We start from the raw sequence: 226,903 nt of genomic DNA, 5'->3' as shown, positions 1-226,903 counted from the left end.
TACTTCGATATAGGAGTGCATCGTTTGAAGACTATCGATCATGCGCAACAAGCATTCTTCAAAACAAGAGCTTCGCTTTTCCGGATTTGATTTCGCTTGTGCATGCAACTCTTGTACAAGCAAAATCATGGCTGAAAAAGGCTCTTCTTGCTGCCACTTTCCTCCTTGCTTAATTCGAAAAACATCCCCAAACGTGTGGCGGCCGACAAGGGACCTGTAAGGCACATCGATCCATAACGTTGTTTTCTGTATTGGCAAATGCAGTTCCATGATGAAAGGGCCGTGCATCTTTTGTTGTAATTCGACTTCATCGACAGTTGTTAATGCCTTTATGCACCCTGCCCCCGTCTCACGAATAAAGCCGTTTACAAATGCTTGAAATGACGCACTTTCGGCAATATGTTTCGTTGATGGAGCCATGTTTTCATCCCTTCTGGAAATCCAATGAGATTTATTCTCAATTATGTTTTAAAAAAACGGGTTGCCCCGTTATACTTGTACAACACCGGTTCATCGCCTTTCTTTTTAACGTTCCAATAGTCCATTAGCTTTCGTGTTTAACAGGTTTGCGAAACGATTTGCCAGCTAAGTGGTTGTATACTTTTTGGTTGGAATCAATGATAAATGAAGGTTTAGGCTTGCCACGATTGGCACGATGGCCAGCCAGATGGGCATCACTTTTTTCCCAAGCCTTCCACGACTCTTCTGAATCCCAGCGAATCAGCACTAAAATCTCTTCTTGGCCTTTTCGTGGTTTTTGTTTCATTACTTGTAAATCAATAAACCCTGGCTGCTCTTCAATGATTCCGTCAGCAGCGAATTTTTCGACCATCTTGTCTCCATGTCCTTCTTCGACAATGAGCGTTTTCGTTTGCAAAAAAAACATTCAATCCCTCCTCGTCTTCTCTATTCTCATTATATTGATAACGATTCTCATTTTCAACTGCTTTTTTGAAATTGCTTCCATTTGCTCATAGAAGAGCGACTCCGATGACGAACACTAGCCTTTTGTTTTCCACGATTAACCTGAAAAACATACATTGTCGTTTTATCCTCTCATTTTTGCTTCCTCAAAACGTGACAAACGTCCTAGTTACATAAAAAAACACGCGCGTATCGCACGTGTTTAAAACACTGTAAGCCCTATTTCCAAATCTTCGGCCAGATCCTCAAAGTCTTCTAAACCAACAGACAAACGAACGAGTGTATTTGTAATGCCAAGGGCACTGCGCCTGTCTTCTGGGATCGAGGCATGAGTCATTTTAGCTGGCAATGAAATCAGGCTTTCAACTGCTCCGAGACTCTCTGCTAAAGTAAAATAGGTCGTTTTGTTTAACACATTGTCAGCAATTTCTTCACTCGCAGCCTCAAAAGAAATAATGCCGCCAAACCCTCTCGCTTGCAAAGCATGCGTTGCATGGCCAGGATGTTCAACTAAACCTGGATAGTAAATCCGGCTGACATTTGGATGGCCAAGCAAAAATTTCACGAGCATACGCGCATTCGTTTCAATTTCTTCCATTCTTACACCGAGCGTTTTGATGCCCCGCATCAATAGCCAACTGTCAGTTGGGCCAAGAACAGCGCCTGTCGCATTTTGAATAAAAGCGAGCGTTTCAGCTAGTTTTTCGTCTTTAACGACTACCGCGCCAGCAACAACGTCACTATGGCCGCCTAAATATTTTGTAGCGCTATGGACGACGATATCCGCTCCTAATACAAGAGGGTTTTGCCAATAAGGGGTGGCAAACGTATTATCAACAATAAGAAGCAATTCTTCCGCTTGCGCATAGCTGGCCAGTTTCCGTATATCCGTTACTTTCAGCAATGGATTTGTTGGCGTTTCAATAAAAATCGCTTTCGTTTTGCTTGTTCTTGCCCTTGCGACAGCCGCTTGATCCTCCGTATCGACAAAAGTAGCTGCAATCCCTTCCCTTTGCAAAATCTTTGTAAATAGCCGGTATGTCCCGCCATACACATCGTCGGTTACAATGATATGATCACCAGATGAAAAAAGCTTCATCACTGCGGTGATCGCAGCCAATCCTGAGGCAAAGGCAAACCCATGGGCCCCGCTTTCTATATCAGCAAGCAAAGACTCAAGCGCATGGCGCGTCGGGTTGCCCGTTCGCCCATACTCATATTGAAAGTTGCCAATTCCTTTTTGTTTAAATGTGCTGGCTGGATGGATCGGTGGCGTGACTGCGCCTGTTTCAGCATCCATTCCAATGCCACCATGGATAAGCTGTGTCTTTTTCCTCACAAAGGTTCCTCCTCATAAATGCCTTTGCTCAAATACCGTTCCGCCCCGTCAGGAAAGACAGTGACGATATGGGCACCTTCGTCGGCCATTTCAGCCTCTCGCAAGGCAGCTTCAAGAGCAGCACCTGAAGAACTGCCGACAAGCACACCTTGATGTTCAGCGAGTTCGCGTGTCCGCTTAAACGCTTGGTTGTCTGAAATCGTATAAATGGCTTCAAATAAAGACCTGTTTACAAAGTCTGGGATGAATTCCATCCCAATTCCCTCAGTCCGGTGCGGTCCTGGCTCCCCACCATTTAAAATCGAACCCTCTGGTTCCACCACAACAGTGCGAATGCCAGGGATCACTTCTTTTAAATAAGCGGCTGTTCCTGAAAATGTCCCTCCTGTTCCAGCGCCTGCAACAAAAACATCAACTTTGCCATCAAGCTCGTGAACGATTTCTGGGCCAAGCGTCTCATAATAAGCGAGTGGATTCGCTTTATTGCTGAACTGCTGCGGGCAATAAGCATCATCAAGCTCTTGTTCTAACGCTTTTGCTTTTGCAATTGCTCCCTTCATCCCATGTTCACTCGGTGTATGGACAATGACAGCTCCAAGGGCGCGCATCAGCTGCTGCTTTTCGATGCTAAATGCCTTTGGCACGACACAAATGACCTTTACATCCGTGCCAATCGCTGCGAGCGCAAGAGCAATCCCTGTATTTCCAGCCGTTGGCTCAATCAATGTGCCCTTCGGTGTGATTTTACCGGTGGCAATTGCTTCCTTGAGGAGTTTGATGCCTAAACGGTCTTTAATGCTTCCTCCAGGATTGGTATACTCCAACTTTGCAAATAAACGCACACGGCGCGGGAGCGGAAAGGCCGTCAGTTCAAGCATGGGGGTTGAACCTATGAGTTCATGGATATGGCGGTACACTTCCATCTAACCACCTCATTTGCAATGCCGTTTATTTCAACGTATGTCGCGAATTTGGATTGGTGCCTACTTTTGAAGAAGAGAAAAAGCGCCGCCAGGACACATGGGCAGCGCTTATAGGGGACCTATAAGGAAACAAGTTGTGGGTAAATTTCAGCCAATAGCCGGTATGAATGAAGGCGATCGCTAAGCTCAGGCGCATGCGTCAACACCATCAACTCATCGACATGAAGCGAATTAGCAATGGCATCCATGCGTTCTTTCACATGCTGTTTGTCGCCCACAATGGCGGTTGATGGCACATTCATTACAGCAGCACGGTCTTCTTCGTTCAATTGGGTGAGAAAATAAGCCGTTTCCGCTTCAGTCGGGATCGCGGCCATCATCCTCCCTTGTTGATTGGCTGTTTGCCACAGCCGCACAGAGCGGTAAAGCTGCCTCGCTTTTTCGTTCGATTCGGCGCATAAAACAAACACACAAACAATTGGCTTCGTAGCCTGATTCGCACGCTTTCGATAGTGGGCAATGACATCTTGGCCGTTTTGATCATCCATAAAATGGCCATAAACATACTGGAGGTTATGTTTAGCCGCTAAGGCAGCGCTCTTCTTAGACGTTCCAAGCATATACACCGCCGGCTGTTCATAAGGAAGAGGCACAGCTTGTAAGGAAGCGTATTTATGCCCTTCTGGAAAGTCACGTTTCAGAAAGTGCATTAGCTCCGTCATACGCTCGTCCATCGTATGAATGCGTTCGATAAAGTTGCCAGAAAGGGCTTCCGCAGCCTCTGCCGAACCCCCTGGCGAACGGCCCAAGCCAAGGTCGATCCGCCCTGGAAAAAGGTTGGCAAGCATGTGAAAAGACTCTGCCACTTTAAAAGGGGCATAATGAGGAAGCAAGATTGCTCCAGCTCCTAAGCGGATTGAGTTGGTTTTAGCACCGATGTAGGCTAGTAAAATTTCTGGGCTTGGCGAAAGCAAGCCATGCAAATCGTGGTGTTCGGCCACCCAGTAACGGAAATAGCCCATGCTTTCAGCTGCTTGAGCCAAGTCGGCTGTTTCCTTTAAGGCAATTTCATTTGTTGTCTCACTGGAGCGAGGAACTTGGTCTAGGACACTAAGTTTTATCACAAGAATCCTTCTTTCATTTAGTCTTCCTTTACCGTATCGAATTTTATAGGGATTGGCAACTTAAACACAAAAAAGCAGAATGGATGATCCCATTCTGCCTAGCGCGCTTTCCGTTTTTTGTCCGATTTCCATTTCTTAAATAGCTGAATCGCTTCTTTGTTCTTTTTTTGCAAATCAGCCGTGTACGGAGAGGTAGCAAATCCAGGAAGCACGCTGTTAGTTGATTTCTTTGTCGTCTTCTTCATCAACCCTTCACCCACTCAACTCATTATAAGATAGACTATTCCTGCATGCTTTCATCGGTGAGAATGGCTATGCCTATTTTTCATTCTTCATACTGCTCTTCATCCCCGCCTTGAGACAGAAGATCATAAATGGCCACAAGTGAGGCAAACAAGAGTGCATCGAATTCGGTAAGCCGCTCTTCAGAAGACAGTTTAATGACATGGCTCTCCCCTTGTAAAATCACAGGAATGAAAACAAGTTTATCTTTTTCTCCGTAGTAAACATCCTGTCTTTCCAATGTCGCTCTTACCGTCGTGCGGTCTTTGAAATGCACAAGCAAATGGTCTTTATCGCCTTGTGTCATGAAAGGAAAGACACTTGCTTGGATTTCCGTCTTGTCGGCCAACCTTGCTAGAATTTCTCTCACACCGGTAATATATGCACGCTGCCCTCCGTAATAGACGTTAATCGAGTCACTTTTTAGTAAACGAAAAAAAGCTTTTAGCCTGTCTTGCTGCGCTTTGAGCACTTGGTCGTTTGCTTCAATCAGTTGGCCGGTATCGATTGTAAACACATTGGAACCAATTCGTTGCACGTACGCGCTCAAAAACACAAAGGCATCGACAACAACGAAAAGCAAAGCAACAATCAGATAGTGATTCCATTCAGTAAAAATACTTTCCGGGTAAAACGTCCATGTAAATGCTGCTCCAGTGACAAACCATGCATACCATAATCTTCGTATGATCGGGAGCCGTTTTTTCGTCTCCTCTTCCCACCGCCAAGACGCAAATACATATAGCCCCAGCCCTAATACGGTCAACCACACAAGCAATTGGTACAGCAGAAGCATGTGCTCACCCCCTATTTTTGCATGCTGTTATAAAGTCTATGACAGCAACTGGACAAATAGAAATATTTCCCAACATGGATTTGCATACAAAAAAAGCTTGACCATTTTGATCAAGCTTTTTCAATAACACTATTAGGAAAGGAGCCCAAATTGCTCAGCAAGGAGACGAAACGATTCATATTGTTTCTGCTCATCGTAAATAGTGCTATGCAACATGAACTCGTTTGTTTCTGTTTTTTCGGCAAATCGCAGCAACCGGTCGTGGACATCAGCAGCTGTGCCAATAAAAGAGCCACCTAATTGTTCCATCACCATTTGTTTTTCGTAAGGTGTCCATATGTCATCGATATTTTCTACAGCAGGTTTCAGCTTGCCTGGCCGGTTGCGGATCATCGCCAAAAACTGCTGGTACAGACTCGAAGCAAGCACTTCTGCCTCTTTGGCTGTTTCCGCAACAATCGCGTTAACCGCCACCATGCTGTATGGTTCAGCCAATACAGCAGAAGGTTTAAAGGATTCTTTATAAACCATTAATGCTGGCATCATATGTTGAGGTGCGAAGTGGCCAGCAAAAGCAAACGGCAACCCCATTTCACCTGCAAGCCTAGCACTAAACCCACTGGAACCAAGCAACCAAATGGGAATATTTTCTCCTTCTCCTGGATAAGCGCGGACGCGTTTTGTCGTGCTTTCTGGTTGGAAATACGCTTGCAGCTCTTCTACAAGCTCAGGAAAGTCATTTGCATCTTGGCCGTGGCGTCTAAGCGCATGGGCCGTTAGCTGGTCGGTCCCTGGCGCACGTCCAAGGCCTAAGTCAATGCGCCCTGGGTAAAGGGCGTTTAACGTTCCAAATTGTTCTGCAATCGTGAGTGGGGCATGGTTCGGAAGCATGATCCCGCCAGAACCGACACGAATCGCTTTCGTGGCTCCTGCAATTTGCCCAATAAGTACAGCCGTAGCAGAGCTTGCAATCCCTGGCATATTATGGTGCTCTGCCACCCAAAACCGGTGGTAGCCGAATTCTTCTATTTTCTGGGCTAATTTGATTGATTGCCTTAGCGCGTCGCTCACGCCCAATCCTTCGCGGACAGGAGCCAAGTTTAAAACCGATAATGTCACACTTGTTTTCATTATAAGCCCTCTTTTCTATATGTGCGCTTCGTCTTTATTGTAGCGAAGGTAACGAGACGTTTCAATGTAGACGAATTGACTTTGCCGCTTCAGTTGCGATAAAATGACTGATAATCAGTCAGAGGAGTTGGCTATGGATAAAAAACAAAAAATCATTGCTGCCGCACTCGAAGAGTTCCAAACGAATGGCGTCGAAAAAACGAAAGTATCCGATATTGTGAAACGGGCGGGCGTTGCCCAAGGAACGTTTTACCTATACTTTCCGTCCAAACTTGCACTTATGCCAGAACTTGCCCGAATAATGGTTGGCAAGACATTGGAACGGATTGAACAAGATGTCACCAAGAAAGAGGATTTTCATAGCAAGCTGCATCAGTTAATTGAAAGCACATTTTCGTTGACAAAGGAATACCGGGGGATTTTCGCGATCATTTACACAGGCCTAGCAGCAAGCGATTATTTGCAGCAATGGGAGCTGATTTATGAACCTTATTACGAATGGATGACCGCTTTTCTTGAGCAAGCCGACAAACAAGCGACAATCCGCCTTCCCCTTCCTGCCACCCGTTTTGCCAAATTAGCTATTGGCTTAATTGAATCAGCCGCAGAACAAACGTATTTGTATGATAGCGGGAGTGAACAAGAAGCATGCAAAACAATTGCAGACACGTATGTTTTCTTAACGCGCACACTCTGCGCTGATAAACCAGCATCTTTTTAGAAAAATTACATGTAGAAAAGGATTTGACAATCATGGCTAGTAATCGCAGAGATTTACTGGAAATCCGCCCTGTTAGGAGTGCGGACATGCAGCAATCTATTGATCTGTTGAACTATGTCTTCCAAGTGACCAACCAAGATGTTTCCGAAATAGGCCAACAACAAATGCAAGCATGGAAAAAGCCAATTATTGAACACTGTGATGTGATAGGCTGGTTCTCAGGCGATCAACTCGTTTCGCAAATGGTCGTCTACCCATTTTCGGTTAACATCCATGGCCAACCTTTTCAAATGGGTGGCGTTACAGGAGTGGGCACTTATCCTGAATATGCAGGCCTTGGCTTAATGAATGACTTAATGAAGAAAAGCTTAACAAACATGAAAAACCGCGGCCAAACGATTTCTTACCTTTTCCCTTACTCGATTCCCTATTACCGCAAAAAAGGCTGGGAGATCATTTCTGATGTCATTACTTACACGGTAAGAGACACGCAAATCCCTAAACCTTATGATGTTCCAGGCCGAATTGAACGGGTCGAATTTGCAGACAAAGACATCCGCACGGTGTATGCCCAATTCTCGCATAAAGCAAACGGCGCGATGATTCGCAATCGCCTTGCTTGGGAGGAGCATTTTAAATGGGAACGCGACGAACTGACAGGTTGTGTTTACTATGATGAACACGACAACCCGACAGGCTATATGTATTACAAAGTTGAAAACGAAACGTTTTATGTCAAAGAAATGATTTATAACAACGAAGAAGCCCGTCGCGGAATTTGGAATTTCATTGGTGCCCATTTTTCCATGGTTTATTACGTAAAAGGAAAGATCTTTACAAACGAGCCGTTATCCTTCTTTTTGGAAGACAGTGAAATTGAAGAGAAAATCTCTCCTTATTACATGGCGCGCATAGTCGAAGTAGATCGTTTCCTTGCCTCATTTCCATTTACCTCGCACGCGAGCGGCAAACTTGCTTTTGCCATTTCTGATCCGCTGCTAGAGTGGAACAACGGAACGTTCGTCCTATCATTTGCCGACCAAAAGAGAGTAACCATCGAAAACGGTGTAAAGGCAGACGTTAAAACCGACATCCAAACACTCGTTACGCTTTTGTTAAACTATAAAAGAGCATCCACTTTAAAAGAAATAGGCCGTCTCGAAGCGAACGAAGAAACGATCGCCTATTTAGAAGCGATCATTCCGGATAACAAACCTTGGTTTTCAGATTACTTTTGAAAGGGCAGCGTTTTATTACACGTTGCCTCTTTTGTACGGCCAACATGTTAAAAAAGTAGATTTTAAAAAACAGCAAGCGATATAGCAATCTCTCTCCTTATCCCCCGCCAAATATAGAGCATTTCTACCATATTAAAACAAGAATTTCCCTACTAATATGATATTTTTCCAGAAAATCCGTGTCTATTCATGCTGGAATATTACGAGAATTGTAGGTAAAGAAAACCATTTGTAACCGTATTGTAATTTTATTTAAAAGAAACTGTGATGTTCATACGTTAAATTAGGACTTGGGAAAAAGATTATATGAAATCAAATCAAGTTTATTAATTTACTTATGGGGGAATAATAATATGTTTAAGGCAAATATGAAACAATTAATCGTACGTACTTCTGTTGTAGTTGGACTAGCTGGCGCAGCTTCTGTTGCCACAAGCCAATCTGCAGACGCTAGCGTTGACATGAACAAAGTAAACGCAGCAGAAAAGAACCAAAACCAAGCACAATCAGAAACAACGTCTGAATCAAATACAGCTTCTCAAGAACAATCAACTTCTACGACTGTCCGTTTCGGCGACCGCAACGAAACTGTTCGTGAAGTCCAAGCAAAATTAGGCATCCCTGCTGACGGGATTTTCGGACCGCAAACAGAAAAAGAAGTTCGCGAATTCCAAGCAAATAACGGCCTTGCAGCTGACGGCATTGTAGGTCCAGCTACTAAGAAAGCTCTTGATAACGGTGGACAAGTTGCCTCTGCTTCTGAAGAAAGCACTACTTCAAATGAAACAGCTTCAAGCGAGTCAACTGCTTCTGTTTCAACTGCTTCAACATCTGAATCTGACTCTTCTTCTAATGAAGTAAATGAAGAAGTAAGCACTTCCGTTGCTGGTACATCTGTTACAAGTGCTCCTAGCAACAGTGGCGGTTTAGTAGGAGTTGCGCAAAGCCAAATTGGTGCTCCTTACGTATGGGGCGGAACGACTCCAAGTGGATTTGATTGCAGTGGCTTCATCAACTATGTCTATAATTCTCAAGGAATTTCTATTCCAAGAACAGCACAAGCCATCTACGATGCATCTGCTAAAACGTCTGACCCTAGCCCTGGAGATGTTGTCTTCTTCACAGGCACATACAATTCTGGTTCGTACATAACGCACGCTGGCATTTATGTAGGAAACGGTCAATTTGTTCACGCTGGTTCTAGCGGTGTGCAAACTGCAAGCTTGAGCAGCTCTTACTGGAGCAGCCACTACGTTGGCGCTGGAAGCCTCCGTTAAAAACAAGCCCTCATATTGAGGGCTTGTTTTCTCTTTGATGGCGCCTCAAAAAAAGAGGAGCATCCGCCCCTCTCTTTCATCCATTCTCTGTCCATTTTGATACATGCTTGTGACGATACCCTTTTAACCGTTCCAATAACGCTTGCGGTTCTTTCTCGACGATAAACAAATCTCGATACGCTTCAGCCATAAACCCTTGTTCAATCGTATGATCAAGCATGGCCAAAAGCGGATTAAAGAAATCGGCTACGTTTAACAAACTGCATGGCTTTTGATGGTAATCTAGCTGGATCCAAGTAAACACTTCAAACCATTCTTCAAGCGTTCCCGCTCCTCCTGGCAAGGCAACAAAGGCATCTGCATGCTCAGCCATAAGCGCTTTCCGCTCGTGCATCGTATCGACAACATATAGCTCAGACAATTTGTCATGTGCAATCTCTACATTTTGTAGTTTTTTGGGAATTACACCTATGACACGTCCCCCTGCTTGCAAGCAAGCATTGGCAACGGCCCCCATACAACCTACTTGGGCTCCCCCATAAACAAGGGTTATTTCATTTTCGGCGAGGAGTTTGCCAAAGGCTGTCGCCTGTTCGATATAAACTGGATCTTTGCCAGCACTAGACCCACAAAACACCGCTAACGATTGTATTTCCAATTCTCCCATTCCTTTCTCTGTCCTCACATTCGATCAAGGCCGATAAGCCGATACAGCACGACTGTTCCCATCAATAAACCGCCATGGGTGGTGGCTGCATGGACCAGCGCCTTTAATGCCGATACGTTTTGTCGCCACAATGGATGCGTTTGTGTGGTCCCCTTTCGCAAAATAAAGCGGAGGTTCGGTTAAAAGCCGGCCATAGTCTGCCATTGTAATCCCCATTGCTTTTGTTAATTTACCTGGTCCATTTGCAAATTCACGGCTTGTATGTGGTTTGCCTCGTAGCCGCTCCATTTCTTTAACGCCGCTAATAGGTTCAATGGCACGAATGAGCACAGCCTCAGGTTGTCCTTTTTGTTCACATACAACGTTTAACAAACAATGGGTATGCATCGTATATGTGTAACATCTTCCAGCCTCTTCATACAAAATAGCTGTCCGTTTTGTCCGACGCCTGCCATAGCTGTGGCACGCTCGGTCAAGCACTCCTAGATATGCCTCGGTTTCTGTTATTCGGCCAATCAACGTTACGCCGTCTAACTCATGTACCAAATGCATGCCAATGAGCCCTTTTGCCACTTCGATTGTTGATTGCTCAAAAAAAGACAGATCGAGCGCTTTTTGTTGTTCCATTGTGACAGTCCTTTCTCCAGTCATCCTCCTTTATTTAAGCACAGATTGGCCGTTATTCATAGTGACGTACATCTCCTACAGGCAAAAACCATTCTAGCCCACCAAGCAAGGCACTTGCGCTTACGAACGCAAGGCATGTAGTAAGGAAAAGGACATCCCATTTTGAGTAGCCGATTTTATAAAAATACGTTCGTTTCGCTGCCGCGTTAAACTGTTTAGCCTCCATAGCAATCGCGATCCGTTGCGCACGCCGTATGGCCTGCGCCAATAATGGAACACTAAAAAAACGCATTTTCTTTAAAAAGCCTGTTGCGCCTTTTCCAAGATCAAGGCCTCTTATGCGGTACGCATAGTGAAGCGTTTGAAACTCGCTTACCATAATAGGCAGCATTCGAATCGAAGCCATAAACGAATAGGCTATGTTTGCCGGAAGTTTTAGTTGCTGCATGAGCGAATAAAACAGCAGCACAGGTTTTGTTGTTAAAGCAAACAATAGACCAAGCACGGCGAATGTAGACGCACGTAAACCTAAATGGATGCCCCGGTAAAAGCTTTCCTCCGTTATATGGATCAGCCCATAATGAAACCACGTCGTCTCCCCTTTTCCGAATAAAACCATCGCGCTGGAAGAGGAAATGAACAACAACAAAAATGGCAGACAGTATAACAACACAAACTTGCGAGGATGGCCAGAAAAGCAGAAAAGCAAAAATAGCGATGCCAGAAACAAGACAAGCAATGCGTTAGGATTATGCACGAAAATAATCGCAATAAAACCAATAATTGTTGTCACTAATTTTAAACTCGGATTCACACGGCTAAGCCATGTCTCTTTCCATTTGTATTCCACCTACGTCACCCCCTGTTCCATTTCGCGTGCGCGCCATTATTGTATCAAGGGTTCCGTTTTTAATCGTCCATTCATGCGTGGCAAAATGGTCAACAATCATTTCATCATGTGTCACCATTAAGATCGCAGTCCCTTGCCTGCGGCGCTCTTCTAGCGCTTCAAGCAACAAGAATGTATTTTTTGCATCTTGGCCAAATGTCGGTTCATCGAACAGCAAAAGCGGCCGCGGCTCCATAAAGGCTGTTGCGACACTAAGGCGGCGCTTTTGGCCAATGGAAAGCATATAGGGATGGTTGTCTTGTTTGCCTTCTAATTGGAACATCTCAAGCAACGATTGTGCTTGGGCATTGGCTGATTCCCTACTACAGCCCGCCAATAACTCTTGCCAAACAGAATCAGCGACAAACTGAAATTCTGGGTTTTGAAAAACAAAACCAATTTGCTCAGACAGGGACTGCTTTGGTTTGACAGCTTCCCCATTTAGCTGATAGGTGCCTTTCCATTTGAGCAAATTCATCAAAGCATACAGAAAGGTCGATTTCCCAGCGCCGTTTTTGCCCGTAATGCAAACCCAGTCGCCAGCATGGACAACCGCTTCATCCACTTTTCCTACTCGTTGTTTGCCACGATAAGCAGCCCAATGGTTAAGCAACAGAAGCGGCGTGTGCCTCTTCTGCTTTATTTTGCCTGGAGCGTATTGGGACAAATAGTTTTTCCATGAATATGGATGCCAGATTCCATATTCATCAAGTTGGCGGCGATAGCGCTGAAACAATTCCTGTGGAGCGCCGTCGTCAAGCAATTGGCCCTCTTCATTAAACAACACAATCCGATCCACAAAATCAATGATTTCAGAAATTTTATGTTCAATAATAATAATTGTTTTGCCGCTGCACGCTTGACGGACAGTCTGCCATATTTGCGTGGTCCCCTCCGGATCAAGCAACGCTGTCGGTTCGTCAAGAAAAAGAACATCGCTTTCAGCCGCTAGTGCGCAAGCAATAGCAAGGCGTTGTTTCATCCCTTGTGACATTGCAGCAATCGGCCAATGGCGCTCAGGTAAATCAAGGCCTACTTGTGCTAAAAGGCGCTCGATCGCCACATCCATTTGGTCACGGGGCATGCGGCGGTTTTCTAAGACGAACGCAATTTCTTCATCGACATAAGGCATGCAAAATTGCGTATCTGGATCTTGGAATACAATCGCAGGCTGCTTGGCGGGAACAAGCACTTCAGCATGATAAGGGAGCTCAATCGCACTGGGGATGAGGCCCGCCATCATATGCGCTAACGTCGATTTTCCTGAGCCACTTGGACCAAGCAGAAGCACTTTCTCCCCTGAGTAAATATCAATGGACAAGTCTTCAAATAATAACGTGCCGCTATTCGGATAAGACAGCGACAGCTGCTTGATGGACACAGCCTGTTCTCTACTCATCCTTTTTACTCCTTTTCGAAGCAAACAAGTCGTAATCGGCTTGGGAAACGGGGCGCAAAAGCGTACTGACGCCTGTCTTTTCCAGTGCCCGTACAAGCGCAGAGGCTAAAAAGCCAGCAATGATAATGGAGCCAAGCGTGCGAAAAACAACGCGCAATGTGATATTCCAAGTCGTTAAATCACTCAAATAGGCATTAAAATAATCGAGCCCAAGGGAGGCAAACGAAGCGAAAACAGCACCAAGGCTAGCTGTCCATACTGTATATACGCGGTATTTGAATAGGGCAAAAGCCAACTCAATTCCAAGCCCTTGCAAAGCGCCGTACAACAGCAACAACGGTCCGTATGGGGACCCAGCAAAAAATTCCCCTGAAGCGGCCGCGGTTTCGGCAAGCAACGCAACCCCTGGCTTTTTAATCAGCAATGCTGCAATTGTTCCGGCAATAAACCACATGCCATACAGCAGCTGGTCTGCTTGCAACCCTGGGAGGCTGACTAAGTCCGTGACCGGCGTCCATAGGCGGTATACGACCGCAAACACAACCGAAATCAAAATCGTCACAATCATGTCTGTCAAACGTAAGCGATTCTTGTTCATTTTCTGTCTCCTTTTTCCACTGGAAAGGGCACAAAAAAACGCTCCCCCGAAACGGATGGAGCGACGCACACGACCCTGCCATGGGCAAACCAAAGCAGCGCCTATTGTACACCGCACTTCCCTTCGCTAGCATTACCTAGATCAGGTAAAGGGTTAAGGCTAAACGCCTTTCTCAGCATAAACGCACCCCTAGTGGTTGTAATTTATCATGTTATTTAAAGTTAACCATATGTTTTTACAAGCTGCAATCTTTTTTTTCGGCAATTACATTTTTAATTTCGGTTAAACGACGAATTTCATAGGTTGGACGAATGTCGGTTGTGTTTTCAATTCCATCACGATTTAGCCAAATCGTTTCGATTCCAGCTTGGTTTCCGCCAAGAATATCTGTATGCAAATTATCGCCAACCATGAGCACTTCCTCTTTCGCTGTCCCTGACAATTCCAACGCATGCTTAAACATTGCTACATCCGGTTTGCCTTTCCCGTAAGCGCCAGAAATCAAAATATGGTCAAAATAAGGGACAAGTTGAGGAGTGATCTCCAATTTCGTATTTTGCAGATCAGGAGAGCCATTTGTTAAAAGCAAAAGCCTGTAAGAATGTTGCAGCTCATCAAGGACTGCAAACGTATCTTCAAACACATACGGGTTTTTTCGCCGTTCTGATGGAAAATGGCTCGCCAATTGGTTCGCTAATTCCCCATCTTCTATGCCTATTTCTGCTAGCCCTTTTTCCCAAGCAGCTTGTTGGTACACAGGGGCAATTTCCCGTAGACGGTTAAAGTCTTCCGTGTCATCACGGAAAGCTCCCCACAAGCCTTCAAATGGATTTATGCCAATCAGTTTTGTAAACTCGTACGTTTCATAGGATTGATATAGCTCCGTGGCATGAGTACGCACCGCTTCCTCTAGCGCGTCTGGGTCAATATCTGTATGGACCGTTGCCGCCAAAGCACATGTCTGCCTAAACGCTTCCTTTATGCTTTTTTTATCCCATAATAACGTATCATCTAAATCAAAGAAAATAGCTCGTATCATACTTGCCTCCGGGTTTGGTTATTCCTCGTCTTCCAAACGGACAGTCCAGCCAAACGGGTCTTTTTGTTCTCCAGTTTGAATGCCTGTCAATTCCGTGTACAAACGTTTGGACAACGCTCCTGTTTCATTGTTGTTGACAACGATTTTGTGGTCTTTCCACAAAAGTTCTCCGACTGGAGAGATGACCGCTGCTGTACCAGTTCCGAAGACTTCTTCAAGCGTACCGCTTTTGCTTGCGCTCACAATTTCTTCAATTGAAATCCGCCGTTCGAACACTGGGATATCCCAACTTTTCAGCAACTCGATCACGCTTTTGCGTGTAATGCCCTCTAAAATGCTGCCTGATAATCCAGGTGTATGCACTTCTCCGTTCAATTTAAAAAACACATTCATGCTGCCTACTTCTTCGACGTATTTCTTTTCCATCCCGTCCAACCATAGAACTTGTGCTTGTTTGTTCGCTGTAGCCCGCTCTTGTGCTTTGTAAGCAGCACAGTAGTTGCCAGCCGTTTTCGCGGTCCCAGTCCCCCCTGGTGCGGCACGTGTATATTGGTCTTCTACAAAAATGCCAATTGGGTTGATTCCTTCTTTATAGTAAGCTCCGACTGGTGACAAGATAATCATAAATTTATAATTACGTGAAGGCGCTACGCCTAATGTAGGTTCTGTCGCAATAACAAATGGGCGAATATAAAGGGAAGTTCCTGGCATCGTTGGAATCCAGTCTTTATCGATACGGATCAATTCCTTTAAATAAGCGAGCATTTGTGCTTCATCAATCGGCGGGATGCTCAAACGGTCGCTTGATTGATTCAAACGCTTAAAGTTTTCTTCTGGGCGGAATAAGCGGACGCTCCCATCTTCAGAACGGTACGCTTTTAAGCCTTCAAAAACCGTTTGCCCATAATGGAATACCATTGCGGCAGGATCAAGGGTCAATGGTTGATAAGGAATAATACGGGGACTGTACCAGCCTTTCTCTTCTGAATAATCCATGATAAACATATGGTCTGTAAAATACTTGCCAAACTCTAAAGCAGAAGACTCGGGTTTTTGTTTTTTGTGCGTACATTTCATAATTTCGAGTTTTTGTGTTGTCATGAACGAGCGCTCCTTCATTTTTTCTCTAGTAACATCGATGATATGGTTTAGGAACAAGACGACAAACAAAAAAATGCTTACCCTTTATGAAATTGATCGAATCGTCTATTCTCCCCAATAAAAACTGCTTAATTGTCTATACTAGGCAATAAAACAAGTTATTATTATCCCTTTACTATATCATAATATCACATATTCAAACAGCTTTTTGCTATCACCTGTAATTCTTCATCTATGATTTCGTTTTTTTGCTGGGCGAAATGTTGGTTTCGGGAAACATTGTTCCATATAAGCCATAGTGCTGCGAGCAGCGAAACATGTTGCTGTAGACCCACTCGCTGCCTGTTTGATAGGATAAAGAAACGCAAAGAAACACCATATTTTTTGGAGAAAGGGTTAGCCTTGATGAAACGATATGAAGAACTAAAAAAAGGGGAATCCGGCGCATGGCTTAGTATAGGCGCTTATATCTTTTTGGCAGCGGTAAAGCTGACAATCGGCTACTTGTTTTTTTCGCAAGCGCTCGTCGCTGATGGATACAACAATGCTTCTGATATTATTATTTCAATTGCTGTTTTAATTGGCTTGCGCATTTCCCAAAAGCCGCCTGACAAAGACCATCCGTATGGCCATTTCCGTGCAGAACATATTTCCGCCTTGTTGGCCGCGTTCCTGATGGTAATAATTGGCATTCAAGTGTTGATTGAGGCAGGGACGACCCTTCTTAGCGCAAATGAAACAGAAGCGCCAAGCATGGTCGCTGCATGGACAGCGGCAGGAGGCACGGTCATCATGTTTTTTGTCTATCGCTACAATAAACAGCTCGCTGAGAAAATCAATAGCCAAGCTCTCGCTGCCGCCGCGCAAGACAATAAAAACGATGCACTAGTCAGTTTGGGGGCGCTCATCGGCATTATCGCTTCCCATTTCCATTTAGGTTGGCTTGATTCATTGACTGCGTTGCTGATTGGCCTCATTATTTGCTATACAGCTTGGACCATTTTTAGAGATGCCACCCATTCATTAACCGATGGCTTTGATGAAAAGATGCTTGAAGTGTACAGAGATACCATTGAGGAAAATGAGCAAGTCCATCTATTAAAAATGGTAAAAGCACGCCAAGTTGGCAGCTCCGTTTACGCCGATGTAACGATTGAGGTAAAACCTACTTTAACGGTCAAAGATAGCCACGACATTGCGGACCAAATCGAACGGGATTTGCGCACAAAGCATAATATCCTGCATACGACCGTGCACATCGAACCGAAAAAAGAGGATAAATAGAAAAAGGAAGCGCACTGCGCTTCCTTTAAGACTATAGACAAACACTCAAGTCTGTCGCAAGTTGCCTCAAATTATTGATCCTTTTCTATGCCTGCACTCCTCGTCTAACAACGGTTTTCTATTAGACGACATGATGGTAGCCAACGCAGAGCCTGTTATTCAAGCAAAGTGACAGTCACTTGTTGCCTGCCGAATGCATAAGCATCCGCTTCTGATTGCATATAAAGGTCGATCTTTTGTCCTTTAATGGCCCCACCTGTATCTCCAGCAATCGCTTCTCCATACCCTTCTACATGCACACGGCTGCCAAGAGGGATGACTGCTGGATCAACGGCTACTACTTTTTGATTTGGATTGGCACGCAAATCGATGCCTGTCGCTGTTGTACCCGAACAACCATGGCAATACGCTGTATAAGCGGTTGCTTCCATCTGGAAAGTCTTTTTGCCTTCGCTTTTGTGTGTAGAAGAAGCCGTGTTGGCTGGCTCTTCCTCTTTTTTCTCTGTTGGCTGCTCTACGTCACCATTTGTACTTTCGTTTAGTTCGTTTTCTTCTTCCCCATTTTCACTTTTGTTTGATTCGTTTTTCTCTACTCCATTATTGTTTTCATTGGCTTTCTCACTTTTCTTTTCTCGCTGTTCAGCAGGTTCTGCCTCACTGTAATACAATGCTTTAAAGGTTAGCGGGCCAGCGATACCATCTACTGCTAAGCCGTTCTGTTTTTGAAAAGCGGTCACCGCAGCTTTTGTCAATACACCGTAGTACCCATCAATGTCTGCTTGGTAGTATTGCAACTGCGCTAATTTTTTTTGGAGCATGTTAACAAGAAGCCCGTCGCTTCCTTCTTGTAAAACAGCCATTGAACCAAGGGTTTGCACCCCAGCAATGCCGTCTACTAATAAGTTATTGTCTTGTTGGAATTGCTTAACTGCTGCTACTACCTTACTGTCATATGTATGGGACCGATCTTGATCCTCTAAGTAGCCGCTCTCTACAAGATAGTCTTGTAGTTTCTCAACGCGTTCGCTTTTTTCACCTTCGTGTATTGGACTGAATGTGTCAGCGTCTGCCTGTTCAGGTACACTAATTAAACTAAACAAGAGTACGCTCATAAAGAAGAAACAAAGTTTTATAGGCATGGTAACTCTCCCCTTAATTTTAGCGCTTTTTTCAACAGGTTCTCCTAAGTGGCGGCGGCGTCTTTCCTCGTAAGCAATATTCATCTTGTTCGCCTCGCTTTCTCGTAATCTGCTACCATACCTACTCACTCGTGTCCCTCTTTAACCCACGTTACAAGCTTTTTAATCTGAATGTAACTTAGCTGTAACATAAAAAACGATGCGCCCATAGGGCGCATCGTTCGCATTCTCTTACTAGTCTAAAACAGTCACTTTGACAGTTTTACGGCCAAAATTAATGGCGTCGCTTTGAGATGGGACAAAGACATCAATTTTATTGCCGCTTATCGCACCGCCAGTGTCTCCAGCAATGGCTTCACCATAACCTTCCACGTACACACGGCTGCCAAGAGGGATGACACTTGGGTCTACCGCGATCACTTTTTGATTTGGATTCGCTTTTAGATCAATCCCTGTTGCTGTTACACCTGAGCAGCCATTGCAATCGGCTGAATAAGCGGTAGCTTCCATTTGATACGTAGCTGTACCTTCTGTAGTCTTAGAGTCTTCTTCCGTTTTAGGAGCTTCTTCAGCTGGTTGTTCGCTTTTAGCAGAAGCCGATTCTTCTGCTGGCTCTTCTTTCTTACTTTCTTGCTGTGTTTCTGGTTCTGCTTTTGCTTGTGGTTCAGCTTGTGGTTCCTCTACCGGTTCTTCCTCTACTGTTTCAAGCGGTTCTTGATTTTGCTTTGCTTTCGGTTCTTCGCTTGTTTCTTCTGACTGTTGTTTTGGTTCAGCTTGCTTTTCTTCTACTTTAATTGGCTCGGCTGAAGCTGCCTTTTGATTGTAATAGAGCTTGCTGTATGTAGCCGGGCCAGCAATACCGTCTACTGCAATCCCGTTGTCAGACTGAAAGTTTTCCACTGCCCGTTCCGTTAAGGAACCGAAAAGTCCATCCACTTCGCCTTTATAATAGTTTAAGTTTAGTAATTGTTTTTGCAGTTCTTCAACTAATTTGCCTTCATCGCCATGCTCAAGGGCATGCAAGGCACCTAGTGTTTGCAATCCAGCGATGCCATCCACAAGCAAATCCTCAGATGCTTGGAATTCCTTAATCGCTGATGCCGTGGAGTTTCCAAATGTTCCGTTTATATCTTCTTTATCAAAAACCCCGTTGTCTGTCAAAAGTAGTTGCAATTGTTCCACTTGCTCGCCACTGTCGCCTTGCGAAAGGGTGCGGTCTGACATGGCGTTAGCCATTGTTGGTGCACTGAAGAAAATAACTCCTGCAGTCACAACTGGCAGCCCGATGCTGCGAAAGACTTTGAATGGAATTTGTTTTTTCAAAGTAGTGCCTCCTTCAATTACTTGCTGATATGGATAGTAACAGTCTTCAGGCTAGGAGACAATCGTCTTGCGCTCTTCTTAAACAACACGAAATCAAACTGTAATAAAAGTTAATTCAGGGACATATAACTGGCACTTTCTTCCCTAACCCTTCCGCCTTATTACATAATTACTCACAATTAGCCGCTTTTGTACATTTTTGTATCGTTCTTGTCATGAAAAGACGCTATAGCCAAGAACACAGATACAAATTCCGCTTATATTTTGCTTAAATCTGCTTATTTCGCTTGTTTTTGCGATTACAATTGAAACATAGCTGTCATATAAGCACACTAAGCGAGCGGCTGCATAATCTGCAATAAACGCCTAATGGCCCATTCTAATAAAGTCCCCTTTAGGTCATGTAACTAAAGAGGACGGAAAGAGGGATTATGGATTATACAGATATGTTAGCTGCATTTGGCATTGGCAGTGCCCACCCGGGAGGGTTTGCGGAGTCTAAAAAAATGATCGTCAATATGGATATTGATGATCATACCGTCATCCTTGATTGTGGCTGCGGTACCGGGCAAACTGCTGCTTATTTAAAACAAATTTATGACTGCCACGTTTGGGCGATTGAGCGACACCCTGTCATGCTGCAAAAAGCGAGACAGCGCTTTTCTGAACAAAATGTGGCTGTATCTTTACATGAAGGATCAATTGAAGCGATGGATTTCCCTAGTAATAGCGTCGATATTGTCTTATCGGAATCGGTGCTAGCTTTCCTTGATTTAGAGAAAGCATTAAAAGAAATAAAGCGAGTCTTAGCCTTTGATGGAAAAATGTATGCAAATGAGCTTATATGCACACAATCTCTAACGTCAGAGGAAATCGCCGAATTGAAAGAAGGTTATGGCTTTCGGTCACTCTTCACCGCACAAGATTGGATAGCAGCTTTGACAGAGAATGGATTTAGCCATGTAAAAGTTGTAAAAGAAGCAGTAGCAGAAGCGGTCCAACAAGATGAAAGCGATAAAGGCAATGACCTTATGCCGTCACCGCTTCTTTCCCCTGATTGTTTTGCGCAAATGCAACAGCACCAAATGAGGATGGAAAAGTTCAGGACAAAACTTGGCCATGCTTGGATCATCGCAAGTCGGTCAACTTAAGGTTTCTTAAGTTGACCAGCTTGCTGAAAAACGCTTACATATGGTATGTTCATATCGATTTATATGAAAGCAAGTTTGGAAAGGAAGAAGAATATGGCAAAGCAGAATATTGGCGTCGTCGGCGTCGGTGTCATGGGACGCAGCCTAGCTTTGAACTTGGAAAGCAAAGGGTTTTCTGTCTCTCTTTATGACGTCTCAGAAGAACGGATCAACGAAATTCTTGACCACAACAAAGGCAAGCGTTTAGTCGGTACTTTTTCATTAGAAGAGTTTGTTCATTCTTTGGAAAAGCCGCGCAAAATTATGCTTATGGTTCAAGCTGGCCAAGTCACAGATCAAGTAATTGATTCCGTGATCCCGCTATTAGATAAAAAAGACATTCTCATTGATGGCGGCAATACTTATTATACCGATACAATACGCCGCTCCCAAACAGCAGCTGAGCATGGGATTCACTTTATCGGCACAGGCGTTTCCGGAGGTGAAGAAGGAGCCCTAAAAGGCCCGTCCATTATGCCAGGTGGGCAGAAAGAAGCCTATGAACTCGTCAAGCCAATGTTTGAAAAAATTGCGGCGCAAGTAAATGGCGAACCTTGCACGACTTACATCGGCCCCGATGGTGCTGGCCATTACGTAAAAATGGTCCATAATGGCATTGAATACGGGGACATGCAATTGATTTGTGAAGCCTATTCGCTATTAGTAAACGTGCTTGGCCTTAATGCTGAAGACTTGCACAGTGTATTTAAGGAATGGAATGAAGGAGAACTTGATAGTTATTTAATAGAGATTACCGCCGACATTTTCACAAAAGTCGATGAAGAAACAGGAAAACCGATGGTTGATGTGATTTTGGATACAGCCGGTCAAAAAGGAACTGGAAAATGGACAAGCAAAAGCTCACTTGATCTAGGCGTACCTCTTCCAGTTATTACTGAATCGGTCTTTGCCCGCTTCCTTTCCGCTATGAAAGAAGAACGCGTTAAAGCGAGCCAAATATTGTCAGGCCCAGAGAAAAAACAATTCACAGGCGATAAGCAGGAATTAATTGAACGAATTCGCCAAGCACTGTATTTCAGCAAAGTGCTTTCCTACGCCCAAGGATTTTCGCAGTTGAAATCGATGTCCTTAGAAATGAATTGGAACCTTCAATATGGAGAGATCGCGAAAATTTTCCGCGGCGGCTGTATTATCCGCGCTGCCTTTTTACAAAACATTACGGATGCCTTTGAGCGAGATGCCAACTTAGACAACTTGCTGCTTGATCCGTACTTTGAAAACATTTCCAGAAAGTATCAACAAGCACTGCGTGAAGTGGTAGCTCTAGCAGTTGAATATGGCATCCCCGTTCCTGGATTTTCGAGTGCCATTTCTTACTATGACAGTTACCGGAGTGAGCGCCTGCCAGCTAACTTGCTCCAAGCACAGCGTGATTACTTTGGCGCCCATACGTATCAACGCATTGACAAAGAAGGCGTTTTCCATACAAATTGGCTTGACTAAGGCGGCTAGTAACAACAAAAAAGCTTGGTCTAACTATTATCAAGACCTAAACTGAAAAAGTTAGATAATTAAAGGACATAACATATTGTATATGACGAATATGTTATGTCCTCTCTCACTCAGCGAACACGCCGATGTTTAATTAATTTATTTCACAAACTCTTGCTTTTCTCCTTCTTTTATGGAGCTGGCAATAACTTCACATTTTTTAATAGCCCAATTGTAATGATTAAAAGTGTTGGCTGCAAAATAGCTATATAAGTTACTTGTTTTAGTCCATTTATAATATTTCTTTGTCATGATTTCTTCATTTGTATGTAATCGAATTAGCTCCATTACTCTTTCATGACTTAACTTCAACTTTTTTATAGCCTGATTTAATGTTACATCTTGATAATTTTCCCAAATTTGCATATTAAGTAACTTGATTGTTCTCCATTTATAACCTGGTGCAGGCATAAAAGGAACATCTCCATCCATACCCTCTCTATACCATCTTTCAAGCATTGTGTGCCATTCATACAGGTGCATAATTATATCACGGAAATTCTTGTCTCTTTCTTGAGTTTCAATAGAAATAGTTCGTTTTCTGCTAGGCACTGATTCAATTATTTCAAGCAGCGCTTTAAAACTTTTGTCGCTATCCAATAATAGATTTTCTTTTTTACTTTTCATTCCCCTTAAAATCTCCCTTTTTACTATATATTATCATAATATGTACAACCTAATCTAACTAACAAAAAAAGAGGATATATGCTCATATAAAGAACATAATATCCGCTTATTCGTTTAGTCTATTCAATTTTTCAGCCAAGCTTTTTTATTTACATTTCTTCAACAGGCCACCATGAAAAGCCGTCTGCTTCAAGAAGCTCATCCGCTTCTTTCGGCCCCATCGACCCAGCTCGATAGGTTGGCAGTTTTTCTCCGCTTTCTGACCACGCTTTGGAGATCGCATCAACAAGCGACCATGACAAACTAACTTCATCCCAATGGGCAAAGTTTGTGGCATCGCCCATCATGCAATCAAAGAGGAGCCGCTCATATGCCTCAGGCGTGTTAAACCGGTCTTCGCTATCATGCCTGTATTGCAAATGGACAGGCGTTGTATCTGCGGAGCCAATCTTTTTGCCGTTCAAAACAATCGTCATGCCTTCATCAGGCTGGATATGGATGATCAACAAATTCGGCCCAGTCTGTTTGTTTTCCTTGCTATACAGATTTAAAGGTAATTCCTTAAATTCAACAACGATTTTCGTTGACTTCACCGCCATCCGCTTTCCAGTGCGGATATAAAAAGGGACGCCTGCCCAAACATGATTGTCAATCATTAACTTTGCCGCAACGTAAGTCTCTGTTTTTGACGAATCACTCACATTTTCTTCTTCTAAATAGCCAATCACTTCTTGCCCATTGATTTCCCCTCGGCCATATTGCCCGCGTACCACATTTTCCTTGATGCTCTCGCCGACAATCGGGCGCAATGCGCGTAGCACTTTAATTTTTTCGCTACGTATATCATCGGTGGACAAACGAAGAGGTACATCCATTGCCAAGAGAGACACCATTTGCAGCATATGGTTTTGTACCATATCACGAAGGGCTCCTGATTTTTCATAATAGCCGCCCCGTCCTTCGACACCGAGCTGCTCACTGGAAGTCACTTGGATATTAGCGATATGCCGGTTGTTCCACAATGAACCAAATATGGCATTGGCAAAACGGATCACTTGAATGTTTTGCACCATTTCTTTGCCTAAATAGTGGTCGATCCGATAAATTTCATCTTCTGAAAATGCCTGGCGTATTTCGTCATTTAAACGGATAGCCGATTGCAAGTCTGTGCCAAACGGTTTCTCAATCACAAGACGCGTCCATCCTTGCGTGTCCTTTAGCCCTTCGTTATGTATTGACTGTGCAATTTGCCCAAAAAATTCAGGTGCCATTGCCATATAAAAAATACGGTTCCCAGGAATTTGGAATGTCTCATCCAAAATATGCAACTTGTCATTGAGCTCGCTATAGGAATCTTTGTTGGTGACATCAAATGATAGATAGGAAAAATGCTTTAAAAATGATTCAGTCACTTCAGGACGTTGCTCGCCAAGTTCTTCTTGGATCGATTCCATCACGACTGTTCTTAGTTTTTCATCATCCCATTCACGGCGCCCTAAACCTACTACAGCAAAATGTTCGTTCAAATTGCCTTTTCTGTATAAATTGTATATAGAAGGAAACAATTTTCGTTTTGCTAAATCACCTGTAGAGCCAAAAATAACAAAAACCGCTTCCGCTTGTTCGATCTGGTTCATCTTTTTACCTCTTTTCTTGACTGTCTTTTTCTTCTCTTGATAAGCAATTGGCAATAGGTGTTTGTTGCCCTTCCCCATTATACCGAAAATGGTGCTCAGACAGCTAAAATTTGCTTAGCAACCATCTAACTTTCTTCCTTTAATGCTTTGCTGTACTTATCTAAAAAGATTTTTTCTATTATACACTTGATTAACGGCAATTGCACTCCTTGTTTTTTTGTGTTTGGATTGATTTAACAGCCTCATTCCGCTATACAATAGGCGTAAGCTGTGTTATAGTAGAAAGTGCCTTAATAATTTCCCCGACATTCTGCCTTTTCCCAGCAGAATGTTTTTTTATGTTCAGCGTCTTCCTCTCATAGTTTTTTCCCATTTTCCAATACATACTCCTTTTCCTCAAAAAGCTTTCCTTTGCTTGTTTTTTGTTGTAGCTTATTGTTTCGTTTTTAAATACGGTATGTGAAATTTTTTGGTTTGGAGAAGCTGTAGTTGGGCTATTTAATACAGTACGTGAAATTAAAAACAAATGGCTTTGCTTTTTTGATTCTTCGCGCATATTTTCTCTTTACAGTGAATACGTTCTTTAAAAGGAGCTGATTGGCATGTACGGAAATGGCGAATGGGTTATTTACAAAGCAGGCCGCGCACGCATTCTTGGTTGGATTAGCGAAGCAAAAGTGGTGGCGTCCAATTCAGCGAACACCCCCATCAAAACAATTTACCAATTCCATACCAAGCAGCGTGTCTTAAATGGTAAGCAGCCGCTTTTGGCAAATGAAGATGACTTGCAAACATGTTCCCCCAAACTGAAAGCCGATGATATTCGCGCACTTCAAGAGATTGCCCTTTTGACTAAGGACAAGCAATGGTTTCTCGAATTAAGCAACGCTCACCATTCTCATGCTTAAACAGTGAGGTAGCCGACTTAGTCGACAAAATCATTCAGACTGATAGAAAACGTTTGTCAGACGAGGAGTGCAGCCGAGGGAAGATGTGAATAGAACGGGGGTTCATGAGCATATGACCGAGGCAACGACGAAGTATGCGAGCGTTTGTCTACAGTCTGAAAGGACGGCATAAAGCCGCCCTTTTTATTTTCTTGCTTTCAAGATGAATCGATGCTGTGTCGTTTCAAAATACCCGTTCTTTTTTATTTCCTGGCTGATATGATCCAACTGGGGCAGATGGCGTTCCACAGAAAAGCCTGGTGCTTGCCAGGGAATCGCCCGCAAGTAATAAATAAGCGCACCAATATCAAAAAAACGCTGCTTTGGAAAAGCCTTCCTCTTAGCTTCAACGCTGAAGCCGTGTGCAACTAAGCGGTCAACGGCCACTTCCAGCTTCCATTCGGCAAATTCAGTATTTAAAGGAAGTGAAAGCGCCTCGTTGATTTCTTTGCAATCATCACCGCCAGCCTGTTGGGTAATAAACGTTCCACCTGGTTTTAATATACGGGCTAATTCTTGCTCGCTGTATGATTCATGACGGTTGATAATGCTGTCAAAAGCCTCATCAGAAAAGGGCAGATTGTCATCATCTTCTATATAACGTACACTGACGCCAAACGGAGCTAATGCTTTTTGCGCCATTTCTACATTGGGCTCATACCCCTCTGTCGCATAGACCTTTCCTCGAAATGGAGCACACGAAGACAAAAATTCGCCGCCGCCTGTGCCCATATCCAGCACTGTCCGTTGCTTAAGTGACTCCTTGACCCATTCCCGATAAGACCAGTCGAGCTCATCCTCTTTCACTCGCCCTCTTAACTGCTCAAAATTCCAACCGCTAAATGACTGCTTCATTGCTGTTTCTACTTGTTCTAAAAAGGTCTTGCTATATGCCATCTTTTTGACTCCTCCCCATAAATAAACAGATATATGCCGATTTGTCCCGATTTATGTGGAGGTCCTCTGCACCGTTGTTACGTAAACCCTAGTTTGAGCAGCAACTATGTCACTCCTTTTTCAGCTTCCTTTGTTTTTTCCTATTGTAACATAGCTCCATTTATTCGACTTAAACCATTTACAGAACATACGTTTTCAAGGTAAAATAATGATAATGAAAAATCATGTTACAAAAAAGGGGAATGACCTTTGGAAATAAAAATCGCCACGACACTTGCAGAGTTAGAACAAGCCTTTCATATTAGGGAAAGGGTGTTTGTCCAGGAGCAACATTGCCCACTTGAAGACGAGTTTGACCGATATGACCATCTTGATGCTGCTTGTACACATGTCATTGCTTATGACGGGCATAAAGCAGTCGGGACAGGCCGTATCCGTTTAGTCGAAAACGCCGGGAAACTCGAACGGATTTGCATTTTAAAAGACTGGCGCCAAAAAGGCGTCGGCAGAGAAATCATAAAAGCATTGGAAGCCATTGCTTTGCAAAAAGGCGCTGTCTCGTTGTTGCTCCATGGCCAACAACATGCAGAAGAGTTTTATCATCGTCTTGGATACGAAACGGCTTCTGACGTCTTTATGGAAGACGGTATTCCCCATTTGTTAATGAAAAAAGAAGTTTAGCATCTATGAAAGCCAGCCTGTTTTCATTCTTTTGCTGGCTTTTTTAATTTAGCCGTCTGATCTGAATGTTTGCTAAGCGCACTTCTATTCGTTGACTAGGTGTCCCACGAATGTAATCCAAGTCGTAAATCATTTCAGCAATTGCCCCTTGAAAAGACAGATCTTTGCTGATTCGTAAATGGACTTTATTAATGGTCCCCGCATAATCTAAAAATTGTTTTGCTTCCTCGCCTTTAATTTGATGAAGAAGATCGTGATTATCCATATCAACAAATTCAACGATCATCGTGCTTCCCCCTATATTCCAATTTATCTATTTTATGTTCTTTTGTTTAACGGCATGCCGTTTATTGAAGGAAGCCGAAAAAGCACAACAAGAAACACGGTTTTCATTGGGGAATCTACTATTAGGAAAGCAACAGCGTACCAAATTCCTTATGGCCAGCGATGCCCATCGACAACGTTTCAGTTTCCATAAACAGCAGGAGAATAATTAAGCGTTTTTCTCATCTCGCCTAGGTAATGCTTTTATTGCACAGCTGTAACACCCTTAATCTTTGTATGGATCAAATTCATTTTCGCCAGCCATACAAACACCAACAGGCTTTAAGCGGTGTTTTATTTTAATCGTATTTTTATGAGCAGAGAGGACCGTATCTAATTTTTTATATACGAACGGGCTTTCATCTGTGCCTCCGCCGCGCAATTCCACTCCAAACGCAGCAAGCGCAGCTGCCATTTGCTCAGAGCTAATTGCTCCGCCGCTACGGCGTCTGTTCTTGCCTTTCCCTGTAAAACGGCCCGCCGCCTGTGTACGGCTCATTAATCTGCCAGCGCCATGGACGGTGCTGTAAAAAGCGTCCTTGTTTTCCTTGCTATCAATGCCCTCAACAATGACTGAATAATCACCCATACTGCCACCGATAAATCCAAGCTGTCCTGGAGCAGAAGGCGTTGCTCCTTTGCGGACAACATAAACGTCTTTGCCATTGTGCGTTTCCTTCCAAGCAAAGTTATGATGGTTATGAACAGAGAACGTTTCTTTTGCTTGCAAAATGGCGAGCACTTTAGCAATACAATGGTCTCTGCCGGCATATGCGTATTTTCCGGCTAAGTTCATTGCTCGGATGTACATGTCACCTAACTCGGAGGCAACATCAAACAAAGTCGGTACATCCTCCATGCTCTCCCCGCTAACTTTGCTGGCAAACGGCTTGTTTTTCGCCAAGTTCAAAAAACCGCTAGCTGTTTTATGGCCTAACCCCCTACTGCCAAAATGGTTCGCGACCCATAAAATGCCTGTTTCTTCTTCCACAAACAAATCAACGAAATGGTTGCCGCTCCCAATCGTTCCGAGTTGGTTACGCGCCAATGTTTGTAATGTGTCTGTAAGCCCCGGTTCAATTTCCGAAAACACATGCCAGTCAGGATCAGAAAACAGTTCATGGTCAACTGGCTGCTTGTTTTTTTGGCCAATGCCGAACGAGAGCGTTTCGTAAATTTCGTCGAGAAGCTGAGGCAGCGCCAAGCGAATCTCCTCGAAAGTAACATTTGTGCGCACTGCTTTGTTGCCACAGGCAATATCATAACCGACTCCAGAAGGGGATACTTGGCCGTCATAGACGACAACGCCTCCTACCGGTTGGCTGTAGCCTTTATGGTGGTCAGCCATTAATAACGTTTGGACAACATCGCCATGCTGGCTGCAGCGAACGGCCTGTTCAACAGCGTTTTCAAGTGGATCTCCCCACACGCGGACACCATCGATCGTTTTATACATATGTGTTTCCCTCTCCATCCCGTTTGAATACCATTTTTACTGTATGAAAGACATGGCCAAATAGCCGCTCTTTAAATTCGTTTTTGTAAGCAAAACCACATTTTGTGTAAAAGCGTTCAGCACGAAAATTGCCTTTTTCAAGGTACACAACAAGTGGTTCGCCTTGTTTTAGTTCGCGTACGACTGTTTCAAAAAGCAATGTCCCTGCTCCAAAACCAAGCATCTTAGGATCGACATAAAGGGCAGCCAAATCGGTTTCGTTTTCACTTCTAGTCAGCTGGGCAAAGCCAATGACTTTACCAGCCTCTTCCGCCACAAAAAAAGCAGCAGAAGAGTTGATCTTAACCGACAAGCTTTGACGCGAATAAGCTTGCTCGATGTAAACTTGGCGGATATCAGCGGGAATCAAGTCTTTATACGTGTCTTCCCATGAACGCTTGGCAATCTCTTGGATAAGGACAATGTCTTGTTTTTCTGCTTTCCTTGTTTTCATTTGCTCCCTCCAACATTAAAAGAAGGCGTTCAGCCTTCTTTTAACGGGTTTGCTTTTTCTTGTTCATGGATAATATCACGGAAAGCAAAATCGCCTCTTTCAAGCCCTTTGATTAAAATTTCAGCGGTCCCCATATTTGTTGCCAGCGGTACACTTTGCACATCACATAAACGAATTAAAGCAGTGACATCCGGCTCATGGGGTTGCGCCGTCAACGGGTCGCGCATAAACAAAATCAAATCGAATTGATTCTCAGCAACGAGCGCCCCGATTTGCTGATCGCCCCCTAATGGGCCAGACTTAAAACGGGTCACAACCAACTCAGTCGCCTCCATGATCCGAGTGCCCGTTGTACCAGTCGCGTACAGCTCATGCTCTTTTAAAATGGGCTCATAAGCAACACAAAAATCAACCAATTCTTGTTTTTTCTTGTCGTGGGCAATTAAAGCGATTTTCATGTCGTTCTCCCCTTAATCGATTAAATTTTCAAGACCATATACTAGCGTCGAGAGCTTGACCACTTGTTCAACGGCAAGCTTTACGCCAGGCATAAAACTTTCACGGTTTAGCGAATCGTGGCGTATCGATAACGTTTGCCCCACTCCGCCAAACAGCACTTCTTGATGGGCCACTCGCCCAGGTAAACGGACAGAGTGGATTTTCATGCCATCGAAGTCAGCTCCTCTTGCGCCTGCCATCTCTTCTCTTTCCTGCTCATGCCCTTGCTTTTTCGGAGCCCGCACCTCTGCAATGAGCTGTGCCGTTTTTACCGCTGTACCCGATGGCGCATCAAGCTTGCGGTCATGGTGCTGTTCAATAATTTCAACGTCATTCATGTACCGTGCTGCCGTTTGCGCGAATTTCATCATTAAAATCGCGCCGATAGCAAAGTTAGGAGCGATGATGGCGCCCAGCTCTTTTGCTTCAGCCAGTTTCGTTAAATCGCGAATATCTTCATCACTAAACCCTGTCGTTCCCACAACCGGACGAACGCCATGCTCAAACGCCACTTCCATATGTTTTCTACCAAAGGCAGGTGCCGTCAAATCAATTAATACATCTGGTTCATGCTCCGCAAAACAGCGTGCCATATCGGTATATACTGGCACATCGCCTTGTTGGAATTCTTGCAAACCTTTTAATTGCTTGCCGTCATTTTTTGAATCAACTACAGCAACCAGTTCAAATGATTCTTCTCGCAGACAAAGTTTGACTGCTTCTTGGCCCATGTTGCCACGTGGCCCTGCAATTACAATACGTGTCATTGATTCTGTTCTCCTTTTTCTTTTTTCGTCCAGCGGTCTTTGTCTCTTGTTTGGAATTTATGCATGACAAGATCATGCGCTTCGCTTAAATCGATTTGAAGTGAGTTCGCCAAACAAATGAGGACAAACAGCATATCACCGATCTCTTGTTCCATCGTTTTGTCTTCTTCTGATGCTTTTTTGGGCTTCTCGCCATAGTAATGGTTCACTTCCCTTGCTAGCTCGCCTAATTCTTCCGTCAAGCGGGCCAACATTGCCAGTGGACTAAAATATCCTTCTTTAAACTGCCCTATGTACGAGTCGACTTCTTTTTGCATTTCTGCGATTGTTTTTCCTTCAGGCATCATTGGCACTTCCTTTCCCCTTCTATCCTAGCGAAAAGCACGCGCCTGCGCAATTTAAAAATAATGACGTGATATTTCTTTTTTCCGTGAAGTTGAGTAAACTAAGGATGGACGCGAAAAGGAGGCGATTGCTTGGCAGTCAACCGGCACGTTAAAAACATTTTTTTCATTTTGCTCGGCACAGCGCTTATGTCGTTTGGCCTCGTTTACTTTAATATGGAACACCAATTGGCAGACGGCGGCGTTACAGGCATTACATTGCTTTTTTTCTTTTTATTTACGATCAACCCGGCAATCACCAACATCGTAATTAACATTCCGTTGTTTTTTATAGGCTGGCGGATGTTAGGCCGGATTCCTTTTTACTATACACTCGTAGGCACATTCAGTTTATCGCTATTCCTTGATTTGTTCCAGCGTATCAACTTACATATTTTCCTTGGCAATGACTTAATGCTGGCCGCATTGTTCGCCGGGGCCATCGTCGGTACAGGGCTTGGGCTTGTCTTCCGTTTTGGTGGCACAACCGGCGGCGCAGACATCATTGCGAAACTATGCTTGCGCTATTTTGGCTGGAGCATCGGGCGGACCTTTTTTGTATTTGATTCGTGTGTCATTGCTATCTCTCTCGTCTATCTTGATTTGCGTGAAGCGATGTACACGATAGTCTATGTGTTTATTGCCGCCAAAGTCATTGACTTTATCCAACAAGGATCCTACAATGCGAAAGCTGCCTTTGTCATCTCCGAGTCGATTACGGAGATCTCAGAAGCGATTTTACGTGAAATGGGCCGAGGCGCAACGACGCTACAAGGAAAAGGCACATTTACTGGCGACGAAAAAGAAATTTTATATTGCGTCGTCGCCCGCAATGAAACGGTGAGGTTGCGCAATATTGTGCATCGCATTGACCCCCATGCGTTCATGACCATCCACGATGTTTCCGAAGCGGCCGGTGAAGGGTTTACACTCGATGACAACAAGCAACCGATTCGAATTGGCTAAGCAGTAAAAAAGCAACAGAGCCTGTCGCTTCTCTGTTGCTTTTCTTTCTTTTCCAGGGCCATTCCCCTTCTTCATTTAGCGCTATTTTGCTTTGGACCGTTACCGTTTTTCGACTTGGCTAGGACTGCTCTCTTTTTTCGTCAAACCAAGGCATGTACTAAGGGCCAACACGCTTGTGGCAAACATAATCGCTGCCATCGGCACTGCTGTTGATTCATCGATGCCGACAAGCGGTGCAACCATCGCTCCAAGGAATAAGGGCAACATGCCGAGCATCGCGCTAGCACTGCCGGCACGATGGCTTTGTTTGGCAATTCCTAACGTAAAGGAAGAGGTTGTGATCATTCCCATTGACGTCATGTAAATAAAAATGGAAACGACAATTGTCCATAATGGCCCTTGAATGGCCGCCATGCAGACAAGAATAGCTGTAGCTGAGCTCGCAACCATCACCCCTGTTTTCAACAACGTTCGTTCATGAACTATGCCGGCTAAACGGCCAACCACGAATGTACCGGTGATGATCGCTAGACCATTGATGCCAAATAACACACTATAAACTTGTTCGTTTACACCGTAAATGCCTTGATAAACAAACGGAGTGCCCGCCACATAGGCAAAACTGCCGCCATGAGCGAGCCCGAGTGTAAGTGCATAGCCGATAAAAGAACGGTCTTTAAGCAAATCTTTGAATGTCCATAGGATATGCGACAAAGAGCTTGGCACTCGCTTGCTTGGTGGAAGCGATTCTTCTAGCTTTATTCCTGCAACGAGAACGATTAAGACCCCGAGCAAAGACAAAAACAAGAAAATCCACCCCCAGCGCGCCCCTGGCAACAGCAAAATCGCCCCGCCCGCCATTGGTGCTAACATCGGCGCCACGGCATTGATCACCATAAGCAACGCAAAGAATTTTGTTAATGCTTGGCCTGTAAAAACATCACGGACAACCGCACGAGACACGACAATCCCAGCTGCTGCCGTAAATCCTTGTAAAAAGCGGCCAGCAATCAAAACGCCAATATTTGGAGCAAACGCACATAAAAGCGAAGCAGCGGCAAATAACGTAATTGAAATGAGCAATGGCCGTTTCCTTCCCTTTGCGTCGCTGATCGGGCCGACGACAAGTTGCCCGATCGCTAAACCGATTAAGCACGTTGTTAAACTTAGTTGTACAAGCGAAGCGGGCGCATGCAGATCTTCGCTAATTTGCAAAAAGCTCGGCAAATACATATCAATATTGAGCGGCCCAAGGACAGCTAGCATTCCAAGCAAAAACGCAAGCGCCAACCTCTCCATTCCTGTTGGATTCTGTTTCATTCTGTCTCCCCATTTCTGATAAACAAACTCAGTCTACTTTAGGGAAACCATGTTTGTAAAGGGCTTTGCCCCAAAAAACGAGCATGGTCTGTTGACATTTGTGCATTAGCTCACTGTTAAAGCGCTTTTTCGGGGCATGCCTGCTCCCAAATTAAGTTAACACGAAAAAACCAGCCCAAGTGAATGAGCTGGTTTCAGACTAAGCCGATTTGTTCCGACCATTAGTCGCGTTGTGCCAAGTAAATCATAATGAATCGTGCTAGTTCGAGCAAAGCGACAAGCGCTGCTGCCACGTAAGTTAAAGCAGCGGCATCAAGGACTTTCTTTGTTTCCCGCTCTTCGTTGTTTACAATAATCCCACTTGCCACCATTTGCTCCATTGCTCTGTTGGAAGCGTTAAACTCAACTGGCAACGTAACCACTTGAAATAACACAGCGGTGGCAAAAAAGATAATACCCATTAGCAAAACAGGGTTTCCGCCGACTTGAGCACCGACGCCGAAGAGCAAACCGGCCAAAATCAGCCATTGGCCTAAATTGCTGCCGATGGAAGCAACCGGTGCCAAAGCGCTGCGAAATTTCAAGAATGAGTAGTTTTCTGCATCTTGGATCGCGTGTCCTACTTCATGAGCAGCAATGGCCGCCCCGGCAACTGAAGCGTTGCGGTAATTGTCTGTTGACAACCGTACAACTTTGGCACGTGGATCGTAGTGGTCAGATAACTCCCCTTTTACCTCTTCGACTTCAACATCATAAATGCCGTTGTCATGAAGAATTTTCCGGGCTACTTCTGCACCTGTCATTCCTGCGCTGTTACGGATGCGCGAATATTTTTTATACGCCCGTTTTACTTTTCCTTGAGCCAGAAGCGGGATTAGAATGAGAAACGCTAAATAAAACAAATAAACACCGAGACTCATTGAAATCACCTCACTTTATCTTAATACTATTATCGTAATCAAAACGTCAAAGAAAGTCAAACTTCCCGCTATGGTTGCAAGCTCTTTTTTGAACGACCGTCACAGTTTTGACACATTTTATTCTTTTGCTTTTACTCGCCGTTTCTCAGCCCGGTATTTCCGATAACCAACATAAGATAAGGACGCAACAAGCGGTCCACCGATAGACAGAATCGCCCATAAAAGCGATGGGTCTATCCCATCCTCGCCACTACCATCATAAAGTTCTTTAAAAGCGCCACGCATCGTTTCAATATGATCTTCCAGTTGCTCAGGGGATACGGATTGGTTTTCTAATAAAGCAAAATACGAGTCAAAACGTACGACGGTTTGTTCAGTTGTGCTTATGTGGATAGACGGACGAATCATGCCGTATAGGGAATGAAATGCATTTATTTGGCGTTTCAGAGCTTGGGCATCTTTTGACACAGCCGCTTCCTCTAGATCGTCTAGTGACGCCATCACTTGCGCTTCCGTGCTTTTCCAAAGGGGTTCGCTGTTTTTGGCAAACGCGTCAATCGCAAGGCGAAACGCTGTGACGAGGCGAATACGTTCATCATCAGGCATATTTGTAGCCGTTAATGCATCTTCAGCATTTTCAAACGTTGTCGTTAGTGTGCGTAACGAAGACATTGTCCATTCCTGGTCTTCAAAATCATAAGAAAGGAAAAAATCAGCAAACACACTCATTAGCCGTTTTCCATCTTCATAACGCTGTTCTTTCGTTAGCTTCAGCACTTGATTGGCCGTATGATTCAATTCTTTCCACGCTTGGGCATCATTAGCAGAGCCAGGCATAGGCAGCATCACTACGATACAAACAAGCAAAACGAGCATCATCCAATGACGCATTTCTTGTCCCTCCTCTGTTCTAAACATCCTATGAACAAAAGGACAAGAGTAGACCTTAGCGTGGCAAATTAATACGAAGCGCGCGCTGGCGCACATTTAGGAAGTAGACGGTCGCTACACAGACAAGTCCCAACAAGAATGTAAACCAACCAATGCCGTCAATATAAGGCATAATTCGAGCACTTAGCCACGGGTGCATATGAAAATGGTAATCGATAAAGTCGTTGAAGACGGTCCATAATAACGCTGCAGCCAAATGTCCTTTTTTGATGCGGAAGTATGGCATGAATAAAAGTGCCTGTAAAGCCATGCCTGCATGGGAGACATTCAGCATAATAATTTGCCAATGAAGCGGGGCGCCTTCCATCACTTGAAACGTATTCATGACAACTGCCCACACGCCGTATTTAAGTAACGTTACGGCAGCAAGCGCTTCGATTAAGCCAGATTGCTTACGGCTCAAAAAGCCAATCAACACAAACACAAAAAACAAACTTGCCGTCGGACTGTCAGGCACAAACCAGATAAAATGCAGCGGAGTGGCCGCAAGCTGGTCGCCATACCAGTAAAACCCATAGATCGTGCCTAACACATTAATGATTAGCAGCAACCATAAGCTGATGCGTTTCGTTAAAAGCCCATACAAATAAGCTAGCATGCCAGCCCTTCCTTTCATGAAAAAAGCCGCCCATTTGGGCAGCTCTTAGTATAACACAATCATTCAGGATCTTGACCATGGTTTGCGATGAACTCTGCCAAAATTTGCAGTTCTTCTTCAGAACCCGTGAACTGGTCGGCAGGCATCGCTCCTTGCCCATTTTGAATGATTTCAATGACTTCTTCAGGTGTTTTTTCTGTTTCAAGCAAGTTCGGCGCTCCCGCACCGCCTGTCATTTGGTCGCCATGACATTGGATGCACGAATCTTGGCTTGAATAAATTTCAAACCCTTCTGCTTCCTCATCAATTTCGGCTCCTTCTACTAGCTTCCCTTGCTGGGCAGCAGCTTCCCAGTCATGCTGGTCCACTGACTCCCATGTCAAGTAAACAACGGATGCAACACCAAGAAGCATAATAGAGGTAGCAATCGGGCGACGGTGTGGCCGACGTTCTTTTGATGTATCCAACCACGGAGCAAGCAGCAAAGCGCCGAATGCAACGCCTGGAATAACCACCGTACCTAGTACATTAAAGTCGCCAGAAGCAAACTCATATTTAAGCAATTGATATAAAAACAGGAAATACCAGTCTGGAAGCGGAATGTAGGCTTCCAATGGATCAGCAATTGCTTCAAGCGGCGCAGGATGGGCCACAGTTAAACATAAAAAGCCCATTAAAAAGACTGCCCCTACCATCCATTCCCGCAATAGGAAGTTTGGCCAAAAAGCTTCCGTTTTTCCAGGGTATTCCGAGTAGTCTTTTGGAATGTTTGGTTTTCGGCCATCCGCTTTAACACGGGAATCGCCGACAAACTTCATTCCTTTTCCTCGATGCATGGGTTTCCCCCCTTAGTATAATCACATATTAGCTAACAATTATAGCGGGCCAGAAATGCCTTGACGGCGAATCATGATAAAATGCGCCCCAAGCAAACCAAGCAATGCTGCTGGCAAGAAGAAGACATGGATAGCAAAAAAGCGCGTCAACGTCGCAGCACCGACAATTTCGCCTCCGGCAAGCAACGCTTTTGTAAAGTCGCCGATGATCGGTACGCTTTCAGCAATTTGAAGTGTGACGACAGTTGCAAAGTATGCTTTCATATCCCAAGGCAACAAATAGCCTGTTAAGCCAAGGCCAAGCATCACAAAGAAAATCAATACTCCTACAACCCAGTTTAATTCACGTGGCTTTTTGTACGAGCCGGTAAAGAACACGCGCAACGTATGTAAAAACATCATGACAATAACAAGGCTGGCGCCCCAATGGTGCATGCCGCGGACTATGACACCCATTGCTACATCGTTTTGCAAAAAGTAAACAGATGCATGGGCATTCACAATGTCCGGTACGTAGTACATGGTAAGGAACATTCCCGACAAAATTTGAATAACGGTTACAAAAAACGTCAAACCGCCAAAACAATAAATAAACGCCGAAAAGTGATGAGCTGGGTTGACGTGCTCTGGCACTTCATGGTCAGCGATATCCCGCCACATTGGCGTTATGTCGAGACGCTCGTCCACATAATCATAAATTTTTTGAAGCATTTCTCGCGCCCCTCCTAAGTTCTTTGACTCACCTGTCCAAGATAAACTTGATTGCCTTCCACCACGACTTCAAAAACATCAAGTGGTCGCGTTGGTGGCGTTCCGGCGATATTCGTACCGTCTTCTTCAAAACGCCCCCCATGGCATGGGCATTGGAACTCGCTCGCATCCTCATTGTACGCAACTGTGCAACCAAGATGCGTGCATACTGAAGATAGAGCGACAACTTTATCGCCGTCCAAATAGATGTAAGCTTCGTGCTCTACTTGTGACTCGTACCATGAGTCAACTTGCGTGAAGCTCCACGTAAACCGCTGCGGCACATCTGTCAAATCATCCAGTTCACAAACGAGCTGCATATCCGACTCCGCACCTGCTTTTAAGGCAGGATCAAGGGCAAAGCGAATCATCGGCATTAACATGCCAGCAGCCATGAAACCGCCGACGCCAGTGAGCGTGTACGATAAAAATTGCCGTCTTGATACTTTGTGGTCTCTCTCGCTCACTATTTTCCCTCCTAACAACGTTCATAATTGTGCTCCTTTTATTCTGAGCATTCTTAACAAGACTAATACTAGGACGATACCATCATACTATAAACCGCCTACATTGCGCAATATAAGTTAGAAGAGCGCTTTCAGACTTTTTGTTGCCAAAGCTGCGATAAAAAGGGGATCAGCTGTTTTAACTGCCCGTCCATCACTTCTTTACGGTGCTTCGCTTCAACAAATTCGAGGGGAAGCGCTGGCACAAAAAACAGTGCCATTTCGTCAAGCTCGTTTTCAGCCGTTTTCCATTCCCCGTCAGCTGTCAGCAAACAAATGTGAGAAAATGAGGCTGCTTTTAAATCGGCTGCCCATCCTAACAGCCTGTCAATGCGGCTTGACAACGGTTCTGATTGGGCATAAGTGAAAGCAGGAAATTGCATGATCCGCCCGTGAAATTGCCGTTCCATTTCATCTGCTAGCTGCGCAGTAAACTCAACCGCTTGCGTCACTGTTTTCACCTCAGTATCCCACGTTGTTTTCATTAGCGGAATAAGAGCTGTGTCTACATAGTCAGCCGCTTTTAAATATGTATCAATGTCTGCTGCACGAAACCGCATATCATCCTCTCCTTTTGTCCTTCTATAGTATAGCAAAAAAACAGAGCCAGTTGGCCCTGTTTTCAAGATTTTCTTAAGCGATTTAACTGTTCGCTCAATTCCATGAACGTCTCCTTATCGCCATTGTCAAGCGCCTCGTCAATCGCTTCAGACAGCTTTTTGAGTTGGAACAAGCGAACCGACTCCTGTAAAAGCGCTTCTGCTTTTCGCTCAAATGCCTGAGCCCTTTCTTGCGTTTCTGGCAAGTACGGATTGTCTTCGAGCACCGCTAAGTATTGCGGGCACGTTAAGCGCTCTTGGAAGTGGAGCTCAATATATATGTCTTCTGTTTGGTTTAAGCGAATGTCGTGGAACGCTTTTTCGCAATCCGTTGTAACATGATGCTTTTTGCGGAAAGAAAATGGGATTTGTTCAATTCCTTGAGCAGAAATAACCAAAGCTTTTGGCGTGCCTTCAGAATGGTTTAAAAAGTGAACTCGTTCCATTAGCGTATCATCATTCATCAAGTAGTTCAAAAGCCAAGCACATTCTCGCCTTTTCAGTTGATGGCGTTTGAGAAAGCTGCGCAAAAATGCTTTTTTGTCCATGACTGGAACCATATTGCTCATTGCTCACTCCCCCTTTCTGAATTCGTTGGAAACTTTCCTAGCTCCTGCATACCTGTAAATTCGCCTTGCCATTGCCTGAATCCTTTTTCTAGCCACAATTCGTTTTCTACAAATCACGCTGTAACATGCTACTCTGCTTGCAATTCATCGAGGAGTTCTGACAAATCACTCCGCTCAGGGCTTTGTTGCAGCGCTTTTTGAAAAAGTTCTACTGCCTTGTTTCGCTCTCCCTCTTCCAAGAGAAAGTGACCATACTCGCTTAGAAAATCTGCATCTTCATGAAAAGCAATATAGGCCTCTTTGTATTTTTCCCGTGCCGTTTCATAATACTCCAGCTCTTTATGAGCGAGTGCTTCGTACCAAACGAGCAGCGCATCTGTTTCCCCGTAGGACTTCGCATGTTCGACAAGCTCCAGCAGCTCGTCAAATCGTTCTTGTTCCCGCAAAAACGCTGCTAATGTTTGCAACGCCTCTGTATTTGTTGGATTTAAAGCAATTGCCTGGCGCAAGTATTGTTCAGCACCGACAAAATCCTGTTGTTTATACAGCAGTTTCCCGGCAAGCAATGGCAGCGCATCATTAAATTCATCCATACGCATGCCCGCGGCCAATGTTTCAAATGCTTCCTCATAACGCTTTTCCGCTTCATAAGCGCGTGCAAGCGGCACATAGACACTTGTGAAATCAGGATCGAGTGTTTTTACAGCCTCAAGCTGTTCAATCGCCACCGTGTAATCACCTTGCTGAAAAGCGGTGAAACCAAAATTAAACAATGCATTCGGCGGCAGTTCATTCTGTTTTTGCTGGTGGTATAGCAAGAGCGCGTCTTCAAACTGGCCATTAGCCCCATAAGCTTCGGCAAGCGCCAAACCGACATTTATGTCACCGAGTTCCTCTTTTGCATGCAATGCCTGTTTTAAATACGGGATAGCTTTATTATATGAACCTTGTTCAAGATAAAATTCACCGAGTGCATACGTAATGATGACCTCATTAGGCGCTTTTTTATGGGCCGCGAGCAGTCTTTGCTCGGCTGCTTCATCAAGAGACTGCAACTGGTATAAATCAGCAAGCAGCAATTGTGCTTGTAAAAAACTTGGATCGTTTTCGCCGATCTCTAATAAATACTCAATCGCTTCGTCTTCTTGGTCGGCGTCAATCATCATTTCTGCTGCCAAAACGTACAACTCCCCTTCATCAGGGTATAATTCGAGCAATTGTTCAATGAGCGGCCGTGCTTTATCGACATGCCCTAGCTCATAATAAAGCTCTGCTGCTTGGTAGAGCTGGTCATGGTTCGTTGTATCCGCAAACGCATTTAGCAAACGGAGTGCTTCTTCTACATTCCCAGATTCAATTGACGCATAAATTTTCTTTTTTATGTCCACAAAAACATCATGCTCCTTTTGCATGCTTCTTGCCTTTATTTTATAGTAAGCAATTGCGCCCTTTCAACCATTCTGTTTGCCCATCGTTTTTAAAAAAATCTTTTATGGCAAAACCTGTTGACAATGGAAGCGTTTTCGTTTATTCTCTAATTAGCGTATGGTTTCTCTCCACTCCTATCCATACATTCTTAGCTATTATGGCTAAATCCATTTGTAAACGCTTTCGTTTGCAGATGGATTCTTTTTTTGGGCAAAAAAGCAAGCACATGGCTTGCTTTCAAAGGTGGACACTGCCCGTTGATTTGATTTACAACTGTTCACGCAGACGGAACCATTTGCTCCTGTCCTCGTTCTCCATGCCTACACGCCTCTGCTACAATCGATTTCGATTCGCTTGGACGCTCTTCTACTGTAGCGACTGTAAATGCTCAAAAAACTGAGGATACGATACAGAAATGGCACCTATGTTTGCTAATTCTACCGGCCCATTTGCGCATAAAGAGGCAATGACAAGCGCCATGCCAATACGGTGGTCGCCATGGGAATCCACTTTTCCGCCTGTAAGCGGCTTGCCGCCACGGATAATCATGCCGTCATCGGTCGCTTCAATGTCAGCCCCAAGCTTAGCCAATTCGCCTACAACCGTATCAATGCGGTTCGTTTCTTTCACTTTTAGCTCTTCAGCATCACGGATAATAGTGGTGCCTGAAATTTGCGTAGCAAGCACTGCTAACACCGGTATTTCATCAATTAGCGTAGGCACTTCCTCTCCTTCAATGACAAACGGTGAGAGCTCGCTTGTTGATATCGTCATATCTCCCCGTGGTTCACCACCTGTCGTCACTTGCTCGTCAATCGACAGCTTTGCTCCACTCCGCTTTAAGACTTCAAGAATGCCGGCACGCGTTGGATTTAAGCCTACATTCTTTAAGTGGACGCGACTCCCTGGAACGATACAGCCTGCGACAAGAAAAAACGCCGCCGATGAAATATCCCCTGGAACAACGACGTCAGCTGCTTGAAGGGACTGGCCGCCTTGAATGGAAATGGTCTTGCCCGCTGTCGTCACTTTCACGCCAAAAGCATGGAGCATTCGCTCTGTATGGTCTCTTGTTGTTTGCGGCTCTGTAACAGATGTTTCCCCTTCTGCTTGCAATCCCGCTAACAGAAGCGCTGATTTGACTTGTGCGCTTGCTACAGGCATCGTATACTCGATTGCTTTCGTTTGCCCACCACGGATCGATAACGGTGTTTTATTTCCCGTTTCCCGTCCGTCGATTTGCGCGCCCATTTGCCGAAGTGGCGCCGTCACCCGTGCCATCGGGCGTTTGCCAATCGAATCGTCACCGACAACGACCGAATGAAAAGGCCGACCAGAGAGGACGCCCAATAGCAAACGGATTGTTGTACCGGAATTGCCGACATCTAGCACACCATTTGGCTCCTTCAGCCCATCTAACCCTTTGCCTTCAACCGTGACTTTGTCGCCTTCTTGTTCAATCGCTACACCCATTTGCCGGAAACAGGCAATCGTGCTTAAACAATCATCGCCAGGAAGAAATCCGCTGACGTTTGTAGTACCATTCGCCATAGCGCCAAACATGACAGCGCGGTGTGAAATCGATTTATCGCCAGGTACGACAATTGTCCCTGACAAACCCGATTCTGCTTTGTTTAGCAGCTTTATCGTCTCGTCCATACTTCTTCTCCTTATATCGTGTAAGTTTCATACATATGCCGTTTCAGTTCTTCCTGGGCATATACTCGATCGTCTTCTGAACGGAAACTAAGGCGCAAAACGCCCATAATGTCTTCCCGCGTCTCTAATATTCGAATATTGGTAATGCTAATTTCTTTATTAGCAAGTATCCTTGTCACATCGGAGATAACGCCTGGATGGTCAGGAACATCGACGAACAAATCATAAAAAGCCGGTATCGCTCCTTTTTCGCGCTGTGGCAACTCTTCACGGAATGCTTTTGCTTCTTGGAAGTAAGCATGAATGGCTTTGCCGTCGCAGCGTTCAACCATTTCTTTTACGGAATCCATCTCGATTTGCCATTCGGCAAATAGGCGCAGCATTTCTTCTTTATTATGCAAAAGCACATCACGCCACATGACCGGGCTCGCCGAGGCAATCCGCGTAATATCCCTGAAACCGCCTGCCGCTAATTGGGCTACCTCTGGATCGGTTTTTTCAAGCTTTTTGAGCTGATGGACTAGGCTAGCTGCAATAATATGGGGGAAATGGCTCACTGTGCCTGCCAGTTTGTCATGCTGTTGTGGTTCCATTTGCAAAAAACGCGCTTTCGTGCCTTTCAATAAATTTTGCAAGGCGATAATATGGCGTGGCTCACTATTCTTGCCAGGTGCTAGCAAGTAAAACGCATTTTCAAACAAATGGGCTTTTGCTGCCTCGACGCCCGATTTATGTGACCCTGCCATCGGATGGCCGCCAATAAAGCAGACGTTGTCACCGAAATGGTTATCAGCAGCCGCGGCAATATCTTGCTTTGTTGAACCGACATCCGTAACGATGACACCTTGTTTCAACGGGATCGTGCTAAGCTGCTCAATCAATTCAATCGTTTTGCTTACTGGCACTGCTAAAATGATAAAATCAGCTGCTTGTGCCCCTTCTTCTAGGCTTGAGGCAGCCTCATCAATTACGCCAAGTGCTTTAGCCATATGGAGCTGTTCGGCTGAAATATCGTAGCCAACCAAATGGATGTCTTGGTCGCGCTTAATTGCAAGCGAGATGGAGCCGCCAATCAACCCCATCCCGACAACAAATGCTGTACGCTTCATGTCAATACTATTCTCCTACTCTTTTTATGCGCCTAAGCTTGCACGGAGCTGGTCCAAAATCTCAGGAGCTTTTTCTATAAAGGCATCATTTTCGGCCTCATTGCCTATGGAAATTCGGATTGCCGTCGGGTAACCGAGCGCTTCACCTGAACGGAGAATAAAGCCATTTTCAAGAAAAGCTTGAAAGACAACATCTCCCGGAATCCCTGTTTCCACAAGCAAGAAGTTTGTTTCCGACGGAAACACAAACATCCCTCTGGCCTCAAAGAAAGCGCGCAATTTTGCCTTCTCGACACTGTTTTTTTGCTTGCACGCCGCAATAAACGCTTCGTCTTCCAGCGCTGCGAGTGCGGCTGTGTGAGCAAGGATGTTGTTGTTAAAGGGCAATCGCACAGGTTCAATTTGACGAGCGATTTCACGCTGACTAATGCCGTAGCCGACGCGGAGGCCTGCAAGTCCATATGCTTTTGAGAACGTCCGCAACACAACTAGTTGCGGATATGCATTTAACAGCGCGACGCTGTTTGGGAAGTCATCTAATTCTACATATTCATAGTAAGCTTCATCGACAACGACCAAACATGTAGTTGGCACGGCGTCTAAAAACGTTTTCAACTCGGCTTCACCGAGTGCGACCCCATTTGGATTGTTCGGATTGCAGACCCATACAATTCGCGTTTGGTCGTCAATCGCTGCAAGCATCGCATCTAAATCGTGAGAGCCGTCTTCTTTAACGGTTATTTCTTTTATCGTTGCCCCTTCAATCGTTGCATTTAACTTGTACTGAGAAAAAGAGGGCGTCGCCATAACCGTGTTGGTCTCAGGCGTTAAAAAACTTCTGCATAATAGTTGAATAACTTCATCAGTGCCATTTCCTAATATAAGCTGTCCTTCATCTACTTTATGTTTGGCAGCAAGTGCTTTGCGCAAGGCTGTGCCATAGCCATCCGGATACAAAAACGTTTTTGATGCTCCATCGGCAATCGCCTTTGCGACAGCAGGAGACGCCCCATACGGATTTTCATTCGATGCCATTTTTATGACGGTCTCTAAACCGTATTCCCTTTTTACATCTTCAATCGGCTTGCCTGGGGCGTAAGGCGGCAACCCTTGTATTTGTTTTTTTGCTAACATCGTGTCTGCACCTGCTTTCCCTAGTCTTACTAGCTATCCTACGCAAAATTAAGCGTACTAGCAACTGTTTAATAGGTCGGAGCGGGATGAAGAAGAGAATTGACATATTGCTCAATTTCTTTGACTGCTTCATCTCGTGATTCCGCCTGTTTTAACGCCTCGCATCTGAGGCCAATTTGCTCAACAATCGCACTCCCGATCACAACACCGTCAGCATGGCGCCCCATTTCCTCAACTTGTTCGTAGCTGGAAATGCCAAATCCAACTACAAACGGGACAGGCGATGCTTCTTTTACCAGCTTTAAAAAAGCTTCTACTTGTGGATGAAGTGTTTTTCTCGCGCCAGTTACGCCTAGCGAGGACACACAGTATAGGAACCCTTGGGCGCGGCTGGCAATCGCTTTGATCCGTTGCTGAGATGTTGGCGCCACAAGTGATATAAGGGCAAGCCCTTGTTTTTCACACTCATTAGCCAATGTTTCGCTCTCTTCAAACGGCAAATCGGGAACGAGGAGGCCGTCAATTCCGTAGTCGCATGCGGTCTCACAAAAACGTTCAAACCCAAATTGTAGCAAAGGGTTGGCGTAAGTAAAGACAATAACAGGAATTGTAAGCCCCTCTTTTCTCATTTCCGGGACGAGCGCCATCGCCTTAGCCAGTGTCATTCCTCCTGCTAGTGCACGTTTGGAGGCGTTTTGTATGACCGGTCCATCTGCCAACGGGTCAGAATAAGGAATGCCAAGCTCCAGCACATCCGCCCCACTTCTCTGTAATGAGAGTGCGAGGGCGATGGTTGCTTCTCGCACCGGGTCTCCGGCGGTAATGAACGGAATAAACAAGTTGCCCTTTTTTACAGCATCACGAAGCCGCTTATTCATCGTACCCCTCCTTATAAACCCGTTGCAATGTGTGCATATCCTTATCGCCTCTGCCTGATAAACATACGAGTACAGATTGGTTTGGCGTCATCGTTTTCGCCATTTGAAAAGCTTTAGCCAACGCATGAGCCGATTCAATTGCGGGAATGATTCCTTCCTCTTTGGCTAGAAGCGCAAGTGCATCGAGCGCCTCCTTATCGGTTACAGCTTCATAACGAACTCGCTTTTGGGCGGCCAAGTAGGCATGCTCAGGGCCAACGCCAGGGTAATCCAGTCCGGCGGAAATCGAATAAGGCTCCTTAATTTGCCCAGATTCATCTTGAAGCAAGTACGTAAGCGAGCCGTGGATAATTCCTTTCGAACCTTTGCTGATCGTGGCAGCATGTTCGGCTGTATCAAGCCCCCGTCCTGCCGCTTCGACGCCGACAAGCTCCACTTCATCGTCGAGAAACGGGTAAAACATACCGATTGCGTTGCTGCCACCGCCAACACAAGCAACAATTGTATCAGGCAGTCGCCCTGTCTTTTCTGCCATCTGCTGTTTGGCTTCATCGCCGATCACGCGCTGGAAATTGCGGACCATTTTCGGATAAGGATGCGGGCCGACTACGGAGCCGATTAGATAAAACGTATCATCTGCGTGGGAGACCCAATAGCGAATCGCTTCATTGGTAGCGTCTTTTAGCGTTCGGCTCCCCGTCTCCGCCGGCACAACCTCGGCGCCAAGTAATTCCATGCGAAATACATTTAACTCTTGCCGCTTCATGTCTTCCACGCCCATAAACACTTTGCATTCCATGCCAAGGCGGCTAGCAACCGTTGCCGTGGCGACGCCGTGCTGGCCTGCCCCTGTTTCGGCGACAAGCTTGTTTTTGCCCATTCGTTTTGCAAGGAGCCCTTGGCCAATTGCATTATTCAATTTATGGGCCCCCGTATGAACCAAATCTTCCCGCTTTAAATAGATATTGGCTCCGCCTAATTTTGCGCTAATGTTTTTCGCAAACGTCAGCGGTGTTTCCCTGCCTGCATATTCAGCCAAGTCGGCTTTTAGCTCTCCTATAAAAGCGGGATCAACCATCGCTTTTGCCAGCCCAGCTTCCAACTCTTCAATTGCCGACATTAATGTTTCGGGAACATATTTGCCGCCAAACTCGCCAAAACGGCCGCGGCTATCTGGTATTGTTTCTTGCATAATGGACCCCCGCTTCTTGTTCAAGGCGCGCTATTTTTGCGACGCTTTTTTTTCCGTTCTCTTCAATTCCGCTCGATACATCCAGTCCGTCTACTTGGTAGCGGGCAAGCTCGACGACGTTTTCAGGCGTAATTCCGCCTGCAATAAGCACTTGCGTACCTTGCCGAACTCCTTCTTCCTTATAAGAAGGTATCTGTTTCCAGTCGAATGATTCGCCTGTTCCGCCCCAGCCTTTGGCACTTTTACAATCAATTACATAGCCATCGGCAATGCCTGCAAAAGCCTGCATGATGCCGAGCGCGCTGCTTGAATGATGGATCGCTTTCCATACCTGCTTTTGTGTGCGGTCCTTGACGGCCTGCAAAAAAGCAGGCGTTTCGGTGCCATGTAACTGGATCACATCAAATAGGTCGCTGCTGGCAACTTGTGCGATTGTGTCAAGTGATTCATTCACAAAAAGTGCTACCGTTTGCTTCGTGCTCATGTCAGTTGTAGCCAACCATTGCGCCACGTCCGGAAGGGCAACTTTGCGCTTGCTGTTTGCCAATACGAAGCCCATGTAATCACAATGAGAAGCTGCTGCCACTTCGACATCCTCTTGCTGATGCAGTCCACAATATTTTAGTTTCATTGGTTTATCGCACTTTCAGAAAACAAGTCGATGATCGCTTGCCTTTTATCGTCTTTACGCATCAACTGTTCGCCAATCAACACAGCGTTCGCTCCAGCTTTCTTCACACGCGCAATGTCATCAGGTGTATGGATGCCACTCTCGGACACAAGCAACGCTTCTTTCGGCACCATTTTTGCAATCTGCTCGGTTTGGGAAACCGACGTTTGGAACGTTTTTAAATTGCGATTATTGATGCCTATCACTTCTGGGGTAAAAACAGCAAGAAGCGACTCTAGCTCTTCTTCGCTATGGACTTCAACTAAACACTCCAACCCTTTGCTATACGCTAATTCATATAGTTCGTGGAGCTGCTTCGCTTCCATTGCACCGGCTATTAACAACATGGCGTCTGCGCCAATGCACGCTGTTTCCTCTACTTGAAGGGGCGACAGAATAAAATCCTTCCGCAATACCGGCAAAGACACGGTCTTTTTCACTTCAGCCACATAAGCAGTGTCCCCTTGAAAATACGTACGGTCTGTCAAAACGCTAATTGCGCTTGCTCCGCCTTCTTCATAAACCCGTGCAATCGCTGTTGGTGAAATCGTCTCACATAAAACCCCTTTTGACGGGGAGGCCTGTTTAATTTCTGCAATTAGCCCTAGTGGCAAAGATGTTTTTTGTAAGGACGCTTTCAGGCTTTTTTTTGGAAAATACTGCTTTTCAGGCAACTGGAGTTGGCTGATTTCCTCTCGTTTTGTCGCCAAAATTTTCTCAAGCATGCTTGATTCCCCTTCCCTGTTGTTGCAATGATTGCAAATAGCGAAACACTCGTTTGCTCTCTATCGCTTTGCTGGCATAGTGAACGCCTTCAGCAATGTGACTGGCATTTCCACAGGCGTACAACGCTGCTCCAGCATTTAAAGCAACAATGTTTTTCGCTGCCTGTGGCCCGTCGCCTGAAAAAATCGCGCGGATTAACGCAGCACTTTCAGCGGGCGTATCTACTTGGATATCAGCAAGATTTCCAAGCGGCAAGCCTACGTCGTCAGGTGAGAACCGATACGTTTCGCACCTACCATCTTTCACTTCTACTACGTGTGTGTCGCCATGAATGGCACATTCATCAAGGCCATCAGCGCCTGTAACTAAAAGGCTGTGCTCGCTACCAAGCTGGCGCAATGCTTCTCCCATTTTCAAAGCGGCCGCTTCATCGTAAACGCCGAGAAGCTGGTAACGGGCACCGGCTGGGTTCGTAAGCGGGCCTAGCAAATTAAAAATGGTACGGAAGCCAATTTCTTTCCGTGGGCCAGCGACGTGGCGCATTGACTGGTGGTACAGCGGCGCAAATAAAAAGCACAAGTTTGTTGTTTCAAGCATTTGGCAAGCTTCTTCAACGGAAGCTTGAATGTTGATGCCGAGCTCTTCCAACACATCAGCACTGCCGCTTTTGGAAGAGACAGAGCGATTGCCGTGTTTGGCGACAGGGACACCGAGCGACGCCAAAACGAGCGCTGACGCAGTCGAGATGTTAAACGTTCCAAGTCCATCTCCTCCTGTGCCGCACGTATCAATCGTCCCCTCAATGACAGCAGGGAATTTGCGCGCATAAGCGCGCATCCCTTTGGCAAAGCCGAGAATTTCCTCCGCAGTCTCGCCGCGAACGCGCATCATCGTAATGAGGCTCGCCACTTGGCTGGCGGTTGCGCGCCCTGACATGATTTGTTCCATCACTTGCTCTGCTTCTTGTACAGACAAGGATTCGCCCATTAAACATTTGTTCAGCACGTGCTTCATCATGACAAACGCACCGCCTTTGCAAACAATGCTTCTGTCTGTTCAATCGCATGAATAAGTGCCTTTGCTTTGTTTAATGTTTCTTCGTATTCTTTTTCCGGGTCTGAATCTGCGACAATGCCTGCTCCTGCTTGGATGGTGGCGCAATTGCCTTCCAGAACAATCGTACGAATCGCAATGCAAGAATCGATATTGCCGTTGAAATCCATATAGCAAATGGCGCCTCCGTAGATGCCCCGTCTAGTCGGTTCTAGCTCATTTAAAATTTGCATGGCGCGAATTTTCGGTGCACCAGAAAGAGTCCCAGCAGGAAATGCCGCTTTTAACGCGTCATAAGGCGTTGCTTCAGGCTTCAATTTGCCTGTTACTTTGGAGACGAGATGCATCACATGGGAAAATTTCCCGATTTCCAACAAGGATGGAACTTCTACGCTTCCATAAACTGAAACCTTGCCAACATCATTGCGCGCCAAGTCAACAAGCATATGGTGCTCCGCCCGTTCTTTGTCGTCGGCTAGCAACTCGCGGGCTAATGCTTCGTCTTCGGCCGCCGTTTGCCCACGCTTGCGCGTGCCTGCAATTGGATGTATTTCGACATGGTCACCGCGTACTTGGACAAGCTTTTCTGGCGAACTTCCAATGATTTCTTTTTTTCCAATTTTAATATAGTACAAATACGGCGAAGGGTTAACATAGCGCAACACACGGTACAAATCGAGCCCGCCAACAGAAACGGTCATTTCTAGACGTTGTGACAAAACAGCTTGGAAAATGTCCCCTGCCTGAATATAAGCTTTAATCCGGTTTACATCGTTTATAAAGCCTTGTTTCGAATAGTTGGAGCGAACCTCGATCGGCAGCTGCTTTTTCGTGACCATATGTGGCAAAACAGGCGCTTTCGCACTTTCCAATTTACCGATTAGTGTACGAATTTTCGCTTGCGCTTCAGCAAAAGCTTGTTCTGCTGGCTGCAAGCCACTTTTGACTAATTGAATCAGCGTCAATTGCTTTGTTTGCTCATGAAAGCTTAACAACTGTTCACAAAAAATGAAATGATAATACGGGCAGCTGCGTTGATCGCTCCGCTTGATGACAGGCTCTATTTCTTCGACCGCGTCATAGCTGACGTAGCCAACGGCGCCTCCTTGGAAAGGAATCTCCATTTCGCTCGGTTGCGGGTCGATATGTGAAACGGTTTTCTGATAACACGCTTCGAAATTTACCGCACTGGCAACTACGTTACCAGTCTGCAAGTGAATGGTTTTATATGAACCGTTCTCTTCTACACACTCATAAATTGGGCTCAACCCAATAAAGGAGTAATTGGACCATTCCGACTGCACGTCATTGCTCTCGAGCAAATAGGTCGCTTCTTCTTGCAATGCTTGAAACATTTGAATAGGGGTCAAGCCATCGGCAAATACCGTTTCGCTATAAAAGCATGTACCGTAACGGTTGTAGGCTTGCTGAAAAGATGCAAAAGGGGTTTTCTTCATCTCACTCACTCCTTGTGATGTGAAAATGAAGAGCGGGGGTGGCGAAAAAAGGGGATTCGCCTCTGGTGAAGGTATGGAAAAAAACATATAAAAGCATGTTTATGCAACCATGCTTGCCATTCTTGACTCTTCTCTACTCTTCTCCGCTCCGCTCAACTCATTCTCAACTAGTCTCTTATTATACTCAAACTCAACTATCTTGCTATTTCCTCTTGCCCAGTAGTGTAACGCAAATCCCCGTTTCCCGTCAACGCCCTAAGCGCCTATTTTTTTAATAAATCAGGGCGCAACACAATTGCCCCTTCTAAAAAAACATGCTTGATCTCCTCTTGCTTTAAAGATGTATTCACTGTCATCATTACACGGATACAAAGGGGCAAGCTTCCTTTTACCGGAATTTCTTGAGCGCACATTACAGGAACGTATTGCCATCCTTGTAAATGCCGGACCGCCTTCGCCGGAAATGTAGCATCAATATCGTTTGTAGCCGTCACAATCACTTGGGCGATTTGCTCGGGCTGCAACGCATTTTGACTGACCATTTCCCGCACGAGTGTTTCTGTAGCCTGTTCAATTTCTTGCGCCTCATTTTTTGTTACGGTTGTTGCACCTCGGACGCCACGAATCATGATCTTCCTCCCAGTTCTTCTTCTAACAACTCTAAAAGCAAATGTTCATCGACTGTTTTTGTATAGGCGGCTCCAAGCTGAGCGAGCAACACCATGACAATCTTTCCTGCATTCGTTTTTTTGTCGCTTTTCATACGGGCAAGCAACCGTTGTGCTGAAAGCCCTGCTGGCAAACGAAGGTCATAACCGAGGGCAGAAAACCACTCTTCATAATCGGCAAGCCGCAAATCCTCTTTTGTAAAACGGAGGCTAAGACGAAAAGCAAAACGCATGCCGATTGCCACCGCTTCGCCATGGGTTATCTTTCCATACCCTAGTTCTGCTTCAATCGCATGAGCGAGTGTATGACCAAAGTTCAAATGGGCGCGGATGCCATGCTCTTTTTCATCTTTGCCAACAATGTCGGCTTTGATGGCAATCGCCTTGGCCACCATTTTTTGCAAATTATCTGCTTTTATACTTGTTAGTGCAGGCACTGTTTCACGCAGCCAAGCTAAAAAAGAAGCGTCGGCTATAAAACCAAGTTTAACGATTTCTGCAAAACCAGAACGCCATTCGTGTTCCGGCAAAGTTGCCAACAATTCTGTGTCGAACAAGACAGCTTCAGGCTGATGAAAAACGCCAATCATATTTTTAGCGGCAGGCAAATTGACTGCTACTTTTCCGCCAACGCTTGAATCATGGGCAAGCAAAGTAGTTGGAACTTGAATAAAGCGAACGCCACGCATATAGGTCCCCGCTACAAACCCGGCCAAATCGCCAACAACGCCGCCTCCAAAAGCGATGATAACCGACTGGCGGTCAAGCTGTTTTTCCAAACAAAAAGCGGCAAGCTGCTCATACACATGAAAAGACTTTGATTGTTCCCCCGCTTTCACGACAAACGTATGAGGCTCCTTTGAAAAAGAAGAAACCAACACATCAAGATAACGGTTTGCGACATTTTCATCTGAAACGATCAAATAGGAAGAAGCCGGGGCAAGCGCTTCAATCGTTTTGCCTGCCTCCCGCAAAATTCCTGACCCCACTTCAGCCTTGTATTGTTTTGAAGAGGTGTGAATGTCTACAAACATCGTTTAAAACTCCTTTGAAGCGGCATGGTGACGTTCGACAGCTGCCTGGATCAGAGGAAGCTGGTCAGAACCAAATGTATCAAGCAAGGCATTGGCAACTTCCCACGCTACCACATTTTCGCAGACAACCGATGCAGCGGGAACGGCACAGCTATCGGAACGTTCAACACCTGCGGCAAATGGTTCTTTCGAATCAATATCTACGCTTTGCAGCGGCTTATACAACGTTGGGATTGGCTTCATCACACCTTTTACGACAATCGGCATACCGTTGGTCATCCCGCCTTCAAAACCGCCAAGGCGATTCGTCTTCCGCTTATAGCCTTCCTCTTCGCTCCAAGTAATCTCATCATGAACTTGGCTGCCTGGAAGCCGCGCTGCCTCAAAGCCAATGCCAATCTCTACACCTTTAAACGCGTTGATGCTCATGACTGCGCCAGCGATTTTGCCATCCAATTTGCGGTCATAATGGACATGGCTGCCGAGGCCAATAGGCACGCCAGCAACAACGACTTCAACTATGCCGCCAATCGAATCACCATCTTGTTTTGCCTTGTCAATGGCTGCCATCATCTTTTTGCTTGCATCCTCGTCTAAACAGCGTACAGGTGACTCTTCTGAGCGCTTTTGCAATTCTTGGATCGTGGCATAGTTTGTTTCCTCAGCCCGAATGCCGCCAATTTCGCGGACATGTCCGGCAACTTCAATGCCACAAGCTTTAAGGATGACCTTTGCCAATGCTCCACAGGCAACACGGACAGTCGTTTCCCGCGCTGATGAACGCTCTAAAACATTGCGCATATCGCGGTGCCCGTACTTGATTGCACCATTTAAATCAGCATGACCTGGACGGGGACGTGTTAACTTCCGTCTCATTTTTTCCGCTTCTTCCTCACTTATCGGTTCAGCGCCCATTATTTTTGTCCAATTTTTCCAGTCTTTATTTTCGACAACAAATGTGATAGGGGCACCAGTCGTCATGCCATGGCGTACGCCGCTTACTATTTGAACGCGGTCTTTTTCAATTTGCATACGGCGACCACGGCCGTAACCGCCTTGGCGCCTAGCCAATTCACGGTCAATATCTTCTGCCAAAAGCGGCAATTGCGCTGGCACGCCTTCAATAATCGCAGTCAGTTGTGGTCCATGTGACTCTCCTGCTGTTAAAAATCTCAATGTTAACACCCTTTCCTATCTTGCCGGCAATACTTTATCGCTTTTATGCGTTAAATTATAGCATGTATTGGAGCAATTGTCTGTACATTCATGTTACTTTTTCATAAAAAAACGGCTTTATTGCTTGTAGACCATATTGTTGGGGATCAAAAATTTGTTCCGTACTGCCGACAAACAGAACTCCGCCACGAACCAAAGACTCACTAAATTTTTTGAAAATCGTTTGCTTTGCCTCCTCTGTAAAGTAAATAAGCACATTGCGGCAAATAATCAAATCGCAGCGTGTCGGGTACTCGTCAGCAAGTAAGTTAAGGCGCTTAAAATTCACAAGCTTTTTCACATCTTCTATGATGGCAAAATCGTCCCCTTGCTTACGAAAATAAGCATGTTGGAACTGGCTATTCATTTCTTTAAATGCATCCTGGCGGAAACGGCCTAAGCGTGCCTTTTCTAGTATGGCCGAGTCGATATCGGTCGCAAGAATCGTTTTATTTTGTAAAGGAATATTTGCTTCTTTGATGAGCATCGCCAATGAATATGGTTCTTCTCCAGTCGAACAGGCGCTGCTCCAGATGTTCAATCCACTTTTTTTCGTCGCTAGTCGTGGCAAAATCTCTGTACGTAATGTCTCCCAACGAGTACGATTGCGGAAAAACGAAGACACATTGATTGTGACACGATCTACGCATTCTGTAAGCAGCAAAGGATCATTGGCCATCGCGTCCGCATAGCTTGAAAAGCTTGAAAAATGCCGTTTATCGCGAAGTGCAGTGAGCCTCCGTTTCATCTGCGTCTCTTTATATGCTTGCAAATGAATGCCACTCAGTTTGAAAAAAACAGAAACGAATTGTTCATAATCTTCATCTATTCTCATCATGTTGCCGTTTTTCTGGCAGATACGTCTGCCAAATAACGTTCTTCCTTTCCATGTTAATGCTTTACTCTTAAAATGAGTGTACCATGTTTAACGGTAGCTCGACACAGTCAAGCAGACTTCTTTTTAAAACGCGTTCGTTTTACATAAAAAAGCCAGTTGAGCAGAACCCAACTGGCTTTGTTTTAAACCCATTTATTGCTGTCTTTTTGATAATCGTTTAGCTCTTCTTCTTTAAAGAAAATAGCGATTTCACGCTCAGCTGATTCTGGGGAATCAGATCCGTGTACGACATTCATGCCAACGTTGACTGCTAAGTCGCCGCGTATCGTCCCTGGAGCAGCCTCGCTAGGATTGGTGGCGCCAATGAGTTGTCTAGCTGCTTTAATAACTCCTTCTCCTTCCCAAACCATCGCAAACACAGGTCCGGAAGTAATAAAGCTAACAAGCTCGCCAAAAAACGGGCGTTCCCGATGTTCGCTATAATGCGTTTCCGCCGTTTCTTTGCTTAAAGTGACCAGCTTAGCTGCAGCAAGCGTGTACCCTTTTTGTTCAAACCGCGATACAATGTTTCCAATCAAATTACGTTGTACGCCATCAGGCTTAACCATTACGTATGTACGTTCCATTGTCTAACCTCGCTTTATGAATGTTTACACCGAACGTTTCAAGTATAGCAAATTAGGAAAACGCTAACAATAAGATTTCTTAGAATAGAGGGGCTTTTTTACAAACAAAAAAGCCAGCTTGCCGCTGGCTTAGTATTTTCTCCGTCCTATGTAACTGGCCACTTCAATTAAATGCCTTTTGGCATCAATGTCGGGAAATCCCATTAAAAGCGTGTTTGCCTTGTGCAAATAGCGATCACTCATTGCCTGTGCATATTCAATCCCGCCTGATGTGCGGACTTCATTTAATAGCGGCTCCATGTCCATTTCTAAAGAAGACTCTTTCGTTAATGACTTCTCTAGCCGTTGTTTAAATCCAGGCGTGTGCTCAATCGCATACAGCGCAGGCAACGTGACATTGCCTTGGCGTAAATCGCCCCCGGCTGGCTTGCCTAGCTGTTCATTGGTGCCTACAAAATCGAGTATGTCGTCCATAATTTGATAAGACATCCCAAGAAAATAAGCAAAGTAATAAAGGTTTTTTTGGAGTTCATCTGTCGCGCCTGAAACGATGGCACCCAGCTGGCAGCTAACGGCAATCAACAATGCCGTTTTACGTTTAATCCTCCTCAAGTAAATGCGTAAACCTTGATCCCAATTGTACTGGTCTCGGATTTGTTCAATTTCGCCTCGGCATATTTGGTTCATGACGTCGGAAATAATCGTATGGACTCGTTTATCGCTGAAGGCTTTTGTCGTTTCAATCGCGTGCCCGAAAATGTAGTCGCCAGTATACATCGCTACACGGTTATCCCAACGAGACATCACTGTTTCCCGCCCACGCCTTAGCGGCGCATTATCAATGACATCATCATGGACAAGGGAACCCATATGAATGAGTTCAAGCGTAACGGCAATGTGCTTTAATCTGTCTAATTGATAATCGCCAAACTTCCCGGCCAAAAGCACGAGCACAGGACGGATTCGTTTCCCACCGGCTTTTAACAACCCCGTTGATGCTTCTTTTAAAACAGGGTGTTTAGCCGAAAGGGTTCGTTCCAATTCCGCTTCAATAAATTCTATATCTCCTTGAAATGCTTTATAAATATCTGCTAACTTCATCAACGCCACCCTCGTGCAGAAACTGTTACTGCTTATATTTTATAACAGACGTGGTCGGCCTCCACTTACTCAATGTAGGCACTTCCCGTTCAAGAAAGCCTTCTTCATAACAAAGCTGAAAATAATACAGCAAACCTTGCTCCGTTTTGCTTGTTGGCTGATGAAGCAGTGCCTCAAAGTACATGTCCCAGAAAGAAAGGCTTGCCATTCCTTTACGCTCTAAATAACGGCTTATCTGCCTATACCCATCCGCTGCTGTTCGCAAATAACTTTTTCTTAAGGATTGGTGTAGCATGTTAATTTCTTCCACTTTGCTTTCGAGCGCATCTTTCCTAACTGCAAATAACGCGTACGTCATCGGTAAGCCTGTCCATTCATACCACAGCTGGCCAAGGTCATACACATAAGGGGCATCAGCGTGGCGCTCTCGAATGGCGTCATCGCCTATTAAAAGGGCTGCTGTATGGGATGTAAGCATGTTTGCCAAATCAGGCTTTTCTTGTTTATAGCAAGGTGTTACCTGATAAAAACGCTTTAATACGATTTTCAGCAAATGAACCGTTGTCTCTGAGCTTGTTGTCAAAGCCACCGACTCGCCCTCAAGCTTATTAATCGGCACTTTTGAAAACAAGAGCAGAGAGTGAACCATGCCAGCCGAAGCAACACAAAGATCCGGTAACACCACATAGTCTTTTTCATTTTTGCCGTAGGAAAAAGACGATATGGCGGCAGCTTGAAGTTCGCCAGAGGCTAGCATATGGTTGATATTCGCTGGTACATTTTGCGTTATGCATATGCCGTGTTGCTCTAATGAGCTACGGTCCAGCTCGAAGAAAAACGGCAATGTGTTGGTATATGCAATTTCTCCAACATGTAAGCTCATAGGAACCTCCTTTAATAAAACCGGATGACAAGCATATCGGCAAAAGCAAATAAAAACATGACGACACTAAGCGTCCCATTCATCGGAAAAAACGCCAATTGCACTTTCGATAAATCTTTCTCAGAAACAATTAAATGCTGGTAAACCATAATCATTCCTGAAAGGGCGACGCCCACCAAGTAAATCCATGTCAAAGGCGTTAAAAAGTAGAGACCAACAAAAAACGCAAAACTGACGACATGAAAACAACGGGCGATCCATAACGCTTTTTTGATGCCAAAACGGCTTGGAATCGAATGGAGCCCGTGTGTTTGATCGTATTCAGCATCCTGTGTTGCATACACGGTGTCAAAACCAGCAAGCCAAAACATGACAGCCAAAAACAAACAAAAGCTAGCCAATGGCAACTGGCCAGTTACAGCAACCCATCCGCCTAAAGGCGCAATCCCGATCGTTATCCCTAAAATTAAGTGGCATGCCCACGTAAAACGTTTGGTATAGGAATAAAACACAAGAAAGAATACAGCAATTGGCAACAAATAGACGGAAAGAATATTCAACTGCGAAGCAGCCAAAAACAATAGTGCAAAAGAAGCGACAATAAAAATCCAGACATCCGCCTTCGATAACAGCCCTGCTGGTATCTCCCTGTTAGCCGTTCTAGGGTTTTCACGGTCAAACTTAGCGTCTATGACGCGGTTAAGCGACATCGCGGCACTCCTTGCTCCGACCATCGCCAATGTCACCCAAAGCCACTGAAGCAACGAAGGAAACTGGCCGTAGGCAATTAAACTGCCAAGCAACATTGCTAGGAATGCAAACGGCAATGCAAAAATTGTATGTTCAAATTTAATCATTCGCAAAAAGATTTTCGTTTTATTTAAAGATGCAGTAGCCATTACTGCCTTACTCCTCTCCAATATCACACATTTCTATATCGGTTTTATCCCCATATGCATAGCGCAAACACCGCCTGTGTAGCTCTTTACTGTAACATCCTTCATTCCAGCTTCAACGAACATGTCCCGAAGTTTGTCTTTTCCTGGAAACGCTAATGTTGATTCTTGGAGCCACGAATATTCTTCGTATTTTTTTGCAAACACTTTTCCTGCAAGGGGCATAATCCGCTTAAAATAAAAAAAGTATAGTTGTTTAAAGACTGGTATGGTTGGCTGCGACGTTTCGAGACAAACAATTTTGCCTCCAGGCTTCGCTACTCGGCACATCTCCTGTAACACTTGCATGTAATCAGGAACATTCCGCAACCCAAAACCGATCGTCACATAATCAAACGTGTTGTCATCATACGGAAGCGCCATTGCGTTTCCGTGGACGAGTGAGATATTAGTGCGCTTAGCAGCTGCAACTTTTTCACGTCCGACCGCGAGCATATTTTCGCTAAAATCAAGGCCAATCACGGACCCCTGCTCGCCAACGGCTTCCGACAGCGCCAACGTCCAATCGCCTGTGCCACAACATACATCGAGAGCACTCGTTCCTGCTTGGACATCCATTTGCTTCATTGTATCTTTACGCCAGCTTTTATGTTGCTGTAAACTGATAACAGAATTCATCACATCGTATTTTTTATAAATCGATTGAAATACGTCATGAACGCGTTGTTCTTTCGATTGGGCCACTCCCGCTACCTCCTTGCTTTTTCAAGGAATGTTTTTATAAACGCACTTGCTTTATTATTCTGCTTGTCCACTGCTTCTTGTAGCTGTTCTAATTGCCTCTGCTGTTCAACTTTAAAAAGAGAACCTTGTTTATTCTCAGCCATCCAAGCTTCAATGAGCGGCGATAAGCAACCCGCCTCAGCATTTTCTTTTTCTTTTTCTAAGCGTTTATACAGAAAAAACGGCCTAAGCAACGGCTCGTATCCTTCCTGACCAATTTCGTTGGCTATCGCCACTGCTAGTAGTGCTTCAATCTCTTCCGTTTGAGCGAGACGCGTTTCAAACGAGTTGTCTTTGTCTAGGTGGCTTGCAATTTTCTTTTCATATACTTCTTGAAGGGTGCTGCCAAACAGTTCAATCATATCAACCGCATGGACTCGAGCCAAAGCTTGGTAGTAGAGGGCGCTATAAAAATCGCCAGCCAACACATTTAGTTGGCGCTTCTTTTTGGCAAACTCTTCATTTGTGTTATGTAAGGACACAAGATCGTGGATCAATAGTCCGGCATGGGCAAAGCCCCATGCAAGCGTGATCGCCCCGGCACGATCTGGCGGTTCCGATTCAGTCAAAATCGTATAAACCAGCCAAAGTTCATCGGCGTCGGGGCGGGTGTTGTCAATGTATCCTTGCAAATAATCGTATTGCAATATCCGTTCAAAGCGCTGTTTTATTTCAAGCGCCGATCGCATCTCCGGCAACGTTGTATTGCTCATTGTTCATGTCCCCTCTATCGCGTGCAACCCGCTAATGTTCTTTATATAGTATAGCATACGCCCTTATCCAATGAACACAAAGAAAAAAGCGCTCGCATTTAAGCGCCTGATTCCTCCGTATCCAATGTACCATGGCTTGTTTGGATAATCGCTTTGCCGCGGACTTTGACAGCTGACGTATGTTCTGTAAATTGGCCAATCATGACTTCGCCTTTGTCGAGTTTTTCCGAATGGTGGAAGCGGGTATCCGAACCGCGGGTAAGGCCAATAACCTGAACACCATTTTCTTTTGCTTTTATAACAAAAAAATCATTCTCATGCCCCATCGTTATACCTCCTTCGTTTGGATTAGTTGCAATACTTCCGCACGCGCTTCCCCGTCATTGGCGAATGAGCCGCGCACCGCTGTTGTCACCGTTTTCGAACCTGGCTTTTTAATGCCTCTCATTGCCATGCACATATGTTCTGCTGACAAAACGACCATTGCCCCTTTTGCATCTAAAGTAGACATGAGCACATCTGCTAATGTTTTTGTCATTCTTTCTTGTACTTGCGGCCTTCTTGCTATGCCATCGACAGTGCGCGCCAGCTTCGACAACCCTGTCACGATGCCATTTTTGGGAATGTAAGCAATATGAGCTTTCCCAAAAAACGGTACAAGGTGATGCTCGCACATCGAAAAGAACGGGATGTCTTTAACAAGGACAAGTTCTTCATGCTCTTCGCCAAACACCGTTTTTAAATGCTCGCTAGGATCTTCGTGGAGACCGCTGAACATTTCTTCATACATTTGCGCTACCCTTCTAGGGGTATCAGCAAGCCCCTCCCGTTCAGGGTCTTCGCCAATTGCTTCTAATATCATACGCACTGCTTGCTGCAATTTATCGTGGTCAACCATTCTTGTCCCTCCACCAAAACTCTTTATAAAGGATAAATCTCTTCTAAAGAGTAGCAAAAGAACAGTGGAAAAGCAAAAAGAACTCATCGCATTTGGCAATGAGTTAGTCGAAAGCACTCTCCGTTTAACAGTCAAACATAGCAGATGCTAAAACAGCAAATACCTAAAGGGCCGCCTATGCCCGGTTACAAAATAATGGCAATCAATCCGCCAGAGCCTTCGTTAATAATACGTTCTAATGTTTCTTGCAATTTGTAGCGGGCATTCTCAGGCATCAACGACAATTTAGCGGAAATCCCTTCACGGACGATCGAATTTAGGGACCGGCCGAAAATATCGGAGTTCCAAATCGAAAGCGGGTTTTCTTCAAAATCTTGCATTAAATAGCGAACGAGTTCTTCGCTTTGTTTTTCGGTGCCAATGATTGGCGCAAATTCCGATTCGACATCGACTTTAATCATATGGATGGATGGCGCTACTGCTTTTAAACGGACACCAAATCTTGAGCCATGGCGAATAATTTCTGGTTCATCCAAACTCATGTCATTCAAAGACGGCGCGGCAATGCCATACCCTGTTTGTTTCACCATGCGAAGAGCGTCTGCAACTTGGTCATACTCGGACTTGGCATGGGCAAAGTCTTGCATCAACGATAGCAAATGGTCCTTTCCTCGTATCTCAACCCCAACTACTTCTTTCAACACTTGATCGTACAAGGCATCAGGAGCATATAAATCAATTTCGGCAATTCCTTGGCCCATTTCAATTCCGGCCAATTTCGCTTTTTCAATAAACTCTAATTCCGTAAATTGGCTGACAACCCGATCAACGTCACGAAGACGTTTAATATCTTTGACAGTTTCTCGTACAGATTCTTCATAGCTTTGCCGCAGCCAATGCTCATTATTTAGAACCATGACCCAGCTTGGCAAATTGACATTGACTTCGTGAACGGGAAATTCAAACAGAACTTCACGAAGCACACTATTTATATCATGGTCGGTCATGCTTTCAATGCTCATCGCCAGCACTGGAATATCGTATTCTTCTGCAAGTGATGTACGCAGCTCTTCCGTCTCTGGATGGCTTGGGCGTACACTGTTCACAATCATGATAAATGGCTTCCCGACTTCCTTAAGTTCCTCAACAACTCGCCCTTCTGATTCGAGATAGTCTTGTCGTGGAATATCGCCTATCGTTCCATCGGTTGTGATCACAACACCCAAAGTCGAATGCTCTTGAATGACTTTGCGCGTCCCTATTTCGGCCGCTTCTTGAAACGGAATCGGCTCTTCATACCATGGGGTGTGGATCATCCGTGGTCCATTTTCATCTTCGTAGCCTTTTGCGCCTGGAACAGCATAACCGACGCAATCAACGAGGCGAATATTGACGTCGAGCCCTTCATCCACATGAATCGAAACAGCTTGATTCGGAACAAATTTCGGCTCTGTTGTCATGATTGTTTTTCCTGCTGCCGATTGCGGAAGCTCATCTTGGGCACGCGCTTTGTCAGCCTCATTTTCAATATTCGGCAGCACGACTAGCTCCATGAATTTCTTAATAAATGTCGATTTTCCAGTGCGAACCGCCCCTACAACACCGAGATAAATGTCGCCTCCGGTCCGCTCTGCGATATCTTTAAAGATATCTACTTTTTCCAACAAAAGAATCCCCTCCCGGTCAAGTAAAGTTTGATGCAGCCGAGTCTTTCATATCTAACCACTATCATTTCTATGACATTGTCCACTTATTATGACTGACTAGGAAAAATTAAATTGTGCCTGCATCCAATGCTTGAGAAGGGGAGCCTCCCGCAACATGCCCCTTCCAATGTAACTATATGGATGGAAGGGGCAGATTAGACCTGTTTTATCAATTCGAATGGGAAGGACTTTGCAATCGGGGAGTTAATCGTAGAAACGTGTGTCGTATTGAATGTTGCCTTCCTCATCAAGGGAGTACGGCACTGAATACAATGGCAAAAAAGGAGAGTCTTCATATAAATAGCGGCGGAGGTCGACACCTTCCTCAAAATCCTTTTCCTGCTCTGCCATCTTTAAATCGAGTAAATAATCGATTACCACTTCGCCCTCGTTTGTAAATAACAACGGCAGCGATGTTTGGTTATAAGGACTTGCTACATACGGCTCTTCTGAATAACCGAGTGCTTTATAGTCGAGCGTAAACAAATTGTAGTCTAGCGCCTCTCCAATTGGCGCATATGTATGTTCTCGCATATAATCGTAAATCCGTTGCTGAAGGTCACGAACGACATTCATCGCCGTAACATCCAAGACTTTTACTTCTGGGTCCTCTTCTACATTTATGAGTGTATATTGGTGTGTACCGCCATTTTCAAAGGCTGTTCCCGGAGGCTGTTGCATATACCGGGGAACCAACTGCCTAAAATCAACCGTATAGCGCTGGTACTCGTGTGTATTCTCATCAAAATTAGTAATTGGGAGGACTCCGGTATCCTCACGAAATTGGTCAACCGCTGTTTGCACAGCCGCTAGTTGGTCTGGGTAAGCAATTTGATTTTCTGCTCTCTGTTCCTGTGGCAAAAAACAAGCACTAAGGAAAAGAACGGCACAAATTGCGATACAGGAAGCAAGAAGCTGCTTCATTGATTCATTCCTCCTTGCAAAATGGCTACCTGCCCGTTGATGTCGGACCGCCAAGAACGATATAGGCGACAATGATCCCTGAAACGAGCAGACAACAAAAAGAAAACGTTAACACAACTTTTGAAAAGAAGCCGCTTAGTTTTGTTCGCGCTAAAAGCGCGGTACCTGCAGAAATGAACATGAGCAGCAGACCGCCAAAAGATATGTACATATTTAACATCGCTTGCGACAATGCGAGACACCCCTCTTTTCAATTTGGTACATAGGCAAGTATACCATAAGGGAAGACAAGCAGATAGATATAAAAAAAGCTAGACAGGAGTGGGGCTCTCCTCTCTAGCTTGACTAAATCCTAATTCTTAGCCCTCTCTTTTAATAGTAGGTGTTCTATTAAAGTATATGCAGGCTCCAGGTTTTGGTCTAGATGTTTGACTAATTTGTCTTATTTTTTGTTGTTAAACATTTTAGCCAATGAAGCCATATCAGTTGGCATATTGTTGTTTAAAATCGCTTCAACGATTTGATCCTCTTGTTGTTTAGAGACTGGCCTGTTTGCAAGGGCAGCCACTTTTCCAATCAATTGGCGCACCGTTGCCTCATCTTTCAAATTGGCTTGACTAACAGAGTTTGCCAGCTTTAATAGCTCATCAGGGCGCACTTTTGTAGTTTTATGCACTTGATCAAAAAATGAGTCATTTTTCTTAAACACCTAAATCCCTCCTCATGCTTACGGTTCTCCTTATCGTATGCATGAGAAAAAAAGAGTGTGCGCAATTTAGACGCAATCAAAACGAACTAACCACCACGTTTACGAACGGTAAAGCGACTCCACTTCATGTCGTTTTACACGTCCCATTAATTCTTCAGCCGCTTGGTAAGGGTCGATTCCGTTAAACAAGACACTATAGAGCGCTTTGGTCACTGGCATATCAATCTCCAGCTTTTCGGATAGTTCATAGGCTGCCTGGGTTGTTCGAATTCCTTCGACTACCATTCCCATTTTTTCAAGCACTTCATCCATGGACAAACCTTCGCCAATCATTCGTCCAGCACGCCAGTTACGTGAATGCACACTTGTGCAAGTAACGATTAAATCGCCGAGCCCTGACAAACCGGAAAACGTTAATGGTTTGGCGCCCATTGTCGTGCCTAAGCGAGAGATTTCCGCTAATCCTCTCGTCATGATCGCTGCTTTTGTATTGTCCCCGTAACCAAGGCCATTTGTCACACCACAGGCTAGTGCAATAATGTTTTTTAGTGCCCCTCCGATTTCAACGCCGATCAAGTCAGGGTTGGTATAGACACGAAACTGTTGGTTCATAAACAAATTTTGCGTATACTTGGCTGCCTCATCATCCGCTGAAGCAACTGTAACGGTTGTCGGTTGGCGCAATGCGACTTCTTCGGCATGACTGGGACCAGATAAAACGGTGATAGAAGAAATGCGATTTGTGCTTGCATCTTCTTCAGCGATCATTTCAGATATCCGCTTATGAGTCGCAGGTTCAATCCCTTTGCTTGCGTGAATAACCGGTACCGCCTTTTGCAAATAGGGCACGATTTTACGGACAGTTTCACGCATCGCTTTAGTCGGAACGACTAGTACGATAGCTTCAACTCCACCAAGCGCTTCCTCCATCCCTGTATAACCGCGAATCGTTGTTGGCAATTCGATGTTCGGCAAATATGATTCATTTGTATGACGTTCGTTCAATTCGTCCATTTGTTCTTGTCGGCGCCCGACGAGGCGAACATCATGGCCATTATCCGCGAGAACCATCGCTAAAGCGCTTCCCCAGCTTCCCGCTCCAATCACCGCAATTTTTTGCATTATGAACTCCTCCTATGCATGTTTTTTCCCTAATTTGTTTTCCGTGCCTGCAATAAGCCGCCCCATGTTCGTGCGGTGCCGCCATAAAGATAAGATGGCCAATAATACAGCTAAATAAATATACTCTAGTGGGTAATGAAAAAACGGCAGCATGATGAGCGCCGCAATTGGCGTTAACACTGCAAATAAAAGCGAACCAAGGGATACATATTTTGTGAAAACAATGCTTAAAATCGCTACAATTCCGGCACAAAGGGCAGGAAGAAATAAAAGCGTGGCCACAACGCCAATCGAAGTAGCAACTCCTTTTCCGCCGCGAAAGCCAAAATAAATAGGCCAATTATGTCCGAGAATCGCCGCTAAGCCAGCCAAAGCCGGCACAAGAGGGTAGTCCCCATTCGTGAGGGCAATAGCAAGAAGCGCAGGGGCCACCCCTTTCGCGACATCAAGTAAAAGGACACAAATGGCAGGTCCGATTCCAAGCACACGCAATGTATTTGTCGCTCCAGCATTGCCGCTTCCTTCACTGCGTATATCGATTTTCTTGATTTTCTTCGCAATGATATAGCTAAAGCTGACAGACCCAAGCAAATAACCGAACAACACCGTCGCAATTAATGAAACGATCATTCAGTTTCCCCCTTGCCAATTATTAATCATTCTTTTTCCGTGCAATGATGTGAATAGGCGTTCCTTCAAACTCAAAAGTAGCACGCAATCGGTTTTCTAAAAAGCGCCTATAAGAGAAATGCATCAGTTCAGGTTCGTTTACAAAGAACACGAATGTCGGCGGCTGTACGGCCACTTGCGTCACATAATTGATTTTCAGGCGCTTGCCTTTATCCGTTGGGGTTGGATTCATGGCTACCGCATCCATAATCATATCATTGAGGACATGAGTCGGCACACGAAGATGATGGCTTTCTGACACTTTCCTCACTTCAGGCAGCAACAAATGAAGGCGCTGCTTCGTCTTGGCGGACAAAAAACAAATCGGCGCATACGAAAGAAACTGAAACTCGGAACGGATGTCTTCGACAAATGTCTGCATCGTTTTGTCATCTTTTTTTACGGCGTCCCATTTGTTGACGACGATGACGATTGCCCTTCCCGCTTCATGGGCATAACCGGCTATTTTTTTATCTTGTTCAATAATCCCCTCTTCACCATCTAAGACGACAAGAACGACATCAGACCGCTCAATCGCCTTGAGTGAACGGAGCACACTATATTTTTCAGTGGCTTCATAAACTTTGCCACGCTTCCGCATACCGGCAGTATCAATTACAACATAATGTTGGCCATCTCGCGTAAAGGATGTATCAATCGCATCACGGGTCGTCCCTGGAATTTGGCTGACGATCACTCGCTCTTCACCAAGAAGCGCATTAACAAGCGAAGACTTGCCGACGTTCGGACGGCCGATCAATGCCATTTTTATCGTATCATCTGCATAATCATCGTCGTTTTCTTCAGGAAAATGGCGAACCACTTCATCAAGCAAGTCGCCAATCCCTAATCCGTGGGAGCCTGAAATGCCGTAAGGCTCACCCGCCCCTAATGAATAGAACTCGTAAAGCAATTCCCTCATATCTGGGTTGTCAACTTTATTAACAGCAAGCACAACCGGCTTTTTCGACCGGAAAAGCATGTTTGCCACTTCTTGGTCTGCGGCAGTAATTCCTTCTCGTCCATTGACCATAAAAATAATCACATTCGCTTCGTCAATAGCAATTTCCGCCTGTTGGCGCATTTGCACGAGCAACGGTTCATCGCCGAGCTCAATTCCGCCTGTGTCGATTACATAAAATTCGTGGTTAAGCCATTCGCCTTTGCTATATAAACGGTCACGTGTTACCCCCGGTAAGTCTTCAACAATGGCGACACGCTCGCCGACAATCCGGTTAAATATAGTTGACTTCCCTACATTCGGCCGGCCAACGATTGCAACAACTGGTTTAGTCACAATCACACACCCTTTCTCCTTCAAACTACTTAAAAAACAGCGTTCGTTTTCTTCTCCAGCTTAACCATTTTACTATCTTCATGCATGCTTGTCTATCCTTGTTGGCACTGGCTTCGGCTGTCTATTATTCGCAAGCACATGTTGGCGCCATTTCTCCATGGCAACCGAAAAGACCAAAGCGGCTGTACTCATGGAGACGCTAATGGCAAAAACGTCAAAAAACGCAAGCGAGCCAAGCTCCATTCCTCCGTTAAGTCCGTGGCGATACACGTTCAAAAACAAGTCGCCGTAAAGGAGGCCAGTTGCTAATACAGCAGTACGGTTTGCTCTCCTTTTTATAATAAAAATGGTTAAAAGCACAGCACCTGCAGACAGAAAACGACCGTCAATGAGTAAAATAACCGGATCGAGACGAATCAATTCTTGTATGCCTATGTAGGTGGCCGCCACGAATATACAGCAAACAGCTGGATACATGATGCCAATGAATTTAAGCTTTCCTAGCTGTAAATAACAGATCAATAGACTAAAAACATAGCCGATGCTAATTTGATTGCCTGAAATGATCACGTTCAAAGGAATGAAGCATAATAGCGCTAAAATGCTTGCACACATCACTTGCCGCAGTTCATTTTTCGGCAACAAAAACGTTCCGGCAATCCAAGCGAGCCAACCAAACCAGTAAACAAATACACCGTCCATTTCTCATCACCTCATTGGACAGTATCGGCGCTTTCACCAACATTTAGACATAAAAAAAACCGGCGCAGCTCAGCTTGCGCCGGATCATGTGTTATTGGTCACGGTATTTTTTTAACTGATCGCCGATCATATCTCCAAGCGAGAAGCCTGATGGCTCGTCGTTGGCTGGCTTTTCATAAGCACGTGTTTCTTTTCGTTCTTGCTCTTCAGACGCTTCGCGAATGCTAAGAGATACGCGTCTGTCTGCTTCGCTAACCTCGAGCACTTTTGCTTGCACTTGTTGCCCTTCTTCCAACACTTCTTGCGGAGTGCCGATATGGCGTTTGGAAATTTGCGAGATATGGACGAGCCCTTCTACCCCTGGGGCAATTTCCACAAAAGCACCGAACGATACGAGGCGCTTCACTGTACCAGTAACGATATCACCAGCTGAAAATTTGCTTTCGATGTTTTCCCATGGGCCAGCTAGCATCTCTTTGATGGAGAGGGAAACGCGTTCGCTATCAGGATCAACGGAAAGCACTTTAACCCTCACTTCTTGCCCTTCTGACAGCACATCCGACGGATGCTCAACACGCTCATGGGCAATTTGTGAAATATGAACGAGCCCATCCACACCACCGACATCGACGAAAGCGCCAAAGCTGGTCAAGCGTTGAACTTTTCCTTCAACGACATCGCCAGTTGAAAGGGAGTGCAACACTTGCTTTTTCTTTTCTTCAATTTCGGCATCGAGAACAGCCCGTTGTGATAGAATCAACTTATTGTTGTCTTTGTCAATTTCTGTTACTTTCAAACGCAATGGCTTGCCTTTGTAATCAGAAAAATCTTCAACATAATGGCGCTCTACCAATGAAGCAGGAATAAACCCTCTTACGCCAACATCGACGACAAGGCCACCTTTCACAACTTCGGCTACTTCTGCTTCAATAACCTCGCCTTTTTCATACGCTTCCTCAAGCTGTTCCCACGCCTTTTCGGCTTGAACCGCTTTTTTCGACAAAATCAATTCATCATCTTCGACTTTTGTGACTTTCAGTTCTAATTCATCGTCAACAGAGAGGACATCGCTTGCCTTTTCTACATGCAGGCTCGACAATTCACTTATGGGCACGATGCCGTCTACTTTAAAGCCGACATCCACAAATGCCTGCTTGTCTTCAACTTTTGTTACTTTCCCTGTAACAATATCCCCTACAGAAAAAGATTTGATTTCATCCATGCCGTCATTCATTTCTTCGACCATTGACTTTTGCCTCCTTCAATCCGGCAACGCCGGGCATCTTGCGTTTTTTTATAAACAGCCTCCAATGTTTCTGAGAACGAATGAAGGACGTTTTATGATAGATCTTGATAGTGATCCTTCAGCTTTTGAATTTCATCCATGATGATTTCAGTGACTTCCTTTGCTGAAGTGCGGTTCGCCCGGTGCTCTTCCATCGAGATTGGCTTTCCATAAACGAGGGTAACACGGCCCCTCATTTTGTAAGGGCCAATAATGGCACACGGGACAACGTGGGCGGTGCTTTTTAAAGCAAAAAAACCAGCGCCCGTCAGCCCCTTCCCGATCTCACCAGTTTTAGAGCGCGTTCCTTCTGGAAAGATGCCTACCATGTCCCCAGATTTTAAAATATCTAAAGAAGTGCGGAGCGATTGTTTATCGCCACCGGCGCGATTGACTGGAAAAGCGCCTAGCTTTCTCAGCAGCGTTTTCAAAACAGGTACTTTAAACAGCTCTTTTTTAGCCATGTAACGTACTGGCCGTTTGATATAGGCACCTAGCAAAGGCGGATCATTGTTGCTTATATGGTTTGCACAAAGCAACACCGCACCTTCGTCTGGGATGTTTTCTTTCCCGTAAATACGAACTTTGAACAGCGCATTTAAGTAAAGGCGGCAAACGGCTTGTCCAAATTGGTAAAGTGTCATTGGCGCGAATGCTCCTTTACTAAATCAAGAATCGTCTCAACGACTTCATCAATTCCCATGCTGGTCGTATCGACGACTTGTGCGTCGGCTGCCTGCTTAAGGGGAGCGATCGCTCGTGTTGAATCAAGTTCATCACGCTTAGCAATATCTTTTTTTAGTTGTTCGAAGTCCGACGGGAGCCCTTTTTCCAATTGCTCAAGATGGCGGCGTCGAGCCCGTTCTTCGACTGAAGCAGTCAAAAACACTTTTACATTGGCATCTGGAAGCACGTGAGTTCCAATATCGCGCCCGTCTAGTACGGCGTTTTTCGATTTGGCAAGCTCCTGCTGCATCGCCGTCATACCTTCCCGTACTTCCCGGTGGCTCGCTACGAGCGACACATTGCTGTTCACTTCGTTTGTACGAATCGCTGCGGTAATGTCAGCGCCGTTCCAAAAAACAGCTGTCCCTTCATTGGATGATTCCAAACGCAGCTCGCTTTTTTCTAGAAGTTTGCCGAGCGCTTTCCCGTCGTGCAAATCAATGCCCTCAGCTAACGCCGCGAATGTGATCGCCCGATACATGGCCCCAGTATCAATATATAGAAAACCTAATTTTTCAGCTGTTTTTTTGGCCACTGTGCTTTTTCCGGCGCCAGCAGGTCCATCAATTGCCACATTAAATCCTTTTGCCATAAGTTCACAACACTTTCCTGCATTCTCTTTCTTACGATACGACAAAGCAGCAGACTTTTCAATCCTAACGTTCACTTCCCGTATCTTTCTTTTTATTATCTCATAATTTGCATAAATGGCAAGCACGAGACGAAAAAAAGACTCTCTTTCCAGAGAGCCTTCTGAATCAATATTCTGGTTCTGAATCCTTCATTCGTTCGACTTTTTCTTCTTCGCCTGTCAACGCATTAATGAAAATTCGGTATGTGTCGTTATCCCTTGTTCCGTAAAATTCATAAACAAATACTTCTTCATTAATGTCATTTTCAATGACGGCAAGGTGGTCTTCTTGGATTTCGACATGTTTATTGACTTTGGCTTGCGCCTCTTCTTTTGTCAATTTTGGTTCTGGGATTTGCCTGTCTTCTTGATGGTGGATCAGATGGCCACGGCCGACATAAGATATAACGTCCCCGTCATCTAAAGCTACTTCAATCATGACGTTATCCGGGTATATGCGGACTCCGTCTTGGACATAGGCAAATTCGAGAACGCCGACGTTGTCGTATTGCGTGCTTTCAACAAGTTGCATGCCTTCTTTGCCACCACGCTCAAGAAAGTTTTGCGCTTTATTGACCGCTTCATTCAAACTGATTTTCGCTTTATCAATTTGCCGGTCTTGCAAAAACCAAATCGGTTCGCCGCCTTCAACGCTCATATCCATATCATAGTTGGCTTGGTTATCAGGGTCATCAATCGAAAGAGAATAAGCTGGATATTCTAGCGCCTTTGGCGAATCGTTGATTTGTACGCTCGTGCCTTCGCCTAATTTTAAATAATCAAGCGCTCGTTGCTTTGCTTCCTCTTTTGAAATCTTTTCTTTTCCTGCCAACGCCTCTTTTAGCTCACCATTTAAGTTGCGAATCGCTGAATCAGTAGCGCCCCATTCTACTTCACTAAACCCTTGCACCGATTTATTTAGTCTTTCAAAATGGCCAGCAACCGATGATGATTGGGTTGGCTCGTCTTCTCGCTGTTCATCATTTTGAGCGAGCCATTGCATACCTCCTTGCATAACAGTTGCCTGTGTTTTTCTCATTGATTCCCTAATGGAACTTGCTTGCTCATACAATTGGGTCAATGTCTCATATTCTTTGTCCGTCAACGGCTCCTTGTTTAAGTCACGGACAGACGTACGGTAGGTAAAATCGCCGATTTTAAACAAATATTTTTCCGTGTCGTCCATGTTTAACTCTTGAACAGGCAGTTCAGCCAAACTCTTCTCGGCAAGGCTCGTCACTCGCCAAACATCAGCCAGTGAAGGCGTCAATTGCCTTTGTGTGTTCATCGCAAGTGTCTTGCCAAGCTCGTCTTCAATTTGGTCAATATGGTAAGTCAAATCATGAAATGCTCGCTGGTACGTATTGTTCGCTGTAATTTGCAGCTGGTTTTTTTCTTGCTTTTGCTGGTAGCCCCAAACGCCTGTGCCAACTACTGCAACGGCTAAAGCAGCGATTAAAAGATTGCGAAACATGCAAATAGCACCTCCGTTTTAATAGCAGAATATATGTTTGCCAATCCGTTTAATTTGTGGCCGCGACCAAATCCAATCTGATGTCGCTGTATCTGGATTGAAATAATAAAGCGCATTGTTGGTCGGGTCTTGCCCATTTAACGCATCAAGCACAGCTTGCCTTGACGTTTCATCTGCGCCTAAGTTGATTTGCCCATCAGCTACCGCCGTAAAAGCGCGGTCTTCATATATGACGCCAGCGACTGTATCTGGGAAAGTTGCTGAATTTAAACGGTTGACAATCACTGCTGCCACCGCGACTTGTCCTTCATAAGGCTCACCACGGGCCTCGCCATACACTGCCTGAGCCATCAGTTGAATATCATTCGATGAATAACCTGAAGGCACATTGTTTGCTTTTTCAATAATCGGTTCTTGTTCATTTCCAGTTTCAGGCTGATTCGGAGCTGGCTGCTGTGCCTCGCCACCTTTTGCTGCTTCCTTTTTTTGTTTTTGCTTATCTGCAGAACCTTTTGGCCCTTTCTGGATGTCTTTTGGTGTACCGCCATAGTGAGAAAACTTTCTGCCCTCGTTCAGTGCTTTTGTCACAAAGGCTTTATCGTAGTCGGTTGTGCTTGCCAGCTTTGCTTTCATGTCGTCTCCGACCAATCCATCAATTTCAAGCCCATATTCGTACTGATAATGCCGCACAGCCCAGTACGTCCCCCAACCGAAAACACCATCAATTTTGCCATTATAATACCCTACATACTGCAAACGAGATTGCAATTCGACGACATCGTCGCCTGTTGCCCCTTTTTGAATGACTTGGTCACTAAAGGCATCAACCATTTCGTTGTTAAAAAAAAGAACCGCAAACGCTAAAGTTGCACCGAGAAGGCACCGAGCGATTCGCTTTGTTCGAAACATATTTTCGTTCCTCCTTATGCCCACTTTTTTGTGGGGAAATTGGTCGTTACTGCTAGTCTTTGTTTTGCTGGGGTGTTTTTATGCAAAAAAAACAGACGCAAATCCGCTTTCGCTCATTTGCGTCTGTTTTCTTATAAGCTTCCTACATTAAAATAACGGGCTTCAGGATGAGAAAATACAAGCGCTGTGACAGATGCTTCTGGTTCCATCATGTACCCATCGGTCAATTCGATACCAATTTTTTCTGGACGAAGCAATTGAAACAACTTGGCTTGGTCCTCTAAATTTGGACAGGCAGGATAGCCAAACGATACGCGGATGCCTTGGTACTTCGCTGCAAAACGTTCGTTCATTGTAAAATCAGCGCCATCTGGAAACCCCCACCGATCACGCATTTGCTCGTGGACACGTTCCGCCAAACCCTCAGCTGTTTCTAATGCAGCCGCTTGAATTAAATGGCTATACAAATAATCGCCTTTTGCTTTTGCCGCTTCTGCTGCCTCACGCACACCAGCTCCAGCAGTAACCGCTAAAAACCCAACATAATCAACCCCTTCGCCAACAGGGCGGACATAATCTGCCAAGCATAAGAACGGAGCTTGCGTTTGCCGTGGAAACGCAAAGCGTTCAAGTTCACGGCCAACATCATAAGGATCAAAAATCACGAGCTCATCGCCATCGGCATTAGCAGGATAGAAACGGTATATCGCATTTGCCTGTAACGTTTTCTTCGTTTTCGCCTCTTGGAAGAACGCATCAACTTGGGCTTTTAGACTCGTGGTGCGTTGGTCTTTCTCAGCAAGCAGGCGGCTCACTTTCCCTTGGATACCAAGATGACGGCCAAGAAGCATTTGCATATTCACATATGGGTAAATATGGTCGATTTTATAATCACGGATTATATGCTCATCAAGATCGGTTGGTTTAAAGACAGCATGATGATGGGCGATATCCGACTTTTCCCTCTTAGCAAGCGTCGGCGCTTTCGTTTTTCGCTGATCATTAAACTCCGCTTTTTGTTGCCTTGCCGTAGCTAGTTCAAGGGCAAGTTCATTTCGCCCTTCTGGAGTAGTAAGGCGATTGGCAAGCTCTAAACCGTTCATTGCATCTTTTGCATAAACGACTAATCCTTCGTATTCAGGAGCAATCCGTGTATCCGTAAATTTTTTCGTTAAAGCAGCGCCACCAACGAGAATCGGGATGTCCACATGTTGTTGCCGTAAGTCTTGCGCTGTTAACACCATTTGCTGGGCGGATTTAACAAGCAGCCCTGACAACCCAATGGCTGTTGGCTGTTCTTTTTTAATCGCATCTAACAATTCATTCGAGGTAACTTTAATACCAAGATTGACGATAGAAAAACCGTTATTGCTCAAAATAATGTCGACAAGGTTTTTGCCGATGTCATGAACATCTCCCTTAACCGTAGCGAGCAAGATCTTGCCTTTTCCTTGTTCTTGTTCGCTTTTTTCCATATGTGGTTCAAGATAAGCAACGGCCGCTTTCATGACTTCTGCACTTTGCAACACTTCTGCAACGATTAATTCATTGGCGTTAAACAGCCGGCCAACTTCATCCATGCCCGCCATCAGCGGTCCATTTATAATGGCAAGTGGCGTGTCATACAGGCGCAAAGCTTCAGCTAAGTCTGTCTCAAGTCGTTCTTTTGTCCCTTCGACAATATAGGCAGAGAGTCTCTCTTCTAAGGACATGTTTGCATACTCGACTTTTTTCTCAGTTTTCTTCCCACGATAAAAATCAGTAAACGCCGCCAAATGGGCATCATTCGTTTGAAACAACAGCCGATCGGCTAGCTGTTTCTCCTCATCAGGAATGCTCGCATAACGTTCCAGCTTTTCGGTATTGACAATCGCATAATCAAGCCCTGCTTGTGTACAGTGATACAAAAAGACTGCGTTTAAAACTTCACGGCCAACTGGCGGAAGGCCAAAAGAGACATTCGAGACTCCTAAAATCGTTAGGCATTGGGGCAGCTCTTTTTTTATAAGGGCAATCCCTTCAACGGTTGCTGCTGCCGAGCCGATGTATTGTTCGTCTCCTGTTCCTACAGGAAACACAAGCGGGTCAAAAATGATGTCATGAGGCGGAATGTTGTACTTTTCGGTTAATAGCTTATACGATCGCTTCGCCACGGCCAATTTTCTTTCCGCTGTGACAGCCATCCCTGTTTCATCAATAGTTCCTACTACAATGGCGGCGCCATACTTTTTCACAAGTGGCAGCACTGCGGCAAATCGCTCTTCGCCATCTTCTAAGTTAATGGAGTTAATAATCGCCTTCCCTTGGGAATAGGTAAGCGCTCGTTCGATGACAGCTTCATCAGTAGAATCAATCATTAGCGGCACTTTGACTTTGTTGACGACATAGTTCAGAAAAGCAGCCATGTCCTCTTGCTCGTTTCGATCTGGATCTGCTAAGCAAATGTCTATGACGTGTGCCCCACGCTTCACTTGAGCTCTTGCGATTTCCGATGCTTGTTCATATTCCCCTTCTTCAATCAGCCGTTTAAATTTCCGTGAGCCAATCACATTTGTACGTTCTCCAACGAAAAGCGGGCGCATCGAGTCGTCATACAACAACGGCTCAATCCCTGATACAGCATGGGTTTGACGTGTTTTTGCCTTGCGGGGCGGGTACTTCTTGATCACTTCAACCATTTTTTTAATGTGGGCAGGCGTCGTCCCGCAGCAGCCGCCAACTACATTTAGCCAACCTTTGGCAGCAAATCCTTCAAGTTTTTTCACAAGCGAATCTGGTGTCTCGTGGTAAACACCATCTTCGTCGGGCAACCCAGCATTTGGGTAACAGCTCACATTCGTTTCAGCAAGTTCTGCGAGGGAGCGAATGTGGTCGCGCATGAACTCCGGCCCAGTTGCGCAATTTAAGCCAACGACGGCTGGCTTCATATGTTCAAGCGACAAATAGAAGGCCTCCACTGTCTGTCCCGCCAACGTCGTACCCATCGGTTCAATCGTTCCCGATACCATGAGTGGCAACGTTCGCCCGGTACGTCTGAATGCCTCGCTTATCCCAAGATACGCGGCTTTAACATTGCGCATATCTTGGCTCGTTTCCAGCAACAAAACGTCACAGCCTCCATCAATTAAAGCACGGGCTTGTTCTTCGTACGCTTCAATTAGTTCTTGGAATGTCGTCCCCCCAGTTACAGACAATGACTTTGTCGTCGGGCCCATCGCTCCAGCAACGAAACGGGGTTTTTCTGGTTTTGATGCGCGATCTGCCTCGATCCGGGCTAGTCGAGCGGCTTCCTTGCTAAGGTCATAGGCTAAATGGGCAAGGTCGTAATCCGCAAGAACGATGCTCGTAGAACCGAACGTATTGGTGGAAATAATGTCTGCCCCTGCCTCTAAATATTTTTTATAAATGTCAGATACAATATGAGGCGCAGTTTGATTTAAATACTCATTGCAGCCTTCATATGCTTCTCCACCAAAATCGGCTGCGGTCAAGTTTGCTTCTTGCAACATCGTCCCCATTGCTCCATCTAGCACAAGGATCGATTGCTTTAGCTGCTTTTCAAATAGAGATTCTGTCATATTCGTTCGCCTTCCATCGTGTGGTTTATCGGGTTCGCTATCGCTCGGCAATGGGTGGCAAGTGCTGCAGTTAATTCATAACGTAAAAACGGTGTGACTAAATACAAGCCGTTAAAATAGGCACTAGCTGCGTCTGCTAGCTCCATCGCAATTTGCAAACCTTCTTGCTCGGCTTTTTCTTTGTCGTTTCCACATGCCGCCATCCGTGCTCTTGTCTCGTCGCTCAATGTCATTCCTGGCACTTCATTATGAAGAAACTCCGCATTGCGGCTGCTTGTTAGCGGCATAATGCCAACAAAAATCGGCACAGGCAAATGCTTCGTTGCGTCATACAATTGTTCAAATTGTTGTTCATCGAAAATGGGCTGTGTCAGAAAATAATCAGCGCCAGCTTCGATTTTCTTTTCTAAACGTCGCACCGCTTTATCAAGATGCTTAACATGGGGATTAAACGCTGCCGCTGTCGAAAAAGTTGCTTTACTGCCAAGGGAGTTTCCAGAGAATGAAATCCCTTCATTCATTTGCTTAATTAAAGGCAACAATTTTAACGAAGATACATCATATACAGATGTTGCTCCGGGAAAATCACCGATCTTGCTTGGATCGCCAGTGATAACAAGTAAATCATGAAGCTCCGCTAGATGGAGCCCCATTAAGTGTGATTGCATGCCAATCAAATTGCGGTCACGGCATGTTAAGTGGACAAGGCTACGCAACCCTAACTGTTCCCTTACTAACATCGCCAACGTTTGGTTGTCAACACGAGGGTTAGCAAGAGAATTGTCGGCAAGCGTTAACGCATCTACCCCTGCCTCTTTTAACGCTTTGGCTCCTTCCATAAATTTCGCAATCATTAATTTTTTCGGCGGATCAAGTTCAACAATAATCGTTTGTTTGCGCCTTGCCAATTGGTCCAACGGCTCATTGAGCCGCTCTCCTCTTCCTGGTCCTTCCTCCTGAAGTTGGCTTGGTCGTCTGACTATGAGCGAGCGTGTTTTCGGCGTGTTCGTTTCGACTGCTTTGGCGATCGCGGCAATATGTGCAGGCGTTGTGCCACAGCAGCCGCCAATCAAATGGACGCCTTGTTCAATAAACGCCCCTGTCATTTCATAAAAGTAATCGGTATTGGAAGCATAAACAAAGCGCCCGTCCCGGTAACCTGGCAAACTGGCATTTGGATAGCAAGCAAGTGGAAAAGCTGACGATAATTCAAGCTGTTCCAAAGAGCGGAGCATATGATAAGGGCCCATACGGCAATTGATTCCTAAAACGTCCGCTCCTAATTCATGCAGTTGCTCGAGCGCTTCACCTAGGGGAATGCCGCCATTTAAGACGCCGATATCGCCCATCGACACGTTCATAATAATCGCCTTGTCTGTAAGACGCCTTGCCAGGGCTACTGCTTCTTTTGCCTCTTCAAAATCATAAAACGTTTCAAACAATAACCCGTCAACGCCTGCTTCCAAGAGGGCCGTTATTTGTTCAAGTAAAGCAGCTGTAATCACCTTGTTTTCCGTATCTTCATGGAGGAACCCGCGAATCCCGCCGATTGTGCCAACTAACGCAAGCTGTTCGTTGTTGCCAATCGCTTTTTTCGCAATGCCGACGGCGGCGCTATTGATGTCTGCCACACTTTCGTTTAATCCATATTTTTTAAGTTTGACGGCATTTGCTGCATACGTATTGGTTTGTAGCAGTTTCGCACCTGCCTCAATATACGATCGATGCACATGGTAAACAGCGTCTGGCTGGGAAAGGTTTAATTCTTCGTAACATAAATCAAAACCTTGCTCGTATAAAAGCGTGCCCATAGCCCCATCTCCAACGATTAAGCTCGTTTTTAACTTATCGCGAAGTTCCATCGTATTCCCTCCTAGGATTTTTTAGCGGCCGCAATTGCTTGCAGCAAATCAGCTACAATATCTTCTCCGTTTTCAATGCCGACTGAGAAACGGAGCAATCCATTATCCACTCCATTTGCAAGTCTGATCTCTTCGGGAATATCAGCGTGCGTTTGTGTTGCTGGATATGTCATTAAACTTTCGACACCACCGAGGCTTTCCGCGAACGAAATTAATTGCAAATGTTTTAGCAACGGATTGACCCAAGCTTCGTTTTGAACACGAAACGACAGCATTCCTCCTCTCCCAGGATAAAGCACGTCTACAATGCCGTCTGTTTGCTCCAATGCATGCACCACTTTTTTAGCGTTTTCCTCATGCTTGGCCATCCGCAATGCCAATGTCTTCATTCCTCGAATAAGCAGCCAAGAATCAAATGCACTTAAAATACCACCAGCACCATTATGATAATAAGCGAGCCGTTCACAAAGATCGGCTCCTTTCGCAACGATAAGCCCAGCAACGACATCGTTATGGCCTCCTAAGTACTTTGTCGCCGAATGGATCACGATGTCTGCTCCTTCCGTTAGTGGCTTCTGCAAAAGCGGCGTATAAAATGTGTTATCGACAATGAGCAGCAAATCGTGTTTTTTGGCGAGAGCAGCAAGCGCTGGAATCGAGGCTTCCTGCATAAGTGGGTTAGTCGGCGTCTCGATAAAAATGGCTTTCACGTTAGAATGAATGGCTTGTTCGACTTCTTGCAAATTCCGTGGATCCACATATGTAAAGGACACGCCCCACCTTGTCCAGCCTCCTTCAAACAGACGGTACGTACCGCCATATAAATCTTTCGAACAGATGATCCCATCGCCTTGCTCAAACAACGAAAGCACAATTTGAACAGCAGCCATGCCAGAGCTAGTCGCAAATCCGCGCTCACCTTCTTCTAATTCCGCAATCGCTTTTTCGAGCACGTCCCTTGTCGGATTGCCTGTACGGGCATAATCATACCCAGTCGATTCGCCAATACCTGGATGGCGATATGCTGTTGAAAAATAAACAGGCGTGTTTACTGCGCCAGTATGTTCATCGCGGCGATTGCCAATTTGCGCTAAGATGGTTTCAGCTCGTTTTTCCATTCTAGTTCCCCCCAATGTGTTCTATTGCCAAACAAAAAACCCTTCTCCAAGATTAGAAGAAGGGGTTGCTTACGTGCATGCTTCTCTTATCTTGCAGATAAACTGCTGGATTTAGCACCTGACCATGGTTGGCTGGTTGCTGAAGCTTCATTGGGCCATTCCCTCCACTTCTCTTGATAAGAACCTATTCAATTGTTGAACACCATTTATAAGTTTCTTCCACTTTACCGCAACTTTCACGCAAGTGCAACCATTATTTCAGTGCCACTCTCTCCATCGTTTATAACGCGAAAAAAATCGCCACTAATGATGGCGATTATTCCGGGTTTGCTTCAACAATCAATTGATCTTCATTTCCGCAGACGCACTGTTTAAACCCGGTCTCGTATTCACCTTGCTCATTGCGCTTGCCGCGCAAAATGTATTTCTCCCCACATACAGGGCAGCGAATGACGATGCGATAGCGGTTGGCTGTAGACATGATTGAATCCCCCTTCGTGTTAAATGTTCGCTTACACAGTGAAACGGCTTTTAGGCTGTAGACAAACGCTCGCATACAAGATCGTTTGACAAGCGTATCGGTCTAGTGATTTTAAACAGTAAAACGGCTTGCTTTTTTCAGCTTCCATATCGCGAGAAGCCAAAGAATGACCATAAATGGAATCATCGCATAAAGGACGTAATGGCCAAAGCTTGATAAAATAAAATCATATCCGCCATGCAATAGGATTGGCAGAATCGCCCCAAGGAGTAAAAACATTTTTTTATGGTCTTCTTTGTACTTCGCTTGTCCAATGTAATAGCCCATCACAATCCCGTAAACAGCATGTGCCGTTGTTGGCAAAACAGTTCGTGGGATGGCTGCCTCTAACCCATAAGCGATCATGTATAAGCCATTTTCAACTGTAGCAAAGCCAAGGGAGACGGAAACACCGAACAAAATGCCGTCCCCTGGGCGCTGAAGCTGTCCATGTTGGTAGGCAAATACAAACAACATGAGCCATTTTAACCCTTCTTCCAGAAACCCGTAAAGCAAAAACGCTTTAGCCGCTGGATGGGGAAAGACATTTTCTTCAGTAAAGGCAAACTGGATCACCAAAATCGGCACGACTAGCAGTGCGCCGATAATGAAAATCCGGAGAACGAGAAACATTTTTGCTTTGCTGTATACATCGCGCAAATAGACATATGAAAACAATGCCATGGCCGGAGCCAGTGCAGCTAGAACAAGGGATACCATGGCTGACCGCCTACTCTCTTTGGTTCGCTAATAGAACATTCCTTTTTTCTAGTATAAAACCGGCTTGTTCCGATCAGCAAGCGCCATCACGTAAACCCAGCTGCTAGTTCCTTGTTCGCTGCCAGCATGACCATTGCTTTAATCCGTGCTTTCTTGCTGTCATAATCGGAGCCGAGAATAACGCCCATTTGTTCGAGTTGGTGGGCACTTCCTTTGTAGTCATACGTTGGGTATACTTTCCCTTCTTCTGAGGCGGTCGTCACAATGATTGGCTTCTTGTTGGCAACCGCTCGTTCCAACGTAGCTACTAGGTTTGGAGGAACTTGGCCGCGGCCAACGCCTTCAACCACCATCCCGTCGCATACAGCAATCATCCCTTCCAGCATGTCTGCGCTCATGCCTAAATAAACTTTAGCAATGCCAATTTGTTTAAGAGGCGTATTGCCAATTTCATAAAACTCCCGGCGAACAGGCTTTTGATACGTAAAAATCACATCGTTGTCTATAATCCCTAAATAGCCGAAACCAAAGGCATTGAACCCTTGCAAATTGGAGGCATGCTCTTTTTTGACATAACGGGCTGCAAAAATCCGCTCGTTAAACACGACGACACAGCCAGTGTGCTTTAAATCAGGTTCACAAGCAGCATAAATGGCATGACGCAAATTCATAAACGCATCACTGCCTGTTTGCTCTGGTCCCCGTTGAGAACCTGTGACGATTATGGGACGCTCGTCTTTGTTCGTTAAGTCTAAAAAATAAGCTGTTTCTTCAAGCGTATCTGTGCCGTGTGTGACGACAATCCCGTTAATCGTCTCGTCTGCAAAAGCACGCTCTACTTCATGCTTTAACAACAGCCAATCGGCGAGTGTCATATGAACGCTTGGCTTTTGCAATACAGAGCGCACGCTTACATGGATGTCTTCCGGCAAACCACATAGCTTTGCCAACTCTTCTCCAGAAAGTTCACCAGCAACCAATTTGCCGCTTTCGCTTGTAGTGCTTGCAATCGTGCCTCCAGTTGTCAGCAACATCACATGGCGCATATTCATCACTCCATTTCGATCCTGCGCGCAATTGCTTGTGCAATCAAAGGGCCGTGGAGACGACCATTTTCAATAAAAATTTCATTAGCATTGTTTCCAGCAGCAATGACGCCGGCGATAAAAATGCCTTCCACATTTGTTTCCATCGTTTGCTCGTCATATACAGGCCGTCCTGTTGCTTCATCGACATGTACACCAAGACTGCGAATAAAGGAGTGATCAGGGTGATAGCCCGTCATCGCAAACACAAACTGCGCTTTAGCTTTGTGCTCTTGTTTCCCTATCCGGTAGTGTACGTGGCTGTCCGTAATCTCATGCACATCGGCATGAAAGGCCAATTTGATCTTTTCATTGCGCACAAGGGACACAAGCTCTGGCAAAATCCACGGCTTTACGCTTGCCGAATAATCGCTGCCCCGATAAAGCATAGTGACGCGGGCACCCGCTTTTTCTAACTCAAGCGCCGCATCAACAGCCGAATTTTTGCCGCCTATCACAACCACATCATGGTCAAAATAAGGATGGGCTTCTTTAAAATAGTGCATCACATGGCTTTTATCTTCACCTGGTATTCCCATCATATTGGGAGAATCATAATAGCCTGTGGCCACAATCACATGCTTCGCATCAAGTGTTCCTTTTGTCGTCGTCACTTCAAATGAACGATCAGCCCGTTTTACTACACGGAGCACTTTTTCAAATGCACGAATGTGGAGCCTTTTTAATTTTGCTACATTCCGATAATAGACAAGCGCCTGGTTCCTCCGGGGTTTGCGGTCCTCCACAATGAAAGGGACGCCGCCTATTTCTAAGCGTTCGCTTGTACTGAAAAAGGTTTGGTGCGTTGGATAGCGGTAAATTGAGTGGACAATGTTCTCTTTTTCCACAACAACAGCAGACAACCCCTTTTCTTGACATGCAATTGCCGCAGCAAGGCCACACGGGCCGCCGCCAATAATGACTGCATCTACCACATTCCTCACCTCATCAAAACATTCAAAACCCTTGTCCTCAAAGGCAACTTTGGACAAGGGCACTTATTTTCTCATCATAGTATAGCAGATCAAACCCATCCACGGAACCGAGAAGCTTCGGCCATGCGTCTCACACCGACCATATAGGCAGCGAGACGCATGTCGACTTTACGACGTAAAGCAAGGTTGTATATGTTGTTAAACGCTTCCGTCAGCACTGTCCGCAACCGTCCTTCGACTTCTTCATCCGTCCAGTAGTAGCCCTGGTTGTTTTGCACCCATTCAAAGTAAGAGACCGTTACGCCCCCAGCACTTGCCAAGACATCAGGCACAAGCAAAATGCCCCGTTCTGCAAGGATTTGCGTGGCCTCAAGCGTAGTCGGGCCATTAGCTGCTTCGACGACAATCGCTGCTTTTAACTTGCCTGCATTGTGTGAGGTGATTTGGTTTTCAATTGCTGCCGGAACCAAAATATCACAATCTTTTTCTAATAGCTCCTCATTTGTAATCGTATCTTTAAATAAATTTGTTACTGTCCCGAAACTATCGCGGCGATCAAGCAAATAGTCAATATCTAAACCTTCTTCTGCATAAAGAGCGCCATATGCATCGGCAATTCCCACTACTAATGCCCCTGCGTCGGCCATAAACTTCGCCAAAAAGCTCCCTGCATTGCCAAACCCTTGAATGATGACGCGCGCCCCTTCAAGGTCAATTCCTTTCTTTTTTGCCGCTTCCATGATGCAAATCGTCACACCTTTTGCAGTCGCTGCCTCTCGGCCATGTGACCCCCCGAGCACAAGCGGCTTTCCCGTAATAAAATTGGGTGAGTCAAATTCGCGAATTCGGCTATATTCATCAAGCATCCACGCCATGATTTGCGAATTGGTAAAAACATCTGGCGCAGGAATGTCTTTTGTCGGGCCAACAATTTGGCTAATCGCGCGGACATAGCCACGACTTAGACGTTCCACTTCTCTAAACGACATCTGCCTTGGGTCGCAAACAATGCCTCCTTTTCCTCCACCGTATGGCAAGTTGACAATGCCTGCTTTTAAACTCATCCAAATCGACAGCGCCTTGACTTCTTTTTCACTAACATCTGGATGAAACCGTACGCCTCCTTTTGTGGGACCAACAGCGTCATTATGTTGGGCACGGTAGCCTGTAAAAATTTTCGTTGATCCATCATCCATTCTTACAGGAATACGGACGGTCAACATCCGTACAGGCTCTTTAAGTAGTTCATACATTTCATCTGGATAGCCTAGTTTTTTTAGCGCCTTATGTATAATGGACTGAGTCGCTGCAAGAACATCTAATTTATCCTCTTGGTTTTCGTCCATCTTTTCCACCTCTTTGGAAGTCAGCTGCTCACATCTTTATCTTAATGAAATGCTCACATAATTGCCATCCTTTTTTCTAAAAACCAATTAGTCTTCTGAAACAAGTTCCATGCCTTCAATCAGTTCGACTGCCTGTTGTTGCGACCAATCCCTCATCGTGAACAGTTCATAGAGAAGCCCGTCTTCCGTCCAATTTGCATAATGACTTGACGGTTCCCAATTAAAATGGACCTCAATGCCACGAACGGGCTCCGTCTCACTTTCGCCAATCCATTCCAAACCGTGGCTTTTTGAGACGGTCAGTCCAATTTCTTTGCCTTCGCTATCGACATACGACGCAACCACAGAAGCATCCTCACTGCCGCCGTCATACAGCTCAATGTTTTCCAGCTTCAAGCCGTTTACCTCGTTTGGCAAGCGTAGCGATTTGTCAAAGGCGTCAGCTAATTCGTTTTTCTCTATTTGGACAGGTTCCTCTTCACTTACTAAAACAAATCCATCTTCCTCCACATCAAACCAACCCTCAGGAAAGTCAGGCTTAAAACGAACCTCGACGGCTTCCCCTGCCACGACTTGATCAGAGTATGTATACACCGTCTTTAGTTGGAGGTACGTTTTCTTGTCGACCCATAACTCCGCTTCCAAGACGTGGTCAGTCTCAGAATAAAAATGGAGTTTAAACACATCCCGTTTTAAAAAGCGTTCGCCTTCAACAACTTCGATCTCATGGTTTTTCAACAAATAATTCACTTCATCAAGCAATGCTTCTTTTGGAGTAAGCGGGTTCATCGCTTCTTCTGCGTTTGCTTCGTAAATTAATTTTGATTCATAGTCTTTTTCATAAATATGGCCATCAACATATAAAGAAGTGGACAACAGTTGGCCGTCTTGGGCAAAGTCGACCCGTTGCGTTTGCTCGTCTTTTGCATAGACCGACTCGCTGTAGCCATCATCAAATTCTTTAATGAGCGTATAAGGAACAAACTTTTCTTCTCTTGCAAGGGCTTGTTCTAGCACCTCTTCAGCATTGATGCTCATAAAGCTGCACCCGCCTGTAAACAACAACCCTGTTATAGCCGCTAAAAAAAGCGGTTGCCGTTTCATTCATTTCCCCCCTCAGTTTTTATGCACGGAATGGAAAAGAAAAACGTACTTCCATGTGGTGGCGACGAATAGACATCAATTGTGCCTCCATGTTGATGAATCAGCTCCCGGCAAATAGACAGTCCTAAGCCTACCCCCTTGTCGTTTGTTTGGCTTCTCGCCTGTTCTACTTGAAAAAACGGGTCAAAGAGCTGGCGTTGTACGCCACTTGGGATGCCTTGTCCTTCATCTTTAACAAAAATATAGAGTCGCTGTTCATTTGTCCGTTCCACGAATGGTGGCAAACAAGACTGCTTGTTTGTTGCATACAAGGAAATCGCTCCTCCTTCAGGCGAATAGCAAATGGCATTGGTAACCAAATTGTCCATGACTTGAACAAGGCGGCCTGCATCTGCATCGACTTCAGCCGGCTCTATCTCCATGCTCGTACTTAACCTTAGCTGCTCTTTTTCAAGGTCGTAGCCATCAAACAACAATTCGACAAGCTCTTCTGCATCGACTTTTTTTAACGACAAACTAAAGCTCGTTGAATGAACTTGGGAGAAAATCAGCAAATCTTCAATCAATCGTTGCATATACTCAGTCTTTGCTAAAATAACCTTGCTGTACTCTTCCCTTTTGTCAGGGTGGGCGTTCATCCCTTCCGCATACGCACGTATCGATGTTAAAGGCGTCCGTAAATCATGTGAAATCGCCGCAATCAGCTTTTTGCGATCTTCGTCATCACTTTGTTTTTGGGCATCAATTGCACGCAAATGCGCTGCCATGTTCGCAAAATTGTCCATCAGTTGGCCAACTTCTGTGCGGCCACGCTTCACTGGAGTCGTACGATTTTGTTTCCCATAAGCCACTTCGTCCATTTCCGCTTTCATCCAAGCAAAAGGAACGAGCATATTCCGTTTAAACCAGTGCTGGACAATGAAAAGCGTGATACCTACCGTTATAAGGAAAAACAGGATCGTCAGCATGTAGACTTCCTTCGTTTCCTTGCGTATGCCGCTTTTGTCAAAGTGAAGCTCAAAGTAGCCTGCAATTTGGTCTTGCAAAAAAATCGGCTCCTTGTAAATGTAGGCCGAATCACTTGATTGCCAACTATACAAATTGCTGAACATGGCCTCTGGCGTAAGGTGGGTGGCAAATCCCCCTTCCTCAGAGGAGCTTTGGAATTGCAAAGCCCGATCCTTTGAATAAAGACCTAACTGGACGTTTTCATGTTGTTTGAGCGCCAAGCGGCCAAGCTCCTTTGCCGAGCCATCAAACATTTGTGCATTCTGATTTAGCGTTCGGCTTATGCTTTTAGCGACAATCATCGATTCTAAATGGTTACTTGACTCTTCTTTCGCCACACGGTTTAGTTGGTATGAAAATAAGCTTGTCGCGATAAACGGGACAAGCGCGGTTGCGAGCAAGAGCAAGTTTAACTGCCCCCTAAGCTTCATCGGTTCCCAAGTCCTATAAATTTATAACCAACGCCCCATACCGTTTCTATGTATTTCGGATGCTTCGTCCCGTCTTTTAATTTGTGTCTGACATTTTTCACATGGACTGTAACCGTCCTGCTGTCAAAGCCATCGCCATTCCATACTGCTGCGTACAGCTCTTCTTTTGTAAAAACGCGCCCTGGGTGGTTGGCTAAAAACAGCAGCAGTTCAAATTCTTTTGCTGTAAGAGAAATCTGCTCGCCACGGGCGAAAACACGCCTGCCTTTTATGTCGATTTCTACATCTATAAATTGAAGCCTGTCTTCTTGCTGTGGGTACGACCGTTCATAACGGCGAATTTGCGCTTTCACCCTTGCCGTTAGTTCAAGGGGGCTAAATGGCTTTGTCACATAGTCGTCTGCGCCTAACCCGAAACTTTGGACTTTGTCGAAATCAGTTTGCTTTGCACTAACAACAATAATGGGCACTTCTGAACTGGCACGAATTTTCTCACACAAAGCAAACCCATCCATTTTCGGAAGCATCAAATCGATTAATACAAGCTGGTACGCACCTTCACAAAAGGCATGGTAGCCGCTTTCCCCATCAGCTTGCCATACGACTTTAAAGGATTCCCTCTCTAAATACTCTTTCACAATCGTTGCAATTGATCGATCATCTTCGATTAACAATATTGCCATAAACCGTTCTCACACTCCTAAAATGCTACCCCTTATCAAACCAAGGTTTCATTTCGTTTGATGCTTTTCGCTCAAGTACTTGTTATTTTTGTTTACGAAAAAAGCAGCGAAAGGTTTCATGCCTTTCGCTACACCTAGCTACGTTTTCAGATAAAAAATCCGATAAAGCTGTTCAATCGCTTGTGCCGGCATTAACGCTTTTCCATATTCGCAAATACGATGGAAAGAGGTCGTTGCCGGGCTGCCAAATTCTGATAAAATCGCTATAAGGGCTGCTTCATTCACTTCTTCAAGCTCTGCTTCGTTAAACTTTAAGTAGAAGCGCGTTTGATAGGAATGCAATTCGCCGCCTAGCATGTCAATGGCATGTAGACGAGATGCGAGACCAATGACATCTTCAAACGAAGAAAATTCATAAAAAACTTCGTCGGTCTCGTCTAAAGTCAATTGCATTTCAATGAATCCTTCTTCATAGTCTTCGGCATCATACTCGTCAGCAGGGTCGCCTTTCGTAATAATAAAGACCATGCCCTGCGCTGGCATCGCAAACACTTCAACCGCAATCGGCCCATCGATTTTAAAACCTAGCTCGTCATCTGCTTCCAGCATCATATCCCGGAATAAGTCATGGACTTTCGGAACATCTTGCCACAAGTCTTCTTTTGTAATCCCTCTTTCGTCCATATCATCATAGGTTAAAAAAACCTTAAATTTATCGATTGCTAAACGCTCTAAGCGCATACCAGCCCCTCCTTTATGCCCGTATGGTTCTCTCGCGCGTATCTATACGATACGGTATGTGGATACGCAAAAGATGGTTCTCAAAATCATTATTTTTCCTAAATCCAATTTTTAAGGTTGCAGCATTCGTTCAACCCAAATTTCCCAGTCTGCTCTTGACTTGCCGATGAACATCGTCTCACAGTTTGCTTTCTTGTTGTCAGGGAGCTCGGGAAACCCTTTTCCAAGCAACCCTATTTTCGTGTTAGGCTGTTTTTTTATCACTTGTTTCAACCAGTCCTCAGCAGCCTGCATATTCTGTTCGTCTCTGCAAGAAACTGCAACAAGAATAGGCGCGCATTGCTGCACAACCAATTCTGCATCTTCAACAGAAATTCCTGTCCCAAAACAGATTGTGCTAAAGCCTTTCCGTTTCAAATAAAAGGCAAAGATCCTTAACGGCAAAGCCGATTGTTCATGAGGGCCGCAAAACAACAAAATTTTTTGCTTTGACTTGTCAGCAGGTAGCACCATTGCCAAATTTGTGATTTTCGCCTCCATGGCTCGTACAGCATATTGTTGATGAGCAAGTGTAATCGTTCCTTGCCTTCTTTCCTGTTCAAGCATGTCGTAGGCGATGCTGAACAGTTCAATCGCCACACGTTCCATCGAATACATACTAAAAGCGCGGTTCAGCCATTCTTGGGCTTGTTCTTCGTCAAAGGCGAGCAAAGCTTTTAGAAAATCCGTGGCAAGGTGGCTTATATAGCTCGAATTATCCGTTGCTGTACTCCATTCCCCGCTCGCTTTGTCAGCCTCTTTTAGTTCAACGGCTTGTTTAATGGAAAATCCTTCATTGACTTTTTCAATTAGCCAGCGGAGCACGGCAATGTGTTCGTCTGTATACAAACGATGGCCGCTTTCGTTCCGGTCCGGGTTAATCGCCTGGTATCGCCTTTCCCACGCCCTTAACGTTCCCGGGTGAATCCCTAATTTCTTGGAAACGGCCTTTATGTTATACTTCCCATCTTTAGAGGTCATCATCCTGCCTTTGCCCCCTATTCCTCCACCTTTGCTGTGCTTGGTTTGATCGTAATCGCATGAACTTCAGGCGCCGCGCCCAAACGAAGGGGCACAGATGTCGTTCCATACCCATTGCTCACGAGTTTCAAAAATCCGCCTTCCTGTACAAGTCCGCCTTTTTTCTCTAAGCCGAAACCAAAGACACGGATTTGCCCGCCATGCGTATGTCCACAAAGCATCACGTCCACATCCCTCCCATGTAGGGAATGGCTTACATTTGGGTAATGGCAAAGGACAATTGTATAAGTGTCCTGTTTGTCGGCAAAAAGCTTGTCCAGTTCTTCCTCGCTATAGTCTCTGTCGCTAAGTCCAATGATTGTGACAGGAGTTTCCTTTATCGTTATCGTTGTTCGTTTATTGTCTAAATAGCTTACGCCATATTTATGAAGGCTTGCAGCAAGCCATTGTTGATCGACTTCATCGTCATTGTTGCCTCGCACAAAATAAACAGGCGCCAATTCAACTAATTTTTGTAAGTTCTCTTCAGTCCGTGCTTTTGGAGCAGCTCTCTCTGTTAGATCTCCACCGATCAATACCGCATCGCAACGCTCTCTCGCCATATCCAATATTTCATCGGCAATTCGCCGCCGGTGGATATCCGAAATAAACAAAAGCTCGATTGGATCTGCTTTTGTTGGGATTTTCGCGCTTGAGAAAGTGTGGAAGCGGACATTGTTTTCTTGGGCTTGTCTCACCATATGCATCGCCAAGGCGCCCCCAGCAAAAGCAACAGCGGTTTTTATCCAGAATTTCCACATTTCCATTAAGCTCCTTGTCATTCGAAAAGTATAGTTGTATCATACCACATTCCTGCCATAATTGCCTTATTTGGCAACTTTTCTCGGCCAATTGTTCGCTTGAACAAAACGAACAAAAAAACGGAGGCTTATGATTCGCCTCCGTGTTACTTTTTATCTCCAGTGCCTAAGAAGGATAAAGCAGCTGCGCCTAGGTGTTTGGCGGCCACAAGCATAGCCCGCTCGTCAATATCAAACTTAGGGTGGTGGTGAGGATAAACGATCCCCTTCTCCTCATTTCCAGCACCAGTGAAAAAGAACGCGCCTGGAACACGTTGTAAATAATAAGAAAAGTCTTCTCCACCCATAACAGGCTCGATTTCATGCAACTTTTCTGCTGGGTGAAACGATGCCGCTGTTTCCATTAAAAGTTCCGTCATTTTACTGTTATTCACAACAGCTGGATACCCTTTTGCGTAAGTAAACGAATAAGTCGCTCCGCTCGCCTCGCATACCCCTTTGATCGTTTCTTCCATACGGGCAATTAATTGGTCTTGTACGCTTTCACTAAACGTCCTTACCGTCCCTTCTAATTTCGCCGTATCGCTAATGACGTTGAAAGCACCTCCGGCGTGGAAAGAAGCGATTGTGACAACTGCCGGTTCTAAAGGGTTGACATTGCGGCTCACTAGCTGTTGGAGCATCAGCGCTATAGACGAGCCGACCATGACAGCATCGACTGTTTCATGGGGAAGAGCTCCGTGCCCGCCTTTTCCTTGTATATTTACTTCAAAGCGGTCTGAAGCAGCCATCAAACGGTCATATGAATAGCCAACTTCCCCATAAGGAAGAGGGCTCCACAAATGGGTGCCAAAAATGGCGTCCACCCCATCTAAACAACCATCTTCAATCATTGCAATCGCACCGCCTGGGGCAAATTCTTCTGCAAATTGATGGATGAGAACAACCGTCCCTTCTAACTCATCACGCATCGCCACAAGCGCTTTTGCCAATACGAGCAATGTAGCGGTATGGCCATCATGGCCACAAGCATGCATTTTCCCAGGAATTTTCGAAGCAAACGGCAGCCCTGTTTCTTCTTGAATTGGCAACGCATCAAAATCAGCCCGCAATGCTACTGTTTTGCCTGGTTTTTTGCCTTTGATCGTCCCGACGACACCACGTCCCCCTACTTGTGTGCGCACGTCAATACCAAGATTTTGCAAATAGGAAGCAATTTTTCTTGGTGTTACTTCTTCTTCAAAGGCCAGTTCAGGCTCAGCATGAAAATCCCGGCGCAATTCCACCATTTCTGGGTAAAGTGATTCAAGTTTTTTAAACAACGACTCTTGCACCGACACCCCTCCTCATTTATGTACAAAAAAGGTACCCTAAAAGGATACCATCAAATAAAACATACTGCCTTAATCAGAGTTCTGGGACATTTTCAAAAGCATAAACGCCATCGAAACCGCCACAGCAATGGCAGTTAGACCGATGCCGAGAATTGAAATTAATTGAGACCCGCTCATTCTTGTCCACTCCTTGCTTTATCTGCCTTAAAGAAAACGAATACATCTCCAGTATAGCATAACGGAAGGCGATTTTGAAAGGCTATCCAACAAGCGCTTATCATTTTCCTGTTACGACCTCTGCCGCCTCCTTATTGATACCCCTTCCACAGCCTTCTCCTTAACTCGCCTAATTTTTTTGCGGCTCTCCCCTAATATGAGCACAAAGCCAACTAAGATTGAGCTGTATGACGTAAGGATCCGCCAAAATACGAGTGCAATTAACAATGTTGCTGGCGATACAAAAGACTGGAACAGCCCGCTAAACGTCATCTCAGCCGCACCACTGCCGCCAGGGGTCGGCACAACTGTTGCAAACATGACCACAAACGCATGGAACACTGTGCCAATTAAAAGGGTGATATTCGGCGCACCAAGTGCCTGAAAAATAAAATAAGGCACGCTGAAAAACAGCAATAGTTGTGCAGTAGTTAACAAAGATGTAACCAAGAGAGCACGCTTGCTCCGCACAAGTTGCCTGCTTTTTTCATGAAAATCGACTAACGCCCCGCCTAATTTGATTTTCCATTCAACTGCCTTACGCTTGCTAAAAAAGCGAACAGGGTAGAGAATCCCGTAGGCAAGTTTTTCCGCCAGCTTCCGGTAAAACACGACGAGCAACATCGCCACAATCACAACAACATGGACTCCATAACCAATCAGCATGAGCAGTTTCAACTGTGGCATTGCTTGCGCCAACGCTCCATAGCCTACGATTAAAATTCCGGAAAAGCTTAACACAAGCACGACTTGGAAGACGAGAAATTTCATCAACAAAATCGACGTGGCACTTCCACCAGGCACACCTTTTTTCACTAATACGTAAAGCTGTGCAGGTTGCCCCCCTGCTGCCATTGGTGTAATTTGATTAAACATTTGGCCTATCATTGTGGAATAAAAGCTGTCGAATAACCCCAGCTTTGCTCTTTTTCCGACCATCACTTTTAGAACGGCTGCTTCCAAGAGCCACGACAACAACAGAATAACCGCGGCAAGAGCAAGCCAAGTTAAGTGGGCTTGGCGAATGCCTTCAATAGCTGCCTCCAAGCTAACATTCCGTGCCAGGAAAAACACGCACAGGGCGCCGAGCAAAATGACTAGCGCTAGTTGTAAAAATATTTGTTTCTTATTCATGCACTGGCTCCCTTATTTTGAGGAGGCTTGAATAAAAGGCGTCCCACTCGTTAAGCAATCGTTCTTCTGAGTAGAAGCTTGCCCCTTTTTTAGCTCGTTCGACCGTCTGCTCATAAAAACTGCGGTCGGCCTCCAAACGTGCTATCGTCGCCGCAAACGCTTCGTTCGTTCCAGCCCGCTCATAAAAATCAAATAATATGTTTTCATATAAAGGCAAATCTCTAAGTAGCAACGGCTTATTACAGCTCATTGCCTCTAAAATTGTCATCGGGAACAACTCATGATAAGACGGCGAAAAAAGCAAATCCGCTGCATTGTAGCAATGCTTCATCTCATGGCGTTCAAGGATTCCTGTAAAATGGACATTTTCCGGCGGGTTTTCCACTAGTTTTTTCAATTCGGCATATCCAGCAGTTAACTGCCCAAACGAAAAACCGCCTGCCCAAACGAAATGAATATGTTTGAGGCGTTTGGCGACATCCAGAAAATCCAATACGCCTTTTCGGTGTTGGATTTGCCCTGCACCTAACACGACAAACGCCTGCTCCGGAATATTGAACCGCTGTCTAAACGCGATTCTCTCTTCCTCCGTCCCTTCAGAAAACCCTTCTTTAGACACAAAGTTTGGAATGTAGGATACCCGGTCACGCTCGATTCCATACTGAGCCAACTTGTCGATAAAGGAAGGGTTTACGACAACAAGTCGGTCCATCCGCTTATAAAAGGCGAGAATGTATTTGTAAAACACACGTCGAAAGAAGCGTGGCAACTGCAAGCTATCGTCAACCGTTTCAGGTAAAAAATGAACGTAGCCTACGTTTATGCCTCTTTTCCGCGAGAATGACGCAAGGTAAAACTTTAAGTCAATAGTGTGGTAATGAGTAATATCCGCAGCTTGAAATGTATTCAATTGAAGATCGTATTTATGTTGTGCTTTTCGCTCCAGAACGTTGACTAGTTCCCGATAGGCAGAGGCGACCCCCTGCCCTTTTACTTTTTCTGCAGACGATAACATTTCGAGTTTAATCATAATGACTGCTCTTTTCGATAAAGGATTGCTTGCCTAAGTTTAGGCGAACTGTTTTCGATTTTTTTGTTTTTGGCGAGCTCAAAATAAGTTTGTTCTACTTTGGCGCCAAACGCTTCTGCGGTTAATGGCTGAATTTGTTTCTTGGCAGCTTTGCGCACTTTCGATAAATGGGATGAGTGCAGCAAACGGCGCAAAAGTGGTCCAAGATCCTCATCTTCTTTAAATACAAAACCAGTTGTGCCGTCTAAGACAATCCGTTTAATACTTGGATCAGACTTGGCCACTACAATGCAGCCTGAAGCCATTGCTTCAATATAGGTAAGGCCTTGCGCTTCAGTCGTCGAGGCACTTACGAACAAATCACCTAAATGGTAGTAATGGTGGATCTGGTTCCACTCAACAGCACCAGTAAAGCGGACATGCTCGCTAATTCCAAGGGATACAGCCAGCGCTTCAAGAGACTTTCGGACAGGCCCGTCTCCAACCATCACCGTTTTCACATGGTCCAATTCGCTCTCCAATGATTTGATTGCGTACAAGAGCGCCTCCATGTTTTTTTCTTCTGCCATCCGGCCAATGCTAATAATGACTTTGTCACTTTCATTGATCGCAAGCTTTTTCCTTAACGCCAACACATCCACCAAGCTTGCTTCAGAACGTTTAAACTGCTTCACTGAGACGCCTGTAGGGATGACATAAATTGGTTCGCTCACTTTATAACGGCGCAAATAGGTCTTCACTTTTTCCGTAGGTGCAATGACAGCATCAGCACCGCGGCAAAACCATTTTGTTAAACGGCCAACCATTTTCGGAGACAACAGCTTTCCTCGTGCAATGTAATGAACATAGTCTTCATACATCGTGTGGTATGTATGAATGTGAGGAAGCTTACATTTATGTGCAAGATGCTTTCCTAAGCATCCCATTGTAAATTCTGTGTGGGTATGGACGATTTCGATGTTTAGTTCCTTCATCAGTTTTGTCGCTCTGCGTATCCCAGCGTAAGCTAAGCGTCGTTCGGGCACAAATCCAACAGCAAGGCTTGAAAACCGAAAAACCTTCCCCTCCTCCTGTTCTGGATCTGCCGCTTTATCCGTTGAGGTAAAAATGTAAACGCGATGACCCCGGGCGCTCAATTCTTTTTCAAGTGTTGCAATAGACGAAGCCACCCCGCTAATTTGCGGAAAATAGGTGTCGGTAAAGATCCCAATATTCATGTTATTCCTCTTTCCTTTTCTGAAATGGAGCTTACTTTCTCAATAGAACACTAGTAAAGTATAAAGCTTCTTGCCAATAAAAGAAGAAAGATCCCATTTCTTTTTATAAAAATTTTAGAATTAAGCCCATTTCCTTTTCAATCAAAGGCGAATCAATCTTGTTCTAGTGTTCTATTCAAATAGTACACTAATACTATGATATCTGCAAATACATTGTGTCGTTTGCCAGTTTTTTCGCTCTTTAAGTCTGTCTTAAAAGGCTATACCGGCATAAGTGGGCCGAAGTTTCTTTTTGACATCATACACCATGTCATCCATTCGCTCTGCTATAACAATTGGTTCAATAGACGCCATCGACGGCCTCTCCTCCTTTTGCCCCGTGTTGCCAGCTTGCCAGTAGCCGTTTATCCCTTCGCTGACTTATTGACTATTGATAACCGATTAAATGCCTTTTTATTTTATCTGTCTCCTTTCACCTCACATACAAACTTTTGTGCTAATAAACGGTCACCTTTACAAACCCGGAAAACCAACATTATGTTCGATAGAATCGAATGATCGACTTGCATTTGGACGTTTAGGAACTCATCACCATCTTAATTCCTTTTGAAAATCATTGCCACCTACGCATTTATTTTAACAATCCGTCCCAAAAAGCGCGATACCCTTTAGAATGGTCTTGCACTCAGTCTCTAGCCTGATATTACTGTTGTCTTCATTGGCTAAAAAATGGTCTTGTTCCTGCTTACTATGTTTATTTTCTTTGCAATTGATTGTTTTCGATTGAATAAAAAAACGCCAAAGTTGGCGCTTGAAAGACTTACTATTTTTTATAACGGACACATGTCCCCATATAAAAAGGAATCCGTCTTTTTTATTTGTTAGACTGGCTTTTATCATTTTTTGTTTCTTTTCCATTTTGTAAATCATTAGTTAACACATCGTCAAAAAAGAGATCATCGGGCTTTAAGGAAAAAACAGCCGCAATTCGGTAAGCAAGTTCATAAGAAAGCCCTCTTTTCCCATTTTCTATTTGCCAATAGAATGGGGTACTCACGTTAATTTTTTTTGCTACTGCCTCTAACGTCATTTGGTGCTCCAATCGAACTTTTTTCAATGTTTCCCGCTGCAATACGATCACCTCATTTGATTAACTAAAAGTTAACTACAGTATATCCTTCCCAGTTTCTTCTGTAAATACAATTGTTTCTATTTAGTTAACCGAATTTACGTTAGCGATTTGTTAACATATAATACAGGTAGACCGAGCAGAAAGGGTTGTGCATATGACAATTGTTCCAGAGCGGCTAAAAACATTAAGGAAAGAACGACAGCTTACCCAGGAACAGCTAGGCGAGCTGATCAATGTAACAAAAGTGTCCATATCAGGTTATGAAAATGGCAACCGCACCCCTGACACCGATACATTACGCCGCCTTGCAGATGTCTTCGGTGTTTCAACCGATTATCTGCTAGGGCGTTCCAAAGAGAAAAATGGCTCTTTCTTTTATGACAACGAACTTACGCACAAAGAGGCACAGTTATTGCGTGAACACCTTGCCTTTATCCGCTTCCAGGCCAATAAAAAGGAAAGTGAAACAGACTAATAAACGAGATGTGCAGGCAAGTGTGCAGAGGCCTTTGCATAGCGGTTTTAAAGCAGATGAACGAGGTAGACGACCGACATCTATGAATGTATGTTTGTTACAAACGAAAACAGCTTGCTAAGCAGGCTGTTTTTTTTAGCTTATCTGTTTATCTATATCTCATTCGAAATAAAACAAGTTGATGGAGTAGCGCGTTTGCATTTCTTTTAAATAGGCTTCTTTCTCGGCTGCGCTACGCTCAGCTGGCCAAAACTCTTCGCTGCGCTCGATAAACTCGTTGCGCAGCGCCTCAAATTCCTTTTCTTTTTTTGCCGCTTTCTTTGATAAATAAACAAGTCCAATAAGAGACAAAAAGAGCACGACGAGTAAAGTTGTTGACAATGGCGAAGCCAGCAACGCTTTGGGAAAGACCGTGCGCCCAGTTTGAGGTTCATTCAAAAGAATTACAAATGTGCACCCACTAATGAGTGCAGCCCACCCGCAAAACAAGTGTTGTTTCTCCAAGCGGTCCCACTCTGCTTTACGTTTAATCAACTCTTTCGTAATCATCTCTAGTGCCAGTTGTCCTCCCATCGCCTGACCCCTCCCATACGTAATCTATGGGAAAGGCTGTCCTTTTAGAACAAATAGAACGAGACTGCTAAGCTTGTGAAAACAAGCAAAAAGAAAAGAACAGCGAGCATATGGGCAATGGGAGAGACCACTGCTTTTTTCTTGTCTTTATGTTTCTTTTTATGGTGCCGTACTTTTGAACGGGGAGGCAGCGTTTCAGGTTCTCCTTGGTTTTCTAAATCAATCGGCTGTTCGCTCATTGGCATCCCCTCCTACTTTCTGTTCTTAGCATTTAAAACAAAGGCAAGAACAGCGTTAATGAAAAAATGCGCACATACTACAGTCGCAAAGTTCCCTGTCACCTCAAACGTCCAGCCAAGCCCTATGCTTATAACGAGTACGTAAGCAAACAGCACAGGCTTTGTTACATAGCGAAAATGGACAATCGCAAACAGCAGACTCGCCAGCGGCAGCCCAACGAGCTGTTGCAAAACCGCTCTGAATAGCCATTCCTCGCAGAAGGCCACCAACAAGCAAAAACAGACAATATGGACAGGGCCCATGCCGGTAAAAACACGCTCATTCAATCCCCCATCATCAAGCCAGCCTTTTGGCAGCAACACGACAAGCAGCCAATTTAGAAGCAGAGCGGCAACAGCAAACAAACTTCCGTTCCCTATTCCCGTAGCCCACTGAAATTCAAGGCTGTGCCAAATGCCAACTGGTCCGCCTGTATAGAAAAAGCTTAACGCGATGCCAATGACCAAAAGCAGCAATTGCGAACCGTATAGGCTGATGTAGAAATCTTTTTTATCCAGCTGAGTGGTGGCGCGGCGGTTTGCTTTCATCATTTTCCCTCCGCCACTGCAAAAACGGCTTTAAGCTCTTCTTCCCACAAAAACGGCGCTTCATTTACGTTAACAGGCGTCCGTTTAAACGAGTCAAGGGTAAGGCCACACACATCACAGCACGGATTATGGGGGGCTGGAACCTCGTCGAAATAAGAAAGTAGTTGTTGGCGCCGGCAAGTTTGGTCATCACGGCCATAGTGAAACACCGGTAACAGCCGGTTCTGTTTGGCGGCGATTTGCTCTTTAAAATGGCGGTGGAGCAAACTTGTTAGTTTTGCCATTGAAAAGGATTGGACAAGCCCTCCCTTGATTACACCCCATTTTTCTAACAAATAGCCAACCGTCCGTGCTTGATCGGATTGCATGGCTAAAAGCCGGTTCTCAAATGATGGAAAATCAAGCGGCTCTCCTACTTTTAACTGTGAAAGTGCCCATACCCATTCATCGGCAGTAAAATCGTTTTTTTTAAGTAAATTTTTCGCTTGTACACGATCTTCTCGAGCAGTTAGAAGCAAAGCAAAGCTTAAAGCCCCATCGCGCCCAGCGCGACCAATTTCTTGGATGTAGGAGGCGATGTCAAGTGGGTAATGCAAATGGATGACATAACGCACATCTGTTTTGTTAAGCCCCATCCCAAATGCGTTCGTCGCACAAATCACATCCAGTTGGCCATTCATAAATTGTTGTTGGACAAGCAAGCGGTCAGCGTTTTCCATGCCGCCATGATAAAAGCTCGTCCGAACATGCTTCACTTCCTGAGCAAGATAAGCGCTGCATGCTTCTGCCTGGGCTCTGCTCTGAACATAAATGATTCCTGGTGCTTGATAAGTAGCGACCATTTCCACAAGGCGCTGCTGTTTTTGTGCTTGGTCAGCAGCCTCCTCAGCTAGTAGCACAATATTGGAGCGGTTGACACTCTCAATATGTTCAAACGGTGTCCGTAAATCAAGCTGCTTTTTAATATCAGCGCGGACTTCTTTCGTGGCTGTGGCTGTAATCGCTAAACAAGGCGGTGAACCGAGCGCCTGTTTAATGTCGCAGATCCGCAAATAATCAGCGCGAAAGTCATGCCCCCAATAAGACACGCAATGGGCTTCATCGACGACAATATAAGCGACTTTGACCTTTGCCAAAGCAGCGAGCAGTTCTCGTGATTGCAACATTTCTGGCGACGTGTACAACAGTTTCACTCTTGCAAGATTGCGGAGCAAACGTCTCCGTTCTGCCTTTTCCGTAAAGCTGTTGAGAGCGGCCGTTTGTTTCAGCCCGATTGATTTCAACTGCTGGACTTGGTCTTCCATCAATGCGAGCAGCGGTGAAACGACAATCGTAACCCCGTTGGCAAGAAAAGCAGGCAGCTGGTAACAAAGGGACTTCCCCCGTCCTGTCGGGAGCATAGCCAACACGTCTGCCCCATTTATGAGCGCTTCAATGATTTCTTTTTGCCCTTGCCTAAATGAAGTAAAACCAAACAAAGCTTGCAAATGGCGTTCTAACATTGTATGAATCCTTTCCTCGCCAGCGTAAGCCGAATGTCAAAATACGTGACTTCATTGTTAAGCGCTGTTCGAATCGTTTTTAACTTTAATGTACGGAGTTCGCGGCTGACGCGTAAAATGTTCTTTTGCGTTTCTTCGCTCACATAGCGGTCTATCGGGAAAGAGCGGTCAAACAAAGCAATTTCGACAAGATGATCTTCAATCGTCGCCGGCTTTAAGCCGCGTATATGCGCGAGCTCTTGCACGGAATCAACTCTCGACAATAAAGAGGCAGTTTTTCGTGCCGATGCAGTGCTTGTCCGGCTTTGTATTGTTGGAAGCAAATGTAAAAGCACTTCGTAATCGTGCGGGTTTTCACTAATCTCAGCCATCAGTGCATGGAGGTTGCTTTTATGGCGTAGTTCAACTTCCATTAAGGAAAGACGATAGCGCAAGGCAAGCTGTTGCCTCGTCTCCCCGATCCGCCTTTGCCTTGAAAGCTGGAGAACAAATAGTTCAGCTTGCAGCCGGTCGCGCTTTCTTAAAAAAGCGGCACATTCTTTATATACCTTCATCCTGTATCGATGCCGTTCGGCCGGTTTTGGGAGTGCGCTTTTGACGAATCGTTGTACATCTAAATCACCGACGACAGGAATAAAAGAAGTCCCCGTTGCTAATGCATTTAATGACTGCACAAGTAGAGCGAGGCGGTTCCAAAAAAGCACATCCGTTTGTTGGAACAACCCATTGTTTATATGGTGCACGTAAGAATGGTCATGTAGCCAGGCATCCAACTGGATCTCGCCTTTCTCAGTCAGCTGATGCGCCCCGTCTGTTTCGCGGACTTTCCCATTTTCAAGCAACGCGTTCACGACTTGTTCCGCTTCGGTATAGGACAATTGGGGCAAAAGACCAAACAAAGGAAGAGCGTTGAACAAAGCGCCATCTTGTATCGTTTGGGCGGAACGCTTGCCTTTTAATAAATGATACGCCCCGAATAAAGAGCGTTCGCCTTGAAAACGATGGCAGGCAAGCATAAAAAGCTGTTCTTTCACGATTTTTCCCTCTTTCAATCGTGCCTTGGTTTTCCTCATTGTATCAAAACAGCCTTGTTTTTGTCCTTGTTTGTCAATTGCAGTTTTGCTTGTTGCGCGCTACAATTGAATCAGTTTAGGCTTAAGGGGTTCTGCCATGAAAAACTGTTATACGATTGTCGAACTAGATACATGCATTGCTTGCGGCGCCTGTGGGCTCGTTGCCCCAGATGTGTATGATTACAATGAAGAAGGGCTAGCTTACGCTCTCCTTGATCATAATACTGGAAATAAGCCACTTCCCGACTTGCTCGTTGACGATGCAATCGATGCAAAAGATGGCTGCCCAACAGACTCGATTAAAATTTCCGACAAGCCTTTTAACGGCGATCCGACTAAATACGAATAAAAGATTCGCTTTTGATTAAAGTTATCTGTCTTTTTTCGGTATTTTTCTTTTTTATAACAAACGGGGATTAGCGATTACAAGAAAAACCGAACTTTTTTGGTTATGACGATTGACTTTTCTGCGTTGCCATGATAAATTATCTAACAAATCAAATTGCTAAAAACGATGATGAAGACATGAAAAGCAAGGCCGATTCAGAGAGCTGGTGGGAGCTGCAAACCAGTGACAGCCTGTTTGGATAGCCCTTCTAAGTTGTCACGTCGAAAAACAGTAGACGTGTGCCGGCTTCTGCCGTTACCAGTAAAGATGCACATCTTGTGCAAACAACGAGGGTGGTACCGCGAACATTCGCCCCTCACAGCAAAATTCTGCCGCTGTGGGGGGCGTTTTTCATTTATGTAGGAAGAACCATAAAAGGAGTGGAGTACAATGAACCAAGTTGCAGAGCCAAAAACAGCCCAATTTCATATTCTCGTAGCCGATACCATGAGCGAAGAAGGCCTATTGCCTTTGCTTGAGGCTGACCATGTCGAGGTTACACAAGCAAGCGTCGACAACGCTGGGCCATTGGAGCAATACGACGCCCTGTTAATCCGCAGTGCCACTACAGTCACCGAGGAGCTCCTCAGCCGTATGCCGCGCTTGAAAATCGTTGCTCGTGCCGGCGTCGGTGTTGACAATGTAGACATACAAGCGGCAACCAAACATGGCGTTGTCGTCATTAACGCACCTGACGGCAACACGATTTCGACGGCGGAGCACACATTTGCGATGATGTGCGCCCTGTTGCGCAACATTCCACAAGCTAACGCTAGTGTCAAGTCAGGAAAATGGGACCGCAAAGCGTACCAAGGGACTGAACTTCGGGGAAAAACACTCGGCATTGTTGGCTTTGGCCGTATTGGTACGCAATTAGCCAAACGGGCCAAAGCGTTTGAAATGGGCGTGCTTGTGTATGATCCATTTTTAACGGCTGAACGAGCAGAAAAACTTGGGATTGCCCAAGGCGAGTTGGACCATGTCTTATCAGTTGCTGATATCATTACTGTGCATACGCCATTAACGAAAGACACAAAAGGGCTTTTGAATATGGAAACAATCGCGAAAACAAAGCCAGGAGTGTTTTTAATCAATTGCGCCCGTGGTGGCATTATTGATGAACAGGCATTAAAACACTACTTAAACAACGGCCATGTTGCCGGGGCTGCTTTGGATGTGTTTACAGAAGAACCAGCGACAGACAAAGAATTGATTGGCCATCCTAGCGTAGTGGCAACGCCTCACATTGCTGCTTCTACGAAAGAAGCGCAGCTAAACGTGGCTGCCCAAGTTTCTCAGGAAGTGCTACAATTTTTAAACGGTGAGCCGGCATTAAACTCGATTAATTTGCCAGCTATGCCAAAAGACGTTTACGAAAAAATCAAGCCCTATTACGACCTTGCTAGGACAATGGGCTCCGTATTATCACAATTGATGCGTATCCCTGTCCAAGAAATTGAAGTGTTCTACAGCGGCACAACGGCCGAACAAAATACGAGCGTGCTAACGAGAAGCCTTATTTCCGGTTTTCTTCAACCACGCGTTGATGCGGCTGTCAATGATGTCAACGCATCCCTTATTGCCAAAGAACGTGGCATTTCCTTTGGCGAAAAGCATGTGACGAAAACATTCGGCTACTCTAACCTCATCCAAGCGGTTGTCCACGGCGAAGGCAGACAGTTTGAAATGAAGGCGACTTACATCCATGAATACGGTCCACGGATTGTATCAATCAACGGTTTTTCAGTCGACGTCGTCGCAGAAGGGCATATTTTATACATTCAACATTTTGATCGTCCTGGCGTTATCGGCAAAATGGGCCAACTTCTCGCTAAGCATGACGTCAATATCGCAACGATGCAAGTAGGCCGGAAATCAGCCGGCGGCGAAGCGATTATGATTGTCCAAGTCGATAAACATGTCGATCAAACTGTGATCGACGGTTTGTTAACGTTTGACGAAATCGCTATTGCTAACGTCATTGATTTATAAGTCTTGAAAAACATAGACAGCTTTTGCTACTAGGCAGGATTCGCCGATAGCATAAATGAACGATCACTTGCCTGGCCACCTCGTTTTTCAACGAGGTGGCATTCGTTTTCTTCTACTTCCCCTACTTCCATAGCGATTCTAAAAACAAACCAGCATGTCAGCTTCAAAAAACATTTGCTCACCAGTTCACAATATGATATGATCAACTTGAGGATTTTGCTCAATGGTTCACAAATAAAGACCACTCTTGTGAAATTACTCACATTCTTATACAGGAGGCTACAACAATGAAAATAATTGTGATTGGTTGTACCCACGCGGGTACGACTGCCGTTAAAAATTTGCTCCGGCTCCATCCTGACGCTGACATAACCGTCTATGAACGAAACGATACAGTCTCCTTTTTGTCTTGCGGAATTGCCTTGCACGTTGGCGGTGTCGTCGAGCATGCTGAAGACTTGTTTTATTCATCTCCACAAGAATTGGCTGCTCTTGGCGCAAACATGCACGTCCTTCACGACGTGATTAACGTTGATAATGAAAAGAAAAAAATTCGTGTTCGTAACCTTCAAACAGGTGAACAATTTACGGACAAGTATGACAAACTCGTATTTACGACAGGGTCTGCTCCAGTCATACCGTCTATTCCTGGTGTCGGCTTAAAGAACATTCAGCTTTGCAAAAACTATTACCAAGCACAGCAAATTATTAAAAAAGCAACGAACGCCCAAAAAATAGCTGTCATTGGTGCGGGCTACATTGGCATTGAACTCGTGGAGGCATTTGCAACAAACGGCAAGGATGTAACCCTTATCGAAGGTGCCAACCGTATTTTAAACAAATACCTCGACCATGAATTTACTGATAAGATTGAAACTACATTACGTGAACATCATGTGACGCTTGCGCTAGGCGAAAAAGTCGAGTCATTTATCGGAAACTCGGCAGGGGGCGTCCAAGCTGTACAAACAAGCAAACAGACACACGAAGCAGACCTTGTCTTGCTTTGCGTCGGCTTTAAGCCACTAACAGATCTCATTAAAGATAAAGTCGACACACTTGAAAATGGCGCTCTACTTGTGAATGAATATATGCAAACGAGCGATCCTAACATTTTTGCTGCTGGAGACAATTGTGCAGTATTTCACAACTCTGCCAACCACATGGCGTACATTCCTCTTGCCACCAATGCAACCAAAATGGGCACGCTTGTGGCGTACAATATTAAGCGCCCGACCTTTGCCTATAAAGGAACACAAGGAACATCTGGACTAAAATTGTACGACCTAAACATTGCCTCTACTGGTTTAACGGAAGAAGCAGCAGCGATCTATGGCCTTGATGTCCGTTCGTTTACATTCACCGACCATGAACGCCCGACATTCATGCCTTCTGCTGAGGAAGTTCGCATAAAGCTTGTTTTCGAACAGGAATCGCTTCGTATTGTCGGTGCCCAAGTTATGAGCAAGACCGATCAGACACACCTAATGAATACCGTATCGGTTTGCATCCAACAGCAGATGACGGTGACTGATTTAGCGTTTGCTGATTTCTTCTTCCAACCACATTATAGCAAGCCTATTCACCTGCTGAACTCGCTCGCCCTTAACATTCTTGAACAAAGGGAACCAATGCAAAAAACAGCAGAAGTACGCGTATCAACTTAAATGAAAAAGCAGCCCTCTTTTCAAGGAGTGGCTGCTTTTTTACTTGTCCGTCAAGCCAATGCCAACCGGGTGCTAGAACAGCGTTTTCGAAAGCGTGCACCGCCAGCTCCAACACAACAACAAAGTTGGTCGACAATCTTTAAGGTTGTAGAGAAGCCTTTTTCAAATCCTTAGACGACTTGAACCAAGCGATAAGGACAATTCCAGCAAATACGGTCCAAAAGATCGTTTTCCATAACGAAGATTCTGGGAAATGCTCTGGTAAAATGTGCAAATCAGGATGGGCAAGTGTATAAACAAGAAGTTTTACGCCAACCCAGCCAACGATTAAATAAGCGGCTGTTTCAAGGCTTGGCCGCCATTCAAGCAATTTAATAAATTTGCCTGCTGCAAACCGCATAATCACAATGCCGATGATCCCACCACTTAGGACAACAGCAAATTGTGCTCCGTCCAGTTGGCCAATGTTTGGCCAATTTGTCGCTGGCAATGTGACGGCAAGGGCGACGGCCGCTAAAATGGAATCGACCGCAAATGCAAAATCGGCAAGCTCGACTTTTACGACTGTTTTCCAAAATCCTACAGGCGCTTTCATCGCCTTTGCACTCTTTGTTTTCTTCTTGACCCATTTTCGATACAAATAGTGAATCGACAAATACAACAAGTAAATAGCGCCTATTGCTTGAATTTGCCAAACGTCGACAAGCAAAGAAATAAAGAACAAAGAAATGATGCGAAATAAGAAAGCACCTGCAAGCCCATAAAATAAAGCTTTTTTTCTTTCGTTTTCTGGCAAATGGCGAACAATCATTGCCAGCACCACTGCGTTGTCAGCAGCTAAAATCCCTTCTAGAGCAATTAAAACAAGCAAAACCCAACCATATTCTAAAAGAAGCGGCACATGTTTCCCTCCTAAAAAACCGTTGCTCCCTTTAGGGTTGCCAACGGCTTTTTAACTATGTACGCTTCTTTCAGCTAAAAGCAATGAACTGGCAAGTTATTGCTTTTGCCGCTCGATGTTTCGCTCCATTATGACTTCGTCTGTGACAGGACTTTTCAAACTAAAAAAAAGCAAACTAATGGCTAGCCCCAGCACAAGCACAATCCCGATCCGCCTTACAAAATCGATAAAACCAACCATATTGGCCTCCTTCAAGTCGCTAAAAAAGAGCCACTAAGCCGGCAAATAGCGCCTTCTTATCGCTCTTTTAAACATTCGTCAGTACTATCCATATGGCTTCATTTCCGGTTTTATTCCTCCCTTTGCAGGCGTTGCTCGCCAACATAGAGGACATCTTGTTCGGCTAACTCGTGATTAGCACTACGCGCCATTGTAAAAAAGCAGTCCGACAAGCGGTTAAAAAAAGGCAACAACGCTTGGGACACATTAGCGACGCTATTGATTTTACGTTCTGCTTTGCGGGCGTCTGTACGGCAACGATGCAATGCGCAAGCAGGTTCAGACCCTCCTGGAAGAATAAACCCGGACAGTGGCGGCAACTTAGCCGTATGGGCGTCAATGCAACGCTCCAACGCATCGGTATGGGCGCTCGTGATCTTCCATTCCGCCTCTTTCGCTTGGGCCAAATCGGCCCCTGCATCAAATAATTGGTGTGATAACACAATCAGTTCCTCTGTTAGTTGGCTAAGGCCGTGCTTTTTACAGCTGTATATCGCAAAGCCAAGTGAACTGTTCAATTCATCGACTGCACCAATTGCTTCAACGCGTGCATCTGTTTTTTGCAAGCGGGCTCCGACAATGCTCGTCTCGCCCCAATCTCCCCTTTTCGTATAAATCTTCATTCTACCTTCTCCTTAAGGCCTATTTTGGACGTCTTCGATTTGCGGACGTTTGCTCATTTGACACCACGCTTTAGACGCGTGTGACCACCGAAAATTGTTTCCTTCCTTTTACAGGCTCTTTCCATTCATGAAAAGCTGTTCCGTAAATATTTTCAAGAACACCCCGTGTCAAGATCGATTGCGTTTCACCTTGGCATATCACTTTTCCGTTTTTCAGTAACAACACATCATCACAATACAAACTTGCCAGATTAATGTCGTGTAGAATGCACACAACCGTCAATTGCCGTGATGCCAGCAGTTTTGTTAAATGCTCCATGAGCGCAACTTGGCGAGCCAAGTCCAAATGGTTTGTCGGTTCATCAAGTAGCAAGCTGTCAGGCTGTTGCGCTAGCGCCCGAGCGAGCCAGACACGTTGTTTTTCGCCGCCGCTCAAACTTAACAACGACCGTTCAGCCATGTCGCTTATACCTGTCTCCTCCATCGCTTTCCGAATGATGTCGTCGTCTGTTTTTCCTTTAACAGCAAACAAGCCTTGTTGATGGGCGTAGCGGCCAAGGGCGACGGCTTCATAGACAGGCACGTCAAAGGAAACATGCTCATCTTGGGATAGCACAGCCATCCGCTGCGCCCGCTCTTTTGGCTTTAGTGTAGCCAGTGGCTTTCCGTCAATTTCAATTGAACCTGCCTGATAAGGATAAAAACCTGTCACCGTTTTTAACAACGTCGTTTTGCCACTGCCGTTTGCTCCAAGTATGCCAAGCATTCGCCCTTTCTTTGCTTGGAAACTTACTTGATCGAGGATTAGACGCCCCCCTCGGTTAACGGAAAGGTTATTTGCCGCAATCATGTCGCCTGGTCCCTCCTTTTCGCTCGCTGGCTTCTATATAGCATCCACGCAAAGGTTGGGGCACCAATGAGCGCGGTTACAACGCCAATTGGCAGTTCTGCAGGAGAAACGACGACACGGGCTGCCATGTCGCATACTACTAAAAAACTGCCGCCAACGATGGCTGCCAGGGGCAGCAAGTGTGAATAGTCGCTTCCAAAAAGCGTTCGGCACATATGGGGGACAACAAGACCAACGAAGCCAATTGTACCCGAGACGGCAACGGCACTTCCTGTTAAAATCGTCGCGGCAATAAGGATGATGTATTTTTTCTGTACCACATAAACGCCTAAATGCTGCGCCGTTTCTTCTCCATACATAAAAGCATTCAACTCATTCCTACAAAAAAACAACAATGTGAACCCACCCACAAAAAACGGCAGCAACAAGCCAATATGGGCCCAACCTCTCATTGCAACGCTGCCCATCAACCAATTGATGACTTGCCGTAGTTCATCTTGCGACATGGCTATCATTAGCGAAAGGCCTGCCCCTAGAAAAGCACTGGCAATGATCCCTGCAAGCACAACGGTTTCATTTTGCAAAGATGGGGAAAGGATCTTTGTGAAATACAAGACAGCCACTAACGTCAAAAAGCCACATCCCATTGCGACAAGCGGCAATGTCCACGCTCCGAAAAAGGCCAATTGAAAGAATAGCACGGCGACTGCCCCAAGCGCAGCTCCAGAGGAAACGCCTAACGTATAAGGATCTGCAAGTGGATTCCGCAACAGCCCTTGAAAAGCAGCACCAGCTACAGCTAAACAGGCGCCAACGAAAAGCGCCAACAGCACTCGAGGAAGGCGAATGTGTAAAATAATTTGTACATGCCCTGGATCTAATTCTTGTCCAAGAGGGATGTTCAGCCCTTCTTGGACAAGGACGAAGAAAACCGTTGGGAATGAAAGGCCGACGCTGCCAAAGCGAACAGCAGCAATCACTACAAACAGAGTGATCGCTATCGCTCCAGCGTAAACGGCGATTTTATGCGTTTTTAAGAATCGTTGCAATGTGCGCTGCGGTAACAAGGTAGCGTTCCTCCTGCCATTTTTCTTCCTAACGGCAAATGCAGCGCCTTGTCGATTCCGACAAACGCTGCATCCGTCTGCATTGCCCACATCCACTTGAGCAATACCATTGCTTGCCTCTGTTTAATCACAGAATGTCTCATTTCCCTTTATCGCCTTGCTGTTTAGGCAACGTAAAACGAAATGTTGTCCCTTCTCCTAAGCGGCTATGGACAGTAATTTTCCCTTGGTGTGCGTCAATAATATGTTTCGCAATAGCAAGGCCCAGCCCTGTTCCGCCATGCTGCCTTGTCCGCGCTTTGTCCGCTTTATAAAAACGTTCAAACACATAAGGAAGGTCTTCTTCAGGAATGCCCCTCCCTGTATCAACTACAGCAAATGTGTCACGTTCTTCTTCTTGTTCATGTACAACGGTAATCAGTCCACCAGGGTTTGTATGCCTGATCGCATTATGAATTAAATTGGTTAAAACTTGCTCAATCCGGTCAGGGTCAAATACAGCAATCTGTCCTCTTCCTGGCTTGGCCAATTCGACTGTTACGTCATATTCGCGGGCAAAGCTTGCAAACTTGCGGGTAATCCGTTCTAAATAAGAATCGAGATCCACTTCTTCCAGATTCAAGTCAATATAGCCTGCTTCCATACGTGCCAAATCGAGAAGCTCATTGACGAGCCTGCCCATACGTAGCGATTCATCGTAAATGATTTGCGCGACTTCTTTTCGTTCCTCATCACTTGATGTTACCCCGTCAACCATGGCTTCGCTATAGCCTTGCAACATTGAGATTGGCGTCCTGAGCTCATGCGACACGTTGGCAATAAAATCTTTGCGCAATTTGTCATGCCGGCGCTCTTCCGTTACATCACGGACAACAGCTACAGCACCACGGACATGCTCTTCAGCATAGAGAGGCGCCATCAACACAGCCATACTTCGCCCTTGAACGGACAGTTCTTGCAGCTCTTCTTTCTCCGCTGAAACGACTTGTTCAAACAAAGGTGTTAACGATACTGGCAATGTTTTCCGTTCACCCGTTATTGGCTTTTGCCCCTCTTCATAGAAGAGCAGCGCTAACACTTCCTCTGCTTGGGGGTTGGTCAATAAGATTCTGCCTTGTCGGTCTAGTGTAATCACGCCGTCAGCCATTGAGGCGAGAATATGGGAAAGCTGTTCTTTTTCTTGATTCAACTCGGAAATGTTGCGATTGAGCTCTCGGCGCATCCGGTTAAAGGCAATCGCTAGCTGGCCAATCTCATCTTGTGTAAGGATCGGCACTTTCGTATGAAACTGCCCTTGTGCCACTTCCAATGCCGCTTGCCGCATTTTTCGCAGCGGTGCCGTGATCCGACTTGACAAAAAAAACGCAAAAACAGTCGTCAACACTAACGCAATGCCTGCTGACAAATAGATAATCCGTCGCGTTTCTGCAGCTGCTTCCTCGACGGCAGACAGTGGTTGGTATAAAATGATGCCGCTGCTCGTTAAATAATCTTCTGATAACGGCACACCGACAACGATCATTTCAATCGGGTCTTGCTCCTGTCCACTGGCAGGATAATTGGCCTCTGTTACAATCCGCTCGCCTTTTTCAAGTCCTTCTACCGACCACTCTTCCAGCAATGTCGCAACATTGATCTCGCCTGAACGGTTGCCTTGGGCACTCCACGCTTTTGCGCCATTTTTAATAATGGTGATATTAATTTGGAATTCATTGCTTAACGATTGCAAGTAATCATACGTGCTTGTTTCATCCGTATGGGTTTCATACATCGTTTTTGCCATATTTGCGTAGCTGTTTAAGCGGCTTTCAGCTTCCTCAATTGCATTTCCTTCTGTAAAGCGAAGCAGCAGCACCATTAGAATTGTCAATACAGCTGTGACAAGCAAAAGGATGGTAAACCATAATTTCCCGACTACACTTTGCCACAGCATCACCCACGCGTCGCCTCAAACTTGTATCCAACCCCCCAAACGGTTGAAATAATGGCTGCTACTTCTGGAGAAACGCGATTCAATTTTTCGCGTAACCGTTTGACATGTGTATCGACTGTTCGCAAGTCGCCAAAAAACTCATAGTTCCAAACATCCTTTAATAGCTGTTCACGAGAAAACACTTTATCTGGTGATTGCGCCAAATAAAAGAGCAGTTCATATTCTTTTGGCGTCAAACTAATTTCCGTCTTGTCAACAGTCACTCGATGGGCATCATTGTCAATCGTGAGTGGCCCAAACACGAGCACATCTTTTGTCTGTGTGTCAGTTTGCAAAAACTTAGTAGCAGATGCACGGCGCAACAAAGCTTTCACACGGAGCACCACTTCCCGGGGGCTGAACGGTTTGACAATGTAATCGTCGGCTCCTACTTCAAACCCTTGCACACGGTTTGCTTCTTCTCCCTTGGCCGTCAACATCATTACAGGCGTCGCTTTTTTCTTACGGAGCTCTTGGCACATCTCGACGCCGTCCATCCCAGGCATCATCACATCAAGCAAAATCAAGTCATATTCTTTGGCAAGGGCGAGTTCAAGTGCCTCCTCGCCATTGCTTGCTTCTTCAATTTGGTACTCTTCCCTTTCTAAATACATTCGCAATAGGCGGCGAATCCGCTCTTCATCATCAACAACAAGCAATGTTGGCTTGTATTCCATTTGGGAAACCTCCTTATCGATACTGCTCTCCTTAGTAGTGTACCACGGAAGAAATTTTAGTTGCCATTCGTACGACTAAAAATGCGGAATTGTTCCAGCACCGGCTGTAACAATTCCGCCAAAATTAAGCGTAAGAATGAAGGCCCGCTATGACCAAATTGACAAATACAAGGTTAAACATAATAATCGCAAAACCGATAACGCATAACCACGCCGACTTTTCGCCATGCCAGCCTTTGTTTAAGCGTAAGTGGAGATAAACAGCATAAAATAAAAACGTAATAAGCGCCCACACTTCTTTCGGGTCCCATCCCCAAAAACGTGACCACGCAATTTGCGCCCAAATCATCGCAAACACAAGTCCGCCTAAAGCAAAAACAGGAAAGCCAATTGCAATCGCGCGGTGGCTTAACTCATCCGTTGTTTGCGGGCTAATATTTTTCAAAAGCGGCTGGATTGCCTTTGTGAGCCGTTTGCGCAAAATCAACCGCAGCAGCCAATAAAGCACCAAACCAGCAACAAATGACCAAAGCAATGTATTCAAATCACTCGCTTCGATATTGCCTGGTACTGAAACCCATGGCTCCATCGCGCCCTCCGTTAATAGTTCCCATTCATTAGGCCCGACAATCGCTGGCAAATTGTACACCATCGGCTGTTCTGAAACGACGCCTTCTTCGTTAACATATTGAAATTCGACTTCATATCCTGCTGCTGCAAACCCATGGGAAAGGCTCGAATAGGCAAGAAAACAAAGAATACTGTACATGATGACTTCCAGTGCTCGTGGCTTCCAACTTTTCGTCGTCAAGTCGATTGTGCGGATCAAATAAGCAAGCCCTGCAGCAAAGCCGATCGCTAATAACCCTTGTCCAATCGAAGTTGTTATAATGTGAAGCTTTAGCATGAGCGGCATTTGCAATGACGGCACAAGTGGAGAAATCGCCGTTTCAAATGTCGACGCGTAAACAATCAACAGCATTACAGTCGGCATCGCAAAAAAGCCAATCACATCTGCCTTGCTCGGATAAATAAAATAAAGGATGACAAAAGCCAAGCTCATTGCAATTCCGAGAAAAGTCATATACTCAAACATATTGCTGACAGGCGGATGGCCTGCTACATACCAGCGCGTTATAAAATAGCCTAAAGCTAGAAGCAAGCCTAAAGAGGCAAACACGAACCCTCGCCTGCTTTCTTTTGATGCTGTTTTGCTTGACTCGGTTTCTTTTTTCCGTTTCCGAAGGGAGAACGCAAAAAATACCGTTGCTATTAAATAAGCAAAAAAAGCAAACAGCAGTAAATTAAAGCTAAGATTGACCATAACGTCCCCCTATTTCTATTATGCTCCTTCTGAGCGGCTCTCCGCTTCATCCTCTTGATCGACAGGAGGTATAAGCGCATTGCCTTCTAATGCATCGTCAATTTCCCTTTTAAAAGACAGCCAGTTCCGGTTTGTATGGCCAGCAATCCAAACTTCCCCTCCAACTTGTTGCAGCCACACACGCCTGTGAGCCCAGTACGACCCTTGAATGAGCCCAATAATAAAGATCGACCCTCCAGCAATTAAAAGTGGCATCGTCAAGTCTTTTCGGACCGTTAAAATGCTGACATTGACTAAATCGACATCAACAAATGTCATTTTATATTCATTTTCCCCTAACGGTTCTAAATTTTGTTGAATACCGACCATGCTTGTTTCACCATCTGGGGTATCAGGTGTATACATGGTAAAAATAAAGAACGGATTATTCGGCACACTTGAACGTGTAGATGGTTCATCATTACTATTCATATAAAAATCAGGGAAATATTCATCAAGCACCACGGAATACCCGTCGCCAAGGTCATAAGATTTCTCAGGATTAAGCAAATGAACGGTTAATTCGCCAAATGTATCGCCAGTGTCTTTATGTTCCAATGTAAACGTCATTTCATGCAACTCATTTAAGCGGTAATCCGTTTGATAAAGGGAAAATGAATCAAATTTGAGCGGATCGTTGACACGAATTTGCTTTTCTTGCACCTGTTCAAGCTCGCCGCTCTCTCCGACAATTCCTGATTCTTGCCGTTTATAAAGAACGGCATCGGTTTCAAACGTCTCCGGAACGACTGCATTGCTTGATGCAAACGCATCTTGGAAGCGCTCATCATTTTCGTCGTATAGCTCTACCGTAAAGCCACGGTTTTCGATAAAATAACCTTCTGTTTCTGGTATAGGGCTTTGTTCTCCTTCACGGACCCACATTTGCGTATCTACATACATGCCCGGAATGTAGCGAAGCAAACAACCGATCAGAAACAAAATTAAGCCTAGATGGTTAACGTACGGGCCCCAACGGGCAAAGCGGTTTTTTTCCGCAAGTACATTCCCATTCTCGACGCGAATGCGGTAGCGTTTACGTTTTAACCTTTCTGCCGCTTCAGAAATCGCTCGCTCCGCTTCTGAAGGCACGATTTCTGTCTTTGAAAATAAACGCTGCCGAGTCATAAAATGCTTATGGCGCGTTACCCGTTGCGACTTTAACGCTTTATACAAGGGTACGCCACGGTCAATGCTGGCAACAATAATAGAGATGCCAAGTGCGGCAATTAAAGCAATATACCACCACGAACTATACAGTTCATGCAAGCCCAAATTGTAATAAAGCAGTCCTAAGCTGCCATACTCTTGTTCATAAAATACTGCTGGGTCTTCGCCAATTAAATTTTCTTGCGGCAAGATCGTCCCGACTCCCGAGGCAAGCAGCAGCAAAACAATAATCCATACGCCGACTTTCACGGAAGAAAAGAAACCCCAAATCCGATCGAGTACCGTTACTTTTCGCTTTTTTGAGCGGATCGCTGCCCCCTCGTAGCGCATGTTCACGCCTTCTGTGCGCGCTTTTTCCGTCAGAGGCTTCCCACATGCAGCGCACATCTCGGTGCCTTCTCTGTTTTTGTGTCCGCACTCACATACGTGCGTCTGTTCGTTCATGACAAATCCCCCCAGATGCCCTTATGCGTCAGGAACAATGCTTTGGAAAAATTCGTGGACCATTTCCTCTGTCATTGCGCCTGTATGTACTTTTTGCACAATGCCGTGCTCGTCCACTAAAATTGTAGCTGGAAGCGGGCCGATTCCATACGCCCGTGTTACTTCCCGGCGCTCATCAATGGCGACTGGAAAAGTAAGGCCATGGCGATTGATAAATGACTGGACCGTTAGGGGCGCCTCATCAACATTAACGGCAATCATTTCAACTTCGTCTTTGTATTGCTCATATGCATTTTCAATGTAAGGCATTTCCCGCTCGCACGGCTCACAGAACGTGCCCCAAAAGTTAATAAATACACCTTTGCCTTGATTTTGGCCAAGCTCAAACCGCTCCTGTTCCAGATCGACTAACGCAAAGTTGGTCGCCGGTTCTCCGACTTTAACTGCTCCCTGTTCAGAGGCGGCATTCGCATAAATCGTGTAGCCAATTGCACACACGATTGCAAATAACACCGTAAAACGGATAATGCTCCTTTTCTTTTTGCTTTTACCCAAGCGACGTCCCCTCCTCTCGCGAAAATGTGAACGTTTTCTTACATTATAGCGCTTTCTTCGTTTTGTCCGCCTGCAATTTTATGACGGTTTCGTGACAGCCAGTTCCTTTAATTGTTTGACTTCAATCGGCTTTAACGGCCGTGACTCGCCTGGATGTAAATGGCCAAGCGTTAAAAACCCGTAGCGCTCGCGCTTTAACTTTACAACAGGATGGCCAATTGCTTCAAACATCCGGCGGACTTGGCGGTTTTTGCCTTCATGGATAATGAGCCGCACAATTGCTGTTTGCTTTTTCTTGTCAATCGACAAGACTTTTGCTTTTGCCGGGGCAGTCTTGCCATCTTCTAAGACAATCCCGGTTTCAAGTTCTTTGATCCGTTTTCGTTCAGGGATTCCTTTCACTTTGGCAATGTACTCTTTTTCAATTTTATAACGGGGATGCATGAGCAGATGGGCAAACTCTCCATCATTTGTAAGCAGAAGCAAACCAGATGTGTCATAATCCAACCGGCCAATCGGATAAATTCTTTGTTCGCTTTCAATAAAATCTGTGACGACTTTCCGCCCTTTCTCGTCATTTGATGTTGACACGACGCCAGTCGGTTTATACAACAAATGGTAGACAGGCTCTTCTTTATCAAGGGGAACGCCGTCCACTTCAACAGCGTCTTTGCTTGGATTTACTTTTGTCCCTAGTTCTGTAACCGTTTCGCCGTTTACTTTCACTCTACCTTCAACAATATATTCTTCTGCTTTTCTTCTCGAAGCCACTCCTGCTTTGGCGATAACTTTTTGCAATCGTTCCATCGTGTTCACCTCTTTGCCATCATACCGCCTTCAAGCAGCTGATACAAGTAGGCGAAAGTAGAGATTTAATCAGACTCGAAAAATCAAACAAATGACATAACATTTCCCCAATAGAAAAAAACGCGTCCAGCTTTTGCCAGCCACGCTCTTTTGCTTGTCATGTATTTCTCCTCGCTTACCCAAAGACGAGGCTAACGACGACAACAGCAGCAATCATGCCGACTAAGTCAGCAAGTAGTCCGACTTTGAGGGCATCGCCCATTTTCTTGATGCCGACTGCACCAAAATATACCGTTAAAATATAGAACGTTGTATCTGTGCTTCCTTGCAGCGTAGCGGCTAAGCGGCCAATATAAGAGTCGGGACCATGGACAGCAGTTAGATCAGTCATTAACCCAAGAGCACCTGTTCCAGAAATTGGACGCATTAGCGCGAGCGGCACAATATCGGCAGGAATGCCGACCCAGCTTAGTACCGGGGCCATGGCGCCAACAAGAGCCTCCATCGCCCCTGAAGCGCGAAACACATAAATCGCGACGAGCATCCCGACTAAATAAGGGATAATCGAAACAGCCATGCTAAACCCTTCTTTTGCACCCGATACAAACGTTTCATACGTCGGCACGCGCTTAAACGAAGCGACAACGACGACAAAACCGATGAGCAACGGGATGAGCCACACGGAAAGCGATGTTAAATAGGTCATTTCTTTTTACGCTCCTTTCGCGCCCGGCGCATATAAAAAAGGCGGTCAATGCAAATCGCCCCTAGCATGGCGCAGCCAGAAGCTAAAATCGTCGTGCTGACAATATCTGTAGGCGCCGCAGAACCGTACGACATACGAATGGAAATGACCGTTGTCGGCACAAGCGTTAAGCATGCTGTGTTTAACGCAAGCAACGTGACCATAGAACGGCTCGCCTCTTCTTTGCCGCCATTTAGCCGTTTCAACTCCTCCATCGCCTTGATGCCCATCGGTGTTGCCGCATTGCCAAGACCAAACACATTAGCGGTCATGTTTGACAATATATAACCCATTGCTGGGTGATCTTTTGGCACTTCTGGAAAAAGACGCCTTGCAAGGGGATGGACCATTTTCGCCAATGCCTTGAGAAGCCCGGCCGCTTCTGCGACTTTCATCAGCCCAAGCCAGAATGTCAGTACGCTAATCAAGCCGATGCATATCGTTACCGCTTCTTTCGCCCCGGTGAAGACGCTCTCTGTCACCTCTGCCATCGTCCCGTTCACACCTGCATAGATAAGACCGATCAATAGCATACCGGCCCAAATCACGTTAATCATAAAGGCCGCACCCCAATGATGAATGTTAGCAACCGCCCAATTTTTTGAAACAAAGACACGTGCTCCTCTTCTTGAGCCTGATAATAAAGAGGGATTGATTCAATTGTTTTGCCATCAACCGTAAACGCTAACTTTCCAATTGGTTCAAGCAGCTCCTGGTCAGTAAACTTTCCTCTTTTCGGGGGATTCTTCAGCGTTAAAGCAGACTGCAACTGACTTTTTTCTTCTGTCGTTAGCGGATACACTACATCATACGGGACATACAAATTGCCTTCGTAAAATGGATCGACTTTGCTTTTCAGTTTCCCTTTTGACACGAGCCGTTCAAGGCTGTAATGCTCAAAGCCCCAGTTAAACATATGCATATGGTCGTCCCAGTCATCAGGGGCATTTAACGTAACGGCAATTAAATCAAGCCCGTCCTTGGAAGCGGTAGACACAAGCGTTCGTTTTGCTAATTTCGTATAACCTGTTTTCCCGCCGGTTGAGTAACTGTACTTCTCGGTAAGGAGGCGGTTTTTATTATGAAATACACGGACTTTATCGCCTTTTGAACGGTAGTCTTTTGTCGATGAAATATCTCGGTATTCTTCGTTCCCCATCGCATATTGCGTTAAAAGCGCCATGTCGTACGCACTCGACAAGTGGTCCTCATCTGTATCAAGCCCGTGTGGATTGCGAAATAGCGTATTAGACATGCCAATTTCCTCTGCCTTTTCGTTCATTAAAAATACAAAGCCTTCGACGCTGCCGCCAACATGTTCAGCAATCGCTATAGCTGCGTCGTTGCCGCTCCGTAGCATAAGCCCATACACCAAGTCGCGGAGCGTTAATTTTTCACCAGCCACTAAATACAGGGAGGAACCTTCTGTTCCCTCAGCACGTTTAGATACGGTTACCGTCTCGTCTAGCTTGCCTGATTCAATCGCTAAGATGGCTGTCATTATCTTCGTAATGCTGGCGATTTTCAAAGGCTGATGTTCATTTTTGCTATACAGAACACGGCCAGAAGACTGTTCCATCAAAATAGCGGCCTGTCCAGAAACAGGAAATGTTGCAGGTTCATTCGCAAGCACCTCGCTACTCTGGAAAAAAAACAAGAACCCGACCAATAAACAGTGAACGATTGTTTTTTTCATCATACCCTCCAGCCTCCACTCCGTTTAGTACCACTTTATGCGAACAAGCTATGAATATGACGGGCTTGTTCGAATTCAACCACGACCAAAAACCTTTTCACCTGTTTTGAACGGCGAAAAGGTTTTTATTCTTACATACAGCAGTTTTAGCCTTTTGGTTTAAAACAAAGGGAAGCCAAAAATCCAAAGATGATCGCAGCAGAGATACCGGCGCTCGTCACTTCAAAAATGCCGGTAATAATTCCAATCAAGCCGACGCGATTTGCTTCCATTAACGCCCCTTGCACAAGGGAATTTCCGAAACTTGTGATAGGCACAGTCACGCCTGCGCCAGCAAAATCAATTAACGGTTCATATAAACCAAAGCCGCTTAAAATCGCCCCTGATACGACGAGCGTCGACATCGTATGGGCTGGCGTCAGCTTGCCGACATCCATAAGCAGTTGGCCAATGACGCAAATGACACCGCCAACTAAAAAGGCCCACAAAAAAATCATGACATCCCTCCGTTCGCTTCAATCGACACCGCATGAGCGATACAAGGAATCGACTCTTTTTGCTGATAAGACAAAGGAGAAAGCAATGCGCCCGTTGCCACAACGAGCAACCGTTTTAACTCCCCTTTTTGCATTTTTTTCAAAAGATGCCCGTACGTGACGACAGCAGAACAGCCTGGCCCGCTTGCGCCAGCCATAACAGGCTGGTCTTCTTTATAGAGCATTAAGCCACAATCCTGAAACTTGCTGTGGTCAAGGTCATACCCTTGTTGCTTTAATAAGTCACGGCAGATCGGCAAGCCGATTTGGCCAAGGTCGCCCGATACAATTAAATCATAGTCATCGGGTTTGCTGTTCGTGTCGCGAAAATGGGCGGCAATCGTGTCAGCAGCAGCAGGCGCCATCGCTCCTCCCATATCATAAGGGTCGGATAAGCCCATATCGACAATGCGACCAATTGTTGCTTTTGTAACGACTGGCCCTGTGCCTGTTTTTTCAAGCAGGCACGCCCCGGCGGCTGTTGCTGTCCATTGCGCGGTAGGCGGTTTCTGGCTCCCATACTCAGTCGGGTAGCGGAATTGCTTTTCAGTCGCTGTGTTATGGCTTGAAGCGACGCTAATGATATGCCTGGCTCCGTTCGCTTCCATAATCATCGCACCGATCGCTAGCCCTTCCATCGATGTTGAACAAGCACCAAACATGCCTAAATACGGAATGCCAATGGTACGGCCGGCAAAACTGGAAGGCGTAAGCTGATTAACCAAATCGCCAGCAAGCATAAAGTTGACGTCTTCTTTTTTTAGGGACGCTTTTTTCAACGTTTCTGTTACCGCGCCTTCAATCAGAACAGTCTGCGCTTTTTCATAAGAATCTTCGCCGATCCATAAATCGTCATGCAATAAATCAAACGCTTCTGGAATGGCGCCATTTGCTTCAAACGGGCCGCCCACAGTTCCTGTTGCCGTTATGACTGGTTTGCTGTCAAAAATCCAACTCTGTTTGCCTGCGAGCATTAAAGCACCCCCACTTTCATTAAAATCGTTTTAATGAGCGCAATAAAGAAAGCGGCCACAGTGCCAAAAACAATAACCGAACCAGCTAATTTGAACATGTTGCCACCGACGCCGAGCACATACCCTTCCGTCCGGTGCTCAATTGCAGCCGATGCAATCGAGTTCGCAAAACCAGTCACTGGCACTGCTGTCCCAGCCCCTGCAATTTGCGCAATCCGATCATAAAAGCCAAGGCCTGTCATTAACGTCGACAAAAAGATCAATACGGCGACTGTCGGGTTTCCGGCCGTTTTTTCGGTAAAATTAAAATTCGTATAAAAAAAAACGTGCAAACATTGTCCAATTAAACAAATAAAACCGCCAATAAAAAAGGCGTAAATACAGTTTTTAAGTACAGGCCGCTTTTTCTCATAAGAACTATGCAGTTTCTGGTATTCTTGTTGCTGCGGCGTAAGCTGTTTTTTTGCCATATGTGCCCTATCCTTTCGAATGCTTTTCAATGACATTGATCGTTTTTTCTAGCTCTTTTTCACTTAAATTGCCAGCTTTCACTTTGTTTTCAGCGTCCTCTAATTCTTTGTAGATTTTCTTATCTGTGGAAATGTGGATCGTATAATCTGGATATAATGCTTTGACCCGGTCAAATGCTTTTTTTCGTACGTCTTTTAATTGAAAGCGATCCACTTGCTTGACATGCATCGCCATGACCATTTCTTCTTTATACTGTATGCCTCTGACGCTGATCACTTCTTCCATCGCCAGAATCTCGTCCTTCGCCCTATCCGAAGCTTCTTGGCCATGGCCTGCGGCTTCCTGGAGTTTGAAGGCGCTGCCTCGCTCATCTTCAGCTTGAGTACAAGCTCCTAAACAGAGGAGAACAGCAAGTATCGAAACCAATTTTCTTTTCATGTTTAGTTTCACCTCCACCTACAAATCATATCTAGACACACACTTAGGTTGTTTTAGTTAGAAATCGTTTAAACATGAAATTTTTGTAAATTTTTTGCTTACCTATTTAGCACTACATCATTATCTGCATTTGCTGCACTCTAATATACGAACAGATCTTGAAATTGGGGGATGGTAGACGATGGACGGGTATCTGTTTCTCACAACCGAGCTCATTGTTGGCTTCTTTGCTCTGCTGTTGCTAACAAAAGTTCTTGGCAAAAACCAAATTACGCAATTAACACCGTTTGACTTTATTTCGGCACTTGTTATCGGCGAATTAGTCGGCAATGCCATCTATGATAAAGATATTGGCCTCCAGTATGTGCTCTATGCCATTTTCGTATGGGGCTCACTTATTTATTGCATTGAAATCATCACGCAAAAATTTCGTTTCACTCGGGGTTTCCTTGAAGGCACGCCAGCGATTGTGATTGCTAAAGGCCGAATTCAATATGAGGAACTCCGCAAAAATAAACTTGATTTGAACCAGCTCCAACATCTTTTGCGTGAAAAAAGTGTGTTCTCAGTCCGTCAAGTCGAATACGGCATTTTAGAAACAAACGGTACAGTAAACGTCCAACTCAAACCGCTTTACGCACAGCCAACTAACCGTGACCTTTCCCTAAACCCCAAAAACCTGCCAATGCCAATCCTGTTAATTATGGATGGGGAAATCATCAAAAAAGCTTTAAAGGAAATTGGTCAAGATGAAACCTGGCTTAAAGATCAATTAAAAGAGCGGGGCATCCTATCATATAAAGACGTCCTGTATGCTGAATGGATTGATGGCGAACCACTTTTCTTGCAAACATACAGAGCCGAGTAAAAGCAACAATTGCTTAATAAAAACAATTGTTATGTTTTGATAAACGAACATGAAACATCGTGCTTGCTTTTGTCGTAAAACAAGGAAACACATATTATATATTGATTGTGTTTGCCAACTGCTTTTGTATACAATGAACCTACAACATTAAATTGCATTAGGAGGGTGAAAAAATGGCAATGAAAGATCTTTTAAACAATATGTATTCCTTAGGTGTAGGCGTTGCTGCCGCGAGCAAAGAACAAATTGAAAAAACAGTCAATGATTTAGTGCAACGCGGTGAAGTCAAACGGTCTGAATCGAACCAACTTATCGATGACTTGCTGGCAAAGGGGCAAAAGGCGCAGGAAAATATGGAAAACATGATTCAAGAGCGGACGAAACAATTCTTATCGTCTCTAGATGTGCCGACAAAGGAAGAGGTCGACGCCCTTAAAGCGCGTGTCGCTGCCCTCGAAAAAGCCCTTAGCGAGAAGGACGCAGAAAAGTAACAGAACGAACTAGGACTGGAAAGGACGAAACCTATGTTAAAAACGCGCATTCGCTACCTTTCTAGGTACCAAGATATTATTACAGCCCTTTATCACTATGGCTTTGGCCAAATTGTCCGTGATTTAGGGCTGCTAGATCGCACTAAAAAACGAACCAAAAAAAAACGTGCCCAAGACTCTTCGCTTTCGGTCGCCAAGCGGATTCGCCTGCTTTTAGAAGAGCTTGGCCCTACTTTCATTAAACTTGGACAACTTGCGAGTACACGGGGCGACCTCTTTCCTGCTTATGTGCTAACCGAACTGGAGAACCTTCAAGACAATGTACCGAGCTTTGCCTATCAAGAGGTGAAAGACATCATTGAAGTAGAACTGGAAGCCCCCCTTGAGAAGTTATTCCGTTCCTTTGAGCCAGTCCCGTTGGCAGCAGCATCGATTGGACAAGTCCATCGGGCTGAACTGCCTACTGGCGAAAAGGTCGTCGTGAAAGTACGGCGCCCAGGAATCGAGCGCACGATTGAAACGGACCTTGCCATTTTGCAAGATTTGCTAGAGTTAGCCGAAGAGCGGATCGGTTGGGTTAAACGCTTCCGTCTCGTCGATTTGTTCCATGAGTTTGCTGAAGCGCTAAAAGAAGAAATCAATTATAAAAATGAGGCGCAAAACGCAGAACGGATTAGGCGGCAAAACTCGGAAACACAACATCTTTTTACACCGGTTGTCTACTCGTCTCATTCAACGATGAAGGTGTTGACGATGACCTATGTGGATGGCACGAAAATTACCGATGCTACATACGACAAAGGCTTTAACCAAGAAATTGTGGCTGAACGGTTTGCCACTGGCATGTTTGAGCAAATCTTTGTGCATGGCTTTTTTCATGGCGATCCACACCCTGGCAATGTCTTTGTCACGAAAGAGAACGAGATCATTTTGATTGATTTTGGCATGGTAGGCCGCTTGACAACTGATATGCGTCAGAATTTAGCATTGCTTGTCCTTGGTTTAAAAGGCCGCAATACCGACCGCGTCATGGAAGCTCTTTTCCGCATGGATATTGTTCACGACCACGTCGACCGTGACCGCCTCTGGGATGACCTTGACCATTTGCGGTTAAAATATTACGACATCCCAATGGCTGACATTTCTCTTGCCGAAGCTGTTCAAGACTTGTTCAACGTCGCCAATAAACATGATTGCATTGTCCCTGTCGATTTGACAATGCTCGGAAAAGCCCTATTATCAGTGGAAGCCATTGTCTCGTCACTTGCTCCGACATTGCGCATTATTGATATTGTGGAACCGTTTGGGCGTGTCTTGATTAAAGAGCGCTATGATCCACTCAACTTTGCTAAAAAAGTTCAAGCCGAATTTCAAGAAGGGATGGAAACATTGCGCTATTTCCCACGAGATATGCGCAAAACGTTAAAAGATATCCGTGGCGGAAAATTAAAAGTCAATATCTCGATTCGTGAAATCCATCATCTGATTCAAAAAGTGGACCGAATTAGCAATAAGCTTGCTTTTTCGATCGTGCTCCTTTCATTTAGCATTATTATGGCTGGAGTCATTATCGGTGGCTCCTTAACGGCAGAGCCAACCATCCTATTGCAAATCCCCGCTATTGAAATAGGGCTTGTAATTACCTCACTAATGTTTTTTTGGATTATCTGGGCAATTTTTAGGTCGGGGCGTTTTTAGATCGTAAGAGAAAGTGGCAGTGATACTTATGATGATTGAATCTGCATTTGCAATACCAACATATTTGCTTGTCGCCCTCATGATCGTCAATATCTTGCTTGCCGCCATTTTAATTTTTATTGAACGGAAAGATGCACAGGCGACTTGGGCATGGCTGCTTATTCTATTTTTTATTCCACTAGGCGGCTTTATTATTTACATTTTCCTCGGGCAAACATTAACACGGAGGAAAATGTTTGAATGGGAAGGAATAAAAAAAGTAGGACTCGAGCATTTCATTGAAGAACAAAAGCGTGACCTTTTAGACACTTCGTTCCGCTTTTATAGCCCTACTGTTGATAAAAATCGCGAATTGATCTATATGCATCTAATGAGCAACGACGCGCTGCTAACAAAAGAGAACCGTGTCGATATTTTCAGCGACGGCAAAGAAAAATTTGCGCAATTGTTAAAGGACATCAAACAAGCCGAGACGTTCATCCACATCCAGTATTATATTTTCCGTTACGATGAGATCGGAAAAACGATCGTGGATGCGCTGACAGAAAAAGCGCGCCAAGGCGTAAAAGTCCGCTTGCTCTATGATGACCTCGGTTCCCGGTCTTTGCGCAAAAAGTATTTAAAAGCGTTTCGTGAAGCAGGCGGAGAAATCGGGATTTTTTTCCCATCTAGGTTTACGATTGTTAACTTGCGTTTGAACTTCCGCAACCACCGTAAACTCGTTAACATAGATGGCAAATGCGGTTATGTCGGCGGCTTTAACGTTGGAGATGAGTATTTAGGAAAAAGCAAAAAATTTGGCTACTGGCGCGATACCCATTTGCGTATCGTCGGGCCTGCTGTCCAAGCGATTCAAACACGCTTTATCTTAGATTGGAACCAGGCTTCCAAACAATACCATATTTCCTACCATGATCGTTATTTTCCAGAAGTGCAGCCTGCTGGCGATACGCCTGTACAAATTGTCTCAAGCGGACCAGACTCGGAATTTGAACAAATCAAAAATGGCTATTTAAAAATGATCATGGATGCGCGAAAGTCGATTTTAATCCAGACGCCTTACTTTATTCCCGACCAAACGTTGCTTGATGCCCTTCGTGTCGCTGCACAAACAGGCATAGAAGTAAAACTGATGATTCCAAACAAACCGGACCATATGTTTGTTTACTGGGCAACCACTTCCCATATTGGCGAAATGCTAAGAGCTGGCGCAACGGTCTATCAGTATGAAAATGGCTTTATTCATAATAAAGTGTTGATCGTCGATGAAACGGTTTGTTCTGTCGGTACCGCTAACATTGATCAACGGAGCTTTAAGCTCAATTTTGAAGTGAATGCCTTTATTTATGACAGTCAAATCGCTGGCCAGCTAATAGCGGACTTTGAGAATGATGTAAAACACTCTACTCAAATTACGCCAGAAATGTATGAAAACAGGCCAATAAGCGTCCGCTTTAAAGAGTCAATTTCACGGCTGTTGTCGCCGATTTTATAAACAAAAACAAATCTAGGTCCCTCCTAGGTTTGTTTTTTTAATAGGGCACCCATTTTAACTGCGAGGCCTGGCGGTAACGATTTTCAGCTTCCTTCCAGTTCACAACATTCCACCATGCCTCAATATACGCTTTACGCTCATTTTGATACTTTAAATAGTAGGCGTGCTCCCATACATCCAACACCAACAGCGGCACTTGGTCTTGTTGGGAAAGGTTTTGGTGCTTTTCCGCCTGAAGAATTTCTAACCGGTGGGACCTCGGCGCGTAAATGAGCATCGCCCAGCCGCCGCCTTCGACTTTTTCAGCAGCATTGGAAAAATGGGCTTTCATTTTTTGAAAGGAGCCAAAGTCTTCTGTTATTCTTGCTTTTAGCAGCCCTTGCGGCTCTCCGCCCCCATTTGGTGACATGACATGCCAAAAAAGCGTGTGCAAATAATGACCCGCCCCATTGAACGCCGCTTCCCTCTCCCAATGCTTAATCAAATCATAATTTCCAGTACGTCTCGCCTTTTCCATTTCTTTCTCTGCTTTATTTAAATCATTGACATACGTCTGATGATGCTTTAAATGATGAAGGCGCATGGTCTTTGCATCAATGTACGGTTCCAACGCATTATATGAATAAGGCATTGGTGGTAGCCTATGACCGCCGATGGGGACGCTGTTATTTTTCCCTTTTCCTCTTAAATCGGCCATTACTACCCATGAGTCATAGGCGTGTTGAGCATGTTCGTTTGCTTGTGTAGGATCGTGTTCAAGCGCATATTCCAATTGGCTTAACGACTTTGTAAAAGGCTGTGTTTGCTCTTCTCCTATGGACCTGACAAACTCGCTTTCCTGCTCTTTCCAAAGCCTGGCAAGCTCATCTTTCCATTTTCTTAATGCTTGCTCATGCGAATCCACATTATTCCCTCCTTTTTCCTTTTCTCCCTACGTATATGCAACTGTTCTTGGCCAATTGCGAAAAAAGTATAAATTTGAAGGGAAACGCTTTCTTTATCTCGAAACTACGTATAAACCACATAAAAGGAGGAATTTCTCATGGCTTATCAACCATCTAGTACGGAAGACGCACTTTCCATGGCTTATCAACAACCTAATACGGAAGGGGCACTTGTCCATTTTAAGGAGCGCTACGACAATTTCATTGGAGGCGAATGGGTTGCTCCTGTCAACGGGCGCTATTTCGAAAACCGCAGCCCTGTGACAGGGAAGCCATTTTGTGAAGTAGCCCGTTCCAGTGCCGAAGACGTTGAATTAGCCCTTGATGCTGCCCATAATGCGAAGGCCAGCTGGGGAAAAATGCCTGCAGCCCAACGGGCCAATTTGCTAAATAAAGTGGCCGATCGGATCGAAGAAAACCTGGAAATGCTTGCGGTAGCCGAAACATGGGATAACGGAAAGCCGATTCGAGAAACATTAAACGCCGATATTCCTCTCGCTGTCGACCATTTTCGCTATTTTGCTGGCGTGATACGTGCCCAAGAGGGGACGCTTAGCCAAATTGATGAAAATACAGTTGCTTATCATTTCCAAGAACCACTTGGTGTTGTTGGTCAAATCATTCCTTGGAACTTTCCGATTCTAATGGCCGTATGGAAGCTAGCGCCTGCACTGGCGGCTGGTAATTGCGTCGTCCTTAAGCCGGCCGAACAAACGCCTGCATCAATTTTTGTTCTGCTGGAGCTCCTTTCTGATCTGCTGCCTCCAGGGGTCGTTAATGTGGTAAGCGGCTTTGGCCTCGAAGCAGGCAAACCACTTGCATCTTCACCAAGAATCGCAAAAATCGCCTTTACTGGAGAAACGACAACGGGCCGGTTAATTATGGAGTACGCATCTGCAAACTTGATTCCTGTCACGCTTGAATTAGGTGGGAAATCACCGAACATCTTTTTCAGAGATGTTATGGAGAAAGAGGATGACTTTTTAGATAAAGCGATTGAAGGGTTTGTGTTGTTTGCGTTAAACCAAGGTGAAGTGTGCACATGCCCATCTCGAGCGCTCATTGACGAAACGATTTATGATGCGTTTATCGAAAAGGCGCTCCAACGTGTTGCTGCCATCAAGCAAGGCAATCCACTGGACCCGGAAACGATGATGGGCGCCCAAGCATCTGAAGAACAGCTGGAAAAGATCTTGTCCTACCTAGCTATTGGCAAAGAAGAAGGGGCAGAAGTTCTTGCAGGCGGCAATCAAAGGCAGTTAAGCGGGGATTACAGCGGCGGCTATTATGTAGAGCCTACCGTTTTCAAAGGAACAAACAATATGCGGATATTCCAAGAGGAGATCTTTGGTCCTGTTGTTTCCGTTGCGACATTTAAAGATGCAGATGAAGCACTTCGAATTGCTAATGATTCCCTTTACGGTCTTGGTGCAGGCGTATGGACACGCAACATCAACACCGCTTACCGCTTTGGACGTCAGATCGAAGCCGGCCGTGTCTGGGTGAATTGTTATCATGCTTATCCAGCACATGCTGCGTTTGGCGGTTATAAAAAATCAGGTGTAGGCCGTGAAACACATTTGATGATGCTTAACCATTACCAGCAAACGAAAAACATGCTTGTCAGCTATAATGACGACTCGCAAGGATTCTTTTAATTAATGTTCGCGGCTGTTAAAACCGATAAGCCCCAGCCAGAGGCACATGCCTTTGGCTGGGGCTCGTTTTCACGGGGCGATCGTTCGTGCTAGTGTGGAACAAGTGATTAAACAGGCCACATCTCCCGAGGGTTTAGTTCATACTTCCCGTCTTCCCGGAACATAAAATGGGACATGACCCATTCGCGTCGGACGGTGGCATAATCATCGTAAAACTGTTGAATATGATTGTTAATGTCCTCTTCCGTATAAACTTTCCCAGTCCGCAGTCCCTTTGTCATGTATTCAAGCATAATCAGTTTCTTTTTCCGCTGTGCAGGCAATGTTTTCAGCCTGCCATTTGCCAGCAAAAAATTTCCGATGACTTTTTGTTTGACTTCCTCATCTACTTCGATTGCTCCAAACATGTCTTCACTACCAAGCAACACAATCGCTTGCGCCATTTGCATTAATTTCTTTTCATGCAAATAGAAATAAATCGTGTTTTTATCACGCCTTTGGTAAATTAAATCAATGTCGCGCAGTTTGGCAATGTGATGAGAAATGGTTGGCGGTTTTAAGCCAAGTTTTTCTGCGATCGCCTGCCCGTGAAGAGGCCCATCTTTTAACAAAGCAATGATGCGCAAACGAGTTTTGTCTCCAAGCGTTTTGTGAAAATTGACAAGCCGGTTTAATTGCATCGCGCAAACTCCTTCATTGCTGTTTTACAAGTCAGCGTTCAACTTTTCAAAGAACAAATCCGTTTCATCCTGTTCTTCTTCATTTAAATCAAGCTCTTTTAAGTCAGGCAAGTCCGCTAACGACTCTAAACCAAAATGGTCTAAAAAATACGGCGTCGTGCCATAGAGGATTGCCCGGCCTGTCCCAGACGCCCGACCGCACTCTTCAATTAACAGTTTTGATACAAGTGATTGCAACGCTTTCTCCGACTTGACTCCCCGTACTTCGTCAATTTCAGCCCGTGTGATTGGTTGTTTGTAAGCAACAATCGCTAACGTTTCAAGGGCTGCACGGGAAAGACCGCCGTGTATCGGCGATGAAGCCAGCTTTTTATACATATCAGCATGTTCTACTTTTGTTGTCAGCCGATACCGGTTGGCAAGACGCGCTAACCGAATGCCGCGCTCCTCTTTTGCCATTTGTTCTGAAAGCACTTCAAGCAATTGAATGACTTCGTCTTCACTAATTTCAACCAGTTCGGCCATTTCTGTTGGCGAAATGCCATCATCACCTGTGACAAACAGCAAACCTTCGATTTTTGCGAGCTTACTTGCTTGCATGCTCATCCCCATCCCATAAGTAAATCATAATTTCAGCAAAGCTCTCCTCTTGCACACAATGGATCGCCCGTGTTTTAATGAGCTCAAGCATGGCCAAAAACGTGACAATCAACTGAGACACATTGCCAGTCTCGTACAGCGTATGGAACGGAGCCTTGCCTGAATGGGCCGATAGCTCGTCCAACAGTTCGTTCATACGAAGTTCAATTGACTGTTCTTCACTCTGGACCGTTTTCGTTTTTGGTGCATTCCATGCATTGCGCTGGAGAAGCTTTTGAAACGCGCCAAGCATATCAGCAAGTGTGACGCCTTCGATTTGGAGCTTCCGTTCTTCTTCTGCGCTTAAAAAAGCGTCCAAATCGTTTGGAGGCCTCGTATGGACTAAGCTGCGCTGTGCTTCTTTTTCTTTTAATTGTTCAGCCGCTTCTTTAAAAGCCCGATATTCCAAAAGCTGCTCAACGAGTTCATCCCGAGGGTCTTCTGCTTCCATCCCCTCGTCTTCGTAAAACAACTCCTCGGGCTTTGGCAAAAGCATTTGACTTTTAATTTGCAAGAGCGTGGCCGCCATGACTAAATATTCGCTTGCTAAGTCAAGCTCAAGTTCTTGCATTGTATGGATATAGTGTAAATATTGGTCTGTAATTTTTGCTACAGGAATATCATAAATGTCCACTTCCGCCTGCGCGATCAAATGGAGCAACAAATCGAGGGGCCCTTCAAAAGAATCTGTTTTTACGTTATAAGTTGTTGTGTTCACTCAATCACCACATTAGATTTGGACATCTTAAATCAACATCGAAAACAACGGTCCTCTGCTTTTGTGGCCAATCCGTTTCTAGCCACTAAAAGTCGACTCACGCTAGAAGTATACCATAAACCACTTTTTTGCAACAGCAAAGGGGAACAAACGATGTACAAACAGCGCTATCTTGATTTCCTCTATTATTTTCATGCTAAACGGGATTACTTCGAATGCCACGAAGTGTTAGAAGCGGAATGGAAATCCGTTCCGAAAGACAAGCGCGCTTCTTATTGGGTTACGCTTATCCAATTAGCGGTCGCTCTTTATCATGAGCGAAGAGGCAATATAAAAGGAGCTGCAATTTTGTATCGCCGCTTACTCAAACGCGTTCCTGCTGAGGCAAACGCCCTTTACGAACTAGGCATAAATGCACGTGCGCTAAAACAAGATATGAAAGCACGGCTGGCCCATTTAGGCTCTAGCTGTTTTGAGGACTACAACCTTCCGCTCTGGGACACAGCCTTACTTGCCGCATGTCAACGCCACGCTGGGAAATCGTGGTGTGCTCCAAGCAATCTCGCTGATGCCCAACTTATTCATAAGCACATTTTACGCAATCGAAATGGCCAATAAGGAAGTAAAACAGCAGAAAAAAACGGCCCCTTCAGGGCCGTTTGAGTTGTCGACAAAATCACTCAGACTGATAGAAAATGCTAGCTGTTATTCCTCAAACTGCTTTGCTAGATTCGCCATTTCAATCGCCGCGCTTGCTGCTTCCCATCCTTTGTTTCCTGCTTTTGTGCCTGCTCGTTCAACAGCTTGTTCGATTGTATCCGTTGTTAAGACACCAAAAATGACGGGAATCCCAGTTGTTAATGCCAATGAAGAGACGCCTTTCGCCACTTCATTACAAACGTAGTCAAAATGAGGCGTCGACCCTCGTATGACAGTCCCTAAAGTGATGACCGCATCGTATCGGCCGCTTTCAGCCATTTTTTTGGCTGCAAACGGGATCTCGAACGCTCCTGGAACCCAAGCCACATCGATATCGCCTTCATCTGCTCCATGGCGGATTAACCCATCTTGAGCGCCGCCGAGAAGTTTGCTTGTAATAAATTCATTGAAACGACCCACAACAATTCCAACCTTTAATCCAGATGCCACCAAATGGCCTTCATAATTTTTCCCCATTTAAAGCCCTCCTATAAATTGAGCATATGCCCAAGTTTTTCTCTTTTCGTATGCAAATAACGTTCATTTTCGGCTACAGCTTCCATTTGCAGTGGCACACGCTCAACAATGTTTAAATCATAGCCTTCTAGCCCTGCAATTTTTCGAGGGTTATTCGTCAAAAGCCGCATGTCACGGATGCCTAAATCACGTAGGATTTGCGCCCCAATCCCGTATTCGCGCAAATCCGCTGGAAACCCAAGGCGCTCATTCGCTTCCACTGTATCGTAGCCTTCTTCTTGCAGCTTATAGGCGCGGAATTTATTGATTAGCCCAATCCCACGGCCTTCCTGCTTCATATAGAGCAGTACGCCTCGTCCTTCAGCTTCAATTTGCTTTAGCGCTGCGTGCAATTGTGGACCACAATCGCATCGTTTAGAGCCAAATACATCACCAGTCAGACATTCGGAATGAACGCGGACTAGAACAGGCTCACCATTTCCAACGTCCCCTTTAACAAGGGCGACACTTTCTTTGCCGTCGATGGTATTCGTATAGCCAACTGCTTTAAAGTCGCCATACTCAGTCGGCAACGAAATAGCCACTTCTCTCGTCACAACTTTCTCCGTTTTACGGCGGTAAGCGATCAAATCTTTAATCGTCACCAGTGGCAGGTTGTGCTGATCGGCAATGATGCGCAACTCAGGCACTCTAGCCATCGATCCGTCTTCGTTCATCACTTCGCAAATAACGCCTGCCGGTTTTGCTCCACAAAGTTTTGCAAAATCAACAGCGGCTTCGGTATGGCCAGCCCGGCGCAGCACACCGCCGTTTTTGGCAACAAGCGGAAAAACATGCCCTGGCCGTTTAAAATCACTTGGCTGCGCATTGGCATCTGCTAAAGCGCGGACCGTTTCTGCCCGCTCAAAAGCAGAGATGCCTGTTGTCGTATGTGAATGGTCGACGCTGACAGTAAATGCCGTTCCATGTGGGTCTGTGCTGTGAGACACCATCTGCCCAAGCTGCAGGCGCTCAGCCTGTTCTTCCGTCAAAGGCACACAAATGAGACCGCGTCCGTGCGTTGCCATAAAATTGATTGTTTCAGGGGACGCTGTTTCAGCAAGAGCCAAAAAATCCCCTTCATTCTCCCGGTCTTCATCATCTACAACGAGGATCATTCCCCCCGCTTTTAATTGTGTGATCGCTTCATCAATCGATTCAAACACGTTGTTCTCCCCTTTACATATAGCTATTTTCTTTAAGAAGCTGCGACAAAGGCGTACGAACGGCACTTTCTTTCGGGGCAAGAAGTTTCTCAACGTATTTGCCGATAATGTCGCATTCCAAATTAACATGGTCACCAGGTTTCTTTGTGCCCATAATCGTCATCTCAAGCGTGTGCGGAATAATTGAAATCGTAAAGCTTGTATCAGTAACGGCAAACACCGTCAAACTTGTTCCATCAACAGCAATCGACCCTTTTTGAACGATATAGCGAACAAGTTCTCGGTCTGCTTCCACTTCGAATAGCACAGCATTCTCAACTGGTTGTCTTTTTTGAATCGTGCCAACGCCATCGACATGGCCAGAAATGATATGCCCACCAAAGCGGCTGCCGACAGCCATCGCCCGTTCCAAATTAACAAATTGCCCTGGAACAAGCTGTTTAATCGTTGTCGCTTCGTATGTCTCTGGCATCACGTCCGCTTGAAATTGGCTTTCAGATATTGCCGTAACCGTTAAACAAACTCCATTCACAGCGATGCTGTCGCCAATTGCGGCGTCCGCCAAAACGGTTTTGCAATTAACAGCCAATGTCATCGCTTTGCCTTTTTTTGACACAGAAGCAACTTTGCCCATTTCTTCGATGATACCTGTAAACATAGTCATGCCCCCTTTTAAATAGAAAAAACCCTGAAGAACACGCCTTCAGGGTACAGGAAAGAAACGTATGGTTTCATACGTTTTTGCGCACAACAAATAAAGCAAACATAACCGTTTTTTTAAACGTTTGCGCTCGAACTTCTCCCATCCAGACTATTACTGTCGGCTCTGGATTTGCACCAGATCCACCGCACGCACGAGTAATGCTTATGCGGGTCACGGACTAAAAGGCGATTGCCTTATCACCGCCGGTCGGGATTTACACCCTGCCCCGAAGTTGAGTATTATTTCACTTGTAATTGGTTCATCAAGTAAACCAAGATTATCATTGGAAAATAAAAAAAGCAAGGACTTTGCTTCCTTGCTTAACGTTCATAACGTCGACCTGCTGATCGATTGATCTTGTCGTTGACATTAGAGCTCGTATTAAATAAAGTTCGAACAACGCAAAAAAGCAAAGCACTTGGTCATCAACGCCATTCTCCGTGCTTTGCCTGCTTATAAGCTTCTGTATTCTATCTTCTTGTTCCGTTAGAAGAGACAAAAAGCTAGACTCTATGGAATTTTTTGCTCACAAGACAACGAAAGCCCTTCCTCTCGATCGTCCTTGCGGCTCCGAGGCCGCGCCAGTTTGAATTGCATGTACAAAAAGTCTTTTCCCTGCGCCTGAAAGGGGGCGGCGTAAGTAGTAATAGACGGGAGGCATCAACTCCCGCAGGCAGAAAAAAGTAGCCTAGCCTTATATAAATAGTTATTATAACGAAAAAGACACCACAATGCAAGTTGAAATGTTTTGCATTTCCGCTAAAAATGCGTCAAAATAGAAAAAGAAGCGATTACTTTTTAATGATGAGGTGAAGCAATGTCGACCAATATGCGATTTGAAAAATCAGATACTGGGGTAGGAGTCATCACACTTGCCCGTGAAAAAGCGTTGAATTCACTGTCTTATGACATGGTGAGTGGCATGTTGGCACAATTGCAACAATGGAAACAGGATGATGAGGTTGCGCTCGTTCTTCTTGAAGGGGCGGGGAGCAAAGCTTTTTGTGCTGGCGGAGATATTAAAGCGCTTTATAGCGCCCGGGACAGCAAAAACGGCCTGGAGGAAGCCAAACATTTTTTTGCCCATGAATACGAACTTGATCTGCTCGTTGCCACCTATCCGAAACCGATTGTCGCCCTTCTTGACGGCATTGTGATGGGCGGAGGCGTTGGCCTTAGTTACGGTGCAAGTCACCGCATTGTCACAGATACAACGAAGTGGTCTATGCCTGAAATGAACATTAGCTTCTTTCCCGATGTAGGGGCCTGTTATTTTCTAAGCCTTGCTCCTGGGTACACAGGGCGCTATGCAGCGTTGACTGCTGCAATGCTAACTGGAGAAGATGCGATTTTCCTAGGGTGCGCCGACTATTACACGAAAAAAGAAACGATGGAACCTCTTCGCAGTCAATTGCTAAACACCGACTGGACCAATAGCGAACAAGATCTGAATCAAGCACTGCACCTTTTTTTACAGTCGTTCATTGCAGAACCGCCAAAAAGCGAATTGGCGATGCTGCAACCGAAAATCGACCAACATTTTTCCCATAAAACGGTTGAAGCGATTATCGCTTCACTTGAAGAAGCAAAAGGGGATCCATTTGCCCAAGATTGCGCCACCATATTGCGCAGCAAATCGCCTTTATCATTAAAAGTGACACTTGCCCACTTAAAACAATCAAAGACGTCTACTCTTGAAGAAACGTATGAAACCGATAAGCGTCTCGCTTTGCGCTTTTTACGTTCCGATGATTTTTATGAAGGCGTTCGGTCTGTATTAATCGATAAAACGCGCATGCCCAATTATCAATATAAAACAATCGAAGAGGTACCTGATGAATTAGCGCTTTCCTTTTTCCGTGAACTGTGAAGTCGCTTCCATCACTCAGACTGATAGAAAATGCTTCTCTGATGCCGTACAGTTAGCTATGTTTTTTAACTTGGCACAGGCTGTTCCAACACATTTGAGAAGCAACGAACGATTTGCCTACAGTCTGAGCCACCTGCCTTTTGCGGGTGGCTCTAAAAGTAGACACTGGTTTTTAAGCGATAACAACGTTCCCTTTATTAATTGAACCAGCGTTCGGTAACGACTTTTTTCCTTGTATAAAATTGGATGCCGTCACGTCCATTCGTGCCAAGATCGCCAAAAAACGATGCTTTATTACCGGCAAATGAAAAGAATGCCATTGGAGCAGGCACATTCACATTGATGCCAACCATCCCGGCATCGATTGCATTTCGAAAGTGTTGTGCCGCCTTGCCGCTTGATGTGTAAATAACGGCCCCGTTCGCAAAGCGAGATCGGTTCGTTAAAGCAATTGCCTCTTCTAAATCTCGCACACGGACAATGCTGAGCACTGGGGCAAACAATTCTTCTTGCCAGATCGTCATCTCTGGTGTCACGTGGTCGAACAAAGTTGCGCCAAGGTAATAGCCCGCTTCCTCACTCGTTGCGTTGCGTCCGTCAACCAACAGTTCTGCCCCTTGCTCTACTCCTTGTTCAATGTATTTAACAACTTTGTCTTTATGGCTTTGGCGAATGAGCGGGCCGACAAAATGTTCATCGTTTTTGCCGTTGCCGACTGTCAATTTCTTCGTCTCTGCCGTTAGTTTTTCAATAAAGGCATCCGCTACTTCTTCAACGACGGCGACCACGGAACAAGCCATACACCGTTCGCCACTCGATGCAAAGGCGGCGCCGATGACCCCTTGGACCGTCTTATCTAGTTCACAATCAGCTAAAACGACAGCGTGGTTTTTTGCGCCTGCAAGGGCCTGAACTCGTTTGCCATTTGCTGTACCTGTTTCATATACATAGCGAGCCACTGGCTCAGAGCCGACAAACGAAATCGCTTCAACGTCAGGGTGGTTTAACAAGCCATTAACCACTGCTTTGCCGCCATTCACTAAATTCAACACACCTCTAGGCAAACCGACTTCATGCATAAGCGAGACAAGTTGTTCAGCTAAAAGCGGTGTCCGTTCAGAGGTTTTAAGAACAAATGTATTCCCTGCTGCAATCGCAAGTGGAAACATCCATAACGGGACCATCATTGGAAAATTAAACGGCGTAATGCCAGCAACAACCCCTAAAGGATAGCGCCAAATCGAACCGTCAATCCCGCTGGCAATATCGGGAAGAGCGTCGCCCATCATCATTGTCGGTGTCGACGTAGCTAGCTCCACACACTCAATGCCACGTTGGACTTCCCCTCTAGCATCTTTGATCGTCTTGCCGTTTTCTAGCGTAATCAGCTGCGCCAATTGCTCCCTATTTTTCTTTAGTTGCTCCAAATACGCAAACATGTACCGAGTACGCTCGGGAACAGGAACTGTTTTCCATGTTTCATAGGCACGCTTTGCGCTCGCCACCGCCTGCTCCACATCACGTTCGCCTGAAAGCGGCACGTAAGCAATAGCTTCTCCCGTCGCCGGGTTTGGTACGACTTCCGTATCAGCCGTAGATGCTTCGACCCAAGCGCCGTCAATCCAGTTTTTCACCGTTTTCACTTTCGTAGTTGTCATCGTTTAGCCACTCCTTCCGCTTTAAAGGAAATTGTCTGTTCCCCAATCCGTTCAAACAGCACGGCCATGTCCTTTTCTCCAAGTCCTGCTCGCTCAGCGTCGGCATACAGTTCAACTAAAGCTTCACTAATCGGCAATTTCACGCCACGCTCTTTTGCAAGATCCATCGCAAAACGCAAATCTTTATTAAGCAACTTTAAAGCGAATCCAGGTTCATAATTGCCTGTTGCCATAAACGACTTGTAGTTTCGCTCATAAATGCGGCTCTGGCCATAACTAACATTTAGGACATTAAACAAAAAATCCAAGTTTAAGTCGCTCTTTTTGGCAAGTGCCAATGCTTCTGCGACACCGGCCGTATAAAAGCCAATCAACAAATTATTAATCAACTTTGCATTGATGCCGCTGTCATAACTTTCACTAATATGAAAGACATGGCTTCCTAGTGTCATTAAATGATCGGATACTGACTCAAGCAGTTTTTTTGGACCGCCCACCATGAACGTCAAGGTACGGTTTTCCGCTCCAACGACACCGCCACTAACAGGAGCAGCCAAAAACGATAACCCTTTTTCTTCTGCCGCTTGCCCAATCCGCATTACAAGCTCTGGGGCGACTGTGCTCGTGTCGACAAATAGAATGCTTGAAGGGGCAGAAGCGAATACACCCTTCTCTCCTAAATACACATTTTCAACCGCTTCCGAAGAAGGGAGGCTTGTAAAGATGAGCTCGCTTGCCAGCACGATGTCTGCCAAATCACGGGCCCGCTTTCCCCCAGCCTGTTCAAACGCTAAAAGCGAAGTTTCATTGATGTCATAACCAACTACTTCATATCCAGACTCAAGCAAATTTTTCGACATTGGCATGCCCATATTGCCTAAACCGATGAACCCGACTTTCACGACATCTCCCCCTCTGGTGATTTTGTCGACTTTAGCATAAGCTCAAGAGCCTGCCAAGCAGGCTCTCACATTTATAGACAAACGCTCGCATCGATTCGTTCATATACTTTGAAACGATCATTTCTGTAAGCACACCCGTGTTATTTGTATTTAACAGACAAGCGTTTTCTACCAACCCGTATGACTTTGCAACGTATTACTGGTCGCTTGTTAAAATCGTTTTGGCGACAGACGCATCCAACGCTTCAAATTCATCATATGAAATGGTTTCGTATAATTCGCTGCGCTTTTGCATGTCAGCCAAACTCGCTTTTTGCGTACCATTCTCCATAATATCAGTAAACACACGTTCATATGCTTTGGCCGCTACGCGAAGCGATGTGACGGGATAAATGACCATCGCAAACCCCATCTGTTCAAATTCCTCTGCTTTGTAATAAGGCGTTTTGCCAAACTCCGTCATATTCGCAAGCAAAGGCGCTTCGACTGCTTCGGCAAAGGCACGGAACTCTTCTTCACCTTGCAACGCTTCTGGGAAAATGCCATCAGCGCCGGCATCGAGATAAAGCTTGGCGCGGTCAATTGCTGACTGAAGCCCTTCCACGCCCCTTGCATCGGTCCGGGCAATGATGACAAGCGACGGAGCCGCTTTTTTCAAAGCAGCAATTTTTTGCGCCATCTCTTCAGCCTGAATCAGTTTTTTTCCGTTCAAATGGCCACATTTTTTCGGCAAGTCTTGGTCTTCCATCTGTACAGCCGCAACCCCAGCTTCAACCATTTCCACCCCTGTTCGAGCAACGTTCATCACACCGCCAAATCCAGTATCGATATCGACTAAAAGCGGCAGGTTTGTAGCCCGGACTATTTCCCGGGCTCGGACAGCCACTTCGTTTGAATAGACAATTCCAAGATCAGGCAATCCTAAACTCGCCGTATAAGCAGCTCCTGACAAATAAAGGCTAGTAAAGCCCGTTTGTTTTGCGATTAAGCCAGCCATAGCATCATGTGCACCTGGAATTTGTAAGATTCCCTTTTCCGTCATCTGTTTGTAAAAAGACGTTGCTAGTTCTTGTTGTGAGCGCGGTTCGTCTACAATCCAAGGCATTGCAATCCCTCCTCTCTTTCTATAAGGCAAGCAAGTCTGTAAAAGCTGGTACTGACATGTTGCCTAAGTCTTTGTTTGTACAAGCCTCAAGGATTGCTTTTTCTTGTTTTTGCGGATAATGGCTAGCGATATTTGCTGCGAATTTCTCCTGAATAGCAGGAACAGCTTCTTCGCGGCGGAAACGATGGCCAAGTGGATATTCGATTGTTACTTGGTCCGTTTTCGTACCGTCCTTAAAAAAGACTTGCACAGCATTGGCAATCGACCGTTTTTCTGGATCTAAGTAGTCTATTGAAAACTGTTTGTTTTCCGTAACCACCATCAAATCGCGAAGTTGGTCCACACGGGGATCTTGGGCCATCTCATCTTCATAGTCATCTGCGACAATTGCACCCTTTAACAGGCCAATTGCTGTAATGTATTGCAAACAATGATCCCGATCAGCAGGATTGTACAGCGGCCCTTTTTTGTCAATGATGCGGATCGCCGATTCATGGGTATGGATTTCAATACGGTCGATCTCATCCAGACGGTCACGGACTGACTCATGTAACGTGACTGCCGCTTCAGCTGCCGTTTGCGCGTGGAATTCAGCTGGATAAGACACTTTAAATAACACATTTTCCATGACATATGAGTCCAGCTTACGGGCGAGCACGACTTCCTTCTTATTAAAAAGCACGTCTTGGAAACCCCATCCAGGAGCAGACAGCGCCGTTTTATAGCCCATCTCGCCTGTTAAAGCTGTCATTGCCAAAAAGACGCCTCGGCTTGTCGCGTCGCCAGCCGCCCATGATTTCCGCGAGCCTGTGTTCGGAGCGTGGCGGTATGTGCGCAACGAGGAATTGTCAATCCAGGCATGGGAAACGGCGTTTACGACTTCTTCTTTTGTACCACCAAGCATCCCGGCAACCACAGCGGTAGTCGCTACTTTAACGAGGAGCACATGGTCGAGGCCAACTCGGTTAAAGCTGTTTTCTAATGCAAGCACGCCTTGGATTTCATGGGCTTTTACCATCGCGATTAACACATCATGGATCGTTAGAGGCGCTTTGCCTTCTGCTATGTTTTTTCTGCTTATATAGTCGGCCGTCGCTAAAATGCCGCCAAGGTTATCCGATGGGTGCCCCCACTCAGCTGCAAGCCACGTATCGTTGTAATCAAGCCACCGTATCATCGTACCAATATTAAAAGCGCCCCGAACCGGGTCTAAAACATGGGATGTGCCAGGAACTTTAACCCCATTTGGAACAATCGTCCCCGGCACAACCGGGCCGAGCATTTTCACGCATTCCGGATAGCGGAGGGCCAGAATGCCGCAGCCAATCGTATCAACAAGGACGTGCGCCGCGGTTTCCAGCGCCTCCTCGCTTGTAATCTCCTTTTTTAGCACATACTCAGCAATTTCCTCTAAAAGCAAGTCTGTTTTTCTTGTATCCGTTTTCAAGTCCATGCAAAAAACCTCCGTTGTCCCTTCATTTCTGTACAGATGTATAACGTGGCCCTGTATACTTAACCCGAGGCCTAAATAGCTTGTTGTTTCGATGTTGCTCGATTACGTGGGCACTTAGCCCGGCTGTCCGGGACGAAAAGAAAATCGGGGTATACAAGCTGATTGGGATGCCTAACATCCAGTATACCGGGGCAGCATAATAGTCTAAATTAGGATAAAGCCCCTTCTCTTTAGCCATAAGAGCCTCTCCCGCCTCGCACATTTGCAGGAGTCTGTCATCTCCAGCAGCTTGTGAAAGTTCAGCAAGCGCTTCTTTCATAATAAGAGCCCGAGGGTCGATTTTTTTCATATACACTCGGTGGCCAAATCCCATTATTTTTTCTTTTTTCTTTAACTTATTCGATAGAAGTGTTTCAAACTCTTCAGGTGAGTTTGCATCAAGGAGCATATACATAACTGCTTCATTGGCGCCGCCGTGCAAATGCCCTTTCAAAGAAGCGACTGCCCCCGTTAAGGCGCCGTACATATCTGAAAGCGTGGAGGCAATGACTCGCGCTGCAAAAGTGGAGTTAGGCATTTCATGCTCAGAATAGAGCAACAGCGATTGGTCGAACACACGCTCTTCTAATTCACTTGGCACATTTCCTGTAATCATGTATAAGAAATTGGCGCTATAGGAAAGGGAATCTTTTGGCGTTAACACTTGTTTCTTCTCAAGGATGCGGTAACTGTTAGCAACAACCGCCGGCAGCTTGGCCAGTAATTCATAGGCTCGTTCACGGTTTGCCTCTTCACTGCGGTCATCTAGCCGTGTATCAAAACCCCCTAGCACAGAAACGCCCGTCCGCAGTGCATCCATTGGGTGTGTCGATGCAGGTAGCCGTTTTAAAACGTCCAAAACAGCTTCAGGCAAGTCATACGAACCGCTTAAACGTTCTGCTAATGCTAGCCGTTCTTGTTCCGACGGCAATTCACCCTTTAACAATAAGTGGACAATATCCAAATAGCCATTTGTTTTTGATAATTGAATCAAGTCGTAACCGTGGATGATGATTTGTCCTTGTTCCGTGTCGAGAAAAGATAAATCGGTTTCTGCCGCAATCACTCCGTCCAAACCTGGATGATACGTTTGTTCAACTTGCATGCGATCCCTCCTTTTTCTTTTTCCGAGTAAAACGATAAGTCTAATTAAATAAAGCGCTTACATAATTCGACGAAACTCACCTCCAACTGCCGTCTACGACTTCGATGTGTTCATCCGTCTACTTAAATGTAACATACTCTAAATTCACTCGGCAATAATCATTTACTTTTTGCTGCGATTCTGGAAACAACCTTCTACCCACAAAGATTGTTGTTCGCTCATGGCACGCGTTTCTCTATTTTCTATTAGGAAGTATGCACACCTATTTCAAAAAAGGAAGGGATTAACATCCAAGGAGTATCGTAAGATGTATGTTTAGGCGGGTCCGATTAACTGCTCTGAAAAAGATAGGCACAGCGGTCGATCCCAGTTTCAGCTTTCGGATGGCTTCCTCCATAGAGACGGCCGTTCGGTCGGGCATGGGGATAGCGCAATACCAACGGGTTTTTCGTTCGATAAAGGTCGCCAGGCAGCCTTTGCTTTTCCCATGACCCGATATGACCGTATCCAGTTCCCAATGACCGAAGGTCTCTCGTTTTCGGATCTCTTCTCTGCTTGATGGATGTCCAGACGGTGAAGCGCCCACGGTTTTCATAGGGTTTCTGATTTTACCGATGCTCAGCAAATGGAATGGGGAATACTTTTATTTTGTTTATTTCACTCACTCCTAATAATATCTATACTTTATTTAATTATACTTCTCTATCCCTCGCTGCTCTGCCAGCAATAAATTTACCATATCACTATAGCTATTCAAACCGTCTGACTGATTATTCGCCTTCAGATATAAGTCATTTACATTTCTTGAAATACTTGAAATAACACCCTCATACTTATCCCGGTACTGCTCATTTTGTTCTATATCATGCTGCACCGCCTTGGACAGACTGGACATTATATCAGACGCCTTATCTGGATCAACCTTTTTTAGCTCAGATATAGAATAATCAAATGCTAGAAAAAAACCACTATAAAGCATCATTGGATCGTCCTGCTGCTTACATGCCAGATAAGCTATAAAATTTGCCTCATCCTCATGCATGAAACCACTCTGATGTGCCAATTCATGTGCCATAGTAGCAGGCGCCAAGAAAACTGGCACATTAACATTGATATTGGATTCAAAAGTAAAAGGGACAAAAATACCATGTATCCCTGCATGCGACATTAGTTTTGACATCACAACTGGTTTTGGTGTTGAATATAAAGAATGCTCCAAAATAGGATATTTCTTTGATAACATTTGCATCGAGAACACTGCTTGTTGTGCATAGTAATCAAAAACCTCTGGTACTTGAACCAAAAGATCAGTATCCGCTAACTTTTCCCTTGCCAATTCCATTTCAACGGCAAGCGACTTACTCAATTTGACCAGTTCCTCCTTGCTGTAGTTTTCTTCTTTATTATATTCGGTATAAGACAAAAAAGAATATCTGTGATAGTTTATTCCACCCAAAATAGTATAACAAAAATATATCACGCTACAGATCGTAACTATTCCTAAAGTACCACGATAAACTACCATCCTACGTACACCTTTACTCATGATAACCTTGCGCACATAATAAACTATATAAAATAGCAAAAGGAACACAACCAACACTACGAGCCATTCACTAACAGAAAATTTGACCCAAGAAGGTACAAATCCTACTGTTTTTGACAATAACGGATATACAGACTTACTGTATTTTTCCGCCCAATCCTGATGGTTCTGCGCGTATTTTGTCAGTATATAAGCTATAACTCCAAGTGAGATCCACGGCAATCTCTTAAGTAAAAGCTTTTTCATATTTAACACAATGATCACTCCAATAAGAGTTTGTTTTTCTAATTACACTATGCCCACTCATTAATATATCTGTGATAGAAGTTTTCGTATAATGTTCCGCGCTACCAATATATAACCATTCACATACTTAGTTTCGTCTAGTAAATGATTTATCACTCATTTAATAGCAGAACTGTAATTCCAGGACAAAACCAGCTCCTATGTAATTTACACCGTTAGCTTTTGCTCCTGACTCAATAATAAACCATTGGAAGCATCAATAATATCAGTAAGTGAAATAATTAGTGATAGCAGATTTTCGTATACCATTTTTGCATTTTCTGCTTGTTCGCCTTTGCCCTCTCAAAAATTTCTTTTTCGATATTAAAACTCTTAACAACTTGATTACCAGATAATTTATCTTTAATAAAAGATACATAACTTTTTCGTATATGCTTTTCGAAAATGGTTTATTGATGGATCATGTACATAGTTCAGAGGCGGGACCGCCACGAGCACTCATCTGAATAATTGCAATATAACATTTCTCCCCTATGTCCGGAAATTATTTTCTTGACGGACAAAGAAGCATTCTCTGCCCCGTTCCTTCTATTCTAATGATTTCAATAATTAATTTTTTCCCATAACTTCAAAACTGTCTTAATTGATTTAATAGAATCTTCACCAAGTTCAAAGAAACGGGCTTCTATTCCAAAACCGGTGATATTCCTAATATTTCTTCAAATACTATAGATAAACAACTTTTGTACCAATCGCCGTAGCGCGACCGCCACCTCGCTCCTGTTTTTCCATTTATCCAATCCCCTTATTATTGCATTCATGGCATTCCACACTTCCATTGTTGCTGCAAAACGCCTGTTTTTGTAAACTAATGAAAAAAGCAATGAGACCCATTGCTTGGAAAAGAGATGGTTGGATGCGACTCGAAGAGGACTTATTGATTGCAACGCTAAGCGATGAAGGGACCATTCGTGGTGCTTCACGCAAGTTATACATATCCCAGCCCGCTCTCAGCCAGCGGCTTAAGCAAATTGAACAACGCTTTGGCGAGCCGCTGTTTATCCGCACCCATAAATCACTGATTCCAACGCCAGTCGGGGAAGAAGTGATTGCCTTTGCCAAACGCCGTGTTCAGGAGGAAAAACAACTACAAGACCGTCTTAGCAAGTTGACAGGAACCGTACGCGGTACGCTTTCACTAGGGATCTCATCTGTCATTGCCCAATACGTATTGCCAAAGCCGTTGCGTGCTTATGTGAACGCTTATCCCGATGTCAAAATCGATTTGCATACCGGCCTTAGTTCTGCTATTTATCAAAACAGGCATTATACGCACCTTTCGATTATCCGCGGCGATGTCGATGATAAAGAAGGGCTTACGCTGCTATTTTCTGAACGGCTTTACTATGTCCGCCGCGCCGATACCGAAAAACCGACTGTGTTCATTTCTTTTCAAAGCGACGATGCCTTTCAATCGCTCATTGAAGAATGGCTGTATGCGGAGGCTGCCCACTCGCCCTTGCAAACGATCACCGTTGACCAAATTGAAACATGCAAACAATTAATGGCAAATGGCATTGGCGCTGCCATCCTTCCAGAGGTAGCTGTCCGCGACTTGAACGGAAACGACTATATACGTGTGCCATTGGACATAAACGGCAAAGAAAAGATGCGTAGCACTTGGCTACATTGCCCAGAAAGCCACCGGTCCCTTCCACAAGTAAGTGCGTTTTTAACGTTTTTACAAGAGGCACTGCCGCCATCTCCTCTTAAAACAACGTCTAATTAGGCCATGATTTTTATTTTGTATGACCGTTTCTTAGAAAGAGAACGGTCGTGGCGTGAAGTAAAGCCCTGTCATCACGACAGGGCTTTCTGCTGTACACTTATTCTTCCCAAACTTTCACTTCTAGCATCACATCGCCTTGTTTAATGCGGTACACACTGTCTAGTCCTTCAACAACTTGCCCGAACACTGTGTGGACACCATCAAGATGGGGTTGAGGCTCATGGACGATAAAGAATTGGCTGCCACCTGTGTCTCGGCCGGCGTGTGCCATTGAAAGCGCGCCTGGGACGTGTTTATGTGGGTTGCCTTCTGTCTCGCATTTTATCGTATAGCCTGGACCACCTGTTCCATTTCCATTCGGGTCTCCCCCTTGGGCCACAAATCCAGGGATGACACGGTGGAATGTAAGACCATTATAAAACCCTTTATTGGCCAGTGTTTCGAAATTTTCTACAGTACCAGGCGCGGCGTCCTCATAAAATTCGATGACAATCTTTTCACCGTTTTCAAATTCAATGCTTCCTTTTTTCATCCAAAAACCCTCACTCTCAACTATGAAGTAGCGGCAAGCGCTTGTTCCATTGTACACAAATCTCCAGTAATTCTCAAACGTCACTCGTTTCTTTTACGTTCGCTTGATAAGCAAGATCGAGCTTGGTTAAATCCTCATAACTCTCCCGTTGAATCACTAGTTGATCTGCCCCGTCTTCTGCAAACACTACAGCCGGGCGCGGAATGCGATTGTAATTATTTGCCATTGAGTATCCATACGCACCAGTACAGAACATCGCCAGGACGTCGCCATGCTGCACCTCTGGCAGAGGCATATCCCAAACAAGCATATCGCCGCTTTCACAACATTTTCCGGCTACAGAAAATGTTTCTTCTGCTTTGTCATGGGCGCGGTTGGCAAGCAACCCTTCGTATTTCGCATCGTACAAAGCTGGGCGCAAGTTATCGCTCATTCCCCCATCTACAGATAGATAGCGCCGGACATTGGGAATATCTTTCGTTGACCCAATTGTATACAGCGTTGTAGCTGCATCTCCGACAAGGGAACGCCCAGGCTCAATCCAAATTTCTGGGATCGCTAAACCTAAACGGTCAGCATGTTTTTTTGTTTCCTTTACAATTTCTCGAATGTACGTTTCAGGCTCTAGCGGCTTGTCTCCCTCTACGTAACGAATGCCGAAGCCACCTCCGAAATTGAGCACACGCGGGACAAAATCGAATTCTTCTTGCCAAGCTTGAAGCTGGTTAAAGACTTTTTCAATTGCAAGCACAAAACCTTCTGTTTCAAAAATTTGCGAACCGATATGGCTATGGACGCCAAGCAAATCAATGAATTTGCTGCGTTCAGCAATCTGCGCGGCCTTGTCCGCCTGCCCGCTAGCAATGTCAAATCCGAACTTTGAGTCTTCTTGCCCTGTTGCGATAAATTCATGGGTATGGGCTTCAACCCCTGGAGTTAAACGGAGCAAAACTGAAACTGTTTGCTCCATGTTTGCGGCGAGTTCCTCAAGCAATTCTAGCTCGTAAAAATTGTCCGCGACGATACAGCCGATTCCTGCTTTAATGGCCATTTCTAATTCTCCTCGGCTTTTGTTGTTGCCGTGGAAATGGATCTTTCCTGGCTCGACGCCTGCTTTTAGGGCGGTATACAGCTCGCCACCTGAAACAACGTCAATGCTTAAGTCAAGCGAGGCAGCTAGTTGGTACATGGCAATGCAGCTAAAAGCCTTGCTCGCATAGGCCACTTGATAGGAAACCCCTTCTGCCTCAAATGCTTGTTTAAAAGCGCGGGCTCGTTCTTTTATGAGGGCTGTGTCATAAACAAACAAGGGCGTATCGTATTTTTTTGCTAAATCCACTGTATCGACGCCGCCAATTTCCAAATGGCCAGCTTCGTTAATCGTCATTGTCCCGTGTAAATACATGGCTCCACTCCCTTGTATCCCTTTAAAAAAAGCAACTTCGGCCAAAAAGGCTAAGCTGCTTTTTCGCGTTTTTCCATTAGTGTATCAAATCCATGTTCGTTTGGCTACTCGCTTGTTGGCGTTTGCCTAATTTTGTCTTGTGGATGGACAATGCTTGGCCTCCACCTGAGTGTTGGCACAGAAGCCCTGCACAATACTTGGTATAATGCCGGCGGGTCAAACGGCAAAAATGGCCATAAGTAAGGGCGCTGCAAAGGGGCAAGGCGCACAAGTGAGAAAAACAGCAGTGTCATTGCGACGACGAAGCCCATTCCGTCCAAAAAGATGACTGATAAAATTAAGCCGTAGCGTGCTATCCGAAGCGCTACACCGAGCTCATAGCTTGGGGTGGCAAACATGCCGATTGCACCAAGCGAAACATAGAGAATCACTTCTGACGTAAAATAACCAACTTCAATCGCGATTTCGCCAATCAGCAAAGCGGCGACTAGCCCTAGTGCAGTCGCTAATGGCGAAGGCGTATGGATAGCGGCCATCCGCAACAATTCAATGCCAGCTTCGGCAAAAATAACTTGCAGTGCAATTGGAATGTTTTTATTTTCATTGACGCCGATAAAATCAAGAGCGGGGGGCACCATTTCTTGATTGATGGCGAGAAGCAACCAAAACGGCACAATTAAAAGGGAAAACAAAATGCCGATTAGACGCATCCAGCGCAGGAACGTCCCCACTGCTGGAGCCTGCCTGTATTCTTCCGCATGCTGAACGTGGTGAAAAATCGTCGCCGGCGTTATGACCACAGACGGCGATGTGTCGACAATGATGACGACATGCCCTTCTAAAATATGGGTAGCGGCTACATCAGGCCGTTCAGTATAACGCACTAAAGGAAAAGGGTTAAGCCCTTGTTTGACAATGTATTCCTCGACGACTTTGTCTGCCATTGTCAAGCCGTCGATGTTGATCGCTTTTAATTCTTTTTTAATGATTTTAATAAAGCCTGGGTCGACAATTCCATCAATATAACAAAGGCAAATATCGGTTTTGGAGCGGACGCCAACTTGCATGATTTCTTGCCGAAGCCGCTCGTCCCGAATGCGGCGCCTGGTCAACCCTGTGTTAAAGATAATATTTTCCGTATAGCCATCCCGTGCACCGCGGACAACACGCTCTGTATCCGGCTCTTCGGGGCCCCTTCCTGGATAGGAACGGACATCGGCCACAAGTGCTTTTGCCTCGCCGTCAACAATGACGAAGATTAACCCTGACAGCACTTGCGTAATGGCGCGGTCCATTGACTCCGTTTCTTCCACTTGGATATGGGCCAAATGATTTTTAATCGTGACAAACGGTTGTTCGACGCGGCGTAACCTGCCTTCAACTTCCATGAGCTCGCGTAAAATTTCAATGATATATAAATTGTCGACAAGACCTGTCAAATAATAAATGCCGACTTCTCTATTAAAAATATTTAGCTTGCGAACGCCAACGTCAAAGGATTGATCAAGGCCGAGCCGTTGCTTTAATATCGCTTCATTCTCAGAAAAGTCATGGCTAAAGTTCATCGGTTTCCTCGGGGACTTCACGGTATCCACTCCTTTCTAAAATCATTTCTAGCGCTTGCCTCGTCACAGGCGCTCCGCGTTTAACATCATCAAAGCGTGCCATCTTGCCAATATCGCCGATGCCGACTATATAAGGAATTTGCAGTTCATCAAGAATAGAAACGGTATCGCCATAAATACGCCCGATTTCGAGGTCAGGCACCCCTTCTTTATCGACCCCGTACCCAGTCAATTCACCTGTTCGGTCAACAGACACATCGACATGGGCCCACTCTTTTGCATGTGTTTTTGAAGCAACCGCTACTGCCCCGATGATATCGATCTGGTCGTGGCTCGCAAGATAGCGCATCGCTTCTTCTCCCGGGCCATTATCACGCCAGCCACAATCATCAAACATCACTAAAATTGGTACGTCGGGGGCAGACAAGATCAACGTAGCAAGCTGTTCGCCCGCTAACGTCGAAGGATTGCCAGATGAAGCGCTAATGCATCGGCAACCAAGCTCTGCCGAGAGGAACTCAAGGACTTTTTTAGCTGCTAAATCGCCGTCTGTCACAAAAATAACTTTCCTCTTCATCCTGTCGAACCCCTAGGCTTGAAAAACAAGGCCGCTGCCACGCTAAACAAGATCGAAAACACAATCGTGGTTGAGGCAATTTCAAACACTCCGTCTGTAATCTTAAACAAACCCTTTGCCCCTTCTTCCATCGCCCCATGAACAAGTGAATAACCAAACCCGGTTAAAGGGACGGTAGCGCCTGCTCCAGCAAGCTCAACCAAATGCTCGTACAAATGAAAGCCGTCAAGGACGATTCCTACTATTGCCATCACGACGAGCATTTGAACAGGGGTCAGCTTTGCGGCGTCAAGCAAAACCTGACCGATTAAACAAATGGCTCCACCGACTAAAAACGCCCATAAAAACTCCATTTGCTAACTCCTCCTTTCCAGGACAATTGCATGGGCAATTGCTGGGATCGATTGCTTTTGCAAAACGGTCATCGAGCTTAAAAGGGCCCCAGTGGCAACGACAAGGACACGTTTTAGTTCCCCAGCGAGAAGGCGATGGTAAATATGCCCATATACAACAGATGCGGAACAACCTGCGCCACTCCCCCCGGCTAGCACTTGTTGCTCAGAGTGGTACATCATAACGCCACAATCCTCATAACGCCCGGTTATATAAATGCCTTGCTCTCGCAATAGTTTACGGTAAATTTCACTTCCAGATATCGCTAAATCACCTGTCACAATTAAATCAAAGTCACTTACTTGCTGATTCGTTTTGTGCAAATGACCGATTGTCACCTCTGCTGCAGCTGGTGCCATCGCTGCCCCTAAACTCATCGGATCAGTGATGCCCAGGTCTTGGACACGGCCAATCGTTGCTTCCGTTAATTGAATTTCCGTGCGCTTCTTCCCCAGTAGAACAGCGCCTGCTCCAGTTACAGTTGTCTGAGCCGTTTCTGGTTTTTGGACTGCAAATTCAGTCGGATAGCGGAATTGCTTTTCACAGGCGCCGTAATGGCTGCTTGCCGCTGCGAGCACCAAATCAGCTAACCCGCTAGACACCCATACGCCGCTAATGATTAGCGTTTCAACAGAGGTGGCGCATGCTGAATATGTACCGATGTATGGCAATTGCAAATCACGGGCGACAAAACTAGAAGCAGTCGTCTGGTTGCTTAAATCTCCGGCAACAAACAAATCAACAGAGTCTATCGATAAATGGTTTTTGGTTAAACATTGTTTAATCGCTTGTTTCATCAATGCACGTTCTGCCATTTCCCAACTTTTTTCATCACAATAAATATCCGTGTATCGGTAATCAAAAGAGCCAGCCAGCGGCCCTGCTCCTTCTTTTGGGCCGACTGCCGTGCCGCTCGATTGGATATACACTGGATTTGAGAATGTCATTGTCCGATGTGAAAGGCCCATAGTTTCCCTCTTTTCTAGTGTAAAATCATGCGGATCAACAGTCTGGAAAAACTGACGAGGTAGGCAGTACTGATGCCGAAAACAAGCACCGGGCCAATAAGCCGAAATAAATTGGAGCCTACGCCCGTTAATAACCCTTCTGTCCGATGTTCAAGGGCTGTAGCAGCCATGGCATTGGCGAACCCTGTAATCGGGACAAGTAGTCCTGCGCCGAACAGTTGTGCCCCTTTGCGATAAAAGCCCATGCCTGTTGCTAAAACGGCAATGGCAATCAACGTGATAAGCATATAGCTCGTTGCCGTTTCATCGGATAATTGGAACAAAGCATGATACCCTCGGAAAATTAGTTGACCGATTACACAAATGAGCCCACCTGAAAAAAAAGCCAGAGACCCATGTTTTAGATAGCGGCTTTTCGGTTTATACAAGACAATATTCTCTTTGTACTCTTCTTGTTTATTCGCATTCACAATGGATGGCTCCTTCATTCGCTCTCCTGTTAGTATGTATCGAATCAACCTATTCATGCGTAGAAACAAAAAAAGCCACATGCTTTCACGATTTGACAGCATGTGATATGACAGTATATAAAATAAACTATTCGAAACATTTAGTGTTGACAATGATTTTAGTCAACGGTATACTTGCGGTAACATCTTCGCTCTGCTTCCTCAGGTGGGTCTTCCTCAAACATTTTTCCTCCAGCCTTTTTCTTACTGTTCAAAGCTTGCCACCTGGATTGTCTGTACCATACTTACACATTCCTCTACATAGGCCCCTAGACAAAAAAGAAAGCAAGCTCCTAAACTTCTGAGCTTGCTTTTTTAAGTGGCGTCTGACATTGTTTCTTTCATTTGTTCCAATATTTTTTTCTCTAGCCGAGAAACTTGCACTTGCGAAATGCCTAGGCGTTCAGCCACTTCTGATTGTGTTTGATCCTTATAATAACGCAAGTATACTATCAGCCGCTCCCTTTCGCCAAGGTCGCAAATGGCTTCTTTTAAAGCAATCTTGTCAAACCACTTGACTTGTGAGTGGTCGGCAATTTGATCTAGCAGTGTAATCGGGTCGCCATCATTTTCATAGACCGTTTCATGGATTGAAGACAAGCTCCGGTTGGCATCTCCAGCAAATACAATTTCCTCAGGCGTCACGCCTAAATGTTCGGCAATCTCATTAATGGTCGGCGCCCGGCGCAGCGTTTTCGTCAGCTCGTCTTTTGCTTTGCGAATTTTATTGCTTAATTCTTTAATGGACCGGCTTACTTTCACCGTACCATCATCCCGCAAAAAACGTTGGATTTCCCCAATAATCATTGGCACAGCATACGTGGAGAATTTCACATCATAGGAAAGGTCAAATTTGTCGACAGACTTAATCAAACCAATGCAGCCAATTTGAAAAAGGTCGTCTGCCTCATAACCGCGATTCAAAAAACGTTGGACGACTGACCAGACGAGACGTGTGTTATGGTTGACGATCGAATCCCGTGCTTCTGTGTCGCCTTCCTGGCTTTTTGCAATCAGCTCTTTCACTTGTTTATCGGATAGTGGCTTTTTTTTGCCGCCGTTTTTCACCTCTGCACTCATAAGCAAGACCCCTTATCTGCACATTGCTTTCGTCGTGGTCAGCTGTTTTTTCACGTAAACGGTTGTCCCAATCATTGGTTCGGAGATTACTTTCAACTCTTGGCAAAAATTTTCCATAATCGTGAAGCCCATTCCAGAGCGCTCTAGTTCCGGTTTCGAGGTATAAAGCGGCTGTCTTGCTTCATCCAAGTCTGATATGCCTACCCCTTCGTCGCGGATAATGAGTTCGAGTTCACGATCCTTCAGTTCAGCTGTAATATAAACTTGCCCATTTGGATCATTTTCGTAGCCATGGATAATCGCATTGGTGACCGCCTCTGAGACAATCGTCTTGATTTCCGTCAATTCCTCCATCGTCGGATCGAGTTGGGCAATAAAGGCACTGACTGTCACTCGGGCAAAAGATTCATTTTCACTTAAAGCCGAAAACGCTAAATTCATTTTATTGGCCACTTTATGCCACCCCCAATTTTTGCAATGCGAATCGTTCGCTTTCTTCCAACCGGATAATTTTAAAAAGGCCCGACATCTCAAACAACCGCTCAATCGTTGGCGAAATCGCGCATACGACCATTTCGCCGCCATTTGCCTTAATTTGCTTATACCTGCCCAGTATAACGCCAAGCCCCGAACTGTCCATAAAAGACAGCTCAGCCAAATTCAACACAATATGCTGGATGTTTTCTAGCCGTGCTTCTATTTGGCTGCGCAATTCTTTGGCAGAATGATGGTCCAATTCCCCTTCAAGCCGAACCAACAACACATGCTCCTTTTGCTCCAATCCGATTTTCAAGTTCACAAACTGCACCTCCGTCGTTTTGCTAGTAATTCATTCGCCTGCAAAATGACAGATTCCTTGTACATGACAAAACTAGTGGCAAAGTTTGCTTTTCCTTTGTGATTAGCTATTTTCCAGCAAATGATGACAACATCCGTTTAAACAGCGTCCACCACGAAGCGTTTTCTACATCTTCAGCTGCCACAAGGTCTGTTCTTGAAAGTGTTTCGCCATCTCTTACAATAATTAGCTGGCCAACTGCATCCCCTTTTGTGACAGGTGCTTCCACGTTTTCAAATAGCTCGATTTTCGTCTCAATTTCCTCAAGCTTCGTGCCTTTTTTCAACAACAATGAAACGGGCTCAGGCGTGATGGCTTGTACATGCCTATCCTTGCCTTTTATAACCGGGACTTCCCCAATAAGGTCTCCTCGCTCATGCAACCGCTCCGTTGAATAGTGGCTATATGAATAGTCAAGCATGTTCGTTATTGTAGCATTGCGCTCTTTCGGCGTTTTCGCCCCCATAACGACGGCAATAACACGCATCCCGTTCTTCTCTGCTGTGGCTGTCAACCCATACTTTGCCTCTTGTGTAAACCCAGTTTTCAAGCCGTCGACTCCAGGGTAAAACTTGACGAGCTTATTCGTGTTTACGAGCCAAAACTCCTTATCGGTACCTTTTCGTAAATAATCTTCGTATATCCCTGTATACGAAGTGATGTTTTCATATTTAAGCAACTCTTTCGCCATAACAGCTAAATCATGTGCAGAAGAGTAATGGTCCGCTTCAGGCAAGCCATTCGGATTTTGAAACTGTGTATTTTCCAAACCAAGCTCTGCCGCTTTTGCATTCATCATTTTTACAAACTCTTGTTCTGTGCCGCCAATATGTTCAGCCATCGCTACCGCTGCATCATTCCCAGAAGCAATGGCAATGGCTTTCAATAAGTCATCCACACTCATTTCTTCCCCAGGTTCTAAAAAGACTTGCGATCCGCCCATGGAAGCAGCGTTCTCGCTAACGGTCACCATATCCTCATACTTAATCGTGCCTTCTTCAATTGCTTCCATAATAAGCAGCATGGTCATGATTTTCGTCATGCTAGCCGGGGGAAGCATGTTGTCGCTGTCTTTTTCAAACAATACTTCGCCTGTATCCCGTTCGATTAATATCGCGGACGCGGCATTTTCAGCTAACTGAGGCAGTTCCTTTTCTTTTGCAAAGGCTGCTTCACCAGCGTATGCAAACAACAAAACAAACAGGAGCATCGATACGTTCCATTTTCTTTTCATGTTTTTCCCTCCACTAGGCCGTCATCATAAAAAAACTATTTGCTAGTGTCTCCATTTACTGGAAAGGTTATACATTTGCCCAAACAATATTTAAAACGCTGACTCCGTTCCCGTTTTTGCCGAACCATCTTGAAAAGGAACAAAAAAGCAAGTCAAGCCATTGGCTTAACTTGCTTCGGGCAAATGCAACAGCTCGGGGACCGTTACAAATGTATAGCCTTTTTCTTTCAACCATTCAATTTCTGCCGGCAGATCATCAAACAGTTGGTAGCTTGTAGCCGTGCCGTCATGATGAAGGATGATTCCACCAGAATGGGCATCGTCGACTACATTCATCGCAATCGAAAATGGCAGTTGGTATTGCCAATCTAAGGAATCAATGCTCCAACCAATTAGGTGGTAACTTTTTCTTGTGAGTGTTTTGACAACCATGTCATTCACGCTCCCATAGGGGGCCCTCACCAAATGGGTAGTGACGCCAGTTGCTTCTTCAATGACCGCTTGTGTCTGTTCCACTTCGTCTAGCACCTCGCTTTGTTCAAGCTTGGTCAACTCTTGATGGGTAAAGCTGTGATTGCCGATGCTATGCCCTTCTGCCACCATTCGTTTTAAGAGCGACGGATGTTGCTTTGCTTTATAACCTAGTACAAAAAAAGTGGCTTTGATATTTTCTTCCTTTAATAAATCAAGTAGACGTTCTGTGTAAACGGGATCAGGGCCATCGTCAAATGTTAACGCGAGCCTTTTTTCGTCATTTGGCCCTTGAAATTGAATTTTTTCACGTTCGATCTGTGTAAGGGCAGTCGTTTGCACAAGCGCTGGGCCATCCCTTTCAATCGCTTGATAAGAAAGGGCATCGCTAAATCTTCCGCCAAAAAGAAGTGAACTAACGCCAAGAAACAGAACAACGGTTAGCCATTTCTTGTTCACGTGAAAAACCCCTCTCAACTAGTCGATCTTCCTAGTATGAGAGGAGAATAAATCATTTATGCACAGGCGATTAAACAAACCCCCAGTAAAACCATCCCATTGCGATTGTTAAGGCAGCAAGCACAACGGTCTCAAGCCAGCTTCCAGTACGAATCCGAGCAATGCGGACACGGATGTTGGCGGGGTAAAAAAAACGAATTCCCCGTACTGTTAAAGCATCGAGCAAATAATGAGAAGCGATCCCTATTAACACGCCTGTTTGCACAGCCTCGTTGTCCGGAAACAGCCAGCGCAAGACAATGCTTGCTAGCAGCAGGAACAGCAAACTATGGGTAAATGTGCGATGGCCAAAAATAGTCGCAATCGTTTTCGACAATACCGGGAATCTTCTGCCGATTTTAGAATGGGTGTGGCATATATCAGGCAAGATGGCACCGACAAGCCCAGCTGCATAGTAGGCCCACCCATGGGCTCCTGCAAAAACGATTGTGTCCATCGCTTGGCATGCTACTACGCCGCCAATCATATGGGTTTTTCCTGTCATCATTGACTCCTTTATGTATTGGTTGCATCAAGTGCTCCTCCATCATAACACACATACGTTCGCTTATCACGCTCATTTACATAATTCGTGACGCAACCCGACGATTGTACTAAACTAATCGTAGGAAACTCTTCAGGAGGGATCATGTTGCCTTACATAATCAGTCTACTCACAGCCATTCTTCTTACTAGTTTTGCTTACTTTCTTGGCGATTTCTTCTTGGAGCAAGCTCTAGCAATCTGGCATCCCCTTTTCATTGGAGCTAGTGTTGTCGTGTTAGGAGCAGTGGTTGAAAAGCTCCGTTCGCCGATGTGGCTCATTATCGTCACTCCGTTTCCCGTCGGCATGACGCTGCTATTTTTGTTCTTAAGAAGCACATGGCCGGTGTGGTTGCTCACCTATGTGTTGACACTGGCTTTTTATATCATCATCCATATGATAGCAAGCTCCCTTTTCCGTTTCCATTCCCTTATTCCAGCTTGGAAGCTCTCGAAAACCGCATAATAAAAAGAGAGGGCTTGTCTCTTGTTACAAAGCCCTCTCCCATTCCTTGGCATCCATTGGAACTGTATAATTCAGAATTCCTTTTCAATCATGGGGCGACGCGTCGATCTACCGCCTCGACTGATCCCCCTTTTCCATCAATCTGGTGTGCACACTAAAATGTTTGAATTCCCTGTTGTTCATGGTTTTCATCAAAAATCATTAACTGGCTTGGCCGGTTGGCTTCAGCCAACTTCATGCCTGCTTCAATTGCTTTTGATTGCTTGTCAAACTCTTCATAAGGAGCGACGTCTTCTATTTTTAATAACCATGTAGTCGCGTCCTTATTTGGAACAACTGTATACTTTTTCACCCTTACCGGCTCCTTTCTCCCTTTCAACTATGGCTGTCGTGTATAGTGAACCATACCCGGGAACCAACCCCATTAAACGTTAAACAGCCGCAGGCTTCTTAATGAAGAAAGATAGTAGTAAGCCGATAAAACTTAACACGGTCGCTACGATAAAGGCGTTGTTGACTCCTTGGATCATTGCTTCATTGGTGTGAAGCGATGCGGATGCCGTCATAATCGTTACAAGAATAGCTGTACCGATTGAGCCAGTTACTTGCCGCATCGTATTATTCATCGCTGTTCCATGTGGAATAAGCTCGCGTGGCAGTACGTTAAGTCCTGCGGTTGTTACCGGCATCATCACTAACGAAAGCCCGAGCATGCGAACTGCATAAACGACTGTTAAATAAACTAGACTTGTTGACTCGCTTAAATTCGTATATAAAAGTGATGTGACAACAAGTAGGGCGATGCCTATGATGGACAAAGACCTTGCCCCAATCCGATCAAAAATACGGCCAGTAATCGGCGACATTAACCCCATTAAAACAGCACCAGGGAGAATCGTCAGTCCTGTTTCTAAGGCGGAATGGCCTTGCATATTTTGAATAAAGAGTGGCAAAATCGTTGCCGGGCCCACAAGCGAGACAAAAACGAGCATGCCGATTCCAGTCGTCAATGTAAACAGCGGGTATTTAAAGACACGGAACTCCAGTATAGGATGTTCTAACAAAAGCTGCCTCTTGATAAACATCACGAGTGCACAAATGCCGATTGCAAGTGGAATAAATACAAGTGGACTCGTCCAACTAGCTTGCCCAGCATTTGAAAAACCGAATAACAGACCGCCAAATCCAAGCGTTGATAGGATAATCGATAAAAGATCAAGTTTTGGCGAACGCAATTCTGTCACATTGCGGATGACAAAAATGGCGGCAATGATATCAACGACAACGACAGGAATCAAAATCCAGAATAAGATCGTCCATGGAAACATTTCGACTAGCCAGCCAGACAATGTTGGACCAATAGCTGGGGCAAAGGAAATGACAAGTCCAACCATCCCCATTGCTGCTCCGCGTTTTTCAACTGGGAAAATTAATAAAAAGACCGTTTGCATAAGTGGCATCATAATGCCTGCTCCTGCTGCTTGAATGACACGGCCACCCATAAGAACAGCAAAGGAAGGAGCAAGAGCGCAAATGAGCGTACCGATGCCGAAAAGCGACATTGCTGTTAAAAACAAGAAACGGGTTCTGAATTTCTCAATTAAAAAAGCGCTAATAGGAATCATAATGCCATTAACAAGCATGAAAATCGTCGTCACCCATTGAGCTTTGTTTTCATTAATTTGCAAATCAACCATTAAGTGTGGCAATGCAGTTGTCAGCAATGTTTGATTTAAAATGGCGATAAATGCGCCTACTAGCATAACCGCCACAAGCGGCTTTTTATTAAACGTTGACTCTTCTGTTTGTGTAGACTCCATTTTTTACCCTTCTTTATCATTCAATTTAAAACGTCGGTAATAAACATTGTTTTACTGAGGACGAACGAAATGGACGTGCGAGGGGAACTGCTTTTATGTAATGGCATATTTGGACGGCAGACAGCTTTTTACCCATTGATTATAGCGACGATTTTCTTCGTTTGTCAAAACATTTGTTTCGCCTCACGAATTTTTACACATTAAAAACCCTGCTCCATGGGTAGTGAAGCAGGGTTTTGTTTTTTATACCGCAGATTCATTTACTTCTCTGACGATTTCGTGTGCTTTTAACTTAGCCAAATTCTTTTTTAAGATGGCCACGTCCGCCGTCGAACATTGTTTGACAAACGCTGTCGTTTGGTCTGGTGAGCCAACAACATGAATCGTTTGCCAATTTCGCTTTCTAGCTTGTTTCTCGATTTTATTGGCAATCTTTTTAAACCAGCGTTGCTGGTTGGCATCAAATCGATTTGCGTACGACTCGCGATGAAGGGCAGCCCCCGTCTCGCCTTCAGGGCGTGCGCCAATATATTCTTTCCAATCTTCTGCTTCTACATCCCAAGCATAATGCAATTCATCGTTTACTTCCCCTAAACTTGTCTCAACTGCTAAGACATCTGTTTTCTGGATCATCACAATGCCAGAAAGAGGGTATTTTGCTTCTAAGTTCTCAAGTTGATCGACTACAGGGTAGTGCTCCCACCTAAAATCATTTTCTACCGGGACTTGTAGCTTCTTCACATACAGGTCACCGCTTGCAGAACCGATAAAAACGATGCTTTTCGGCAGGTTAGGCGATAATTCTTTAATGTTTTTTTCGGCAAGCTTTTTCAGTCTCTTAAAACTTTTGAGTTCCGCGTCATTCTCACTAGCTTCCAGGTATTCTTCCAGTTTTTTTAGCCCATTTTTCAAACGGATCTTCCACTCACCTTTTTGCTGATCCGTACTGGACAAGGACGTGCGCAAGTAAATTGAAAGACAGCCGTCATCGCAATGGATTTGTTTGAACCGCTCGATATCTTTTGCTAGTGACAATGGGTCACCCTCCTTTTATTCTGCTTTCGCAGTCAGCTTCACTTGGATGTTACCACGTGTTGCTTTTGAATAAGGGCAAAACTCATGTGCTTTTTCGACAAGTTCCTGTGCTTCTTCCTCCGATACGCCTTTGACTACGACTTCAAGTTCAGCGCCTATTTGAAACCCTCCGTCAGACGGGTCTTTAACGAGAGAGATATGGGCGGTTGTGGTCGAGTCAATTTCTTTTTTCGCTTTCTCTGCCATTAAATTCAATGCGCCGTCAAAACAGGAAGCATACCCAGCCGCAAACAACTGCTCTGGATTTGAGCCTTCCTTTTTCGAACCTGGTTTGACAAGGTCTAAATCAATGGTTGCATCATCTGATTTTACATGCCCTTCACGTCCGCCTTGTGCTGTTGCGGATGATGTGTAAACAATGTCTGCCACCTATATGCACCCCTTTTCATCTGCTTTATGAATGGTATACACGTTTATGCTGTCATTTAAACATCAAATTTTGCTAAACCTCATTATTTATAGCAGTGAAAGGCGCCTCTTTAGGTGTTAGTTAATCTATTCGCTGCGGGTATGCTTCATGACAAAATGAGGAACATTTTAGCGAACTATTGGCCGTAGATTTCTTTATAAATAAGCGTTGGTTGTTCCACCTTCTCATCGACAATGTGATAAGCCTGTTCTACAAGCTTTCTTGCTTCCTCTATCCCTTGTTCGTTGGCAAAAAGGGTTGCAAGCGTTTCCCCTTCCTCTACGTAATCGCCTGTTTTCTTTTCAAGCACAAGGCCGACAGCTAAATCAATTTGGTCTTCTTTGGTTGCCCTTCCTGCGCCAAGCTGCATGGCGGCTGTGCCAATTTTATCGGCTGCAATTTCTTTAATATAGCCTGCTTTTTGAGCTGAGACAGCGATTTGCTCGGATGCTTGAGGCATTTGTGCTGGATTTTCTACGACCGATGGGTCACCGCCTTGTGAAGCGATAAATGCTTTCAGCTTCTCCAACGCGTCACCGTTTTGAATCGCCTCTTCAAGAAGTTGCCGCGCCGCTTGAACAGACTCTGCTCGTTTAGCCAAATAAACCATATGGCTGCCTAATACAAGACAAAGCTCCCGGACATCAGCTGGGCCTTCGCCTTTCAAAACAGCAAAAGCTTCTTTCACTTCTAGCGCATTGCCGACTGCCCTTCCTAAAGGTTGGCTCATGTCGGAAATGACTGCCATCGTCTCACGGCCAACGCTCGAACCAATTTCCACCATGGCTTCGGCAAGCTCAACGGCATGGTCCAACGTCTTCATAAAAGCGCCCGATCCGCATTTCACGTCTAGTACAATCGCATCAGCACCTGAAGCAATTTTCTTACTCATAATCGAGCTTGCGATTAACGGGGTTGAGTTGACTGTGCCAGTGACATCGCGTAAGCTATAAAGCTTTTTGTCGGCAGGCGTTAAATTGCCCGTTTGGCCTGCGAGGGCAAGACGTTGTTCATTCACCTGCTTCAGAAACGTATCTGTATCCATTTCAACAGAAAAACCGGGAATGGCTTCGAGCTTATCAATCGTACCGCCAGTATGGCCGAGCCCCCTTCCTGACATTTTCGCAACTGGAACGCCAACAGAAGCAACGAGTGGAGCAAGCGCGATCGTCGTTTTATCGCCTACACCTCCTGTAGAATGCTTATCAACTTTTACTCCTTTGATCGCGCTCAAATCAATCATATCCCCTGATTCCGCCATTGACAGCGTCAGCTCTGCCCGTTCTTCTTTGTTCATGTCCTTAAAGTAAATCGCCATTGACAGCGCTGCCATTTGGTAATCAGGAATGGTGCCGTTTGTATACCCATCAATGACCCAGCGGATTTCTTCCTTTGTCAGAGCTTCGCCATCACGCTTTTTATCGATTAGATCGACCATTCTCATCGCTCATTCTCCCTCCAACGGCAAAGAAAAGCAGCTGCTGTTTCCTTGCCATAATTTTTTGCTAGCCTGCCCTGCTTAAGATCTGACTTTTTTAACTGAATAACCTTTTACTCAGGCTTTAGTTCTGCTAAAAAGCTCGTTCCGTTGCTAGGCCGTTCCACTTGAAAATTGTCGGCTACGGTTGCCCCTATGTCAGCAAATGTGCGGCGTTTCCCAAGATTGACTGGTTTTATCCCTTTATTGTACACGAGCAATGGCACGTATTCCCTTGTATGGTCCGTACCTGTATGGGTAGGGTCATTGCCGTGATCGGCTGTAACAATCAGCAAGTCTTCGTCTCCTAATTGGGGCAAGATTTCCCCAAGTCGTTGATCAAATGCCATAATGGCCTCTCCATACCCGATCACATCGCGTCTATGGCCATAAAGTGCATCAAAATCGACTAAATTTAAAAAACAAAGCCCTTCGAAAGACGTATTTATTTGTTCTGCTAGCTTGTCCATGCCATCCTCATTTGAAGTGGTGCGGACTGCTTTTGTCACGCCTTCCCCATCATATATGTCAGAAATTTTGCCTAATGCGATGGAAGCAAGCCCTGCATCTTCAAGCGTATTCATCACTGTGCGCCCAAATGGCTTTAATGCATAATCATGGCGGTTTGCTGTCCGCTTCCACTTGCCTGGTTCGCCAACGAACGGCCTTGCAATCACACGGCCGACCATATACTCTGGAGCTAATGTCAACTTACGAGCTTTCTCGCAAATGTCATAAAGCTCTTCCAAAGGCACGACTTCTTCATGGGCGGCAATTTGCAAAACTGAATCAGCTGACGTATAGACAATTAAATCACCTGTTTTCACATGCTCTTCGCCTAACTCATCTAAAATCTCTGTACCGGATGCGACCTTATTGCCAATCATGCCCCGTCCTGTTTCGCTTTTGAGTTGCTCAAGGAGCTCCGTCGGAAAGCCATCTGGAAACACTTGGAATGGTTTAGTAATATGTAAGCCCATTATTTCCCAATGACCTGTCATTGTATCTTTACCTAAGGACGCTTCTTGCATAATTCCATAGCTTGCCAGTGGAGTTGAGACATTTTCCACCCCTTTTAAAGGAGCAATTTTTCCAAGGCCAAGCTTTTCTAGCTCAGGCACATGTAGGCCATTAAAAGCCTCTGCAATGGAACCGAGCGTGTTCGCTCCTTCATCGCCGAACTCTTTAGCATCTGGCGCTTCGCCAATCCCGACTGAATCCATGACAATTAAAAAAATCCGTTCAAATCGTTTCTTCATAATTTCCCTTCTCTCGACTGTATTCAACCTTTAGCTTCCCATCTGCTCTTGCCCGTTATCTCGGATATCACAATAATTTCCATTCAGGCTTAAGCGCGAGGATGGTAGCGAGAATAAACATCTTTCATGCGCGTTTTAGTTACATGTGTATATATTTGGGTTGTCGATAAATCGGCATGGCCGAGCATTTCTTGGACAGAACGCAAGTCAGCCCCATTTTCAAGCAAATGCGTTGCAAACGAATGGCGAAGCGTATGTGGGCTAAAATCTTTTTCTATGTTCGCCGTTTTTGCTAGTTGCTTCATGATTTTCCAAAACCCTTGCCTGCTAATGGGGCGGCCATGGTGATTGACAAACAATTTATCATGCCGTTCATGCTTAAGCAACGCACCCCTGCCCCGCTCTAAATAGGTGTTTAACGCTTTGGTCGCTTCTTTGCCCAAAGGCACGATCCGCTCTTTATTCCCTTTGCCGATGACACGGACAAACCCCATGGACAAGTGGACGTCATCAAGCCCAAGAGAAATCAATTCTGTGACACGCATGCCAGATGCATAGAGAAGCTCTAGCATCGCTTTATTGCGCACACCAAACGGCGTAGATGAATCTGGTGCAGCTAGCAGTGCATCCACTTCCTCAATGGAAAGGACACCTGGCAGTTTTTTATCAATGCGCGGCGTCTCGATCCATAATGTCGGGTCATGGTCTGTCCATTTTTCACGGTACAAAAACTGATGCAACGCTCGAAGCGTTGTGACGTTCCTTGCAATCGTCGCTGAAGACTTGCCTGTTTCCTTTAGCGTGAATAAATAATGCTGCAACGTCGACCTGTCCACTTTGGCAAATTGATCGATCCCTCGTTTCTTTAAATAGGCGCCATATTGCTTTAAGTCCCTAGCATACGACTCAATTGTATTTGGCGACAGCCCTTTTTCTACTTTAATAAAATGGATAAACTCTTGAATATCGTGTTCCATTGCCATGAGGAATTTGCTCCTTTAACCGCTTATTCTCCCATCCATAAGAACCTTTTTATCCGCTCGTCGATTGATAAGTCTGATTCGCCAACATTCATGCTCATTACTTTTAACGCTTTTCCTTCAGGCTCATCATACTTATGGTACTCGCTAAATTCATGGCTCACCCATAGAATACCATAATAAAAGATAGTCGTGCACAACGTAAACAGGATCGCCGCCTTCGCCATCTGCAATAAGGACTTTGCCATCTCATCACTCCATTATTCGGTCGTTATACTATTAACCTATGCCGGTTTTGCCTCATTCTATACGTACAAACGTGATTTATCACACGTTCATAGACATAGAAAGGCGGTTCAGAGGGCATCGTCCCATTAGAGAACACGAAAAAAGGCCAACCGACAGGGACAATACCCGCGCGCCGATTGACCGATTAAACGGAAGCCTCTATGTACTGGGCTCCATTAGCAGAAAATCCTTTTTTACATTTGCTCATTTAATTGTTTGCTGCCTTGGCTATGCTGTTCTTGACTAGGCTGTTCTTGACAACGATAGCATATTCCGTGGAACGTTAAGCGATGATCTTTAATTTTAAAGGAAAAATCTCGTTCTACCACCGCTTCGACATCACCAAGCAAATCCTCAGTAATTTCATCAACTGCGCCACACTCAATGCAAACAAGATGGTGGTGAAAATGATTGGCTCCCTCTTTGCGCAAATCAAAACGGGAAACGCCATCGCCGAAGTTGATTTTGTCAACCACATTGAGTTCTGTCAATAGTTCTAGTGTACGGTAAACCGTCGCCAAACCAATCTCAGGCGCTTTTTCTTTAACAAGGAGGTAGACGTCCTCAGCACTTAAATGGTCTTCTTCATGTTCAAGTAAAACCATTACTGTCGCTTCACGCTGAGGCGTTAATTTATAGCTCTGAGCATGCATTTGCTTTTTAATCCGCTCTAATCGATTTTCCATAACGGCCTCCTACTCAAAAGCGATCTAAATGTACACTCATTATAAATGAGAAGAGAACAGTTGTCAATTAATAATGATTCCAATCTGCAAATGAATATCATTTATCATGTTGGAATTATTCTAAAAAGAGGCCAAAACCCATTTCATTAATATTGGCGATACGTATGCTTCGAACACAGAAGCGACAGTAACAAATGCGCCAACAATTAAAACGAGTGTCGTGTACCGGAAAAAAGGAGGAAAAATCGGCTCTTTTAGCCCTTTAGCAAACGTTTGCTTGATTAAACGCAAGCAAAACGACACACTCGCTGTGCCAACGACAATAAAGGCAGGAACCAACACCACATTCTGTGGCAAGACAGACACAAACGCAAGCAGAAATCCTTGTGCGCCCATTTGGTTCACCAAAAACCCGACTGTAAAGCCAATAACGAGGCCTTTGACAAAAATAAGCACAAAGATGGCCGGCAATCCAATTAATGAAATGCCAAGGATCCACATTAAACCGATATATTTGCCATAATGAGTAAAACTGTGGACAAACAACTCACTTGGCGATGTGACCACAGAACCATTTTTCATTTCATTAAAAAATTGACTTAAATATGTAAACAAGTCGTGCCGCTGCGATAAACTGAGGCTGTTAACGACAATTGCGCCGAAAACAATGCCAATTAGAAATAGAACGATTGTAAAAATATAAATCGACCGGTTGTTATCTACATGTCTAGCAATCGCTTCATAGACACGATTTGGATTGTTCATAGCCTGTCCCCTCCTGCTCTACTTTATGAGCAGCAAAAGCAGGCTATGACTGTTTAGCGGCGATTTTTTAATTTCCAGTATTGCAAAGCGTAACTAGTTTTCGCATCATGAATCCGCCCTTCTTGCTCAAGCCGGTCACACTCCATTTCGGTCAACTCGAGCACGCGGACGAATTCCCCCTCGTCAAGGCGTTGATCGCCTTTTTTTAGCCCTGTAGCTTCATATACATAAACAAGCTCATCTGCAAAGCCTGGCGATGTATAAAATGACGTGATCAATGTGAGCGCCTCGGCTTGGTAGCCTGTTTCCTCAACGAGTTCACGCCTAGCTGTTTTTTCGGGTGCTTCACCAGGTTCCATTTTGCCAGCTGGGATTTCAATAATCGCCTTTTCGAGTGCTTTACGGTATTGCTCCACTAGCACCATTTTGCCATCTTCGGTAATGGCGACTACAGCTACTGCGCCCGGATGGCGCACCAACTCCCGCTTTGCGATGGTTCCGTCTGGAAGTTTGACGTCCTCTACATCAAGCTGAATCAACTTTCCTTTATGAATCGTTTGCTTAGCAATCGTTTGTTCAGTCAACTCTTTCATTTGGTACCCACCTTGTCATCTTTGATGTATGTAGCGCATAAAAGTGTATCATACTTGAACGGGAGGTGCTTTTATGAAACGATACCATCGCGAAAATAGCATCATACTCATTGGGCAAAAGTGGGAAGTGCTTACTGCTTTAAAACAGGCTGCTAAAACATTTGACACTGTCGCCGCTTGGCATTCAGCGTGGAAGCCCGTAGAAAAAAACAGTCCTCCTCTAAAGCGAATAAAATAGTTTAGAGAAGTTCCTGCAATTTGTTATCAAGCATCTCTTTCGTTACTTCGCCAACGAGCACGTCTGTGACAACGTTGTTTTGATCAATAATGTAAGTCGTGGGCAATGATGAAGGCTTAAACGCTTGCATAAATGCCCCTTCCGAATCAAAGAATACCGGCAGCGTCAAGCCTTGCTCTTCGATAAACTCGATCGCATCTTCAGGGCGCAATTCTTTTGACTGGCTGTTGACAGTGATGACAGACACTCCTTTATTTCGATAGTCCTCTGCCACTTCCATCAATGCCGGCATCTCCCGTATACACGGTTCGCACCATGATGCCCACACATTTAAGACGAGCACGCCGTCTTGGTAATCGCTAAAAGAAGCACTTGCGCCCTTATATACGTCAAGCTCCATGTCCAATAAATGATCCCCTGCCTGTACCGGTTTTGATTCTCCATTAAATTGCCACACAAAAAACACAATTGCTACGCATGCTCCAACAAGCACAGCCAATGTCCAGCTCCGTTTTTTCATTGATGCGGTTGCCCCTTTCCGATTGGCCAAAAGTTTGCTAGAATGAAACAGTTCGATTTATATCAAACTAATAAGCAGAAGGGAATTCACTTATGAGTTTACTAGAAGCAGTCATCCTTGGTCTTGTTCAAGGAATTACAGAGTTTTTGCCGATTTCAAGTTCCGCCCATCTCATTCTTGTCCAAGCATTGTTCGGCATGACATTTGCCGGCTTTAGCTTTGAAATTCTTCTTCATCTCGCTTCTGTTCTTGCGGTTATTCTTTACTACCGCCATGATTTGATTGAGATTATTCGCGGTTTTTTTGCCTATTTCACAAAGCGAACACCGCAAAATAAAGCGATGTTTTGGTTTGCTATTTATTTAGTTGTCGCCACAGGCATTACAGGTGTTGCCGGTATTTTGTTCGAAGATTACATAAGCGAAACGTTTAAAGCACCTATCTTTATTGCCTTAGCACTTGCGGTCACCGGTCTATTCTTAATCATTATAGAACGTTTTGTCCGCCACGGAAACCGAACAGAAAAAGAAATGACGATTTGGGATTCAATTATCGTGGGGCTTGGCCAATGCCTAGCGCTCATTCCTGGGCTTTCACGCTCTGGAACGACGTTAATTGTCGGCATGTTTGCTGGTCTGACAAAGGAAACAGCTGTCCGCTTTTCCTTTTTGCTGTCCATCCCGGTTATTTTAGGGTCTTCCGTGTTGGCAATTGATGATTTGATTTCAGGGGATTTGCTCGCGAGCACAGGCTTATTTGAGCTTGCTGCTTCCTTTGTTGTCACGTTTATTGCCTCTTGGCTTGGGATTGTCTTTTTCTTGAACCTTGTCCGCAAAAGCAAACTTGTCTATTTTGCCGTCTATTGTTTCATCGTCGCCATACTCGTCTTTATTTTCCAAGATGCATTGGGACATGCAGACATTTAAATTTTGTAAGACACACCATAAAACGAGTTGGGCTATGCCCAACTCGTTTGTTTTTTAGTTCGCGCTGTTAAGTGCTTCGATAAATGCTTTGCCTCCTGCTTCTACGCCGCCTTTATAACGGTGGACGCTACCGCCGAGATTGATAATGACATCTTCGCCAAAATCTTGGCGGACAGTGGCAATCGTTTGAAAATCAATGCCAGCAGAAGGAATTGGAAAGGCACGCTTCATTTGAGTCGTCATTGTCAGCTGGTCTTTTACCCGTTGCGCTTCTTCTGGATTTATGCCGATCCTGCCATAAGGAGAAGGAAATAGAACGGCGTCTGCCCCTGCCATGCGCAGCAGCTTTCCTAACAAAAGACGAGAGGCTATGCCATGTTGTTTGGAGCGTGTCATCATTCCCGTCAGTGAGGAATGGGCAAAAATCGGTACGTCAATTTCTGGATCTTCACGAAGGCCTTGGAGCACATCAATCCCATACGCATATACATTTAGCATCAGTGCCGGCGCTCCTAAGCCAATTGCCTCTCTTGCCCGCTCTTTTAACTCAAATGTTTTGCCAGTAAGATTGACGACATACAGCGGCGTTCGCCCTGTCCGTTCTGCTGCTTCGGCGATTGCGGCTAACCCAGCGGGCACCCGTTGTTCATAAGGCGTCCAATTGTGTTCGAATAGCCGCTCATCATCTTGAATAATGTCAATGCCGCCATAGCTATGGGCGAGCATTTGTTCATGGAAGGAATCAATTGAACGGCCAATCGCCCCTTTTGCAACGCTCATCGCAAGCGGGCGCCCTTCTACTTCCACGAGATCACGGATTCCCTCAATGCCATAGAGCGGTCCTGGAAATCTCTCCACTAAGTCGTTTGAAAACTGCAAATCAAGCAGTTTTACATTCGGTTCGTAAGACAACCGGCCATATGTCGTTGTTAAAATGGAGGGAAAGTCTGGCACTTCATAGGCAACGGGGAATGAAATCGTCACAATGCTGCCTTCCCCGTAAGAGGGGTCCTCGTTAATGGAAACGACTTTTCCTTTATAAGCAAAGCTTTCTTGTTTCTCAGCTTCAGGCATTTCTTGCCAAGGCTTAGCCGTGAGCCCAGTGGCCATTTTCTCTGCTTTTTCCTCAATAAATTCATTTGAATCACTTACATAGTACACCGCATTTATTTGTGCCACAGCCAAACCTCCTCATCGACAAGATGATTTTTATATCAACATTACAAATAAAGCGCTACCATGTCAAGAACGCTGCTCAGGCCAAGCAGCGTCCAGATTGAAGCAATTGCATCTTTCGTTGTTCATAAACACCTGGTTTGGTCAACCTTCAATCGGTTCACAAGCGTTTCCTATCAGCCTGGATCATTTTTTAATGGGCGTCTTCCTTTGCTTTTCGTTTTAAATATTTCTCTCGCCGCTTCTTCATCGCTTTTGTAATGTAGCCGCCTTTAAAATTGCGTGGTTCAAACGAGACGATAAACGCTTGCGGCTCATATTCTGACACAATTTTAATAAACTCCTTCTCCCTATCCCTGCGCGCCGTGCAGTCAAGGCGGCATCGCGTTGACGCCATACCTTCGACGGAAGAACTGGAAACACTAAAACCCATTTCCCTAAGGCGGTTAATCAATGGTTGGTTTTTTTGTGGGATATTTACTTCAATGCTCACATAGCCGATTGCCAGTTTTTCTTCGATTACTGCGCCAATATATAGCCCTATGCCAAAGCCAAGCGCATAAGCAGCCATATTGTAATAATTCGATAAGTCGCTAAACACAATGCCAAGGGCAACTACATATATAACCCCTTCAAGCATGCCCATTGCCGCAGCCTTTTGCTTTAGCCCTTTAACCATCATGATTGTCCGCAATGTTAAAATCGGCACATAAATCAACTGGGCAAAAAAGATAATAAGCGCTTGTAAAACCAACTCCTTCACCTCGCCTCTGTTCCAGATCAATCAAAGGGTAGTTTACCAGGTTCCTTTGGCGAACGCTAGCTAAAATATGCCTAAAACAGCTGGAAAGTCTAGTATAAAAAAACGCGCAGACTCTAAGCGCCCACGCGTTTCTTCCCTATTATTTGGCTCTTATTGTAAAAAGCGCTGTTTTTCCAGCCATCGCTTCGCTGTTTTGTTGTTTTTCAAGCGAATAACGATCTGGGTTGGTTAGCACAACTGGCGTAATCGTGTGCGCAGCTTTTTCTTTGACAAGCTCTACGTCAAAGTCAATGATCGGGTCGCCGACGGAAATGGTATCGCCTTCTTTTACATGGGCAGTAAATCCTTCTCCATTCATCGCCACTGTTTCAAGGCCAATATGGATGAGCAATTCTGCCCCAGATGCCGTTTCAATTCCAAAAGCGTGCTTTGTCGGAAACACTTGGACAATCTTTCCACTAACAGGCGCGACAATATGCCCATCCGTCGGCTCAACAGCCAATCCATCGCCAATCATTTTTTGACCGAATGTTGGGTCAGGCACTTCTTCTATTGGGACAACTTTTCCATTCACCGGCGCGGTAATGGTTTCCTCCGCTGGCGCTGTCTCTTTCTTTCCAAATAGTTTTTTAAACATATGACCACTCCTTACTGTCGATAAGCGTCACACTCATCTCATTTATTATTGTAATAATCCTGTTTGCACCCTGTCAAATTTCGACTCACTCTTCCTTTCCCTTGCAACAGCTAAGAACAGCAGCCGCTAGGCTTTACTAACAGGTTAGTTTTTAAAAATAGGGAGCCGCCCACGCACTTTTCCGCTTATTTGCATAAGCTGTCGTGAACAAAAAATAGATGGGGTGATTCGATTGAGTTTTAAACATGACGGCGGTTTTGCTTTTATTGTGGTGTTATTCATTCTTCTCGTGATTGTAGGCTCTGCTTACATCTGTTGTTAAAAAAAACACAAAAAACAGGCACAAGTTCGCCTGTTTTTTGTTTGCCCGCTGGCTTTATTGGCAACAACAAAATAGAGCACCTAACAATGCAAAAACAAGCAGTTTTCTTTTGCGCGTAGATATGGTAAAGTATGTTTGTTTTTAAGACGATACGTGTATATAGTACATAAATATATTGAGCAGGCGGGATGAAGAATTGGCACAACATACACTTGATACAATTAAAAGAATGGAAGAACAGTTTGTTGACCGCATTGCCGAAAACATGCGGACGTATGGCGTTTCTACTACGGTAGGGCGTGTGCTCGGCATCATTTATATGAACCGGAAGCCAATGACGCTTGAAGCTCTTTCCGATGAAACCGGTATGAGTAAAACGCGGATGAGCCAAGTTGTACGGGAAATGCTGTCTTTAAATGTTGCCCATAAAGTGTTTGAAAAAGGCGTCCGCAAAGATTTATATGATGTCGAAAAAGATTACTACCAAACGTTCATTTCCATTTTCGTCGCGAATTGGCAAGCTGTGATTGCTAAAAACCGAGCAGTTGGAAAAAGAATTCAAAATGAGGTTAGACGGTTTATGGAGGGAGAAGCAGACAACTTGTCCGCTGACGAAATGGAGCAATTAAACCATTTGTTAAAAGAAACGGAGCAGTGGCTCCATTATTACAAATGGTTAGACGATCTTGTTGATTTTTTTGAGAGCGGCGATGTATTTCACCATGTACCCAAGCCAGACTAAACACTCCTTGCGTTAGACCCACATCCCATCATCAGATTCACCTTCAGTAAACGTTTTTCCATTGCGTGCCTTCGCTTATAGCGGGCACGCCGTCCAACTATGCAATTCCATTGCGACGCGGCCATCCTGTGAAAACGTAACCCCTTCTTCCAATAGCCGTTCCTTTTGTGTTTTCCCATTAAACAAAAGGCCTGAGGCCAACTCGCCGTTTTGCTTTACGACACGGTGCGCCGGGACATCAGGCGGCGATTGCCGCATCGCCCAGCCAACCACTCGCGCATGCCGGGGTGCATGCAAATAGCGAGCAATTTGCCCATAAGAAGCGACTTCCCCCCGGGGAATACGGCGAACGGCCGTATAAACATGTTCAAAGAAGGCATCCATCATTTTCCCCTCCTCTCGCTTTTTATTATTGGCAAAAACACGACCTGTTTTTTTATAAAAAAGGCCAATCGAAATAAACAATAGCCTGCAGCCCCACCCGCAGTATTTAAGAGGATGTCATCAATGTCAGCTACACGATGGGTAAAGGCTAGCTGGCATAGCTCAATCGAACTGGAGACTAAAAAGCTGGCAATCACTGTCTTTCCTATTTGTCGGCAGCACCGAACTGACAAAGGCAACAAACACCCAAATGGGACAAACAGTAATACGTTCCCGCCAAGTATAAAAAGGGGATCACGAATTGTAGAGCTAAAAAAGCCAATGCGATATATACTGCGGAATGGGATGTAGTTATAATTACGCCCGGCCAACTCACTAGGTTCAAACGAAGATCCATAATTCCATGCAACCAGTGTGATGTAAAACAGTACTGCCATATAAGCAGCGAACAGTAACCGCCCTAACATTCGGACATTCACGATCAAAGCCTCCCCTCCATCCACTTATATGCAGAGCTTGGACAGCCCATGAATGGAGTGGGAAAAACAACTTCGTTCAACTAGTGAAAAAGCGAAAAATATGATCGTTCATTCCTGGAAGGTGCTCATGGCCAAAATCAGGATAGAGCTCATACGATTTTTTAGCCTTTATTTTATTATAAGCAGCAAATTGGGTAGACGGCGGGCATTCTGTATCCATTAAACCAACTCCCATTAGGACATCTCCTTGAATCCGGTCAGCAAGATGCTGGACATCGATGTAGCCAAGGCGTTCAAAAATTTCGCCATGGCGTTTATGTTGCGGATCGTATGAACGGAAATAATCAGCCAATTCTTTATACGAACGAACCGCTAAATCCATTTGCCACACTCGCTTGTAATCGCTTAAAAACGGGTATACTGGAGCAAGACGCTTGATTTCAGGAACAAGGGCAGCACAGGCAAGCGTTAAGGCGCCCCCTTGCGACCACCCTGTGGCCATAAGCCGTGTTTTATCGATGTGAGGCAATGTTTTAGCAGCACGAACCAATTGGACGGTGTCCAAGAAAACGCTGCGGTAAAAAAGCGCGTCTGGCCCGGCATCGAGGCCGCGAATAATGTGGCCCCTATATGTATTCCCCCTTACGCCCCCAGGATCCTCTGAAGTTCCACCTTGTCCACGCACGTCCATATAGAAAACAGAAAAACCCGCCGCTACATAATTTAACAAGCTGCTCCATTCGGCTGAACGCCCCCCATACCCATGGAACATAAAAACTGCTGGCGTCTTCTCCCCTGCTTTTGGCTGTACGTATTTCGCATGGATTTTTGCATTTCCAGCGCTTCGATAATAGAAATGGTAACAGTTTGCAAACGAACACTGGAAAGAAGATTCGACTAGAGTGACTTCGGGATCAATCGCTTCAATTTCCGTTTTGGCCCGGTTCCAGTATTGGTCAAAATCTGCTGGTTTAGGGTTTATTCCTTCATAAGCTAACAACTCGCGCAACGGCATATCGACTAATGGCATAAGCGTCCCTTCCCTTTTTCGTTTTATGTATAGTATACCAATTTTCAAAGGGTTCAAAAAGCGTGACCCACACTCGTATTCGTACACAAAAAGCAAACCAAGGGCAGGAGGCTAGACTGTGACCTTAACCTGCATGCACTTGCTTTGCTTCCGTTTCGCTGGCACAAGCACTCCAAATGAGCGCTTTACTGAGCGAAATACTCACGATTCATCAATTTGAATGTTGTATGCCTTCATCCAGTAATCGATTTGGACAAAATGGGCAAGGAGTTGTGGCCCTGCCATTAATTGGCCAAAATAAGGTTTCCCTGTGTCGAAACCACCTTTATCTGCAATTTCTTTAAGGCGATCGCGGTTAATAAAAGTGAACAATGGTGCGTCCTTTTGGCGAACGACTTCCTGGATCGCCTTTGTTACGGCCGCCGTATATAAAGGATGATGGGTTTTCGGGTAAGGGCTTTTTTTCCGGAAGAGTACATCGTCAGGGAGCAATCCTTGCAATGCTTTGCGTAGTATCCCCTTTTCTCTGCCCCCATATGTTTTCATCTCCCAAGGAATGTTCCACACATACTCGACTAAGCGATGGTCTGAAAAAGGAACCCTGACTTCAAGGGAAGCGCCCATACTCATCCGGTCTTTGCGGTCTAGCAAGTTTGTCATAAACCAAATCATATTTAAGTAAGAAATTTCCCTCCGCCTAGCTTCCTCAGGAGAATCTCCGTCAAACCGCGGCGTTTCTTGAATCGTTTCTTTATAACGATCATACACGTATTCCTGGAGATTAAGGCGTTTCTGCCAATCAGGCTGCAACAATTGAATCCGTTCATCAAGCGAGCGCATCCAAGGAAAACCGTCTATGGCCATCACTTCTGCTTTATGGAACCATGGATAGCCACCGAATATTTCATCAGCGCACTCCCCGGACAAACCAACAGTCACATCATTTTTGATTTGCTTACAAAACCACAACAAGGATGAGTCGACGTCGGCCATTCCCGGTGTATCCCTTACAAGGACAGATTCTTTTAGCAAATTGGCCAGGACATCGTTGCCGATAATGCAATTTTTATGGTTGGTGCCGCAATGAGCTGCGACTTTTTCTACCCAATCGGCATCGGCATTTGGCTGAAAGGTACTTGCCTTAAAATATTTTTCATTTTCCTCATAGTCGATGGAATAACTAAAAATCGGAGCGTTCCCTTGCTTTTCGTAGATGCGTGCAGCGATTGCCGTTAACGCGCTAGAATCGACACCCCCTGACAAAAACATGCCAACGGGAACGTCAGCAAAAAGCTGGCGCTCAACAATATCTTCCAAAAGTTCACGAATGTGAGCAGCGGTTTCATGTGCCGTTTCTGTATGGATATTGCTTTGCAATTGCCAATAACGTTTTACTGCGGAACCATTTTTACTAAATTGCAAGTAATGGGCCGGACGCAACTCGACAATTCCTTTAAAAATACCGTGGCCTGGCGTCCGTGAAGGTGAAAGCCCCATCACGTCAGCTAATCCGCTACGGTCAACAACCGCTTCGATTTGCGAGTGGGCCAGCAACGCTTTAAGTTCTGATCCAAAGAGAAGCATGCCATCCTTTTCTGTATAAAATAGCGGCTTAACACCAAGGCGATCCCTTGCCATAAATAATGTTTGTTCTTGTTCATCCCAAACAGCAAACGCAAAAATGCCATTCAATTTTTCAAGGCATGCGGCTCCCCACTCCATATAAGCTTTAAGTAACACTTCTGTATCTGAATGGCCAGCAAATGTGTGCCCATGGGCAAGAAGTTCTTTGCGTAGCTCTTCTGTGTTGTATAGTTCACCATTGTACACGATTGTACATGTATTGCCTTTAGCAGTGCGGGTCATCGGCTGTTTGCCGCCCTCTGGATCAACAACGACAAGCCGCGCATGCCCGAACGCAGCGTGGTCGGACGTCCATGTTTCGAGCGCATCAGGGCCGCGCCGATTCAGCGTGTTTGCCATATTTTTCATCTGTTTCGTTTCCGTGCGTAGGTTTCTTTGCCAGTCAACCCACCCAGTAATGCCACACATCGATTCCATCAGCCCTTTCTAGGAAGTAAGTAAAACCTCAGCCTTACCTATCCCTTCACTCCTAACCTATCGTATTCAGCCCAAATCACAAAAGTGCTTCTTTTATGGCGCAATCTTTTGGACGAACGTCACAAAGATTAGGAAAAGAAACGCTTGCTACGAAGAGAAAGAACCTTTTAGCTTTTTGCCTTTTAAAAAGAGAAACGCCTTGTCAACATAATTGCTTCCGATTGGCACTAGAGCTAAATTACATCTGCTTTATCGTTTGTGGGCTTTCTCTCACCGTACACCGAGCCGCAGACAGAAAAAAAGAATTGACTTTCTTCGCAAGGCTCGATATAATCACTTCAATTCGATATGTACGGTGCAGTGATGACTGGGACCAGTAAAAGGCAGAATATGTAAGAGAGTTGGTTTCACCGGCTGAAAAAACCGACCATCCCTTCTGCGTTTGAAACCTACCCCACGACGCTGCTGGCAAAAACCAGCGTAGCATTCTGCGTTAAAGAATGGGAAAGTGGGCATAATCAATGCCAATGAAGGTGGTACCGCGGAGCTTTTTCCGTCCTTTTTGAGGATGGGAAAAGCTCTTTTTATTTGCTCGAACCTTTTTTCACCCCATGAACAATGCAAGCACCAGTAGAAAAAATGGCTATAGTAGGAGGTGCGGCCAATGGCCACAGGAACGATTGTCATTAAAATTGGCAGCAGCAGTTTAACAGATGGCAACGGCGCCTTAAGCACGGAACGGTTAAGAGGCCATGTCGAAGCCATATGCGAGCTGCGCCATCAAGGCATAAATGTGATTGTCGTGACGTCTGGCGCAGTCGCGGCTGGTTTTACGCTCATTGGCTATCACCAGCGGCCGAAATCCATTTCGCAAAAACAAGCGGCAGCAGCCGTTGGCCAAAGCTTGCTCATGCAAGCATATATGGATGCATTCCGCTTGCATGGCTACACAGCAGCGCAGCTGCTGTTAACACGAGCCGACTTTGCGGATCCAGCACGTTTTTCAAACATTTCACAAACATTGCGTGAACTCTTAAAGCGAGGTGCTATTCCAGTCATTAACGAAAACGACTCGACTTCAGTCGATGAACTGACGTTTGGCGACAATGACCGCTTGTCTGCCCTCGTTAGCGGCATCATTCACGCAGATATGCTCTGCTTGTATACCGATGTCAACGGTGTATATGACCAAAACCCAAACGACTCGCCTAACGCCAAAAAATACCATTACTTAGCAAGCGTACCTGAAGCATTGCTTGATCGGGTGAGCGCTGATACTTCTGCCGTTGGAACAGGAGGCATGAAGTCGAAGCTGCTTGCTGCGAAAACGGCGATTGAGCTTGGTACAAATGTATTTATCGGCAATGGCAAAGGAAGGGAAACGTTTACAGATGTTTTACTTGGTAAAGGCGATGGTACGTATCTCGGCCCCTTTACAAATAAAACGATGTCGACGACAAAACAATGGATTGTCTTCCATAGCGAACCGGCTGGAAGCATTGAAATCGACAGCGGCGCTTCAACCGCGTTGTTAAAAAGGGGCAAAAGCTTGCTGCCTGCAGGCGTACTCTCAGCTAAAGGCGATTTTTCAGCCGGCGACATCATTGAAGTGTTTTTCAACAACCGCCCCATCGGCAAGGGGAAAACCAACTTTAGCAAACATGAACTAGAGCTTATTAAAGGACTCAATAGCGAGGAAGCCTTGTCTCTAACAAAACGTTCAAAAAAAGCTGTTATTCACCGCGACTTTTGGGTGGCGACAAAAAAGGAGTGTTCTTATTAATGGCAACTGCAAAATTGATCTCACAAAAAGCAAAAGCGCATGCCCCATCCCTTTCACAAGCAACTACAGCAGAAAAAAACAACGTGCTTCAAGCGATGGCCCAACAACTAAAAGCAGACGCAGACGTATTGCTCCAAGCCAATCAATTGGATATTGCCAATGCTAAGAAAAACGGGCTTAGCGACCACTTAATTGACCGATTGTTGTTAACAAAAGCGCGAATTGACGCGATGGCCACAGCGATTGACCACTTAATTGAATTGCCTGATCCGATTGGCGCAGTAAAAGAGGAGATCAAACGGCCGAACGGGCTTGTTATCAAGGAAATGGTCGTACCGTTCGGTGTAGTGGGGATGATTTATGAAGCAAGGCCAAATGTGACCGTCGACGCTTGCACATTAGCAGTCAAAACGGGCAACGCTGTCGTCTTGCGTGGAAGCGCCAGCGCTCTCCACTCCAACAAAGCGATTGTCCGCACATTGAAAAAAGCATTTAAAAACTCGCCTATTCACCCTGACGTCATTCAATTACTGGAAGACACGTCGAAAGAGGAAGCGGCCAACATGATGCAGTTAAAATCAACGATTGACGTTCTGATCCCTCGCGGCGGGGCCAATTTAATTCAAACGGTGTTGCAGGAGGCGACCATTCCTGTTATTGAAACTGGCGTTGGCAACTGCCATGTGTATGTCGCTAGCTCTGCCGACCCTGATATGGCATTTGATATTGTCGTCAACGCTAAAACGCAACGCCCGTCTGTATGCAATGCATGCGAAACACTGCTTGTTGAACAATCGTTTGCAAAAGCTCATTTGCCAGCACTAGTCGAACGCTTGTCTGCAAAAGGGGTCTCACTTGTCGGCAATAAAGGAGCTTGCACCCTTGATCCACGCATTGCACAAGCAAATGAGGACGACTGGTCGACTGAATATTTGGATCTGCGCTTAGCCATTCGTGTTGTCGCTGATACAAATGAAGCGATTGCTCATATTAATCAATATGGGACAAAACATTCTGAAGCAATTATTACAGAATCATTGGCAGAACGGGACACCTTTTTCGCCACTGTCGATGCGGCTTGTGTATACCATAATGCCTCAACTCGTTTTACAGATGGGTTTGAATTTGGGTTTGGCGCTGAAATTGGCATTAGTACTCAAAAACTCCATGCGAGAGGGCCAATGGGCTTAAAAGCTTTAACGACGAGCAAATATGGCATTTACGGGGAAGGACAAGTGAAAGAATAGGAGGCTTATTCATGACACATCAGACAACCGTCGCCATTTTAGGCGCCGGTTCAATGGCTGAAGCGCTTATAGGCGGTATAGCCAAAACTAACGGCGGCAAAGCGCCCCACATCACCGTATTAAACGCGAACAACCGCAAACGTCTTAATCAGCTCCACGCTGCCTATGGCGTCCACGCGGCGCAATCCTATGAAGAGGCAGTTAAAGGCAAAGACGTTATTGTACTAGCAATCAAACCTCATAACGTCCAAGAAGTGGCCGATTCGCTTGTTTCACTGCTCAATCCGCAGAAACAGCTCGTTATATCCGTTGCGGCAGGCATCAAGCTTGAAACGCTAGAAAGCTGGCTGCCTGCGGATACAGCGGTGATACGAGCGATGCCGAATACGTCGGCCCATGTGCTTGCCTCGGCCACAACTTTGTCAATTGGCACTTACGCGACAGAGCGGCAACTTGCTTTCGCCAAGACGCTCTTTTCATCTATCGGCACAGTGACGGTTGTAGACGAACAACAAATGGATGCAGCCACTGGCATAGCTGGGAGCGGCCCTGCTTATATTTATTACGTCGCCGAAGCCATGCTTAATGCCGCCATTGCGGAAGGGCTTTCTCCAGCTGAGGCACGGGCATTGATTAACCAAACGATTGGCGGCGCCGCCAAACAGCTTTCCAATAGCAGCAAATCGCCTAAAGACCTTTATAAAGAAATCATGAGCCCAAATGGGACGACGGAAGCAGCGATTGCCCATTTAGATCATTCTTCCGCTCAAGAACTGTTTCAACAGGCGATTCATCAAGCTGTCAAGCGCTCCGCTGCGATTGGCGCTTCGTTTGAACGCGATCCCATTCATAAGCACCAATAAAGGAATTGCTGCTTCCCTTTTTTGATCGTTTGCTGGTACGATAGAAGAGCGCCTTTCTGAAAACGCGCTCTGATTCGCTGTACCAATTATTTAAGGGGAGAACCACAAATTGCTGAAAGACAAATTTGCGCTGGTTGTCAACCATAAGACGTTCCAAGCAACGATTATCATCCTGATTTTATTTAATGCAATCTTAGTTGGACTAGAAACGTATCCAAGTATTTATGAAACCAACCGCCATTTTTTCCACTTTCTGGACCGAATGTTGCTTTGGCTGTTTACGATTGAAATAGCAATGCGTTTTGCAGCAGAAGGGCGGTCTTTTTTTCGAAAAGGCTGGAATTGGTTTGACGTTGTCATTGTATTAGCTGGCCATGTATTTGTTGGTGGGCATTTTGTGACGGTGCTTCGCATTTTGCGCGTCCTTCGGGTCCTTCGTGCTGTATCCGTTGTCCCTTCTTTGCGGCGCCTCGTCGATGCCCTTATCATGACGATCCCATCACTCGCCAATATTCTCATTTTAATGGGGATTTTTCTTTATATTTTTGCAGTCATTGGCACAATGCTATTTAGCGAGCTATCCCCAGAGTACTTTGGAAATTTGCAGCGCACGATTTTAACGCTGTTCCAAATCGTTACACTTGACTCATGGTCGAGCGGCTTGATGAGACCACTCATGGAATTTAATCCGTGGGTTTGGATTTATTTTGTTTCCTTTGTATTAGTGGGTACGTTTATCATTTTCAATTTATTTATCGGCGTCATCGTCAATAATGTTGAAAAAGCCAATAAAGAAGAGGCCGACAATGCCCATTCACAAGAGCTAGAAACGATCCAACGGCAATTGGATGAGTTAAAAGAAATGCTTAAAAAAGAACGTTCGTCATAAAACAACCGAAGACCAGTTGGCACCAACTGGTCTTCATACATACGGCTATTGCTTTTGTCCGAAAAACTCCTCATAAAGCACGCGGACAGCTTGTTTAGTATCTTTTGAATGAATGCCGAACACAAGGCTAACTTCAGACGAGCCTTGGTTAATCATTTCGATGTTAACCCCCGCTTTTGCCAAAGCAGATGAAGCTCTAGCTGTTACACCTACTGTATTATGCATGCCTTCTCCAACGAGCATGACCATCGCAAAATCATGCTCAATGTGGACGTCGTCTACGTTAAGCTCCTCTTTAATACGCTCAATAATGGCGTTTTCCAACTGATCAGAAAGTTGCGTTTGCCGGATAATCACAGATGTATCATCAATTCCAGAAGGAATATGCTCATAAGAAATCCCTGCATCTTCTAAAATTTGCAATAGATGGCGACCAAATCCGACTTCGCGGTTCATTAAATATTTTCGTACATAAATGGTGGCAAACCCTTCATCGGAAGCAATGCCAATAATAGGATTAAGTGATCGCTCACGTTCCGCCAAAATTAATGTGCCACTGCATTTAGGATTGTTTGTATTTTTCACACATACAGGAATGTCGTTGCGGAAGGCCGGAATCAAGGCCTCATCATGGAAGACGGAAAAGCCCGCGTAAGAAAGTTCGCGCATTTCCCGATAAGTCATTCGTTTGATTTCAACTGGATCCTCAACGATAAATGGATTCGCAGCGTAAACAGAATCAACATCAGTGAAATTTTCATAAAGCTCGGCTTGAACAGCAGCGGCCAATATAGCCCCTGTAATGTCGGAGCCGCCTCTTGGGAAAGTAACAAGATTTCCTAATTTTGAGAATCCAAAAAAACCGGGAAACACGACGATTCCGTCCATTTCAGCCAACTTGGCAAGCGCCTCGTATGCTTCAGGCAACACTTGGGCATTCCCTGGTTCATCGCTAACAAGAAGTCCAGCATCTTTCGGGTTTATGTACGTAGCTTTTAGACCGATTTTGCTTAAATAAGCAGCAATGAGTTTTGCATTGTTGTCTTCTCCGCTAGCTTTCATTATATCAAGAAAGCGCCCTTTGCCCGCCACTGTTTGCTCAAGACGGTTTTTCAAATCTGCTTCAATTTCAGCGATCACATCGCGATTAAGCTCTAAATCGTTTGCTATCGATTCATACCTGTTCATCACAGCATTAAATGCTGCTTCTACTGGCTGATCTGCCACTTTAGCTTCGGCCAAGGCAATGAGCAAGTCTGTCATTTTTGCATCATCAGCGTAACGCTTTCCTGGTGCTGAAACAACCACGATCTTCCGTTTATTATCCGCTTTGATGATGGCAGCCACTTTTTTAATTTGCTCTGCATTTGCGACGGATGAACCGCCAAATTTTGCTACTTTCACGTTCTCTCCAGCCCCACTCTCTTTCTAAACTAAAAAACGTTTCAGACTGTAGACAAACGCTCGCATACTTCGTCGTTTGACAAGCGTTTTCTATCAGTCTGAGTGATTTTATCGACCTCAAACGCTTAAAAACGTTCGTTAATTATTCATAATACCATATTCAAAATATCGCTACAACTTAGGCCTGAAAAAAGGAGCCCTTTTTTCTATTCTGGCTCCTTCAACCCTCTTTATGGCTTGTACGCATCCTCTGATTCGGAATCGTCTTTCGTCCGTTCTTTCTCTCTGCGCTCCTCTTCCTCTTTTTCAATATCTTCAAGAGGCAATTCATCAAAGGGTTGTTCCACTTGGTCGCGGTTTCGCTGTTCTTTCCAATTTTCACTTGTTTCTTTCCCTTGTTTTCCCATGGACAAAACGCCTCCTTTGTCCATTATGTACCCGTTTTCATGCTAGAAAAAACCTACATAAACCAAGCAAACCAGAGAGGCCCACGCTTTGTAGCAAATTCGACAGCTGTACAGGATGATTCAGGGACATAGGTGGAGTCATTGGCAACTTCTCCGTATGTGGACTCGCCTATATTGTTTGTAAACCCAGCTTGGTCAAAGCAAGCAGGTGACGAGTAGGCATTTTTACTGTAATCAACGATCACGCGCTCACTATCCGACGGTCCGTACTCGACTTGAATCATAAACCCTAATGCAATAATAAGAATGCTTGCCGCGACTCCGAATAGCCAACGATATCGACGCATTGTTTTCCTCCTTCTCCTCAATCCATTTTTAGTCTACCTATTTTGGTTAACGGAAGCAAGGAAATTTGACAGGCGCGATTATGGAGACTTCACCAAACGTATTTTGTTAGATTTTCTTACATCAAAATGCACATCAATCGTTTTTGTGTGATATATTGTTACAAACAACATGGCGATTATCCATTACAGCGAGGTGGAATGGCGTGTCTTATAAAGATAAAAAAGTAATTACAATCGGCGTTGTAAGTGAACTTACCGGTCTTTCAGAACGAAAAATTCGCTATTACGAAGAACGGAAATTGCTGTTTCCTGAACGTTCAAAAGGAGGCACACGCAAATATTCTTTTCTTGATGTCGAACGATTGGTTGACATTGCCAATAAGATGGAAGACGGTATGCAAACATTCGAAATCCGAAAAATGGAACAAAAAGCATTGCGTAAACAGGAAGTCCGTGAGCGCATGTTAAGAGGCCAGCTGAACGCCGCCTTTAATATTCGTAAATGACCAGTTCTCCTTCACGGGGACTGGTTTTTTATTTCCTATACATTCCACGCATGAACAAGACGTTGCCAATAGAAACTAAAAAAAACAAAGGAGTGCTATTCATGGCAGTTAACATTGTCACTCGCACTGTCTGTTTGCTCATCTTCCTAGTGATGTTTTGTCCAAACACTATTTGCGATGCCGCCAATAAAGATGTCGCTATTATTATTGATGATTTTGGCGGCAATGTGAAAGGAGTAGACGCATTTTTACAAGGGGATATTCCCGTTACAGTTGCTATTATGCCGAATATGCCCTACACAACCGAGCAAGCAATTGCAGCACACGAGAACGGGTTAGAAGTGATCATTCACTTACCTCTTGAACCTAAAAGCGGCAAAGCTTCATGGCTCGGGCCAAATGGGATTACTGTGGATTTAAGCAACGAAGAAATTAATAAACGCTTACGCGAAGCTTACGAACAAATCCCCTATGCCGTTGGTTTAAACAACCATATGGGGTCAAAAGCAATGGAAGACAAACGGATTGTTGGTTTAATTGTGGAATTTGCCAAAACCAATGGGTTATACCTTGTTGACAGCAAGACCACCCCTCATTCCGTCATGCCAGAACTTGCTTTAAAAGCACAAATCCCTTGTTTTGAGAACAAGCTATTTTTAGACGATACGCTCTCCACTACCCAACAAGTACAGGCAAAAATGCAAACTTTCGCAGCAAAGGGAAACATGCATCAACACCCAATCGCCATTGGACATGTCGGAGTTAAAGGGGAACAAACTTATGCAGGCATTAAAGCTGGCCTGCCGCATTTGAAGAAACAAGGCTACAAGCTTGTTTTTCCATCTGCTTGGACAAATTCACAAATAGAACAGACTTTACAAAAAAGGAATGGTAACAAATGAAAAAACCTGCAATATGGGGAATCGCACTGGCTGCCCTTGCTATTGCTGGCATGGTTTTCACAAGCCAAGTCGAACAAAGCCAGCCACATACAGCCGTTTTTGATTCACATCAGCCTAAAAGCCGTGTCCACTCTACTTCCAAAGACCGGTTAATGGCAGAAGACTTGGCAAAAACAACAACGCTTTTTATCTCCTCCCTATCCGGGCAATTAGAAAAATGGGCCAATACCCAGGGAGAGAGCCTGACGGATGAATTTCAACAAGAATTAAATGAACACCCTTATATTTCCGGCTTTTCCGTTTTGGATAAAGGAGGTTCGCCGCTTTTAGCTGCCGGCACGCTCTCCACCATCGATACAAGCCTATTGATCCATCAAGATAACGGCATGCATTATTCGAATCCTTATAACAAAAACGGTAACACTTTTATGCTTATGGGCAAGGACAAAGATGACGGACAACGTATCATTGGGGAAATCGACCTCAGCTTTATCCAATCCTACCTGGCTAAAACAGCAGCGATCGCCGACAGTTCCGGAACGTTTTTTGTCAATGGAAGCGACCCAAATGTCCAATTCTCGTCCATTGATGAACTTCCAGACGAACTGGAAGCTCAGACAGTCCCTGGACTAGGATGGAATATTTACGTCAAATCTGACGACAATGTGGCCATCCAGTCCTTTCACGAAAACCAAGCAGTGGTGAAATTGCCGCCGCAAATAAATGGTAACGAATGGGCCCAAAAAAAGGGATACGAATTGCTAGCCGACAACCACCCTTTTTATATTGTGAAGGACAGTAATAAGGCGCTTCAGCGACTAATCGAAGATTTACAGCAAGACGAAACTGTGTTGTTTGCCGAACCGAACTATGCCTTTTCGAATCAAGTCCGCACAGTAGAAAAGAAAGTGGAGCCAAACGACGAATATTTCAAGCCATACCAATGGAACCTTAAACAAATTCACGCAGATGATGGCTGGAATTTCGCCAATGGCACTAATACAACAATTGCAATCATTGATACGGGTGTGGATCCTAATCATCCAGATTTAAAAGGGAAGCTCACAGAAGGGTACAACGCTATTGACGACAGTTCGGATTATAAAGACACAAACGGACACGGCAGCCACGTTGCTGGCATTGCCGCCGCTGTTACGAATAATATCGATGGCGTTGCTGGCGTATCTTGGCAAAGCAAAATCATGCCTATAAAAGTGCTTGACGAAAATGGCGAAGGCTCCTCTTATTCCGTTGCAAGGGGAATTTATTGGGCAGTCGACCACGGAGCGGACGTCATTAATATGAGCCTTGGCGATTATTATCACTCTGATCTTTTATATGAAGCAATCCAATATGCAGATAAACATGATGTTGTCATTGTTAGCGCCTCAGGTAACGATAACTCAGAAGAACCAATGTACCCTGCAGTATACCCGGAAGTCATCACCGTTGCTGCAGTAGACCAAGACCGCAACCGTTCTTTCTTCTCCAATTTTGGAGACCATGTCGATCTTGCTGCCCCTGGAGAAAATATTCCGAGCACATACAAAGACAACCAATATGCCGTATTGTCAGGAACATCAATGGCTTCTCCACACGTTGCCGGACTTGCCGCCTTATTGCGTTCAGCGAATCCAGACTTAAACAACGATCAAATTGGCGACATCATTCTTGGCGCATGCGATCAGCTTGGCGATGGCGACTATAACGTCTATTATGGCTACGGGGAAATGAATGTACAAGCTTCGCTTAACCAAAATCAGCCCCGATAGAAGACAGGTTGAAGGAAAATGGAAATACAGTGGTTTAAGCCAACGCTTTTATTTAGAAGCGTTGGCTTTCTTATGAAACGGCAAAATAACAGCCGTTTGCTTTTGCACATATTCACACAAATATCCTTGCTTTTTCCGTTTAAGAAATGTTTCCTTCCGAATTGGCCTTGGAGCAGACCAAGCGACTGAGTCTAAATTGCTCCATTTGTCATGAGTGATATACTCTTGCTTAAAGTAATACTCATGTCCTGAAGAAAATTGCTCGCAAATGTATTTAACTGTTTGTTTTGAATGCATGGCCAAACCCCTTTCTTACTATAAGTTTTGGCCAAATTCTTCACTCTTATAACGATTGCTGTTCCTGCCTTGACTGGTTGTGCTGCAGCGTTTACCATTAAAGAAGAGCGACAGCAGTCGAACAAATCTATTAAAAGAAGTGATTCCATGTTACATACATTAAAAGACCTTCCTCTTTCGGATAAAGACATTGCGCCACTCATCATTTCTGCCGATAAAGTGGCTCATGTACAAATGAACAACCCTTTGCAGCATGCCCTACTTGTGTTAATAAAATCAGGTTATACAGCCATTCCAGTTCTCGATGCCTCCTACCGCCTTCGTGGTTTAATCAGCAAATCGCTGATCCTAGATGCGATGCTTGGCGATGAAGATTTTGAACTTGAGAGGCTGTCTACATTAACAGTAAACAATGTGATGGCAAAAGATGTGCCGTGTATCCGACCGGATGCCCCATTTTCAAAAGCGCTTTCTTTATTGATCAACCATTCGTTTTTATGTGTCGTTGATGAAGAACAAGCGTTTTCTGGCATTTTGACAAGGCGCTCAACACTCGCCCTAATCAGCAAATACCTTCACCAACACTAATGGTGGCCATTTTATCAAGTGACGAAAACCGAAGTCGAATGCTATTGTGGTGATTCGACCTCGGTTTCCGTTAAAGCTTTGTTTTGAAAATAAGCGTGTATGTGTTTTTCACGAGCCTTAAACATAACGTTTAACCCTTTAGCGATTATACTGGCCGGCAGTTTAGCGCGAAAGGAAACTTCATCCACCATTAAAATAGTGTCCCCTTCCCTTTCAAACGAATGCTTATGACGCCAATACGAAAAAGGGAAAGGAGGATTCTCCGCTTCGTCGATAAAATAATGGCCTTTGCGCTCCTCAGTGATGACCGACTTCCATTTGATTTGAAAAGCGGCTAACATAATCACTGATTCTAAATCCTTCTCCCCTTTTTTACATACTCTCACTTTCGGTCGCTTGTGCACTTTTTCAATATTTGTCGCATCCGAAAAGAACGACCAAACTTGTTTCATCGTGGCATTGATACGAGTTCTGTACGTAAATACAAATGTATCCATTTTTGCTCACCTCATAAATACAACTGGATAATTAGCCCTTGCAGTTCTCCAATTTTGTTGAGCAAATCCAGTTCGCTCTTGCTTTGGTCAAAGACCGCGTTCGTCAGTTCCACAAGCCCTTTATCGATTTCTTTCACCAATTTGTACTGCCTCACTTGTCCACTCGCCGCACTTGACGCTGTTTCCACTTTTAATGATTCCAGCAAATGGCTTACACACTGCCTCACGCTTCGCTTAAATGCGTGCAGTTCTGCCGCAGTCCGATGTTTTGCCAAGCGCTCGCCATCTTTTTCTAACGTTTCGAGTATGGCATAAACCGTTTTCTCACTTTTATGCCCGGCAATCTCTTCAAACACACCTTGAAAGGAAGTGTGCGATTGTTGCGCTCGGATTTTGCTGATTGGTAAAGGTCTTTGTTGCTCACGGACTCTCTCAATATCTAGCATGTTGATCGCCACCTTTCTTTAAGTTTAGCACGAAGGGCACTGAAGGGAAACCGCCTGGAATCGGTTTGAAACTTGTTTAAAAATAAGTTATCATGATAATATAGTAGATTGCATGTATACCCTCTACTTATATCGGAGGTGGCGCAAAAATGGTGAACCCATTATTACAAACAAAACGGACCATGTACCAGCAAAATAAGCAGCGCATTATTGAATGTTTGTTTGCTTACTGGAGCCAGCACAATGCCTCTCCTGATTTGCGCACCCTATCTATGATGAGTGGCATAACGGAAGAAATGATTTTAGAAACGATGGAGTATAGTTAAATCGACACGTACAAAAAAGGCTGATTCAATGGATCAGCCTTTTTTCTGTGGAATTACTTCAACAGATTAACCCTATCTCCTTTTGACTGCTGTTACAAAAGGCTCCAAAAGACACGAAGTTGATGACATTCCCTTGTCATAGTGGAAGCAGCCACCACAGAAGACATTTCCTCTAACCTTGCTAGTCGCCTCCCCTCTCTGCGTTTTCTGCTTGATGGATCCTCACCAACCATCCATGAAAAAATAGGAGTAGAGATCAAGTCCATTCTCTACTCCCGTTCTTTTTTTATTTCATTTCCTAGCTGAGCGGGCAATTTCTACGACAAGTTTTGCTGTATTTTCAAGCGCTTCAATCGAAATTCGTTCGCTTGTTGTATGAATCCCTTCATAACCTACTGATAAGTTAATGGTCGGGATGCCGTATCCAGAAATGATGTTGGCATCACTGCCTCCCCCACTTGAAGTAGTCATAGGCGTCAACCCACATGCTTTAATTGCGCGAATTGCAGTCTGAACAACTTTTGTGTCCTCTGACTCCCGATAGCCAGGATAACTGTATGTCACTTGTACATCGCAACTTGTGCTCATTTCTAATGCGGCTTGTTCAAAAGCTTGTTTCATCGCTTCAACTTGCTGTTTTAGCTTCTCTTCTACAAGGGAACGGGCTTCGGCGGTGATCGTAACAACGTCGCAAACAATATTGGTTTGCGTACCGCCCTCAAAACGACCGATATTGGCTGTCGTGTCTGCGTCAATCCTTCCTAACGGCATTTTTGAAACAGCTTTGGAAGCAACTGCAATAGCTGATATTCCTTTTTCAGGTTCGACGCCAGCATGAGCCGTTTTGCCATATACTTTTGCAAAGATTTTTGCTTGCGAAGGCGCTGACGTGATCATGCCCCCTACTTCTCCGTCGCTATCAAGAGCATAGCCATAAGAAGCAGAAATCGCATCTTTGGCCAACGCTTTCGCACCAACTAAGCCAGCCTCTTCGCCTACAGTAATGACAAACTGAATTTGGCCATGTGGTTCTTTCGATGCTTGCAGAACACGAGTTGCTTCTAACATTGCCGCAATTCCCGCTTTATCGTCTGCTCCTAAAATGGTTGTCCCGTCCGTTTGAATATAGCCATTTTCTACAATTGGTTGAATCCCTTTTCCTGGGCCAACTGTATCCATATGGGCAATGAAATAAAGTGGATCAAATCCGCTGCTTGTTTCAGGCAACGTACAAATTAAATTCCCTGCGCCATGGCCCGTTCTTTCTTTTGCATCATCTTCGACTACGGCTAAGCCTAGTGATGTGAATTTTTCTTTTAAAACACTTGCCATTTTTTCTTCATGTTTTGTTTCAGAATCGATTTGCACAAGTTCCAAAAACTCTTCGACTACTCTTGAATACACGTCATCACTCCATCGCTGCTTTTCCATTTCCTTTTTACTATAGCTGATTTGCTAATTGATTTCACGTTTTTCCCTCACAAAGTTCAACGAGCAAACCGCCTGTACTGCTCGGATGAATAAAAGCAACCTTCCGTCCGAAGCTTCCGATAAGCGGCAACTCACTCGTCAAGCGGACGTGCTTTTCTTTCAACATTCCTATGGCCGTCTCTATATTAGCAACCGAAAAAGCAATGTGGTGAAAAGCAGGTCGATTGTTTTGTTTCGCTAGAAAGCGTTGCAACGATACGTTGCTAGGATGAGGTTCAATCAGTTCATACCCCACTCCCATCCCATTAATAAAAACAGCATTAACCTGATGGTGTGGCAGCCTTTCTTCATGGCTGGCAGTCGCTTGAAGCACTTGTTCAAACAAAGGAAGGCTGGTGTTTAAGGAAGGAACGGCGATAGCAATATGGTCAATTTGAAAATGGTCCATAAAAACACCCCTTGATTGCTTGTGTTTTCTTCGGGTAAACTAAAAAGTAGTTGATTTGGGGAGGAATGGAGATGCCGCGTAAATTCCAGCGCTTGATAGTGTATATCATGATTGCAACCTTAGTTATTGGCACGATTCTAACAGGAGCAGCAGGACTCGGCTTTTTCTAAGAAACAGTGCGCGAGAAGCGCACTGTTTTAATTTATTAGCCCCGCTTCCTTCGCAATCGCTTGGAAGGAGCGATGTTCGTTGACAATGAATATTTTGCTGCCGATGTCGATTTTTTGGTAAAGTCGTTCAATTGTCGGATTTGCGAGGCGAATACAGCCTGCAGAGGCGCTATAACCGATTGAGCCTGGTCGGTTAGTACCATGTAGCCCATATGTCCGGCCTGCCGTGCCTAAGGCATCAAAACCGATCCATCTGCTTCCTAATGGATTACGAGCATCTCCACCGGGAATATTTTTTTTGCGGTAATAGGGCTGTTCTACTTTCACTAAAACCGTAAACTGTCCAAGGGGCGTTTCATCCCCTTTTTTCCCAGTGGCGACAGGATGAATTTCTGCAATATGGTTGGCTTCAATTAACGCGAGCGTATTGGTACGGACATTGACGATGACACTCGCTTTTTCAACCTCCCAATCCGTGTCACCAGGCATTTGCAAGGGCTGTAGCGACATAACTAAAAAAATACACAAAAAAGACCATTTCACTTCATACGCCTCTCCTTTTACGGATCTTTCCATTAGGCTTTGCGAAATGGTCTTTTTTTATCCTGCTTGTTGCTCCAAAGCGCATCTTTCACTTGTAAATATTGTTCAAATTCATTCATCACATACAAAAGTGATGACCTTGTTTCAAACTCCTCCCGCGTAGCCGGCAATGGCATAGCGCGAAAGGCTGCTTTTAGTTCTTCGAGCCGCAGCATAAAATAAGGGACAGAATTAGTCGGACTGACGGCAGCGCTCAATTCGCTTAAAAAATCGGCAATTGGCTCGCTTTGCGTTACTGCTCCCTCAAGGCTAGCTAAGTGGGGCATGATCCGTTCAATGATTTCCAATTGCTTTTCGCGCATGGCAAAGTAGTGATAATAATGGTCTTCTTCCCGCAACAAGTGGTTCTCCATTGCCTGAAGTGCGATTGTCTTGCTTTCTTTTAACAAATGGTCTGCTTCGGAAATTTCTTTGCCATCCCAGTCGCTCTCCCCTTCTCGAATAAAGGCAGCCAATTCCTGCAAAATAACAGCCAGTTTTTGCTCAAATTCAATCCGATAGCGGCGAAGCACATTGTCTTTAGATGGCATGTATAAGTTCATAAGCAGCGCTGTGCCAATACCAATCACTATTAGCTGAAGTTCGTTCAAGAAAAACGCGAATGTCGCCTGCTTTTGCGTGTAAAGGTGCATGACAATAACAGAACTGGTGACTATGCCTTGCGCCGACTTTGCAACGAGGACAACAGGAATGAACAATAAAATAAACAGACCAACAATGATTGGTTTGTAGCCCAATGTTTCAAACATGACCGCACTCATAACAATGCCGATCATACAGGCAACAAAACGTGCCCAAGAAACCAATAGTGAGTTTTTCCTCGTAACCGAAATACATAAAATTGTAATGATTGCTGCAGAACTGGCATAATCCAATTTCAATGCTTCAGCCATGCTTAAAGCAATCACGACACCAACAGCAGTCTTTAACGTGCGATAACCAATTTTAAATGGCATTTGATCCCTTTTTTCTCCAGTCGTTATGGTTGTAGTGTACCACGGAAACGGACGAAAATCGACTGGGGAATGCCCAACTTGCGGGATCTATTCTCCTTTTCCTTTGTTTTGCGTTAACACGACAACGATGTTCTTATGCTTGCAATAATGGTTAACGATTGAGCACGCTTTATCCATAGGTTAACATCGCCGCTTTTTCGCGTACCATTGAGCCAGCCTTGTTTTTCGTTGTCATTGGCAAGATGACTTTCACATTCGTTCCCCTTTTATCTTTCGACTCAATATCAATCAAGCCGCCATGCGTTTCAACGACGCGGTAACAAATCATTAAGCCAAGGCCTGTTCCTTTTTCTTTTGTCGAATAAAAGGGCTGGCCTATATAATTGAGTCTCTCCGCGGGCATTCCAGAACCAAAGTCTGTTATTTCCACACAAACATTCGGGCCTTCCGCATACATAGTAATATGCACAGGCGAATGTTTCACACTAGCATCAATCGCATTTTCAAGCAAATTGTAAAACAATAGAAAAAGCTCTTTTCTTGACCCCAATACGGTTGCTTCCTCGCTGATGTTTAGCTTAATAGGGTGACCGTCGGTAAGCCGCTTCACTTTGTTCTTTTTTAAGAGCGACTGCAAAAAGGCTGCCATTTGAATCGATTCGTTTTCACGGGCAGGAGGTTCTTCAGCTAACAGCACATAGTCATTAATAATGTTTTCAATTCGCTCCAACTCTATATTCATGATGTTGATCTGGCTTTCCCTCAACTCGCCAACTTCCGAATAGAGTTGGATAAATCCTTTTATCGTTGTCAGTGGATTGCGGAGTTCGTGAGCCACCCCCGCCGATAAGCGAGAGACAACTTCCATTGCTTCTTTTCGTTTGTGCGCTTGTTTAAAAGGTTGCTTTAATACGGACGCATAAAGACGTTTTTTGCCCAACTGAAATGGTTTCCCGGCACATACGATGTCTTCTTCGGAAATAAGCTGTTTAAGTCGTTTCCCGTGCAAATAGCCGATCGGTTTTCCTAAACACTCATGGGCAGCTCGATTCGCAAATAAAATGGTTGCCCTATCGTGAACGAAGTAGCAATCTTCTGATAAATCCAACAAACCGAACAGCTCCTCTATCTCCATTGCGATCTTCCTTGATTCCCTTGTTGACAAGCGCCAGCTCCTACTAAAATTGAGATAAAACCATTTTCATTCATTGATTTCATTTTTAAAACCCACTTTCTGGACTTATCGTTTTCTTTTTCTCTCCTTTTACAAAACTTCCGCTTGGAACCTCCCTTATTTTGAAATCAAGAGACAGCAATCTACAAAAACATTCGTGAATTGCCAAAATGAATCCTTCTTCATTCTTTCTTTTTCGATCAAGAAATTTTGACAAGAACAACAAAAAGCCGACATCGCCATGTCGACTGGTTGCCATCTTTCTGCTCTTCTGCTATTTTGGGTTAACCAAATCACCCTACATTCGATAAAGCAAGTGTAGAAAAAGCAGCATACCAAAGGCGCTCTCTTTAGATATACCCTCACCCGCTCAATGGATGCACGGCACTAAGTAGTTATCCTAGCACAGCTTATGGAAATGGAATGCTGCTGATAAGATACCCAGCTTGTGGGTATGGTATACTAAAGAAACACGCTTTAAGGAGGAGTGCAGGTTGGCAAAACTAGAAAAAGCAACATTTGCAGGCGGTTGTTTTTGGTGTATGGTGAAACCATTTGACTCCTATGATGGGATTGAAACGGTCACATCAGGCTATACTGGTGGGCATACGATAAACCCGACATACAAAGAAGTATGCAGTGAAACAACCGGCCATTTTGAAGCGGTACAAATCGTTTATGATGCTGCTGTTTTTCCATACAGCAAACTTCTGGAGATTTTCTGGAAACAAATCGACCCAACTGATCCTGGTGGCCAGTTCCATGACCGTGGGGATTCCTACCGGACAGCTATTTTCTACCATAACGAAACACAAAAGAAAGAAGCGGAACATTCAAAAGAACAGCTAGAACAGAGTGGCAAATTTAGCAAGCCTATCGCTACGCTCATATTGCCTGCAAAGCCTTTTTATCCTGCAGAAGGCTATCACCAAGATTATTACAAAAAAAACCCGTTCCATTATCAAATGTATCGCCGCGGCTCAGGGCGTGAAGCGTTTATTCAAAAGCATTGGGGAGGAGAAACGACATGACCAAGCCACAAAAAGACGAATTAAAAAAGAAATTGACGCCAATTCAATATTTCGTAACTCAAGAAAACGGCACGGAACCGCCTTTTCAAAATGAATATTATGAAACAGAAGAGGAAGGCATCTATGTAGACGTTGTTTCAGGTAAACCGCTTTTTTCGTCAAAGGATAAATATGACGCAGGCTGCGGCTGGCCAAGCTTCACCAAACCGATTGATGAAGCAGAAATCATCGAAAAAGAAGACAGGAGCCATTTTATGGTCCGTACAGAAGTACGAAGTAAAAATGCTGACTCCCATTTGGGGCATGTCTTTCCAGATGGCCCAGGGCCAAATGGACTTCGTTACTGCATCAACTCTGCCGCACTGCGGTTTATTCCTAAAGCAAAACTCAAAGAAGCGGGCTACGGCGCCTACGAAAAACTATTTGACTAAAGTCTGAAGCAGAGGAAAAATTCCTCTGCTGTTTTCATTAAGTTTTCCCGGTAATTCTGGTATGATAGATTTGGAGTTTGTAATTCATTTCGATCATAAAAAAGGGTGATGAAAAATGGAAACGCGTACAGAAAGAGATACAATCGGCGAAATCGAAGTGCCAGCAGACCGTTTTTGGGGTGCACAAACACAGCGTAGCCTGGAAAACTTTAAAATTGGCACCGAAAAAATTCCTTTTGAAGTGGTTCTTGCCTTCGCCCACTTGAAGAAAGCTGCAGCCATTGTCAATGGGCGCTTAAAAGGACTCGATTCTCGCAAAGTTGAAGCGATTACATATGCAGCCGATAAAGTTATTGAGGGCGGACTCGAAGATCATTTCCCTTTAGTTGTCTGGCAAACAGGCAGCGGCACGCAGTCTAACATGAATATGAATGAAGTGCTTGCCTACTTAGCGAACCAATACTTGGATGAAAATGGACATCATGATGTTCGTGTCCATCCAAACGACGATGTCAACCACTCACAAAGTTCAAACGATACATTTCCAACTGCAATGCATGTCGCTACTGTCGTTTTTGCGGAAGAAAACCTCCTGCCAGCGATTCGTGCCTTCAAAGACACACTTGCTGAAAAAGAAGAGGCCTTTGCGGATGTTGTGAAAATTGGCCGTACACACTTGCAAGATGCGACTCCGCTCACATTTGGGCAAGAAATTAGCGGTTGGAAACATATGCTGCAAACATGCGAAACACTGGTTAGCGAAGCACTTGAACATGTACGTTCTCTTACGATCGGCGGAACCGCTGTTGGCACTGGCTTAAACGCGCCAATTGGTTTTAGCAAAGAAGTTTCTGCTCAACTTACAAACCAAACAGGCGTTGCTTTTAAAGCATCAGAAAACTTTTTTCATGGCTTGACAAGCCATGACGAGCTTGTCCATTTTCATGGCGCACTGAAAGCACTGGCTGCCGATGCGTTTAAAATTGCAAACGACATTCGCTTGCTTGCAAGTGGGCCACGTTGTGGCATTGGCGAAGTGTTGATTCCGGCCAATGAACCAGGAAGCTCGATTATGCCTGGCAAAGTCAATCCGACACAAAGTGAAGCGTTAACGATGGTAGCCGCCCAAGTTATGGGGAACGATGCAGCAGTCGGCTTTGCTGCTAGCCAAGGCCATTTTCAGCTAAATGTATTTAAACCAGTCATTATTTACAACGTCCTTCAATCGATGCGCCTTCTTGCAGACGGGCTCAACAACTTCCGCCACAAATGTTTAGTTGGCTTAAAAGCAGATGAAGAAAAAATGACGCAATTGCTAAATGAATCCCTTATGCTTGTAACTGCTCTAAACCCGCACATCGGCTACGAAAATGCCGCGAAAATTGCGAAAAAAGCACATGCTGAAAACACAACACTTAAAGAAGCTGCTATTGAGTCAGGGTTGCTGACTGAAGAGCAATTTGATGAATATGTAGTACCAAAGGAAATGATTGCTCCAAAATAAACAAAAAAGCAGGCATGTTCGCCTGCTTTTTTTATTGGAAGAGCGGACTCAAGGAGGCTGAATCAAACTGTGCGGGCTCTTCTTTAAACAAGAAAATAGTTATTTCTTTTCTTGGCGAATGGCTTTAAAACGCGTTGCTTCAAAAAGTTCTTCCCGATCAACGCTAAATAATTTTGCAATTAGCTTCGCGATTTCAGCGCTGACTTGGCGCTTGCCTGATTCAATTTGCGACAAATACCCCGCTGAAATCCCTACCTCTTTTGCTACTTCCTCAAGGCTATAGCCTTTTTTGGTTCGCAAAATTCGAATGCTACTTTCACTCATCGTTCTTCCTCCTTGAGTTCTTCAATAAAACACATCATTACCTATTTTACTACGCAATCAGCAATTCCTTCAATTCATTTCGCGTATTACTTCTTTATTTTACAGATTGCAAAGTATAATGGAACAAGCTTCAATGAAAGGAGAATGGACGGCATGTTTGCATCACGATTAAAAGAATGCCGCATTAAAAAACAGTTGACAATGAAAGAACTGGGCCAAGCGTTAAATATGGCACAATCTACAATTTCAGGTTATGAGAATGGCACAAGAAAACCTGACTTAGACAATTTGGCCCGCCTTGCCGACTACTTTAATGTTAGCACTGATTATTTGGTAGGCCGACTGGACTCAAACGATTCCTTTATACTCCATTCTGATCAGCTCACTAGCGATGAAAAATTGTTTCTAGCAGATTGCTTGCAGCTATACAGAAAACATTGTGCAACAAACAAGGTATAAACGAATTTACATGACTTCATCATACGTGTAACGGACCACATACTTATTGGATCGTAGTTTTTTAACTTCAACTAAAGGGCCAATTTCATATCCATTCTGCCAATTATCCTCCAATTTCGCTTTTACGCAACCAGCTTGAAATTTGGAACGGAAAATTTCTTTATAATAAACCCAGTGGGGTTTTCGACGTTTGATCATTTTACTCCTCCATTCGTCACATGCGTCATCCTTTTTAGGTTGTCCATTTTTTTCTATTTTATCATAGACAGACGCTTGACTAGACGAAATTAACTGGCTTTGACAAAAGTATGTTAAACTAAGCTAAAGCCCGTTAAGAAAGGACGTTGCATCATGGCAGGTTTAAATGGACAGTTATCTGAGCTGAAAATTGAAAGTACATATTTGGCGGAGATGATTCCTATATCGATCTATAAACCGCCCCATTATACACCATTAAAATCGTACAGACTCCTGATTTGCCAAGATGGCCAAGACTATTTCCGCTTAGGGCGCATTCCGCGCCAAGCGGAGGCATTAATGGAAGAAGGAGATATTGAGGAAGCGGTTATTGTAGGCGTCCCTTACCCCTCTGTGCCTACTAGAAGAAAGTGGTACCACCCAGAAGGAGAAGACGCCAAAAACTATCGACGCTTTCTCGCATGTGAGCTACTCCCTTTTCTCGAACAAGAAATGTCGACAGAACCACTTCCAGAAGCACGCATACTTGCGGGGGATTCCCTTGCTGCAACCGTGTCGTTGCAAACGGCGCTTGAATATCCAAACATTTTCGGAAAAGTGGTGCTCCATTCTCCCTTTGTTTCTGAGCCAGTACTTGAACAAGTAAATCAGTTTTCTAACAGCCACTCGTTAACCATCTACCATGTTATTGGGCTAGAGGAGACAGAAGTGACTTTAACAAACGGGGATGTAGCTGATTTTTTGACGCCTAACCGCAAATTAAATAAACTGCTTGAACAAGGCCCATTTTCATATACGTACCATGAGTTCCAAGGCAATCATACGTGGACATATTGGCAAAAGGATTTGCCTCGGGCGCTTCAAACCGTGTTGCCGCTTGCTTAGCTCACAAGAGAAAGTATGCGATCATATTTCACTGCACAAGCAAAACCGTTGTGATATCATCTAAAAATCGAGGGGGGTTTTTTACTTGAATTACAGCATTGTCATGTTCCCATCCAAACCGTTCCAAGACACGGCTAACGGCTATAGGCGGCGTTATGATGCCCATTACGCAAACATACCGCCACATATCACCTTAAAAGAACGGTTTTCAATTGCCGAGGAGGAACGATCTAAAATCATCAAGGCATTACGGACCATTGGGCAAACCCATAAACCAATTGCGATTGATGTTTATAAAGTCGACACGTTTTACCCGCAGTCAACAACCATTTATTATAAAATTAAAGAAAACGATCGTTTGCTTGCTCTTTATGAAGCGCTACACCGCGATCCGTTTCCACGCAAACGGGCGCATCCTGTATTTGTTCCCCACATTACCATTGCCCAGGGACTGCCCCAATCAGAGCATGCTGATATCGTTGGTCAATTGAAAATGATCGATGTTTCCCATCAAGAAACAATTGATCGCTTTCAATTGCTCAAACAACTTGACAATGGTTCATGGGCCGTTTACGAGACATTTTTGCTAGAAGGAGATTAAGAGGAAATGACTTATTGGACGAAAGTAGCCACTAGTGAGCAAGAACACTCGGACTGCGCCAGTGTGCGGCATCATGTATTCATTGAAGAGCAAGGCGTCTCCCCTTCGATTGAACGGGATCAGCATGACGAGTCCGCTACACACATCATCATGTACGACGAAAAAACACCGATTGGTACAGGGCGTGTCCGCTTATTGGCTCATAACGAGGCGAAAATTGAACGGGTTTGTGTGGTCAAAGAAAAGCGCCGGTCAGGGGCAGGGAAACAATTAATGACAGCGCTTGAGGAAGCGAGCGCGAGAATGGGAGCAAAAGCAGCAAAGCTCAATGCCCAAACACACGCGAGCTATTTTTATGAAAAGCTTGGTTATACAGTAACTTCCCCTGAATTTATCGATGCTGGCATCCCCCATGTCACGATGAGCAAACCTCTTACGAGTAAATCTGGCTTAATAGCTGACTGATAGCTGGAGATAGAGTCTCCAGCTATTGTTCTATTCGCTTCTCTTGCACAGATTTACGTTTTCCGTCCATCGTTAAAGGCTGATCGCGGCGGTCGTCAATGCGAATCGACGTTGCCGTCCTCAAGGCTCCTTGTTCAAACGGCGCTTCATGGATTTTCTGGATCACTTCAAACAACACAGGCAGCTCTGCCTCAATCAACGTGCTCATAGGCGTAAGCTCGTAACGGATTTGCTTTTCTTTCTCATAGTGGTCAAGCACTTGTTGGATATATGCTACATAAGCGCTAACGCTTGTCGAGGAAGTACCAATTGGAATGATCGATACGTCTGCAATTGCCATTCCCTTGTTCTCCTTTCGCGGAAGCCTCCGCTTTTTTATGTTTTCTGGAAAAGCCACATAGCCTAACTGTTGATAGGCGGAAATCGCGCACTGAAGATGGTTCTCGTCAGGCTCTTTCGTTGTCACATGAAGTTGCAACCAGTAAGAAAGAACTAAAACGCTCTTTTCAAGCCCTTTTAGCCACGGCTTGCGATGAAAAAGTTGATAAAGGGCCACGACAGCCAGAGCCGCATAAGAAGAAACCATTAGCGCTTGTTGAAATGGCGTGAACAAAGAAAGGCTTCCACTTAGAAGGAAGACACTTAAAAAATAAACGACAACTAGCCCGGTGGAACAACCACGATTGCGAATATCCGCTCTTTTTATCGCCTGTAACCGTTCTGTACAAATGCGCCCTTTTGCACTAAACACTTTATGTTCTGCGCCATGGTACTTTTTTAACGGCTCAGGAAATAGAAAATGCCCGGCAAACAATAAATAAAAGAACGTATAAACAGGCAATCCATTCCAGCTGGTTGGAATGATTTTGGGCACAATAATCAAACACAGCAGAGCGATAATGAGTGCGACAAATCGAAATGGCATTGTTTTTACAATCAGTTTGCCAGCTTGTAAATAGGCTTGCATTCCGGCAGGCTTTGCCCATGAATGCAGCTTGCCCTGTTCATCATAGTAAGCACAAGCCAAAAAGCCTGCCCCGCTGTAAAAAATCCCCGCATTAAACGACATGCCGCTAATTCGCAAGCAACTCACCTAATTCCACCGTTTTTACCCAATGCTGAACATTTTTGGCGCTACCAAAAGCAGGTGCTTCAAAAGTGGCGTCTTCCATCGTCAATGCTTCATGGTTCGTCCACGTATGTAGGACAGAAATGGTGATGTTGTCCGCAGAAGCAGGCAATGGTTGGACAATTGTGCCCTTCGTGCCAATGCTTTGATGTTCTGCCATTTCCGTCGGATATGCAAAAATGATACCGTTATCGACACGCTCGCCTATATAGCGATGTTGTTCTTCCGTATCAAGGACTGCCTCGCCAACTTCCACTTCGTCTGCCCCAGTAAACGCAATGCCAATATAGTCGGTTCCATACATGCCTTCTGCTGGCATTTGCGGCCAGCTCCATTCAAGTAACAATGTACCGTCTTCTCCTCGTTCAGCTACCAGTTCAATTTCAGCTTTCAGCTGTTCATTTGTCATCGTTTCTTCTTGATTCAAGTAATAAATACCGCTCAAAGCGATCGCGATCATTAAAATGACTGGCAATATTAATACGACTATATGCTTTCTCAATTGCAACCCCCTTCTTGGCCAAGGCGGCGATAAGCAGCATGATCCGTCGGGCCGATTCCGGCTCCTAATGGGATTCCTTCCGAAATCGCGGCCGTCACATATGCTTTCGCTTTTTTAGCTGCTTCGATTGGCTTGGCCCCTTTTGCGAGTTCTGCTGCTATCGCTGAAGCAAACGTACAACCAGTCCCGTGAGTATGCTTTCTGTCTAGCCGTTTTGCCTTTAACTCAAAGAAAGCTTGGCCATCGTAGCATAAATCAATGGCTTCCCCTTGTCGCAAATGGCCGCCTTTCAAAATGACTAGCTTAGGCCCCATTTTATGCAATTGTACCGCGGCTGCTTTCATTTCAGCAACGGTTTTACATTCTGGTTTATTAAGAAGCATGGCCGTTTCAGGCAAATTAGGCGTAAAAACAGTCGCAAGTGGCAAAAGCTTCTGTACAAGTACCTGTTGGCCTTCTGCCGAAAGAAGCGCTGTTCCACTTGTCGAGGCCATGACGGGATCAACGACAATGTTAGCTACTCGATACGTATTTGCCAATTCAGCCACCGTTGTGACAATGTCTGCATTGACCAACATGCCTGTCTTGATGACATGCACTCCGATATCACTTAATACTGCTTCGATTTGGTCCCGTACGAGTGAAGCGTCAAGTCCTTGCCACGATTGTACGCCAGTTGTATTTTGGGCTGTAATAGCAGTAATGGCAGTAGCAGCATAAACGCCAAGCTCTTGACACGTTTTTATGTCTGCTTGAATGCCAGCACCGCCGCTGGAATCAGAACCAGCAACGGAGAGGACTGTTGGAATGGGCATTCGTACGCCTCCTTCTCTGACTACGAAAAACGGTCTGGATCAAAAAGGGCGATTGGTACAGGCGGCTTCTGCCCAGCCAACTGCGCACTCGCCACTTTTGCCGTAATCGCGCTTAATAAAATGCCGTTCCGGTAATGGCCACAAGCCATAAAAACGCGGGGATGGTTGCGAAGAAAACCGATAAGCGGATAACCGTCTTGTGTCGCCGGCCTTAAGCCAGCCCATTTATGAAACGGCGTGAGTTCAGCTAAAAAGGGCACTATCTTATGGTTCCAATTTGTTAGACGGCGAATGCCCTTGTCGGTAATTTCTGTTTGAAAGCCAGCAATATCTTCTGAAGCGCCATTAACAAGTGTGCCATTTGCTTTTGGGACAAGATACCCTTGGCTTGTGTACAAAATGTGGCGAATACGGCCTGGTTCAATGTTATAAGCACAAATTTGCCCTCTTATTGGGTAAATGGGCAAGTTCAAGCCAAGCTGGCTTTCTAGCTCTTTCGCCCATGCACCTGTCGCCACAACGAGCTGGTCTGCTGTGAAACGCTGCCCTGAAGCGCTCTGTAGCTCGATGTGGGGCTCTGTTTTTACGAGCGAAACGTGTTTGAGCTGCTCATAAATGTGGACGCCGCGATTTCTGCAAGCCTGTTGCAACGCCTTTACATAATCAGGCGCATAGACATGAGCTTCTTCTGGGTAGTGGATCGCACCAATTATGTCTTCGGCAAGCTCAGGCTCTTTTTTCTTTAACTCTTCGCGTGTCAATACGTCGACTTTGGCCCCAAATTCCTCTTGCCATGCTTTTCTAGTGGCAAGTGACAACAAATCAGCTTCATGATACACACAATGAAGACTCCCTGATTCTGTAAATTCAAACGTCATGCCTGACTCTTGTTTTACGGATGCTTGCCATTCTTTAAAAGCGCGCAAACTTGCTAAACAAAGGCGAAAGAAATCATCTGGATCCTCGCTAATTTCTGAGTACGGGGCAAGCATGCCTGCAGCTGCACCAGATGCCTGCCCGCCGCATGTGTTTATTTCTAGGACAGAAACGGTCTTGCCGTCCATTGCTAACTGAAAAGCAACAGACAGCCCGATAACGCCGCCTCCTAAAACAATTGTATGCTCCATTTTGACTACCCCTTACTGTGACTGGACAATAAATGGTCAAGCTGGCTGCTTGCTGTCGCATAGCGCTTCATCGGAATGCGCCCTGCTTCGTAGGACAGCAAACCGGCTTCAATCGCTTGCTTCATTGCCAGCGCCATCTTTACTGGATCCTTTGCTTTAGCTACTGCCGTATTCATTAATACTCCATCTGCCCCTAATTCCATTGCCTTGGCAACATCGCTTGCAGAACCGAGACCAGCATCCACAATAATCGGTACAGAAGCTTCCTCGACAATGACGCCAAGGTTATACGGGTTTAATATGCCAAGGCCTGTGCCAATTGGAGAAGCCCCAGGCATAACTGCGGCTGCGCCGACTTCCTCAAGTTTTTTGCAAAGAATTGGGTCATCTGATGTATACGGCAATACAGTGAAGCCTTCTTTCGCTAAAGCTTCTGTCGCTTTTAATGTCTCGACCGGATCAGGCAATAGCGTTTTTTCAGATACGCTAATTTCGACTTTGATCCAATCGCTCAGCCCAGCCGCTCGGGCCAAACGAGCAATACGGATTGCCTCTTCCGCATTGTTCGCTCCTGATGTATTTGGCAAGTATTGAAAAGTACGCCCTTCTAAATGCTGTAAAATTGCATCCTCATCAGGATGTTCTAGGTTAATACGGCGAATGGCAAATGTTAAAACCTCCGCTCCGGAGGCTTTAATGGTTTCATTTTGAACAACCGGGTTTGGATAACGGCCTGTCCCAATGAAAAACCGCGATGAGAGCGTTTTTCCGCCAATGACAAGTGGTACTTTTTTCATGTTTATCCTCCCCCTACGAAATGGACTAGCTCGATTTTCATTCCTTCACTCAAAGAAGTGGCCTCCCAGTCAACACGGTCAATAATCGTCCCGTTGACTTCCGCCACCACTAGTTGGCTCGCTAAGCCAAATTCAGAAACTAGTTCGCTCAGCGTTGTGCTTTCTGAAATTCGTTCTTCACCATTTACGACTAATCTCATTGACTTGCCTCCTCCATCGCGGCAAGCAACGCTTGACTAGCTGCTTTTACGTCACGGGCAGCAACAATTTCGGTTATAACGCAAATGGCTTCAGCACCCGCTTCGATCACTTCACGGACATTATGGCGTTTGATGCCGCCAATGGCCACAAATGGAATCGTCACATGTTCCTTTACTTCGCGAATATAAGCCGTTGTAACTGGGTCTACTACATCCGCTTTGCTGTTTGTTGGAAAAATCGGACCGACGCCAATATAATCGGCTCCGTTCTTTTCAGCTTCAAGCGCTTCCTCTAACTTGTGGGTAGAAACGCCAATGATTTTGTCTGGTCCCAGCAATTTTCTTACTTCTGGAAGGGGTAAATCATCTTGTCCAACATGGACACCGCTTGCGTCGACGGCAAGGGCGACATCGATATGGTCATTGACAATAAACGGAATTCCATAATCAGCTGCAAGCTTTTTTAGCCTACGGGCTTTTTCCAACACAGCCTTTTTGCTGCTCGTTTTATCACGAAGCTGAATAATGTCAACCCCACCTTGGATAGCTTCTTCCATCACTTCTACGACATCGCGTCCAGGATGGAATTCTTCTCCTGTGATCGCGTAAAGTCGAAAAGGCTTCATGTTGTTCCCTCCTTTTGCAAAATAAAAAGGCCAAAGCGAGGAGCTTCGGCCACATGCAAGCATGTCATTCAATCACTGCAAACCGACTTCCCTCCGCTGGCATCACCCAGATCAGGTTATTAGGGTAAAAGAAATACGTTCTTATTCTCAGCCTAACTTCATTAGGCACCCCTAGTCTTTCTATATCATTATCGCATACATTGATCCATTTGCAAAAGCAAAAGTCGCTCTTTCGTTGTTATAACGGCAAAAAACGGGAGCCCGCGATACCGGGTTTTGTCATTTCTTTTGGATCAAGAATTTCATTCAATTCTTCCTCTGAAAGGATGCCCCGTTCAAGACAAATTTCCCGGACCGGCCGCCCTGTTTCAATTGCTTCTTTAGCTACACGAGTAGCTACTTCATAGCCGACATGGGGATTGATTGCCGTTACAATACCGACGCTATGTTCTACAAGTTCCCGGCATCGCTCCACGTTAGCGGTAATGCCGGCAATTGCGTAATCTTTAAAGACGCGCATACCGTTTTGTAGCACCGTTAATGATTGCAATAAATTAAAAACGAGTACAGGTTCCATCACGTTTAGTTCAAGTTGGCCCGCTTCTGAAGCAAGGCTGATCGTATGGTCATTGCCGATAACTTGAAAAGAAAGCTGGTTAATGACTTCACACATAACCGGATTTACTTTTCCAGGCATGATCGATGAACCCGGCTGTCGCGGCGGCAAATTGATTTCATTCAATCCGGTCCGCGGGCCCGAGCTCATTAAACGTAAGTCATTTGCGATTTTCGATAAATTAATAGCTAAAATTTTTAACGAACTAGAAAGCTCTGTATAGGCATCTGTATTTTGGGTGGCATCGACAAGATCCTCCGCCGTTTTCAACGGCAGCTCAGTCAAGTCAGCCAAATGTTTTGCAACTTTTTCAATGTATTCCGGTTTGGCGTTCAAACCCGTTCCTACAGCGGTTGCACCCATATTGATGTCGTGGAGGTGGTCTGCCGAACGGCTTACCCGTTTTAGATCACGGGCTAGCACTCTGCGGTACGAGCCAAATTCCTGCCCTAGTCGAATAGGGACTGCATCTTGCAAGTGGGTCCGCCCCATTTTTAGGACGCTGTCAAATTCTTCGGCTTTCGCTTCCATTTCGTTGATCAATTTCTGCAATTCTTCCGTCAAGCCCTTTGTCATATTTAAAGCGGCAATATGAATCGCCGTCGGAAATGAATCATTGGTAGACTGGGCCATGTTGACGTGTGTGTTGGGACTGACTTTTAAATAATCGCCTTTTTCGCCGCCAAGAATTTCAATCGCCCGGTTAGCAATGACTTCATTGGCATTCATATTAAACGACGTGCCGGCGCCTCCTTGGATCGAATCGACAATAAAATGATCATTCAAACGCCCTTCAATTACTTCATCGCTTGCCTTAATAATCGCTTCAGCAATGTGGGGGCGCAGTACACCGACATCCCGGTTTGCAAGGGCAGCCGCTTTTTTCACATAGCCGAAAGCGCGAATAAGTTCAGGGTGGGGCGGATAGCCGGTAATCGGAAAATTATCCTTTGCCCGCAGCGATTGGATGCCATAATAAGCATGTTTCGGTACTTGTTTTTCTCCTAGTAAGTCTCGTTCAACCCGGTACTCCATTTCATGCGACTCCTTTTACTCATTCACTTTTTCCTAACATCTCTTCTTCCTGTGTTGCTTTTGCCTGAATAGCAAGCCAAACAGCACCGTAAATCCCAGCGTCATTGCCTAAATGAGCCAATTTAATCTCAGCACTCTCAGAAACACGGGGCAACGCAAATTGCTTAAATACGAGGCGAAGCGGAGCAAGCAAGCTTTCTTTCGCTTTAGAAACACCACCGCCAATAATGATTTTGCTTGGATTGAGCGCATTAGCCAGGTTCGCTATTGCAAAACCAAGGTGAAAGGTTGCTTCACTTACCACATCTTTAGCAAGTGCATCGCCAGCTTTAGCAGCATCGAAAATATCTTTTGTCGTTAACGCCCCTTCTTCAAAGCGATGCAAAGCGCTGTCCTTATTTGTTGTTAACTTTTCCTTGGCCATCCGTAAAATGCCCGTTGCCGAAGATACCGTTTCCAGGCAGCCTGTTTTGCCGCAATTGCACGGTGCCCCACCTTCAGGGATAACTGTTATGTGGCCAATTTCGCCGCCCATTCCACTTGACCCGTGGAGAATTTGCCCTCTTGTAATAATGCCACCGCCGACACCTGTACCAAGTGTGATAAACAACTCTTCTTCAGCGCCATCTCCTGCGCCGCGCCATTTCTCTCCAAGTGCTGCCAAATTAGCGTCATTGTCGACGCGGACAACCACTCCAAGGACGCGTTCAAGCTCTTCCCTTAGTGGATAGTTTCGCCAGCCGATATTGACGGCATGGTGAATAAAACCAGTTTTCATTTCAATGAATCCTGGTGCACCTACTCCAGCCCCTAACAAGGTTGCATGTTGCGGCAGCCGGCTTTGAATGCTTGCGGCGATTTGATCGACAATATGTTTGCCGTTTTCGCTCACGTCTGTGGGAATCTCCCATTTATCTTTTAACTCGCCTGTTTCCGTAAGAAACGCCAACTTTACGGTCGTACCGCCAATGTCAATTCCTGCATAGTAGTCCTCAGTCATTCGCTCTCTCCCCCATTTTTGCAGCCCGCTGTTCACGTTTTAATACAAGCATTGCTTGTTGGAATTCGCCACGTTCGATTAGGCCAAGTCGATGAAGTTCCTCCATTTCCATTTGCATCAACTGCATGTCTGCATCCAAATCCCTTGTATAAATGAAAGCGCCATATTGCTTTAACAACTGCTTAACTTCGAAAAGCGTTTTCATTGACTCACCTCTAGCTTATTATATCAGTTTCAGTACTGCAATAAAAAGAAATGAGATGAGAGGCAAGAATGCCGCAATGTAAACATTTCGTAGCCATCCCAATATCGTATTATACAGCAATATGCCTAAAAAAACGCTTCCTGTAAACAAAATTGCCATTCCTAATGTAAAAAACGTGCCGAACCCTGCCGTTCCCCATTGTACGCCCATCAAGAAAAACAGAATAGCAGCAATGAACCCGACTGGACTTACACGAGGACGGTAACCGCAAGTAGGATGATACGAACGGAACAAAGCGATGATAAACAAAAACGAGCACATGGCGATTACAATGTCCAAAAACCGCAAGCCAAGCCAATTCGGGCCAATCAGCGCAAGAAACATGCCGACATAAGCAAAAAAGAAAAAGCTAATGCTAAACACGGATAGCCCTAAAATAGGCGGGACAAATTTCATCGTGGCGACGATCCCGCCAATTGCGGCGCCCAACACAAACACAAAGGCGGCCACCATAAATGCAAACCCCATGTGATCAACCCCTCATGAAAATTGTTAAACAATTGTACTACTATAGCTTATGTGCTTGGTTGAAAAATAAGGACATGAATGCCATGATGGAGATATAAAGAAGGAGTGGGAAAATGGGAAGAGATGTAAACGACCTATTAGAAAAAGCAATTTACGGAAATCCAGAAACAAAACCAGCGGAACGCCGTTTGTTTTTGACGACCATCTTTGAAAGGGTCTATATTGCTTTAACGAAAAAGCAAGTCCAGGCTGCCCCGGTTTACAGGGAAGTTGAACAAACGATGGCTAAGGCTAACAACCTCCATCTGTTTTTAAATGGCAACCTGGCTTATAGCGATTATGCAGCTTACATTAAAATAGCGGTTAGCCAGAACGTTCCATACACCGTTGTGAACCCGCCAACGCCGACACCCTTTGCCCTTGTTTTAGCTGACAAAAGCCAGCCAGTGCAAAAAGCAGACCGTTTTATAAAAGATGATTTGTACGAAATAGACATGGCTGCTGATTGAAACCCCGATTTGCTAACGGTCCGGATCTTGGGGATGAATAATGACTGGCCTGCGGTTTTTTACAGGCATTGGCACTCGAAACACGACGTCCCGTAATGCTTTTGCATTAAAAGGAATAAATGGCCACATATAAGGAACATCCATCCCCTTTAAACGGACAAGCATCACTAACCAAATGGTCGAGGCAATCATAAGCCCTGGCAACTGAAAGGCGGCAGTAGCCACCAACAAAAGTACACGCATAAATCGGTTGGCAAGGGAAAGTTCATAACTAGGTGTTGCAAACGTACCGACAGCGGCAATCGCTAAGTAGAGGATCACTTCTGGGGAAAAGACACCGACTTGTATGGCAATATCGCCAATCAATAAGGCAGCTACAAGCCCGAGCGCTTCTGCAACTGCATTCGGTGTATGAATCGACGCCATCCGCAACATTTCAATCCCTGCTTCTGCGATGACAAACTGGACAAACAGTGGCAAGCTCCCTTTTTCTTCTGTACCGATAAAGGCCAAACTATCTGGCAACAAAAATGGATTTGTCGCGAATAAATACCATAACGGCAGCAAGAAGATCGACGAAAAAACAGCGGCGAATCTGACTAGCCGCAGCATTGCGCCTATGATTGGTTTTTGACGGTACTCCTCTGCATGTTGAAGCAAGTGCCAGAAAGTAGTAGGTGTAATCATAACACTTGGCGACCCATCGACAAGAATAAGGACATGGCCCTCAAATAAATGGGTGGCACACACGTCTGGCCGTTCTGAATAACGCACAAGTGGGTACGGATTGCTGCTTTCTTTAAAGATAAATTCTTCAATTGATTTATCTGCCATTGGTACACCATCGGTGTCAATTGCATCAAGGGCAGCGGTCATTTGCTCGACGTAACGCTTATCAGCAATATCGCCAATATACATTAAGGCTATATCTGTTTTAGAGCGTCGCCCAACTTGCTTGAACACAACGCGGAGCGTCCGGTCACGAACTCTTCTGCGGATGAGAGCTGCGTTCATAACAAGTGTTTCGACAAGCCCGTCTCTAGAACCACGAACAACTTGCTCTGTATCCGGCTCCTCCGGGCTTCGAACAGGGTACTCCCTCGTGTCAATCAGCAGGCAATAGTCAAGGCCCTCGACGAGCAAAGCTGCTGGCCCAGCCAACACTTGCTCTACGACTTGGTTCAAGTCTCTTTCGGTTTCAACTTCTGCATAAGGAATCCGGCTTTGTAGTAAGGCATCATATCGGTCTTGCAATTCCTCTTCAGTCGTGTGGGAAAGTTCCCGTTGAATTTGTGTCAGCGCAATGTCTTTGGCAAAACCATCAACTAAAAAAAGCGCCATCCGTTTGTTTGCATGCCGCATTTCCAAACAAATCAAATCAAAGTTGTCTTCAACCGCCAATTCCTTTTTCAAAAAGGCAAGCCCTTTTTCATAAGAAGTCAACTTTTGCTGTTTTTGGCCAGGCATTCTTGTCACCCTTTCAATCGTCCAGTCCTTTTACATAGCTTGGCTTTCCTTTCCAAAAATATGTGAGTCACCGTCAGGAAAAGCGAACAACAAAAAAAGCCAGTTCCACTACTCAACTGGCTGCTTGACAGCACACTGACTTCCTAATACGTGCTAGTGCTGTTGCTGTTCAATTTCTTCCTGCACTTCTCGATAACGATCGATTTCTACATCTGGATGCTCGTCTTGCTCCCCTTGTTTAATTGCCTCTTCCACCGCGTGTTGAGCTTGCTCAATTTCCCCTTGCTGCCAATAAATAAGGGCCAGATTAAACCACGCTTGATGGAAGTGGCGATTTTCAGAAGTGACAAACTCCAGCTTCTCCTGTGCGGCCTTATCTTTGCCGTCTTGCATATCCAAATAGGCTTGCAAAAACAGCAGCTCTACATGCTCACTATCTTGTTCAAGCCCTTCTGCTACAAGAGGCCGTGCTTCCTCCCAATTCCCTTGCTGAAACAGGCGATTTGCTTCTAGCGCGGCCATATCTGGGTTGACTGTCCCTGCGGCCGACTGATAGCCAAAAAACAGCAAACTAGCTGCCAGGACGATATAACCTGCCAATGCAGATAATGACCATAGCACATTTGTTTTTCTTGTTTCCTTTGGCATACGTACAGCTGCAGCTGCCAAAAAACCACCGACTAAGCCGCCGCCGTGGGCGCCAATGTCAATTCCAGGAACAATAAAACCAAGGAAAAAGTTAATGATCAAGAGCACGATCACACTGCGGCCCAGTGTGCGAAAAAACAAAGAAGGCTGTTTAATGCCGAAATAAAGCAAAGCGCCAAAACAACCAAATAAAGCCCCTGACGCCCCTGCTGACAAAGAGTCGGTGAAGGCAAAGCTAACGGCAGATCCAAATAAGCCAGCCATGAAATAAATGACCAAAAACCGTATCGAACCAAAAAGTTGCTCCACTGCACTGCCTAAAAAGTAAAGCGCCATGCCATTCATAAACAAATGAAAAAAGCCAATGTGCAAAAACATCGCTGAAAATAGACGCCACCATTCCCCTTCTACAATGAGCGGATTGTATTTTGCGCCAAAGTCAATTAACGTCTCAATGTTGGTGCTTCCTCCATTTGCTTCAAGGACGCTAAACATAATCAATATCGAAATTAACAGCGCATAGATCACGCGAGGTTTTCCAAAAAACAACGTTTGCCGTTCTTTTGTCTGGCGGCCAACGCTCGTGCGTTTTACGTTTTCGTGAATCCGCAAAATCTCCTGCTCCATCGCCTCATGAGAATCCAAAGCCTCAAACGGTGGCAGTCCGTCATTCCCTAATGTTTGTTCAGTAATCTCGTTGTATGTATCCGTATCTGTATGCAAGGCAATGTTGCGGATTTTTCCTTTTCGGTTACCGATCGTAAAAGGTTCCATCGTTTCTTCCCATGAGTCAACAGGAGGCAAGCTCATCACATAGACGTTTTCTCCTTGAATTTCCCAAACGCCAAGCTGTTTATAAATCGTGTTGAATTGCTGCTTGGCATGGCCGATATCCCGTTTCAGGCGATTCGCCCAATCGACTTCAGAGAGCACAATGCGAATCACACGCCGCGGTTTCACGGTATCGTCTTCTAGCCATACTTGCGTATTGTATAGCGCAAGGACGCGGAACTGTTTCTTTAGTGCATAATGCTCCACGATCTTCCAGAAAAAATAGCGGTGTACAACCGTATCCAAGCCTAATTCCTCCTTATTACTGCCAGTTCTTTTATTATAACAAGTTTGCCTAAAAAGAAACGAAAGAAAAGCCCTGACAACACGTCAGAACTTTTCTTTGTATAATTCCGTCGGCTCAGCTGGTCGAGTAAAGAGAGTGGGCATAATACGGTTACGAACAAATGGCATTCTTAACACTGCCCTAACGGCCAGCCGCCTGAGCAGTGGTTGGCGCAAAAACGCATTTAACAGCCGATATCGGTATTTACAAATAGCAAGAATGGCAATAAACGTCGAGACAGCGACTAACACTTGACGCATAACGTCACCTCCACTCTTACTATACCGACTTTTGTTTGTTTTTATCCAAAGGAGCTATGCCGATTCCTAAATAGCCAAAGGCAACCGTAAGCAGTGGAGATAAAATAAGGAAAAAAGCAAAAGGAGCGTATTCAAGCACAGATACACCAAGTGTTTGTGCAAAAAAAGCGCCGCTCACCCCCCATGGAATAAGGGGATTGACAAGTGTACCCGCATCTTCAAGTGTCCGCGACAAATTTTTCGGGGCAAGCCCTGCCTGTTCATAGTAACGTTTGAAAAAACTGCCTGGTAATAAGATCGATAAATATTGTTCCCCCGTTACAGCATTAGTGCCGATCGAGGCTAATGCTGTTGAAGCAATTAAATGCCCCCTTTTTGCCAATAGCTTTTTCATGTTTGCAAACAACGCTTCAATAAAACCAATGTGTTGAATCACGCCGCCTAAAGCAAGCGCCAGCAACACTAATGAGACGGACCACATCATCGATTGAATTCCGCCAGCATTGAGAATGCCGTCCAATAGTTCATTGCCAGTCGTTCCCTCAAAGCCCGACTGCAATACAGTTAACATATAAGCCAGTGACGACTCTTGCTGAACCACGACAGTCAACAACAAGCCTGAAACAATTCCGGCAACTAAAACAGGCAGCACCGGCAACCGTAGCATCGCCAACAGAACAACGAGCAAAGGCGATAGCAACGTGAGCCAGCTAATCGTAAACGATGCCTTTAATGCTTCCAAGAGCCCGGCAAGATCAGACGGCTGTCCGCTTTGTTGCCCACCGATTATAAAAAACAACAAATAAGTGATGAAAAGCGCTGGTACGGTCGTCCACATTAAATGCTTAATATGGGCAAAAAGCTGTTCACCGGCCACTGCAGGTGCAAAGTTGGTTGTATCGGATAAAGGCGACATTTTATCGCCGAAACAAGCGCCACAAACAACTGCTCCAGCAGCGAGTGGGGCTGGCACGCCCAAGGCAATGCCGACGCCCATAATCGCCACGCCAACTGAGCCAACAGTCGTAAACGCGCTTCCTGTAAAAGTGGAAACGAGAATGCAGACGGTTAAAGCGCTAATGGCAAACCATTCAGGCGTCAACAACTGTACTCCAAAATACAATAGCGTTGGTACTGTGCCGCTCATCATCCACACGGCGATGACTGCCCCAACAAGCATTAAGATCAATAATGGGGCAACGCCCCCTTGTATGCCTTTGATGAGCGCCCCTTCTAATGATTTATAAGAGAAGCCCAATAACCGACCCCAAATAATTGTCACAATAAGCGCCAACAAAATTGGAAGATGGGGATCAATTTTAAGGAAGAACATGCAACCGCCTAATATAGCGATAAAAAATAGCAAAAAGACTATAACCATTAATAAGCTAGGTTTCTTTCCCATAATAAAACACCGAAGTCCTTTTCTTCATTCTATGTCACTTTACCGCGTCGGTGCGAATTAGCAACAACTTCTGCTAGCTTAAATGTCTTCCTTTTTTTCGTCAAGCCCCAACCACGATTTTACGATTATGCAAAGTGCCTAGAGATGCCCTAAAAAATATTCTCTATAACAGGTAGCCTAAGGTGTTGAATTTGAATGGCACGAAACGAGAAAGAACGACATGGGCGCTCCGGTACTAGCTGTATGTTTTTTATCCAGCCGACTTTTTTAGTCGCCAATATATTTGCTGAAAAGCGTTCTGGCGCGGCTAATATCTTCCGTTCCTTGTACAAGCACTCGCCCATCAGGAAATAGGACCAATTGTTCACCCTCTGGGAGAGAGACACGGAGAAGAAAGGGCGTTTCTTTCACAGTGGCGATTGGTTGAAGCTTCGCTGCCCACTCTTTTAACTGAAACCGCGAGCCAGTCGCAATTTGTACAGTGTCTCTACCACATAATGTTGTCTCTGCTTCTTGCTCGACTTGTAATGCCGGATACTCATGCAATTGGCAAGTCGGGCAGTTTGATTTCGGAGCCTGAAACTTGAGCTTATGGTCATAATTGCCCCACAAATCAAATGTCTGTACAGAACGCCGTAATTGATCTGTTGCTCCGACTAAGTATTTCATTGCCTCGACCACCTGGTAAGAGGCCACAATATCAACAACAGGAGCAATGACGCCGACTGTGTCACACGTCTCCCCTGGAGAGGCACCGCTTGTGATAAAACAGCGCAAGCATGGCGTTTTTTCAGGAACTAGGAAAGCACTCATGCCCCTGGCGCTTACAGCTCCACCATACCCAAAAGGAATGCCTTTCTTAAAACAGGCATCATTAAGCAAAAAACGCGTTTTAAAATTATCCGTCCCATCTAAGACGAGATCCATACCTTCCATTAGCCTGTCCACATTTTGTATCGTTACATCTTCTACAAATGCTTCAATATGTACCGATCCGTTCACTTTTTCTAACATTTGTTTTGCAGCGACCGCCTTTGGCAATGCTTGTTCTACATCGCTTTCAGTAAACAGCATTTGCCTTTGCAAATTGCTCATTTCCACGTAGTCACGATCGACAATGCGGATATGGCCAATGCCAGAACGGACCATGTGGTTAGCAAGGACCGTTCCTAAGGCGCCAACGCCAACAATTAGCACACGGCTGTTTAATAGCCGTTGTTGCCCTTCCTCACCAATTCCAGAAAACAATAGCTGTCTTGAATAACGTTCTAAATGAGCCATGCGCGTTTCCTCCTTGTTCCACCAATTATGTTAACAGCCATCGCAACCGCCCCGTTATCGCCCAATCAATGCGACTGCTAAAACGCCAAGCGCCGCTCCTGTAAACGTACAAATAAAATTGATCGTGTCGTTTGTTGCCACACGGTACCCTTTTATCTTTTCCGTTTTCTCTCCACAATGGTTTAGTCTTTCTGTCTCTAACCCGCAAACAGGGCAACGGTACAACACTTGAATCGCAGCACCAAAAAGAGAATCAGCTAAATTGGCGAGAAAGCCGATTGCTGAATAGACTAGTAACCAGATATGGCTCAACGGCGTATATCTCCACCATATTAAAATCGCCGTTGCTGCGACAAGAAAACTGCCTGCAAAAGCGGCAGCCATACCAAGCGCTGATACAGCTCCTGATACACCAGGAGAAACGCGCTTCAAAGTAAATAGATGGATCGGTTTCTCTCTGCTATATTTTCCAAGCTCCGATGCCCAAGTATCGGCAGTAGCGCCAGCTAAACTGCCAATAAATCCAGCAAAGGCAAAGGCAGCATAGCCAGGAAACAACCAAGCCAACAACGAGCAAAGACCAGCAACGCCACCATTTGCCAATACTTGCCATGCATCACGAGCTCCGTGTTTGGCAACCACATCGACATCCACTTTTGAAGAGTCAAGACGTCCCCATACAATGGAGCTGCCAAAGAAAACGGCAATCACCACTAACCCCCCTACACCAACGCCCGTTATTGTCAACCACCCAACAACACACGCGGCCCACATACCAGAAGCAGTCAGCTTGTCCAGCTTGTATAAAAGGAGTGCCGCTATCCCAATCCCAATATAAGCCAAAAGGGAGATCATGAAGCATCGACCCTGTCGTCAGAGATGACCTTGTCAATCAGAACATCATGGGGTTCTGTTGGCAAATCAGAAAACAGTTGTTCACGGAAACATAACGCAACGGTTAAGCCTGAACAGCTTGGCAAAAAACGATCATAAAAACCGCCGCCTAAACCGAGTCGTTTTCCCGCCTTTGTAAATGCCACACCTGGGACAACAATGAGCTCTAGCTCGTCAGGGCGAACGAGGCACGCTTCCTCTTGTTTTGGTTCAAACAGGCCATACTTGTTTTCTACCAATTCCTCAGTAGAGGTTATGTAAAAGAACGCCATTGTCCGCTCTTTCATGTTAATACGCGGCAAGACCACTTTTTTATTCTCAGCTAATGCGCCAGCAATCAAAGGCGCTGTCTCTACTTCCGGAAAGCGAGAGACCGTTAGCGCAATGGTTGTTGCCTGATTCCAAACATCCTGTTGCATAAGCAAATCAGCAAGCCTGGTTGATCGTTGCTTATACACATGCGCTGGCAACATGTTCAACTGTTTAGAGACGTCATTTCGAATGTTCTGTTTACTACGCATATCGGCATCACTCCAAGTATCATGGTCACGGCAAAAAAATAAGCAGCGGATGACCGGCTGCTTACTTTGTTTCGCGATGAAGTGTGTGGCGCTTTAAACGCGGGCTATATTTCTTAAGTTCAATACGCTCTGGATTTGTGCGCTTGTTTTTTGTCGTGATATAATTGCGATCACCCGTCTCCGTACAAGCAAGTGTAACTTGAACACGCATCTGTTATCCCTCCAAACTCGTCCTACATACTCAGCTATGATAGCAAATTCCATCATATTTTGCAAGCTTCGATTTCATTGCCCATAAGCGGCCTGCAGCCTTTTATGGGATTGTTTTAACGCTTCCAAGCTTTGGGAAGAAAGCATCCAGGCATGGCCTTTTACGCTTGCTTGAGAAGAGAGGACACAACTCGCGGCCAACACGCTTTCTAAGCTCGTAGCTGAGAACGGCGAAAAAAACAATTTACCTTCTTGAGAATTCCAATTTTTCTTCAAGCTTCCGGCTCCTGGCTGAATAAAAGCCGCGTCACGCATCGTCAAGGAAAACAACGAAAATTGATTCTCTGCGTGATGGATGAGCGCTTTATCTTGAGGGGAATAAAAAGCAATGCCTTGCGACTGCATTAAAGGCAAATGGTGAAACAACAATTTCACCTGTTTGGTGTCGGAGCCCTGGTTTTCGATTCTTACTTCTCTCAAGCAGCCAAGGCGATCTGGTGACTCACGATCAATGATCGTCACAAGGATATTCCATACTTTATGAAATGCTTGGCTCATAATCGATAATGCCGTTTTTGAAAACGCAGCTTGAACACTCCAATCGCCGTCCCCCACCCAAGAGGTCTTCCCATCCTGCCAAAGCCCAATACGCGAGAGTGCCTGTTGGCCCTCACATAGCTTCAACCTAGCATGAATGTCTACATAAAAAGACGCTTTTGTAGCGGAGTCCGTATTTAATTCTCGCGAAAAGTCTGGCAAAACGTACATCGAATCTCTCCTTTATTCAGCTCATTTTTTGTCAACATGCATGATCGTAAATTTCATTTTCAAAAAACTCCCCAAACAGAGACAACATTTTAAATTTGCAAAAATTAATTTTGGCTAATGCTCGTTTGTTGCAAGCTCCCATGCTTAAGTCCCTTCGACAATAGGCGAATGCGGCTTATTAATGCCTATATTCTTCTCGCTCTCGCTTCAGCCTCTAGCCTACTGCTGCTTTCGTCTTATATACAGCCGTTTGGCTTATGTAAAGCTTGCATTCCATACGACTTTAAAATAGCCGTAACCATTCCACACGGCATAACGACAAATCGTTTCGCCTAATAAAAGCTCTACTAACAGCATACCCCTTCTTTTCGCATCCCACAAGAAGTGCAAATTGTATAATTTTGTAGAACCAATTCCCTAGTTGCAGCAAGTATTTCCCTTTCTCTTTAGCCTGTTATCATAGCCATTACTTGGAATCATGTCTGATTTTGTCAAAAATCACCGCATCGTGCCATAAATTTAAGATTTTGAAATGAAAAATCAGCAATTTCATGTATAATAATAGGATGTAACACAGTTGATAAAGTAGGAGGGTACGTTTTCAATGGAATGGACATTGGCCATTTTACTCGCAGTTGCGATTGCCTTGCTTGTGCTTTCGTTTTTCAAAACGGAAAAACCATCGAAAGTGGACGAGCAAATCGAGCAGCTTTCCATTTCCTTTATGCAAGAGCTGCATCAGCTAAAGAACCAAATTCGCGATATGGAACTCGACGCTGAAATCGCTGCACATGAGCCAGGAGCGCAAGCGCGATCATCATCGCATCAAAAATTGCTTAGAGAAATTCTTGACCTGCATAAACGCGGCTATTCAGTTGAAGGCATTGCAATCGAAACAGAGCTTGAAACCCATGAAGTAGAGCGTCTGTTGGCCCCGTACGTTTACAATGGCACAAAAGAAAGAAAGAAGGCTGCAAATGAGTCCTAAATCATTGCGCAGTTTTGCTTGTGGCTTGCTCGTAGCTGCTGTGGCTCTTGGCGCAGTATACTTTATCCAGGGAGACGGGGCCTCTTCCGCTGCTGCACCAGAACTAACTGAAGATGAGATGAAGCAATCACTCGCAGAGGCAGGCTATGTCATCGAACAACAAGACACATGGGATCAGATGGAAAGCGATTTACAAGAAGCACAAGCTGCCTTAGAGAATGCAACGCAAAACGAAGATGGGGATAGTGAAGAGCGAATTGTTTACAGAACGATTCTTCATGTTCAATCGGGAATGACAAGCATTGACGTCGGCCAAATGCTTGAAGAGGCAGGCATTGTTGACAACGCCCATGATTTTTTTGATGCCGTGGATGAACGTGGCTTATCAAATGAGCTAAAACCGCAAGTCACCGGGGAATTATCAAGTGAAATGAGCATGGACGAAATCTTAGATGAATTGTTCTAAGTACAACATTCGACGCATCTTACATTCATTCCTTTTTATTTAGCAAATTTCTTATATAAAGGCCAGAAAGGTTGCCGATTTTGTCGGCAACCTTTCTAACTGAAAATCGAGTAAGTGTTTTTCTAGTATAAAAATCCAGCGAGCTTTATCTGCTCGCTGGATTTTTATTTACTCATTTTCAAACAAATCAACTTCATCCATGACTGAATCGACTGATTTAGGGCCCTCTCGGTTTTCCTGTAAATCAAAGTAGTCATTGACTAAGTCTTGGGCAATGCCTTGAGCAATTTTATACGATGTTCCCCTTGGAATTTGCACTTTTGGAGCGATGACAGCAAAGGCAATCTCTGGATCGTCATAGGGAGCATAGCCAATAAAGCTTTGGTTGTTTCCGTTTAAAACTTGGCGATTATCGCCTTCGCCAATCGCCACGGAAATCTCAGCTGTCCCAGTCTTAGCAGCAATTGGCACATCCGTTTTAATTGAGCTAGCTGTACCGCGGCTGCCTGTCACCACGCGGCGGAAGCCATTTTGCACCACGTCAAGTTTGTCTTTAGACATGTCGACTTCATTAAGCACTTCAGGCGCAAATTCCTTTACAACGGTCGCTTCTTCTCCATTGATAGAAGGCTCCAATATTTCTTTGACAAGACGAGGGCGCATGCGCACGCCATCATTGGCAATCGTGCTCGCGTACTGGCCAACCTGCAACGTCGTATAAGTGTCGAATTGGCCGATCATAAAGTCAAGTGAAGCCCCTGGCTCTTGTGGAACGCCGGTAATACCTGTTACTTCATGGGGAAGGTCAATTCCCGTTTGAGTCCCTAAGCCAAATTGGCTGAAATAATAACGTGAACGCTCTAACACATCATTGGCGACGGACAGGCCAAACAAGCTACGTTGGCTTTGGGGGATGTTGCTGTTGTACGTATAGTTGCCCATTCGCATCGCAATTTCAAACATATAGACGTTCGAAGACCGTTCTAACGCAGTACCCATATTAACAGGCCCCATTGATGTAACGGATTTTTTCTCAGGCGTGCCATTAAAATGCAACGGCTGGTCATTAACAACCGTATCAGGAGTGACAACGCCCTCTTGCATGCCGGTTAACACGGATGCCCCTTTGACGACAGAGCCAAACTCAAACGCATTGTTCACAGCTCCGGTTGGGTGCAAATAGCTTTCATCTTCTCCGGCAGGATCGACAAAACCGCTAATCGCTAATATTTCACCTGTTTTTGGATTCATCACAATCGCATAGGCGCTGCCTTCTTGCTGCTGCAAGTAGTAGCCGCGGTTTTTCATGACATGTTTTTCTACCGCTTCATCAAGCAGTTGTTGGTACTCCATATCAACGCTTAATACTAAGTCATTGCCACGGCTGCCAAGTGTTTCTTCGACGACGCTTTCGGCTTCCTCGCCGCCAGTCCGTGTGGATGTCCGCGAAATTTCCGCTTTTGTGCCACGGAGCACATTTTCATATTGAAGCTCCAAATAGCTGTTGCCGACAAGATCAGAGCGGGCATAGCCGTTTGCCAAATAATCATCGACTTTTTCCGATTGGATTGACCCAACGCTGCCATACAATTGCCGCAACGTGTCGCCATATACGTACTCCCTTGTCGCATCCCGCTGCAAGTCGATGTTCGGCAGCTTGTCCAAGTGCTCACTTAACACATGGGCTTCCTCTTCCGTAATCGATTGTTTAATTCGTTGTGGCGTGCCGCTAGTACCGCGGAGCATATGTGTAAAAATTGCAATGACTTGTTCTTCTTCTTTCGAATAGCCATCGACCATCTCTTCTGTAATTTCATCTATAATCGTTTGGTACTCGTCTTTATCGTCGACTTTTTTTCCTTCGATTAACGCCTTCCGCTCTTTTTCGCTATGAGTGACATACCAATATTCTTGTTTGTCGCGAAAACGGAGATTCTCTGTGTCGACTTCAATGAAATCAGACAGCTTTATCGCTAATTCAAGAATATCTTCGGCTTTTTGGTTCCCAGGATTGGTGTAAGTGACAGACAACTCCATGGAATTGTCGACCACCACATTGCCGTAGCTATCATACATCAGTCCACGGGGCGCGTCGATGCGGGCCGTTTGGTTCGATACATGTGTTAACTCTTCTTCGTAAGATTCGCCTTGGACTATTTGGACCATGCCGAGACGCAAAATCAATGCAGAAAACAACAAAAACACGCCAAGAAACAAAATATTTAGCCTGGCGGATACTTGGCTGCGCGCTTTGTTTTTTTTCTCAGCCATCATTTCCCCTCCATCATCATTTATGTATCGCCTAACAGCTTATAAATTCCCAACACAAAAAGACACCCGGCAAGCGGATGCCTTTTCTACTCTTTACCCGCGGGTGCCGTTAGCAGTAAATGTTTCATGAACCTACTCTCGCAGGTGGGTGTTCGCAGTTCACGTTCCGAAGTCCGAACCAGTCGGCATGACGTAGAGTCAATCATATAGAACTCCCTTTTTTACATTCAAGGTTCGAAACATAAAAAAGCACACGAACATAGCAGGCAATTCTTGTTTATTATAATATGGACGACACCATCTGTCAAAGGCCGAGAAAAAGTTACACCGAGCCTCCAGCGCTATTTTCCCCGTCTGGGTCCCCTGCATATTGCACATGGCTAGGCTCAGGATCTTGGGGGCTTAACTGAATGTTTCGCACAAAAAAATAGATCCATAAATGACCTGAACCAACAAGAAGCAATACAGCCGGAATCGCCTGTTTTTCTGGAAACAAGCTAATCGCAGCAATAAATAAAAGAATCGATAATATTCTCCCTGTATTTAGCACACATTCACGGATGATGATGTATTCAACCCGCAATTCCGCTGCATTGTACGAACGGCCAATTACATCGTACGTAAGCGAAATATAAGGGATGAGCAGCAATGGATAGGCGATGGAAATAAACACGCCATACGTGATGAGTTTAGCAAAGCTTAAGTGAAACAGGAGGATGAAAATCGCTCCATATAAAATGCAACCGCCTACTAATATGGCCCGCTTTCGGAAAGCGCGCTTTAACAGCCGAGCTGCTAAATAATAAACCACCAACTGCACACTGGAAGTGACAAGCCCATATGTGCCAAGAGCAAGCTCGTTGCCAGTTGTCACGTATACCCATACGACGATGACAAAAGCAAACGTCCCTTCCCGAAAACCTTGGAATAAATGGGCACAAAGTATTCTCGCCCAATCTTTGTTTCGGCGTCGTTCTTTCAACACTTCCCCTAATTGTAGCTTTCCTTTCGCATGCCGTTTGGAAAGCCACATTGTTAAAATGACACCGATAAGAAATAGCGTCAACGAACAGGCAAAAATGAGGAAATAGCCGCGGTAACCAGTCATTCTCGTAATGATAAACCCAGCCAACAATGGGCCGGTCATCCCAGCAAAAGAGGTTAGCAGCCCTAAAAAGCCGTTAAAAAAGTCGCGTGTATCGGGCTCTGTTACTTCGAACGTCAGCACATTAAATGCAAGCCAATAACAACCAGCGCCAGCACCAAGCAACGCACCAAGCAAAAGCAAATAATCGGCGGCATGTGACCCGGCTAGAAGCACCGTAATATAGAAAAGCGACATAATGCTTACGCCTAGGCGCAAAATAAACACACGGTCGATCCTCTTCGTTAGCTTCCCTGCAAGGATAAAGGCGAGTGGCTGCAACATGACAGACATTAAATTGTATAAAGCGAGGTCCATAAATTTCCCAGACTGTTTCCACAAGAATATATTTACAAATGTATTGGAAAGCGCCACACTTAGCGCATAAAGGCCGCCAATGACAAGGAGCAATTTCAAATCTTTTGATGCTTCTACATGGCCGAACACTTTATCTGCCAATTTCTTTTGCATGACCTCACCACCTTAGTCGGTAGTGTGATCTGTTTTAATGCCTGCTATGCACGTTTTTTCTGCCTTTGCCCAATGAAAAAGCCGCAAAGCGAAATGCTTCACGGCTCGTTGGCATGTATTTATTTTGCTGCTTCGTAACGTTTGCTAACCTCGTCCCAATTGACGACATTCCAGAAAGCTGCAATGTAGTCTGGGCGACGGTTTTGGTAGTTCAAGTAGTAAGCGTGTTCCCAGACGTCAAGTCCGAGGATAGGCGTTTTCCCTTCAGATAAAGGTGTATCTTGGTTAGGCGTGCTTGTAATTTCTAAATTGCCGTTGTTGACAACTAGCCAAGCCCATCCTGAACCAAAGCGCCCTTTTGCTGCGTCTGCAAATTTGTTTTTGAATTCTTCAACGCTGCCGAAAGTTGATTTAATATCTTCTGCTAGAGCACCAGTCGGCTCGCCGCCACCATTTGGACTTAAAATTTGCCAAAAAAATGTGTGGTTTGCATGGCCTCCGCCATTGTTGCGAACCGCTGTACGAATGTTTTCTGGAACAGCATCCAAGTTTGCCACCAAGTCTTCAATGCTCTTCTCTGCAAGGGCTGCATGCCCTTCCAATGCAGCATTTAAGTTTGTTACATACGTATTGTGGTGTTTGCCGTGGTGAATGTTCATTGTCGCCTCATCAATATGCGGCTCAAGTGCATTTGCAGCATAAGGCAATTCTGGTAGTTTGTAAGCCATGTTTAATTCCTCCTCAGTTTCAAATAGTCTTCGATTCTCAATTAGATTACCATTAAAGACAGCGCTCCGCAAAGAAAATGCTCGCGCTTTCTCATTTATTTTTTATTCCCTATTCCCTTATCATTAAACATAAAAAAAACGCCTTTTTATTTAGGCGTTTTTTTAAAACGGAGGAAGAGGGATTCGAACCCCCGCGCGGTGTGACCCGCCTGTCGGTTTTCAAGACCGATCCCTTCAGCCAGACTTGGGTATTCCTCCAAAGTGGACCCTGTAGGACTCGAACCTACGACCAATCGGTTATGAGCCGACTGCTCTAACCAACTGAGCTAAGGGTCCGCAAGTATGTTTTAAAATGGGGCGGCTGATGGGAATCGAACCCACGAATGCCGGAACCACAATCCGGTGCGTTAACCACTTCGCCACAACCGCCATAAAAGCTTGATTCGTTATGTATAGATATGGTAGCGGCGGAGGGGATCGAACCCCCGACCTCACGGGTATGAACCGTACGCTCTAGCCAGCTGAGCTACACCGCCAATGGCTCCACAGGCAGGATTCGAACCTGCGACCGATCGGTTAACAGCCGATAGCTCTACCACTGAGCTACTGTGGATCGTCTTCCATACTCCTCATTCGGACAAAAATTATATTACCACGTTTTTCTCTTTGATGCAACGATTATTTAAGAAAAAACGGCCGGCTTTTACTTCCGGCCGTTATATAGGCTAATCGCCAATTACCGATTGGGCAATGTTGACCGAATGGTCGCCAATTCGTTCTAAATTGCTAATAATATCGACAAAGACAATCCCCGCCGAACCAGAACATTTGCCCTCATTTATCCGTTTAATGTGTTGTTTTCTTAGCTTTCTTTCCATGCTATCAATTAAATCTTCATGTTTTAAAACGTCATGGGCTTTATCAAGGTCATCCCGTTCAAGGGAATCCATTGCTTCTTCTAATGTCGAATACGTTAATTTGAACATCTCGTTTAAGTCATTTAAGGCAATATCGCTCATTTTCACTTTATTCGCTTTTTGATAATCTTTCAGTTCAACAATGTTTTCCATATGATCGCCAATCCGTTCAATATCCCTAACAACATTTAATAGCGTTGAATGGAGATTGGAATCCGTCGGCGACAAGGAACGTGCCGACACTTTAACCAAATAGTCGGTGATCTCGCGGTCTAAATTGTTAATCGCTTGTTCATACTGGAGTGCCAACTCGGCGTCCTTCTTTTCGCCTGTTTCCATATAGCGAATCGCTTGCTCTAATCCCTTTTTTGAGTAATCGGCCATATGGATAATTTCTTGTTTGGCTTGTCCTAAAGCAATTGCTGGCGAGTTTCCGATAAAGATCGGATCTAAATGTTTTGGTTTGTAATCTAAAGCAAGTTCATCTCCTGGAACAAGCTTCGTAACGATATAGGCCAGTAAAGCGATACACGGAAATTGAATGATCACATTTGCGACATTATAGACACCGTGAGCTGATGCAATTTGCATGGAAGGGCCTAAATTGAATTGTTCGCCTAAAAAAGCAATAAAGTTTACAAAAATAGGAAACGCGATCATGACTAACACCGCACCAATGACATTAAACACGACATGGGTGAGCGCAGCCCTTCGTGCTCCTACAGTCGCACCAATCGCAACTAATACAGCTGTAAGGGTAGTACCAATGTTGTCGCCAATTAAAACGGGAAGCGCAGCTTGTAGTTCCATTGCTCCTTGCTCGTACAATTGCTGAACCAGACCGATTGCTGCAGTCGAGCTTTGCAAGGCGACAGCTAAAATCACCCCTACAATCACTCCTAAAAATGGGTTATCTCCCATCCTAACAGTAAAATCGACAAATGGTTCCCAATTGCTAAGCGGCCGCAAGCTACTTCCCATTAGATCTAGACCATAAAAAAGCCCGCCAAACCCAAACACGATCTGGCCGATATGATTGACTTTTTTCTTTTTGAAAAAGAAAATTAAAAAGGCCCCTACTGCCATAATGGGCAAGCTGTATTCTTTTAAATTTAGTCCAATAATAAAGGCTGTTGTTGTTGTCCCAATATTTGCGCCCATTATAACAGCAATCGCTTGCCTAAGCCGCATAAAGCCTGCATTCACAAGTCCGATCGTCAACACCGTTGTCGCTGTGCTGCTCTGCAGTAAAATCGTGACGACAATCCCCGAAATTAGACCCATAAAAGGATTCGTTGTGTATTTGTCTAGCAAATCCCGCAACCGGTCTCCTGCTGTCTTTTGGAGTCCGTCACCCATATACTTGACGGCAAATAGAAAGATCCCTATTCCTCCAAGAAACGTAAACAGCAACGTTTGAAACTCTCCCACGCATCTCATCCCTTCATCCAACTCATTTTTGGGCGTCTTTCGACAAACCTCAACATTATGGTCCGTGTCTATTATTAAACAATTATTGAGTATTTGTAAATGATATTTACCGTTTCTTAATGTTTTCTTTACAAAACGAAAAAATGAGTGGCTATAGGCACCTAACTTGTCGTTATAATATGTGATTTGTTTAGTCTTATACAAAAAGACAGCCAATAAATGAACCGCTGCTTGGCCACATGGTCAGCGCTGACGTTTCATTTATTGACTTGAAAGGATACACCGTCTGTGATTGCATGATAAAAAACCGGAATAAGAGCAAGTTCAGTCAACTGGCCTTTCAGGTCTCACTCCCTTTTGATCAACCATGTACTGGACGTGGGTATGCTTTTATTGGGACGTTTCCCATCGGAAGACTTCCTCCCTCACACGTGGCGCCGTTTCTTTTCCGAAAAGTTCAATTGCCTTCATGACATCTTCATGGGGCATCGAACCGACCGGCACATGCAGCATAAATCTTGTAATTCCTACATATTTACGCAGGTGAATAATCTTTTTTGCCACCGTCTCAGGATCTCCGACATAAAGAGCTCCCTCAAAGCTCCGTGCAGCATCAAAGCTTGAGCGGGTGTATACTCCCCAGCCTCTCTCCCGGGCAAGCGTATTCATCGCCTGCTGGGTAGAAGGAAAGAATGTGTCTGCAGCAGTTACCACATCTTCGGCTATAAACCCGTGTGAATGAGAGGCAACTTGGAGTTTTAAGGGGTCATGTCCCCCATGCTCAGCCGCTTTATAATAAAGTTCCACTAGAGGAGCAAACTGGAGTGGATTTCCACCGATGATCGCGAGGACAAGCGGGAGACCGAGAAGCCCTGCGCGAATAACAGATTCCTGATTGCCTCCGCTCCCAATCCATATAGGCAGTGGATTTTGTACAGGCCGTGGATACACACCTAAATTTTGAATAGCAGGGCGATGTTTGCCGCTCCACGTTACCCTTTCTGACTGTTGCAGCTGCAAAAGCAAATCAAGTTTCTCTTCAAACAGCTCATCATAATCATTTAAGTCATAGCCAAATAGCGGGAACGACTCAATGAAAGAGCCCCTGCCTGCCATTATTTCCGCCCGCCCATTTGAAAGTCCGTCAAGCGTTGCAAAATCTTGGAAGACGCGTACGGGGTCAGCAGATGAAAGCACAGTCACCGCACTCGTCAGCCTAATTCGTTTTGTTTGCGAAGCCGCCGCAGCCAATACGACAGCAGGGGAAGAAGCAGCATAATCTTGGCGATGATGTTCTCCTACGCCGAATACATCGAGTCCAACCTTGTCAGCAAGGACTATTTCCTCAACGACTTCCCGGAGTCGTTGGGCATGGCTGATTGTTTCCCCCGTCTTTATATCCGGCGTTGTTTCTACAAAGGTACTAATGCCTAATTCCATCGTCTTTCCTCCATATTTACTTTCCCCCTAGCTGCCGTGAGACAAGCTTCGCCTTTACTGGTGATCCTTACTTTGATTTGCATCTTCATTCTCCACTTCGACGGCTTTGACTAAAATCCTCGTTCCGTCGACGGAAACCACTTCCACTTCTGTATCGGCTTTAATCCAACGGCCCCCGCTTGTTGCGCTGTATGGGTTCCCCTCAATGTCAATGGTTCCAGTAGGACGAAAGTCAGTCAAAGCTATTCCTTTTTTTCCAACAAGTTCTTTGTAGCTTTCGTTCATAGAGTTATAGCCTTTTTCAGAAGAAAGTTGGTCTTTTAATGTCATTTTCGCCCACATATTCCGATGGGGAAAAACTTTTAAGAACAAAAGAGACGCAAAGGCACCGATTACGGTCGCAAATGAAACAAGCACGCCATAAACGAAATCTGGGGCAGGGATCGCTAGGCCGACGATCATTAGTATAACCCCAATCGCAGCAATTGTGCCGTCTGATGTCACGTTGCCGTCAAAGATAATGAGTCCAAGGCCAATTAAATAAAAAACAATTACCCAAGTGCCGACGTCCCCGTTTAAATGGTAAATAAAATACATGCATATTAACCCAATGCCGAGAAGGCCAAATAGACCCCTTACCCTAACTAGCAATTCGCCAATTAAAAATAATGTCCCAAAAGCAACTACGATAAATCCAATCGAAGCTGAATCGAGCCAATCAATCATAAAATCGACCTCCCAATCATCACTTATACCTTTTCTACGTGCAGCCCTTCAAAAAGTTTCATGCCCATAATAATAAGAGAGGAGCTCACTCCTCTCTTATTATGAACGAAATAGGTCAGCAATGGAATCAAAAAAGCGTTTCATTGCATCAATAAAACTGTCGAGGAATGATTTTGCCTCCTCGCTTTCGACAAAATTGCCAAAGTTCTCCCTTACTTTCGATAGCTGATCCTTTAAGTGATCCCAATCAATATCAAGATCTTTCATTTTCATAAATAATGCTGTAAGTTCATCCGTTTCCTGATCCGATAGCGTCACGTTAATTTCATCGGCAAGCTTAATAATAATCGTTCGCATTTCCTCTTCTGTTTTAATGTCGGTGCTAGCAATTTCTTCTTTCACTCGGGTAATTAACTCATTGGCCTCTTCGCTGCCAATCGATTCAGCTAGCTCTGCTGTTCGGATCATTTCCTCATTGGCAACGGTCTTTTGTTCCTCTGGAATATCCAAGTCAGCAGCTGTCTCATATGCTTTAATCAACCCAGTTAGAGCAGCCGTACCTGAAACTTCAAACGGAGCTGTGACATACACTTCAGCGTCTTGTACGCCAGCTGTTACTAAAGCATTGGCATACATTTCATTCGAAACCCAGCTAATTCGATCAGAAGTCACTTGTATGCCAGTGCCAGCAGGGGCAATTGTTATTTTCGATGAAGACAAGGCTTTATTGCCGATTTGGCTGGCGCTAATATACTGACCTAAGTATAAGTGCTCTTCTTCATTGGTTACATAAATGGTTTCATACTCATCAGGCAGTTCCATCCGTTTTAAAACATCCTTCTTCTGCTCCTCAGACAAGTTTTGTCCAAGGGTGACTATCACATCACCAGGGACGGCGTCTGCAAACGCTAGTTTTGGCATAAAGGAAATAACAAGCAATAACGCAGTCAAAGCGATGCTTATTTTCTTTAATGTTGTTCTCATTAAACTGATCACTCCTGTTCGTGAGGCAGCTGTTTTTACAGCCCTCTCAAATAGGTAACCTCTTTTTTGTTCATCCGAGAAGGGTCTAAAGTCCTGGTTCGCTGCTTAAATTTGTGTGATATGTTGGTTTTTTTCCCTGTGGAGGCATATTCCTATTATAAGGGAAGCCGCCAAAACGGCAACTAGGCTGCCAAGTCCAACCATGCCATTGCCTATCCACATTTGATAAAAAAGCGGCGCTGCCGCAATGCTTAAAAACCTTGCCATCGACAGATATGCAATTAAACGTTCACGGACAGCCCCTGCCGTCTTCTCCCCTAAGGCATTGCTTGCAAGGGGCAAGGCGACCCCTGTACATCCGCCGCAAATCAAAAGTACGATACAAAGTACAATTGCTTGCTCACTAAAGAATAGCAGCAAAAGTGTGCAACATAGCAGCAAACTTAACAGTACGCCACGTATTGCTGTTTGACCCACGTTGGCAACAAAGCGAATATTCGCTGAGCACAGCACCATTGCCAAAAACGGCAGCGCTAACAGCACACCCCGAACGGCAGGAGAAAAACCAAATAGCGAGAATAAATAAGAAGCATAAAAAAACAAACCATATAATAAAAACAAATGAACAAGGCTTAACATATACTCAGAGGCGGCAACGAAAAAATAGCGCCGGAAAGAGCGTTGTCCCACTTTTGGATTTTCCCACTTTAGCGGCCCAATATTGCGCCAGACAAAAAAGATGCTGCCAACAGCCAATAAGAGAAACAGGTATGGGCTTAGTGTCCAAGACAAATACAATAGCAAGCTCCCAATTAGTGGACTGCTTACTTTTGCGATGCCATTGCTAAGTTCAAGCCGCCCAAAGAGAACCAACTTTTCGTTGCCTTTTGCAAAAGCGCCTGCATATGTGTAAGCAAGAGAAGTTGCGCCACCTGCTCCCATCCCGGAAACTATCCGTCCAGCAAATAAAAGTGTAGCAGCCTCATTCATTTGGGCCCATACATTGACAAGCGACCCTACCATGACTAAAAAACAGCTTATGACCATAGCCTTGCGAATATTCGTACGCCGGGCCAATTGTTGGGCAAATGGAATCGCCACCACACCTGCGAGCGTAAAAGTGCTTAAAAACCACGTGCTTTCCGTTTGTGTAAATGCGTATGTTTGTTGAATAACGGGCAAAAGCGGCACATACATCGAATTCCCTAAGACGATCAGTGTCGGAAGTAAAAACAGCCCTGAATAATCATTCTTTTTCATTAGAGCCCTCACGAATGAATAGATTTTAAGCAAACGTCCATTCTATAGGTTATACATATTGAAGCCATTCATGCAAAAAGGAGGCGGCTGCGCTGTGAAACGGATCTTTTACGGGATTGTCTTGATTATTGTTATTCTTGGCATACACCATGATTTAACTGGCGGTACGTTTGCAGAAGAGAAAGGGACTAGTACGCCTCCTGCCTCTTTAGCCGTTCACGTGAAAGAGGATCAAGGAGAGGATGAGCCATCCCTCCCCTATCAAGAAGTGATTATTGAGCCAGGGCAAACTGTCCTCTCTGTC

Annotated in this window: 247 protein-coding genes, 5 tRNA genes, 1 other RNA gene, 2 pseudogenes and 4 riboswitches (2 of these 259 cut by a window edge); of the genes and pseudogenes, 47 read left to right on the top strand and 208 right to left on the bottom strand. The window is 45.0% G+C overall.

Features of this window, described 5'->3' with window-relative positions; translation table 11 throughout:
• The 8 genes from V5G21_RS19205 to V5G21_RS19170 form a co-directional block, all read right to left on the bottom strand.
• On the bottom strand, window positions 1-420 hold the beginning of the coding sequence (locus V5G21_RS19205) for an IucA/IucC family protein (protein ID WP_011246790.1). Its footprint begins 1,398 nt before the window's first position; 420 of the gene's 1,818 nt are visible here — the first part of the coding sequence; the start codon lies at window positions 418-420; its stop codon lies off the left edge, out of view.
• Window positions 421-544: 124 nt separating this feature from the next.
• Complete coding sequence (locus tag V5G21_RS19200) at window positions 545-886, bottom strand: antibiotic biosynthesis monooxygenase family protein (protein ID WP_011246789.1); 342 nt, start codon at window positions 884-886, stop codon at window positions 545-547.
• Window positions 887-1,126: 240 nt separating this feature from the next.
• Complete coding sequence (locus tag V5G21_RS19195) at window positions 1,127-2,263, bottom strand: bifunctional cystathionine gamma-lyase/homocysteine desulfhydrase (protein WP_011246788.1); 1,137 nt, start codon at window positions 2,261-2,263, stop codon at window positions 1,127-1,129.
• A complete protein-coding gene (locus V5G21_RS19190; protein ID WP_011246787.1) occupies window positions 2,260-3,186 on the bottom strand; it encodes a PLP-dependent cysteine synthase family protein in 927 nt (308 codons plus the stop codon). Before V5G21_RS19190 ends, V5G21_RS19195 begins: the two co-directional genes overlap by 4 nt.
• Before the next feature lie 119 nt (window positions 3,187-3,305).
• Window positions 3,306-4,310 (bottom strand): LLM class flavin-dependent oxidoreductase, encoded by a 1,005-nt coding sequence (locus tag V5G21_RS19185; RefSeq protein WP_011246786.1) that lies wholly within the window; start codon window positions 4,308-4,310, stop codon window positions 3,306-3,308.
• Window positions 4,311-4,408: 98 nt separating this feature from the next.
• On the bottom strand, window positions 4,409-4,555 hold the full coding sequence (locus V5G21_RS19180; RefSeq protein WP_156323101.1) for a hypothetical protein: 147 nt from the start codon (window positions 4,553-4,555) through the stop codon (window positions 4,409-4,411).
• Between the two features lie 80 nt (window positions 4,556-4,635).
• Window positions 4,636-5,388 (bottom strand): type II toxin-antitoxin system SpoIISA family toxin, encoded by a 753-nt coding sequence (locus V5G21_RS19175; protein WP_011246785.1) that lies wholly within the window; start codon window positions 5,386-5,388, stop codon window positions 4,636-4,638.
• Between the two features lie 132 nt (window positions 5,389-5,520).
• On the bottom strand, window positions 5,521-6,519 hold the full coding sequence (locus tag V5G21_RS19170; RefSeq protein ID WP_011246784.1) for an LLM class flavin-dependent oxidoreductase: 999 nt from the start codon (window positions 6,517-6,519) through the stop codon (window positions 5,521-5,523).
• A 133-nt stretch (window positions 6,520-6,652) separates the two neighbouring features.
• Here V5G21_RS19170 and V5G21_RS19165 point away from each other — a divergent pair, with 133 nt between their 5' ends.
• From V5G21_RS19165 to V5G21_RS19155, 3 genes are all read left to right on the top strand, one after another.
• Window positions 6,653-7,240 carry a TetR family transcriptional regulator gene (locus tag V5G21_RS19165; RefSeq protein ID WP_011246783.1) on the top strand — a complete coding sequence of 196 codons (588 nt, stop codon included), beginning with the start codon at window positions 6,653-6,655 and terminating at the stop codon, window positions 7,238-7,240.
• 86 nt (window positions 7,241-7,326) lie between these two features.
• On the top strand, window positions 7,327-8,478 hold the full coding sequence (locus V5G21_RS19160) for a GNAT family N-acetyltransferase (RefSeq protein ID WP_244153279.1): 1,152 nt from the start codon (window positions 7,327-7,329) through the stop codon (window positions 8,476-8,478).
• 353 nt (window positions 8,479-8,831) lie between these two features.
• Complete coding sequence (locus V5G21_RS19155; protein ID WP_011246781.1) at window positions 8,832-9,755, top strand: C40 family peptidase; 924 nt, start codon at window positions 8,832-8,834, stop codon at window positions 9,753-9,755.
• Window positions 9,756-9,831: 76 nt separating this feature from the next.
• Here the strand turns inward: V5G21_RS19155 and V5G21_RS19150 are convergent, their stop codons facing one another.
• The 7 genes from V5G21_RS19150 to V5G21_RS19120 form a co-directional block, all read right to left on the bottom strand.
• A complete protein-coding gene (locus V5G21_RS19150) occupies window positions 9,832-10,422 on the bottom strand; it encodes a TIGR00730 family Rossman fold protein (protein ID WP_211182874.1) in 591 nt (196 codons plus the stop codon).
• A 24-nt stretch (window positions 10,423-10,446) separates the two neighbouring features.
• Window positions 10,447-11,049, bottom strand: a complete 603-nt coding sequence (locus V5G21_RS19145; RefSeq protein ID WP_011246779.1) for a DNA-3-methyladenine glycosylase — start codon at window positions 11,047-11,049, stop codon at window positions 10,447-10,449.
• 52 nt (window positions 11,050-11,101) lie between these two features.
• Window positions 11,102-11,899 carry an energy-coupling factor transporter transmembrane component T family protein gene (locus V5G21_RS19140; protein WP_011246778.1) on the bottom strand — a complete coding sequence of 266 codons (798 nt, stop codon included), beginning with the start codon at window positions 11,897-11,899 and terminating at the stop codon, window positions 11,102-11,104.
• Window positions 11,868-13,337 carry an ABC transporter ATP-binding protein gene (locus tag V5G21_RS19135; protein WP_073304067.1) on the bottom strand — a complete coding sequence of 490 codons (1,470 nt, stop codon included), beginning with the start codon at window positions 13,335-13,337 and terminating at the stop codon, window positions 11,868-11,870. The genes V5G21_RS19140 and V5G21_RS19135 overlap by 32 nt, the downstream gene beginning before the upstream one ends.
• Window positions 13,330-13,935, bottom strand: coding sequence for an ECF transporter S component (locus V5G21_RS19130; RefSeq protein WP_011246776.1), 606 nt, complete (start codon window positions 13,933-13,935; stop codon window positions 13,330-13,332). Before V5G21_RS19130 ends, V5G21_RS19135 begins: the two co-directional genes overlap by 8 nt.
• Before the next feature lie 101 nt (window positions 13,936-14,036).
• Window positions 14,037-14,136: riboswitch (TPP riboswitch) on the bottom strand.
• A 34-nt stretch (window positions 14,137-14,170) separates the two neighbouring features.
• The gene (locus tag V5G21_RS19125; protein WP_011246775.1) at window positions 14,171-14,974 is read right to left on the bottom strand and encodes an HAD family hydrolase; all 804 of its coding nucleotides are present in this window, start codon (window positions 14,972-14,974) and stop codon (window positions 14,171-14,173) included.
• An 18-nt stretch (window positions 14,975-14,992) separates the two neighbouring features.
• The gene (locus V5G21_RS19120; RefSeq protein WP_011246774.1) at window positions 14,993-16,075 is read right to left on the bottom strand and encodes a branched-chain amino acid aminotransferase; all 1,083 of its coding nucleotides are present in this window, start codon (window positions 16,073-16,075) and stop codon (window positions 14,993-14,995) included.
• Between the two features lie 405 nt (window positions 16,076-16,480).
• Between V5G21_RS19120 and V5G21_RS19115 the strand changes: the two genes are divergently transcribed.
• A complete protein-coding gene (locus tag V5G21_RS19115; RefSeq protein ID WP_011246773.1) occupies window positions 16,481-17,359 on the top strand; it encodes a cation diffusion facilitator family transporter in 879 nt (292 codons plus the stop codon).
• A gap of 155 nt (window positions 17,360-17,514) precedes the next feature.
• Here the strand turns inward: V5G21_RS19115 and V5G21_RS19110 are convergent, their stop codons facing one another.
• Window positions 17,515-18,498 (bottom strand): peptidoglycan-binding domain-containing protein, encoded by a 984-nt coding sequence (locus tag V5G21_RS19110; RefSeq protein WP_041824584.1) that lies wholly within the window; start codon window positions 18,496-18,498, stop codon window positions 17,515-17,517.
• 234 nt (window positions 18,499-18,732) lie between these two features.
• Window positions 18,733-19,821 carry a peptidoglycan-binding protein gene (locus tag V5G21_RS19105; RefSeq protein ID WP_011246771.1) on the bottom strand — a complete coding sequence of 363 codons (1,089 nt, stop codon included), beginning with the start codon at window positions 19,819-19,821 and terminating at the stop codon, window positions 18,733-18,735.
• A gap of 431 nt (window positions 19,822-20,252) precedes the next feature.
• Here V5G21_RS19105 and V5G21_RS19100 point away from each other — a divergent pair, with 431 nt between their 5' ends.
• Both V5G21_RS19100 and gndA read left to right on the top strand, forming a co-directional pair.
• A complete protein-coding gene (locus V5G21_RS19100) occupies window positions 20,253-20,972 on the top strand; it encodes a class I SAM-dependent methyltransferase (RefSeq protein ID WP_011246770.1) in 720 nt (239 codons plus the stop codon).
• A 93-nt stretch (window positions 20,973-21,065) separates the two neighbouring features.
• On the top strand, window positions 21,066-22,475 hold the full coding sequence (gndA, locus tag V5G21_RS19095) for an NADP-dependent phosphogluconate dehydrogenase (RefSeq protein WP_011246769.1): 1,410 nt from the start codon (window positions 21,066-21,068) through the stop codon (window positions 22,473-22,475).
• Between the two features lie 147 nt (window positions 22,476-22,622).
• Here the strand turns inward: gndA and V5G21_RS19090 are convergent, their stop codons facing one another.
• From V5G21_RS19090 to V5G21_RS19080, 3 genes are all read right to left on the bottom strand, one after another.
• Entirely contained in the window at window positions 22,623-23,150 is a 528-nt protein-coding gene (locus V5G21_RS19090) for a ClbS/DfsB family four-helix bundle protein (protein WP_011246768.1), read from the bottom strand.
• Between the two features lie 149 nt (window positions 23,151-23,299).
• The gene (gene zwf, locus V5G21_RS19085) at window positions 23,300-24,787 is read right to left on the bottom strand and encodes a glucose-6-phosphate dehydrogenase (protein WP_011246767.1); all 1,488 of its coding nucleotides are present in this window, start codon (window positions 24,785-24,787) and stop codon (window positions 23,300-23,302) included.
• A 250-nt stretch (window positions 24,788-25,037) separates the two neighbouring features.
• Window positions 25,038-25,343 carry a hypothetical protein gene (locus tag V5G21_RS19080; protein WP_041823804.1) on the bottom strand — a complete coding sequence of 102 codons (306 nt, stop codon included), beginning with the start codon at window positions 25,341-25,343 and terminating at the stop codon, window positions 25,038-25,040.
• A 46-nt stretch (window positions 25,344-25,389) separates the two neighbouring features.
• On the opposite strand from V5G21_RS19080, the gene V5G21_RS19075 reads away from it, so the two are divergent.
• Entirely contained in the window at window positions 25,390-25,695 is a 306-nt protein-coding gene (locus V5G21_RS19075) for a hypothetical protein (RefSeq protein ID WP_011246766.1), read from the top strand.
• Between the two features lie 183 nt (window positions 25,696-25,878).
• Here V5G21_RS19075 and V5G21_RS19070 read toward each other — a convergent pair whose 3' ends face one another.
• The gene (locus tag V5G21_RS19070) at window positions 25,879-26,631 is read right to left on the bottom strand and encodes a class I SAM-dependent methyltransferase (protein WP_095293674.1); all 753 of its coding nucleotides are present in this window, start codon (window positions 26,629-26,631) and stop codon (window positions 25,879-25,881) included.
• Between the two features lie 249 nt (window positions 26,632-26,880).
• Here V5G21_RS19070 and V5G21_RS19065 point away from each other — a divergent pair, with 249 nt between their 5' ends.
• Window positions 26,881-27,312 carry a GNAT family N-acetyltransferase gene (locus tag V5G21_RS19065; RefSeq protein WP_011246764.1) on the top strand — a complete coding sequence of 144 codons (432 nt, stop codon included), beginning with the start codon at window positions 26,881-26,883 and terminating at the stop codon, window positions 27,310-27,312.
• 43 nt (window positions 27,313-27,355) lie between these two features.
• Here V5G21_RS19065 and V5G21_RS19060 read toward each other — a convergent pair whose 3' ends face one another.
• The 6 genes from V5G21_RS19060 to V5G21_RS19035 all read right to left on the bottom strand — a co-directional run bounded on the left by V5G21_RS19060 (window position 27,356) and on the right by V5G21_RS19035 (window position 31,167).
• A complete protein-coding gene (locus tag V5G21_RS19060) occupies window positions 27,356-27,598 on the bottom strand; it encodes a hypothetical protein (protein WP_011246763.1) in 243 nt (80 codons plus the stop codon).
• A gap of 264 nt (window positions 27,599-27,862) precedes the next feature.
• Window positions 27,863-29,092 carry an RtcB family protein gene (locus V5G21_RS19055; protein WP_011246762.1) on the bottom strand — a complete coding sequence of 410 codons (1,230 nt, stop codon included), beginning with the start codon at window positions 29,090-29,092 and terminating at the stop codon, window positions 27,863-27,865.
• A complete protein-coding gene (locus V5G21_RS19050; protein ID WP_011246761.1) occupies window positions 29,085-29,585 on the bottom strand; it encodes a GNAT family N-acetyltransferase in 501 nt (166 codons plus the stop codon). Before V5G21_RS19050 ends, V5G21_RS19055 begins: the two co-directional genes overlap by 8 nt.
• A gap of 29 nt (window positions 29,586-29,614) precedes the next feature.
• The gene (gene mgsA / locus V5G21_RS19045) at window positions 29,615-30,043 is read right to left on the bottom strand and encodes a methylglyoxal synthase (protein WP_011246760.1); all 429 of its coding nucleotides are present in this window, start codon (window positions 30,041-30,043) and stop codon (window positions 29,615-29,617) included.
• 12 nt (window positions 30,044-30,055) lie between these two features.
• Complete coding sequence (gene dapB, locus V5G21_RS19040) at window positions 30,056-30,850, bottom strand: 4-hydroxy-tetrahydrodipicolinate reductase (RefSeq protein ID WP_011246759.1); 795 nt, start codon at window positions 30,848-30,850, stop codon at window positions 30,056-30,058.
• A complete protein-coding gene (locus tag V5G21_RS19035) occupies window positions 30,847-31,167 on the bottom strand; it encodes a nucleotide pyrophosphohydrolase (protein ID WP_372513899.1) in 321 nt (106 codons plus the stop codon). Before V5G21_RS19035 ends, dapB begins: the two co-directional genes overlap by 4 nt.
• Window positions 31,168-31,326: 159 nt before the next feature.
• Here V5G21_RS19035 and V5G21_RS19030 point away from each other — a divergent pair, with 159 nt between their 5' ends.
• Window positions 31,327-32,199, top strand: coding sequence for a YitT family protein (locus tag V5G21_RS19030; RefSeq protein WP_011246757.1), 873 nt, complete (start codon window positions 31,327-31,329; stop codon window positions 32,197-32,199).
• Window positions 32,200-32,298: 99 nt separating this feature from the next.
• Here V5G21_RS19030 and V5G21_RS19025 read toward each other — a convergent pair whose 3' ends face one another.
• The 63 genes from V5G21_RS19025 to V5G21_RS18715 form a co-directional block, all read right to left on the bottom strand.
• Entirely contained in the window at window positions 32,299-33,519 is a 1,221-nt protein-coding gene (locus V5G21_RS19025) for a Bcr/CflA family efflux MFS transporter (protein WP_011246756.1), read from the bottom strand.
• A gap of 221 nt (window positions 33,520-33,740) precedes the next feature.
• Window positions 33,741-34,439 carry a zinc metallopeptidase gene (locus tag V5G21_RS19020; RefSeq protein WP_011246755.1) on the bottom strand — a complete coding sequence of 233 codons (699 nt, stop codon included), beginning with the start codon at window positions 34,437-34,439 and terminating at the stop codon, window positions 33,741-33,743.
• A gap of 117 nt (window positions 34,440-34,556) precedes the next feature.
• Window positions 34,557-35,330: a sporulation protein YpjB gene (ypjB, locus tag V5G21_RS19015; protein WP_011246754.1), complete on the bottom strand. Its 774-nt coding sequence runs from the start codon at window positions 35,328-35,330 to the stop codon at window positions 34,557-34,559.
• A gap of 55 nt (window positions 35,331-35,385) precedes the next feature.
• Entirely contained in the window at window positions 35,386-35,988 is a 603-nt protein-coding gene (locus tag V5G21_RS19010; protein ID WP_011246753.1) for a DUF1405 domain-containing protein, read from the bottom strand.
• 59 nt (window positions 35,989-36,047) lie between these two features.
• Window positions 36,048-36,824, bottom strand: a complete 777-nt coding sequence (locus V5G21_RS19005) for a menaquinol-cytochrome c reductase cytochrome b/c subunit (RefSeq protein ID WP_011246752.1) — start codon at window positions 36,822-36,824, stop codon at window positions 36,048-36,050.
• A 39-nt stretch (window positions 36,825-36,863) separates the two neighbouring features.
• Window positions 36,864-37,535: a menaquinol-cytochrome c reductase cytochrome b subunit gene (gene qcrB / locus V5G21_RS19000; protein WP_011246751.1), complete on the bottom strand. Its 672-nt coding sequence runs from the start codon at window positions 37,533-37,535 to the stop codon at window positions 36,864-36,866.
• A gap of 14 nt (window positions 37,536-37,549) precedes the next feature.
• On the bottom strand, window positions 37,550-38,041 hold the full coding sequence (locus tag V5G21_RS18995) for a ubiquinol-cytochrome c reductase iron-sulfur subunit (protein ID WP_011246750.1): 492 nt from the start codon (window positions 38,039-38,041) through the stop codon (window positions 37,550-37,552).
• 131 nt (window positions 38,042-38,172) lie between these two features.
• Window positions 38,173-38,640, bottom strand: a complete 468-nt coding sequence (locus V5G21_RS18990) for a YpiF family protein (RefSeq protein WP_011246749.1) — start codon at window positions 38,638-38,640, stop codon at window positions 38,173-38,175.
• Window positions 38,641-38,702: 62 nt separating this feature from the next.
• The gene (locus V5G21_RS18985) at window positions 38,703-39,248 is read right to left on the bottom strand and encodes a ReoY family proteolytic degradation factor (protein ID WP_011246748.1); all 546 of its coding nucleotides are present in this window, start codon (window positions 39,246-39,248) and stop codon (window positions 38,703-38,705) included.
• A gap of 128 nt (window positions 39,249-39,376) precedes the next feature.
• The gene (locus V5G21_RS18980; protein WP_035204267.1) at window positions 39,377-40,636 is read right to left on the bottom strand and encodes a tetratricopeptide repeat protein; all 1,260 of its coding nucleotides are present in this window, start codon (window positions 40,634-40,636) and stop codon (window positions 39,377-39,379) included.
• A 406-nt stretch (window positions 40,637-41,042) separates the two neighbouring features.
• Entirely contained in the window at window positions 41,043-42,335 is a 1,293-nt protein-coding gene (gene aroA / locus V5G21_RS18975; RefSeq protein ID WP_011246746.1) for a 3-phosphoshikimate 1-carboxyvinyltransferase, read from the bottom strand.
• Window positions 42,336-42,346: 11 nt separating this feature from the next.
• Window positions 42,347-43,444, bottom strand: a complete 1,098-nt coding sequence (locus V5G21_RS18970; protein WP_011246745.1) for a prephenate dehydrogenase — start codon at window positions 43,442-43,444, stop codon at window positions 42,347-42,349.
• Window positions 43,445-43,468: 24 nt separating this feature from the next.
• Complete coding sequence (hisC, locus tag V5G21_RS18965; RefSeq protein WP_011246744.1) at window positions 43,469-44,578, bottom strand: histidinol-phosphate transaminase; 1,110 nt, start codon at window positions 44,576-44,578, stop codon at window positions 43,469-43,471.
• 68 nt (window positions 44,579-44,646) lie between these two features.
• On the bottom strand, window positions 44,647-45,456 hold the full coding sequence (gene trpA / locus V5G21_RS18960) for a tryptophan synthase subunit alpha (RefSeq protein ID WP_011246743.1): 810 nt from the start codon (window positions 45,454-45,456) through the stop codon (window positions 44,647-44,649).
• Window positions 45,449-46,648, bottom strand: a complete 1,200-nt coding sequence (trpB, locus tag V5G21_RS18955; RefSeq protein WP_011246742.1) for a tryptophan synthase subunit beta — start codon at window positions 46,646-46,648, stop codon at window positions 45,449-45,451. Before trpB ends, trpA begins: the two co-directional genes overlap by 8 nt.
• Window positions 46,626-47,279, bottom strand: a complete 654-nt coding sequence (locus V5G21_RS18950) for a phosphoribosylanthranilate isomerase (RefSeq protein WP_011246741.1) — start codon at window positions 47,277-47,279, stop codon at window positions 46,626-46,628. Before V5G21_RS18950 ends, trpB begins: the two co-directional genes overlap by 23 nt.
• On the bottom strand, window positions 47,276-48,043 hold the full coding sequence (gene trpC / locus V5G21_RS18945) for an indole-3-glycerol phosphate synthase TrpC (RefSeq protein ID WP_011246740.1): 768 nt from the start codon (window positions 48,041-48,043) through the stop codon (window positions 47,276-47,278). Before trpC ends, V5G21_RS18950 begins: the two co-directional genes overlap by 4 nt.
• Entirely contained in the window at window positions 48,036-49,061 is a 1,026-nt protein-coding gene (trpD, locus tag V5G21_RS18940; protein WP_011246739.1) for an anthranilate phosphoribosyltransferase, read from the bottom strand. The genes trpC and trpD overlap by 8 nt, the downstream gene beginning before the upstream one ends.
• Complete coding sequence (gene trpE / locus V5G21_RS18935; RefSeq protein ID WP_011246738.1) at window positions 49,058-50,554, bottom strand: anthranilate synthase component I; 1,497 nt, start codon at window positions 50,552-50,554, stop codon at window positions 49,058-49,060. Before trpE ends, trpD begins: the two co-directional genes overlap by 4 nt.
• 263 nt (window positions 50,555-50,817) lie before the next feature.
• Window positions 50,818-51,183 (bottom strand): chorismate mutase, encoded by a 366-nt coding sequence (gene aroH, locus V5G21_RS18930; RefSeq protein ID WP_011246737.1) that lies wholly within the window; start codon window positions 51,181-51,183, stop codon window positions 50,818-50,820.
• Complete coding sequence (aroB, locus tag V5G21_RS18925; protein WP_011246736.1) at window positions 51,180-52,256, bottom strand: 3-dehydroquinate synthase; 1,077 nt, start codon at window positions 52,254-52,256, stop codon at window positions 51,180-51,182. Before aroB ends, aroH begins: the two co-directional genes overlap by 4 nt.
• Before the next feature lie 3 nt (window positions 52,257-52,259).
• Window positions 52,260-53,432 (bottom strand): chorismate synthase, encoded by a 1,173-nt coding sequence (gene aroC, locus V5G21_RS18920; protein ID WP_011246735.1) that lies wholly within the window; start codon window positions 53,430-53,432, stop codon window positions 52,260-52,262.
• 88 nt (window positions 53,433-53,520) lie between these two features.
• On the bottom strand, window positions 53,521-54,309 hold the full coding sequence (locus tag V5G21_RS18915) for a CheR family methyltransferase (RefSeq protein WP_249413776.1): 789 nt from the start codon (window positions 54,307-54,309) through the stop codon (window positions 53,521-53,523).
• Window positions 54,310-54,491: 182 nt separating this feature from the next.
• Window positions 54,492-54,935: a nucleoside-diphosphate kinase gene (gene ndk, locus V5G21_RS18910; protein WP_011246733.1), complete on the bottom strand. Its 444-nt coding sequence runs from the start codon at window positions 54,933-54,935 to the stop codon at window positions 54,492-54,494.
• A gap of 129 nt (window positions 54,936-55,064) precedes the next feature.
• Entirely contained in the window at window positions 55,065-56,036 is a 972-nt protein-coding gene (gene hepT, locus V5G21_RS18905; RefSeq protein ID WP_011246732.1) for a heptaprenyl diphosphate synthase component II, read from the bottom strand.
• Between the two features lie 25 nt (window positions 56,037-56,061).
• Complete coding sequence (locus V5G21_RS18900) at window positions 56,062-56,919, bottom strand: menaquinone biosynthesis protein (protein WP_011246731.1); 858 nt, start codon at window positions 56,917-56,919, stop codon at window positions 56,062-56,064.
• A gap of 11 nt (window positions 56,920-56,930) precedes the next feature.
• Window positions 56,931-57,818: a UbiA-like polyprenyltransferase gene (locus V5G21_RS18895; protein WP_011246730.1), complete on the bottom strand. Its 888-nt coding sequence runs from the start codon at window positions 57,816-57,818 to the stop codon at window positions 56,931-56,933.
• A 33-nt stretch (window positions 57,819-57,851) separates the two neighbouring features.
• The gene (menG, locus tag V5G21_RS18890) at window positions 57,852-58,559 is read right to left on the bottom strand and encodes a demethylmenaquinone methyltransferase (RefSeq protein WP_011246729.1); all 708 of its coding nucleotides are present in this window, start codon (window positions 58,557-58,559) and stop codon (window positions 57,852-57,854) included.
• 5 nt (window positions 58,560-58,564) lie between these two features.
• The gene (locus V5G21_RS18885) at window positions 58,565-59,311 is read right to left on the bottom strand and encodes a heptaprenyl diphosphate synthase component 1 (protein ID WP_011246728.1); all 747 of its coding nucleotides are present in this window, start codon (window positions 59,309-59,311) and stop codon (window positions 58,565-58,567) included.
• Window positions 59,312-59,409: 98 nt separating this feature from the next.
• Window positions 59,410-59,637 carry a trp RNA-binding attenuation protein MtrB gene (gene mtrB, locus V5G21_RS18880; RefSeq protein ID WP_011246727.1) on the bottom strand — a complete coding sequence of 76 codons (228 nt, stop codon included), beginning with the start codon at window positions 59,635-59,637 and terminating at the stop codon, window positions 59,410-59,412.
• A 2-nt stretch (window positions 59,638-59,639) separates the two neighbouring features.
• Window positions 59,640-60,209, bottom strand: a complete 570-nt coding sequence (gene folE, locus V5G21_RS18875) for a GTP cyclohydrolase I FolE (RefSeq protein ID WP_011246726.1) — start codon at window positions 60,207-60,209, stop codon at window positions 59,640-59,642.
• Between the two features lie 185 nt (window positions 60,210-60,394).
• Window positions 60,395-61,873 (bottom strand): stage IV sporulation protein A, encoded by a 1,479-nt coding sequence (gene spoIVA / locus V5G21_RS18870; RefSeq protein ID WP_011246725.1) that lies wholly within the window; start codon window positions 61,871-61,873, stop codon window positions 60,395-60,397.
• A 246-nt stretch (window positions 61,874-62,119) separates the two neighbouring features.
• A complete protein-coding gene (locus tag V5G21_RS18865; RefSeq protein WP_035204130.1) occupies window positions 62,120-62,839 on the bottom strand; it encodes a hypothetical protein in 720 nt (239 codons plus the stop codon).
• Window positions 62,840-62,864: 25 nt separating this feature from the next.
• Complete coding sequence (locus V5G21_RS18860) at window positions 62,865-63,071, bottom strand: DUF2768 domain-containing protein (protein ID WP_011246723.1); 207 nt, start codon at window positions 63,069-63,071, stop codon at window positions 62,865-62,867.
• 210 nt (window positions 63,072-63,281) lie between these two features.
• Window positions 63,282-63,548 carry a stage VI sporulation protein F gene (locus tag V5G21_RS18855; protein ID WP_011246722.1) on the bottom strand — a complete coding sequence of 89 codons (267 nt, stop codon included), beginning with the start codon at window positions 63,546-63,548 and terminating at the stop codon, window positions 63,282-63,284.
• A 99-nt stretch (window positions 63,549-63,647) separates the two neighbouring features.
• Window positions 63,648-64,670, bottom strand: coding sequence for an NAD(P)H-dependent glycerol-3-phosphate dehydrogenase (locus V5G21_RS18850; RefSeq protein ID WP_011246721.1), 1,023 nt, complete (start codon window positions 64,668-64,670; stop codon window positions 63,648-63,650).
• 12 nt (window positions 64,671-64,682) lie between these two features.
• Complete coding sequence (gene plsY / locus V5G21_RS18845) at window positions 64,683-65,300, bottom strand: glycerol-3-phosphate 1-O-acyltransferase PlsY (protein WP_011246720.1); 618 nt, start codon at window positions 65,298-65,300, stop codon at window positions 64,683-64,685.
• Window positions 65,301-65,322: 22 nt separating this feature from the next.
• Entirely contained in the window at window positions 65,323-66,636 is a 1,314-nt protein-coding gene (der, locus tag V5G21_RS18840; RefSeq protein WP_011246719.1) for a ribosome biogenesis GTPase Der, read from the bottom strand.
• 78 nt (window positions 66,637-66,714) lie between these two features.
• A complete protein-coding gene (locus V5G21_RS18835) occupies window positions 66,715-67,338 on the bottom strand; it encodes a YphA family membrane protein (RefSeq protein ID WP_011246718.1) in 624 nt (207 codons plus the stop codon).
• A 91-nt stretch (window positions 67,339-67,429) separates the two neighbouring features.
• Window positions 67,430-68,584 carry a 30S ribosomal protein S1 gene (gene rpsA / locus V5G21_RS18830; RefSeq protein ID WP_011246717.1) on the bottom strand — a complete coding sequence of 385 codons (1,155 nt, stop codon included), beginning with the start codon at window positions 68,582-68,584 and terminating at the stop codon, window positions 67,430-67,432.
• A gap of 92 nt (window positions 68,585-68,676) precedes the next feature.
• Entirely contained in the window at window positions 68,677-69,267 is a 591-nt protein-coding gene (locus V5G21_RS18825; RefSeq protein ID WP_011246716.1) for a lysophospholipid acyltransferase family protein, read from the bottom strand.
• The gene (gene cmk, locus V5G21_RS18820) at window positions 69,264-69,941 is read right to left on the bottom strand and encodes a (d)CMP kinase (protein WP_035204260.1); all 678 of its coding nucleotides are present in this window, start codon (window positions 69,939-69,941) and stop codon (window positions 69,264-69,266) included. Before cmk ends, V5G21_RS18825 begins: the two co-directional genes overlap by 4 nt.
• A 166-nt stretch (window positions 69,942-70,107) precedes the next feature.
• The gene (gene ypeB / locus V5G21_RS18815; RefSeq protein ID WP_011246714.1) at window positions 70,108-71,454 is read right to left on the bottom strand and encodes a germination protein YpeB; all 1,347 of its coding nucleotides are present in this window, start codon (window positions 71,452-71,454) and stop codon (window positions 70,108-70,110) included.
• 18 nt (window positions 71,455-71,472) lie between these two features.
• Entirely contained in the window at window positions 71,473-72,363 is an 891-nt protein-coding gene (sleB, locus tag V5G21_RS18810) for a spore cortex-lytic enzyme (RefSeq protein WP_011246713.1), read from the bottom strand.
• A 131-nt stretch (window positions 72,364-72,494) separates the two neighbouring features.
• Window positions 72,495-75,941: a methionine synthase gene (metH, locus tag V5G21_RS18805; protein ID WP_011246712.1), complete on the bottom strand. Its 3,447-nt coding sequence runs from the start codon at window positions 75,939-75,941 to the stop codon at window positions 72,495-72,497.
• Window positions 75,938-77,803, bottom strand: a complete 1,866-nt coding sequence (locus V5G21_RS18800) for a bifunctional homocysteine S-methyltransferase/methylenetetrahydrofolate reductase (protein ID WP_011246711.1) — start codon at window positions 77,801-77,803, stop codon at window positions 75,938-75,940. The genes metH and V5G21_RS18800 overlap by 4 nt, the downstream gene beginning before the upstream one ends.
• An 11-nt stretch (window positions 77,804-77,814) precedes the next feature.
• Window positions 77,815-78,921: a methionine biosynthesis PLP-dependent protein gene (locus V5G21_RS18795; RefSeq protein ID WP_011246710.1), complete on the bottom strand. Its 1,107-nt coding sequence runs from the start codon at window positions 78,919-78,921 to the stop codon at window positions 77,815-77,817.
• Between the two features lie 83 nt (window positions 78,922-79,004).
• Window positions 79,005-79,104, bottom strand: a riboswitch (SAM riboswitch).
• Window positions 79,105-79,237: 133 nt separating this feature from the next.
• Complete coding sequence (locus V5G21_RS18790; RefSeq protein ID WP_011246709.1) at window positions 79,238-79,402, bottom strand: hypothetical protein; 165 nt, start codon at window positions 79,400-79,402, stop codon at window positions 79,238-79,240.
• 111 nt (window positions 79,403-79,513) lie between these two features.
• Window positions 79,514-80,161 carry a glutamic-type intramembrane protease PrsW gene (gene prsW / locus V5G21_RS18785; RefSeq protein ID WP_011246708.1) on the bottom strand — a complete coding sequence of 216 codons (648 nt, stop codon included), beginning with the start codon at window positions 80,159-80,161 and terminating at the stop codon, window positions 79,514-79,516.
• An 86-nt stretch (window positions 80,162-80,247) separates the two neighbouring features.
• On the bottom strand, window positions 80,248-81,207 hold the full coding sequence (locus V5G21_RS18780; protein ID WP_035204115.1) for an asparaginase: 960 nt from the start codon (window positions 81,205-81,207) through the stop codon (window positions 80,248-80,250).
• Window positions 81,208-81,212: 5 nt separating this feature from the next.
• Entirely contained in the window at window positions 81,213-82,181 is a 969-nt protein-coding gene (locus V5G21_RS18775; protein ID WP_011246706.1) for a YpdA family putative bacillithiol disulfide reductase, read from the bottom strand.
• Window positions 82,182-82,270: 89 nt separating this feature from the next.
• On the bottom strand, window positions 82,271-83,527 hold the full coding sequence (locus V5G21_RS18770; RefSeq protein ID WP_035204112.1) for a Glu/Leu/Phe/Val family dehydrogenase: 1,257 nt from the start codon (window positions 83,525-83,527) through the stop codon (window positions 82,271-82,273).
• A gap of 87 nt (window positions 83,528-83,614) precedes the next feature.
• Complete coding sequence (locus tag V5G21_RS18765; RefSeq protein WP_011246704.1) at window positions 83,615-84,631, bottom strand: LolA family protein; 1,017 nt, start codon at window positions 84,629-84,631, stop codon at window positions 83,615-83,617.
• Window positions 84,628-86,046 carry a sensor histidine kinase gene (locus V5G21_RS18760; RefSeq protein WP_041823796.1) on the bottom strand — a complete coding sequence of 473 codons (1,419 nt, stop codon included), beginning with the start codon at window positions 86,044-86,046 and terminating at the stop codon, window positions 84,628-84,630. The genes V5G21_RS18765 and V5G21_RS18760 overlap by 4 nt, the downstream gene beginning before the upstream one ends.
• A 20-nt stretch (window positions 86,047-86,066) precedes the next feature.
• The gene (locus tag V5G21_RS18755; RefSeq protein ID WP_011246702.1) at window positions 86,067-86,753 is read right to left on the bottom strand and encodes a response regulator transcription factor; all 687 of its coding nucleotides are present in this window, start codon (window positions 86,751-86,753) and stop codon (window positions 86,067-86,069) included.
• Between the two features lie 138 nt (window positions 86,754-86,891).
• A complete protein-coding gene (locus tag V5G21_RS18750; protein WP_011246701.1) occupies window positions 86,892-87,494 on the bottom strand; it encodes a genetic competence negative regulator in 603 nt (200 codons plus the stop codon).
• Between the two features lie 111 nt (window positions 87,495-87,605).
• Window positions 87,606-88,517: a MerR family transcriptional regulator gene (locus V5G21_RS18745; RefSeq protein ID WP_050748971.1), complete on the bottom strand. Its 912-nt coding sequence runs from the start codon at window positions 88,515-88,517 to the stop codon at window positions 87,606-87,608.
• 14 nt (window positions 88,518-88,531) lie between these two features.
• Window positions 88,532-89,314, bottom strand: a complete 783-nt coding sequence (locus V5G21_RS18740) for a metallophosphoesterase (RefSeq protein WP_041823793.1) — start codon at window positions 89,312-89,314, stop codon at window positions 88,532-88,534.
• A gap of 146 nt (window positions 89,315-89,460) precedes the next feature.
• Window positions 89,461-90,648, bottom strand: coding sequence for a M20 metallopeptidase family protein (locus tag V5G21_RS18735; RefSeq protein ID WP_011246698.1), 1,188 nt, complete (start codon window positions 90,646-90,648; stop codon window positions 89,461-89,463).
• Window positions 90,649-90,936: 288 nt separating this feature from the next.
• On the bottom strand, window positions 90,937-91,998 hold the full coding sequence (locus tag V5G21_RS18730) for a lysylphosphatidylglycerol synthase transmembrane domain-containing protein (protein WP_011246697.1): 1,062 nt from the start codon (window positions 91,996-91,998) through the stop codon (window positions 90,937-90,939).
• Window positions 91,991-93,028, bottom strand: a complete 1,038-nt coding sequence (locus V5G21_RS18725; RefSeq protein ID WP_011246696.1) for a glycosyltransferase family 4 protein — start codon at window positions 93,026-93,028, stop codon at window positions 91,991-91,993. The genes V5G21_RS18730 and V5G21_RS18725 overlap by 8 nt, the downstream gene beginning before the upstream one ends.
• The gene (locus tag V5G21_RS18720; RefSeq protein WP_011246695.1) at window positions 93,025-94,245 is read right to left on the bottom strand and encodes a glycosyltransferase family 4 protein; all 1,221 of its coding nucleotides are present in this window, start codon (window positions 94,243-94,245) and stop codon (window positions 93,025-93,027) included. The genes V5G21_RS18725 and V5G21_RS18720 overlap by 4 nt, the downstream gene beginning before the upstream one ends.
• An 874-nt stretch (window positions 94,246-95,119) precedes the next feature.
• Window positions 95,120-95,335 carry a helix-turn-helix transcriptional regulator gene (locus V5G21_RS18715; protein ID WP_050749038.1) on the bottom strand — a complete coding sequence of 72 codons (216 nt, stop codon included), beginning with the start codon at window positions 95,333-95,335 and terminating at the stop codon, window positions 95,120-95,122.
• Window positions 95,336-95,531: 196 nt separating this feature from the next.
• On the opposite strand from V5G21_RS18715, the gene V5G21_RS18710 reads away from it, so the two are divergent.
• On the top strand, window positions 95,532-95,852 hold the full coding sequence (locus tag V5G21_RS18710) for a helix-turn-helix domain-containing protein (protein ID WP_011246693.1): 321 nt from the start codon (window positions 95,532-95,534) through the stop codon (window positions 95,850-95,852).
• Window positions 95,853-96,011: 159 nt separating this feature from the next.
• Here the strand turns inward: V5G21_RS18710 and V5G21_RS18705 are convergent, their stop codons facing one another.
• From V5G21_RS18705 to V5G21_RS18685, 5 genes are read right to left on the bottom strand one after another with little or no spacing between them, the layout of a single operon-like run.
• Window positions 96,012-96,425, bottom strand: a complete 414-nt coding sequence (locus V5G21_RS18705; protein WP_011246692.1) for a YpbF family protein — start codon at window positions 96,423-96,425, stop codon at window positions 96,012-96,014.
• Window positions 96,426-96,469: 44 nt separating this feature from the next.
• A complete protein-coding gene (locus tag V5G21_RS18700; protein WP_011246691.1) occupies window positions 96,470-96,664 on the bottom strand; it encodes a hypothetical protein in 195 nt (64 codons plus the stop codon).
• Between the two features lie 12 nt (window positions 96,665-96,676).
• The gene (locus tag V5G21_RS18695; protein ID WP_011246690.1) at window positions 96,677-97,252 is read right to left on the bottom strand and encodes a CPBP family intramembrane glutamic endopeptidase; all 576 of its coding nucleotides are present in this window, start codon (window positions 97,250-97,252) and stop codon (window positions 96,677-96,679) included.
• A complete protein-coding gene (locus V5G21_RS18690; RefSeq protein ID WP_011246689.1) occupies window positions 97,252-98,754 on the bottom strand; it encodes a RecQ family ATP-dependent DNA helicase in 1,503 nt (500 codons plus the stop codon). Before V5G21_RS18690 ends, V5G21_RS18695 begins: the two co-directional genes overlap by 1 nt.
• Window positions 98,748-99,788, bottom strand: coding sequence for a helix-turn-helix domain-containing protein (locus V5G21_RS18685; RefSeq protein WP_035204088.1), 1,041 nt, complete (start codon window positions 99,786-99,788; stop codon window positions 98,748-98,750). The genes V5G21_RS18690 and V5G21_RS18685 overlap by 7 nt, the downstream gene beginning before the upstream one ends.
• A 136-nt stretch (window positions 99,789-99,924) precedes the next feature.
• On the opposite strand from V5G21_RS18685, the gene V5G21_RS18680 reads away from it, so the two are divergent.
• The 3 genes from V5G21_RS18680 (at window position 99,925) to V5G21_RS18670 (ending at window position 103,874) form a co-directional block, all read left to right on the top strand.
• Entirely contained in the window at window positions 99,925-100,176 is a 252-nt protein-coding gene (locus V5G21_RS18680) for a ferredoxin (protein WP_062747071.1), read from the top strand.
• Window positions 100,177-100,605: 429 nt separating this feature from the next.
• The gene (serA, locus tag V5G21_RS18675; protein WP_011246686.1) at window positions 100,606-102,207 is read left to right on the top strand and encodes a phosphoglycerate dehydrogenase; all 1,602 of its coding nucleotides are present in this window, start codon (window positions 100,606-100,608) and stop codon (window positions 102,205-102,207) included.
• A 287-nt stretch (window positions 102,208-102,494) separates the two neighbouring features.
• Window positions 102,495-103,874 (top strand): FAD-dependent oxidoreductase, encoded by a 1,380-nt coding sequence (locus tag V5G21_RS18670; RefSeq protein ID WP_095326055.1) that lies wholly within the window; start codon window positions 102,495-102,497, stop codon window positions 103,872-103,874.
• A gap of 139 nt (window positions 103,875-104,013) precedes the next feature.
• On the opposite strand, the gene V5G21_RS18665 is transcribed toward V5G21_RS18670, so the two are convergent.
• The 19 genes from V5G21_RS18665 to V5G21_RS18575 all read right to left on the bottom strand — a co-directional run bounded on the left by V5G21_RS18665 (window position 104,014) and on the right by V5G21_RS18575 (window position 119,442).
• On the bottom strand, window positions 104,014-104,775 hold the full coding sequence (locus V5G21_RS18665) for a TerC family protein (protein ID WP_011246684.1): 762 nt from the start codon (window positions 104,773-104,775) through the stop codon (window positions 104,014-104,016).
• Window positions 104,776-104,871: 96 nt separating this feature from the next.
• Window positions 104,872-105,015: a hypothetical protein gene (locus V5G21_RS18660; RefSeq protein ID WP_011246683.1), complete on the bottom strand. Its 144-nt coding sequence runs from the start codon at window positions 105,013-105,015 to the stop codon at window positions 104,872-104,874.
• 110 nt (window positions 105,016-105,125) lie between these two features.
• Window positions 105,126-105,677, bottom strand: coding sequence for a cob(I)yrinic acid a,c-diamide adenosyltransferase (locus V5G21_RS18655; protein WP_338465006.1), 552 nt, complete (start codon window positions 105,675-105,677; stop codon window positions 105,126-105,128).
• A gap of 70 nt (window positions 105,678-105,747) precedes the next feature.
• Complete coding sequence (locus tag V5G21_RS18650; RefSeq protein WP_095316110.1) at window positions 105,748-106,527, bottom strand: ABC transporter ATP-binding protein; 780 nt, start codon at window positions 106,525-106,527, stop codon at window positions 105,748-105,750.
• The gene (locus tag V5G21_RS18645; protein ID WP_011246680.1) at window positions 106,524-107,594 is read right to left on the bottom strand and encodes a FecCD family ABC transporter permease; all 1,071 of its coding nucleotides are present in this window, start codon (window positions 107,592-107,594) and stop codon (window positions 106,524-106,526) included. Before V5G21_RS18645 ends, V5G21_RS18650 begins: the two co-directional genes overlap by 4 nt.
• Complete coding sequence (locus V5G21_RS18640; RefSeq protein ID WP_156323103.1) at window positions 107,561-107,737, bottom strand: hypothetical protein; 177 nt, start codon at window positions 107,735-107,737, stop codon at window positions 107,561-107,563. Before V5G21_RS18640 ends, V5G21_RS18645 begins: the two co-directional genes overlap by 34 nt.
• Complete coding sequence (locus tag V5G21_RS18635) at window positions 107,734-109,527, bottom strand: ATP-binding protein (RefSeq protein WP_063609391.1); 1,794 nt, start codon at window positions 109,525-109,527, stop codon at window positions 107,734-107,736. The genes V5G21_RS18640 and V5G21_RS18635 overlap by 4 nt, the downstream gene beginning before the upstream one ends.
• The gene (locus tag V5G21_RS18630) at window positions 109,527-110,243 is read right to left on the bottom strand and encodes a response regulator transcription factor (protein WP_011246678.1); all 717 of its coding nucleotides are present in this window, start codon (window positions 110,241-110,243) and stop codon (window positions 109,527-109,529) included. Before V5G21_RS18630 ends, V5G21_RS18635 begins: the two co-directional genes overlap by 1 nt.
• A 124-nt stretch (window positions 110,244-110,367) precedes the next feature.
• A complete protein-coding gene (gene ccsB, locus V5G21_RS18625) occupies window positions 110,368-111,567 on the bottom strand; it encodes a c-type cytochrome biogenesis protein CcsB (protein ID WP_011246677.1) in 1,200 nt (399 codons plus the stop codon).
• Between the two features lie 18 nt (window positions 111,568-111,585).
• Entirely contained in the window at window positions 111,586-113,220 is a 1,635-nt protein-coding gene (gene resB, locus V5G21_RS18620) for a cytochrome c biogenesis protein ResB (protein WP_011246676.1), read from the bottom strand.
• A 21-nt stretch (window positions 113,221-113,241) separates the two neighbouring features.
• On the bottom strand, window positions 113,242-113,775 hold the full coding sequence (gene resA / locus V5G21_RS18615) for a thiol-disulfide oxidoreductase ResA (RefSeq protein ID WP_011246675.1): 534 nt from the start codon (window positions 113,773-113,775) through the stop codon (window positions 113,242-113,244).
• A gap of 78 nt (window positions 113,776-113,853) precedes the next feature.
• The gene (locus tag V5G21_RS18610; RefSeq protein WP_011246674.1) at window positions 113,854-114,582 is read right to left on the bottom strand and encodes a pseudouridine synthase; all 729 of its coding nucleotides are present in this window, start codon (window positions 114,580-114,582) and stop codon (window positions 113,854-113,856) included.
• 175 nt (window positions 114,583-114,757) lie between these two features.
• Complete coding sequence (locus tag V5G21_RS18605) at window positions 114,758-115,288, bottom strand: spore maturation protein (protein ID WP_011246673.1); 531 nt, start codon at window positions 115,286-115,288, stop codon at window positions 114,758-114,760.
• Window positions 115,285-115,884, bottom strand: a complete 600-nt coding sequence (locus V5G21_RS18600; RefSeq protein WP_011246672.1) for a nucleoside recognition domain-containing protein — start codon at window positions 115,882-115,884, stop codon at window positions 115,285-115,287. The genes V5G21_RS18605 and V5G21_RS18600 overlap by 4 nt, the downstream gene beginning before the upstream one ends.
• A complete protein-coding gene (locus tag V5G21_RS18595; protein WP_011246671.1) occupies window positions 115,881-117,023 on the bottom strand; it encodes a D-alanyl-D-alanine carboxypeptidase family protein in 1,143 nt (380 codons plus the stop codon). The genes V5G21_RS18600 and V5G21_RS18595 overlap by 4 nt, the downstream gene beginning before the upstream one ends.
• 146 nt (window positions 117,024-117,169) lie before the next feature.
• Window positions 117,170-117,520 (bottom strand): stage V sporulation protein AE, encoded by a 351-nt coding sequence (gene spoVAE / locus V5G21_RS18590; protein ID WP_011246670.1) that lies wholly within the window; start codon window positions 117,518-117,520, stop codon window positions 117,170-117,172.
• On the bottom strand, window positions 117,517-118,533 hold the full coding sequence (gene spoVAD, locus V5G21_RS18585) for a stage V sporulation protein AD (RefSeq protein ID WP_011246669.1): 1,017 nt from the start codon (window positions 118,531-118,533) through the stop codon (window positions 117,517-117,519). Before spoVAD (V5G21_RS18585) ends, spoVAE (V5G21_RS18590) begins: the two co-directional genes overlap by 4 nt.
• On the bottom strand, window positions 118,533-119,003 hold the full coding sequence (gene spoVAC / locus V5G21_RS18580; RefSeq protein ID WP_011246668.1) for a stage V sporulation protein AC: 471 nt from the start codon (window positions 119,001-119,003) through the stop codon (window positions 118,533-118,535). The genes spoVAD (V5G21_RS18585) and spoVAC (V5G21_RS18580) overlap by 1 nt, the downstream gene beginning before the upstream one ends.
• A gap of 7 nt (window positions 119,004-119,010) precedes the next feature.
• Entirely contained in the window at window positions 119,011-119,442 is a 432-nt protein-coding gene (locus V5G21_RS18575) for a YhcN/YlaJ family sporulation lipoprotein (protein WP_050748970.1), read from the bottom strand.
• A gap of 181 nt (window positions 119,443-119,623) precedes the next feature.
• Between V5G21_RS18575 and V5G21_RS18570 the strand changes: the two genes are divergently transcribed.
• The 4 genes from V5G21_RS18570 to cls all read left to right on the top strand — a co-directional run bounded on the left by V5G21_RS18570 (window position 119,624) and on the right by cls (window position 123,994).
• Window positions 119,624-120,310 (top strand): DUF421 domain-containing protein, encoded by a 687-nt coding sequence (locus V5G21_RS18570; RefSeq protein WP_011246666.1) that lies wholly within the window; start codon window positions 119,624-119,626, stop codon window positions 120,308-120,310.
• Window positions 120,311-120,483: 173 nt separating this feature from the next.
• Window positions 120,484-120,801 (top strand): phasin family protein, encoded by a 318-nt coding sequence (locus V5G21_RS18565; RefSeq protein WP_041823787.1) that lies wholly within the window; start codon window positions 120,484-120,486, stop codon window positions 120,799-120,801.
• Window positions 120,802-120,834: 33 nt separating this feature from the next.
• Window positions 120,835-122,499 carry an ABC1 kinase family protein gene (locus tag V5G21_RS18560; protein WP_011246664.1) on the top strand — a complete coding sequence of 555 codons (1,665 nt, stop codon included), beginning with the start codon at window positions 120,835-120,837 and terminating at the stop codon, window positions 122,497-122,499.
• Between the two features lie 28 nt (window positions 122,500-122,527).
• Complete coding sequence (gene cls, locus V5G21_RS18555) at window positions 122,528-123,994, top strand: cardiolipin synthase (protein ID WP_011246663.1); 1,467 nt, start codon at window positions 122,528-122,530, stop codon at window positions 123,992-123,994.
• A 37-nt stretch (window positions 123,995-124,031) separates the two neighbouring features.
• Here the strand turns inward: cls and V5G21_RS18550 are convergent, their stop codons facing one another.
• Complete coding sequence (locus V5G21_RS18550; protein ID WP_011246662.1) at window positions 124,032-124,898, bottom strand: superoxide dismutase; 867 nt, start codon at window positions 124,896-124,898, stop codon at window positions 124,032-124,034.
• Between the two features lie 177 nt (window positions 124,899-125,075).
• Here V5G21_RS18550 and adh point away from each other — a divergent pair, with 177 nt between their 5' ends.
• Complete coding sequence (adh, locus tag V5G21_RS18545; RefSeq protein ID WP_011246661.1) at window positions 125,076-126,596, top strand: aldehyde dehydrogenase; 1,521 nt, start codon at window positions 125,076-125,078, stop codon at window positions 126,594-126,596.
• Between the two features lie 107 nt (window positions 126,597-126,703).
• On the opposite strand, the gene V5G21_RS18540 is transcribed toward adh, so the two are convergent.
• The 3 genes from V5G21_RS18540 to V5G21_RS18530 are packed head-to-tail and all read right to left on the bottom strand — an operon-like array spanning window position 126,704 to window position 128,633.
• On the bottom strand, window positions 126,704-127,276 hold the full coding sequence (locus tag V5G21_RS18540; protein ID WP_011246660.1) for a metalloregulator ArsR/SmtB family transcription factor: 573 nt from the start codon (window positions 127,274-127,276) through the stop codon (window positions 126,704-126,706).
• A 24-nt stretch (window positions 127,277-127,300) separates the two neighbouring features.
• A complete protein-coding gene (gene scpB, locus V5G21_RS18535) occupies window positions 127,301-127,882 on the bottom strand; it encodes an SMC-Scp complex subunit ScpB (protein WP_011246659.1) in 582 nt (193 codons plus the stop codon).
• A complete protein-coding gene (locus V5G21_RS18530; RefSeq protein ID WP_011246658.1) occupies window positions 127,863-128,633 on the bottom strand; it encodes a segregation/condensation protein A in 771 nt (256 codons plus the stop codon). The genes scpB and V5G21_RS18530 overlap by 20 nt, the downstream gene beginning before the upstream one ends.
• Window positions 128,634-128,786: 153 nt before the next feature.
• Here V5G21_RS18530 and V5G21_RS18525 point away from each other — a divergent pair, with 153 nt between their 5' ends.
• Window positions 128,787-129,251 (top strand): DUF309 domain-containing protein, encoded by a 465-nt coding sequence (locus tag V5G21_RS18525; RefSeq protein ID WP_011246657.1) that lies wholly within the window; start codon window positions 128,787-128,789, stop codon window positions 129,249-129,251.
• An 87-nt stretch (window positions 129,252-129,338) separates the two neighbouring features.
• Here the strand turns inward: V5G21_RS18525 and ribE (V5G21_RS18520) are convergent, their stop codons facing one another.
• From ribE (V5G21_RS18520) to ribE (V5G21_RS18510), 3 genes are all read right to left on the bottom strand, one after another.
• The gene (ribE, locus tag V5G21_RS18520) at window positions 129,339-129,809 is read right to left on the bottom strand and encodes a 6,7-dimethyl-8-ribityllumazine synthase (protein WP_011246656.1); all 471 of its coding nucleotides are present in this window, start codon (window positions 129,807-129,809) and stop codon (window positions 129,339-129,341) included.
• Window positions 129,810-129,820: 11 nt separating this feature from the next.
• Window positions 129,821-130,966 carry a bifunctional 3,4-dihydroxy-2-butanone-4-phosphate synthase/GTP cyclohydrolase II gene (locus V5G21_RS18515; RefSeq protein WP_252731567.1) on the bottom strand — a complete coding sequence of 382 codons (1,146 nt, stop codon included), beginning with the start codon at window positions 130,964-130,966 and terminating at the stop codon, window positions 129,821-129,823.
• 61 nt (window positions 130,967-131,027) lie between these two features.
• Window positions 131,028-131,672: a riboflavin synthase gene (ribE, locus tag V5G21_RS18510; RefSeq protein WP_011246654.1), complete on the bottom strand. Its 645-nt coding sequence runs from the start codon at window positions 131,670-131,672 to the stop codon at window positions 131,028-131,030.
• Between the two features lie 132 nt (window positions 131,673-131,804).
• Window positions 131,805-131,955: riboswitch (FMN riboswitch) on the bottom strand.
• Window positions 131,956-132,534: 579 nt separating this feature from the next.
• On the opposite strand from ribE (V5G21_RS18510), the gene V5G21_RS18505 reads away from it, so the two are divergent.
• The gene (locus tag V5G21_RS18505; protein WP_050748969.1) at window positions 132,535-133,587 is read left to right on the top strand and encodes an enoyl-CoA hydratase/isomerase family protein; all 1,053 of its coding nucleotides are present in this window, start codon (window positions 132,535-132,537) and stop codon (window positions 133,585-133,587) included.
• A gap of 197 nt (window positions 133,588-133,784) precedes the next feature.
• Here the strand turns inward: V5G21_RS18505 and V5G21_RS18500 are convergent, their stop codons facing one another.
• The 7 genes and pseudogenes from V5G21_RS18500 to V5G21_RS18470 all read right to left on the bottom strand — a co-directional run bounded on the left by V5G21_RS18500 (window position 133,785) and on the right by V5G21_RS18470 (window position 141,641).
• Window positions 133,785-135,245, bottom strand: a complete 1,461-nt coding sequence (locus V5G21_RS18500; protein WP_011246652.1) for a CoA-acylating methylmalonate-semialdehyde dehydrogenase — start codon at window positions 135,243-135,245, stop codon at window positions 133,785-133,787.
• Complete coding sequence (locus tag V5G21_RS18495; RefSeq protein WP_035204247.1) at window positions 135,242-136,117, bottom strand: NAD(P)-dependent oxidoreductase; 876 nt, start codon at window positions 136,115-136,117, stop codon at window positions 135,242-135,244. The genes V5G21_RS18500 and V5G21_RS18495 overlap by 4 nt, the downstream gene beginning before the upstream one ends.
• Before the next feature lie 226 nt (window positions 136,118-136,343).
• Complete coding sequence (prpB, locus tag V5G21_RS18490) at window positions 136,344-137,252, bottom strand: methylisocitrate lyase (RefSeq protein ID WP_011246650.1); 909 nt, start codon at window positions 137,250-137,252, stop codon at window positions 136,344-136,346.
• A gap of 19 nt (window positions 137,253-137,271) precedes the next feature.
• Complete coding sequence (locus V5G21_RS18485) at window positions 137,272-138,705, bottom strand: bifunctional 2-methylcitrate dehydratase/aconitate hydratase (RefSeq protein ID WP_011246649.1); 1,434 nt, start codon at window positions 138,703-138,705, stop codon at window positions 137,272-137,274.
• Between the two features lie 22 nt (window positions 138,706-138,727).
• Entirely contained in the window at window positions 138,728-139,849 is a 1,122-nt protein-coding gene (gene mmgD, locus V5G21_RS18480) for a citrate synthase (protein WP_011246648.1), read from the bottom strand.
• Between the two features lie 373 nt (window positions 139,850-140,222).
• Window positions 140,223-140,454: pseudogene (locus tag V5G21_RS18475) on the bottom strand (IS30 family transposase); the annotation flags it as partial.
• Window positions 140,455-140,537: 83 nt separating this feature from the next.
• Window positions 140,538-141,641 carry a DUF3810 domain-containing protein gene (locus V5G21_RS18470; RefSeq protein WP_063609389.1) on the bottom strand — a complete coding sequence of 368 codons (1,104 nt, stop codon included), beginning with the start codon at window positions 141,639-141,641 and terminating at the stop codon, window positions 140,538-140,540.
• A 916-nt stretch (window positions 141,642-142,557) separates the two neighbouring features.
• Between V5G21_RS18470 and V5G21_RS18465 the strand changes: the two genes are divergently transcribed.
• Entirely contained in the window at window positions 142,558-143,430 is an 873-nt protein-coding gene (locus V5G21_RS18465; protein WP_063609352.1) for a LysR family transcriptional regulator, read from the top strand.
• 97 nt (window positions 143,431-143,527) lie between these two features.
• Here V5G21_RS18465 and V5G21_RS18460 read toward each other — a convergent pair whose 3' ends face one another.
• The 13 genes from V5G21_RS18460 to V5G21_RS18400 all read right to left on the bottom strand — a co-directional run bounded on the left by V5G21_RS18460 (window position 143,528) and on the right by V5G21_RS18400 (window position 154,005).
• Window positions 143,528-143,962, bottom strand: coding sequence for a peptidylprolyl isomerase (locus V5G21_RS18460; RefSeq protein ID WP_011246645.1), 435 nt, complete (start codon window positions 143,960-143,962; stop codon window positions 143,528-143,530).
• 73 nt (window positions 143,963-144,035) lie between these two features.
• Complete coding sequence (lysA, locus tag V5G21_RS18455; RefSeq protein WP_095254704.1) at window positions 144,036-145,367, bottom strand: diaminopimelate decarboxylase; 1,332 nt, start codon at window positions 145,365-145,367, stop codon at window positions 144,036-144,038.
• 104 nt (window positions 145,368-145,471) lie between these two features.
• Window positions 145,472-146,932, bottom strand: coding sequence for a spore germination protein (locus V5G21_RS18450; RefSeq protein ID WP_142299189.1), 1,461 nt, complete (start codon window positions 146,930-146,932; stop codon window positions 145,472-145,474).
• Window positions 146,922-147,509 carry a stage V sporulation protein AE gene (locus tag V5G21_RS18445; RefSeq protein ID WP_011246642.1) on the bottom strand — a complete coding sequence of 196 codons (588 nt, stop codon included), beginning with the start codon at window positions 147,507-147,509 and terminating at the stop codon, window positions 146,922-146,924. The genes V5G21_RS18450 and V5G21_RS18445 overlap by 11 nt, the downstream gene beginning before the upstream one ends.
• Window positions 147,506-147,862: a stage V sporulation protein AE gene (spoVAE, locus tag V5G21_RS18440; protein WP_011246641.1), complete on the bottom strand. Its 357-nt coding sequence runs from the start codon at window positions 147,860-147,862 to the stop codon at window positions 147,506-147,508. The genes V5G21_RS18445 and spoVAE (V5G21_RS18440) overlap by 4 nt, the downstream gene beginning before the upstream one ends.
• Window positions 147,863-147,865: 3 nt before the next feature.
• Window positions 147,866-148,870, bottom strand: a complete 1,005-nt coding sequence (gene spoVAD, locus V5G21_RS18435; RefSeq protein ID WP_011246640.1) for a stage V sporulation protein AD — start codon at window positions 148,868-148,870, stop codon at window positions 147,866-147,868.
• A gap of 14 nt (window positions 148,871-148,884) precedes the next feature.
• Entirely contained in the window at window positions 148,885-149,358 is a 474-nt protein-coding gene (gene spoVAC / locus V5G21_RS18430) for a stage V sporulation protein AC (protein WP_011246639.1), read from the bottom strand.
• Between the two features lie 336 nt (window positions 149,359-149,694).
• Entirely contained in the window at window positions 149,695-150,459 is a 765-nt protein-coding gene (gene sigF, locus V5G21_RS18425; RefSeq protein WP_011246638.1) for an RNA polymerase sporulation sigma factor SigF, read from the bottom strand.
• A 12-nt stretch (window positions 150,460-150,471) separates the two neighbouring features.
• On the bottom strand, window positions 150,472-150,912 hold the full coding sequence (spoIIAB, locus tag V5G21_RS18420; RefSeq protein WP_011246637.1) for an anti-sigma F factor: 441 nt from the start codon (window positions 150,910-150,912) through the stop codon (window positions 150,472-150,474).
• A gap of 1 nt (window position 150,913) precedes the next feature.
• Window positions 150,914-151,258, bottom strand: coding sequence for an anti-sigma F factor antagonist (gene spoIIAA, locus V5G21_RS18415; RefSeq protein ID WP_011246636.1), 345 nt, complete (start codon window positions 151,256-151,258; stop codon window positions 150,914-150,916).
• A 106-nt stretch (window positions 151,259-151,364) separates the two neighbouring features.
• Window positions 151,365-152,531 carry a D-alanyl-D-alanine carboxypeptidase family protein gene (locus V5G21_RS18410; protein WP_011246635.1) on the bottom strand — a complete coding sequence of 389 codons (1,167 nt, stop codon included), beginning with the start codon at window positions 152,529-152,531 and terminating at the stop codon, window positions 151,365-151,367.
• Window positions 152,532-152,696: 165 nt separating this feature from the next.
• Window positions 152,697-153,461 carry a polysaccharide deacetylase family protein gene (locus V5G21_RS18405; RefSeq protein ID WP_050748968.1) on the bottom strand — a complete coding sequence of 255 codons (765 nt, stop codon included), beginning with the start codon at window positions 153,459-153,461 and terminating at the stop codon, window positions 152,697-152,699.
• A gap of 70 nt (window positions 153,462-153,531) precedes the next feature.
• The gene (locus tag V5G21_RS18400) at window positions 153,532-154,005 is read right to left on the bottom strand and encodes a metal-dependent hydrolase (RefSeq protein ID WP_035204069.1); all 474 of its coding nucleotides are present in this window, start codon (window positions 154,003-154,005) and stop codon (window positions 153,532-153,534) included.
• A 144-nt stretch (window positions 154,006-154,149) separates the two neighbouring features.
• Between V5G21_RS18400 and V5G21_RS18395 the strand changes: the two genes are divergently transcribed.
• On the top strand, window positions 154,150-154,509 hold the full coding sequence (locus V5G21_RS18395; RefSeq protein WP_011246632.1) for a hypothetical protein: 360 nt from the start codon (window positions 154,150-154,152) through the stop codon (window positions 154,507-154,509).
• 154 nt (window positions 154,510-154,663) lie between these two features.
• Here the strand turns inward: V5G21_RS18395 and V5G21_RS18390 are convergent, their stop codons facing one another.
• The 11 genes from V5G21_RS18390 to V5G21_RS18340 form a co-directional block, all read right to left on the bottom strand.
• Entirely contained in the window at window positions 154,664-154,861 is a 198-nt protein-coding gene (locus V5G21_RS18390; RefSeq protein WP_035204066.1) for a DUF2188 domain-containing protein, read from the bottom strand.
• A gap of 79 nt (window positions 154,862-154,940) precedes the next feature.
• Complete coding sequence (locus V5G21_RS18385) at window positions 154,941-156,329, bottom strand: MDR family MFS transporter (protein ID WP_011246630.1); 1,389 nt, start codon at window positions 156,327-156,329, stop codon at window positions 154,941-154,943.
• Window positions 156,330-156,572: 243 nt separating this feature from the next.
• Window positions 156,573-157,364 carry a VLRF1 family aeRF1-type release factor gene (locus V5G21_RS18380; protein WP_070104800.1) on the bottom strand — a complete coding sequence of 264 codons (792 nt, stop codon included), beginning with the start codon at window positions 157,362-157,364 and terminating at the stop codon, window positions 156,573-156,575.
• A gap of 15 nt (window positions 157,365-157,379) precedes the next feature.
• Window positions 157,380-157,793 (bottom strand): organic hydroperoxide resistance protein, encoded by a 414-nt coding sequence (locus tag V5G21_RS18375; RefSeq protein ID WP_011246628.1) that lies wholly within the window; start codon window positions 157,791-157,793, stop codon window positions 157,380-157,382.
• 176 nt (window positions 157,794-157,969) lie between these two features.
• The gene (locus V5G21_RS18370) at window positions 157,970-159,277 is read right to left on the bottom strand and encodes a pyrimidine-nucleoside phosphorylase (protein WP_035204064.1); all 1,308 of its coding nucleotides are present in this window, start codon (window positions 159,275-159,277) and stop codon (window positions 157,970-157,972) included.
• A 107-nt stretch (window positions 159,278-159,384) separates the two neighbouring features.
• Entirely contained in the window at window positions 159,385-160,569 is a 1,185-nt protein-coding gene (gene deoB / locus V5G21_RS18365) for a phosphopentomutase (protein WP_035204062.1), read from the bottom strand.
• 89 nt (window positions 160,570-160,658) lie between these two features.
• Window positions 160,659-161,546, bottom strand: coding sequence for a site-specific tyrosine recombinase XerD (gene xerD, locus V5G21_RS18360; protein ID WP_035204243.1), 888 nt, complete (start codon window positions 161,544-161,546; stop codon window positions 160,659-160,661).
• Between the two features lie 29 nt (window positions 161,547-161,575).
• Complete coding sequence (locus V5G21_RS18355) at window positions 161,576-161,797, bottom strand: YqzK family protein (protein ID WP_011246624.1); 222 nt, start codon at window positions 161,795-161,797, stop codon at window positions 161,576-161,578.
• Between the two features lie 234 nt (window positions 161,798-162,031).
• Window positions 162,032-162,523, bottom strand: a complete 492-nt coding sequence (locus V5G21_RS18350) for a Fur family transcriptional regulator (RefSeq protein WP_011246623.1) — start codon at window positions 162,521-162,523, stop codon at window positions 162,032-162,034.
• 120 nt (window positions 162,524-162,643) lie between these two features.
• The gene (spoIIM, locus tag V5G21_RS18345; protein ID WP_011246622.1) at window positions 162,644-163,288 is read right to left on the bottom strand and encodes a stage II sporulation protein M; all 645 of its coding nucleotides are present in this window, start codon (window positions 163,286-163,288) and stop codon (window positions 162,644-162,646) included.
• A gap of 53 nt (window positions 163,289-163,341) precedes the next feature.
• Window positions 163,342-163,881: an NUDIX domain-containing protein gene (locus V5G21_RS18340; protein WP_011246621.1), complete on the bottom strand. Its 540-nt coding sequence runs from the start codon at window positions 163,879-163,881 to the stop codon at window positions 163,342-163,344.
• 73 nt (window positions 163,882-163,954) lie between these two features.
• On the opposite strand from V5G21_RS18340, the gene mciZ reads away from it, so the two are divergent.
• Entirely contained in the window at window positions 163,955-164,119 is a 165-nt protein-coding gene (mciZ, locus tag V5G21_RS18335) for a Z-ring formation inhibitor MciZ (RefSeq protein ID WP_081427599.1), read from the top strand.
• A gap of 1 nt (window position 164,120) precedes the next feature.
• Here mciZ and V5G21_RS18330 read toward each other — a convergent pair whose 3' ends face one another.
• Window positions 164,121-164,639: a TlpA family protein disulfide reductase gene (locus V5G21_RS18330; RefSeq protein ID WP_011246620.1), complete on the bottom strand. Its 519-nt coding sequence runs from the start codon at window positions 164,637-164,639 to the stop codon at window positions 164,121-164,123.
• 92 nt (window positions 164,640-164,731) lie between these two features.
• Here V5G21_RS18330 and V5G21_RS18325 point away from each other — a divergent pair, with 92 nt between their 5' ends.
• Window positions 164,732-165,565 carry an undecaprenyl-diphosphate phosphatase gene (locus tag V5G21_RS18325; protein ID WP_011246619.1) on the top strand — a complete coding sequence of 278 codons (834 nt, stop codon included), beginning with the start codon at window positions 164,732-164,734 and terminating at the stop codon, window positions 165,563-165,565.
• A 54-nt stretch (window positions 165,566-165,619) separates the two neighbouring features.
• Here V5G21_RS18325 and V5G21_RS18320 read toward each other — a convergent pair whose 3' ends face one another.
• The 3 genes from V5G21_RS18320 to V5G21_RS18310 form a co-directional block, all read right to left on the bottom strand.
• Window positions 165,620-166,744 (bottom strand): 2,3-diketo-5-methylthiopentyl-1-phosphate enolase, encoded by a 1,125-nt coding sequence (locus V5G21_RS18320; protein WP_011246618.1) that lies wholly within the window; start codon window positions 166,742-166,744, stop codon window positions 165,620-165,622.
• A gap of 190 nt (window positions 166,745-166,934) precedes the next feature.
• The gene (locus tag V5G21_RS18315) at window positions 166,935-167,495 is read right to left on the bottom strand and encodes a DUF2179 domain-containing protein (RefSeq protein ID WP_011246617.1); all 561 of its coding nucleotides are present in this window, start codon (window positions 167,493-167,495) and stop codon (window positions 166,935-166,937) included.
• A gap of 148 nt (window positions 167,496-167,643) precedes the next feature.
• Window positions 167,644-168,141 (bottom strand): PTS sugar transporter subunit IIA, encoded by a 498-nt coding sequence (locus V5G21_RS18310; RefSeq protein ID WP_011246616.1) that lies wholly within the window; start codon window positions 168,139-168,141, stop codon window positions 167,644-167,646.
• A gap of 223 nt (window positions 168,142-168,364) precedes the next feature.
• Here V5G21_RS18310 and V5G21_RS21485 point away from each other — a divergent pair, with 223 nt between their 5' ends.
• Together V5G21_RS21485 and V5G21_RS18305 are read left to right on the top strand one after the other, a co-directional pair.
• Window positions 168,365-168,463, top strand: coding sequence for a YjcZ family sporulation protein (locus tag V5G21_RS21485; RefSeq protein ID WP_073304043.1), 99 nt, complete (start codon window positions 168,365-168,367; stop codon window positions 168,461-168,463).
• A gap of 196 nt (window positions 168,464-168,659) precedes the next feature.
• A complete protein-coding gene (locus tag V5G21_RS18305; RefSeq protein WP_011246615.1) occupies window positions 168,660-169,205 on the top strand; it encodes a GbsR/MarR family transcriptional regulator in 546 nt (181 codons plus the stop codon).
• A 75-nt stretch (window positions 169,206-169,280) separates the two neighbouring features.
• Here the strand turns inward: V5G21_RS18305 and V5G21_RS18300 are convergent, their stop codons facing one another.
• The 4 genes from V5G21_RS18300 to asnB form a co-directional block, all read right to left on the bottom strand.
• A complete protein-coding gene (locus V5G21_RS18300; protein ID WP_011246614.1) occupies window positions 169,281-169,592 on the bottom strand; it encodes an MGMT family protein in 312 nt (103 codons plus the stop codon).
• Window positions 169,589-170,068 (bottom strand): VanZ family protein, encoded by a 480-nt coding sequence (locus V5G21_RS18295; protein WP_244835542.1) that lies wholly within the window; start codon window positions 170,066-170,068, stop codon window positions 169,589-169,591. The genes V5G21_RS18300 and V5G21_RS18295 overlap by 4 nt, the downstream gene beginning before the upstream one ends.
• Window positions 170,069-170,144: 76 nt before the next feature.
• Window positions 170,145-171,098: an acetylxylan esterase gene (locus V5G21_RS18290; RefSeq protein WP_011246612.1), complete on the bottom strand. Its 954-nt coding sequence runs from the start codon at window positions 171,096-171,098 to the stop codon at window positions 170,145-170,147.
• 201 nt (window positions 171,099-171,299) lie between these two features.
• Entirely contained in the window at window positions 171,300-173,150 is a 1,851-nt protein-coding gene (gene asnB, locus V5G21_RS18285) for an asparagine synthase (glutamine-hydrolyzing) (protein WP_011246611.1), read from the bottom strand.
• Window positions 173,151-173,823: 673 nt separating this feature from the next.
• On the opposite strand from asnB, the gene proB reads away from it, so the two are divergent.
• The 4 genes from proB (at window position 173,824) to V5G21_RS18265 (ending at window position 177,941) form a co-directional block, all read left to right on the top strand.
• Entirely contained in the window at window positions 173,824-174,942 is a 1,119-nt protein-coding gene (gene proB / locus V5G21_RS18280) for a glutamate 5-kinase (RefSeq protein ID WP_011246610.1), read from the top strand.
• On the top strand, window positions 174,942-176,189 hold the full coding sequence (locus V5G21_RS18275; protein WP_338465000.1) for a glutamate-5-semialdehyde dehydrogenase: 1,248 nt from the start codon (window positions 174,942-174,944) through the stop codon (window positions 176,187-176,189). Before proB ends, V5G21_RS18275 begins: the two co-directional genes overlap by 1 nt.
• A gap of 11 nt (window positions 176,190-176,200) precedes the next feature.
• Complete coding sequence (gene proC / locus V5G21_RS18270; RefSeq protein ID WP_095254695.1) at window positions 176,201-177,052, top strand: pyrroline-5-carboxylate reductase; 852 nt, start codon at window positions 176,201-176,203, stop codon at window positions 177,050-177,052.
• Window positions 177,053-177,161: 109 nt separating this feature from the next.
• A complete protein-coding gene (locus V5G21_RS18265; RefSeq protein WP_011246607.1) occupies window positions 177,162-177,941 on the top strand; it encodes an ion transporter in 780 nt (259 codons plus the stop codon).
• Between the two features lie 45 nt (window positions 177,942-177,986).
• Here V5G21_RS18265 and V5G21_RS18260 read toward each other — a convergent pair whose 3' ends face one another.
• The 3 genes from V5G21_RS18260 to V5G21_RS18250 form a co-directional block, all read right to left on the bottom strand.
• Window positions 177,987-179,345 (bottom strand): aspartate kinase, encoded by a 1,359-nt coding sequence (locus V5G21_RS18260; RefSeq protein WP_035204049.1) that lies wholly within the window; start codon window positions 179,343-179,345, stop codon window positions 177,987-177,989.
• Between the two features lie 230 nt (window positions 179,346-179,575).
• A complete protein-coding gene (locus tag V5G21_RS18255) occupies window positions 179,576-179,752 on the bottom strand; it encodes a hypothetical protein (RefSeq protein WP_169024142.1) in 177 nt (58 codons plus the stop codon).
• A gap of 53 nt (window positions 179,753-179,805) precedes the next feature.
• Window positions 179,806-180,099, bottom strand: coding sequence for a hypothetical protein (locus V5G21_RS18250; RefSeq protein WP_035204047.1), 294 nt, complete (start codon window positions 180,097-180,099; stop codon window positions 179,806-179,808).
• Between the two features lie 203 nt (window positions 180,100-180,302).
• Here V5G21_RS18250 and V5G21_RS18245 point away from each other — a divergent pair, with 203 nt between their 5' ends.
• The 3 genes from V5G21_RS18245 (at window position 180,303) to V5G21_RS18235 (ending at window position 183,279) form a co-directional block, all read left to right on the top strand.
• Window positions 180,303-180,605: a MerR family transcriptional regulator gene (locus V5G21_RS18245; protein WP_011246603.1), complete on the top strand. Its 303-nt coding sequence runs from the start codon at window positions 180,303-180,305 to the stop codon at window positions 180,603-180,605.
• Window positions 180,606-180,706: 101 nt separating this feature from the next.
• On the top strand, window positions 180,707-181,507 hold the full coding sequence (locus tag V5G21_RS18240; protein WP_073304039.1) for a divergent polysaccharide deacetylase family protein: 801 nt from the start codon (window positions 180,707-180,709) through the stop codon (window positions 181,505-181,507).
• On the top strand, window positions 181,504-183,279 hold the full coding sequence (locus V5G21_RS18235; RefSeq protein WP_073304037.1) for a S8 family peptidase: 1,776 nt from the start codon (window positions 181,504-181,506) through the stop codon (window positions 183,277-183,279). The genes V5G21_RS18240 and V5G21_RS18235 overlap by 4 nt, the downstream gene beginning before the upstream one ends.
• Before the next feature lie 48 nt (window positions 183,280-183,327).
• Here V5G21_RS18235 and V5G21_RS18230 read toward each other — a convergent pair whose 3' ends face one another.
• Window positions 183,328-183,576 carry a hypothetical protein gene (locus V5G21_RS18230; protein WP_011246600.1) on the bottom strand — a complete coding sequence of 83 codons (249 nt, stop codon included), beginning with the start codon at window positions 183,574-183,576 and terminating at the stop codon, window positions 183,328-183,330.
• Between the two features lie 147 nt (window positions 183,577-183,723).
• Here V5G21_RS18230 and cbpB point away from each other — a divergent pair, with 147 nt between their 5' ends.
• The gene (cbpB, locus tag V5G21_RS18225; RefSeq protein ID WP_011246599.1) at window positions 183,724-184,164 is read left to right on the top strand and encodes a cyclic-di-AMP-binding protein CbpB; all 441 of its coding nucleotides are present in this window, start codon (window positions 183,724-183,726) and stop codon (window positions 184,162-184,164) included.
• A 41-nt stretch (window positions 184,165-184,205) separates the two neighbouring features.
• On the opposite strand, the gene V5G21_RS18220 is transcribed toward cbpB, so the two are convergent.
• Both V5G21_RS18220 and V5G21_RS18215 read right to left on the bottom strand, forming a co-directional pair.
• Window positions 184,206-184,661 carry an SRPBCC family protein gene (locus V5G21_RS18220; protein WP_011246598.1) on the bottom strand — a complete coding sequence of 152 codons (456 nt, stop codon included), beginning with the start codon at window positions 184,659-184,661 and terminating at the stop codon, window positions 184,206-184,208.
• A gap of 11 nt (window positions 184,662-184,672) precedes the next feature.
• On the bottom strand, window positions 184,673-185,107 hold the full coding sequence (locus V5G21_RS18215; RefSeq protein WP_011246597.1) for a YaaR family protein: 435 nt from the start codon (window positions 185,105-185,107) through the stop codon (window positions 184,673-184,675).
• 149 nt (window positions 185,108-185,256) lie between these two features.
• Here V5G21_RS18215 and V5G21_RS18210 point away from each other — a divergent pair, with 149 nt between their 5' ends.
• Entirely contained in the window at window positions 185,257-185,433 is a 177-nt protein-coding gene (locus V5G21_RS18210) for a hypothetical protein (protein ID WP_156323104.1), read from the top strand.
• A gap of 291 nt (window positions 185,434-185,724) precedes the next feature.
• On the opposite strand, the gene V5G21_RS18205 is transcribed toward V5G21_RS18210, so the two are convergent.
• Both V5G21_RS18205 and V5G21_RS18200 read right to left on the bottom strand, forming a co-directional pair.
• Window positions 185,725-186,864, bottom strand: coding sequence for a M20/M25/M40 family metallo-hydrolase (locus tag V5G21_RS18205; RefSeq protein ID WP_063609077.1), 1,140 nt, complete (start codon window positions 186,862-186,864; stop codon window positions 185,725-185,727).
• Between the two features lie 34 nt (window positions 186,865-186,898).
• Window positions 186,899-187,312 carry a VOC family protein gene (locus V5G21_RS18200; protein ID WP_073304035.1) on the bottom strand — a complete coding sequence of 138 codons (414 nt, stop codon included), beginning with the start codon at window positions 187,310-187,312 and terminating at the stop codon, window positions 186,899-186,901.
• Window positions 187,313-187,383: 71 nt separating this feature from the next.
• On the opposite strand from V5G21_RS18200, the gene prli42 reads away from it, so the two are divergent.
• Complete coding sequence (gene prli42, locus V5G21_RS18195) at window positions 187,384-187,482, top strand: stressosome-associated protein Prli42 (protein ID WP_152024044.1); 99 nt, start codon at window positions 187,384-187,386, stop codon at window positions 187,480-187,482.
• A 27-nt stretch (window positions 187,483-187,509) separates the two neighbouring features.
• Here the strand turns inward: prli42 and V5G21_RS18190 are convergent, their stop codons facing one another.
• The 3 genes from V5G21_RS18190 to V5G21_RS18180 form a co-directional block, all read right to left on the bottom strand.
• Complete coding sequence (locus V5G21_RS18190; RefSeq protein ID WP_011246594.1) at window positions 187,510-188,025, bottom strand: L,D-transpeptidase; 516 nt, start codon at window positions 188,023-188,025, stop codon at window positions 187,510-187,512.
• Window positions 188,026-188,057: 32 nt separating this feature from the next.
• Window positions 188,058-189,041 carry an aromatic acid exporter family protein gene (locus V5G21_RS18185; RefSeq protein WP_063609079.1) on the bottom strand — a complete coding sequence of 328 codons (984 nt, stop codon included), beginning with the start codon at window positions 189,039-189,041 and terminating at the stop codon, window positions 188,058-188,060.
• 169 nt (window positions 189,042-189,210) lie between these two features.
• A complete protein-coding gene (locus tag V5G21_RS18180) occupies window positions 189,211-190,176 on the bottom strand; it encodes a sensor histidine kinase (RefSeq protein WP_011246592.1) in 966 nt (321 codons plus the stop codon).
• A gap of 533 nt (window positions 190,177-190,709) precedes the next feature.
• Here V5G21_RS18180 and msrA point away from each other — a divergent pair.
• From msrA to fumC, 3 genes are all read left to right on the top strand, one after another.
• Window positions 190,710-191,246, top strand: a complete 537-nt coding sequence (gene msrA, locus V5G21_RS18175; RefSeq protein ID WP_041823778.1) for a peptide-methionine (S)-S-oxide reductase MsrA — start codon at window positions 190,710-190,712, stop codon at window positions 191,244-191,246.
• Window positions 191,243-191,677 (top strand): peptide-methionine (R)-S-oxide reductase MsrB, encoded by a 435-nt coding sequence (gene msrB / locus V5G21_RS18170; protein WP_011246590.1) that lies wholly within the window; start codon window positions 191,243-191,245, stop codon window positions 191,675-191,677. The genes msrA and msrB overlap by 4 nt, the downstream gene beginning before the upstream one ends.
• A 115-nt stretch (window positions 191,678-191,792) precedes the next feature.
• Complete coding sequence (gene fumC, locus V5G21_RS18165; protein WP_011246589.1) at window positions 191,793-193,181, top strand: class II fumarate hydratase; 1,389 nt, start codon at window positions 191,793-191,795, stop codon at window positions 193,179-193,181.
• Window positions 193,182-193,280: 99 nt separating this feature from the next.
• Here fumC and V5G21_RS18160 read toward each other — a convergent pair whose 3' ends face one another.
• Window positions 193,281-193,505 (bottom strand): helix-turn-helix domain-containing protein, encoded by a 225-nt coding sequence (locus V5G21_RS18160; RefSeq protein ID WP_011246588.1) that lies wholly within the window; start codon window positions 193,503-193,505, stop codon window positions 193,281-193,283.
• 153 nt (window positions 193,506-193,658) lie between these two features.
• Between V5G21_RS18160 and V5G21_RS18155 the strand changes: the two genes are divergently transcribed.
• The gene (locus tag V5G21_RS18155; protein WP_011246587.1) at window positions 193,659-193,964 is read left to right on the top strand and encodes a helix-turn-helix domain-containing protein; all 306 of its coding nucleotides are present in this window, start codon (window positions 193,659-193,661) and stop codon (window positions 193,962-193,964) included.
• 6 nt (window positions 193,965-193,970) lie between these two features.
• Here V5G21_RS18155 and V5G21_RS18150 read toward each other — a convergent pair whose 3' ends face one another.
• Entirely contained in the window at window positions 193,971-194,162 is a 192-nt protein-coding gene (locus V5G21_RS18150) for a hypothetical protein (protein ID WP_011246586.1), read from the bottom strand.
• Window positions 194,163-194,315: 153 nt separating this feature from the next.
• Between V5G21_RS18150 and V5G21_RS18145 the strand changes: the two genes are divergently transcribed.
• The 3 genes from V5G21_RS18145 (at window position 194,316) to V5G21_RS18135 (ending at window position 196,113) form a co-directional block, all read left to right on the top strand.
• Complete coding sequence (locus V5G21_RS18145; protein WP_011246585.1) at window positions 194,316-195,047, top strand: alpha/beta hydrolase; 732 nt, start codon at window positions 194,316-194,318, stop codon at window positions 195,045-195,047.
• A gap of 85 nt (window positions 195,048-195,132) precedes the next feature.
• Window positions 195,133-195,648 (top strand): YjcG family protein, encoded by a 516-nt coding sequence (locus tag V5G21_RS18140; RefSeq protein ID WP_011246584.1) that lies wholly within the window; start codon window positions 195,133-195,135, stop codon window positions 195,646-195,648.
• A 6-nt stretch (window positions 195,649-195,654) separates the two neighbouring features.
• Window positions 195,655-196,113 carry a GNAT family N-acetyltransferase gene (locus V5G21_RS18135; protein ID WP_011246583.1) on the top strand — a complete coding sequence of 153 codons (459 nt, stop codon included), beginning with the start codon at window positions 195,655-195,657 and terminating at the stop codon, window positions 196,111-196,113.
• 22 nt (window positions 196,114-196,135) lie between these two features.
• Here V5G21_RS18135 and V5G21_RS18130 read toward each other — a convergent pair whose 3' ends face one another.
• The 12 genes and pseudogenes from V5G21_RS18130 to V5G21_RS18075 form a co-directional block, all read right to left on the bottom strand.
• Window positions 196,136-196,453, bottom strand: a complete 318-nt coding sequence (locus V5G21_RS18130; RefSeq protein ID WP_041824573.1) for an MTH1187 family thiamine-binding protein — start codon at window positions 196,451-196,453, stop codon at window positions 196,136-196,138.
• A 126-nt stretch (window positions 196,454-196,579) separates the two neighbouring features.
• Window positions 196,580-197,038 (bottom strand): annotated as a pseudogene (locus tag V5G21_RS18125) (DUF1385 domain-containing protein); the annotation flags it as partial.
• Between the two features lie 148 nt (window positions 197,039-197,186).
• Complete coding sequence (locus V5G21_RS18120; RefSeq protein WP_011246581.1) at window positions 197,187-197,744, bottom strand: hypothetical protein; 558 nt, start codon at window positions 197,742-197,744, stop codon at window positions 197,187-197,189.
• Window positions 197,741-198,559, bottom strand: a complete 819-nt coding sequence (gene thiD, locus V5G21_RS18115; RefSeq protein WP_011246580.1) for a bifunctional hydroxymethylpyrimidine kinase/phosphomethylpyrimidine kinase — start codon at window positions 198,557-198,559, stop codon at window positions 197,741-197,743. Before thiD ends, V5G21_RS18120 begins: the two co-directional genes overlap by 4 nt.
• Before the next feature lie 20 nt (window positions 198,560-198,579).
• Window positions 198,580-199,686, bottom strand: coding sequence for a glycine oxidase ThiO (gene thiO / locus V5G21_RS18110; protein WP_011246579.1), 1,107 nt, complete (start codon window positions 199,684-199,686; stop codon window positions 198,580-198,582).
• A 5-nt stretch (window positions 199,687-199,691) separates the two neighbouring features.
• Window positions 199,692-200,483, bottom strand: a complete 792-nt coding sequence (locus tag V5G21_RS18105; protein ID WP_011246578.1) for a thiazole synthase — start codon at window positions 200,481-200,483, stop codon at window positions 199,692-199,694.
• Between the two features lie 2 nt (window positions 200,484-200,485).
• On the bottom strand, window positions 200,486-200,683 hold the full coding sequence (gene thiS / locus V5G21_RS18100; protein WP_011246577.1) for a sulfur carrier protein ThiS: 198 nt from the start codon (window positions 200,681-200,683) through the stop codon (window positions 200,486-200,488).
• A complete protein-coding gene (gene thiE, locus V5G21_RS18095; RefSeq protein ID WP_011246576.1) occupies window positions 200,680-201,309 on the bottom strand; it encodes a thiamine phosphate synthase in 630 nt (209 codons plus the stop codon). The genes thiS and thiE overlap by 4 nt, the downstream gene beginning before the upstream one ends.
• Before the next feature lie 71 nt (window positions 201,310-201,380).
• A riboswitch (TPP riboswitch) is annotated at window positions 201,381-201,492 on the bottom strand.
• Window positions 201,493-201,547: 55 nt separating this feature from the next.
• Window positions 201,548-202,960: an aspartate ammonia-lyase gene (gene aspA, locus V5G21_RS18090; RefSeq protein ID WP_011246575.1), complete on the bottom strand. Its 1,413-nt coding sequence runs from the start codon at window positions 202,958-202,960 to the stop codon at window positions 201,548-201,550.
• Window positions 202,961-202,979: 19 nt separating this feature from the next.
• Entirely contained in the window at window positions 202,980-203,960 is a 981-nt protein-coding gene (locus V5G21_RS18085) for an ROK family glucokinase (protein WP_011246574.1), read from the bottom strand.
• Entirely contained in the window at window positions 203,953-204,165 is a 213-nt protein-coding gene (locus V5G21_RS18080; protein WP_011246573.1) for a YqgQ family protein, read from the bottom strand. The genes V5G21_RS18085 and V5G21_RS18080 overlap by 8 nt, the downstream gene beginning before the upstream one ends.
• Before the next feature lie 18 nt (window positions 204,166-204,183).
• Window positions 204,184-204,693 (bottom strand): hypothetical protein, encoded by a 510-nt coding sequence (locus V5G21_RS18075; RefSeq protein WP_011246572.1) that lies wholly within the window; start codon window positions 204,691-204,693, stop codon window positions 204,184-204,186.
• Between the two features lie 113 nt (window positions 204,694-204,806).
• Between V5G21_RS18075 and V5G21_RS18070 the strand changes: the two genes are divergently transcribed.
• A complete protein-coding gene (locus V5G21_RS18070; RefSeq protein ID WP_011246571.1) occupies window positions 204,807-205,202 on the top strand; it encodes a YueI family protein in 396 nt (131 codons plus the stop codon).
• A 12-nt stretch (window positions 205,203-205,214) separates the two neighbouring features.
• Here V5G21_RS18070 and V5G21_RS18065 read toward each other — a convergent pair whose 3' ends face one another.
• From V5G21_RS18065 to V5G21_RS18025, 9 genes are all read right to left on the bottom strand, one after another.
• Window positions 205,215-206,669 carry a spore germination protein gene (locus V5G21_RS18065; RefSeq protein WP_011246570.1) on the bottom strand — a complete coding sequence of 485 codons (1,455 nt, stop codon included), beginning with the start codon at window positions 206,667-206,669 and terminating at the stop codon, window positions 205,215-205,217.
• Window positions 206,670-206,822: 153 nt separating this feature from the next.
• Window positions 206,823-208,394, bottom strand: coding sequence for a rhomboid family protein (locus tag V5G21_RS18060; protein WP_011246569.1), 1,572 nt, complete (start codon window positions 208,392-208,394; stop codon window positions 206,823-206,825).
• Window positions 208,395-208,478: 84 nt separating this feature from the next.
• On the bottom strand, window positions 208,479-208,694 hold the full coding sequence (locus V5G21_RS18055; RefSeq protein WP_035204007.1) for a hypothetical protein: 216 nt from the start codon (window positions 208,692-208,694) through the stop codon (window positions 208,479-208,481).
• A 19-nt stretch (window positions 208,695-208,713) separates the two neighbouring features.
• Entirely contained in the window at window positions 208,714-210,099 is a 1,386-nt protein-coding gene (nhaC, locus tag V5G21_RS18050; protein ID WP_011246568.1) for a Na+/H+ antiporter NhaC, read from the bottom strand.
• Between the two features lie 267 nt (window positions 210,100-210,366).
• Window positions 210,367-211,380 (bottom strand): ThiF family adenylyltransferase, encoded by a 1,014-nt coding sequence (locus V5G21_RS18045; RefSeq protein WP_011246567.1) that lies wholly within the window; start codon window positions 211,378-211,380, stop codon window positions 210,367-210,369.
• Between the two features lie 54 nt (window positions 211,381-211,434).
• Window positions 211,435-212,235 carry a DUF92 domain-containing protein gene (locus tag V5G21_RS18040; RefSeq protein ID WP_011246566.1) on the bottom strand — a complete coding sequence of 267 codons (801 nt, stop codon included), beginning with the start codon at window positions 212,233-212,235 and terminating at the stop codon, window positions 211,435-211,437.
• A complete protein-coding gene (locus V5G21_RS18035) occupies window positions 212,232-212,795 on the bottom strand; it encodes a 5-formyltetrahydrofolate cyclo-ligase (protein WP_011246565.1) in 564 nt (187 codons plus the stop codon). The genes V5G21_RS18040 and V5G21_RS18035 overlap by 4 nt, the downstream gene beginning before the upstream one ends.
• A gap of 61 nt (window positions 212,796-212,856) precedes the next feature.
• Window positions 212,857-213,006 (bottom strand): 50S ribosomal protein L33, encoded by a 150-nt coding sequence (rpmG, locus tag V5G21_RS18030; RefSeq protein ID WP_003323811.1) that lies wholly within the window; start codon window positions 213,004-213,006, stop codon window positions 212,857-212,859.
• Window positions 213,007-213,080: 74 nt separating this feature from the next.
• Window positions 213,081-213,773, bottom strand: a complete 693-nt coding sequence (locus tag V5G21_RS18025) for a hypothetical protein (protein WP_011246564.1) — start codon at window positions 213,771-213,773, stop codon at window positions 213,081-213,083.
• 604 nt (window positions 213,774-214,377) lie between these two features.
• On the opposite strand from V5G21_RS18025, the gene V5G21_RS18020 reads away from it, so the two are divergent.
• Together V5G21_RS18020 and V5G21_RS18015 are read left to right on the top strand one after the other, a co-directional pair.
• Window positions 214,378-214,761, top strand: a complete 384-nt coding sequence (locus tag V5G21_RS18020; protein ID WP_011246563.1) for a hypothetical protein — start codon at window positions 214,378-214,380, stop codon at window positions 214,759-214,761.
• The gene (locus tag V5G21_RS18015; RefSeq protein ID WP_011246562.1) at window positions 214,751-215,227 is read left to right on the top strand and encodes a hypothetical protein; all 477 of its coding nucleotides are present in this window, start codon (window positions 214,751-214,753) and stop codon (window positions 215,225-215,227) included. The genes V5G21_RS18020 and V5G21_RS18015 overlap by 11 nt, the downstream gene beginning before the upstream one ends.
• A gap of 168 nt (window positions 215,228-215,395) precedes the next feature.
• Here V5G21_RS18015 and V5G21_RS18010 read toward each other — a convergent pair whose 3' ends face one another.
• The 14 genes from V5G21_RS18010 to V5G21_RS17945 form a co-directional block, all read right to left on the bottom strand.
• The gene (locus V5G21_RS18010) at window positions 215,396-217,498 is read right to left on the bottom strand and encodes a peptidoglycan D,D-transpeptidase FtsI family protein (protein WP_011246561.1); all 2,103 of its coding nucleotides are present in this window, start codon (window positions 217,496-217,498) and stop codon (window positions 215,396-215,398) included.
• 90 nt (window positions 217,499-217,588) lie between these two features.
• Window positions 217,589-217,770, bottom strand: a non-coding RNA gene (gene ssrS, locus V5G21_RS18005) — 6S RNA.
• Between the two features lie 50 nt (window positions 217,771-217,820).
• Window positions 217,821-219,113 (bottom strand): MFS transporter, encoded by a 1,293-nt coding sequence (locus V5G21_RS18000; RefSeq protein ID WP_011246560.1) that lies wholly within the window; start codon window positions 219,111-219,113, stop codon window positions 217,821-217,823.
• Between the two features lie 119 nt (window positions 219,114-219,232).
• Entirely contained in the window at window positions 219,233-219,841 is a 609-nt protein-coding gene (sodA, locus tag V5G21_RS17995) for a superoxide dismutase SodA (protein WP_011246559.1), read from the bottom strand.
• Between the two features lie 168 nt (window positions 219,842-220,009).
• Window positions 220,010-220,099, bottom strand: a tRNA-Ser gene (locus V5G21_RS17990).
• 4 nt (window positions 220,100-220,103) lie between these two features.
• Window positions 220,104-220,177 (bottom strand) — tRNA-Ile (locus tag V5G21_RS17985).
• 17 nt (window positions 220,178-220,194) lie between these two features.
• Window positions 220,195-220,270, bottom strand: a tRNA-His gene (locus tag V5G21_RS17980).
• Between the two features lie 30 nt (window positions 220,271-220,300).
• Window positions 220,301-220,377, bottom strand: a tRNA-Met gene (locus V5G21_RS17975).
• Window positions 220,378-220,379: 2 nt separating this feature from the next.
• Window positions 220,380-220,454 (bottom strand) — tRNA-Asn (locus V5G21_RS17970).
• 112 nt (window positions 220,455-220,566) lie between these two features.
• The gene (locus tag V5G21_RS17965; RefSeq protein WP_035203988.1) at window positions 220,567-222,198 is read right to left on the bottom strand and encodes a Na/Pi cotransporter family protein; all 1,632 of its coding nucleotides are present in this window, start codon (window positions 222,196-222,198) and stop codon (window positions 220,567-220,569) included.
• Between the two features lie 381 nt (window positions 222,199-222,579).
• On the bottom strand, window positions 222,580-223,629 hold the full coding sequence (locus V5G21_RS17960) for an LLM class flavin-dependent oxidoreductase (protein ID WP_011246557.1): 1,050 nt from the start codon (window positions 223,627-223,629) through the stop codon (window positions 222,580-222,582).
• 54 nt (window positions 223,630-223,683) lie between these two features.
• On the bottom strand, window positions 223,684-224,355 hold the full coding sequence (locus V5G21_RS17955) for an NfeD family protein (RefSeq protein ID WP_011246556.1): 672 nt from the start codon (window positions 224,353-224,355) through the stop codon (window positions 223,684-223,686).
• 99 nt (window positions 224,356-224,454) lie between these two features.
• Window positions 224,455-225,339 (bottom strand): DUF1002 domain-containing protein, encoded by an 885-nt coding sequence (locus V5G21_RS17950; RefSeq protein WP_011246555.1) that lies wholly within the window; start codon window positions 225,337-225,339, stop codon window positions 224,455-224,457.
• A 105-nt stretch (window positions 225,340-225,444) separates the two neighbouring features.
• Window positions 225,445-226,599 carry an MFS transporter gene (locus V5G21_RS17945; protein WP_304450368.1) on the bottom strand — a complete coding sequence of 385 codons (1,155 nt, stop codon included), beginning with the start codon at window positions 226,597-226,599 and terminating at the stop codon, window positions 225,445-225,447.
• A gap of 94 nt (window positions 226,600-226,693) precedes the next feature.
• On the opposite strand from V5G21_RS17945, the gene V5G21_RS17940 reads away from it, so the two are divergent.
• A protein-coding gene (locus V5G21_RS17940; protein ID WP_073304017.1) for a hypothetical protein crosses the window boundary here: on the top strand, window positions 226,694-226,903 show its 5' portion. Its footprint extends 147 nt past the window's final position; the window shows 210 of its 357 coding nt (coding positions 1-210); it begins with the start codon at window positions 226,694-226,696; its stop codon lies off the right edge, out of view.

Source organism: Shouchella rhizosphaerae (assembly GCF_036700015.1).
GTDB classification, from domain to species: Bacteria; Bacillota; Bacilli; order Bacillales; family Bacillaceae_D; genus Shouchella; species Shouchella rhizosphaerae.
Note: the sequence above shows the minus strand (reverse complement) of the source record. Positions and strands in the feature narration are given on the sequence as shown.

Coding starts and splice junctions, on each gene's coding strand:
- V5G21_RS19200 (WP_011246789.1), bottom strand. CDS start 886: ATGTTTTTTTTGCAAACGAAAACGCTCATTGTCGAAGAAGGACATGGA.
- V5G21_RS19190 (WP_011246787.1), bottom strand. CDS start 3,186: ATGGAAGTGTACCGCCATATCCATGAACTCATAGGTTCAACCCCCATG.
- V5G21_RS19180 (WP_156323101.1), bottom strand. CDS start 4,555: ATGAAGAAGACGACAAAGAAATCAACTAACAGCGTGCTTCCTGGATTT.
- V5G21_RS19175 (WP_011246785.1), bottom strand. CDS start 5,388: ATGCTTCTGCTGTACCAATTGCTTGTGTGGTTGACCGTATTAGGGCTG.
- V5G21_RS19170 (WP_011246784.1), bottom strand. CDS start 6,519: ATGAAAACAAGTGTGACATTATCGGTTTTAAACTTGGCTCCTGTCCGC.
- V5G21_RS19165 (WP_011246783.1), top strand. CDS start 6,653: ATGGATAAAAAACAAAAAATCATTGCTGCCGCACTCGAAGAGTTCCAA.
- V5G21_RS19160 (WP_244153279.1), top strand. CDS start 7,327: ATGCAGCAATCTATTGATCTGTTGAACTATGTCTTCCAAGTGACCAAC.
- V5G21_RS19155 (WP_011246781.1), top strand. CDS start 8,832: ATGTTTAAGGCAAATATGAAACAATTAATCGTACGTACTTCTGTTGTA.
- V5G21_RS19150 (WP_211182874.1), bottom strand. CDS start 10,422: ATGGGAGAATTGGAAATACAATCGTTAGCGGTGTTTTGTGGGTCTAGT.
- V5G21_RS19145 (WP_011246779.1), bottom strand. CDS start 11,049: ATGGAACAACAAAAAGCGCTCGATCTGTCTTTTTTTGAGCAATCAACA.
- V5G21_RS19135 (WP_073304067.1), bottom strand. CDS start 13,337: ATGAGTAGAGAACAGGCTGTGTCCATCAAGCAGCTGTCGCTGTCTTAT.
- V5G21_RS19130 (WP_011246776.1), bottom strand. CDS start 13,935: ATGAACAAGAATCGCTTACGTTTGACAGACATGATTGTGACGATTTTG.
- V5G21_RS19125 (WP_011246775.1), bottom strand. CDS start 14,974: ATGATACGAGCTATTTTCTTTGATTTAGATGATACGTTATTATGGGAT.
- V5G21_RS19120 (WP_011246774.1), bottom strand. CDS start 16,075: ATGACAACACAAAAACTCGAAATTATGAAATGTACGCACAAAAAACAA.
- V5G21_RS19115 (WP_011246773.1), top strand. CDS start 16,481: ATGAAACGATATGAAGAACTAAAAAAAGGGGAATCCGGCGCATGGCTT.
- V5G21_RS19110 (WP_041824584.1), bottom strand. CDS start 18,498: ATGCCTATAAAACTTTGTTTCTTCTTTATGAGCGTACTCTTGTTTAGT.
- V5G21_RS19100 (WP_011246770.1), top strand. CDS start 20,253: ATGGATTATACAGATATGTTAGCTGCATTTGGCATTGGCAGTGCCCAC.
- gndA (WP_011246769.1), top strand. CDS start 21,066: ATGGCAAAGCAGAATATTGGCGTCGTCGGCGTCGGTGTCATGGGACGC.
- V5G21_RS19090 (WP_011246768.1), bottom strand. CDS start 23,150: ATGAAAAGTAAAAAAGAAAATCTATTATTGGATAGCGACAAAAGTTTT.
- zwf (WP_011246767.1), bottom strand. CDS start 24,787: ATGAACCAGATCGAACAAGCGGAAGCGGTTTTTGTTATTTTTGGCTCT.
- V5G21_RS19080 (WP_041823804.1), bottom strand. CDS start 25,343: ATGCGCGAAGAATCAAAAAAGCAAAGCCATTTGTTTTTAATTTCACGT.
- V5G21_RS19075 (WP_011246766.1), top strand. CDS start 25,390: ATGTACGGAAATGGCGAATGGGTTATTTACAAAGCAGGCCGCGCACGC.
- V5G21_RS19070 (WP_095293674.1), bottom strand. CDS start 26,631: ATGGCATATAGCAAGACCTTTTTAGAACAAGTAGAAACAGCAATGAAG.
- V5G21_RS19060 (WP_011246763.1), bottom strand. CDS start 27,598: ATGATCGTTGAATTTGTTGATATGGATAATCACGATCTTCTTCATCAA.
- V5G21_RS19055 (WP_011246762.1), bottom strand. CDS start 29,092: ATGTATAAAACGATCGATGGTGTCCGCGTGTGGGGAGATCCACTTGAA.
- V5G21_RS19050 (WP_011246761.1), bottom strand. CDS start 29,585: ATGAAAACAAGGAAAGCAGAAAAACAAGACATTGTCCTTATCCAAGAG.
- mgsA (WP_011246760.1), bottom strand. CDS start 30,043: ATGAAAATCGCTTTAATTGCCCACGACAAGAAAAAACAAGAATTGGTT.
- dapB (WP_011246759.1), bottom strand. CDS start 30,850: ATGACACGTATTGTAATTGCAGGGCCACGTGGCAACATGGGCCAAGAA.
- V5G21_RS19035 (WP_372513899.1), bottom strand. CDS start 31,167: ATGCAAAAAGAAGTCGACTCGTACATAGGGCAGTTTAAAGAAGGATAT.
- V5G21_RS19025 (WP_011246756.1), bottom strand. CDS start 33,519: ATGAAACAGAATCCAACAGGAATGGAGAGGTTGGCGCTTGCGTTTTTG.
- V5G21_RS19020 (WP_011246755.1), bottom strand. CDS start 34,439: ATGAGTCTCGGTGTTTATTTGTTTTATTTAGCGTTTCTCATTCTAATC.
- ypjB (WP_011246754.1), bottom strand. CDS start 35,330: ATGCGTCATTGGATGATGCTCGTTTTGCTTGTTTGTATCGTAGTGATG.
- V5G21_RS19010 (WP_011246753.1), bottom strand. CDS start 35,988: ATGCTAGCTTATTTGTATGGGCTTTTAACGAAACGCATCAGCTTATGG.
- V5G21_RS19005 (WP_011246752.1), bottom strand. CDS start 36,824: ATGCATCGAGGAAAAGGAATGAAGTTTGTCGGCGATTCCCGTGTTAAA.
- qcrB (WP_011246751.1), bottom strand. CDS start 37,535: ATGCTTCAAAAAATTTATGATTATGTGGACGAGCGTCTCGACATAACG.
- V5G21_RS18990 (WP_011246749.1), bottom strand. CDS start 38,640: ATGCGGTTTCGTGCAGCAGACATTGATACATATTTAAAAGCGGCTGAC.
- V5G21_RS18985 (WP_011246748.1), bottom strand. CDS start 39,248: ATGAGCAATATGGTTCCAGTCATGGACAAAAAAGCATTTTTGCGCAGC.
- aroA (WP_011246746.1), bottom strand. CDS start 42,335: ATGGACGAGACGATAAAGCTGCTAAACAAAGCAGAATCGGGTTTGTCA.
- V5G21_RS18970 (WP_011246745.1), bottom strand. CDS start 43,444: ATGAAGCGTACAGCATTTGTTGTCGGGATGGGGTTGATTGGCGGCTCC.
- hisC (WP_011246744.1), bottom strand. CDS start 44,578: ATGTTAGCAAAAAAACAAATACAAGGGTTGCCGCCTTACGCCCCAGGC.
- trpA (WP_011246743.1), bottom strand. CDS start 45,456: ATGAATAAGCGGCTTCGTGATGCTGTAAAAAAGGGCAACTTGTTTATT.
- trpB (WP_011246742.1), bottom strand. CDS start 46,648: ATGCAAGAAACAATACCAGATAGCCGCGGCCGTTTTGGCGAGTTTGGC.
- V5G21_RS18950 (WP_011246741.1), bottom strand. CDS start 47,279: ATGAAACTAAAATATTGTGGACTGCATCAGCAAGAGGATGTCGAAGTG.
- trpC (WP_011246740.1), bottom strand. CDS start 48,043: ATGCTTGAGAAAATTTTGGCGACAAAACGAGAGGAAATCAGCCAACTC.
- trpD (WP_011246739.1), bottom strand. CDS start 49,061: ATGATGAAGCACGTGCTGAACAAATGTTTAATGGGCGAATCCTTGTCT.
- trpE (WP_011246738.1), bottom strand. CDS start 50,554: ATGAAGAAAACCCCTTTTGCATCTTTTCAGCAAGCCTACAACCGTTAC.
- aroH (WP_011246737.1), bottom strand. CDS start 51,183: ATGATTCGTGGCGTCCGAGGTGCAACAACCGTAACAAAAAATGAGGCG.
- aroB (WP_011246736.1), bottom strand. CDS start 52,256: ATGTTTGTAGACATTCACACCTCTTCAAAACAATACAAGGCTGAAGTG.
- V5G21_RS18915 (WP_249413776.1), bottom strand. CDS start 54,309: ATGATGAGAATAGATGAAGATTATGAACAATTCGTTTCTGTTTTTTTC.
- ndk (WP_011246733.1), bottom strand. CDS start 54,935: ATGGAACGTACATACGTAATGGTTAAGCCTGATGGCGTACAACGTAAT.
- hepT (WP_011246732.1), bottom strand. CDS start 56,036: ATGAAGTTAGCAGATATTTATAAAGCATTTCAAGGAGATATAGAATTT.
- V5G21_RS18900 (WP_011246731.1), bottom strand. CDS start 56,919: ATGAGCTTACATGTTGGAGAAATTGCATATACCAACACATTGCCGTTT.
- V5G21_RS18895 (WP_011246730.1), bottom strand. CDS start 57,818: ATGGCTACTGCATCTTTAAATAAAACGAAAATCTTTTTGCGAATGATT.
- V5G21_RS18885 (WP_011246728.1), bottom strand. CDS start 59,311: ATGAGCAATACAACGTTGCCGGAGATGCGATCGGCGCTTGAAATAAAA.
- mtrB (WP_011246727.1), bottom strand. CDS start 59,637: ATGGGGCATGAGAATGATTTTTTTGTTATAAAAGCAAAAGAAAATGGT.
- folE (WP_011246726.1), bottom strand. CDS start 60,209: ATGGTTGACCACGATAAATTGCAGCAAGCAGTGCGTATGATATTAGAA.
- V5G21_RS18865 (WP_035204130.1), bottom strand. CDS start 62,839: ATGAAGCAGCTTCTTGCTTCCTGTATCGCAATTTGTGCCGTTCTTTTC.
- V5G21_RS18850 (WP_011246721.1), bottom strand. CDS start 64,670: ATGCAAAAAATTGCGGTGATTGGAGCGGGAAGCTGGGGAAGCGCTTTA.
- plsY (WP_011246720.1), bottom strand. CDS start 65,300: ATGATCGTTTCATTAATTGCGACGGTGTTGTTCGGTTATTTGCTTGGG.
- V5G21_RS18835 (WP_011246718.1), bottom strand. CDS start 67,338: ATGGACGGTGTATTTGTTTACTGGTTTGGTTGGCTCGCTTGGATTGCC.
- rpsA (WP_011246717.1), bottom strand. CDS start 68,584: ATGGTCGAAGAAATGAATGACGGCATGGATGAAATCAAATCTTTTTCT.
- V5G21_RS18825 (WP_011246716.1), bottom strand. CDS start 69,267: ATGACACTTTACCAATTTGGACAAGCCGTTTGCCGCCTTTACTTAAAT.
- cmk (WP_035204260.1), bottom strand. CDS start 69,941: ATGGCAAAAGGATTTAATGTGGCAATTGATGGACCTGCTGGCGCCGGA.
- ypeB (WP_011246714.1), bottom strand. CDS start 71,454: ATGTTTCGCAATCTTTTAATCGCTGCTTTAGCCGTTGCAGTAGTTGGC.
- sleB (WP_011246713.1), bottom strand. CDS start 72,363: ATGTTTCGAACAAAGCGAATCGCTCGGTGCCTTCTCGGTGCAACTTTA.
- metH (WP_011246712.1), bottom strand. CDS start 75,941: ATGACAGAATCTCTATTTGAAAAGCAGCTAAAGCAATCGATCCTTGTG.
- V5G21_RS18800 (WP_011246711.1), bottom strand. CDS start 77,803: ATGGAACTTCGCGATAAGTTAAAAACGAGCTTAATCGTTGGAGATGGG.
- V5G21_RS18795 (WP_011246710.1), bottom strand. CDS start 78,921: ATGGAAAAACGAGCTGAAACCATCTTAGCGCAAATTGGCAATCGCCGC.
- V5G21_RS18790 (WP_011246709.1), bottom strand. CDS start 79,402: ATGTCTACAGCCAACCGCTATCGCATCGTCATTCGCTGCCCTGTATGT.
- prsW (WP_011246708.1), bottom strand. CDS start 80,161: ATGGTATCCCTTGTTCTAGCTGCACTGGCTCCGGCCATGGCATTGTTT.
- V5G21_RS18780 (WP_035204115.1), bottom strand. CDS start 81,207: ATGCGCCATGTGATGTTGCTGACAACTGGAGGCACGATTGCAAGCACT.
- V5G21_RS18770 (WP_035204112.1), bottom strand. CDS start 83,527: ATGGACGAAAACCAAGAGGATAAATTAGATGTTCTTGCAGCGACTCAG.
- V5G21_RS18765 (WP_011246704.1), bottom strand. CDS start 84,631: ATGAAACGGCAACCGCTTTTTTTAGCGGCTATAACAGGGTTGTTGTTT.
- V5G21_RS18755 (WP_011246702.1), bottom strand. CDS start 86,753: ATGGCAATATTGTTAATCGAAGATGATCGATCAATTGCAACGATTGTG.
- V5G21_RS18750 (WP_011246701.1), bottom strand. CDS start 87,494: ATGCGCTTAGAGCGTTTAGCAATCGATAAATTTAAGGTTTTTTTAACC.
- V5G21_RS18745 (WP_050748971.1), bottom strand. CDS start 88,517: ATGATGACCTCTAAAGATGGGAAGTATAACATAAAGGCCGTTTCCAAG.
- V5G21_RS18740 (WP_041823793.1), bottom strand. CDS start 89,314: ATGTGGAAATTCTGGATAAAAACCGCTGTTGCTTTTGCTGGGGGCGCC.
- V5G21_RS18730 (WP_011246697.1), bottom strand. CDS start 91,998: ATGAATAAGAAACAAATATTTTTACAACTAGCGCTAGTCATTTTGCTC.
- V5G21_RS18725 (WP_011246696.1), bottom strand. CDS start 93,028: ATGATTAAACTCGAAATGTTATCGTCTGCAGAAAAAGTAAAAGGGCAG.
- V5G21_RS18720 (WP_011246695.1), bottom strand. CDS start 94,245: ATGAATATTGGGATCTTTACCGACACCTATTTTCCGCAAATTAGCGGG.
- V5G21_RS18715 (WP_050749038.1), bottom strand. CDS start 95,335: ATGACGTTAGAGGCAGTAGCAAAAAAAATTAACGTGAGTACCCCATTC.
- V5G21_RS18710 (WP_011246693.1), top strand. CDS start 95,532: ATGACAATTGTTCCAGAGCGGCTAAAAACATTAAGGAAAGAACGACAG.
- V5G21_RS18705 (WP_011246692.1), bottom strand. CDS start 96,425: ATGGGAGGACAACTGGCACTAGAGATGATTACGAAAGAGTTGATTAAA.
- V5G21_RS18700 (WP_011246691.1), bottom strand. CDS start 96,664: ATGAGCGAACAGCCGATTGATTTAGAAAACCAAGGAGAACCTGAAACG.
- V5G21_RS18695 (WP_011246690.1), bottom strand. CDS start 97,252: ATGAAAGCAAACCGCCGCGCCACCACTCAGCTGGATAAAAAAGATTTC.
- V5G21_RS18690 (WP_011246689.1), bottom strand. CDS start 98,754: ATGTTAGAACGCCATTTGCAAGCTTTGTTTGGTTTTACTTCATTTAGG.
- V5G21_RS18680 (WP_062747071.1), top strand. CDS start 99,925: ATGAAAAACTGTTATACGATTGTCGAACTAGATACATGCATTGCTTGC.
- serA (WP_011246686.1), top strand. CDS start 100,606: ATGAACCAAGTTGCAGAGCCAAAAACAGCCCAATTTCATATTCTCGTA.
- V5G21_RS18670 (WP_095326055.1), top strand. CDS start 102,495: ATGAAAATAATTGTGATTGGTTGTACCCACGCGGGTACGACTGCCGTT.
- V5G21_RS18660 (WP_011246683.1), bottom strand. CDS start 105,015: ATGGTTGGTTTTATCGATTTTGTAAGGCGGATCGGGATTGTGCTTGTG.
- V5G21_RS18655 (WP_338465006.1), bottom strand. CDS start 105,677: ATGAAGATTTATACGAAAAGGGGAGATTGGGGCGAGACGAGCATTGTC.
- V5G21_RS18650 (WP_095316110.1), bottom strand. CDS start 106,527: ATGATTGCGGCAAATAACCTTTCCGTTAACCGAGGGGGGCGTCTAATC.
- V5G21_RS18640 (WP_156323103.1), bottom strand. CDS start 107,737: ATGAGACATTCTGTGATTAAACAGAGGCAAGCAATGGTATTGCTCAAG.
- V5G21_RS18635 (WP_063609391.1), bottom strand. CDS start 109,527: ATGCTGTGGCAAAGTGTAGTCGGGAAATTATGGTTTACCATCCTTTTG.
- V5G21_RS18630 (WP_011246678.1), bottom strand. CDS start 110,243: ATGGAATACAAGCCAACATTGCTTGTTGTTGATGATGAAGAGCGGATT.
- ccsB (WP_011246677.1), bottom strand. CDS start 111,567: ATGGTCAATCTTAGCTTTAATTTACTGCTGTTTGCTTTTTTTGCTTAT.
- resB (WP_011246676.1), bottom strand. CDS start 113,220: ATGAACGAACAGACGCACGTATGTGAGTGCGGACACAAAAACAGAGAA.
- V5G21_RS18610 (WP_011246674.1), bottom strand. CDS start 114,582: ATGGAACGATTGCAAAAAGTTATCGCCAAAGCAGGAGTGGCTTCGAGA.
- V5G21_RS18605 (WP_011246673.1), bottom strand. CDS start 115,288: ATGACCTATTTAACATCGCTTTCCGTGTGGCTCATCCCGTTGCTCATC.
- V5G21_RS18600 (WP_011246672.1), bottom strand. CDS start 115,884: ATGATTAACGTGATTTGGGCCGGTATGCTATTGATCGGTCTTATCTAT.
- V5G21_RS18595 (WP_011246671.1), bottom strand. CDS start 117,023: ATGAAAAAAACAATCGTTCACTGTTTATTGGTCGGGTTCTTGTTTTTT.
- spoVAE (WP_011246670.1), bottom strand. CDS start 117,520: ATGATTTTTTTGTGGGCCTTTTTAGTTGGCGGTGTCATTTGCGTCATT.
- spoVAD (WP_011246669.1), bottom strand. CDS start 118,533: ATGCTCGCAGGCAAACAGAGTTGGATTTTTGACAGCAAACCAGTCATA.
- spoVAC (WP_011246668.1), bottom strand. CDS start 119,003: ATGGCAAAAAAACAGCTTACGCCGCAGCAACAAGAATACCAGAAACTG.
- V5G21_RS18575 (WP_050748970.1), bottom strand. CDS start 119,442: ATGAAAAGAAAATTGGTTTCGATACTTGCTGTTCTCCTCTGTTTAGGA.
- V5G21_RS18570 (WP_011246666.1), top strand. CDS start 119,624: ATGGACGGGTATCTGTTTCTCACAACCGAGCTCATTGTTGGCTTCTTT.
- V5G21_RS18565 (WP_041823787.1), top strand. CDS start 120,484: ATGGCAATGAAAGATCTTTTAAACAATATGTATTCCTTAGGTGTAGGC.
- V5G21_RS18560 (WP_011246664.1), top strand. CDS start 120,835: ATGTTAAAAACGCGCATTCGCTACCTTTCTAGGTACCAAGATATTATT.
- cls (WP_011246663.1), top strand. CDS start 122,528: ATGATGATTGAATCTGCATTTGCAATACCAACATATTTGCTTGTCGCC.
- adh (WP_011246661.1), top strand. CDS start 125,076: ATGGCTTATCAACAACCTAATACGGAAGGGGCACTTGTCCATTTTAAG.
- V5G21_RS18540 (WP_011246660.1), bottom strand. CDS start 127,276: ATGCAATTAAACCGGCTTGTCAATTTTCACAAAACGCTTGGAGACAAA.
- scpB (WP_011246659.1), bottom strand. CDS start 127,882: ATGAGCATGCAAGCAAGTAAGCTCGCAAAAATCGAAGGTTTGCTGTTT.
- V5G21_RS18525 (WP_011246657.1), top strand. CDS start 128,787: ATGTACAAACAGCGCTATCTTGATTTCCTCTATTATTTTCATGCTAAA.
- ribE (WP_011246656.1), bottom strand. CDS start 129,809: ATGGGGAAAAATTATGAAGGCCATTTGGTGGCATCTGGATTAAAGGTT.
- V5G21_RS18515 (WP_252731567.1), bottom strand. CDS start 130,966: ATGATCCTCGTTGTAGATGATGAAGACCGGGAGAATGAAGGGGATTTT.
- ribE (WP_011246654.1), bottom strand. CDS start 131,672: ATGTTTACAGGTATCATCGAAGAAATGGGCAAAGTTGCTTCTGTGTCA.
- V5G21_RS18505 (WP_050748969.1), top strand. CDS start 132,535: ATGTCGACCAATATGCGATTTGAAAAATCAGATACTGGGGTAGGAGTC.
- V5G21_RS18500 (WP_011246652.1), bottom strand. CDS start 135,245: ATGACAACTACGAAAGTGAAAACGGTGAAAAACTGGATTGACGGCGCT.
- V5G21_RS18495 (WP_035204247.1), bottom strand. CDS start 136,117: ATGGGCATGCCAATGTCGAAAAATTTGCTTGAGTCTGGATATGAAGTA.
- prpB (WP_011246650.1), bottom strand. CDS start 137,252: ATGCCTTGGATTGTAGACGAACCGCGCTCACAACAAGAACTAGCAACG.
- V5G21_RS18485 (WP_011246649.1), bottom strand. CDS start 138,705: ATGGACTTGAAAACGGATACAAGAAAAACAGACTTGCTTTTAGAGGAA.
- mmgD (WP_011246648.1), bottom strand. CDS start 139,849: ATGCAAGTTGAACAAACGTATCATCCAGGTTTGGACGGAGTGATTGCG.
- V5G21_RS18470 (WP_063609389.1), bottom strand. CDS start 141,641: ATGAAAAAGCTTTTACTTAAGAGATTGCCGTGGATCTCACTTGGAGTT.
- V5G21_RS18465 (WP_063609352.1), top strand. CDS start 142,558: ATGCGACTCGAAGAGGACTTATTGATTGCAACGCTAAGCGATGAAGGG.
- V5G21_RS18460 (WP_011246645.1), bottom strand. CDS start 143,962: ATGAAAAAAGGAAGCATTGAATTTGAAAACGGTGAAAAGATTGTCATC.
- lysA (WP_095254704.1), bottom strand. CDS start 145,367: ATGTATTTACACGGGACAATGACGATTAACGAAGCTGGCCATTTGGAA.
- V5G21_RS18450 (WP_142299189.1), bottom strand. CDS start 146,932: ATGAACTTTAGCCATGACTTTTCTGAGAATGAAGCGATATTAAAGCAA.
- V5G21_RS18445 (WP_011246642.1), bottom strand. CDS start 147,509: ATGAAGAGGAAAGTTATTTTTGTGACAGACGGCGATTTAGCAGCTAAA.
- spoVAE (WP_011246641.1), bottom strand. CDS start 147,862: ATGGAGTTTTTATGGGCGTTTTTAGTCGGTGGAGCCATTTGTTTAATC.
- spoVAD (WP_011246640.1), bottom strand. CDS start 148,870: ATGGGCCTTTCACATCGGACAATGACATTCTCAAATCCAGTGTATATC.
- spoVAC (WP_011246639.1), bottom strand. CDS start 149,358: ATGAAGGAGCCATCCATTGTGAATGCGAATAAACAAGAAGAGTACAAA.
- sigF (WP_011246638.1), bottom strand. CDS start 150,459: ATGAGTGCAGAGGTGAAAAACGGCGGCAAAAAAAAGCCACTATCCGAT.
- V5G21_RS18410 (WP_011246635.1), bottom strand. CDS start 152,531: ATGAAAAGAAAATGGAACGTATCGATGCTCCTGTTTGTTTTGTTGTTT.
- V5G21_RS18400 (WP_035204069.1), bottom strand. CDS start 154,005: ATGACAGGAAAAACCCATATGATTGGCGGCGTAGTAGCATGCCAAGCG.
- V5G21_RS18395 (WP_011246632.1), top strand. CDS start 154,150: ATGTTGCCTTACATAATCAGTCTACTCACAGCCATTCTTCTTACTAGT.
- V5G21_RS18385 (WP_011246630.1), bottom strand. CDS start 156,329: ATGGAGTCTACACAAACAGAAGAGTCAACGTTTAATAAAAAGCCGCTT.
- V5G21_RS18370 (WP_035204064.1), bottom strand. CDS start 159,277: ATGAGAATGGTCGATCTAATCGATAAAAAGCGTGATGGCGAAGCTCTG.
- deoB (WP_035204062.1), bottom strand. CDS start 160,569: ATGAAGAAACGATTTGAACGGATTTTTTTAATTGTCATGGATTCAGTC.
- xerD (WP_035204243.1), bottom strand. CDS start 161,546: ATGGAACACGATATTCAAGAGTTTATCCATTTTATTAAAGTAGAAAAA.
- V5G21_RS18355 (WP_011246624.1), bottom strand. CDS start 161,797: ATGGCAAAGTCCTTATTGCAGATGGCGAAGGCGGCGATCCTGTTTACG.
- V5G21_RS18350 (WP_011246623.1), bottom strand. CDS start 162,523: ATGGAAAATCGATTAGAGCGGATTAAAAAGCAAATGCATGCTCAGAGC.
- spoIIM (WP_011246622.1), bottom strand. CDS start 163,288: ATGAACAATCCAAATCGTGTCTATGAAGCGATTGCTAGACATGTAGAT.
- V5G21_RS18340 (WP_011246621.1), bottom strand. CDS start 163,881: ATGAAAGAGTTGACTGAACAAACGATTGCTAAGCAAACGATTCATAAA.
- mciZ (WP_081427599.1), top strand. CDS start 163,955: ATGAAACGATACCATCGCGAAAATAGCATCATACTCATTGGGCAAAAG.
- V5G21_RS18330 (WP_011246620.1), bottom strand. CDS start 164,639: ATGAAAAAACGGAGCTGGACATTGGCTGTGCTTGTTGGAGCATGCGTA.
- V5G21_RS18325 (WP_011246619.1), top strand. CDS start 164,732: ATGAGTTTACTAGAAGCAGTCATCCTTGGTCTTGTTCAAGGAATTACA.
- V5G21_RS18310 (WP_011246616.1), bottom strand. CDS start 168,141: ATGTTTAAAAAACTATTTGGAAAGAAAGAGACAGCGCCAGCGGAGGAA.
- V5G21_RS18300 (WP_011246614.1), bottom strand. CDS start 169,592: ATGATGGATGCCTTCTTTGAACATGTTTATACGGCCGTTCGCCGTATT.
- V5G21_RS18290 (WP_011246612.1), bottom strand. CDS start 171,098: ATGCCATTAGTCGATATGCCGTTGCGCGAGTTGTTAGCTTATGAAGGA.
- asnB (WP_011246611.1), bottom strand. CDS start 173,150: ATGTGTGGCATTACTGGGTGGGTTGACTGGCAAAGAAACCTACGCACG.
- proB (WP_011246610.1), top strand. CDS start 173,824: ATGGCCACAGGAACGATTGTCATTAAAATTGGCAGCAGCAGTTTAACA.
- V5G21_RS18275 (WP_338465000.1), top strand. CDS start 174,942: ATGGCAACTGCAAAATTGATCTCACAAAAAGCAAAAGCGCATGCCCCA.
- proC (WP_095254695.1), top strand. CDS start 176,201: ATGACACATCAGACAACCGTCGCCATTTTAGGCGCCGGTTCAATGGCT.
- V5G21_RS18255 (WP_169024142.1), bottom strand. CDS start 179,752: ATGGGAAAACAAGGGAAAGAAACAAGTGAAAATTGGAAAGAACAGCGA.
- V5G21_RS18250 (WP_035204047.1), bottom strand. CDS start 180,099: ATGCGTCGATATCGTTGGCTATTCGGAGTCGCGGCAAGCATTCTTATT.
- V5G21_RS18240 (WP_073304039.1), top strand. CDS start 180,707: ATGGCAGTTAACATTGTCACTCGCACTGTCTGTTTGCTCATCTTCCTA.
- V5G21_RS18235 (WP_073304037.1), top strand. CDS start 181,504: ATGAAAAAACCTGCAATATGGGGAATCGCACTGGCTGCCCTTGCTATT.
- V5G21_RS18230 (WP_011246600.1), bottom strand. CDS start 183,576: ATGCATTCAAAACAAACAGTTAAATACATTTGCGAGCAATTTTCTTCA.
- cbpB (WP_011246599.1), top strand. CDS start 183,724: ATGTTACATACATTAAAAGACCTTCCTCTTTCGGATAAAGACATTGCG.
- V5G21_RS18220 (WP_011246598.1), bottom strand. CDS start 184,661: ATGGATACATTTGTATTTACGTACAGAACTCGTATCAATGCCACGATG.
- V5G21_RS18215 (WP_011246597.1), bottom strand. CDS start 185,107: ATGCTAGATATTGAGAGAGTCCGTGAGCAACAAAGACCTTTACCAATC.
- V5G21_RS18210 (WP_156323104.1), top strand. CDS start 185,257: ATGGTGAACCCATTATTACAAACAAAACGGACCATGTACCAGCAAAAT.
- V5G21_RS18205 (WP_063609077.1), bottom strand. CDS start 186,864: ATGGAAAAGCAGCGATGGAGTGATGACGTGTATTCAAGAGTAGTCGAA.
- V5G21_RS18200 (WP_073304035.1), bottom strand. CDS start 187,312: ATGGACCATTTTCAAATTGACCATATTGCTATCGCCGTTCCTTCCTTA.
- prli42 (WP_152024044.1), top strand. CDS start 187,384: ATGCCGCGTAAATTCCAGCGCTTGATAGTGTATATCATGATTGCAACC.
- V5G21_RS18185 (WP_063609079.1), bottom strand. CDS start 189,041: ATGCCATTTAAAATTGGTTATCGCACGTTAAAGACTGCTGTTGGTGTC.
- V5G21_RS18180 (WP_011246592.1), bottom strand. CDS start 190,176: ATGGAGATAGAGGAGCTGTTCGGTTTGTTGGATTTATCAGAAGATTGC.
- msrB (WP_011246590.1), top strand. CDS start 191,243: ATGACCAAGCCACAAAAAGACGAATTAAAAAAGAAATTGACGCCAATT.
- fumC (WP_011246589.1), top strand. CDS start 191,793: ATGGAAACGCGTACAGAAAGAGATACAATCGGCGAAATCGAAGTGCCA.
- V5G21_RS18160 (WP_011246588.1), bottom strand. CDS start 193,505: ATGAGTGAAAGTAGCATTCGAATTTTGCGAACCAAAAAAGGCTATAGC.
- V5G21_RS18155 (WP_011246587.1), top strand. CDS start 193,659: ATGTTTGCATCACGATTAAAAGAATGCCGCATTAAAAAACAGTTGACA.
- V5G21_RS18150 (WP_011246586.1), bottom strand. CDS start 194,162: ATGATCAAACGTCGAAAACCCCACTGGGTTTATTATAAAGAAATTTTC.
- V5G21_RS18145 (WP_011246585.1), top strand. CDS start 194,316: ATGGCAGGTTTAAATGGACAGTTATCTGAGCTGAAAATTGAAAGTACA.
- V5G21_RS18135 (WP_011246583.1), top strand. CDS start 195,655: ATGACTTATTGGACGAAAGTAGCCACTAGTGAGCAAGAACACTCGGAC.
- V5G21_RS18130 (WP_041824573.1), bottom strand. CDS start 196,453: ATGGCAATTGCAGACGTATCGATCATTCCAATTGGTACTTCCTCGACA.
- thiD (WP_011246580.1), bottom strand. CDS start 198,559: ATGCCCATTCCAACAGTCCTCTCCGTTGCTGGTTCTGATTCCAGCGGC.
- thiO (WP_011246579.1), bottom strand. CDS start 199,686: ATGGAGCATACAATTGTTTTAGGAGGCGGCGTTATCGGGCTGTCTGTT.
- V5G21_RS18105 (WP_011246578.1), bottom strand. CDS start 200,483: ATGAAAAAAGTACCACTTGTCATTGGCGGAAAAACGCTCTCATCGCGG.
- thiS (WP_011246577.1), bottom strand. CDS start 200,683: ATGAGATTAGTCGTAAATGGTGAAGAACGAATTTCAGAAAGCACAACG.
- thiE (WP_011246576.1), bottom strand. CDS start 201,309: ATGAAGCCTTTTCGACTTTACGCGATCACAGGAGAAGAATTCCATCCT.
- aspA (WP_011246575.1), bottom strand. CDS start 202,960: ATGGAGTACCGGGTTGAACGAGACTTACTAGGAGAAAAACAAGTACCG.
- V5G21_RS18085 (WP_011246574.1), bottom strand. CDS start 203,960: ATGACTGAGGACTACTATGCAGGAATTGACATTGGCGGTACGACCGTA.
- V5G21_RS18080 (WP_011246573.1), bottom strand. CDS start 204,165: ATGAAAACGCTTTTCGAAGTTAAGCAGTTGTTAAAGCAATATGGCGCT.
- V5G21_RS18075 (WP_011246572.1), bottom strand. CDS start 204,693: ATGGGGTTTGCATTTATGGTGGCCGCCTTTGTGTTTGTGTTGGGCGCC.
- V5G21_RS18070 (WP_011246571.1), top strand. CDS start 204,807: ATGGGAAGAGATGTAAACGACCTATTAGAAAAAGCAATTTACGGAAAT.
- V5G21_RS18065 (WP_011246570.1), bottom strand. CDS start 206,669: ATGCCTGGCCAAAAACAGCAAAAGTTGACTTCTTATGAAAAAGGGCTT.
- V5G21_RS18055 (WP_035204007.1), bottom strand. CDS start 208,694: ATGCGTCAAGTGTTAGTCGCTGTCTCGACGTTTATTGCCATTCTTGCT.
- nhaC (WP_011246568.1), bottom strand. CDS start 210,099: ATGGGAAAGAAACCTAGCTTATTAATGGTTATAGTCTTTTTGCTATTT.
- V5G21_RS18045 (WP_011246567.1), bottom strand. CDS start 211,380: ATGGCTCATTTAGAACGTTATTCAAGACAGCTATTGTTTTCTGGAATT.
- V5G21_RS18040 (WP_011246566.1), bottom strand. CDS start 212,235: ATGATCTCCCTTTTGGCTTATATTGGGATTGGGATAGCGGCACTCCTT.
- V5G21_RS18035 (WP_011246565.1), bottom strand. CDS start 212,795: ATGCGTAGTAAACAGAACATTCGAAATGACGTCTCTAAACAGTTGAAC.
- rpmG (WP_003323811.1), bottom strand. CDS start 213,006: ATGCGTGTTCAAGTTACACTTGCTTGTACGGAGACGGGTGATCGCAAT.
- V5G21_RS18025 (WP_011246564.1), bottom strand. CDS start 213,773: ATGTACGTTTTGCCAGACTTTTCGCGAGAATTAAATACGGACTCCGCT.
- V5G21_RS18020 (WP_011246563.1), top strand. CDS start 214,378: ATGGAATGGACATTGGCCATTTTACTCGCAGTTGCGATTGCCTTGCTT.
- V5G21_RS18015 (WP_011246562.1), top strand. CDS start 214,751: ATGAGTCCTAAATCATTGCGCAGTTTTGCTTGTGGCTTGCTCGTAGCT.
- V5G21_RS18010 (WP_011246561.1), bottom strand. CDS start 217,498: ATGGCTGAGAAAAAAAACAAAGCGCGCAGCCAAGTATCCGCCAGGCTA.
- V5G21_RS18000 (WP_011246560.1), bottom strand. CDS start 219,113: ATGCAAAAGAAATTGGCAGATAAAGTGTTCGGCCATGTAGAAGCATCA.
- sodA (WP_011246559.1), bottom strand. CDS start 219,841: ATGGCTTACAAACTACCAGAATTGCCTTATGCTGCAAATGCACTTGAG.
- V5G21_RS17965 (WP_035203988.1), bottom strand. CDS start 222,198: ATGAGATGCGTGGGAGAGTTTCAAACGTTGCTGTTTACGTTTCTTGGA.
- V5G21_RS17960 (WP_011246557.1), bottom strand. CDS start 223,629: ATGGAATTAGGCATTAGTACCTTTGTAGAAACAACGCCGGATATAAAG.
- V5G21_RS17955 (WP_011246556.1), bottom strand. CDS start 224,355: ATGATTGATTGGCTCGATTCAGCTTCGATTGGATTTATCGTAGTTGCT.
- V5G21_RS17950 (WP_011246555.1), bottom strand. CDS start 225,339: ATGAGAACAACATTAAAGAAAATAAGCATCGCTTTGACTGCGTTATTG.
- V5G21_RS17945 (WP_304450368.1), bottom strand. CDS start 226,599: ATGAAAAAGAATGATTATTCAGGGCTGTTTTTACTTCCGACACTGATC.